The organism is Variovorax sp. F042, from assembly GCF_057814215.1.
This window is the reverse complement of sequence record NZ_JBVASX010000015.1, coordinates 1-172,292: the sequence shown is the minus strand read 5'-3', so window position 1 is coordinate 172,292 and position 172,292 is coordinate 1. Positions and strand designations below refer to the sequence as shown.

General features: G+C 65.6%; 154 protein-coding genes, 2 tRNA genes, 1 pseudogene and 2 riboswitches. Of the genes and pseudogenes, 63 read left to right on the top strand and 94 right to left on the bottom strand.

Annotated elements, in window-relative coordinates; genetic code table 11:
• Window positions 1–196: 196 nt before the first annotated feature.
• From ACZYSP_RS30815 to ACZYSP_RS30785, 7 genes are all read right to left on the bottom strand, one after another.
• Window positions 197–616 (bottom strand): cyclophilin-like fold protein, encoded by a 420-nt coding sequence (locus ACZYSP_RS30815; protein WP_256217043.1) that lies wholly within the window; start codon window positions 614–616, stop codon window positions 197–199.
• A gap of 13 nt (window positions 617–629) precedes the next feature.
• Entirely contained in the window at window positions 630–2,822 is a 2,193-nt protein-coding gene (locus tag ACZYSP_RS30810) for a xanthine dehydrogenase family protein molybdopterin-binding subunit (RefSeq protein ID WP_093083051.1), read from the bottom strand.
• 13 nt (window positions 2,823–2,835) lie between these two features.
• A complete protein-coding gene (locus ACZYSP_RS30805) occupies window positions 2,836–3,828 on the bottom strand; it encodes an FAD binding domain-containing protein (RefSeq protein WP_354339569.1) in 993 nt (330 codons plus the stop codon).
• On the bottom strand, window positions 3,815–4,636 hold the full coding sequence (locus ACZYSP_RS30800; protein ID WP_093083049.1) for a 2Fe-2S iron-sulfur cluster-binding protein: 822 nt from the start codon (window positions 4,634–4,636) through the stop codon (window positions 3,815–3,817). The genes ACZYSP_RS30805 and ACZYSP_RS30800 overlap by 14 nt, the downstream gene beginning before the upstream one ends.
• A 247-nt stretch (window positions 4,637–4,883) precedes the next feature.
• A complete protein-coding gene (locus ACZYSP_RS30795; RefSeq protein WP_256217042.1) occupies window positions 4,884–5,345 on the bottom strand; it encodes a cyclophilin-like fold protein in 462 nt (153 codons plus the stop codon).
• Window positions 5,342–6,472: an MFS transporter gene (locus tag ACZYSP_RS30790; RefSeq protein ID WP_218149821.1), complete on the bottom strand. Its 1,131-nt coding sequence runs from the start codon at window positions 6,470–6,472 to the stop codon at window positions 5,342–5,344. Before ACZYSP_RS30790 ends, ACZYSP_RS30795 begins: the two co-directional genes overlap by 4 nt.
• Window positions 6,473–6,564: 92 nt before the next feature.
• Entirely contained in the window at window positions 6,565–7,674 is a 1,110-nt protein-coding gene (locus tag ACZYSP_RS30785; RefSeq protein ID WP_354339570.1) for an alpha/beta hydrolase, read from the bottom strand.
• A gap of 114 nt (window positions 7,675–7,788) precedes the next feature.
• Here ACZYSP_RS30785 and ACZYSP_RS30780 point away from each other — a divergent pair, with 114 nt between their 5' ends.
• Window positions 7,789–8,694, top strand: coding sequence for a LysR family transcriptional regulator (locus ACZYSP_RS30780; RefSeq protein ID WP_093083046.1), 906 nt, complete (start codon window positions 7,789–7,791; stop codon window positions 8,692–8,694).
• 324 nt (window positions 8,695–9,018) lie between these two features.
• Complete coding sequence (locus tag ACZYSP_RS30775; RefSeq protein WP_093083108.1) at window positions 9,019–10,467, top strand: IS1182 family transposase; 1,449 nt, start codon at window positions 9,019–9,021, stop codon at window positions 10,465–10,467.
• Between the two features lie 274 nt (window positions 10,468–10,741).
• On the opposite strand, the gene ACZYSP_RS30770 is transcribed toward ACZYSP_RS30775, so the two are convergent.
• On the bottom strand, window positions 10,742–11,620 hold the full coding sequence (locus ACZYSP_RS30770; RefSeq protein ID WP_256216889.1) for a hypothetical protein: 879 nt from the start codon (window positions 11,618–11,620) through the stop codon (window positions 10,742–10,744).
• On the opposite strand from ACZYSP_RS30770, the gene ACZYSP_RS30765 reads away from it, so the two are divergent.
• The 4 genes from ACZYSP_RS30765 to ACZYSP_RS30750 all read left to right on the top strand — a co-directional run bounded on the left by ACZYSP_RS30765 (window position 11,619) and on the right by ACZYSP_RS30750 (window position 15,237).
• The gene (locus tag ACZYSP_RS30765; protein WP_177192838.1) at window positions 11,619–11,792 is read left to right on the top strand and encodes a hypothetical protein; all 174 of its coding nucleotides are present in this window, start codon (window positions 11,619–11,621) and stop codon (window positions 11,790–11,792) included. The genes ACZYSP_RS30770 and ACZYSP_RS30765 overlap by 2 nt on opposite strands.
• 491 nt (window positions 11,793–12,283) lie before the next feature.
• Entirely contained in the window at window positions 12,284–12,865 is a 582-nt protein-coding gene (locus ACZYSP_RS30760; RefSeq protein WP_093079112.1) for a TRAP transporter small permease, read from the top strand.
• The gene (locus ACZYSP_RS30755; protein ID WP_093079115.1) at window positions 12,862–14,160 is read left to right on the top strand and encodes a TRAP transporter large permease; all 1,299 of its coding nucleotides are present in this window, start codon (window positions 12,862–12,864) and stop codon (window positions 14,158–14,160) included. The genes ACZYSP_RS30760 and ACZYSP_RS30755 overlap by 4 nt, the downstream gene beginning before the upstream one ends.
• 39 nt (window positions 14,161–14,199) lie before the next feature.
• Entirely contained in the window at window positions 14,200–15,237 is a 1,038-nt protein-coding gene (locus tag ACZYSP_RS30750) for a DctP family TRAP transporter solute-binding subunit (RefSeq protein ID WP_093079117.1), read from the top strand.
• A 27-nt stretch (window positions 15,238–15,264) separates the two neighbouring features.
• Here ACZYSP_RS30750 and ACZYSP_RS30745 read toward each other — a convergent pair whose 3' ends face one another.
• Window positions 15,265–16,230 (bottom strand): GlxA family transcriptional regulator, encoded by a 966-nt coding sequence (locus ACZYSP_RS30745; RefSeq protein WP_093079120.1) that lies wholly within the window; start codon window positions 16,228–16,230, stop codon window positions 15,265–15,267.
• Between the two features lie 108 nt (window positions 16,231–16,338).
• Here ACZYSP_RS30745 and ACZYSP_RS30740 point away from each other — a divergent pair, with 108 nt between their 5' ends.
• The 4 genes from ACZYSP_RS30740 to ACZYSP_RS30725 all read left to right on the top strand — a co-directional run bounded on the left by ACZYSP_RS30740 (window position 16,339) and on the right by ACZYSP_RS30725 (window position 20,615).
• Window positions 16,339–17,169: a dienelactone hydrolase family protein gene (locus tag ACZYSP_RS30740; protein ID WP_093079122.1), complete on the top strand. Its 831-nt coding sequence runs from the start codon at window positions 16,339–16,341 to the stop codon at window positions 17,167–17,169.
• Between the two features lie 312 nt (window positions 17,170–17,481).
• Entirely contained in the window at window positions 17,482–18,468 is a 987-nt protein-coding gene (locus ACZYSP_RS30735; protein WP_371127393.1) for a nucleoside hydrolase, read from the top strand.
• 158 nt (window positions 18,469–18,626) lie between these two features.
• The gene (locus ACZYSP_RS30730; RefSeq protein WP_093079125.1) at window positions 18,627–19,442 is read left to right on the top strand and encodes a class I SAM-dependent methyltransferase; all 816 of its coding nucleotides are present in this window, start codon (window positions 18,627–18,629) and stop codon (window positions 19,440–19,442) included.
• Window positions 19,443–19,571: 129 nt separating this feature from the next.
• Entirely contained in the window at window positions 19,572–20,615 is a 1,044-nt protein-coding gene (locus tag ACZYSP_RS30725; RefSeq protein ID WP_093079127.1) for an alpha/beta hydrolase family protein, read from the top strand.
• Between the two features lie 57 nt (window positions 20,616–20,672).
• Here the strand turns inward: ACZYSP_RS30725 and ACZYSP_RS30720 are convergent, their stop codons facing one another.
• From ACZYSP_RS30720 to ACZYSP_RS30695, 6 genes are all read right to left on the bottom strand, one after another.
• Complete coding sequence (locus ACZYSP_RS30720) at window positions 20,673–21,410, bottom strand: amino acid ABC transporter ATP-binding protein (protein WP_093057334.1); 738 nt, start codon at window positions 21,408–21,410, stop codon at window positions 20,673–20,675.
• Between the two features lie 43 nt (window positions 21,411–21,453).
• On the bottom strand, window positions 21,454–22,143 hold the full coding sequence (locus ACZYSP_RS30715; protein ID WP_093057309.1) for an amino acid ABC transporter permease: 690 nt from the start codon (window positions 22,141–22,143) through the stop codon (window positions 21,454–21,456).
• Between the two features lies 1 nt (window position 22,144).
• A complete protein-coding gene (locus ACZYSP_RS30710) occupies window positions 22,145–22,876 on the bottom strand; it encodes an amino acid ABC transporter permease (protein WP_093057308.1) in 732 nt (243 codons plus the stop codon).
• 98 nt (window positions 22,877–22,974) lie between these two features.
• A complete protein-coding gene (locus ACZYSP_RS30705) occupies window positions 22,975–23,874 on the bottom strand; it encodes an amino acid ABC transporter substrate-binding protein (RefSeq protein WP_093057307.1) in 900 nt (299 codons plus the stop codon).
• 168 nt (window positions 23,875–24,042) lie between these two features.
• Complete coding sequence (locus ACZYSP_RS30700; protein WP_093079130.1) at window positions 24,043–25,509, bottom strand: aspartate ammonia-lyase; 1,467 nt, start codon at window positions 25,507–25,509, stop codon at window positions 24,043–24,045.
• Between the two features lie 174 nt (window positions 25,510–25,683).
• The gene (locus ACZYSP_RS30695; RefSeq protein WP_093057305.1) at window positions 25,684–26,673 is read right to left on the bottom strand and encodes a LysR substrate-binding domain-containing protein; all 990 of its coding nucleotides are present in this window, start codon (window positions 26,671–26,673) and stop codon (window positions 25,684–25,686) included.
• A gap of 61 nt (window positions 26,674–26,734) precedes the next feature.
• Here ACZYSP_RS30695 and ACZYSP_RS30690 point away from each other — a divergent pair, with 61 nt between their 5' ends.
• Window positions 26,735–28,177 carry an amidase gene (locus tag ACZYSP_RS30690; RefSeq protein ID WP_093079132.1) on the top strand — a complete coding sequence of 481 codons (1,443 nt, stop codon included), beginning with the start codon at window positions 26,735–26,737 and terminating at the stop codon, window positions 28,175–28,177.
• A 4-nt stretch (window positions 28,178–28,181) separates the two neighbouring features.
• On the opposite strand, the gene ACZYSP_RS30685 is transcribed toward ACZYSP_RS30690, so the two are convergent.
• A complete protein-coding gene (locus ACZYSP_RS30685; protein WP_093057303.1) occupies window positions 28,182–29,120 on the bottom strand; it encodes a 2-hydroxyacid dehydrogenase in 939 nt (312 codons plus the stop codon).
• A gap of 42 nt (window positions 29,121–29,162) precedes the next feature.
• Entirely contained in the window at window positions 29,163–30,995 is a 1,833-nt protein-coding gene (locus ACZYSP_RS30680) for an ABCB family ABC transporter ATP-binding protein/permease (protein WP_093079134.1), read from the bottom strand.
• 41 nt (window positions 30,996–31,036) lie between these two features.
• Here ACZYSP_RS30680 and ACZYSP_RS30675 point away from each other — a divergent pair, with 41 nt between their 5' ends.
• Window positions 31,037–31,462, top strand: a complete 426-nt coding sequence (locus ACZYSP_RS30675) for an acyl-CoA thioesterase (protein WP_093057333.1) — start codon at window positions 31,037–31,039, stop codon at window positions 31,460–31,462.
• Between the two features lie 15 nt (window positions 31,463–31,477).
• Here ACZYSP_RS30675 and ACZYSP_RS30670 read toward each other — a convergent pair whose 3' ends face one another.
• The 12 genes from ACZYSP_RS30670 to ACZYSP_RS30615 all read right to left on the bottom strand — a co-directional run bounded on the left by ACZYSP_RS30670 (window position 31,478) and on the right by ACZYSP_RS30615 (window position 44,437).
• Entirely contained in the window at window positions 31,478–32,584 is a 1,107-nt protein-coding gene (locus ACZYSP_RS30670; RefSeq protein WP_093079425.1) for an ABC transporter substrate-binding protein, read from the bottom strand.
• Window positions 32,585–32,767: 183 nt separating this feature from the next.
• Window positions 32,768–33,532, bottom strand: a complete 765-nt coding sequence (locus tag ACZYSP_RS30665; RefSeq protein WP_093057301.1) for an enoyl-CoA hydratase — start codon at window positions 33,530–33,532, stop codon at window positions 32,768–32,770.
• Window positions 33,533–33,570: 38 nt separating this feature from the next.
• Window positions 33,571–34,164 carry a 2-hydroxychromene-2-carboxylate isomerase gene (locus ACZYSP_RS30660; protein WP_093057300.1) on the bottom strand — a complete coding sequence of 198 codons (594 nt, stop codon included), beginning with the start codon at window positions 34,162–34,164 and terminating at the stop codon, window positions 33,571–33,573.
• A 17-nt stretch (window positions 34,165–34,181) separates the two neighbouring features.
• Window positions 34,182–34,931 (bottom strand): SDR family oxidoreductase, encoded by a 750-nt coding sequence (locus ACZYSP_RS30655; protein WP_093079137.1) that lies wholly within the window; start codon window positions 34,929–34,931, stop codon window positions 34,182–34,184.
• 6 nt (window positions 34,932–34,937) lie between these two features.
• A complete protein-coding gene (locus ACZYSP_RS30650; RefSeq protein WP_093079139.1) occupies window positions 34,938–35,774 on the bottom strand; it encodes an acyl-CoA thioesterase in 837 nt (278 codons plus the stop codon).
• 29 nt (window positions 35,775–35,803) lie between these two features.
• Window positions 35,804–36,715 (bottom strand): alpha/beta hydrolase family protein, encoded by a 912-nt coding sequence (locus tag ACZYSP_RS30645; protein ID WP_093079142.1) that lies wholly within the window; start codon window positions 36,713–36,715, stop codon window positions 35,804–35,806.
• Window positions 36,716–36,845: 130 nt separating this feature from the next.
• Complete coding sequence (locus ACZYSP_RS30640; RefSeq protein WP_093057296.1) at window positions 36,846–38,045, bottom strand: acetyl-CoA C-acyltransferase; 1,200 nt, start codon at window positions 38,043–38,045, stop codon at window positions 36,846–36,848.
• Window positions 38,046–38,056: 11 nt separating this feature from the next.
• A complete protein-coding gene (locus ACZYSP_RS30635; RefSeq protein WP_093079144.1) occupies window positions 38,057–40,456 on the bottom strand; it encodes a 3-hydroxyacyl-CoA dehydrogenase/enoyl-CoA hydratase family protein in 2,400 nt (799 codons plus the stop codon).
• A gap of 39 nt (window positions 40,457–40,495) precedes the next feature.
• The gene (locus tag ACZYSP_RS30630) at window positions 40,496–40,930 is read right to left on the bottom strand and encodes a DUF2147 domain-containing protein (RefSeq protein WP_093057294.1); all 435 of its coding nucleotides are present in this window, start codon (window positions 40,928–40,930) and stop codon (window positions 40,496–40,498) included.
• Between the two features lie 43 nt (window positions 40,931–40,973).
• Entirely contained in the window at window positions 40,974–42,770 is a 1,797-nt protein-coding gene (locus ACZYSP_RS30625; RefSeq protein ID WP_093057293.1) for an acyl-CoA dehydrogenase C-terminal domain-containing protein, read from the bottom strand.
• Window positions 42,771–42,846: 76 nt separating this feature from the next.
• The gene (locus ACZYSP_RS30620) at window positions 42,847–43,533 is read right to left on the bottom strand and encodes a TetR/AcrR family transcriptional regulator (RefSeq protein WP_093057292.1); all 687 of its coding nucleotides are present in this window, start codon (window positions 43,531–43,533) and stop codon (window positions 42,847–42,849) included.
• Window positions 43,534–43,678: 145 nt separating this feature from the next.
• Complete coding sequence (locus ACZYSP_RS30615; protein WP_093057291.1) at window positions 43,679–44,437, bottom strand: SDR family oxidoreductase; 759 nt, start codon at window positions 44,435–44,437, stop codon at window positions 43,679–43,681.
• Window positions 44,438–44,551: 114 nt separating this feature from the next.
• Between ACZYSP_RS30615 and ACZYSP_RS30610 the strand changes: the two genes are divergently transcribed.
• Window positions 44,552–45,439 (top strand): LysR family transcriptional regulator, encoded by an 888-nt coding sequence (locus ACZYSP_RS30610; protein ID WP_093079149.1) that lies wholly within the window; start codon window positions 44,552–44,554, stop codon window positions 45,437–45,439.
• A 3-nt stretch (window positions 45,440–45,442) separates the two neighbouring features.
• Here the strand turns inward: ACZYSP_RS30610 and ACZYSP_RS30605 are convergent, their stop codons facing one another.
• Genes ACZYSP_RS30605 through ACZYSP_RS30590 form a run of 4 tightly spaced genes read right to left on the bottom strand, consistent with a single transcriptional unit; the run spans window position 45,443 to window position 48,667 of the window.
• The gene (locus tag ACZYSP_RS30605) at window positions 45,443–46,273 is read right to left on the bottom strand and encodes an AraC family transcriptional regulator (protein WP_093079152.1); all 831 of its coding nucleotides are present in this window, start codon (window positions 46,271–46,273) and stop codon (window positions 45,443–45,445) included.
• Between the two features lie 27 nt (window positions 46,274–46,300).
• On the bottom strand, window positions 46,301–47,149 hold the full coding sequence (locus tag ACZYSP_RS30600; RefSeq protein ID WP_093057288.1) for a fumarylacetoacetate hydrolase family protein: 849 nt from the start codon (window positions 47,147–47,149) through the stop codon (window positions 46,301–46,303).
• Between the two features lie 31 nt (window positions 47,150–47,180).
• Window positions 47,181–47,936, bottom strand: coding sequence for an SDR family NAD(P)-dependent oxidoreductase (locus ACZYSP_RS30595; protein WP_093079154.1), 756 nt, complete (start codon window positions 47,934–47,936; stop codon window positions 47,181–47,183).
• Window positions 47,933–48,667, bottom strand: coding sequence for an SDR family oxidoreductase (locus ACZYSP_RS30590; RefSeq protein ID WP_093057286.1), 735 nt, complete (start codon window positions 48,665–48,667; stop codon window positions 47,933–47,935). The genes ACZYSP_RS30595 and ACZYSP_RS30590 overlap by 4 nt, the downstream gene beginning before the upstream one ends.
• 134 nt (window positions 48,668–48,801) lie before the next feature.
• Here ACZYSP_RS30590 and ACZYSP_RS30585 point away from each other — a divergent pair, with 134 nt between their 5' ends.
• The 4 genes from ACZYSP_RS30585 to ACZYSP_RS30570 are packed head-to-tail and all read left to right on the top strand — an operon-like array spanning window position 48,802 to window position 53,100.
• Complete coding sequence (locus ACZYSP_RS30585) at window positions 48,802–49,518, top strand: FadR/GntR family transcriptional regulator (protein WP_093057285.1); 717 nt, start codon at window positions 48,802–48,804, stop codon at window positions 49,516–49,518.
• 30 nt (window positions 49,519–49,548) lie between these two features.
• Entirely contained in the window at window positions 49,549–51,075 is a 1,527-nt protein-coding gene (locus ACZYSP_RS30580) for a UxaA family hydrolase (protein WP_093079157.1), read from the top strand.
• Between the two features lie 30 nt (window positions 51,076–51,105).
• Window positions 51,106–52,038, top strand: a complete 933-nt coding sequence (locus ACZYSP_RS30575) for an SMP-30/gluconolactonase/LRE family protein (RefSeq protein WP_093079159.1) — start codon at window positions 51,106–51,108, stop codon at window positions 52,036–52,038.
• A 3-nt stretch (window positions 52,039–52,041) separates the two neighbouring features.
• Window positions 52,042–53,100, top strand: a complete 1,059-nt coding sequence (locus tag ACZYSP_RS30570; RefSeq protein ID WP_489018210.1) for a malate/lactate/ureidoglycolate dehydrogenase — start codon at window positions 52,042–52,044, stop codon at window positions 53,098–53,100.
• A 17-nt stretch (window positions 53,101–53,117) separates the two neighbouring features.
• Here ACZYSP_RS30570 and ACZYSP_RS30565 read toward each other — a convergent pair whose 3' ends face one another.
• The 4 genes from ACZYSP_RS30565 to ACZYSP_RS30550 form a co-directional block, all read right to left on the bottom strand.
• A complete protein-coding gene (locus tag ACZYSP_RS30565) occupies window positions 53,118–54,005 on the bottom strand; it encodes a DMT family transporter (protein ID WP_489018208.1) in 888 nt (295 codons plus the stop codon).
• Window positions 54,006–54,136: 131 nt separating this feature from the next.
• The gene (gene slmA / locus ACZYSP_RS30560; protein WP_093057280.1) at window positions 54,137–54,787 is read right to left on the bottom strand and encodes a nucleoid occlusion factor SlmA; all 651 of its coding nucleotides are present in this window, start codon (window positions 54,785–54,787) and stop codon (window positions 54,137–54,139) included.
• A gap of 65 nt (window positions 54,788–54,852) precedes the next feature.
• The gene (gene argB, locus ACZYSP_RS30555; RefSeq protein WP_093057279.1) at window positions 54,853–55,746 is read right to left on the bottom strand and encodes an acetylglutamate kinase; all 894 of its coding nucleotides are present in this window, start codon (window positions 55,744–55,746) and stop codon (window positions 54,853–54,855) included.
• A gap of 57 nt (window positions 55,747–55,803) precedes the next feature.
• A complete protein-coding gene (locus ACZYSP_RS30550) occupies window positions 55,804–56,901 on the bottom strand; it encodes a glycosyltransferase family 4 protein (protein ID WP_093079168.1) in 1,098 nt (365 codons plus the stop codon).
• A gap of 45 nt (window positions 56,902–56,946) precedes the next feature.
• Between ACZYSP_RS30550 and ACZYSP_RS30545 the strand changes: the two genes are divergently transcribed.
• Window positions 56,947–57,693 (top strand): glycosyltransferase, encoded by a 747-nt coding sequence (locus ACZYSP_RS30545; RefSeq protein ID WP_093057277.1) that lies wholly within the window; start codon window positions 56,947–56,949, stop codon window positions 57,691–57,693.
• 13 nt (window positions 57,694–57,706) lie between these two features.
• On the opposite strand, the gene ACZYSP_RS30540 is transcribed toward ACZYSP_RS30545, so the two are convergent.
• Entirely contained in the window at window positions 57,707–58,690 is a 984-nt protein-coding gene (locus tag ACZYSP_RS30540) for a glycosyltransferase family 2 protein (protein WP_093079170.1), read from the bottom strand.
• Window positions 58,690–60,552, bottom strand: coding sequence for a glycosyltransferase family 2 protein (locus tag ACZYSP_RS30535; protein ID WP_256216892.1), 1,863 nt, complete (start codon window positions 60,550–60,552; stop codon window positions 58,690–58,692). Before ACZYSP_RS30535 ends, ACZYSP_RS30540 begins: the two co-directional genes overlap by 1 nt.
• A 215-nt stretch (window positions 60,553–60,767) precedes the next feature.
• Here ACZYSP_RS30535 and ACZYSP_RS30530 point away from each other — a divergent pair, with 215 nt between their 5' ends.
• The 3 genes from ACZYSP_RS30530 to ACZYSP_RS30520 are packed head-to-tail and all read left to right on the top strand — an operon-like array spanning window position 60,768 to window position 63,691.
• Window positions 60,768–62,186, top strand: a complete 1,419-nt coding sequence (locus tag ACZYSP_RS30530; protein ID WP_093079175.1) for a mannose-1-phosphate guanylyltransferase/mannose-6-phosphate isomerase — start codon at window positions 60,768–60,770, stop codon at window positions 62,184–62,186.
• 32 nt (window positions 62,187–62,218) lie between these two features.
• Entirely contained in the window at window positions 62,219–62,986 is a 768-nt protein-coding gene (locus tag ACZYSP_RS30525) for an ABC transporter permease (RefSeq protein ID WP_354336910.1), read from the top strand.
• Window positions 62,987–62,989: 3 nt separating this feature from the next.
• Window positions 62,990–63,691 carry an ABC transporter ATP-binding protein gene (locus ACZYSP_RS30520; RefSeq protein ID WP_093178336.1) on the top strand — a complete coding sequence of 234 codons (702 nt, stop codon included), beginning with the start codon at window positions 62,990–62,992 and terminating at the stop codon, window positions 63,689–63,691.
• Window positions 63,692–63,720: 29 nt separating this feature from the next.
• Here the strand turns inward: ACZYSP_RS30520 and ACZYSP_RS30515 are convergent, their stop codons facing one another.
• Window positions 63,721–65,841 (bottom strand): glycosyltransferase family 4 protein, encoded by a 2,121-nt coding sequence (locus ACZYSP_RS30515; protein WP_489018202.1) that lies wholly within the window; start codon window positions 65,839–65,841, stop codon window positions 63,721–63,723.
• Window positions 65,842–66,278: 437 nt separating this feature from the next.
• On the opposite strand from ACZYSP_RS30515, the gene ACZYSP_RS30510 reads away from it, so the two are divergent.
• From ACZYSP_RS30510 to ACZYSP_RS30495, 4 genes are all read left to right on the top strand, one after another.
• Complete coding sequence (locus ACZYSP_RS30510) at window positions 66,279–67,544, top strand: class I SAM-dependent methyltransferase (RefSeq protein ID WP_354336913.1); 1,266 nt, start codon at window positions 66,279–66,281, stop codon at window positions 67,542–67,544.
• Window positions 67,544–70,531: a glycosyltransferase gene (locus tag ACZYSP_RS30505; RefSeq protein ID WP_489018199.1), complete on the top strand. Its 2,988-nt coding sequence runs from the start codon at window positions 67,544–67,546 to the stop codon at window positions 70,529–70,531. The genes ACZYSP_RS30510 and ACZYSP_RS30505 overlap by 1 nt, the downstream gene beginning before the upstream one ends.
• A 90-nt stretch (window positions 70,532–70,621) precedes the next feature.
• The gene (gmd, locus tag ACZYSP_RS30500) at window positions 70,622–71,659 is read left to right on the top strand and encodes a GDP-mannose 4,6-dehydratase (protein ID WP_093079188.1); all 1,038 of its coding nucleotides are present in this window, start codon (window positions 70,622–70,624) and stop codon (window positions 71,657–71,659) included.
• Window positions 71,656–72,522, top strand: coding sequence for a GDP-mannose 4,6-dehydratase (locus ACZYSP_RS30495; protein ID WP_489018197.1), 867 nt, complete (start codon window positions 71,656–71,658; stop codon window positions 72,520–72,522). Before gmd ends, ACZYSP_RS30495 begins: the two co-directional genes overlap by 4 nt.
• Before the next feature lie 26 nt (window positions 72,523–72,548).
• Here the strand turns inward: ACZYSP_RS30495 and ACZYSP_RS30490 are convergent, their stop codons facing one another.
• The 10 genes from ACZYSP_RS30490 to rfbB all read right to left on the bottom strand — a co-directional run bounded on the left by ACZYSP_RS30490 (window position 72,549) and on the right by rfbB (window position 82,357).
• Window positions 72,549–74,756: a hypothetical protein gene (locus ACZYSP_RS30490; protein ID WP_489018195.1), complete on the bottom strand. Its 2,208-nt coding sequence runs from the start codon at window positions 74,754–74,756 to the stop codon at window positions 72,549–72,551.
• A gap of 43 nt (window positions 74,757–74,799) precedes the next feature.
• Window positions 74,800–75,192 carry a GtrA family protein gene (locus ACZYSP_RS30485; RefSeq protein WP_256216894.1) on the bottom strand — a complete coding sequence of 131 codons (393 nt, stop codon included), beginning with the start codon at window positions 75,190–75,192 and terminating at the stop codon, window positions 74,800–74,802.
• Entirely contained in the window at window positions 75,189–75,962 is a 774-nt protein-coding gene (rfbF, locus tag ACZYSP_RS30480; protein ID WP_093079200.1) for a glucose-1-phosphate cytidylyltransferase, read from the bottom strand. Before rfbF ends, ACZYSP_RS30485 begins: the two co-directional genes overlap by 4 nt.
• Window positions 75,963–75,976: 14 nt before the next feature.
• Window positions 75,977–76,918: a glycosyltransferase family 2 protein gene (locus ACZYSP_RS30475; protein ID WP_256216895.1), complete on the bottom strand. Its 942-nt coding sequence runs from the start codon at window positions 76,916–76,918 to the stop codon at window positions 75,977–75,979.
• A gap of 35 nt (window positions 76,919–76,953) precedes the next feature.
• Entirely contained in the window at window positions 76,954–77,787 is an 834-nt protein-coding gene (locus ACZYSP_RS30470) for an NAD-dependent epimerase/dehydratase family protein (protein ID WP_489018238.1), read from the bottom strand.
• Window positions 77,787–78,860, bottom strand: a complete 1,074-nt coding sequence (gene rfbG / locus ACZYSP_RS30465; RefSeq protein ID WP_489018192.1) for a CDP-glucose 4,6-dehydratase — start codon at window positions 78,858–78,860, stop codon at window positions 77,787–77,789. Before rfbG ends, ACZYSP_RS30470 begins: the two co-directional genes overlap by 1 nt.
• 71 nt (window positions 78,861–78,931) lie before the next feature.
• Complete coding sequence (rfbC, locus tag ACZYSP_RS30460; protein ID WP_093079210.1) at window positions 78,932–79,483, bottom strand: dTDP-4-dehydrorhamnose 3,5-epimerase; 552 nt, start codon at window positions 79,481–79,483, stop codon at window positions 78,932–78,934.
• Window positions 79,480–80,376, bottom strand: coding sequence for a glucose-1-phosphate thymidylyltransferase RfbA (gene rfbA / locus ACZYSP_RS30455; protein ID WP_093079430.1), 897 nt, complete (start codon window positions 80,374–80,376; stop codon window positions 79,480–79,482). Before rfbA ends, rfbC begins: the two co-directional genes overlap by 4 nt.
• A gap of 20 nt (window positions 80,377–80,396) precedes the next feature.
• Window positions 80,397–81,287, bottom strand: coding sequence for a dTDP-4-dehydrorhamnose reductase (gene rfbD, locus ACZYSP_RS30450; protein ID WP_354336926.1), 891 nt, complete (start codon window positions 81,285–81,287; stop codon window positions 80,397–80,399).
• A complete protein-coding gene (gene rfbB / locus ACZYSP_RS30445) occupies window positions 81,284–82,357 on the bottom strand; it encodes a dTDP-glucose 4,6-dehydratase (protein WP_489018189.1) in 1,074 nt (357 codons plus the stop codon). The genes rfbD and rfbB overlap by 4 nt, the downstream gene beginning before the upstream one ends.
• Before the next feature lie 116 nt (window positions 82,358–82,473).
• Window positions 82,474–82,574: riboswitch (glycine riboswitch) on the top strand.
• A 3-nt stretch (window positions 82,575–82,577) separates the two neighbouring features.
• Window positions 82,578–82,694, top strand: a riboswitch (glycine riboswitch).
• A gap of 92 nt (window positions 82,695–82,786) precedes the next feature.
• Here rfbB and ACZYSP_RS30440 point away from each other — a divergent pair.
• Window positions 82,787–84,088 carry a D-amino acid dehydrogenase gene (locus ACZYSP_RS30440; protein WP_093057256.1) on the top strand — a complete coding sequence of 434 codons (1,302 nt, stop codon included), beginning with the start codon at window positions 82,787–82,789 and terminating at the stop codon, window positions 84,086–84,088.
• Window positions 84,089–84,094: 6 nt separating this feature from the next.
• Here ACZYSP_RS30440 and ACZYSP_RS30435 read toward each other — a convergent pair whose 3' ends face one another.
• The 3 genes from ACZYSP_RS30435 to ACZYSP_RS30425 all read right to left on the bottom strand — a co-directional run bounded on the left by ACZYSP_RS30435 (window position 84,095) and on the right by ACZYSP_RS30425 (window position 87,708).
• Complete coding sequence (locus ACZYSP_RS30435) at window positions 84,095–85,375, bottom strand: FIST signal transduction protein (protein ID WP_093079433.1); 1,281 nt, start codon at window positions 85,373–85,375, stop codon at window positions 84,095–84,097.
• Between the two features lie 45 nt (window positions 85,376–85,420).
• The gene (locus tag ACZYSP_RS30430) at window positions 85,421–86,170 is read right to left on the bottom strand and encodes a PhaM family polyhydroxyalkanoate granule multifunctional regulatory protein (RefSeq protein WP_097200237.1); all 750 of its coding nucleotides are present in this window, start codon (window positions 86,168–86,170) and stop codon (window positions 85,421–85,423) included.
• Between the two features lie 92 nt (window positions 86,171–86,262).
• Window positions 86,263–87,708, bottom strand: coding sequence for an aminotransferase-like domain-containing protein (locus tag ACZYSP_RS30425; protein WP_093079220.1), 1,446 nt, complete (start codon window positions 87,706–87,708; stop codon window positions 86,263–86,265).
• Window positions 87,709–87,822: 114 nt separating this feature from the next.
• Between ACZYSP_RS30425 and ACZYSP_RS30420 the strand changes: the two genes are divergently transcribed.
• Genes ACZYSP_RS30420 through ACZYSP_RS30380 form a run of 9 tightly spaced genes read left to right on the top strand, consistent with a single transcriptional unit; the run spans window position 87,823 to window position 95,235 of the window.
• A complete protein-coding gene (locus ACZYSP_RS30420; RefSeq protein ID WP_093079222.1) occupies window positions 87,823–88,422 on the top strand; it encodes a LysE family translocator in 600 nt (199 codons plus the stop codon).
• The gene (locus ACZYSP_RS30415) at window positions 88,419–89,369 is read left to right on the top strand and encodes a DMT family transporter (RefSeq protein WP_093057252.1); all 951 of its coding nucleotides are present in this window, start codon (window positions 88,419–88,421) and stop codon (window positions 89,367–89,369) included. Before ACZYSP_RS30420 ends, ACZYSP_RS30415 begins: the two co-directional genes overlap by 4 nt.
• Before the next feature lie 60 nt (window positions 89,370–89,429).
• Window positions 89,430–90,632 (top strand): aminotransferase-like domain-containing protein, encoded by a 1,203-nt coding sequence (locus tag ACZYSP_RS30410; protein ID WP_093079225.1) that lies wholly within the window; start codon window positions 89,430–89,432, stop codon window positions 90,630–90,632.
• 22 nt (window positions 90,633–90,654) lie between these two features.
• The gene (locus ACZYSP_RS30405; protein WP_093079227.1) at window positions 90,655–91,293 is read left to right on the top strand and encodes a LysE family translocator; all 639 of its coding nucleotides are present in this window, start codon (window positions 90,655–90,657) and stop codon (window positions 91,291–91,293) included.
• A 36-nt stretch (window positions 91,294–91,329) separates the two neighbouring features.
• Window positions 91,330–91,971: a glutathione S-transferase family protein gene (locus tag ACZYSP_RS30400; protein WP_093057249.1), complete on the top strand. Its 642-nt coding sequence runs from the start codon at window positions 91,330–91,332 to the stop codon at window positions 91,969–91,971.
• 5 nt (window positions 91,972–91,976) lie between these two features.
• Complete coding sequence (locus ACZYSP_RS30395) at window positions 91,977–92,900, top strand: PhzF family phenazine biosynthesis protein (protein ID WP_176928856.1); 924 nt, start codon at window positions 91,977–91,979, stop codon at window positions 92,898–92,900.
• 21 nt (window positions 92,901–92,921) lie between these two features.
• Entirely contained in the window at window positions 92,922–93,614 is a 693-nt protein-coding gene (locus ACZYSP_RS30390; protein ID WP_489018183.1) for a VOC family protein, read from the top strand.
• A gap of 7 nt (window positions 93,615–93,621) precedes the next feature.
• Window positions 93,622–94,254 carry a LysE family translocator gene (locus ACZYSP_RS30385; RefSeq protein WP_093079232.1) on the top strand — a complete coding sequence of 211 codons (633 nt, stop codon included), beginning with the start codon at window positions 93,622–93,624 and terminating at the stop codon, window positions 94,252–94,254.
• 9 nt (window positions 94,255–94,263) lie between these two features.
• A complete protein-coding gene (locus ACZYSP_RS30380) occupies window positions 94,264–95,235 on the top strand; it encodes a threonine dehydratase (RefSeq protein ID WP_093079235.1) in 972 nt (323 codons plus the stop codon).
• A gap of 7 nt (window positions 95,236–95,242) precedes the next feature.
• On the opposite strand, the gene ACZYSP_RS30375 is transcribed toward ACZYSP_RS30380, so the two are convergent.
• Window positions 95,243–96,085 (bottom strand): creatininase family protein, encoded by an 843-nt coding sequence (locus tag ACZYSP_RS30375; RefSeq protein ID WP_093079238.1) that lies wholly within the window; start codon window positions 96,083–96,085, stop codon window positions 95,243–95,245.
• Window positions 96,086–96,487: 402 nt separating this feature from the next.
• Here ACZYSP_RS30375 and pgaA point away from each other — a divergent pair, with 402 nt between their 5' ends.
• From pgaA to ACZYSP_RS30350, 5 genes are all read left to right on the top strand, one after another.
• Window positions 96,488–98,959, top strand: coding sequence for a poly-beta-1,6 N-acetyl-D-glucosamine export porin PgaA (pgaA, locus tag ACZYSP_RS30370; RefSeq protein WP_489018180.1), 2,472 nt, complete (start codon window positions 96,488–96,490; stop codon window positions 98,957–98,959).
• On the top strand, window positions 98,959–101,034 hold the full coding sequence (pgaB, locus tag ACZYSP_RS30365) for a poly-beta-1,6-N-acetyl-D-glucosamine N-deacetylase PgaB (RefSeq protein ID WP_093079243.1): 2,076 nt from the start codon (window positions 98,959–98,961) through the stop codon (window positions 101,032–101,034). Before pgaA ends, pgaB begins: the two co-directional genes overlap by 1 nt.
• Window positions 101,031–102,308, top strand: a complete 1,278-nt coding sequence (gene pgaC / locus ACZYSP_RS30360) for a poly-beta-1,6-N-acetyl-D-glucosamine synthase (RefSeq protein ID WP_093057234.1) — start codon at window positions 101,031–101,033, stop codon at window positions 102,306–102,308. Before pgaB ends, pgaC begins: the two co-directional genes overlap by 4 nt.
• The gene (gene pgaD, locus ACZYSP_RS30355) at window positions 102,298–102,870 is read left to right on the top strand and encodes a poly-beta-1,6-N-acetyl-D-glucosamine biosynthesis protein PgaD (RefSeq protein ID WP_093079245.1); all 573 of its coding nucleotides are present in this window, start codon (window positions 102,298–102,300) and stop codon (window positions 102,868–102,870) included. Before pgaC ends, pgaD begins: the two co-directional genes overlap by 11 nt.
• 84 nt (window positions 102,871–102,954) lie before the next feature.
• On the top strand, window positions 102,955–103,752 hold the full coding sequence (locus ACZYSP_RS30350; protein ID WP_093057232.1) for an SDR family oxidoreductase: 798 nt from the start codon (window positions 102,955–102,957) through the stop codon (window positions 103,750–103,752).
• Between the two features lie 265 nt (window positions 103,753–104,017).
• On the opposite strand, the gene ACZYSP_RS30345 is transcribed toward ACZYSP_RS30350, so the two are convergent.
• Entirely contained in the window at window positions 104,018–104,926 is a 909-nt protein-coding gene (locus tag ACZYSP_RS30345; protein WP_093079248.1) for a LysR family transcriptional regulator, read from the bottom strand.
• An 85-nt stretch (window positions 104,927–105,011) separates the two neighbouring features.
• Here ACZYSP_RS30345 and ACZYSP_RS30340 point away from each other — a divergent pair, with 85 nt between their 5' ends.
• Both ACZYSP_RS30340 and ACZYSP_RS30335 read left to right on the top strand, forming a co-directional pair.
• Window positions 105,012–106,034 (top strand): zinc-binding alcohol dehydrogenase family protein, encoded by a 1,023-nt coding sequence (locus ACZYSP_RS30340; protein ID WP_093079250.1) that lies wholly within the window; start codon window positions 105,012–105,014, stop codon window positions 106,032–106,034.
• Between the two features lie 18 nt (window positions 106,035–106,052).
• The gene (locus ACZYSP_RS30335; protein ID WP_093079252.1) at window positions 106,053–106,616 is read left to right on the top strand and encodes a GNAT family N-acetyltransferase; all 564 of its coding nucleotides are present in this window, start codon (window positions 106,053–106,055) and stop codon (window positions 106,614–106,616) included.
• Between the two features lie 7 nt (window positions 106,617–106,623).
• On the opposite strand, the gene ACZYSP_RS30330 is transcribed toward ACZYSP_RS30335, so the two are convergent.
• On the bottom strand, window positions 106,624–107,997 hold the full coding sequence (locus tag ACZYSP_RS30330; RefSeq protein WP_093079255.1) for a PQQ-dependent sugar dehydrogenase: 1,374 nt from the start codon (window positions 107,995–107,997) through the stop codon (window positions 106,624–106,626).
• 130 nt (window positions 107,998–108,127) lie between these two features.
• Between ACZYSP_RS30330 and ACZYSP_RS30325 the strand changes: the two genes are divergently transcribed.
• The 4 genes from ACZYSP_RS30325 (at window position 108,128) to ACZYSP_RS30310 (ending at window position 113,441) form a co-directional block, all read left to right on the top strand.
• Window positions 108,128–108,901, top strand: a complete 774-nt coding sequence (locus ACZYSP_RS30325) for an alanyl-tRNA editing protein (RefSeq protein WP_093057227.1) — start codon at window positions 108,128–108,130, stop codon at window positions 108,899–108,901.
• A 43-nt stretch (window positions 108,902–108,944) separates the two neighbouring features.
• A complete protein-coding gene (locus ACZYSP_RS30320) occupies window positions 108,945–111,182 on the top strand; it encodes a protein-disulfide reductase DsbD family protein (protein WP_177192840.1) in 2,238 nt (745 codons plus the stop codon).
• Between the two features lie 94 nt (window positions 111,183–111,276).
• Window positions 111,277–111,969: a thioredoxin family protein gene (locus ACZYSP_RS30315; RefSeq protein ID WP_176928854.1), complete on the top strand. Its 693-nt coding sequence runs from the start codon at window positions 111,277–111,279 to the stop codon at window positions 111,967–111,969.
• Between the two features lie 134 nt (window positions 111,970–112,103).
• Window positions 112,104–113,441 (top strand): MFS transporter, encoded by a 1,338-nt coding sequence (locus ACZYSP_RS30310; protein ID WP_093079257.1) that lies wholly within the window; start codon window positions 112,104–112,106, stop codon window positions 113,439–113,441.
• 7 nt (window positions 113,442–113,448) lie between these two features.
• Here ACZYSP_RS30310 and ACZYSP_RS30305 read toward each other — a convergent pair whose 3' ends face one another.
• The 3 genes from ACZYSP_RS30305 to ACZYSP_RS30295 form a co-directional block, all read right to left on the bottom strand.
• On the bottom strand, window positions 113,449–114,855 hold the full coding sequence (locus ACZYSP_RS30305; protein ID WP_177192841.1) for a TPM domain-containing protein: 1,407 nt from the start codon (window positions 114,853–114,855) through the stop codon (window positions 113,449–113,451).
• 172 nt (window positions 114,856–115,027) lie between these two features.
• Complete coding sequence (locus ACZYSP_RS30300; RefSeq protein WP_093079263.1) at window positions 115,028–116,050, bottom strand: alpha/beta fold hydrolase; 1,023 nt, start codon at window positions 116,048–116,050, stop codon at window positions 115,028–115,030.
• 154 nt (window positions 116,051–116,204) lie between these two features.
• Window positions 116,205–116,924: an SDR family oxidoreductase gene (locus ACZYSP_RS30295; RefSeq protein ID WP_093079265.1), complete on the bottom strand. Its 720-nt coding sequence runs from the start codon at window positions 116,922–116,924 to the stop codon at window positions 116,205–116,207.
• Between the two features lie 80 nt (window positions 116,925–117,004).
• Between ACZYSP_RS30295 and ACZYSP_RS30290 the strand changes: the two genes are divergently transcribed.
• From ACZYSP_RS30290 to priA, 3 genes are all read left to right on the top strand, one after another.
• Window positions 117,005–117,940: a LysR family transcriptional regulator gene (locus tag ACZYSP_RS30290; protein ID WP_489018172.1), complete on the top strand. Its 936-nt coding sequence runs from the start codon at window positions 117,005–117,007 to the stop codon at window positions 117,938–117,940.
• Window positions 117,941–117,973: 33 nt separating this feature from the next.
• Complete coding sequence (gene hemE / locus ACZYSP_RS30285; RefSeq protein ID WP_093057222.1) at window positions 117,974–119,083, top strand: uroporphyrinogen decarboxylase; 1,110 nt, start codon at window positions 117,974–117,976, stop codon at window positions 119,081–119,083.
• 453 nt (window positions 119,084–119,536) lie between these two features.
• Complete coding sequence (priA, locus tag ACZYSP_RS30280) at window positions 119,537–121,636, top strand: replication restart helicase PriA (protein WP_489018236.1); 2,100 nt, start codon at window positions 119,537–119,539, stop codon at window positions 121,634–121,636.
• Window positions 121,637–121,665: 29 nt separating this feature from the next.
• Here priA and ACZYSP_RS30275 read toward each other — a convergent pair whose 3' ends face one another.
• Complete coding sequence (locus ACZYSP_RS30275) at window positions 121,666–121,875, bottom strand: hypothetical protein (RefSeq protein ID WP_093079274.1); 210 nt, start codon at window positions 121,873–121,875, stop codon at window positions 121,666–121,668.
• Window positions 121,876–122,115: 240 nt separating this feature from the next.
• Between ACZYSP_RS30275 and ACZYSP_RS30270 the strand changes: the two genes are divergently transcribed.
• Complete coding sequence (locus ACZYSP_RS30270; protein ID WP_489018169.1) at window positions 122,116–122,793, top strand: hypothetical protein; 678 nt, start codon at window positions 122,116–122,118, stop codon at window positions 122,791–122,793.
• Here the strand turns inward: ACZYSP_RS30270 and ACZYSP_RS30265 are convergent.
• The gene (locus ACZYSP_RS30265; RefSeq protein WP_489018234.1) at window positions 122,782–123,807 is read right to left on the bottom strand and encodes an AEC family transporter; all 1,026 of its coding nucleotides are present in this window, start codon (window positions 123,805–123,807) and stop codon (window positions 122,782–122,784) included. The genes ACZYSP_RS30270 and ACZYSP_RS30265 overlap by 12 nt on opposite strands.
• A 148-nt stretch (window positions 123,808–123,955) precedes the next feature.
• Between ACZYSP_RS30265 and ACZYSP_RS30260 the strand changes: the two genes are divergently transcribed.
• The 5 genes from ACZYSP_RS30260 to ACZYSP_RS30240 all read left to right on the top strand — a co-directional run bounded on the left by ACZYSP_RS30260 (window position 123,956) and on the right by ACZYSP_RS30240 (window position 130,239).
• Complete coding sequence (locus ACZYSP_RS30260; RefSeq protein WP_489018167.1) at window positions 123,956–126,061, top strand: ATP-dependent helicase; 2,106 nt, start codon at window positions 123,956–123,958, stop codon at window positions 126,059–126,061.
• On the top strand, window positions 126,058–126,519 hold the full coding sequence (locus ACZYSP_RS30255) for a hypothetical protein (protein WP_489018165.1): 462 nt from the start codon (window positions 126,058–126,060) through the stop codon (window positions 126,517–126,519). The genes ACZYSP_RS30260 and ACZYSP_RS30255 overlap by 4 nt, the downstream gene beginning before the upstream one ends.
• Window positions 126,519–127,694, top strand: a complete 1,176-nt coding sequence (locus ACZYSP_RS30250; RefSeq protein WP_093057216.1) for a phospholipase A — start codon at window positions 126,519–126,521, stop codon at window positions 127,692–127,694. Before ACZYSP_RS30255 ends, ACZYSP_RS30250 begins: the two co-directional genes overlap by 1 nt.
• Window positions 127,695–127,719: 25 nt before the next feature.
• On the top strand, window positions 127,720–128,559 hold the full coding sequence (gene nadE, locus ACZYSP_RS30245) for an NAD(+) synthase (RefSeq protein ID WP_489018162.1): 840 nt from the start codon (window positions 127,720–127,722) through the stop codon (window positions 128,557–128,559).
• Between the two features lie 279 nt (window positions 128,560–128,838).
• Window positions 128,839–130,239 carry a coniferyl aldehyde dehydrogenase gene (locus ACZYSP_RS30240; protein ID WP_489018160.1) on the top strand — a complete coding sequence of 467 codons (1,401 nt, stop codon included), beginning with the start codon at window positions 128,839–128,841 and terminating at the stop codon, window positions 130,237–130,239.
• 4 nt (window positions 130,240–130,243) lie between these two features.
• Here the strand turns inward: ACZYSP_RS30240 and ACZYSP_RS30235 are convergent, their stop codons facing one another.
• The 4 genes from ACZYSP_RS30235 to ACZYSP_RS30220 all read right to left on the bottom strand — a co-directional run bounded on the left by ACZYSP_RS30235 (window position 130,244) and on the right by ACZYSP_RS30220 (window position 135,367).
• Window positions 130,244–130,630: a hypothetical protein gene (locus ACZYSP_RS30235; protein ID WP_489018158.1), complete on the bottom strand. Its 387-nt coding sequence runs from the start codon at window positions 130,628–130,630 to the stop codon at window positions 130,244–130,246.
• Between the two features lie 53 nt (window positions 130,631–130,683).
• Window positions 130,684–132,051 carry a sigma-54-dependent transcriptional regulator gene (locus tag ACZYSP_RS30230; protein WP_489018156.1) on the bottom strand — a complete coding sequence of 456 codons (1,368 nt, stop codon included), beginning with the start codon at window positions 132,049–132,051 and terminating at the stop codon, window positions 130,684–130,686.
• 7 nt (window positions 132,052–132,058) lie between these two features.
• The gene (locus ACZYSP_RS30225; RefSeq protein ID WP_489018154.1) at window positions 132,059–133,912 is read right to left on the bottom strand and encodes a sensor histidine kinase; all 1,854 of its coding nucleotides are present in this window, start codon (window positions 133,910–133,912) and stop codon (window positions 132,059–132,061) included.
• A gap of 93 nt (window positions 133,913–134,005) precedes the next feature.
• Window positions 134,006–135,367: a dicarboxylate/amino acid:cation symporter gene (locus ACZYSP_RS30220; RefSeq protein WP_093079297.1), complete on the bottom strand. Its 1,362-nt coding sequence runs from the start codon at window positions 135,365–135,367 to the stop codon at window positions 134,006–134,008.
• A gap of 252 nt (window positions 135,368–135,619) precedes the next feature.
• Between ACZYSP_RS30220 and ACZYSP_RS30215 the strand changes: the two genes are divergently transcribed.
• A complete protein-coding gene (locus ACZYSP_RS30215) occupies window positions 135,620–137,038 on the top strand; it encodes an MFS transporter (RefSeq protein ID WP_489018152.1) in 1,419 nt (472 codons plus the stop codon).
• A 43-nt stretch (window positions 137,039–137,081) separates the two neighbouring features.
• Window positions 137,082–137,777 (top strand): aspartate/glutamate racemase family protein, encoded by a 696-nt coding sequence (locus tag ACZYSP_RS30210; RefSeq protein WP_489018150.1) that lies wholly within the window; start codon window positions 137,082–137,084, stop codon window positions 137,775–137,777.
• An 8-nt stretch (window positions 137,778–137,785) separates the two neighbouring features.
• Here the strand turns inward: ACZYSP_RS30210 and ACZYSP_RS30205 are convergent, their stop codons facing one another.
• Genes ACZYSP_RS30205 through ACZYSP_RS30185 form a run of 5 tightly spaced genes read right to left on the bottom strand, consistent with a single transcriptional unit; the run spans window position 137,786 to window position 142,173 of the window.
• Window positions 137,786–138,793 (bottom strand): TRAP transporter substrate-binding protein, encoded by a 1,008-nt coding sequence (locus tag ACZYSP_RS30205; RefSeq protein ID WP_354336983.1) that lies wholly within the window; start codon window positions 138,791–138,793, stop codon window positions 137,786–137,788.
• Window positions 138,794–138,819: 26 nt separating this feature from the next.
• Entirely contained in the window at window positions 138,820–140,100 is a 1,281-nt protein-coding gene (locus tag ACZYSP_RS30200; RefSeq protein WP_093079309.1) for a TRAP transporter large permease, read from the bottom strand.
• Window positions 140,097–140,678 (bottom strand): TRAP transporter small permease, encoded by a 582-nt coding sequence (locus ACZYSP_RS30195; RefSeq protein WP_489018147.1) that lies wholly within the window; start codon window positions 140,676–140,678, stop codon window positions 140,097–140,099. The genes ACZYSP_RS30200 and ACZYSP_RS30195 overlap by 4 nt, the downstream gene beginning before the upstream one ends.
• A gap of 15 nt (window positions 140,679–140,693) precedes the next feature.
• Entirely contained in the window at window positions 140,694–141,140 is a 447-nt protein-coding gene (locus tag ACZYSP_RS30190) for a type II 3-dehydroquinate dehydratase (protein WP_354336986.1), read from the bottom strand.
• Window positions 141,141–141,162: 22 nt separating this feature from the next.
• Window positions 141,163–142,173, bottom strand: coding sequence for a TRAP transporter substrate-binding protein (locus ACZYSP_RS30185; RefSeq protein WP_093079314.1), 1,011 nt, complete (start codon window positions 142,171–142,173; stop codon window positions 141,163–141,165).
• 108 nt (window positions 142,174–142,281) lie between these two features.
• Here ACZYSP_RS30185 and ACZYSP_RS30180 point away from each other — a divergent pair, with 108 nt between their 5' ends.
• From ACZYSP_RS30180 to ACZYSP_RS30160, 5 genes are all read left to right on the top strand, one after another.
• Window positions 142,282–143,064, top strand: coding sequence for an IclR family transcriptional regulator (locus tag ACZYSP_RS30180; protein WP_093079318.1), 783 nt, complete (start codon window positions 142,282–142,284; stop codon window positions 143,062–143,064).
• A 73-nt stretch (window positions 143,065–143,137) separates the two neighbouring features.
• Window positions 143,138–143,548, top strand: coding sequence for a PaaI family thioesterase (locus ACZYSP_RS30175; RefSeq protein WP_489018144.1), 411 nt, complete (start codon window positions 143,138–143,140; stop codon window positions 143,546–143,548).
• 147 nt (window positions 143,549–143,695) lie between these two features.
• Window positions 143,696–144,127, top strand: coding sequence for a hypothetical protein (locus tag ACZYSP_RS30170; protein WP_093079443.1), 432 nt, complete (start codon window positions 143,696–143,698; stop codon window positions 144,125–144,127).
• Between the two features lie 27 nt (window positions 144,128–144,154).
• Window positions 144,155–144,358, top strand: a complete 204-nt coding sequence (locus tag ACZYSP_RS30165) for a hypothetical protein (protein ID WP_489018141.1) — start codon at window positions 144,155–144,157, stop codon at window positions 144,356–144,358.
• Between the two features lie 53 nt (window positions 144,359–144,411).
• Window positions 144,412–144,861, top strand: coding sequence for a low affinity iron permease family protein (locus ACZYSP_RS30160; RefSeq protein ID WP_489018139.1), 450 nt, complete (start codon window positions 144,412–144,414; stop codon window positions 144,859–144,861).
• A gap of 123 nt (window positions 144,862–144,984) precedes the next feature.
• On the opposite strand, the gene ACZYSP_RS30155 is transcribed toward ACZYSP_RS30160, so the two are convergent.
• From ACZYSP_RS30155 to ACZYSP_RS30135, 5 genes and pseudogenes are all read right to left on the bottom strand, one after another.
• The gene (locus ACZYSP_RS30155; protein WP_489018137.1) at window positions 144,985–145,248 is read right to left on the bottom strand and encodes a hypothetical protein; all 264 of its coding nucleotides are present in this window, start codon (window positions 145,246–145,248) and stop codon (window positions 144,985–144,987) included.
• Between the two features lie 124 nt (window positions 145,249–145,372).
• Window positions 145,373–145,594 (bottom strand): annotated as a pseudogene (locus tag ACZYSP_RS30150) (3-keto-5-aminohexanoate cleavage protein); the annotation flags it as partial.
• 374 nt (window positions 145,595–145,968) lie between these two features.
• Window positions 145,969–147,012, bottom strand: a complete 1,044-nt coding sequence (locus tag ACZYSP_RS30145; RefSeq protein WP_489018135.1) for a relaxase/mobilization nuclease domain-containing protein — start codon at window positions 147,010–147,012, stop codon at window positions 145,969–145,971.
• A gap of 55 nt (window positions 147,013–147,067) precedes the next feature.
• Entirely contained in the window at window positions 147,068–147,649 is a 582-nt protein-coding gene (locus ACZYSP_RS30140; RefSeq protein ID WP_489018133.1) for a hypothetical protein, read from the bottom strand.
• Between the two features lie 364 nt (window positions 147,650–148,013).
• The gene (locus ACZYSP_RS30135) at window positions 148,014–148,577 is read right to left on the bottom strand and encodes a helix-turn-helix domain-containing protein (protein WP_489018232.1); all 564 of its coding nucleotides are present in this window, start codon (window positions 148,575–148,577) and stop codon (window positions 148,014–148,016) included.
• Between the two features lie 232 nt (window positions 148,578–148,809).
• Here ACZYSP_RS30135 and ACZYSP_RS30130 point away from each other — a divergent pair, with 232 nt between their 5' ends.
• Window positions 148,810–149,163 (top strand): helix-turn-helix domain-containing protein, encoded by a 354-nt coding sequence (locus ACZYSP_RS30130; protein ID WP_489018131.1) that lies wholly within the window; start codon window positions 148,810–148,812, stop codon window positions 149,161–149,163.
• Between the two features lie 405 nt (window positions 149,164–149,568).
• On the opposite strand, the gene ACZYSP_RS30125 is transcribed toward ACZYSP_RS30130, so the two are convergent.
• The 19 genes from ACZYSP_RS30125 to ACZYSP_RS30035 form a co-directional block, all read right to left on the bottom strand.
• Complete coding sequence (locus ACZYSP_RS30125) at window positions 149,569–151,098, bottom strand: Fic family protein (RefSeq protein WP_489018129.1); 1,530 nt, start codon at window positions 151,096–151,098, stop codon at window positions 149,569–149,571.
• A gap of 307 nt (window positions 151,099–151,405) precedes the next feature.
• Window positions 151,406–152,482 carry a type II toxin-antitoxin system antitoxin DNA ADP-ribosyl glycohydrolase DarG gene (gene darG, locus ACZYSP_RS30120; RefSeq protein ID WP_489018127.1) on the bottom strand — a complete coding sequence of 359 codons (1,077 nt, stop codon included), beginning with the start codon at window positions 152,480–152,482 and terminating at the stop codon, window positions 151,406–151,408.
• Window positions 152,479–153,132 (bottom strand): type II toxin-antitoxin system toxin DNA ADP-ribosyl transferase DarT, encoded by a 654-nt coding sequence (gene darT, locus ACZYSP_RS30115; protein WP_057596621.1) that lies wholly within the window; start codon window positions 153,130–153,132, stop codon window positions 152,479–152,481. Before darT ends, darG begins: the two co-directional genes overlap by 4 nt.
• Before the next feature lie 656 nt (window positions 153,133–153,788).
• A tRNA-Phe gene (locus ACZYSP_RS30110) sits at window positions 153,789–153,864 on the bottom strand.
• 23 nt (window positions 153,865–153,887) lie between these two features.
• Complete coding sequence (locus ACZYSP_RS30105) at window positions 153,888–154,589, bottom strand: response regulator (protein ID WP_435474213.1); 702 nt, start codon at window positions 154,587–154,589, stop codon at window positions 153,888–153,890.
• Between the two features lie 92 nt (window positions 154,590–154,681).
• A complete protein-coding gene (locus ACZYSP_RS30100; protein ID WP_093057186.1) occupies window positions 154,682–157,012 on the bottom strand; it encodes a sensor histidine kinase in 2,331 nt (776 codons plus the stop codon).
• On the bottom strand, window positions 157,009–157,584 hold the full coding sequence (locus ACZYSP_RS30095; RefSeq protein WP_371127394.1) for a DUF4390 domain-containing protein: 576 nt from the start codon (window positions 157,582–157,584) through the stop codon (window positions 157,009–157,011). The genes ACZYSP_RS30100 and ACZYSP_RS30095 overlap by 4 nt, the downstream gene beginning before the upstream one ends.
• A 46-nt stretch (window positions 157,585–157,630) precedes the next feature.
• Window positions 157,631–159,019 carry a 16S rRNA (cytosine(967)-C(5))-methyltransferase RsmB gene (rsmB, locus tag ACZYSP_RS30090; RefSeq protein WP_489018124.1) on the bottom strand — a complete coding sequence of 463 codons (1,389 nt, stop codon included), beginning with the start codon at window positions 159,017–159,019 and terminating at the stop codon, window positions 157,631–157,633.
• 80 nt (window positions 159,020–159,099) lie between these two features.
• Window positions 159,100–159,708 carry a LemA family protein gene (locus ACZYSP_RS30085; protein ID WP_354337042.1) on the bottom strand — a complete coding sequence of 203 codons (609 nt, stop codon included), beginning with the start codon at window positions 159,706–159,708 and terminating at the stop codon, window positions 159,100–159,102.
• Window positions 159,709–159,810: 102 nt separating this feature from the next.
• Complete coding sequence (rpoC, locus tag ACZYSP_RS30080) at window positions 159,811–164,046, bottom strand: DNA-directed RNA polymerase subunit beta' (RefSeq protein ID WP_093057183.1); 4,236 nt, start codon at window positions 164,044–164,046, stop codon at window positions 159,811–159,813.
• A 21-nt stretch (window positions 164,047–164,067) separates the two neighbouring features.
• Entirely contained in the window at window positions 164,068–168,192 is a 4,125-nt protein-coding gene (rpoB, locus tag ACZYSP_RS30075; protein ID WP_093057182.1) for a DNA-directed RNA polymerase subunit beta, read from the bottom strand.
• A gap of 294 nt (window positions 168,193–168,486) precedes the next feature.
• On the bottom strand, window positions 168,487–168,861 hold the full coding sequence (rplL, locus tag ACZYSP_RS30070; RefSeq protein ID WP_093057181.1) for a 50S ribosomal protein L7/L12: 375 nt from the start codon (window positions 168,859–168,861) through the stop codon (window positions 168,487–168,489).
• A 43-nt stretch (window positions 168,862–168,904) separates the two neighbouring features.
• Window positions 168,905–169,441 (bottom strand): 50S ribosomal protein L10, encoded by a 537-nt coding sequence (gene rplJ, locus ACZYSP_RS30065; RefSeq protein ID WP_093057180.1) that lies wholly within the window; start codon window positions 169,439–169,441, stop codon window positions 168,905–168,907.
• A gap of 245 nt (window positions 169,442–169,686) precedes the next feature.
• The gene (gene rplA / locus ACZYSP_RS30060) at window positions 169,687–170,385 is read right to left on the bottom strand and encodes a 50S ribosomal protein L1 (RefSeq protein ID WP_093057179.1); all 699 of its coding nucleotides are present in this window, start codon (window positions 170,383–170,385) and stop codon (window positions 169,687–169,689) included.
• A complete protein-coding gene (rplK, locus tag ACZYSP_RS30055) occupies window positions 170,386–170,817 on the bottom strand; it encodes a 50S ribosomal protein L11 (RefSeq protein WP_007831051.1) in 432 nt (143 codons plus the stop codon).
• Between the two features lie 143 nt (window positions 170,818–170,960).
• Window positions 170,961–171,581 (bottom strand): transcription termination/antitermination protein NusG, encoded by a 621-nt coding sequence (nusG, locus tag ACZYSP_RS30050; RefSeq protein WP_256217011.1) that lies wholly within the window; start codon window positions 171,579–171,581, stop codon window positions 170,961–170,963.
• A complete protein-coding gene (gene secE, locus ACZYSP_RS30045; protein WP_093057178.1) occupies window positions 171,582–171,965 on the bottom strand; it encodes a preprotein translocase subunit SecE in 384 nt (127 codons plus the stop codon).
• Window positions 171,966–172,069: 104 nt separating this feature from the next.
• Window positions 172,070–172,145, bottom strand: a tRNA-Trp gene (locus ACZYSP_RS30040).
• Window positions 172,146–172,166: 21 nt separating this feature from the next.
• On the bottom strand, window positions 172,167–172,292 hold a 126-nt coding region (locus ACZYSP_RS30035; protein WP_489018229.1), incomplete at its 5' end, for an EF-Tu C-terminal domain-related protein.

Genomic DNA, 172,292 nt, shown 5'->3' with positions numbered 1-172,292 from the left:
TGGCAGCAGCGTGATCTGGCTTCGATCCCCTGGCTCGATGAATCGCTTCATGTGGCAACCCAGTTCGTGGCGTTGTCTCAATCTAGGCGACGGTATTCACGGATTCAATGCGTTTTCACACAGCCTCAGTCTGAAGCAGCCTTCAAATGCCATGGCTTTTGATTCTTGGCGGCCCTAAGAAACATAGAACGATGGTTTATGGGCAGGACAGTTCCACCTTCACTTCCACATTGCTTGTACCGTCCTGCGCAAGCTGATCGAGCCCAGACGCAAAACTTCCAAGGCGCACAAGTCCTTCTGAAGGAGCGCCGTCCTTGTAGAAGAACGCAAGGTTGCCCCACGGAGCGTAAAAGCAGATGTCACCCGCTGAAGGCGTGTAAGAGTCAGGCGCGCCCTCTGTTGTCACTTGCCTCGGTAGGCCGGCAATTTTCTCTGTTGCTTCATAGTCCTTCAGATGCAACGTCAGCGGGAGAAGGGTAGCGAAATCCTCGGCGCTTCGGGTGTTGTCAAGCGTCGCAGTTGCGATGACGGCGCCGTCAATGATCATCCTGAGGTTCATCTGGTTGGCCTGTTTTCCTTGAATTGACTCAATGGCTTCTGGGGATGAGGTCGCCATCTGTCGATCGCCATCACATCAACTTCTCCGGAGTGATCGGCAGGTCGCGCACGCGCTTGCCAGTGGCGTGGAAGATTGCGTTTGCAATGGCGGCCGGGATGCCCACCATGCCTAATTCCCCCATGCCCTTCACGCCCAACGGATTGACGATAGTGTCTTCTTCCTCGACGAAGATGGTTTCGATGGAATGAATGTCCGCGTTCACCGGCACGTGGTAATGCTGCAGGTTGGCGTTCATGATGCGCCCGTAGCGGTGGTCGATCTCGGTCGCCTCCTTCAGCGCCATGCCGATGCCCCACACCACGCCGCCGATTTCCTGGCTGTGTGAAGCCAGTGGATTGAGGATCTTCCCGCAGGCCGTGACCTCGATCACGCGGGTGACTTTCACCGTGCCTAGGTCCGGGTCGACCTTCACCTCGACGAACTGGGCGCCGTGCGCGAGCGAGGCGTATTTGGCGCGCTCTGGCGACGGCGTGGAATCGAACTTCTCGGTGATCTCGTTCGTTCCCGTGTGGCGCATAACTTCGGCAATGCTCACCGAGCGCGCCGGATCGCTCTTGAGGCGCAAGCGACCATCGAGCATTTCGATGTCCGAAGCATTCACGCCTTTCAACGGCGAAGCGGCATCGCGGTTCGCCAGCTCCAGCAGCTTTGCACCGATGGCCAGCGCCGCGCCACGCACCGCCGAACCCACGCTGGAGGTGGTCCACGAGCCGCCTTGCGCCGGCGCCTTGGGCTGCCTGGTATCGCCCAGCTCGAAATGCACCTGGTCCAGCCGCAGCCCGAGGAATTCGGCCGCGATCATGGTCATCACGGTGTAGGTGCCCGGTCCGATGTCGCTGGTCGCGCTGGTCACCCCCGCAGTGCCATCGGCGCGGAAGGTGACGCGCGCGCTGGCTGGCATCTGCATCGCACCCCAGACGCTCGAGGCCATGCCCCAGCCCACCAGCAGCCGGCCGTCGCGCATCGAGCGCGGCTCGGGCTTGCGGTTCTTCCAACCGAACTTCTCGGCGCCGAGGCGGTAGCACTCGCGCAGCGACTTACTGGAGAAAGGCTTTCCGCTCTCCGGGTCGACCTCGGCGTAGTTGAGCAGGCGCAGCTCCATCGGATCGATCTTGAGCACGTAGGCCAGCTCGTCCATCGCACTTTCCAGCGCGAACATGCCGCTCACCGCGCCTGGCGCACGCATCCACGTGGGCGTGGCCAAGTCCGTCGCCGCGACCTTCAGCGGCGCGTGAAGATTGGGGCAGGCATAGATTTGCCGGGTGAAGCCGGTGGTCGAATCCGAGAACGGTTCAAACGACGAGGTGTTGTGGAACGCCTCGTGGATCATGGCCGACAGCTTGCCGCTGCGGTCAGCGCCCAACGCGATCTTCTGGATGGTGTACGGCCGGTAGCCATGCCCGGTGAACATCTGGGTGCGCGTGTAGACCACCTTGACCGGGCGCTTGAGCTCGCGCGCCGCCATCGCCGTCAACGATGGGTAGTAGTTCGGCTTGAGCGATGCGCCAAAGGCGCCGCCCACGAACGGCGACACCACACGGATGTTCTCGGCCGGCACGCCCAGGCTTTCTGCCAAGTGCGCCTGCACACCGTAGACCTGCTGGGTCTTGTCGAAGATTGTGAGCTGATCGCCCTGCCAGAATGCGATGGCCGCATGCGGCTCGATCGGGTTGTGGTGGTTGATGGGAATGCGGTACTCCGCCTCGACCTTGATCGCCGCGGTCTGCATCGCGGCGACAGGGTTGCCTCGCGGTTTGCCCTTCGCTGTATCCGGGTCCGGCAGTGCACGGTCCAGCACGGTTGCGAAGTCAGAGTTGTGCGGCTCAGTCTGGTAAGTGACTTTCACCAGCCTTGACGCGTGACGCGCCTGTTCATAGCTTTCGGCAACGACCAGCGCGATCGGCTGGCCGTTGAAGAAGACCCGGTCCGATTGCAGCGGCCACGACCATGCGGCCGGCGCGCCGGCCGCAGGCGCCGGGCCGAGCTTGCCCGCGTTCAGGTGCGTGAAGACGCGGATCACGCCACCCGCCTGTTCGGCTTCGCGCGTGTCGATGGCCGTGATTCGGCCTTTGGCCACCGTGCTCAGCACGATGAATCCGTAGCTGACATTGGGAATCTGGAACTCGGCGGTGTACTTCGCCTTGCCGGTGACCTTGGCGAGCCCGTCGACGCGGGTCGTTTCCTTGCCTAGATAGCGTGCCATGTGATTCCCTTTCTCACGCCAAGCGCGCGGCGCGCATCAACGCACGCGCGACAGAACGTCGACCCAATTCCACTTTGTAGGCGTTGTGCGCCAGCGGCCGTGCATCGCGCAGTGCAGCTTCGCCGGCACGTTTGAACGTCGCCTCGTCGGCACGCTGGCCCACGAGCAGGGCCTCGGCCTCGGCGCTGCGCCAGGGCTTATGCGCGACGCTGCCCAGCACCACGCGCGCCTGACGAATCCTGCTGCCGTCCATGTCCAGCGCGGCCGCGACCGAGACCATCGCAAAGGCGTACGAGGCACGGTCGCGCACCTTCAGGTAGTGGGAGTTGCGCGCGAAGTCGCCTGCGGGCACCGGCAGCTCGATGGCGACGATGAGGTCACCGTGCTCCAGGTTGTTGTCGCGCTGCGGCGTGTCGCCCGGCAGCCGGTGGAAGTCGGTGATGGCGATGAGCCGCTCGCGTCCGTCCGGCGCGCGGACGCGCACCTTTGCATCGAGTGCGTACAACGCCGTGGCCATGTCACCTGGATAGGTCGCCACGCACGCCTCGCTCCAGCCCATGATCGCGCTGATCCTGTTGAGACCCTCTCGCGCGCCGCAGCCGCTGCCAGCCTCGCGCTTGTTGCACGGCATGGACGTGTCGTAGAAATAGTTGCAGCGCGTGCGCTGCAACAGGTTGCCACCGTTGGTGGCCATGTTGCGCAACTGCCCCGAGGCGCCCGCGACGATCGCTTGTGTAAGCAGCGGGTAGTTCTCACGAATCAGCGGATGGTTGGCCGTTTCGGTGTTGGTGGCCAGGGCCCCGATGGAGAGGCCGGAGCGCGTGCGCTGGATCTCGCGCAGCGGCAGGCGGGTGATGTCGACCAGGCGCATCGGACGCTCGATGTCCTCTTTCATCAGGTCGAGCAGATTGCTGCCGCCTGCAAGGTATTTGGCTTGCGGCATAGCCGACATCGCGGCGGTCGCGGAGGCGGCATCCGCCGCGCGGACATATTCAAACGGTCGCATGGCCATCCTCCTTGATGGCTGTCGCCAGTTGTGTCTCGGTGGCGAAACCCCAGGTCTGGGCCGCCTGGCGGCCCGAGTGGACCTCCTGGATGGCAGAGACGATGCCCGGGTAGGCACCGCATCGGCAGATGTTGCCGCTCATGCGCTCCTTGATCTCGTCGTCGGTCAGGCGCGTTGTGGTCTTGCCGACGTTCTCGGTGACGTGGCTGACCTGGCCGCGCCGGGCCTCGCCCAGCATGCCGACAGCGGAGCAGATCTGGCCCGACGTGCAGTAGCCGCACTGGAAGCCATCGTGCTTGATGAAGGCGGCTTGCATGGGGTGCAGCTGGTCGCCTGTTGCCAGTCCCTCGATGGTGGTGACCTCACGGCCCTGAAGCGTCGCGGCCAGGGTCAGGCAGGACAAGACGCGCTGTCCGTCCACCAGCACGGTGCAAGCGCCGCACTGGCCCTGATCACAGCCCTTCTTGGAGCCTGTCAACGCAAGGCCTTCACGCAGCGCATCGAGCAGTACGACCCGTGAGTCGATGTCTAGTGTCTGCGCCGCGCCGTTGACCAGAAAGCTGACCTTCACGACGTTTTGCGCCACGACGGGCGCCGACGCTGCGCCGGGGACCGGCGGTAGCTGAGCGAGCGCGGACTCGGTCGCCAGCAGGTTCGCGGCGAAGAGGCCGATGCCGCCACCTCCGGTTTGCATCATGAAGCTGCGGCGTGACTTTCCGACGCCGTTCAGCTCCGGCATCTGAGCAAGGAGCGCAGATTCGTCGGCACTGAGCTCGGCCGGCAAGTCACTCTGGATTTCGTGGGGCATGGACGTTGTCCTTTATGAAAAAAATGCAAGGCAGTGGCAACCGACCAAGCCTTCGCGGGCGTTCCGGTGCTGTGTATGCGAACTTCTTCCTGTCGTTCTTCGCCGGGTCTACTGTGTCAAACACTCCGCCGATCGACTACGTGAGCAACGCTTAATGCCTTTATTAGCTTGGCTAATAGCTCCGTGGTTCGGTGCGAAATTCGCAGGCTTTGCGCGTCTCGGCCCGCGCCACTTCCAAGCCAAGTCTTCAGTCCCTTGAGAACTGGACCCGTACGCTGCGCTGCCCGAGCGCTTGCGCCAGACCGTTCGGGTCATCCACCCGACCAAGACGCGTGTACGAATACGGAGAATCGAAGGTCAGATAGAAGAGAACCACGGTATTCGCCCCATACAACATGAGGTCGCCATTGCGGATCGTTCTCGGTCTACTGGGAGCCGCAGGCAACTCCTTCGGCAAGTCGAACTTTTTTTCATTGCCGTTGAGATCGCTCATGTCGAGCGTCAGCGGCAGTCGAGCAGCGAACGCGCGGGCGGCATCCGTATCGGCCAAGGTAACGGCCAAACGACGTTCGCCGACGGTCATCCACATGCGTGCTTCGGCGTGGCTCTCACCGATCACGAGCAGGCCGATGCACAAGCTCGCAAGGCGCAGGCGCCACGGACGCAACGGTCTGATCGTCTCTGCAAACGGACTGCGTTTCTGGGTCATGTTGATTTCGTACGGTCTGCACGCGCTGTTAAGAAAACCAGAAACGCACCGACCAGCAACAGACCGGCGCTGAAAGCGAAGGTGCTCTGGTAGCCGCTGCCGTCGAAAAGCAAGCCCCCCAAGGTCGAGCCCAGTGCGATGGAGAGCTGGACCACAGCCACCATGAGCCCGCCGCCGGCTTCGGCGTCTTGAGGGAGCGTTCGTGCGATCCACAGCCACCAGCCCACCGGTGCGGCGGTAGCCACCAGGCCCCAGATGCCCAGCAGCACGGTGGTGGCGGGCACCGAAGTGCCAACGGCAATCAGCGCGACCGCGATCGCAGCCATCAGCACCGGAATGGTCGTCAGCGTGCCGTAAAAACCGAGCTTCAGAAATCGGCCGATGACCGTGGTGCCGATGAAGCCTGCGGCGCCCAGCGTCAGCAGCACGAGCGACAACGTCGACACATTGACCCGCGTCACCGTTTCCAGGAAAGGCCGGAGATAAGTGAAGAGCGCGAACTGCCCCATGAAGAAGACACCCACCGCGAGCATTCCGAGCACGACCCGCCGGTTCTTGAAGAGCCTGAAGACATTGAGTGAGCCCTTTGCGCGCGTCTGTGCCTGCATCGCCGGCAGACTGAACCACTGCCAGACGAATGCGATTACCGCGACCGGCACCAGACAAAAGAAGGCACCGCGCCAGCCCACGATCGAGGCGAGGTAGCTGCCCAGCGGGGCGGCCACGACCGTGGCCAGCGCATTCCCGCCATTGAAAATCGCCAGGGCCCGCGCCACCTTGGAGGGCGGCACGAGCTGCATGGCCGTGGCTGCCGACATAGACCAGAAGCCACCGACGACGACGCCGATCAGCGCACGGCCCGCCATGTACGTCACATAGTTGGGCGCCATCGCGACGATGGCCCCAGAGAGGCACATCATCGCCGTCAGCGACAGTAGCAGCGTCTTGCGTTTGATCCTGCCGGCGATCGCCGAGATCGACAGGCTCGTGACCACCGCGAAGACGCCGGAGATGGCGATGCCTTGACCCGCCATGCCTTCGGTGACCTTGAGGTCGGACGCCAATGGCGTGAGCAGGCTGACCGGCATGAACTCCGAAGCGATCAGCGCGAAGACGCACAGCGTCATCGCGAAGACGCCGCCCCAATGCGCAGGCTGCGCTTCGCCCCCCTGTTCGAAGACGGCACTGTCTGCCGTCATGTCGATGGCCTGCGCTGTCATCAGGCGCTCGCCGCGATGAGGTGCTTGTTGAAGAACGACGTCAGCTTGTCGAACGGGATCAGCGTCACGCGGTCGTACAGGTCGACGTGGCCGGCGCCCGGCACGACGAACAACTCTTTGGGTTCCGCAGCCCGCTTGTAGGCGTCTTCGCTGAACTCCTTGGAATGCGCCTGGTCACCCGTGATGAACAGCATGGGCCGCGGCGAGATCGTCTCGATGTCGTTGAACGGATAGAAGTTCATGAACTTGACGTTGCTGGTCAAGGTCGGCATGGTGGTGTTGCGCGCCGATGCGCCCTTGGGGGTGAACTCGCCGCGCGGCGTGCGATAGAAATCGAAGAACTCGCGCTGGATGGGATGCGTGTCCGCAGCCAGCGTGAGCACCGTACCACCGGTGTACTGCACTGCGCCGCCGCTGAACTCCGCCTGCCGTTGCTCGGCGGCCGCGGCGATGATCTGCTTGCGCTGCTCGAGCGTCTGCGAGTGGTTGAGCGCATCGCGGTTGGCCGCGCCCATGTCATACATGCTCACCGTGGCGATGGCCTTCATGCGCGGGTCGATCTTCGCTGCACTGATGACGAAGCTACCGCTGCCGCACACACCGATGGCGCCGATCTGTTGCTTGTCCACGAATGCCTGACTGCCGAGAAAGTCGACCGCAGCGCTGAAGCTCTCGGCGTACATGTCGGGCGAGACCGCGTTGCGCGGCTGGCCTTCGCTGCCGCCCCAGAACGCGAGGTCCAGCGACAACGTCACAAAGCCCTGCTCTGCCATCTTGGTCGCGTACAGGTTCGCGCTTTGCTCCTTCACCGCCCCCATCGGATGACCGACGACGATCGCCGGGGTGCGCTTCTTGCGGTCCAGTGCCTTGGGAATGAACAGGTTCCCAGCGACGGTCATCTGGTACTGATTCTTGAAGCTCACATTCTGCAGGGTGACCTTGTCGCTCGCGTAGAAATTGTCGGCACCGTTGGGCAATTGGGTGCTCGTCTTGGAAGGCGCCGCCAATGCCGCTCCAGCCGTCGACAACAGGCCGGCGGCGGCCACGCCGGTACCGGCCATCTTCAGAAATTCGCGACGATCGGGTGTGGTGTCTGCTTGGGTTTTCATGGTCAATGTTCCTTTGAATGGAAGTTTGCCGATCGGCGAGAGAATTGACTAGGTAATGAATACTTAATACATTTATTACCCTCACTAATCAGTCCGTTTGATGCGGAGACCGACATGCCAAGACGCAATCTCAACGATCTGCTGGCTTTCGTGACAGTGGCCCGCGAGGGCAGCTTCACCAAGGCCGCCGGCACCCTCGGCGTGACCCAGTCGGCGCTCAGTCAGGCCATCCGCGGGCTGGAAGAAGGACTGCAGATCCGCTTGTTGACGCGCACCACGCGCAGCGTCGCGCCGACCCCGGCCGGTGAGCGACTCATGAAAGCGATCGGCCATCGCTTCGACGAGATCGAGGCTGAACTCGAAGCGCTTACCGAGTTGCGCGACAAGCCTGGAGGCACCGTGCGCATCACCTGCGGCGACCACGTGCTGCACACGGTTCTGCTTCCCAAGCTCGCGCCGCTCTTGCGCGAGTACCCTGATATCAAGCTGGAGTTCGACATGAACTACAGCTTTCGCGACATCGTGGCCGACCGCTTCGATGCGGGTGTCCGCATGGGCAACACGATCGATAACGACATGATCGCCGTGCCCATCGGCCCGCCGCTGCAGATGGCGGTGGTGGCGTCCCCCAGCTACTTCGCCGTCAACCCGATCCCCAAAACGCCAGCCGACCTGACGAAGCATCAGTGCATCAACCAACGCATGCCGACTTCCGGTGGGCTGTATGTCTGGGACTTCGAGAAGCGCGGTCGGAAGGTCAACGTGCGCGTGGATGGGCCGCTGATCTTCAATACCGCACCGCCCCAAGTGGACGCAGCATTGGCCGGACTCGGCATCTCGCTGCTACCGGAGGACGAACTGATGGCACATATCGAATCGGGTCGGCTCGTGCGCGTGCTGCAGGACTGGTGCCCCAAATTCGCCGGCTACCACCTGTACTACCCCAGCAAGCGCCAACCCTCGCCGGCTTTTTCGTTGGTGGTGAAAGCGCTGCGGTTCAGCGGGTTACGACAGCAATAAATCCTGCCGGTGTTTGCTTAAGGCTGTCCGTCTCACAAACCGGTTGCGACTACGCAGCCTGCCCGCCGTCGACAACGATGCGGTGGAGCTACGCTACGGCGCGAGACACGAGCGTCGGCGCCTCTTCGGCTGCTGCGTCGAGGCGCTGCAAGAGCACGTTTTCACCTTTGATCGAGTTATAAGCCAGGGCAGGACGGCGGTACGGTAGGCCGTTGCAACCAAGACGGGTGGTGACTGCTTTGCAGCGAGGCTGTGTGAAAACCCTCTCACGACCTGACGCTTCGGCCGGTAGAGTTCCCGGACATATTGAACACGGGGGTCAATATGCCCAGATACATAGAGGGTCAGGACAGGCAGCAGGTGACATTGCTGCCAGAGTGCCTAGACGACTTCATCTCAGAGGACAACACGGTTCGAATCGTTGATGCCTTCATCAATGAGCTGGACCTGGCGGCCTTGGCGTTCCAGGGCGTAACGCCGGCTTCAACCGGCAGACCCTCGTACCACCCTGCGGTGCTCCTGAAGCTGTACCTCTACGGCTACCTCAACCGAATCCAGTCCAGCCGCCGTTTGGAGCGCGAGTGTCAGCGCAACGTGGAGTTGATGTGGCTGACCGGCCGGCTTGCCCCCGACTTCAAGACCATCGCGGACTTCCGACGCGACAACGGAAATGGCATCCGCAATGTCTGTCGCCGCTTCGTGATGCTGTGCCGCGAGTTGAAGTTGTTCACCGACGCCGTGGTGGCTATCGATGGCAGCAAGTTCAAGGCGGTCAACAACCGGGAGCGCAACTTCACGCCAGGCAAGATCGAGCGCCGCGAGCGTGAACTGGAGGAAAGCATCCAGCGCTACCTCGACGCTTTGGAGACGGCAGACCGAACTCAGCCTGTGGAAATGCAGGCCAAGACCGAGCGTCTGCACGGAAAGATCCAGAAGATGCGTCAACGCCTGCAAGGCCTGCAGATGATCAAGGCGCAGCTGGAGACCCTGCCGGATCATCAAATCTCCCAGACGGATCCTGATGCGCGCGCCATGACCACCTACAGCGCCAAGGGCACGGCCATGGTGGGCTACAACGTGCAAGCTGCGGTAGACACCAAGAACCATCTGATCGTTGCCCACGAGGTCACGAACAACGGCAGTGACCGAGCACAGCTGAGCCCGATTGCCCTGGCGGCGCGCGATGCGATGGGCAAGCGCCGGTTGAAGGCCATTGCCGACCGTGGCTACTACAGCGGCTCCGGGCTCAAGGCTTGCGAGGATGCCGGAGTTGCGGCGCTTGTTCCAAAACCCATGACATCCAATGCCAGGTTTGAAGGTCGGTTCGACAAAACCGACTTCATCTACGTCGCTCGCGACGATGAGTACCAATGCCCAGCGGGTCAGCGAGCGATCCGCCGCTTCAGCCGCGAAGAAGCTGGGCTGCAGATCAGCATCTACTGGTCCAGTGCCTGCCCCGCCTGTTCAATGAAAGCGCAATGCACAACGGGTGAGTACCGACGCATCAGGCGATGGGAGCACGAGGTGGTCATGGACAAGGTTCAACAACGGTTGGACCGGATGCCCAATGCCATGACGGTGCGCAAGAGCACAGTTGAGCATGTCTTCGGCACGCTCAAGCACTGGATGGGCTGGACGCACTTCCTGACCCGAGGCATCCAGAACGTGGCGACCGAGATGAGCTTGAGCGTGTTGGCGTACAACTTCAAACGCGTCCTCAGCATCCTGGGCTTCGCGAAAACCATGCAGGCGATGCGTCTGCTGGGCGCGTAGGCGCCTGCTACGGGCCTCGCAAATCCGATCCGCACCCCAGTGGCTTCAGGATCACGCTGAAGGGGCGTAGACGCGACCAATCCGAAACTTCCATCAGGTTGCGAGCTGTATCCGCGTCGCGCGACCTTCTTGCGCGTTATCACACGGCCTCCAGCGATAGCAGTCTTCTAGATTCCCGCAGCCCCGTCGAACTCAAGCCCGGTCTGTGGGGGCAGCGTTGACCTGAAGAAACCCTGGAAGCTTGTGAAAGCAAAGCTGCGATGTTCGACGAGCTCTACCGCTCTACCCGCTCTCTGAAGACAAGGTCACCCGGGTTGCGTTTCGGCTTCTTCAGTTCCACTCGCCTCAGGATAAGGTGGATGGTGGACAGGTACACATAGAACATCCAACTCAACCAGAGGTTGGCTTCATAGTCGGTCTTCTGCTTGTCGTTGTGGTGCCGAATCATGAAATTGTTGGCGATGTTGAACAGGTCCTTCTCATCATTAGACGTGATCGCCTCAGACATTTTCGGGCGCAGTGCTTCCAGCACACCCGCCAGATCAGACACGGCATGCCGCCGAACATCGAGGGATGCGCCGTGACGACGATATTCGTTCACCGCTGCCTTGACCCTAGCGGTGATGGTCTTGTCGTCGGTAGGGACAGTAGCATCAAGTAGTTGCTCAAAACCGCTGGGCGCTTGGCGGAGGATCAGGCCATCGGCAGACAACTCGAACCGATGTTCGTAGAGCGCAAGTAAATCGTTGACCCGTTTCCGAAATTTCTTCTGCCCTGCTTCCTTGTCGAAGGTCTCCCAATGCATGCCGCATTGGTCATAGCTATGCATGCTGCCAGTCAGGGGTTTGGAGACGTGGTCGAACAAGAACTCGATCATGTCGAACAGATCGTCTTCCGAATATCCAGGCGCCTTGTCGGCAATTGGCCACAGGTCGGGCTTCCGCAGCGTCATCAGGACGGTGAACTCTACGTCCACCAACTTGCCCTTCACGTCATGCATGTCCACGCACCAGAAACCGAATTGCTCGTGCGTGTAACCCTCTTCTCGAAGCTGCTCATAGAGCCGCACGAAGAGACCATTAGTGGTCTTCAGGTCGAACCCGTTGGTGCGCGGATTGATCCCGGTGCGGATCGAGTAAGGGACTTTGGCCATGCCCAATTATCGGCGTCCAAAACTTATCCACTGGGAGGCTGCCCGTAATGATCAGGACGTTTCCATTGCCGGAGAACAGATCAAGTACATGGAGCGTCGTCCGGCTACCGATGGAACGCACCACCAGAATGATGGCGGCTACTGCTCACAGATCGCTCACCGCGATCCGTAGGTGTCGATTTTCTGGGTTAAAGGGCCCTCGACCATCATTGGACCGACTGAAGTCGCCTCGCATTTCCCCCCACTGGACCGGCCCTTCACTTGACGGCCAACTGGTGCCGTTCCACAACCGGTCTCGAAACAGACTTCCCGGTCCGCTTCGTTGAATTTCCGCAATCAGTCTGACGCGAACATTGAACGCAGTCATACCAACGACCGCAGCCGACACCAGCCCTTCGGACTTCTGCGTATCCACCGCCCATCTCTCACGAAAGCTCAGCGGTACGCCCCCCGCACGTCCATCTGCAATCCGCCGCAGCGGTCGAACCGCCAACCTCACAGCCGCACTCACCGTGCACAGGCCCTGAAAGCCGCTCTGCAGGCCCCGCAGCTAAGGAAACCCCCGATACATGAGTGGTCATCGACCACCTAGCATCGAAGGCTGTTCCCTGTCGAGGTGTACCGGACGCGTCCCGCCGTTCGTGCCTCACTGACCATCCTGCGATGACAACTCCACCCGAGTCCGGCCCCACGCTGGACGCCGCCAGCCCCCTTCCCCCCGACATCGAAGCAGCCGACGAACCGACCAAAGTTCCCCTTGCCATCGAAGACTGGCTCACGGTCATCATCATGGGCGCGCTGGCGCTCATCACCTTCGCCAACGTCATCGTTCGCTACTTCACCGACTCGTCCTTTGCGTGGACTGAAGAGTTCTCGGTGTTCCTCATGATCATGCTGGCGCTGGTGGCCGGCTCGGCCGCTGTGGCGCGCGACCGGCACATCCGCATCGAGTACTTTTCCGAAAGCGGATCGATGGCGCGGCGCAAGCGGCTCGCGCAGTTCGGCGCGCTGATGATCGCCATTCTGTTCACGCTCATCGGCGCACTCAGCATCCGCATGGTGTGGGACGACTTCCGCTTCGAGGAGACAACGCCTGGCATCGGGCTGCCCGCGTGGTGGTATTCGATCTGGCTGCCGATCGTGTCGTTCGCCATCGCGTTGCGCGCGGTGGGCCTCATGATCCGCCGCGGACGCAAGACGAACTACGGCTCGGACACCAAAGAGAGCAAGGACGACACCAAGTGATCGCCACCCTGCTCTTCGTCGCCTTCGTCGTGATGATGCTGGTGGGCGTGCCCATCGGCGCGGCGCTGGGCCTTGCAGGCGCCGCCTGCATCGCACTGGCCAACAGCGACGCCCAATGGTTCGGCCTGCTGGCCGTGCCGCAGAACTTCTATGCGGGCCTGGGCAAATACCCGCTGCTGGCCATTCCGATGTTCGTGCTGGTCGGCTCCATCTTCGACCGCTCGGGCGTGGCGCTGCGGCTCGTCAACTTTGCCGTCGCCATCGTGGGCCGCGGCCCCGGCATGCTGCCGCTGGTGGCGATTGCGGTGGCGATGTTTCTCGGCGGCATCTCGGGCTCGGGCCCGGCCAACGCGGCCGCAGTGGGCGCGGTGATGATCGCGGCCATGTCGCGCGCCGGCTACCCTGCCGCCTTCTCGGCCAGCGTGGTGGGCGCTGCAGCGGCCACCGACATCCTGATTCCGCCATCGGTTGCCTTCATCGTGTACTCGGTGCTGGTGCCCGGTGCCTCGGTGCCTGCGCTGTTCGCGGCCGGCATGATCCCCGGCGTGATGGCCGGCCTGGCGCTGATGATTCCGGCCGTGATGCTGGCGCGCAAACACAAGATGGGTGCACTCGAAGCCACGCTGCCGCGCCCGCCGTTCTGGAAGAGCTTTCGCGAAGCGACCTGGGGGTTGGCCGCGCCCGTGCTCATCCTCGGCGGCATGCGCGCGGGCTGGTTCACGCCGACCGAGGCTGCAGTGGTGGCGGTGTTCTACGGCCTGTTCGTGGGCATGTGCATCCACCGGACCATCAAGGTGCGCGACCTGTTCGTGATCTTGCGCGAGTCGGGCGAGCTCTCTGCCGTGATCCTGCTGGTGGTGTCGCTGGCGGGCATCTTCGCGTACTCGCTGTCGACGCTGGGCGTGATCGATCCGGTGACGCGCGCCATCGTGAATTCGGGCCTTGGCGAGTACGGCATCCTGGCGCTGCTGATACTGCTGCTCATCACCGTGGGCATGTTCCTCGACGGCGTGTCGATCTTCCTGATCTTCGTGCCGCTGCTGCTGCCCATCGTGCAGTACTACAAATGGGACCCGGTGTGGTTCGGCGTGATCCTCACGCTGAAGGTGGCGCTGGGGCAGTTCACGCCGCCGCTCGCGGTCAACCTGATGGTGTCGTGCCGCATCGCCAAGGTGCGCATGGAAGAAACCGTGCGCTGGGTGGGCTGGATGCTGTTCTCGATGTTCGTGGTGATGGTGCTGGTCATCATCTTTCCCGAACTCGCACTCTGGCTGCCGCGCAAGCTCGGCTACTGATTTTTGTCCCGTCTCAGAACCATAAGGAGAGCCCTCATCATGAAATTCCGCCGCACCCTTCTCGGCCTCGCCGCCGCAGCAACCGCCCTGGGCATGTTCTCGACCGGCGCCATGGCGCAAGCCGCCTACAAGCCCGAATACAAGATGTCGCTGGTGCTGGGCCCGCCCACGCCCTGGGGCCAGGCCGGAAAGATCTGGGCCGACATGGTGAAGGAGCGCACCCAGGGCCGCATCAACATCAAGCTGTACCCCGGCGTGTCGCTCATTCAGGGCGACCAGACGCGCGAGTTCAGCGCGCTGCGCCAGGGCGTGATCGACATGGCCGTGGGCTCGACCATCAACTGGTCGCCGCAGGTCAAGCAGCTCAACCTCTTCTCCATGCCCTTCCTGATGCCGGACTACGCGGCGATCGACGCGCTCACGCAGGGCGAGGTCGGCAAGGAGATGTTCAAGACGCTCGACAAGGCCGGCGTGGTGCCGCTCGCCTGGGGCGAGAACGGCTACCGCGAAATCACCAATTCGAAGCGGGCGATCAAGTCGCCGGCCGACGTCAAGGGCATGAAGATCCGCGTGGTCGGCTCGCCCATCTACTCCGACATGTTCACCGCGCTCGGCGCCAACCCCACGCAGATGAGCTGGGCCGACGCACAGCCCGCACTCGCAAGCGGCGCGGTCGACGGTCAGGAGAATCCGCTGTTCCTGTTCACAGTGCTCAAGATGCAGAACGTGGGCCAGAAATTTTTGACCGCCTGGGGCTACGTGGCCGACCCGTTGGTGTTCGTGGTGAACAAGGAAATCTGGGCCTCGTGGACGCCGGCTGACCAGGCCATCGTGCGCCAGGCCGCCATCGATGCGGGCAAGGAAGAAATCGTCATCGCGCGCAAAGGCCTGATCGAAGCCGACAAGCCCCTGCTGAAGGAAATCGCAGGCATGGGCGTGACGGTGACCAGCCTCACACCAGCCGAACGCGATGCCTTCGTGAAGGCAACGCGACCGGTGTACGACAAGTGGAAGTCGACCGTGGGTGCCGACCTTGTTGCGAAGGCCGAGCAGGCGATTGCCGCACGCAAGAAGTAAGAGCAGGCACGGCGCATTGCGGGCGCATCAGCCTCGGTAGCGGCTCGGGTTCGCGCCCGCCATCTTCTTCATCAGGCGCCGCAACGCCGTGGCGTCCTGGTAGCCCACGGCGCCGGCCACCTGCTCGACAGTCATCCGGCTCGACTCGAGCAGCGCGCGGGCGCGCCGCAAACGCACGCTTTGCACCAGCGCCTGCGTGCTCCTGCCTATGGCCTTCTGGACGTGGCGCGACAGCGTGCGCTCCGACATGCAGAACTCGCGCGCCAACGCACTGACCGCGGGCGGATCGGGCAATGCCGATTCGACCCGCGCCGCCAGTCGCGCCACAAGATCGTTGCCGTTGGCCAGCACCTCCGGCACGATGAACGGTGCCTGCGCCTGACGCCCGTCGATCAGCAGCATGCGCGAGACAAGATCGGTGAGTGCGCTGCCGCAGCGCTCGCGCAGCAGATGCAGCATCAGGTCGGTCTGCGCGAACGCGGCGCCGGCCGTGACCACGGGTCCGTCGGAGCACACCATGCGGTCGACGTCGACGGTGCAGCCAGGCGCCATCTGCTTGAGCAGCGCCGAGTACCACCATGAAGTTGTCGCGCGCCGCCCCTGAAGCAGGCCCGCGGCATTCAGCAGGAACACCGCCGAGCACGAGGCCGCGACCTGCCCTCCGGCCTTCGCATGACGCACGAGGCCCGCGATGGCCTTGGCCGCGTCATCGCCGTCGAGGCACCGCCTGATCTCGCCCGGCGTGTTGAGCCCGAGCCCCGGCACCACCCACGTCGAGCGGTCGTCACGCGGTCGCACGGGCAGGCGCACAGTCTCCAGGCTCATACCGGCCTGCAACCGCACCGGGCCGCCCTGCACCGAGCACAGCCTCCAGCGCGGCGGCGCCACGCCGGCACGAGCGGCCACGGCCTGCGCGGCGCCCAGGATGTCGAGCGTGACCGCCACGCTGGAGTTGAAGGCGCCGGGCAGCACCAGAACGGTGAAATCGTGCATGTCTGATTCAGCCCTGAAACGGTCAAATTTGACACTGCCATTCTGGCGACGCGCGCGGCCCAATACAAGCTCATCCGCTTTCCCCGCGCCGTCCACGGCCGCACTCACATGACACCGACCCGCTCCCTGAACGAAGACGATCCGCTCGACGACTTCACCCCGCGCCAGATCACGCTCGACGGCATCGAGAAGAAGGTCTACCTGATGGGCCAAGGCCCCGCCGTGATCGTGATGACCGAGATGCCGGGCATCAGCCCGCACGTGGCACGCTTTGCACGCTGGGTGCGCGACGCGGGCTTCACTGTCTACATGCCTTCGCTGTTCGGCCGCGACGGCGCGGTGCCGCAGGCCGAGGAAGGCGCCGCCGTGTTCAAGCGCGCCTGCGTGAGCGCGGAGTTCCGCGCCTTTGCATCGAACGCATCGAGCCCGGTGACGCAATGGCTGCGCGCGCTCGCGCGGCTGGCGCATGAGGAATGCGGCGGCCCGGGCGTGGGCGCGATCGGCATGTGCTTCACCGGCAACTTCGCGCTCTCGATGATGATGGAGCCCGCCATGCTCGCGCCGGTGGTGTGCCAGCCTTCGCTGCCGCTGGACGACCCTGCCGGCACAAACGTGGCGGCCGACGAACTCGCGGCCGTGCGCCAGCGCCTGGAGCGCGAGGATCTGAGCGTGATGGCCTACCGCTTCGACGGCGACAGGTTCTGCAAGGCCGAGCGCTTCGCTGCGTTCTCTCAAGCACTGGGCGAGCGTTTTGTCGCGCGCGTGTTGCCCGACAGCGCAGCCAACCCGAACACGCCGCCCTTCTTCGCGCAGGTGGTGGCCAGCCCGCACAGCGTGGTGACGGCGCACCTGATCGATGAGGCGGGGCAACCGACGCTTGCTGCAAGGGACGAGATCCTGGCGTTCTTTGCGCTGCGGCTGCTGGATCGTCGGCGCTGAGCAAGCGGCGTTTTCACAACAGGCGGCCGACCTCTTCCTGGGCGTGTTTGCGCACTTTCCACTTCGGCCGCCCGCACGCGCTAACCCCTTGGTATGCGCACCGTTGCGAGCCCGTGCATCGCCACCGACAATGCACCCGCGATCCGATGCCGCGCCGCGAGATGCTCTGGCAGACTGACTTGCACAGCGCACTTCTTCGCGCAGCAAGGAGCCTCCTTCACCATGCATCCCAGGTCCACCGCATCGACCGTCGCAACAACACGGCCATCGCGCTTCGCGATCTTTTCGGTTCTTCTCGCAGCACTCGTTTTCTTGACCACCAGCTTCATCACCCCGAAGGCACATGCAGCCGATGCCACCGTGCACACGCTGATCATCGACACCGACCCCGGCGCCGACGACGTGATCGCCCTGCTGTTTGCCATGGCCTCGCCCGAGCAGTTGAAGATCCAGGCGCTGACCACCGTGGCCGGCAACGTGCAGCTCGCCAAGACCTCGCGCAATGCGCGCCTTGCGCGCGAGTGGGCGAAGCGGCCCGACATTCCGGTCTACGCCGGTGCGCCGCGGCCCCTGCTGCGCACGCCCATCTATGCAGCCGACATCCACGGCAGCGAAGGCATCACCGGCGTCAAGGTGCACGAGCCGAGCCAGCCGCTGGCCGATGGCAATGCGGTCGACTACCTGATCCGCACGCTGCGCGCGGCGCCCGAAAAAAGCGTGACGCTCGCCATGCTCGGGCCCGAGACCAACCTCGCGCTGGCACTGACGCAGGCCCCCGACATCACGCGCGGCCTGCGCGAGCTGGTGCTCATGGGCGGCGCGCATTTCAATGGCGGCAACATCACGCCGACGGCGGAGTTCAACGTGTTCGCCGATCCGCATGCGGCAGAGATCGTGCTCAAGAGCGGCGTGCCGATCACCATGCTGCCGCTCGACCTGACGCACAAGGTGCTGACCAGCCCCGAGCGCATTGCCAGGCTGCGCGGCATCGGCAACCAGGCAGGCAAGACGGTGGCCGACATCCTCGATGCCTATGTGCAGCACGACATGCAGTACTACGGCCTGCCCGGCGGCCCGGTGCACGACGCCACCGTGATCGCCTACCTGCTGCAGCCCTCGCTGTTCAGGGGCCGGAAGGTGAACGTGGAAGTCGACAGCCGCGAAGGGCTGGGCTTCGGCCAGACGGTGGTCGACTGGTACGGCGGTTTGAAGAAGCCCGCCAACGTGAACTGGATTGCCGAGGGGGATGCGCAGGGGTTCTTCGATCTGCTGACGCAGCGCATTTCCCGCCTGCCTTGAGCTGCATCGCCCCAGAACGACGTTGACGGCGGTGGCATGCGGGGCCACCATGGTGCACCGTCGCCAATGCCCGGCTAGGCGGCGGACTCGTCGGGGAGGCCTGCCCGCTCTGGAATAGGTGAGCAAACGCGCCATTTCAGGGCTTCCGAGGAGGTCTCATGGCTGAAAGCGACAAGGTGTTCGCAGGCTCGATCCCGAAGTTCTACGACACGCTGATGGTCCCCCTCATCTTCGAGGCCTACGCCACCGACATGGCAGAGCTTGTTGCGGCTTCCTCGCCCGGCTCGGTGCTTGAAACGGCGGCCGGCAGCGGTGTGGTTACGCGGGCGCTTGCGCCAAAACTCGGCGCTGGCGCGCGCTACGTGGTAACCGACCTCAACCAGCCCATGCTCGACTATGCAGCCACCCGGCAGGGGCCCGATGGCCGTATCGAGTGGCGGCAGGCGGACGCGCTCGCCCTGCCGTTCGAAGATGCATCGTTCGACGTTGTTTGCTGCCAGTTCGGCGCGATGTTTTTCCCCAACCGGGTTGCCGGCTACGCCGAGGCGCGTCGCGTGCTGAGGCCGGGCGGGCGCTTTGTCTTCAGCGTGTGGGACCGCATCGAAGAGAACGCCTTTGCCGACGACGTCACGAACGCCGTCGCCACGGTGTTTCCGCATGACCCTCCGCGATTTCTCGCCCGCACTCCGCACGGCTATCACGACACCGCACTGATCCGCGAGGATCTGGGCCGCGCAGGGTTCACCAACATCGGGATCGAGACGCGCGAGAAGCTGAGCCGCGCCCCCTCGGCACGCGACGTTGCCACCGCCTATTGCCAGGGAACGCCGCTGCGCAATGAAATCGAGACGCGCGACGCCACCCTGCTTCAGCTCGCTACGGAGCGCGCAACGGAGGCGATCGCCAGCCGCCATGGCAAAGAGGGCCCGGTGGCCGGCAAGATTCAGGCACATGTGATCGTGGCGGCGGGATAGCGGGGTTCCGGCGCGCGCTTCATCCGGTCATCTCGCGCCGCCTTTGGCGCACTTCATCGCATTCGCATGGCAGTTGCGCCGCGGCGCGGCAACCATGCGCACTCCATAACCATGTGATGGAGATCCGCGATGCGCACTGCCTTCTTCTTTCGCCAGCCCCTGCTGCTTGCCTCGGGCCTGCTGCTGTCCTTCCAGCTCCTGGCAGCCCAGGCCGGCTGGCGGCAGCTGCGCATTCCGGGCGACACGCCCGACGCCGCACCCACGGTGGTCGCGCTCTACTACCCGACGAAGGCGACCGAGCGCACGACGGCCATGGGCCCGTTCACGGTACAGGCGGCCATCCAGGCGCCGCCCGAGGACAAGTTCAAGGGATTGATCGTGCTGAGCCACGGTATCGGCGGCACCGAACTGGGCCACAGCAGCCTCGCCGAGGCCCTCGCGCGGGACGGCTACATGGTCGCGGCCCTTCGCCATCCCGGCGACAACTGGCAGGACGGGTCGCTGCTGCAGAAAGGCGGCAGCGTCTACTTCACCGAACGGCCACGGCAGGTATCGCGCGTGATCGACGCCTTGCTGCAAGACCCGCAGTGGAAGGATCGCATCGCCAGCGACGCCCAGGGCCTTCGCATTGGCGCGGTGGGGCATTCGGCCGGCGGCTATACCGTGCTGGCACTGGCGGGTGGGCAGGTCGACCTGTCGCGCATTCGCAGGCACTGCGAGAGCGAGCGCGAGGCCGATCCGGTTTTTTGCGGCGTGGGCCGGAACGCCCCAACGACGACTGGCTCGCCTGCTGCATCAGCATCGGTGCTGCCTTCGCTGCGCGACCCGCGGGTGCGTGCGGTCGTGCTGCTGGCGCCGGCGGGTGTTGTCTTCACGGCGTCTTCGCTGGCGGAGATCAGGATCCCGACGCAGATCTATGAGGCGGAGCTGGACCGGTTCCTCGTCCCGCGTTTTCACGCCGAATGGATTGCGCAGAACATGCCCCGCGCCGAACTCCACCGGGTTCCCAACGCCTGGCATTTCGCATTCATGGACACCCCGGCCAGCGCCATTCCAAGCGACGATGGAGACATCAGGAACGACCCGCCGGGCTTCGATAGGAAGGCCTTCCTGGCGCAGTTGGGCCTTGAGATTCCGGCCTTCTTCGACAAGGCATTGCCCGGTCGAGAATGAAAAAAGCCACGCTGCAGAACAGCGTGGCTTTTGACTTTCTTGCGCGGCAGCAGCGGATCAGTGCTGCAGGATCTTGTTCAGGAAGTCCTTGGTGCGCGGCTGGCGGTTTTCCGGGTGGCTGAAGAACTCGTCCTTCGGGCAGTCTTCCAGGATCTTGCCGCCCACGTCGATGAAGATCACGCGGCTCGCGACCTTGCGGGCGAAAGCCATTTCGTGCGTGACCACCATCATGGTCATGCCTTCCTTGGCCAGGCTCACCATCACGTCGAGCACTTCGCCGACCATCTCGGGGTCGAGTGCCGAGGTGGGTTCGTCGAACAGCATCACGATCGGGTCCATCGACAGCGCACGGGCAATGGCCACGCGCTGCTGCTGGCCGCCCGACAGCTGGCCCGGGAACTTGTCCTTGTGCGCCATCAGGCCCACGCGGTCGAGCATCTTCAGGCCACGGGTCTTGGCTTCGTCGGGCGTGCGGCCCAGCACCTTGATCTGCGCGATCGTGAGGTTCTCGGTCACCGACAGGTGCGGGAACAGCTCGAAGTGCTGGAACACCATGCCGACCTTGGAGCGCAGCTTGGGCAGGTTGGTCTTGGGGTCGTGCAGCGGAATGCCGTTGACGGTGATCTCGCCCTTCTGGAAGGGCTCCAGCGCATTCACGGTCTTGATGAGGGTGGACTTGCCCGAGCCCGAGGGCCCGCACACCACCACCACGTCGCCCTTGGAAATGCTCACCGAACAATCGTTGAGCACCTGCACCGGGCCATACCACTTGGATACGTTCTTGATTTCAATCATTTTTTCGGACATTTCTTTCTCTCCGGTTCAGCCACTCAAACAATCAGCGAATGATGGCGATCTTCTTGTGCAGGCGCTTGACCAGCCAAGAAAGGGCGTAGCACATGACGAAGTACACGACAGCCGCGAGCAGGTAGGCCTCGATCGGGCGGCCGAAGTTCTTGCCCGCGGTCTCGAAGCCCTTGAGCATGTCGTAGGCACCGATGGCGTAGACCAGCGACGTATCCTGGAACAGGATGATGGTCTGCGTGAGCAGCACCGGCAGCATGTTGCGGAAGGCCTGCGGCAGCACGATCAGGCGCATGTTCTGGCCGTAGGTCATGCCGACCGCCTGGCCCGCATTCACCTGGCCGCGCGGGATCGACTGGATACCGGCACGCATGATCTCGCTGAAGTACGCGGCCTCGAACGCCACGAAGGTGATCACGGCCGAGATTTCGGAGCGGTAGTTGGAGCCGACCGAACCGAACAGCGAGTAGAACGACGCCGGCACGAGCAGGAAGAACCACAGGATCACCATCACCAGCGGGATGCTTCGCATGCCGTTGACGTAGATGGCCGCCGGCGCATCGAGCCACTTCTTGCCCGACAGGCGCATGAGCGCCAGGATCGTGCCGAAGATCACGCCGCCGATCGTGGCGACTATCGTCAGCATGATGCTGAAGTAGAAGCCCTTGACGACGAAGTTGCTGATGACGTCCCAGTTGTAGAAGGACAGGTCGAGATTCATCATGTCAGTGTCCTCCGCCGCCCGCGCTTGCAGACACGATGAAGCCCGGCACGCGGGTCTTCTTCTCGATGAATGCCATGAGGCGGTTGATGATGAGGGCCGAGATCACGTAGCAGCCTGTCACCGCAAGGTAGACCTCGATGCCGCGCGAGGTTTCTTCCTGCGCCTGCATGGCGAACATGGTGAGTTCGGTGACCGACACGGCGAACGCGACGGACGAGTTCTTGAAGATGTTCATCGTCTCGCTCGTGAGCGGCGGGATGATGATGCGGTAGGCCATCGGCAGGATCACGTAGCGGTAGTACTGCACGGTGGTGAAGCCCACCGCCATGCCCGCATAGCGCTGGCCCTTGGGCAGCGCCTGGATGCCCGAGCGCACCTGCTCGGCGATACGCGCGGAAGTGAAGAAGCCCAGCGCCAGCACCACGAGGATGAAGCTCGGCACGCCCTTCATGACGGGGATGAGCGCCGGGATCACGTGGTACCAGAGGAAGATCTGCACCAGCAGCGGAATGTTGCGGAACAGCTCGACCCAGGCATTGCCCAGCCGCACCAGCCACGGGCTGTCGGGCAGCGTGCGGATGATGCCGATGAGCGAGCCCAGCACCAGCGCCACGATCAACGCCAGCAGCGCGACCGACACGGTCCAGCCCCACGCCGAGAGCATCCATTGAAGGTAGCTCGGATATTCCCCCCCGGGGTCTTGCAGGAATACCTGCCAATCCCAGTTGCCCATTTGTGTTTACTCCTTCTTCACCGTCTCTTCGAAAACCAGTCCCTTGAAAAGAAACGCCCACCGCGAAAGGTGGGCGTCATCACGCAGCGACGCGGCGCTTATTCCTTGGTGACGTAGTCTTCAGCAGGCTTGTCGTTCGGGTTGGCCCAAGCGTTCTTGGTGGCTTCGCCCAGCGGCAGGCCGATGGTCACGCCTGCGGGCGGAATCGGCTTGAGGAACCACTTGTCGTACAGCTTGGCGAGTTCGCCAGACTTGGCCTGTGCCTTGATGCTGTCGTCCACGGCCTTCTTGAAGGCGGCGTCGTCCTTGCGGATCATGATGGCGATGGGCTCGACGGCCAGCACGTCGGACAGGATCTTGTAGTCCTTGGGCGACTTCGACTTGGCGGCCAGGGCAGCCAGGATCGAGCCGTCCATCACGAAGGCGTCGGCGCGGCCGGTTTCGAGCAGCAGGAAGCTGTCGGAGTGGTCCTTGCCGTAGACCTCCTTGAAGGTCAGGTTCTCGGCGCGCTTTTGCTTGCGCACGGTCTGCAGCGGCGTGGTGCCGGTGGTGGTTGCAACCGTCTTGTCCTTCAGGTCGGCCAGCGAGTTGATGCCCGAGTTGGCCTTGACGACGATCTTGGTTTCTTCGACGTAGGTGGTCACGCCGAAAGCCACGTCCTTCTGGCGCGTGGCGTTGTTGGTGGTCGAGCCGCACTCGATGTCCACGGTGCCGTTCTGCACGAGCGGAATGCGGTTCTGCGAGGTCACGGGCTGGTACTTGACTTCGAGCTTCTTGCCGGCGGCCTTCTCGAGGTCCTTGATGATGTTGGCGCAGACGTCGTAGTGGAAGCCCGTGTATTGGCCATTGCCCAGTGTGTACGACAGGCCCGACGATTCACGCACGCCTTCGGTGATGACACCGGAAGCCTTGATCTTGGCCAGCGTGTCATTGGCTTGCGCCATCGCGCCGCCAGCGGCCAGTGCCGCGACTGCCAATGCCAATACTTGTTTTTTCATACGGAAAACTCCTGAGGGTGACTGAAACAGATACAACTAAATTCTAGACATTTACATTTTGCGTGATACCCGGACCAACCCGGTGCATACACACACACGCTGCACCGGGCATGCGCATGGCAGCGCCAGCCTGGTGCGATCCTGCCTCCTGGCATTGTCCGACTTTCACTAAGCAGCCTTTATGCCCGAAGCCTGGCCCGAAGGCTCGGCAGCCGGCGGAACCGGTGCGGCCGACAGGCGCACCGGCTGCGTCAGGTTCTCGGGCACGAGCAGCGCCTCCATCTCGGCGCGCGTCATGATGCCCAGCGATTCGGCCACCAGGTCGATCGGCCCGCCGGTGGCGAGCGCGGTCTTGGCGATGAGCGCGGCCTTTTCGTAGCCGATGAGCGGGTTGAGCGCCGTGACCAGCGTGACCGACTCGCGCACCCTCTTGGCAAGGAACTCGCGGTTGGCCTCGATGCCGTCGACGCAGTTCACCTGCAGCGTGATGCAGGCCCGGCTCAGGTGCTGGATGCTCTTGAACAGGCTCCAGCCCATGATCGGCTCGAAGGCGTTGAGCTGCAGCTGGCCGGCCTCGGAGGCCATCGTCACGGTGACGTCGTTGCCGATGACTTCGAAGGCCACCTGGTTCATGACTTCCGGGATCACCGGATTGACCTTGCCCGGCATGATCGACGAGCCCGCCTGCCGCGCCGGCAGCCGGATTTCGCCGAAGCCGGCCTGCGGGCCGCTGGACAGCAGGCGCAGGTCGTTGCAGGTCTTGCTGAGCTTGGTCGCCACGCGCTTGAGCACGCCCGACAGCTGCACGAAGGCGCCCGTGTCCTGCGTGGCCTCGATGAGGTTGGCGGCCTGCTTGAGCGGCACGCCGGTCTGCTCGGCGAGGTACTGGCAGGCCAGGTTCGCGTAGCCGTGCGGCGCGTTGATGCCGGTGCCGATGGCGGTGGCGCCGAGGTTGATTTCTTCGATGAGCGCGCGGGCCTCGCCAAGGCGGGCCTCGTCTTCCCCGATCATGATCGCGTAGGTCAGGAACTCCTGGCCCAGCGTCATCGGCACCGCGTCTTGCAGCTGGGTGCGGCCGATCTTGAGGATGTCCTTGAACTCGAGCGCCTTGGCCTCGAAGCTGCGGCGCAGGGTGGCCATCGATTCGAGCAGCCGGCCGATGGCGAACCACAGCGCCAGCCGCACTGCCGTGGGGTACACGTCGTTGGTGCTCTGCGAGGCGTTGACGTGGTCGTTGGGATGCAGCACGTCGTAGCGCGCCTTCTCGTGGCCCAGCTTTTCGAGCGCGAGGTTGCAGATGACCTCGTTGGCGTTCATGTTGGTCGAGGTGCCCGCGCCGCCCTGGATGACGTCGACCACGAACTCGTCGAGCAGCTTGCCGTCGATGATGTCCTCGCAGGCCAGGATGATGGCCGCCGCGCGGTCGCGGTCGATGGCGCCGAGGTCGGCATTGGCGCGCGTGGCGGCCTTCTTCACGTAGGCCAGCGCTCGCACCAGGTCGGGCATGGCCGAGATGCGCGTGCCGGAGATGGGGAAGTTCTCGACCGCACGCGCCGTGTGCACGCCCCAGTAGGCGACGGCAGGGATCTGCTTGTCGCCGAGGAAGTCGTGTTCAGTCCTGAAATTGGAGCTCATACAGGTTCCTCGGCTTAAAAAAAAGCACGCGCAGGGCGCGTGCCGGAGATGTTGCTGTGACAGCGACTAAAAGCAGCCGCGACTGTAGTGGCGCCGGGTTCGGGGCGCCAATGCCGTTTGCGGGGAGTCCTATGCGCGGCATTTATAGATTGTGCGGTGCACAAATCTCCGTTGTCAGCGGTGCGGCTGGGTGCCGACCAGGTAAGACCATAGCGCATCGGCGGTGCGTTTGGGTTGCAGGCTGTCAGCGGCCGCGGCCTTGCTGGCGGCACGGCTGGCGCCGGCCTTGACCGGCACCGGCGCGCCGGGCCGTTCGCGGTAGGCGCGGATTTCCATGGTCGCCTCCAGGCTGTCGATTTCGGGCGGCAGCGCGCTCACGAGCTTGCGGGCCTTGATCTCCTTGCGCACCGCACTCTGCGGCAGGAAGGCGATGCCGTGGCCTTCGAGCGCCATGACCTTCAGGCCTTCGGCCATGTCGGTCTCGTAAACGCGGTCGAGGTGAATGGCAGTGCCCGACTCCTTCAGCAGCTGGTCGACCACGCGGCCCAGGTAGGCGCCGGGCGCATAGCCCAGGTAGGGCAGCGGCTGGCCGGGACGCCCCGGCAACCGGTAGCGCGGCGCGCCTTCGGCATCGGCCTTGACCCAGGGGGCCACGGTTTCCTCGCCGAGGCTGACCATCTCGTACTTGTTGGCATCGAGCTGCAGCGGCTGCGAGGGGTGGTGGTAGGCGATCAGCAGGTCGCAGCTGCCTTCGACCAGCCGCAGCACCGCGTCGTGCACGTTGAGCGCGATGAGGCGGCTCTTGATCGGCCCGAAGTGCTCGCGCAGGCTGGTCACCCACGAGGGGAAGAAGGTGAAGGCCAGCGTGTGCGGCACGGCGATCTCGATCACATCCTGCCCGGCGGCCGAGTGCCCGCGCAGCATGGCCCGGGTGCTCTGCAGCGATTGCAGCATCTCGATGGCCTGGCTGTAGAGCGTCTGGCCCGCTGGCGTGAGCCGCGTGGGGTACGAGCTGCGGTCTACCAGGTCGGTGCCGGCCCAGCCTTCGAGCGCCTGGATGCGGCGGGAAAACGCCGGCTGGGTCACATGCCTCAATTGAGCCGAGCGGCTGAAGCTGCGGGTTTCCGCCAAACTGATGAAGTCTTCGAGCCACTTGGTTTCCATACGCGGCGATTATGCGAGCGCCGCGCCATACTGGGCGCCCCCTCCTTTTCCCGCACTCGCCATGCCTTCAGCCGACCTGCTCGAACTCAGCGCCACCGAACTCTCCCGCCGCATCGCCGCGCGCGACGTGTCCTGCCGCGAGGTGATGCAGGCCTCGCTGGCCCGCATCGAGGCGCTGAACCCGCGCTTCAACGCCATCGTGTCGCTGCGCGATCCGGCGCAGTTGCTGGCCGAGGCCGATGAGCGCGACGCCGAACTGGCGCGCGGCGAACGGCGCGGCTGGATGCACGGTTTTCCGCTGGCAGTGAAGGACCTGAGCCACGCCGCCGGTCTGCCGACCTCGATGGGCTCGCCGCTGTCGCCGCGTTCGCCGGCGCGCACCGACAGCCTGCACGTGGCCCGCGCCAGGGCGGCCGGCGCAGTCGTCATCGGCAAGACCAACACGCCCGAGTTCGGGCTCGGCTCGCACACCTACAACACGGTGTTCGGCATCACGCGCAACGCCTATGCGCCCGAACGCAGCGCGGGCGGCAGCAGCGGCGGCGCCGCCGTGGCGCTGGCCCTGGGCATGCTGCCCGTGGCGGACGGCAGCGACATGATGGGATCGCTGCGCAACCCGGCCGCCTTCAACAACGTGATCGGCATGCGGCCATCGCGCGGGCGTGTGCCGGGCAACCCCGACGAGGAACTGTTCTTCCAGCAACTGGGCTGCGAAGGCCCGATGGCGCGCACGGTGGAAGACGCGGCGCGGCTGCTGGCCGTGCAGGCGGGCTTCGACACACGAGTCCCGCTGTCGTCACCGCACGCCCTGCCCTCGCCCGATGCGCTGCAGCTGGACGGCGACGGCAAGGGCCTGCGCATCGGCTGGCTCGGCAGCATCTGGCCCGACCTGCCGCTGGCCCCCGGCATCCGCGAGCTGGGCGAGAAGGCGCTCGGCACCTTCCGCACCATCGGCTGCGAGGTCGAGCCCTGCACGCTCGACGTGCCGCGCGAGCACAACTGGAGCGCGTGGCTGCGGTTGAGGCAACTGCTGGTGGGCGGCAAGCTCGGTGCCTACCTCAGCGACCCGAAGCTGTTCGGGCAGCTCAAGCCCGAGGCGCAATGGGAAATCGAGCAGAGCCGGCACCTCGATGCGGCTTCGCTGTACCAGGCATCGGTGTACCGCTCGAACGTGTACCGCGCGTTCCTGAAGCTGTTCGAGCGTTTCGACTTCGTGCTGGCACCGACCGCGCAGGTGTTTCCGTTCGATGCCGAGTTGCACTGGCCTGCCGAGGTGAACAGTGTGAAGAGCGACACGTACCACCGCTGGATGGAGATCGTCACGCCGTTCACGCTGGCCGGGCTGCCGACGCTGAATGTGCGCGCCGGCTTCGGCGAAGGCGGGCTGCCGATGGGGCTGCAGCTGGCGGGGCCGATTCATGCGGACCTCGACGTGCTGCGGCTCGGCCATGCCTATGACCAGGCCTGCGGCTGGGCGGCGCACCGCCCCTCCGCATTGGGCTGAGGCCTCAGATCGGCGTCAACACGCCGCGCCCCGCGAAGTGCCCTTCGGCATTCGCGAGGAAATGGTCCACCGACTTCTGCGTCGCCTCGGGCGACCAGCCGGCCATGTGCGGCGTCAGCAGCACGTTGTCGAGGCCGACCAGCGGCTCGGGCCGCTTCGGCTCGCTCTCGTACACGTCGACGCCGGCCCCGGCGATGCGGTTCTCGCGCAATGCGGCCGCCAGCGCCTCGGTGTCGACCACGCTGCCGCGCCCGATGCTCACCAGGTAGCCCTGCGGCCCCAGCGCGTCGAGCACTTCGGCGTTGACCAGATGCTTGGTCGCCGGCCCGCCCGGTGCGGCCAGCACCAGGAAGTCGGCCCACGCGGCCAGCGACTTCAGGTCGTCGAAGTAGCGCTGCGTTGCGCCTTCGCGCGGCTTGCGGTTGTGATAGCCGACCTCCATGTCGAAGGCCGCCGCACGCTTCGCGATCTTCTGGCCGATGGTGCCCAGCCCCAGGATGCCCAGCTTCTTGCCCGACACGTTCGGCGGCTGCGGAATGGCTTCGCGCCACACGCCTTCGCGGCACAGCCGGTCGAGTTTGCGGAACTCGCGCACGATGCTGATCAGCAGGCCGAAGGCGTGGTCGGCCACGCAGTCGTCGTTGGTGCCCGCGCCGTTGGCCGTCGCGATGCCGCGAGCGCGCGTCACTTCGAGCGGCACGCCTTCGTAGCCGGCGCCCATGCAGCAGATCAGCTCCAGCGCCGGCATCGCCGCGATTTCCTCGGGCGTGATGCCGATGACGCCGATGGTCAGCACCGCACGAAACTTCTTGCCGTGCTCGGCGATGGCGGCCGCGCGCAGGGCGGGGTCGAAGGCGTAGGTCATGTCATAGACCTCGGCAATCTGGGCCTGGTGGGCACTCGAGAGGCCGCTGAGCACCAGCAGGGGAATCTTGGTCGACACGTCTGAACTCCTGAGATCGATAAAAAGGAATGGATGATCGCGCTACATCAATGGAGTTGCTTCGCTCTTCTGCAAAGCCCACATCTGGGCGTAGCGGCCCTGCTTCGCGAGCAGCTGGGCATGCGTGCCGCGCTCGACGATCACGCCCGACTCCAGCACCAGGATCTCGTGCGCGTCGACCACCGTCGACAGGCGGTGCGCGATGACCAGCGTGGTCTTGTCCTGCGCGGCGCTCTTCAGCTCGGACTGGATGGCGCGCTCGTTGGCCGAGTCGAGCGCCGAAGTGGCCTCGTCGAAGATCACGATCGGAGGGTTCTTCAGCAGCGTGCGCGCGATGGCCACGCGCTGCTTCTCGCCGCCAGATAACTTGAGGCCGCGCTCGCCCACGGTCGTTTCATAGCCCTTGGGCGTGGCGGCAATGAAGTCGTGGATGCGTGCGGCGCGCGCGGCGGCCTCCACTTCTTCGCGGCTCGCCCCCGGGCGGCCGTAGGCGATGTTGTATTCGACCGTGTCGTTGAACAGCACCGTGTCCTGCGGGACGATGCCGATGGCGCGGCGCACGCTGGACTGGGTCACTTCGCGAATGTCTTCCCCGCCGATGGTGATGCGGCCGTGCTGCACGTCGTAGAAGCGGTACAAGAGCCGCGCGAGCGTGGACTTGCCCGAGCCCGAGGGCCCGACCACCGCCACCGTCTTGCCGGCCGGAATCTCGAAGCTCACGTGCTTGAGGATGGGCCGTGCGGCCTCGTAGGCAAAGCTCACGTCCTCGAAGCGCACGGTGGCGTCGGCACCGGCCAGCGGCTGTGCGCCGGGCGCATCGCGCACCTCGCGCTCTTTTTCCATCAGCACGAACATCTTGTCGAGGTCGGTCAGGCTCTGCTTGATCTCGCGGTAGATCACGCCCAGGAAGTTCAGCGGAATGTAGAGCTGGATCATGAAGGCGTTGACCATCACCAGGTCACCCAGCGTCATGCGCCCTTCGACCACGCCCGAGGTGGCGCGCCACAGCATCAGCACCAGGCTCACGGCAATCAGCAGTTGCTGCCCGGTGTTGAGCATGCTCAGCGTGCGCTGGCTCTTGATGGCGGCCTTGCGGTAGCGGTCGAGGCTGGCGTCGTAGCGGCCGGCCTCGAAGTCTTCGTTGTTGAAGTACTTGACGGTTTCGTAGTTCAGCAGCGAATCGACCGCGCGGCTCTGCGCCACCGAGTCGAGCTCGTTCATGGTCTTGCGGAACTGCGTGCGCCACTCGGTCACCGTCACGGTGAAGGTGATGTACAGCACCAGCGCCGCCGCCGTGATCCAGACGAACAGCGAATCGAACTTCACGCCCAGGATGGTGAGCACCAGCACCAGCTCGATGATGGTCGGCACGATGCTGTAGAGCGACATCGAGATGAGCGAGTGCACGCCGCGCGTGCCGCGCTCGATGTCGCGCGTCATGCCGCCGGTCTGGCGCTCCAGGTGGAAACGCAGGCTCAGCGCGTGCAGGTGACGGAACACCTCCAGCGCGATCTGCCGGGCCGTGCCCTCGGTGGCCTTGGCGAAGATCAGCTCGCGCAGTTCGCCGAACAGCGAGGTCGAGAAGCGCAGCAGGCCGTAAGCCAGCAGCAGGCCGATGGGCACGATAAGCAGCGCCTGCGCCATGTCCGGCTTGGGCGTCATCGTGTCGACCAGGTTCTTCAGCAGCACCGGCACGCCGACGTTGGCCACCTTGGCGCCCACCATGAAGGCCAGCGCCGCGGCCACCCGCCACTTGTACTGCCAGAGGTAGGGAAACAGGCGGCGCAGCGTCGCCCAGTCGGAACGGTCGCTGCGCTCCGGCGGGTGGCCGGAGACGGAGTGGGAGGGGGGAAGGGCTTCGCCGCTGCGGCGCATGGGAGACAATCGTGGTTGCTTGTTTGTTCCAGATTGTGCCCATGTCAGATACTTCCAGCGCTGCCGCTGCCGCCATCCTCAAGAGCCTGCCCACCGACATGGAGCTGGTGCTCAAGGTCATTCCGATGCCGGCCGACTGCAACGCCAACGGCGACATCTTCGGCGGCTGGGTCATGGCGCAGTGCGACCTGGCCGGCTCGGTGATCCCGGCGCGCTACGCCAAGGGCCGCCAGGCCACGGTGGCGGTGAACGAATTCATCTTCAAGCAGCCGGTGCGGCTGGGCGACATCCTGTCGTTCTATTCGAAGCTGGTGCGCATCGGGCGTACCTCGGTCACGGTGACGGTCGAGGTGTTTGCCGAGCGCTTCCGGGCGCAGGGCGAATACATCAAGGTGACGCAGGCCACGTTCACCTATGTGGCCATCGACGACAACGGCCGCCCACGGCCCATCGAACAGCAGCCCTGAGCAACGCCCCCGGGCTCAGACGCCCGGGTCGCGCACGCGCTCGAAGCGTTCGAATTCGCGGTTGACCCAGCGCCCGTCGCGCCGCTCGACGCGGCGGATGTACACGGTCTGCACGATGTCCCGGGTGTGGGCGTCAATCTCTACCGGGCCGCGCGGGCTGTCGAGCTTCACGCCCCGGAACGCATCCACCAGCCGCTCCCCGACCACACCGCCGCGCGCCACGGGCGAGCTCATCGCAGCATCGATGGCGGCAAGCGCATCGTGGGCCGCGACCGCGAAATACCCCGGGCGCAGATGGCTGCCGTACTCCGTCTCGAAGATGCCCGTGAAGCGGCGGTTGGCCGGCGATTCGTGGGCGAACGAATAGTGGTGGCTGGTGACGAGGCCATCGGCCAGCTCTCCGATGCCTTCGAGGTAGTGGTCGTCCGTGGCGTCGCCGGTGGCCAGCAGGCGGATGCCCGTGTCGGCCATGCCGCGGTCGCGCCAGAACTTGAGGAAGGTGGCCGGCATCTGCCCCGAGGGCAGGAAGAAGAACACCGCCTGCGGCTTGAGTTCGCGCAGCCGCAGCATGTAGGCCGAGTAGTCAAGCGTGTTCAGCGGCACCCGCAGCATCGCGCCGACCCGGCCGCCGCCCGCGGTGATGCCAGAGACAAAGGCGCTTTCGGCATCGACGCCCGAGGCGTAGTCGGCCACCACGGTGCAGACGTCGCGCAGCCCCTGCTGGAGCGCCCATCGCGCCAGCGGCAGCGTGACCTGGCCGATGGTGAAGGACACCCGCACCGCGAACGGGCAGCGCGCCGTGATGCCCGAAGAGGCCGCGTTCATCACCACCAGGGGCAGCCTGGCCTGCGTGGCGACGGTGCCGACGGCGTAGGCGTTGGAGCTGAAATCCAGGCCCGCCAGCATGTCGACGCGCTCGCTTTCGACGAGGTCTTGCGCATGGCGGCGTGCCTGCTCGGGCGCGCTGCCGGGTACATCGCGCCGCAGCAGCTCGACCGGCCGGCCAGCGATGTTCTGGTTGTGCGCCGCCAGCCAGACGGCCATGCCGGCATCGAACTGCCGCCCGCCGCCCGCGTAAGGGCCGGACCATGAGCCGATGACGCCGATGCGTAGCGGTCGCACACGCGCCAGGGCCAGCGAAGGCGCTGCCAAGGCAACCGCCAGCAAGCCGAAAGTACGCCGGCGCGTGAGGTCGATTGCTACTTTTTCAGTAGCATCATTCGCCCACTGGCCGGGCGTTGTGAGCGTTCTTGTCTCTGAAACTTGCACGGCGGCCAGTGTACGCGTGCAAGCCCCGAAAACGCATCAGACCTTGGAGAAGTCCGGCTTGCGTTTCTCCATGAAAGCACCGAAAGCCTCGCGTGCCGCCGGCTCGCGCAGCATGCGACCGAAGCTCGCGCCCTCCTCACCCATGCGTTCGAGCACGGCGGGCATCTGCGCCTTCTTCAGCAGACGCTTGGTTTCCACCAGCGCACTCAGCGGCTTGGCGGCCAGCTTGCGAGCCTGCGTCTGCGCGATGGCGTTCGCTTCGGTCGGCGGCACCACGCGGTTGACCAGGCCCACTTCGAGCGCGGCCTCTGCCATGAAGGGTTCGCCGAGCAGCAGCGCCTCGGCCGCGCGGTGGTAGCCCAGCATCTGCGGCACCAGCAGGCTCGATGCAGCCTCGGGGCACAGGCCCAGGTTCACGAAGGGCATCGAGAAGGCGGCGTTGTCACCCGCGTAGACGAGGTCGCAATGGAACAGCATCGTGGTGCCGATGCCCACAGCCGGGCCGCACACGGCCGCGACGATGGGCTTGGGGAAGGTCGCAATGCCGCGCAGGAAGCGGAACACCGGCGACTCTTCCGTCGACGGCGGGCCGTTGAGGAAGTCGCCGATGTCGTTGCCTGCGCTGAAGATCGTCGGGTCGCCCTGGATCAGCACGCAGCGCACGGCCGCTTCGCTTTCGGCTGTAGCCAGCGCGTCGGCCAGCTCGGCGTACATGGCGCTGGTGATGGAGTTCTTCTTGTCGACGCGGTTGAAGGTGATGGTCATCACACCGGCTTCGGTGTGGACGAGGATGTCGCTCATGGGTGGTAGTCCTTGGATGAAAAAGGTTGGCGCCGCGGTCAGGCGCAAAGGGCTTCGCGGACGAAATCGAGGCGGTCTTGCCCCCAGAACATCTCGCTGCCGACGAACATGGTGGGAGCGCCGAACACGCCGCGCTCCACGGCTTCCTGCGTGACGGCCTTGAGGCGGTCCTTGGTTTCCTGCGCGCCAGCCAGCGCAAGCAGGCCCGCGGCGTCGAAGCCCGCATTTTGCAAGACGGCACCGACGGTTGCCGGGTCGTTGAGGTTCTTCGGATCGACCCACATCGCGTGGAAAACCGCATCGACGTACGCACCGAAACGCGCCGGCTCCTTCATCTGGACGCCCGTGGCGCCGCGCATCAGCAGCAGCGTGTTGATCGGGAAGTGGGGGTTGTGCACGAAGGGCACGCCGTAGCGCTTGGCAAAGCGCTTCAGATCGGTCGTCATGTACGGGCCCTTGGGCTTGATCTCGGCGGGCGAATGATTGCCGGTGGCCTGGAACACGCCGCCCAGCAGCATGGGCTTCCACACCAGCTCGGCGCCTGTATCGGCGCAGATGTGCGGCAGTTGCGTCGCGGCCAGGTAGGCGGCTGGGCTGCCGAAGTCGAAATAGAAGTCGACGGATTTCGCCATGGGGTTGTCTCCTTCTCTCAGAATTTCTCGGACCACGGCCGCAGGTCGAGCTCGTGCGTCCACGCGTCACGAGGCTGCGAATGCAGCATCCAGTAGCTGTCGGCAATGTGCTCCGGGTTCAGGATGCCGTCGCTCTCCTTCAACGCATAGCGCTCGGGGAAATTGCTGCGGATGAATTCAGTGTCGATGGCGCCATCGACCACAACGTGCGCAACGTGAATGCCCTGCGGCCCCAGCTCGCGCGCCATTGACTGCGCCAGCGCACGCAGCGCCATCTTCGCGCCAGAAAAAGCGCCGAAGTTCGCCGCGCCACGCAACGAGGCCGTCGCGCCGGTGAAGATGATCGTGCCGCGATGCCCGCCCTTGGGCAGTTCGCGCGCCACCATCCGCTTCGCCACTTCGCGTCCATTGAGAAAGCCCGAGAAGCAGGCCATCTCCCACACCTTGAAGTACTTGCGTGCGGTCTCGTTCAGGATGCTCTCGGGCACGTTGGCGCCGATGTTGAACACCATCACCTCGATCGGCCCGATGGTCGACTCGATCTGCTCGACAAGCGCGACCACTTCCTCTTCCTTGCGCGCATCACAGGCGAAGGCGTGCGCGCGGCCGCCGTCGGCCTCGATCTGCGCGACCAGCGGCTGCAGCTTGTCGAGGCTGCGGCGCGTGACGCAGGTGGCAAAACCTTCGCGCGCGAAGCGGCGGGCAATGGCACCGCCAGTGGCATCGCCGGCACCGACGATGAGTGCGGCTTTCTGCAGGGTGGTCATGTCTCTTTATTCCTTGTAGTAGACGATCTGGTTCGAAGTGGCCAGCAGCACGCCCTTCTCGCTCCACAGATGCGCCGTCTGGTCGAAGAAGCCGTTGAAGAACTGCTGCCCCGCCGCACGGCCCAGCAGATAGCCCGTGCCGACCTCGGCCAGCTGCGCCGGCCCGACGTGGAAGTAGGTGGTGATCGACACCGTGCCCGCGGGCACGTGCTTCGCGCGGCGCAGCCACACGCGCGGGTAGAACATGTCGCTCATCGCGGCGAGCGAGGCGAAGTCGAGCGGCCGTGGCTGTGCGTCGCGCAGCCAGATGCGGGTTTCGCTGTGGTGCAGGCTCTCGTCCCACTTCGCGGGAATGCCGCCGCTGAAGGGGCGCATCTCGTACTGGTTGATCCACGCCACGCCGGACGGGCCGATGCTCATGCGGTCGACCGTCTCGGGCCTTGGCGCCTCGGGCATCGGCATGTCGCTCTCGCCCCAGGTGTCGCGGCGCGCGGCCGTCACCACGGTGGCGGTGGTCGTCATGTTGGGCGCACCGCTGGGGCCGGCCTGCGTGATCTGCACCGTCCAGTGCTGCGTCGAGCGATTGGTGCGCACGGCAGTGGCCTGGATGTCGAACGCGCCGGCTTCGATCGCCGCCGCGTAGTTGACGGTGAGCGCGATGGGCGTGCCCAGCACGTCGGGGTGCTGCATCACCGACTGCAGCACCAGGGCCGCAGTGGTGCCGCCGAAGGGCCCGACCATGTTCCAGTAGTCGGGGCTGGTCATGCCGGTGAAGTGCCCCACGCGGATGTCGCTGTGGTGGATCGTCAGGGCTTTGTCGAAGGGGTGCTGCGTGCTCGTCATGATCGGCAGTGTGCCTCCGGAGGATGGCGTCACGCAGTCGTGTGCGGGACGTTGGCGTGCTGCACCGCAGTACGTTCGGTCAACGCAGCCAGCCGGTGCAGCTTGTCGACCGTGCTCGGCCACAGGCTCTGGCTGAACTGCTCGCGGAAGAATCCGAAGTGGCCGATGCGCCGGGCCTGCACGTCCGCCGGTGCGATGCGCTCGACCGCGCTCGGTGCGCCGGCATAGAAGCTCACCAGGCTTTCGGTGCCGGCGAGCGTCATGAGCTCGTCGTCGGTGATCGACAGCGCGAGCACGGGGAAGCGCACGCGTCCGTAGCTCTGCGATGCAAGCTCGCCCTCGGCACCCACGCTGTAGCGCGGGTTGAGACACCAGCGCCGCCATTGCAGGATCACGCCGCGCGGCAGGTCGCCGACCTTCTTCAGCTTGCGTCCCGGAAAGTAGCCGAACAGTCGCGTGACCAGCGGCACGAGCACGAACCAGAAGTAGAGAATGCCGCGCCTGAGCTTCGGCGCGTTCTCGCGCCAGTAGCCGCTGCCGGCCGCGATGCTGACGAGGCCGTCGACTTGTTCCGGGCGCTGCAGGAAGCCCGGCAACTGCGCACCAAGGCTGTGACCCAGCAGGTAGAGCGGCTGGTCGGGCAGTGCGGCCTTGGCGGCATCGATCACCGCTTCATAGTCGCGCGCCCAGTCGAACAGGTCGGCCTTGAAGCCGCGCAGCGACGCATCGCCGCGCGAATCGCCCGAGCCCCGGTAGTCGAAGGTCCAGACGCGCAGGCCCTGCTGTTCTGCAAGCCACTGCGCGAAGGGTTCGTAGAACGACTGGCGCACGCCCATTGCGCCGCCGATCACGATGCTGGCGCGCGGTGCGCCGGCGGGCTCGTAGCGGCGCACCGCCAGTTGCTGTGCGCCGCCGTCGACCTCCAGAACTTCCTGTTGCATGCTCGTTTCTCCAGAACGGTCACGGTCCATTCGCGGAACACCGCGGAACCGGCTTTGCCGGGCCGCAGGTGTTGCCCCCTGCAAGGGGGTTGGCGCAGCGACACGAAGTGCGCGAAGCCTGGGGGTTTGCTCAAACCCTTTCAAAGATCCCGGCAGCGCCCTGGCCCATGCCCACGCACATCGTGACCATGCCGTACTTCAGGTTCTCGCGGCGCAGCGCATGCACCACGGTCGCCGAGCGGATGGCGCCTGTAGCGCCGAGCGGATGGCCCAGCGCAATCGCGCCGCCCATCGGGTTGACCTTCGACGGATCGAGCCCCAGCGTGTTGATGACGGCCAGCGACTGCGCGGCAAAGGCTTCGTTCAGCTCGAACCAGTCGATGTCCTCGTGCTTCAGGCCGGCATAGCGCAGCGCGGCCGGAATCGCCTCGATCGGGCCGATGCCCATGATGTGCGGCGGCACGCCCTTGCTGGCGAAGCTCACGAAGCGTGCGAGCGGCGTGAGGCCGTACTGCTTCACGGCCTTTTCGCTCGCCAGGATCAGCGCGCCCGCGCCGTCCGAGGTCTGCGAGCTGTTGCCGGCCGTGACCGTGCCGCGCGCGGCGAACACGGTGCGCAGCTTGGCGAGGCCTTCGATGCTGGTGTCGGGACGCGCGCCTTCGTCGAGATTCACGGTGCGGGTCTTGGCAATCGACTCGCCGGTCTCCAGGTTCGGCGTGCGGTCGGTCACTTCGATGGGCGTGATCTCGTCGGCAAACTTGCCGGCCTTCTGCGCGGCCAGCGCCTTCTGGTGCGAGGCGAGCGCGAACTCGTCCTGCGCCTCGCGGCTCACCTTCCACTGCTGCGCGACCTTCTCGGCCGTGAGGCCCATGCCATAGGCAATGCCCACGTCGCCCTCGCGCTCGAAGATCGAGGGCGACAGCGAGGGCGAGTTGCCCATCATCGGCACCATGCTCATGCTTTCGACACCGGCTGCGATCATCACGTCGGCCTCGCCAACGCGGATGCGATCGGCCGCCATCTGCACGGCCGACAGGCCAGATGCGCAGAAGCGGTTGACGGTGATGCCGCCGACGCTGGTCGGCAGGCCCGCCAGCACCGCGCCGATGCGCGCGACGTTCAGGCCCTGCTGCGATTCGGGAATCGCGCAGCCGCAGATGATGTCTTCGATGGCCTTCGGGTCGAGGCTGGGCACAGCAGCCAGTGCGGCGCGCAGCGTAGTGGCCAGCAGGTCGTCAGGACGGTAGTTGCGGAAGTAGCCGCGGTGCGACTTGCCGATGGGGGTGCGGGTGGCGGAGACGATGTAGGCGTCTTGTACTTGCTTGCTCATGAAATCTGTCCTTAGTTGCGCACTGGCTTGCCGGTGCTGAGCATCCCCATGATCCGCTCCTGCGTCTTGGGATGCACGATGAGCGAGCAGAACGCCTTGCGTTCCAGCGTCATCAGGTATTCCTCGGTCACGAGCGAACCCGCGTCCACGTCGCCGCCGGTGACCACGTTCGCGATCAGGCTGGCAATGTGGAAGTCGTGCGCGCTGATGAAGCCGCCGTCGCGCATGTTCACCAGCTGGCCCTTGATGGTCGCGGCGCCGCTGCGGCCCGCCACGCGGAAGGTGCGGCGCAGCGGTGCGCGGTAGCCGGCGTCGGCCATGGCCTTGGCCTGCTGCAGCGCCACGTACAGCAGCTCGTCCTTGTTCGGCACGATCACGTCGCTGTCGAGCAGGTAGCCCAGCTTCTTCGAATCGAGCGCGCCGGTGCCGACCTTCGCCATCGCCGCAGCAGTGAAGCCTTCGGTGAGGAACGGCAGCAGGTCGCTACCCGTGGAGGCCGCTGCGTTCTCCGCAGCACGACGCGCGATGTAGGTCAGGCCGCCGGCGCCGGGGATCAGGCCCACGCCGACTTCGACCAGGCCGATGTAGCTTTCCATCGCAGCCACGCGCTTGGCCGAATGCACGGCCAGCTCGCAGCCGCCGCCCAGCGCCATGCCGCGCACGGCCGAAATCACCGGCACGCTGGCGTAGCGGATCTTGAGCATCACGTTCTGCAGCTCTTCCTCGGCGCCTTCGACCGCGCCGATGCCTGCGACCACGAAGGCCGGCAGCATCGCCTGCAGGTCGGCGCCGACCGAGAACACCTCGTCGGGCGACCAGATCACCAGGCCCTTGTATTCGGCTTCGGCCAGCTCGACCGCGGCGCCAAGCGCCTCGGCCACGTCGGGACTGATGGCGTGCATCTTCGAATGGATGCTGGCGATGAGCACTTCGCCATCGAGCGTCCACACGCGCACGTCGCCTTCGTCGCTGATGGTGGTGCCGGCGGTGTTGGCATCGGCTGCGTTCGCGCCGAGCACGCTCTCGGGGAACAGCTGGCGGTCATGCACCGGCAGCCTGCGCTGCGGCACGAATTTGTTCTGCGATGCGCTCCACGAGCCTTCGGGCGTGTGCACGCCGCCGGCCTCGGCCACCGGACCTTCGAACACCCACTTGGGCAGCGGTGCGCTGCTCAGCGCCTTGCCGGCGTCGATGTCTTCCTGCACCCACTTGGCGACCTGCGCCCAGCCGGCCTCTTGCCAGAGCTCGAACGGGCCCTGCTTCATGCCGAAGCCCCAGCGCATGGCGAAGTCGATGTCGCGTGCGCTCTCGGCGATGTCGCCCAGGTGCACGGCGGCGTAATGGAAGCCGTCGCGCAAGATGGCCCAGAGGAACTGGCCCTGCGGTCCTTCGCTCTCGCGCAGCAGCTTCAGGCGTTCGCCCGCGGGCTTCTTCAGCATGCGGCCATACACCTCGTCAGCTTTGGCGCCGGCGGGCACGTACTCGCCGCTCTTCAGGTCAAAGCGCAGGATGTCGCGGCCGACCTTCTTGAAGAAGCCGGCCTTGGCCTTCTGGCCCAGGTTGCCCAGCTCCAGCAGCTTGGCGAGCACCGGCGGCGTCGCGAAGTTGGCGTAGAACGGATCGGTCTCGGCGTTCAGGTTGTCCTGCAGCGTCTTCACGACGTGGGCCATCGTGTCGAGGCCCACCACGTCGGCGGTGCGGAAGGTGCCCGAGCTTGCGCGGCCCAGCTTCTTGCCGGTGAGGTCGTCCACCACGTCGGGCGTCAAGCCGAACTTCTCGACTTCCTTCAGCGTAGCCAGCATGCCGGCAATGCCGACGCGGTTGGCGATGAAGTTGGGCGTGTCGTGCGCGCGCACCACGCCCTTGCCGAGCGTGCTGGTGACGAAGGCTTCGAGGTCGTCGAGCACCTGCGGCTGCGTGGTGGGCGTGTTGATCAGCTCCACCAGGAACATGTAGCGCGGCGGGTTGAAGAAGTGAATGCCGCAGAAGCGCGGCTTCAGCGCTTCAGGCAATGCCTCGCTGAGCTTGGTGATCGACAGGCCCGAGGTGTTCGAGGCCAGGATCGAATGCTTGGCAACGTGCGGCGCGATCTTCTTGTAGAGATCGAGCTTCCAGTCCATGCGCTCGGCAATGGCTTCGATGATGAGGTCGCACTCGCCGAGCTTGGCAAGGTCGTCTTCGTAGTTGGCCTGTTCGATCAGGCCCGCGTCGGCCACGTCGCCGAGCGGCGCGGGCTTGAGCTTCTTGAGGTTGTCGATGGCGCGCGTGACGATGCCGTTCTTCGGGCCTTCTTTTGCGGCCAGATCGAACAGCACGACAGGCACGCGCACGTTGACGAGGTGGGCCGCAATCTGCGCGCCCATCACGCCGGCGCCGAGCACGGCGACCTTCTTCACTTGAAATCGGGACATGTTGCTTGGTATTTCTTGGATTGGTTGCGCGCAGGCTTGTTACTGCACGCGGTTCCAGGTTTGAGTGCGCCAGAAGGGGCCCAGATAGCCGCGCACTTCGAGCTTCTTGCCGCCGTCGACGGGCGTGTAGCTCGCGCGGTATTCCTTGCCGTTCTCGGGGTCGAGGATCTTGCCGCCTTCCCAGACTTCCTTGCCTTCGGCCTTCTTGCCGCCGCGGATGATGTCAAGGCCCACCATGGGCTTGCCCTTGCGGTCGTCGCTGCATTCGTCGCAGGTGGCGCCGGGCTTGGCGTCCTTGCCCAGTGCCTTTTCGATGCGGCCGAGCAGCGCACCGTTGGTTTCATCGATGCGGATCTCGGCCTTGACCTCACCGGTCTTGTCGTCAACGTTGCGCCACAGGCCGACCGGCGTGACCTGGGCCATGGCCGAGGCTGCGGTGACGGCGAACAGAACGGCGGCGAATGTTTTCTTCATGCGTGTCTCCCGGCGAAGTGAAGGAAAAGGCAAAGGGCTTGCTTCAGGCCAGTGCCGCGTCGGTGTCCATCAGCACCTTGCTGCCGGCGCGCGCGGTGCGCATCAGCGTCGCAGTCTCGGGGAACAGCTTGGCGAAGTAGAAGCGCGCGGTCTGCAGCTTGGCGACGTAGAACGGGTCGGTGTTGCCGGCGGCGATTTCGCGCAGGGCCACTTGCGCCATGCGGGCGAACAGGTAGCCGAACACGAAGTGGCCAGCCACGCGCAGGTAGTCGACAGCAGCGGCGCCCACTTCGTCGGGGTTCTGGAAGCCCTTGAAGCCGATCTCGGTCGTGAACTTGGTGAGCTGGTCGCCCAGGCCCGCGATGGGGTTGATGAACTCGGCCATCTTCTCGTTGACGCCTTCTTCTTCCACCAGCTTCGCAACCAGCTTGCCGAACTTCTTCAGCGAGGCGCCGTTGTTGCCCAGCACCTTGCGGCCCAGCAGGTCCAGCGACTGGATGGTGTTGGTGCCTTCATAGATCATGTTGATGCGGTTGTCGCGCACGAACTGCTCCATGCCCCATTCCTTGATGAAGCCGTGGCCGCCGAACACCTGCATGCAGGCGTTGGTTGCAACGTGGCCGTTGTCGGTGATGAAGGCCTTGACGATGGGGGTCAGCAGCGCGACCAGTTCGCCGGAGTCCTTGCGCACCTTCTCGTCGGGGTGGTTGTGCTCCTTGTCGAGCAGCAGCGTGCAGAAGATCTGCAGCGCGCGGCCGCCTTCGGCATAGGCCTTGGCAGTGAGCAGCATCTTGCGCACGTCGGGGTGCACGATGATGGGGTCGGCTTCCTTGTCCTTGGCCTTCACGCCGGAGAGCGAACGCATCTGGATGCGGTCCTTGGCGTAGGCCAGCGCGTTCTGGTAGGCCACTTCGGTCAGGCCCAGCGACTGGTTGCCCACGCCCAGGCGCGCGGCGTTCATCATCACGAACATCGCGGCCAGGCCCTTGTTGGGCTCGCCCACCAGCGTGCCGGTGGCGCCTTCGATCACGATCTGCGCGGTGGCGTTGCCGTGAATGCCCATCTTGTGCTCCAGGCCCGCGCAGAAGATCGGGTTGCGCTCGCCGAGCGAACCGTCGGCCTTGACCTTGAACTTCGGCACCACGAACAGGCTGATGCCCTTGCTGCCCTTGGGCGCGTCAGGCAGGCGGGCCAGCACCAGGTGAATGATGTTGCTCGTCATGTCGTGCTCGCCGGCCGAGATGAAGATCTTGCTGCCGCTGATGCGATAGGTGCCGTCCGCCTGCGGCTCGGCCTTGGTGCGCAGCAGACCGAGGTCGGTGCCGCAATGGGGTTCGGTCAGGCACATGGTGCCGGTCCATTCGCCGCTGGTGAGCTTGGGCAGGTAGGTCTTCTTCTGCTCGTCGGTGCCGTGGGCCGCCAGCGCCTCGTACGCGCCGTGCGAGAGGCCGGGGTACATGGTCCAGGCCTGGTTGGCGCTGTTGAGCATTTCGAACAGGCACTGGTTCACCACGAACGGCAGGCCCTGGCCGCCGAAGGCCGGGTCGCACGACAGCGCGGGCCAGCCGCCTTCGATGTACTTGGCGTAGGCGTCCTTGAAGCCCTTGGGCGTCTTCACTTCATGCGTGGTCTTGTCGAGCGTGCAGCCCTCTTCATCGCCGCTGATGTTGAGCGGGAAGGTCACTTCGGCTGCGAACTTGCCGGCCTCTTCGATCACCGCGTTGATGGTGTCGGCATCGGTCTCGGCATGTGCCGGAAGCGCCTTGAGTTCCTCGGCGACGTTGAGCACTTCGTGCAGCACGAACTGCATGTCGCGCACGGGTGGGTTGTAGGTAGGCATCCGGAACTCTCCTGGTCGAAGCTAGATAGAAAAAAGAAAAGGGGGAAAACGAAAACGGGGCAGGCCGCGCGCTTCTTCAGCGCACGGTCTTGAGGCGGCGGCCGGCCGGCGCGGCCGTGTCAGCCTTGGGCGCATCGGGCGTGGCGCTGCGCGCGAGGATGTTGTCGAAGCCGACGTTGGCGCGGCCAATGGAGCCGGGCACCTGCAGGAAGCGCGCTTCGTAGTGCAGTGCGAGGATCAGGCCGTGAATCTCGAACGCCACCTGGCGCTCGTCGGCATCGGCGCGCAGATGGCCTTCGCTCTGCGACTGCACGATGGCGCGCAGCACTGCCGCCTGCCAGATGCTGACCGACTCGACCAGCGCATCGCGCACCGGGCCTGGGCGGTCGTCGAATTCGGAAGCGCCGCTGATGTAGATGCAGCCCGAGTCGATTTCGGTCGAGGTGCGCTTCATCCAGTTGGCGAACATGGCGCGCAGGCGCGGCAGGCCGCGCGGCGCCTTCAGGGCGGGGAAGAACACTTCCTGCTCGAAGCGCGCGTGGTATTCACGCACCACCGAGATCTGCAGTTCTTCGCGCGAGCCGAAGTGGGCGAATACGCCCGACTTGCTCATCTTGGTGATTTCAGCCACCGCACCGATCGACAGGCCCTCGAGCCCGATCTGCGCGGCTAGCGCCAGCGCGGCGTCGACGATGACGGCCTTGGTCTGCTGGCCCTTCTGGGCGGCGCGAACGGGCTTGGCGGGAACGGCTGCTGCGGTCATCGTGGAATTTCCATGCAAAAACGAACGGTCGTTCTATTTTGCAGGGCTTTACCACTTTCGCCCGCAAGAAACCTTCAGGTATTGAAGGTTAATTGATGCGGGACGGGGCGCAATCGGCCCCATCCCTACCCCTCGGAAGCTCTCTTCAGAATTCCTGCGACACCGGCCGCAGCACGACTTCGTTGATGTCCACGTTCGCCGGCTGCTCCACCGCGTAGACGATGGCGCGCGCTACCGAATCCGACGGGATCTGGTTGGCGTCGTAGAACGCCTTCACGCCCGCAGCGGACTCGGCATCGCTGCTGCCGAACTTCAGCTCCGACTCGACCGCGCCGGGCGACACGATGGTCACGCGCACGCCGCTGTTGCCCACTTCCACGCGCAGGCCTTCGGAGATGGCGCGCACCGCGTGCTTGGTCGCGCTGTAGACGGTGCCGATGGGCGTGAACACCTTCAGCCCGGCAATGGATGCGACGTTGACGATGTGCCCGCTGCCCTGCGCCTGCATGCGCGGCAGCACGGCGGCAATGCCGTAGAGCACGCCCTTGATGTTGACGTCGATGGTGCGGTCCCACTCGTCGACCTTGAGCTTGTCGAGGGGCGACAGCGGCATCACGCCCGCGTTGTTGACCAGCACGTCGATGCGGCCGAAGGCCTCGACGGTGGCGGCGGCGAGCTTGTCGAGGTCGGCGCGCTTGGCCACGTCGGTGGCCACGGCGATGGCCTCGCCGCCGGCTTCGCGGATCTCGGCGACGACCTTGTCGAGCCGGTCGGTGCGGCGGGCCGCGAGCACCACTTTTGCGCCGCGCGCGGCCAGGTGACGCGCCGTCGATTCGCCGAGCCCGCTGCTCGCGCCGGTGACGATGGCGACCTTGCCCTTGATGTTGTCTTGAACGGATGTCATGGGAAATTCCTTTCGGGTGTGTGGAAGAAGTGCCTCCAGTGTGGAAAATCCAAATGTTCCCGTAAATGAAACTCTGGCGACTTCAGAATTCCTCAAAAAGGAACTCTCAACACCATGTCCAATCGTCTCGAAGCCCTGCGCGTGTTCTGCGCCGCCGCCGATGCCGCCAACTTCCGCGACGCGGCGGCGCGGCTTTCGGTGTCACCGCAGGTGGTGACGCGCGCGGTGCGCGAGCTCGAAGACGAGCTCGGCGAGCCCCTCTTCCACCGCAGCACGCGCGGCGTTCAGCTCACCGACTTCGGTCGGCAGCTCTCGGAGCGGGCGCGCACCGCCCTGAGCGGAGTCGACGAACTCTTCCATCGCACCGACCGCCGCGCACTGTCGCAGCACGAGGGCACGGTGCGGGTCACGGCGCCGGGCATCTTCGGGCGCCAGCTCATTCCGCAGGCGCTGGCGCCGATGCTCGCCGCGCACCCGGGCCTGGTGCTCGACCTGCGCGTCTCGGAGTCGCATGCCGACGTGGTCGGCGAGCAGATCGACATCGGCGTGCGCGTGGGCCCGCTGCGCGATGCCCGCTTCGTCGCGCGGCCGGTCGGCCGGATGGCGCTGCACGTGGTGGCCGCGCCCTCGCTGATCGCGCGTACCGGCGTGCCGAAGAAGATCGAGGCGCTGGCCTCGCTGCCGCTCACCGCATTGATCGATCGCAAGTCGGGCCGGCCCTGGCCGATGATGTTCCGCAAGGAGCGCCAGCTGGCCGTGACCTCGCCGGCCTTCGTCACCGACGACTTCGACACCGAGTGCGCCGCGGTGCTCGCGGGCCTGGGCTTCGCCCAGTTGATCGGCTCGCTGGCCGAGCCCTGGATCGAGCGCGGCGCGCTGGTGTCGGTGCTGGAGGCCGAGGCGCCCGAGCCGTGGCCGATCTATGTGTACCGCTCGCAGCGCGCACCGGTGCCGGCGCGCGTGCGGCTGGTGTACGACGAGTTGATCCGCGTGCTGCGCTGAGCGCTATGCCCGCTGCCAGGCGCCGGGCGTGAAACCGAAGTGGCGCGTGAAGATGCGCGTCATGTGGCTCTGGTCCGCGAAGCCGCTTGCGGCGGCGGTGTCCGCCAAGCTCGTGCCGCGTCGGATCAAGGCGCGTGCGCGTTCGGCGCGCTGCAGCAAAAGCCATGCGTGGGGCGGCACGCCATAGGCCTTCTGGAAACGACGCAGCAGCTGGAACTTGCCGAGGCCGGCCATCGCTGCAAGCTCATCGAGCATGGGCGCGGCAAGCAGGTCATCGGCGAGGCGCTCGCGCACCAGCCGCACGTCGCCGTCGATCTCGGGCTGCGGCACGGCGGTGGAATGGCCATCGAGCAGCAGGCCGCAGACTTCGACCAGCGACTCTTCGCAGGCGAGGGCTTCGGCGCTTGCAGAGGTGCTCGCGGCGCGGTTACGCCAATCATCGAGGCGGGTGAACAGGCGGCGCAGTGTTTGGACCAGCCGCAAGTCCTTGAGCACGGGCCGTGTGAATTCAACGCTGCCGTCCATCGCAGTGCCGCCAAGCATGCCCGCCATCACTGCCGCGTCGAGATACACCATGCGCCAACGCCGCGACGGGCCGCCAAGCGGCCGGCCGTCGTGCACTTCCCCGGGATTGGTGGTGATGAGATCACCCGCATAGGCATCTACCTTGCCGCGGCCGCTGGCCGAGCTTTGCGCGCCATGGTCGAGCAGGCCGACGCCGTAGGTCGAATGCCAGTGCCGGCCGTAGTGGCGGGCACTGTCCATCGCGGTGCCATGGACGCCCTCCCAGGGCGTTCCAAAGACCTGCGAGCGATGGTCCGGCGGCGTCTTCATCCGCCGGATGATCTCAGAGAACCTCGTTCAGAGCTTGAACGGAATCACTTCCTGGCGCTGCTCGCCCAGGCCTTCGATGCCCAGCGTCATCACGTCGCCCTTCTTCAGGAAGAGCGGCGGCTTCATGCCCATGCCGACGCCGGGCGGCGTGCCGGTGGTGATGACGTCGCCGGGCATCAGCGTCATGAACTGGCTCACGTAGCTCACGATCTTGGCCACGCTGAAGATCATGGTCTTGGTGCTGCCGGTCTGCACGCGCTGGCCGTTCAGGTCGAGCCACATCGAAAGCTTCTGCGGGTTCTCGATTTCGTCGCGCGTCACCAGCCAGGGGCCGAGCGGGCCGAAGGTGTCGCAGCCCTTGCCCTTGTCCCAGGTGCCGCCGCGCTCGATCTGGTATTCGCGCTCGCTGATGTCGTTGATGGTGCAGTAGCCGGCCACGTAGTCGAGCGCGCTCTTTTGCGACACGTAGCGTGCGCGCGTGCCGATGACCACGCCGAGCTCGACTTCCCAGTCGGTCTTGACCGAGCCCTTGGGCAGCATCACCGGATCGTTCGGGCCCTGGATGCAGCTGTTGGCCTTGGTGAACACCACGGGTTCCTTGGGCACCGGCAGGCCGGATTCGGCCGCGTGGTCCGCGTAGTTCAGGCCGATGGCGATGAACTTGCCGACGTTGGCCACGGGGCTGCCGAAGCGCGGCTTGCCCTTGACCAGCGGCAGCTTGTCGATCTTCTGCTTGCGCAGCTTGGCAATGGCGGCATCACCCAGTTGCTCGGGGCCGATGTCCTTGACGACGGCGCTCAGGTCGCGCAGCTGGCCCTTGTCGTCGATGAGGCCGGGCTTTTCCTTGCCGGGGTTGCCATAGCGGACGAGTTTCATGCTTTCCTTTCAGTGCATTGAATTGAATTGATCAGTACGTGGAGCGGCCGCCGGAGAGGTCGAAGACCGCGCCGGTGGAAAACGAACAATCTTCGGTGCAGAGCCAGCCGACCATCGCGGCCACCTCCTCCACCGTGCCGAAGCGGCCCATGGGAATCTTCGAGAGCATGAAGGCGATGTGCTCGGGCGTCATCTGGTCGAAGATGGCCGTCTTCACGGCCGCGGGCGTCACGCAGTTCACGCGGATGCCGGTGTCGGCCAGCTCCTTGCCGAGCGACTTGGTCAGCCCGATAACGGCCGCCTTGCTCGCGCTGTAGGCACTGGCGTTGGGGTTGCCCTCCTTGCCGGCCACCGAGGCGATGTTGACGATGCGGCCGTAGCCGCCAGTGCCCTGCTTGCGCATCTGCGCGACCACTTCGCGGCAGCACAGGAACACGCCGTTGATGTTGACGTCTATCACCTGGCGCCAGTCGTCCACGGGGTAGTCCCACAGCCTGGTGTTGGGGCCAGTGATGCCGGCGCTGTTGACCAGAGCGTCGATACGCGGCGCGTGCGCCAGCGTGGCGGCCACGGCCTTGGCAACAGAGGGCTGCTGCGACACGTCGACCTTCAGCGCAAAGGCCTTGTCGCCGAGCGACTCGGCCGCCTTCGCGGCGGCGTCTTCATCGCGGTCCCACAGCGTGACGCCGCCGCCCGAGGCCACGAGCCGCTGCGCGATGCCGAAGCCGAGCCCCGTGGCGCCACCGGTGACGACCGCGTGGCGGCCCTTGAAGTCGAGCTGGTTCATATGGTGATGCCGCCGTCGACGGTGAAGGCCTGGCCGGTGGCGAAGACCGATTCGTCGCTGGCAAGGAATACAACCACCGGCGCGATTTCCTCGGCCTGCGCGAGCCGGCCCATGGGCTGGCGCGCGATGAAGGCCTTGCGCGCGGCTTCGGGGTCGGCATTGGCGTTGATGCGGTCGCCAAGCGAGGGCGTGTCGACCGTGCCCGGGCACACGGCATTGCAGCGGATGCCCCGGGCCACGTAGTCGGCCGCCACGCTCTTGGTGAGGCCCAGCACCGCCGCCTTGGTGGTGCCGTAGACAAAGCGGTTGGGCAGCCCCTTCATGCTGGAGCACACGCTCGCCATGTTGATGATGCTGCCGCGCCCGGCCGCCAGCATGCCGGGCAGCACGGCCTGGATGGTCCACATCTGGGCGCGCACGTTGAGGCTGAAGGCGAAAAGCAGCTCGTCGTCGGTGGCCTGCTCGATGGTGCCGTTGTGCACCACGCCCGCGCAGTTGAAGAGGACGTCGAGCGCGGGCAGCTTCGCCACCACCGCGCCGATGGCTGCCTTGTCGAGCACGTCGAGCTTGAGCGCGGTGACGTTGGGCACGCCCGCGTAGCGTTCGAGCAGCTTCTCGTTGACGTCGGTGGCCCAGACCTGCGCGCCCTCGGCGGCCATGGCCAGCACGCTGGCGTAGCCGATGCCCTGGCCGGCGGCGGTGACCAGCGCGGTCTTTCCCTGCAATCTCATCGGTGTCTCCTCTGGTCGTGTCTTCGGGTTAGGCCCGATGATGGCGCGGGCGGTGTATCGTATTCTGAATTGGCCTTACCACTTGTCCAATTCAGGACAACCCTTAAGCCCCTCGACCTCCTTTTTTCGCTCCCGTGCCGATCCAGACCCTCGAACCCCAGCGCCTCTACCGCCAGATTGCCGAACAGTTGCGCGTGCTCATCGGCAAGGGCGAGTTCGCGGTGGGCGCGCGCATTCCGGCCGAGCGCGACCTGGCCAAGCAGCTGGGCGTGAGCCGGCCCTCGGTGCGCGAGGCACTGATCGCGCTGGAGGTGGAAGGCTGGGTCGAGATCCGCACCGGCTCGGGCGTGTACGTGCTCGACCGCTCGCACCGCACGGCCCCGCCCGCCAACGGAGCAGCCGGCGCCGAATGGGGGCCGCTCGAAATCATCCGCGCGCGCCGCCTGGTGGAAGGCGAGACCGCCGCCACGGCGGCCCAGTACGGCAAGCGCAAGGACGTGGACGCCATCCGCCGCGCAATCAAGATGATGCGCGAGATGGCCGCGCGCAGCGAAGTACCGCACGAGGGCGATCGCGCCTTCCACCTGGCCATCGTCAACGCCTGCGGCAACGTGGTGCTGACCGAGACGGTGCAGGGCTTCCTGGAGTCGCGCCACGGGCCGATCTTTGCGCGGATGATCGATTACTTCGAGACCATGGACTCGTGGCAGGCCGCCATCGGCGAGCACGAAGCCATCCTCGACGCCGTCGCTGCGCGCGACCCGGCAGCGGCGCGCGAGGCAATGCACCAGCACATGGACAAGTTCCACCAGAGATTCAGCGCGAGCTGGCGCCGCGCGAAGGTCTCCTGACAAACAAACAAGCGCCGACAGGCACTCACGATGACTCCCTACATCCGACTCCACCCCGCCGATGACGTCGTCATCGCGCGCTCGCAACTGCTCGGCGGCACCGTCGTCGAAGGCGTGGCCGTGCGCGGCCTGATTCCGCCGGGCCACAAGATCGCGATGCGCGACATCGCCCAGGGCGAGCCGGTGCGGCGCTACAACCAGATCATCGGATTCGCGAGCAAGCCCATCGCTGCCGGCGAGCACGTGCACACGCAGAACCTGAACATGGGCCCGGACAAGGGAGACTTCGAACGCGATTACGCCTTCGGCGCCGACGTGAAGCCCGCCCCTGCGAAGCGCGAGGCCACCTTCATGGGCATCAAGCGCGCCGACGGCCGCGTGGCCACGCGCAACTACATCGGCGTGCTGACCAGCGTGAACTGCTCGGCCACGGCCGCGCGCGCCATTGCCGACCACTTCTCGCGCAAGACCAATCCGCAGGCGCTCGCGGCGTTTCCGAACGTGGACGGCATCGTCGCGCTCACGCACGGCACCGGCTGCGGCATGGACACGCAGGGCATGGGCATGCAGATCCTGGAGCGCACGCTGACGGGCTACGCCACGCACCCGAACTTCGCGGGCGTGCTGGTGGTCGGGCTCGGCTGCGAGGCCAACCAGATCAACGCCTGGCTCGCGACCGGCCACCTGGCCGAGGGCGAGAACTTTCGCACCTTCAACATCCAGGACACGGGCGGCACCCGCAAGACGGTCGAGAAGGGCGTGGCGCTCATCAACGAGATGCTGCCGCGCGCCAACGCGGCAAAGCGCGAGCCGTGCAGTGCGGCGCACATCACCATCGGACTGCAGTGCGGCGGCTCCGACGGCTACTCGGGCATCAGCGCCAACCCGGCGCTGGGTGCGGCGGTCGACCTGCTGGTGGCGCATGGCGGCACCGCCATCCTCAGCGAAACGCCCGAGGTGTACGGCGCCGAGCACCTGCTGACGCGCCGCGCGGTGAAGCGCGAAGTGGGGCAGAAGCTGGTGGACCGCATCAAGTGGTGGGAGCACTACACCGAAATCAACGAAGGCGAGATGAACAACAACCCCTCGCCGGGCAACAAGGCCGGCGGGCTCACCACCATTCTCGAAAAGTCACTGGGCGCGGTGGCCAAGGGCGGCACCAGCAACCTCGAGGCGGTGTACGAATACGCCGAGCCCGTGACGGCGCACGGCTTCGTCTACATGGACACGCCGGGCTACGACCCGGTGAGCGCCACGGGCCAGGTGGCCGGCGGCGCCAACCTGATCTGCTTCACGACCGGGCGCGGCTCGGCGTATGGCTGCGCGCCTTCGCCCTCGCTCAAGCTCGCGACCAACTCTGCGCTGTGGCAGCGGCAGGAAGAAGACATGGACATCAACTGCGGCGAGATCGTGGACGGCACGGCGTCGATCCAGGAGATGGGCCAGCGCATCTTCGAGCTGGTGCTGGCGACCGCTTCGGGCGCGCAGTCGAAGAGCGAGCAGCACGGCTACGGCCAGAACGAGTTCGTGCCGTGGCAGGTCGGCGCGGTGATGTGACGTGATGTGAATCCATCGGCAAGGAACGACATGGCCAACCTCCCCTTCGGCTTTCTCGAGGGCACCGGCTTCGAGCATAGAGACCCTCGCTTCAAGTCTTGCATTCCCGGCCCCGAGCGCGTGCAGCGCCTGTGGACCGGTGCGCGCTGGTGCGAAGGCCCCGTGTGGTTCGCCGCGCACCGCACGCTGGTGTGGTCGGACATTCCGAACAACCGCATGCTGCGTTACGACGAAGTCAATGGCACGGTCGGCATCTTCCGTGAGCCGTCGAACAACACCAATGGCAATACGGTCGACCGCCAGGGCCGCCTCGTGAGTTGCGAGCATCTAACGCGGCGCGTAACGCGCACCGAGCATGACGGCACGATCACCGTGCTGGCCTCGCACTGGCAGGGCAAGCGTCTCAATTCGCCCAACGACGTGGTCGTGCATTCGGACGGCGCCGTGTGGTTCACCGACCCGAGCTACGGCATCCTCTCCGACTACGAGGGCCTGAAGGCAGACAGCGAAATCGGCGCCTGCCATGTCTATCGCATCGACCCGGCGAGCGGCGAAGTCGAACGCATGGCCGATGACTTCGTGAAGCCCAACGGCCTGGCGTTCTCGCCCGACGAATCGACGCTGTACATCGCCGACACGGGCGCGAGCCATGCGGCGGACGGGCCGCGGCACATCCGCCGCTTCAGTGTCAGCCCCTATGCCAGGAGGCTGGACGGCGGCGAGGTGTTCGCCGAATGCACCAACGGGCTGTTCGACGGCTTCCGGCTCGACACCGAAGGCCGCATCTGGACCAGCGCACTCGACGGCGTGCACGCCTATCACCCCGACGGCACGCTGCTCGGCAAGATCCTGATCCCCGAGCGCGTGGCCAACGTCTGCTTCGGCGGGCCCAAGCTCAACCGCCTTTTCATCTGCGCGACCACGTCGCTCTATGCCATCACACTGAACGCGAAGGGAGTCTGATCCATGTCCAGAACATTGGAGGCCAACGGCCTGCAAGCCACCGTCACCCGCATCCTCGAGGCCGCGGGCAGTTCGCCGGCCGAAGCGCAACAGGTGGCTGCCAACCTCGTGCTGGCGAACCTGAGCGGCCATGATTCGCACGGCGTGGGCATGTTGCCGCGCTACGTCGATGCAGTGGCCGAGGGCGGACTGAAGCCGAACGCAGCAGTGCGCGTCAACCTCGACATCGGTACGCTGATGGGGCTCGACGGCCAGCACGGCTATGGGCAGATCGTCGGCGTGCAGGCGATGGAGCTCGGCATTGCGCGGGCGAAGCAGCACGGCAGCTGCATCTTCACGCTCTCGCACGCCCACCACCTGGGGCGCATCGGGCATTTCGCGGAGATGGCCACGGCCCAGGGGCTGGTCGCCATGCACTTCGTCAATGTGCTGTCGCGGCCGGTGGTCGCGCCGTGGGGCGGTGGCGACGGACGCTTCGGCACCAATCCGTGCTGCATCGGAATTCCACTGGCTGGCGCCGAACCCTTCGTGCTCGACTACGCAACCAGCCGCGTGGCACAGGGAAAGATGCGCGTGGCGCACAACAAGGGTGAGCGCGTGCCCGACGGCTACCTGATCGACGAAAACGGCGCACCGACCAACGACCCGGGCGTGGTGGTGGTGCCGCAGGGCAACGGGCTCTTCGGCGCGCTCATGACTTTCGGTGAGCACAAGGGCTACGGGATGGCGGTGGCGTGCGAGTTGCTCGGCGGTGCGCTCACTGGCGGCGGCACGTGGCACCGGCCGGCGGACACCGCACGCACGGTGTTGAACGGCATGCTGACGGTGCTGATCGACCCGGCGCGGCTGGGCACGCAGAAGTCTTTCGACGAAGAGGCGCGTGAGTTTGTCGAGTGGCTGCGGCAGAGCCCGCCGGGGCAAGGCTTCGACGAAGTGCAGATTGCCGGCGAGCCGGAGCGCAAGGCGCGCGCGGCGCGCCGCAAGGACGGAATCTGGGTGGACGACGCGACGTGGGGAGAAATCGTCGCGGCGGGAGCCAAGGTGGGCGTGACCGTCGCGTAGGGCTTTGACGCCGGCTGCTATCGGCGGGCACTTCGCGACTTCTGGCTCAGCACCAGCGCGATGCCTCCCAGAATTGCCACCGAAGCAGCCGCCAGCCGCGGCGTGATCGCCTCCGACAGGAACAGCACGCCGCCGAACGCAGCCAGGAGCGGCACCGACAACTGCACGGTGGCCGCGCGCATGGCCGAAAGACGGCTCAGCGCCGCATACCAGACCGCGTAGCCGAGGCCCGATGTCAACCCGCCGGAAGCGACAGCAAGCACAAGGCCGGTCGCGTCCACGCGAGCGCTGGCCGCAAACACCAGGCTCAACACCAAGGCAAGCGGCACGGCCCGCGTGAAGTTGCGTGCCGTAGCGGCCAGCGGGTCAGCCACCCCACGGCCGCGCAAGGAATACACGCCCCACGCCACACCCGCGATCGCCATCAGCACGGCGCCGAGAAGCGGCGGCGCGGCGATGCCCGGGGACACTAGGTAGACGAGTCCGCCAGCCGCCAGGACGAAGCCGAACCACGCGAGAGCCCCGAAGCGCTCGCCGCCAGAGCGCAAGCCCACGCCGAACATCGTCAGCTGGACCGCGCCGAACAGGATCAGCGCGCCCGTGCCCGCCGACAGGCTGAGGTAGGCGAAGGAGAAGAACGCGACATAGCCGAACAGCATGACGGCGGCCAGCCAGTCGACGCGGGCGGACGAGGCCGGCGGCTGTGCCCTGAACCGCACGATGAGCCCCAGCATGAGCGCTCCCGCCACGAGCCTGACGCTGCCGAAGCTCGCTGCATCAATGCCTTTGTGCTGCAGCGCAAGCCGGCACAGGAGCGAATTGGCCGCGAACGCGAGCATGGCCACCGCCGTGAGGAGGATCGTCTGCAGCGTGGGCTGCCGGTTGTCGCGCGCGTCATCGGGCATGCGCCCTCCGTCGAGGAACCTGCGCAAACATTGGCCTGCCGCCGAGGCCCGGCGGCAAGGGGCGAGTTGATGCTACTCCGCTCGAAGACTCTAGGCGAGCCGGCCGACGCCCCGCAAGGGACGAACGCGAATCAAACGATCAATGCGATCGTGGCTTCAAGGTGCTCAGACGGTGCGCGGCGGAAACCCGAGCGCGCAAAGCGCTGCAGCTGGCCCACGACAAAGGCCGTGAGCGCAGCGGCGCGCACCTGGGCGTCGACGCTGGGCGTGGCCGAGCCGTCGGCCGCGGCAGCCCCGCGCAACACCTGGCGCAGGGTGGCTTCGATCTTGTCGAAGAACTGGTTCATGCGCTGCTGCAGGCGTTCGTTCTCGTAGACCAGCGCGTCGCCCACCATGACGCGGGTCATGCCGGGGTTGCGCTCGGCGAACTGGACCAGCAGCGTGAGGATCTTGGCGGCCTGCTGGGCGCCGGTGGCACCCTCGCGCTCGAGGATCTGGTTGACCAGCGTGAAGACGCTCTGCTCGATGAAATCGATCAGGCCCTCGAACATCTGGGCCTTGCTGGCGAAATGGCGGTAGAGCGCGGCCTCGCTCACTTCGAGACGGGCGGCCAGCGCGGCGGTGGTGACCCGCTCGGCGCCGGGCTGCTCGAGCATGGCGGCGAGCGCCTGCAGGATCTGCACGCGCCGCTCACCCGGCTTCGGGCGCTTGCGCGCCGGGGGAGTGAGCGTGTCCGCGGGGGTCTCTACGCCGGAAGCACTGGTCGTCTCTTCGTTCTGCATGGGAGCGCGTGCAAAGATGTAATCAATTGATTCTCGCACAGCGCAGTGAGCACGCGCCCACCCGTTCAACGGGCGCGGATCATCGTCCCGTAGGCCTGGTCGGTCAGGATCTCCAGCAGCATCGCGTGCGGCACCCGGCCGTCGATGATGTGCACCGCGTTCACGCCGCTCTTGGCGGCGTCGAGGGCGCCTTCGATCTTGGGCAGCATGCCGCCCGAGATGGTGCCGTCGGCGAACAGGTCGTCGATTTCGCGTGCGCTCAGGTTGGTGAGCAGCTTGCCGTCCTTGTCGAGCACGCCGGGCGTGTTGGTCAGGAGCATGAGCTTCTCGGCCTTGAGCACGGTGGCGAGCTTGCCGGCCACGACGTCGGCGTTGATGTTGTAGCTTTCGTTGTCCTCGCCGAAGCCGATGGGGCTGACGACGGGGATGAAGGCGTCGTCCTGCAGCGCCTTGACCACGCTGGGATCGATGGAGACGATGTCGCCGACCTGGCCCACATCATGGTGCACGTTGGGATCGGCGCGGTCGGCCAGCTTGAGCTTCTGCGCACGAATCAGCCCGCCGTCGCGCCCCGTGAGGCCCACCGCCTTGCCGCCGGCCTGGTTGATCAGGCCCACGATGTCCTGCTGCACCTCGCCGGCCAGCACCCATTCGACGACTTCCATGGTCTCGGCGTCGGTGACGCGCATGCCCTGGATGAAGCTGCCCTTCTTGCCCAGGCGATTGAGCGCCGCCTCGATCTGCGGACCGCCGCCGTGCACCACCACCGGGTTCATGCCGACCAGCTTGAGCAGCACCACGTCTTCGGCAAAGTCTGCCTGCAGCGCCGGATCGGTCATGGCGTTGCCGCCGTACTTGATGACGATGGTCTTGCCGTGGAACTTGCGGATGTACGGCAGCGCCTGGGCCAGGATCTCGGCCTTGTCGCGCGGGGGGATGTTGAGGACGGGGTCGGTCATGGGCGGTCAGGCTCCAAAGCGAAGGACGGAAGGAAATTCTCGCAAAGAAAGATGTCGTCAGGGGCGCAACCAACGGGGCACCTTGAAGCGCACGATCATCAGGTAGGCGCCCACGTATGTGGTGACGAACAGCAGGCAGAAGAACATCAGCATGATCGTGTTGTTCCAGAACAGCACGGCCGGCACCACCGACAGCGCGGCAAACATCCAGAGGTACGGCGAGGTGCGGTTGTTGCGCGCCAGCAGTTGCCGGGCCTCGTCGTCCGCGAAAGCCACGCGCACGATGCGCCGGAAGATCAGCTGGTGGAAATGCAGCGCATCGGCCGTGCCGGGCGACTGGCCGCGCGCCAGCTTGCGGTAGATGGAGAACAGCGTCTCCCACACCGGATAGATCAGCAGCAGCATCGGGAACCAGGGCGACACCACGCGGTGCCGCTGCACCAGCGTCACGCAGGCCACGGCGATCACCATGCCCCAGACGTAGGCTCCGCCGTCGCCGGCGAAGATCTTGCCGCGCGGGTAGTTCCAGACCAGGAAGCCGAAGGTGGCGCCGACCAGGCAGATCACCATGGCCGCCAGTTGCCGGTCGCCCACCTGCAGCGCCACGTGGGAAATTGCCAGGCAGACCAGCACGGCGACCGTGCCCGCGAGCCCGTTGTAGCCGTCGATGATGTTGAAGGCATGCGGCAGGCCGCCGATGGCCAGGGCCGCGAACAGCACTGTGGCATACGGAATCATCGCCAGCCAGCCGTCGACCGTCTCGAAGCCGGTGCGTGCCACGCCCAGCCCCAGCAGCCAGCACACGAGCAGCGCCGAACCGATGGTGAGCCCCAGCCGGTAGCGCACCTTCACGTTCTGGGTAACGTCTTCGACGATGCCGCCCAGCACCGCCGGCAAGATGCACAGCAGCGTGAGCATCGAGGTCTTGACCGGCCACGACACATTGAACGGATCGGTGCCGGTGATGCCGGCGGCCAGCCAGGCCACCCCCATGCCCACCAGGATGCCCGCACCGCCCAGGCGCGGCACGTGGCCTTTGTGGAAGCGCTGGGGCATGTCGGCGCCGTAGAGGCGGGCATGCCTGCGCGCGCGGCGCATGAACAGCTGGACCGAGAAGGCAGCGACGAAGAAACTGATGACGATCAGAGCAATCATGTGTGGGGGTTGGGGAACCCTAGAATTCCCGAGCGAAATTAGACCATGCCCACGCCCCCCTCCCCCCGCCCCCCGATCACCATTTCAATCGTGAGCCACGGCCAGCTCGCGCTGGTGCTGCCGCTGCTCGAGCAGCTGGACCGGCACAGCCGCGAAGTCATCGACAAGGTTTTGCTCACATTGAACATTCCCGAGCCCGATGTGCTCGCTGGCCGCAACTGGGGCTTCGAGGTGGAGCGGATCGAGAACGCGAGCCCCAAGGGCTTCGGTGCCAATCACAACCAGGCCTTCGAGCGCTGCGGCACGCCGTGGTTCCTGGTGCTCAACCCGGACATCCGCTTTGACAGCGACGTGCTGACGCCGTTGCTCGCGCAGGCCGCGGCCGACGCCGGCCTGCTGACGCCGCGCATCCTGGAGCCCGGCAAGGCCGAGCCGGAGCCGCACCGGGCGATGCTCACGCCGCTTGAAATCGTAGGAAGAAGGAAGCCCGGCTATGTGCGGCCGACGGTGCCCGCGTGGATTCCGGGGCTGTTCATGCTGTTTCGCAGCGAGGTCTACCGGCAGCTCGGTGGCTTCGACGAGAAATTCTTCATGTACGGCGAAGACTTCGACATCTGCGCCCGCACCCGGCTCGCGGGGTGGAAACTGCAGGTCGGCGAAGACCTGGTCGCCCGGCACGACGCGCAACGAGAAAGCCACCGGAGCAAGAAATACCTGTACTGGCACGTGACCAGCCTGCTGAAGGTGTGGCTGTCGGGGTCGTTCTGGCGGTACTGGCGGCTTCGCGGTTGACCGATCAAGTCCGTCAGCCGCGTTCGAGCAAGTCTTGCACGATGGCGTGCCCGCCGCGGCCGAAGCGCGCATAGCGGCCGCGCGCCGCCTCGATCAGGATCGGCAGCAGACGCAGCGGCCGCGCCGCCGGAAGCTCGGCCCGGAACCGCTGATGCTCGACCTTGGCGCGCTGTGCCTCCAGATAAGCCGCCGGCACCCGGGCGCCAAGCTGCTGCAAGCGCTGCAGCAGCGCTTCGGCCCTGCGCAGCCGTGCCACGTGCTTGTCGCCGCGTTCGGCAAAGGCCTTGGCCATCTTCTCGGACAACGTGAGCCGCCGTGCGCCGATCTGGTTGCTGGCGTGCTGGCGGTAGTCGATGGTCGGCTCGGGCAGCACGTCCATGCGGCCGATGGCTGCCGCCACGGCGGCCAGCCACTCGTCGTGCACCCACTCCGGTGCGAACGGCAGCGCTGTGTCGAGCAGGGTCTTGCGGAACATCGTGGTGGCGCCGGTCACGAGATTGCGCCGCAGCAGGACACCGAAGGCCTCGCCGCCCGCGATGGCCGCCAGTTCGGCAGGCTGCACCTCCAGCGCGTGGAAGAGCGTGGAGCCTAGGGGCTTCAGTTCGGCATCGACGAGGCGCGCGTCGGTGTGCAGCAGCAGCAGGTCGGGCCGCGCCTCGAACTGCGCCACCATGCGCGCGAGCCGGCCTGGGTGCCAGGCGTCGTCCTGGTCGCACAGGGCGATGAGCTCATGGCTGCAGGCGCGCGCGGCCTGCTCGAAGTTACGCGTGACGCCCAGCGGCGGCGTATTGCTGAACACGCGCAGCGCGACCTGGTCCGCCACGCCGCACTGCGCGAGGGTGTCGCGCACGACGGCCAGGGTGTCGTCGGTCGAGCCGTCGTCGGACAGCACGATCTCCCGCGGCAATGGCGTCTGCGCGCAGATGCTTCGGACCTGCTCGGGAAGATAGCGCGCGCCGTTGCGGGTGCAGAGCGCGACGGAAACGTCGAGGGCCATCAGACCGGAGGCAGGCGGGGCGGCCAGGCGTAGCTGAAGTCTTCGCGGGCCAGCATGAGGTTGGGGCTGTAGGCGGGGTCGTTCTGGATGATGGCGCCCCAGCGTTTGTGCATGTAGGCGGCTTCTTCCTGGAACTGTGCCTGCTTCTGCGGCGAGACATCCTTGGCGCGGGTAGCGGACTCGTAGTGGAACAGCTCCGCGTAAGGCGTCCAGACGTTGCGCAGGCCCGCTTCGCGCAGCCGGAGGCAGAAGTCGATGTCGTTGAAAGATTCCTTCAGATGCACTTCGTCAAGGCCGCCGACTTCGAGGTAGTGGCACTTCTGGATCACGAGGCAGGCCGCGGTGACCGCGGAGAGCGTCTGGATCAACGCCGCGCGGCCAGCATAGCCTTCGCGGCCCATCGGCATGCGGCGGTGCGAATGCGCGGCAATGCCCCCCACGCCCAGGATCACGCCGGCGTGCTGCAGAGTCTTGTTGGGGAACCACAGCCGCGCCCCCACGGCGCCCACGCCCGGCTGCACCGCAAGGCTCACCATCTCACTGAGCCAGTCCGGCGTGATGACCTCGATGTCGTTGTTGACCAAGGCCACTAGTTCGCCATTGGCCGCGGCAACCGCGCCGTTGTTCAGTGCCGCGTAGTTGAAATCGCGGTCGTCGCGCAGCACGCGGACATTCGGCTTCTCTGCGGCAATCCGCTTGAACCAGGCCAGCGTGTCCGGATCGTCGGAGCCGTTGTCGACGATGATGATTTCGTAGTTCGAATAGCTGGTTTTCTCCAGGATCGATTCGACGCATTGCCGGGTCAGCTGCAAGGCGTTGCGTGTCGGGATGATCACGGAAACCAGCGGTAAGACATCGGGCAAGGCGTAATGCACGCGGTACCCGAAATCGAGGTGTTCGGCTGTGGCACGCACGCCTGTGCGCATGAAATGCTCGTTCAGCGCGCGCTCGCCTGCGATGGCCGCATAGGGCTTGGCGCTCATCGAACGGGCCGTGCTCTCGACGTGCACGCGCCAGTGGTACAGCACGCGCGGAATGTGCTGGATCTGGCTGGGCTGTATCCGCTCCATGCAGCGCAACACCAGATCCCAGTCCTGCGAGCCTTCCATGCCGACGCGGAAGCCTTCGACTGAACGCATCAGTTCGGTCGAAAGCACGCCCAGATGGCTGAACATGTTCTGCGAGCGGAAGAGATCGACGTTCCAGTCCGACTTGAAATAGGGCCCGAACCGGTGCCCACCCTCATCGACCTTGTCTTCGTCGGAATAGATCAGCTTCACGTCAGGATGGGTCGCGATGCAATCGGCCACCCAGAAAAGCGCGTGGGCCGGCAGCAGGTCGTCGTGGTCCATGAGCGCGACCCAGGAGCCCGAGACGAGTTCCAGAGCGCTGTTGGAAGCGGCCGAGATATGACCGTTTTTCGGGCGAAATACCACCTTGATGCGCGGGTCGCTCTCGCTGTACGACTTGAGGATCTCGCGCACCTCGGCCGAAGGCGACGCGTCATCGGCAATGCAGAGCTCCCAATTCGGATAGATCTGGCTGCGCACCGACTCGATGGCCTCGCGCAGCCACGCGGGGTTGGGGTTGTAGGTGGGCATCACGACCGAGATCAGCGGCCGGTCTTTCATGGCGGCCACGCGCTGGGCGATCTTGTCGCGCAATTCGGGAGTCAGGGTGTCATAGCGTTGCACCCACTTCGTATAGTCGTTGTAGCCGCCGAATCGCCGGCCCAGCTCCCAGCGAATGCCCGCCCACCCCGACTTCTTGAACATTCGCCATGCCCGCTGCACGCGCCCCATCATTCCGGGGCCTTGCCAGAGTCCGGCCAGGCCGAGGATGAATCGATAGACAGATTTCATAGAAATTGCGCACCCGCGAGGCGGATGAGGCGGAGCTTGTGAGGAAATACCTGAAATAGACAGGGCGATGCCGAAACATGGCGTCGCTGGCCTTGCGGGAGGGGATTATCTTCGCAACCAGCCGCCGCAAAGGACGGCGGCGGCCGTTTCACTCCTACGCCGGACGTCGGAGGGCTGCCCGTAAAATTGGTCGGTCAAAAAGCTAAAGGAAAACAATGAGGCTACTCTCTGTGGTGCTCTCGGGAGGCGCCGGCTCCAGGCTCTGGCCTGCTTCGCGTCAGGCTTTTCCCAAGCCATTCATGAAAATCGGCGACTCCACGCTGCTTCAACAGGCTGTCGAGCGTGGACAGGCCTGCGGGACCGGTGACCTGATGGTCGTGACCAACAAGGACCATCTGTTCCTCACGAAGGACGTGCTCGGGCAGATGAGCGACCCGCCCACCACCACCTTTCTCCTCGAGCCCAAGGGGCGCAACACTGGTCCGGCCATCGCGCTTGCAGCGCTTCAATGCGCGCGCCAATTCAGTGGCGACACAGTGATGCTCGTCCTTTCCGCAGACCACCTGGTGCCCGACGTGCATGCTTTCGTGGCCAGCGCGACGGAAGCCTTCCGCCTGGCGCAGGAAGGCAACCTCGTTGTGTTCGGCGTGAGCCCAACAAGCCCCGACACCGGCTTCGGCTACATCGAAGTCGAACACGTTTCGCGCGAGAGCCAGAGCGTCAAGCGCTTCGTCGAGAAGCCCGACCTCGAAACGGCACAGAAGTACTTGGCCACCGGCCGGTACTACTGGAACAGCGGCATGTTCGCGTTCACTGCCGACACCATCATCGCCGCGCTCGAGAAGCACGCTCCGGACGTGATCAGAGCAGCAAGGCGTGCACTCGAAACCGCCAAGACCTCCGGTGCATCCGTCAACTTCGATCTGCATGCGTTCGGTTTGCAGCCGGACATCAGCATCGACTACGCGGTGCTGGAGCACGCCTCGAATGTCCACGTGGTGCCCGCCAAGTTCAGCTGGAGCGACGTGGGTTCGTGGCCTGCGGTGTCCAATGCGCTGACGCCTGACGCCAGCGGCAACACGCTTCCCGACGATGTCGTAGCCCTCGACACGACGGGCACGCACGTGCAGGTCGAAAGCTATGGCCCGAAGGTCGTTGCCACCATTGGCGTTCACGACCTCGTGATCGTCGACACGCCCGATGCGCTGCTGGTGCTTCACAAGGACAGCGCACAAAAGGTGAAGAAGGTCGTCGACGTGCTCAAGGCTCGCAAGCACGACACGGTGCACCTGCCGCCGGTGGTCCACCGTCCGTGGGGCACATACGCCTCGCTCAAGGAAGAGGAAGGCTACAAGGTCAAGCGCATCACCGTCAGACCCGGCGAAGCGCTGTCCCTGCAATACCATCACCAGCGCGCGGAGCACTGGGTGGTCGTACAGGGGCGCGCCATCGTACAAATCGGAGACACCGAGCACGAGACGCTCCCGGGCCAGTATCGGTACATTCCCCTGAAGGAAAAACACCGCCTGACCAATATCGGCGACGAAGAGCTGGTGCTCATCGAAGTCCAATGTGGCGGCTATCTGGGCGAAGACGACATCGTCCGCCTTGCAGACACTTACGGACGTACATGAGTCAAGTCCACTCCAATCTTCACCGAAGCGCCTTGTCCGACTGGTGGCAAGGCACCCGCCGCACCGATATCTGGTGGACCCTCGCCTGGTTCGACATCGTCCTGCGCTATCGCCGCTCCATGCTCGGCCCGATGTGGCTCACCTTGAGCATGGGCGTGATGATCGGCGGCATGGGTCCGTTGTACAGCTCGCTGTTCGGCACCGAACTCTCGCGTTTCTTTCCGCACCTGGCGCTGGGCATCATCTTCTGGGGTTTTTTCTCCAGCATCGTGACGGATGCATGCAACGCCTTCGTCGGGTCGTCGAACTACCTCAAGCAGGGGTATTTCCCGATCAGCCTGTTCGTCTGGCGAAGCCTGGCGCGCAACCTGATCCAGTTTGCTCATCAGATCGTGCTCTACATCCCCGTGGCGATCTGGGCCGGCGTTTCGCTGTCCTGGTCAGTGCTGCTCGTCCTACCGGCCTTCGCCATCCTCATAGTCAACGCGCATGCACTGGGCCTGCTGCTGGGACTGATTTGCACCCGCTACCGCGACGTCACGCAGATCGTCACCAGCGTGATGCAGATGCTGATGTTCCTGACGCCGGTGTTCTGGCTGCCCGAGAGTCTTCCAGGCCGCGCCAAGTACGTGCTGTGGAATCCGTTTGCGCAGATGCTGGACCTGCTTCGCACGCCCCTGATGGGCGGCGTTGCACATATCCACAGCTGGATCGGCATCCTGTTCTGGACGGTGTTGTGCCTGACTCTCGCCATCCTTCTGTTCTCGAAGTACCGCCGTCGCGTCGTCTACTGGCTCTGATCCATGGCATTCATTTCACTCAAAAACGTCGCCGTCAACTTCCCGATCTATGGCGCTGGCGCCAACTCCCTAAAGAAAACCCTTGCGGCCTCCGTGACCGGCGGGCGCTTCGGCAAGGAAACTGGCGTGACCGTGGTGCAGGCGCTCAGCGGCATCAACCTCGAGCTCAAGAGCGGTGACCGGCTCGGCCTGGTAGGCCACAACGGCGCGGGCAAGTCGACATTGCTGCGCACGCTGGCCGGCGTCTATGAGCCATCCTCAGGAGAGTTCGCGCGCCAAGGCTCGGTAGCCAGCTTGATCGATCCTTCGCTGGGCATCGAAATGGACGCGACGGGCGTGGAGAACATCATGCTGCGCGGCCTCGTGATGGGCATGAGCAAGAAGGAGATCGACCGCCTCACGCCTGACATCTGCGAATTCAGCGGCCTGGGCGAGTATGTGAACATGCCCGTGCGCACCTACTCAACCGGCATGATGATGCGCTTGGCGTTCTCGATCTCGACCAGCGTCGAAGCCGACATCCTGCTCATGGACGAATGGCTTTCGGTGGGCGACGCGGAATTCACCGAGAAGGCCGAGAAACGGATGCGGGACGTGGTTTCGAAGTCCGGCATTCTGGTTCTGGCCTCGCATTCGCCGGAACTCATCGCCAAGGAGTGCAATCGGGTGATCCACCTCGAGCACGGCCGGATCGTCGAGCAATAGCGCCTATTCCGGTCGGCCGGCAGCCGGCTTCAACCTGCTTGTGAAGTCCGCTGCATCGCCTTGATCTCTTCGAGGCGATGCTTGACCTTCTTGCCCGCGCTCTGAAGCGAGAGGTTTGCCTCGGCGCTCGCCTTGGCCCGAGCGCCAAGTTCGCGCGCCCATTCCTGGTTGTCGTAGACGCGCCGCATGAGCTGAGCGGCATGCTCGATGGATGGCTCAGCCCACTCCAGATCGGCGCCATAGGGCGGGATCGGCTGGCCGAGTTTCACGAGCTTGTACGAAACAAGCAAGCTGTTGTCGTCGTCCATGAAGTCGACATTGCCGGAGAAGTTGGTGGCGATTACTGGCTTGCCCATGAGCATCGCCTCGGCCATCGTCAATCCCAGACCTTCGCTTCGGTGAAGCGACACGTAGGCATCGCAGGCGTCCATCAATGACAGGAGATTGTCGGGGGTGTAAACCTCGTTGATGAGCACGATGTTGCTGCCGGCCGCGGCCTTTTGCAGTACGTCGAACTGCTCCGGATGCCGGTCGCCGAAGGACGTCTTGAGCACGAGGCGCACGCTTTCGTCTTCACCAAAAGCCGTCTTGAATGCGCGGATCAGCCCGAGCGGGTTCTTCCGCTCCATCACGCTCATCATGTGGAATACGAAGAGAAACGTATAGGGCGCCTCGCTCAGGCCGAAATGCGATTTGCCGCGTTGCGCGTAGGGCGCCAACTGGACACCAGGGAACAAGGTACGAACCGGAATGGAGAGCCGCTCTCGAAGCCCGCGCGCAACGAACTCTGTCGCAGCCCAGACCTCGTTCACCTTCTGCGCGTGCGTGACCCATGAATCAGGAATGGAGTCGAACTCCCAATACCAATAACCGATCCGGTACGGACGAGGCGCTCGCTCAAAGAGATCGGCGCGTTCGTAGGCCGTATCGAACAACGGCTCAGGCTGCACATGAACGACCGTGATGTCGTGGCACTCCACGCCACGAAAATCGGTGTGATGGGGGTCGTCCTTCGCATCGGTCCTGATGTCGCGCAGCGAGGTCGCGACGTCGTTCAAGCCCAGTGCCGTCACCAACGATTCGACCGAAACCCGAAGCCCGGAGGGATAGCAGAAATGGCCGATGACGTTGACGCCCGGCTTGGCAAGCTCTATCCCGAGGACCAAAGGGTCGAACTGGGCGCACCATGCCTGCAACGCCGCAGACAACGGGCTCGCCAGCGAGCTCAACCAGGCCAGCAATGCACCAGCGCGTGAAGCGTCGGCAAATGCATCGGGATGGGTCGTCCGCCACCGCTCCCTGGCGGCATAACCGATCCGGATCTGCGAAGCGGGATCCTCCCATTCCGGCCACGTCGAGGGGTTCAGCCAATCGCCAGAAGCAGCATACTTGGCGGCGAACCACGTGGCGAATTCTTCGCGCCCGAAGACAGTCATACCGTCTGGATGCTGCTGCTGCCATGCGGGCGTGAACGCGTGAGCTAGCATGAGCTCGCGCCGGGGATCCTGCGCCGCCTCAAGAAAGAGCCACCAGATTTCCTCGATGCGCAGTTTGCCGACAACCAAACCATACCGCATGAACCAGGGCAGCAGATGTGGCCACCCCGCGGGGGTCAAACCGTGTGGCACCAGGGCCCTGAGATCCTGCTGAAACAGGAACACTTGCCTGGCACGGGACGAGAGATCGCTCTCGAGCAACGCCGTCACGCAGGAAAGAGCCCAAGGCGAAAGCGAAGCCAATGCCCTCTCGCCTTCCGGCGTCCACCGAAGAGCCATGCCCTCGGCATTGGTTGCTTTGCGAGGCAGAACGCCTTGGCATTCCGGCTGCGATCTCACGAAGTCGATGCACCACCTTGCAGCAGACCACACGTCATCGATATCTGCACTCTGGGGTAGCCAAGGTGACAGGAATGCAGCATCGCCCGTTGCAGCCGCCTGGAGTGCCGACAGCGCGTCTGCGCTGCTTGTGATCGGCATCGCGGGAAGTTTGGCCGTGCGGGCCATGCTATCCCGCACCAGTTGCATTCCCTCTCGGGCCTGTGCATTGCGCAATGCCACAGTCTGCGCGGCCTCCCTGTTGACACGGCGCACCCGGACTCGCTTCGGCAAAAGCCAAGGCGTCATCAACCACCACAGGCCCTTGGCCAGCAAACGGACTCGAATCACGACCTGAGTTTACTTAATGAAACGTACGTTCCCGTCCTCGTTCTCATGGACACATCCGTTTCAGATACAGAAACAGGAGATCCTTCACATGCTGTAGCCCCTTCAGTAGCGCAGGCCCAAGAGAGCGGTGATGCGGAAGTTAAGATTCTGCCGTTATCAAGTTGGAGACCGAAGCTGGCAGATAGAAAGAAGAGTGCCACGCCAGCCATACGACATCGCGGCACTTCTGCCATGGGACCGCATGCGAGATCGACACGATTGGCTTTGGTTGAACAGTGCGTCGAAAACGGCGGGAAGTGAAACGCCGCCACTAGAATTTGTATCTTCTTTTATCAGAAGCGCCTGAAATCCGCACCTGACGGTTGGCACGATCTGCTGCAGCACTACAACGACGCATTCCCACGCAGAAGGCAACAGAACAAATGAGCGCCCTTTTTTATCGCGCCTTCGAAGACAAATACCGCGGCTCACGAGAACTCATTGGATCCCGCCTGGAAATCTATGTCCCATTCCTTCAGCCGCTCCTGAGCTTGAAGACGCCGGCGACGGCCCTGGACATCGGTTGCGGGCGGGGCGAGTGGCTGGAGCTCCTTGCCAACCTGGGTTTCCAGGGGCGCGGAGTCGATCTGGACGAGGGCATGCTCCAGGCCTGCCGAGAGCGCGGCCTCGACGTGGCCCACTCGGAAGGGCTTGCCACGCTTAGACAAACCCCTTCGAACAGCCAGCTACTTGTTTCGGCGTTCCATGTGGTCGAACACATCCGCTTCGAGGAATTGCAGGCGATGGTGGCCGAGGCCCTGCGCGTTCTGGTCCCGGGCGGACTGCTTATCCTTGAGACGCCAAATCCGGAAAACATTGAAGTCGGCACATCCAACTTCTATCTGGATCCTTCGCACGTCAAACCGCTTCCCTCGCAGTTGCTGGCTTTTGTGGTCGAGCACACAGGATTCCAGCGGCACAAGATACTGAGACTTCAGGAAGCCGCTGCTCTCCATGGCGATGCGCCCGTCTCGCTGATCTCGGTACTGGGAGGCGTCAGCCCCGACTACGCGGTCGTTGCGCAAAAGAATGGAGATGCCGATGCGCTGCATGCGCAGGATCATGCGTTCTCGAAAAAGTACGGGTTGTCGCTGCCTGAACTTGCCCTGCGGTATGACCAGCATCACGCAGTCGTGCAGCAACAACTGAGCGAGGCGGAGGCTCGGGCGGAATCCCGCGAGAGACACCTGCGCAAGCTGCTCGCGATTGTCGAAACACAGGCCCGACAAGCCAAGGCCACTGCAGCCGCGCTGGAAGCCAGCGTCACTCTCCTGGAGCAACAGCTTGTACAGACAACAGACAGGCTGCAAGAACTGGAAAAGCGTGGATTCGCCGTGCACACCGCAGGCCTGCGAGAGCGGCTTGGAGCAGTCAAGGCATTCTTGCGGCACCCACGCCCGGGACCCATCGTCAGGCGGCTCTCGAAGGTTGCGAAGAAGCTAGGAGTTCACGGCCCCATGCGAGCCGTCTATGTGCGGATGCGTAGTTTTGCATTAGCTCGGATGAAGAAGGACGTCGATCTGCCGCCAGCGCCTACACCGCAAACGCCGTCGGACCGGCCTTTGGCCGAGCTTTCCGATGACGCACGCTCGGTCTGGAATCAGTTAAATATTCGTAGCCAAAACAAACATGAACAGGGGGTCGATTGATGCGGGTGTTGCTGGATCTTCGGGTATTGAAACCTGCAGCGGGCTCTTCTGATGCACAACGGATGTTGATGTGGATATTCTCGAAAGCGCTCGCTCAGGCACTTCGCGAAAGACATGACACCTACGTCCTGCTCGACGGGCGATATCCCGAAAGCGCCGCCGAGGCGCGCAGCATGCTCACCGAGGTTCTTCCACCAGCCTCCATCCACCTCTGGCAGTCCACGCCCCCAGAGAGCCTGCGAACGACTGCAGCACTCGAAGCCGCGGAATACCTGAGCGAAGCTGTCGTTGCTCGTCTCGGTCCCGACGTCGTGTATGTCTTCGCTCCTGACAAGGCAATCCAGCGTGACGCCACGCGTTCGATCCCGCGCGTGGCCGCCAGAGCGCTGCCGCAGAGCGCACCGATCACGAATGACGGCAGCACTCCCGCCGATTTGACAGCGGCGATTCGCATCGCTGTCGAAGACATCGAGAGCGCTGCACCTGGTGTCGCTTCTCTACCGACCGCTCCCGGGAAGCGGCCCAGACTTGCCTACGTCTCCCCCCTGCCCCCCCAACGCAGCGGCATCGCGGATTACAGCGCCGAGCTTCTGCCCGAACTCGCGAAGTACTACGACATCGATCTCATCGTCGGTACGCAGAGACTGGCGTCGCCAGCGCTTTCGCAAGCCTTTGCTGTACGCGACGGGGCGCATCTGATCGCCCATGCGGGCAGCTACGACCGCGTGCTCTATCACATCGGAAACTCCGAGTTCCACGAGTACATGTTCGAGCTGCTGGAGGTGGTGCCGGGCACGGTTGTGCTTCACGACTTCTTTCTGGGCGACGCGCAGTGGCACCTCGAATTTCTCTGCGGCAAGCACCATGGTCTCGACCGTGCGCTCTACGACTCGCATGGCTACCAGGCCTTGGTCGATCGCGAACGAGTCAAAGATGTCTCTGCGGTCGTCTCCCTGTACCCATGCAGCTTTGAAGTGATTCGGCGGGCACAGGGCATCATCTTTCACTCCAACTATTCCCTTGGACTGATGAAGCGCTGGTATGCGGCAGCATCCAACCTGCAGACCACGCTGATTCCGCTGTTGCGCCGGCCGGCGGAAAGCCACGCGCCTGCGTCGCGCGATGAGGATCGCCGCGCGTTAGGACTGACCGAAGACGACTTCCTGGTCTGCGCCTTCGGATTACTTGGCGTCACGAAACTGAACGACCGGCTGTTACGGGCATGGAAGAATTCCCCGCTCGGGACCGATCCTCGCTGTCGCTTGGTCTTTGTCGGAGAGAACGGGCAGGATGCCTACGGCGACGTCATCCGGGCAGCGATCGATGAGCTTCCCACGCCCAACGTCCAGATCACCGGCTGGGCGGACGAGGCAACGTTCCGCCGCTACCTGCGAGCGACGGACGTTGCCGTGCAACTGCGCGGCAGATCGCGCGGTGAAACGTCGGCGGCTGTCCTGGACACCATGAATCATGGCGTTGCGACGATTGCGAATGCACACGGCGCGATGGCGTGGCTGCCAAAGGACAGCCTCTGCATGCTCGAAGACGAGTTCACGGACGCTCAGCTGGCCGAAGCACTGCAGCAACTCTGGCTGGACGTCGAAGGCCGCAAGGCGCTGGGGGTCAGGGCCCGCCGGTACATCAATGAACATCATTCACCTGAGCGCTGCGGTCACCAGTACGCCGAGGCCATCGAGCAGTTCGCGCACAGCCGAGGCCACGAGCGCGATGCACTGATCGCCAAGGTGGCAGGGATTGCACCGGCATTGGACGGCGAGGAGAAGAACACAATTGCCTCGGCAATTGCGATCAACTTCCCTGCCGCTAGGCCGGCAAAGCAACTGCTGCTCGATGTTTCGTCCATGGTCCACCAGGACCTCCATACGGGCATCCAGCGCGTCGTCAAGTCGCTGCTTCGGGAGTTGATTGAATCGCCGCCTGAAGGCTTTCGCGTGGAGCCGGTGTACGGAGATTCCCAGCAACTCGGTTACCGCTACGCACGGCGCTACACCCTGCGCTTCCTGGGCTGCACCGAAGACACACTAGAGGACACGCCTATCAGCTACGCCGAGGGAGATCACTTCATCGGACTGGATCTGATGCACGACCCCGTCTACTTCCAGGCGCCCTACTTCCGCCGGATGCGGAATGCCGGTGTTCGGGTCCAGTTCGTTGTCTATGACCTGCTGCCGGTTCTGATGAAACACCGCTTTCCCGAAGGGAGTGCGGCATTGCACACACGCTGGCTTCGTACCATCGCGGAGTTCGATGGGGCGCTCTGCATCTCCCAGGCGGTTGCCAACGAACTGAAGGAATGGGTAGGCCACAACGCGCCGCACCGTTCGAACAAATTGCAGGTACGGTCCTTTCCGCTTGGTGCCGACCTCAGCACCGTGGCCTCGAAGGGCTTGCCACCGAGCGCGGGGCTCGCCATGCGTGCAATTGCCGCACGGACGAGCTTCCTGATGGTGGGTACCGTCGAACCGCGCAAGGGCCATACCGTTGCCCTGGATGCTTTCGAGACCCTCTGGGCGGAGGGCCTTAATATCAACCTCGTCATCGTCGGCAAGCAAGGCTGGATGGTCGAAGAACTCGCCGAACGGATGCGCAAGCATCCTGAGCAAGGACAGCGACTCATCTGGGTCGAGAAGGCTAGCGATGAATACCTCGAGCTGGTTTATTCGGCCTCGCCCTGCCTGATCACGGCCTCCGAAGGCGAAGGTTTCGGCCTACCCCTGATCGAGGGAGCACAGCGCGGCCTCTCTCTGATCACGCGGGATCTGCCGGTCTTTCGCGAGGTCTGCGGCGACTGCGCACTCTACTTCTCCGGTGGTGCGCAAGCGCTGGCCGACGCAGTGCGTCAATGGCTGGCCCACGCACAGGAAGGAACGCAAATCCGCTCGGAAGACTTGCACTATCTCAACTGGCGGCAAAGCGCTCAACGCTTCATCGAGGCCGCCTTCTGGGACGCAGCCTCTTCCGATTGAAGCCGCATGCCGTGGGGCCGGCCAGATCGGCTCGCGGCACAATACTCACCCCATCAGGTCACAAGTTCAGTTTATCGGGAAGGATTTTTTATGAAGAAACGCGCTATCGTCACCGGCATCACTGGCCAGGACGGCGCCTATTTGGCCGAACTGCTGCTGAGCAAAGGGTACGTTGTCTACGGGACGTACCGTCGGACCAGTTCCGTCAATTTCTGGCGTATCGAGGAACTCGGTATCCAAAAGAACCCCGATCTGCACCTGGTCGAATATGACCTGACCGACCTCGGCAGCTCCCTGACTCTCGTCCGAGATGCCGAACCGGAGGAAATCTACAACCTGGCGGCCCAGAGCTTCGTGGGCGTGAGCTTCAACCAGCCCGCTGCAACCGCGCAGATCACCGGCATTGGGGCGCTGCATCTGCTGGAAGCCATTCGACTGGTCAATCCGAAGATCCGCTTCTACCAGGCATCGACCTCCGAGATGTTCGGCAAGGTGCAGGCGATTCCCCAAGTCGAGGACACGCCGTTCTATCCTCGCAGCCCCTATGGCGTGGCCAAGCTCTACGCGCACTGGATGACCGTGAACTACCGCGAGAGCTACGGCATCTTCGGTAGCAGCGGCATCCTCTTCAACCACGAGAGCCCACTGCGGGGCCGCGAGTTCGTCACGCGCAAGATCACGGATTCGGTGGCAAAGATCAAGCTCGGCCAACTCGACGTGATGGAGCTTGGCAATCTCGATGCCAAGCGCGACTGGGGCTTTGCCAAGGAGTATGTCGAAGGCATGTGGCGCATGCTGCAAGCCGATCAGCCGGACACTTTCGTGCTGGCCACCAATCGTACCGAGACAGTGCGTGACTTCGTGCGCATGGCCTTCAAGGGTGCCGGCATCGAGGTCGATTTCAAGGGCTCGGCCGAGAACGAATTGGCAGTGGATACGGCGACTGGCAAGACCGTGATGCGGATCAATCCCAAGTTCTATCGTCCGGCCGAGGTGGAACTGCTGATCGGCGACCCCGCGCGGGCCAAGGCCAAGCTCGGCTGGGAACCGCACACCACGCTGGAACAGTTGTGCCAGATGATGGTCGAGGCCGACCTGCGACGAAATAACCAGGGCTTCTCGTTTTGAAGATCCTTTTGACGGGTGCGGACGGTTTCACCGGCCGCCCCTTTGCAAAGCAGGCCGCAGCCGCCGGCCATGAAGTCGTTGCACTGCGTGCCGATCTGACCGACGAAGTCGCGGTGCTCGAAGAGGTCATGGCCATCGAGCCCGACGCGGTGGTTCACCTCGCGGCCATCAGCTTTGTCGGCCACGCGGACCAGGCGGCGTTCTACTCCGTGAACGTGCTCGGCACAACCAATCTGCTCGATGCGCTGGTGCAACTGCCGCGTCCGCCGCGGCGCGTGCTACTGGCGAGCAGCGCGAACATCTACGGAAACAGCGAGCAGTCTCCTTTGCAGGAAACGCAGCCGCCGGCGCCGGTCAACCACTATGCGATGAGCAAGCTGGCCATGGAGTACATGTCCCGCACGTACATAGGCCGGCTGAATCTGATCGTCACGCGCCCATTCAACTACACAGGTCCTGGTCAAGATCCCAACTTCGTGATTCCCAAGCTCACCAAGCACTTCGCGGCGCGAGCACCGTCGGTGTCTTTGGGCAATCTCGATGTCGAACGTGAATTCAACGACATCAGACTGGTATGCGATGCGTACCTGCTGCTGCTTGCGTATGGCGAACCTGGCGAAGCGTACAACGTGTGCTCGGGCAAACCCTACACCTTGCGTCACGTCATTGAGACTTTCGAGCAGTTGACCGGACACCGGATGAAGGTCGAAATCGACCCGCGTTTTGTCCGTCCCAACGAGGTTCATCGCCTGTGCGGCAATCCCGACAAGCTCAATCGCGTGGCGTCGGCGAACGGCATCCCGCTGGAAACCCCGTCCTTACGGGAAACCCTGCAAAGCATGTTGACGCACGCCGCACTGTGATGCGTTGACGGCGACCAGCGGCGCTCTCAACGGTTGGATACTGCCGCGGCATTCACGGGCGCGACCTCGAACCAGTCGAGCCGCCCAGCCAAGCCGAAGTACTTGGCATCGGCCTCAGTCACGAAATCGATGCGATTCGTGCCTTGGATCAATGCACCGGGTGGCACGTCGGCCTCGAATCGGGTTGAAGACACCCATCGCATCGCTACGGACTGGCTATTGATCCGCAAGCTCATGCGTTCGCGCACAGCATTGCTGGCGAATTGATCAAACACCCCTTGAACACGGTAGCTGGCTGCCGAAGGCTTCAGTTCGAAGATCACATCCGCAGTCGAGTTCATCATCCATGCAGCCGAATGCTGTTCCAGGCCATTGGGAACAGTCCACTCCGCCTCGCGCCAGCCTGAGCCACGCGTGGGCAAGTCGAGGTTCCACCAGTCGCCAAAGCTCCAGCGATAGCTTGCTCCAACGGTTTCATCGCGAAACATCGGAGCAAACTTGTCTGACGACCGTGCCGCCAGAACCCCCCGATAACGCCGGGAGACAACATCGTCGCCCGTTTGCAACTCGCGCTTGCGCTCCGCCTGTGCTTGTGCCGAAACGGCGGGCGTTCCATCTGCACGCACACCGATGACTATCGTGCTGTCCTTTGGAAAGTGTCTGGGGGCCTCCACCGACGAAGGAGGACTTCCGGGTCCGCTCACGGAAGGTGCGTATTCAAAGGCCCAGCCAGCATCGTTCTCCACGCAGCGCCCCTTACGCCCGAATTGATCGGCCCGCTCCCATTCCATGCTCGGCGAGCGGCAGACCTCGACTGGCCCAAGTGACCGACCATACAGGTAGCTGAGCGCATTGCGCACCATGTCGCCATTCACGAAGAACCATGAGTGGCCGATCTGACTGCTACCGTCGAGAACAACCACGGCCTTGCCCGGCAGGACATCAGTGGCTTCGACCACTCCTCGCAACACAGCGCGCTGCCGCTGCGTCAACTCGGCGTAGTGGTGAAACTGGAAGAGCTGGGCACCAAGGCCGAGCATCAGAAGCAGGCACGCGGCGGCAACCGCGGGCGGACGCGCCCAACGCCACACCGTCAGAAGCAACCCCGTCCAAACCATCGCCGCGCCGGGCGTGGCCCACAGGAAGGTCCGCTGGCTCACCACGATGTGGTACGGCGAGGTGAGGAAGGGTGCATAGCCCGCCAGCATCAGCACCAAACCAACCAGCATCAGGCGCAAAGGTACCCGCCAAGTCGAGGAGTCTTCGACTTCCAACGAGTTTCTGCTGCGCGCCATCCCGATAGCTACAAGCGCGACCACGACAATCACGAAGAAAGCACATCCGAGATACAGGTAGCTCGTGTATTCGATGGCCACCATGTGCCAGGCGTCGACCCACCCTCCCACAAGAGCGCGCACGCCACCTATCGTGAACAGTTTCGGCAATGCTGCAAGCGCGGTGGCCAGTGGCCCCTGGCCACCGCCAGTGACTTGGGACTGGTAGCTGGCGACCTTGTGCGAGGCCCAGGCGGCATATGCCAGATATAGGCAGACGCCACCAACCCAGATGATCGCCAACCCCAGTTCGCGCCTGCGGAAACGCAGAAGTCGGCCCAGCCCATGACGAACAAAAGGCACGGCCAAAGGCAAGGCGATGAGCACCAGACCAGCCTCGTAGATGCCCAGGCTCACGAGATAGAGGAACGCGGCCCCGAAAGCTGCAACGACGGCATGCACGCGGCTGCGCGCTTCGAAGGCGACCACGAGCAACGCACTGCCTGCGAGGACCAGCGCAATCGCAATGTTGATGTGGATGCTGCGCAGCGACATCTGCATCGTGTCGGCGGGATACAGGATCAGCAGCGCTGCTGCCACGATTCCCCAGCCACGCGAGCCTGTGGCGCGGCTCACGAGATAGGTCATTGCGCCGCCCTTGATCAGGAGCGACGCAATGGTCAACCAATGCCAGGCATCGAACGAGTCACGGTCAGCCAGATAGGAGAGCGCGAAGCTCAGTGGCATGAACGGCCGGATGGCGTGTGCGGGCAATGGGCCATCGAGGTGCACCATGAGAAACGGCCCATGCTCCGTGAACAGCCCGAGCAGGTCCCACTCCTCCACCAATCCCCCCATGGAGAAACCAAAGGGAAGCCACAGCGCAAGCACGATGGCCAACGAAGGCAGCAGCAAAACGCACACGCGATTGAAGAACGAATACCTGTCTTTCTCTGCCATCATTCAGTTGAATCTCTGTTCTCGCTGCCGGTCACACCGGACTTCAACGGCCGCCTGCTTGCGAATGCGATTCGGCAAAAACGTAGTATTTGCTAAACACGTAGAAAAGCCCCGTGTAGACCGCGCCGGCCACCAGTTGTGCCCACCCCTTGTGCATGCCTGCATGATCGATCAGCAACATCAGCACCCCGATGTTGGCCAGATAGGCCGCCATGAAGATCGACAGAAAACGGACGATCTCCCGCTTCTTGCCTGCGGCACTGCGAAACGTGAACGTCCGGTTCAGGGTATACGAAACCACCAGCCCGCAGGCATAGCCTGCGATGTTGCTGGCCACAGGGCTCAAACCCGCCAGGTACATGCAGGCGAAGATCACGGCATACCCGACCACGGTGTTCAACACACCGACAACCGCGAATCGGAGGAGTTGCCTCACTCCCAGGTGCGCCAGGGCGCCTTGCCGCTGTGCCAGAGTGCCTCGAGCTCACGCTTGTCGCGCAGCGTGTCGCAAGGTTGCCAGAACCCGTGATGCTGGAAGCCAGCCAACTCACCATCGCGCGCAATGTTCATGAGCGGTGCGCGCTCCCACGATGTGGTGTCGTCAGCAACGTAGTCGATAGCCTTGGGCTCCAGGATGAAAAAGCCGCCGTTGATCCAGCCGATTTCATCACTGGGTTTTTCCTCGAAGCTCGACACCTTCTGATTGGCGTCGATATTCAGGACGCCAAAGCGCCCTGGTGGCTGCACCGCCAACACCGTTGCGAGCTTGCCATGGCGCTTGTGGAACTCGACTTCAGCACTTATGTTCACGTCAGAGAGTCCGTCGCCGTAGGTCAGGCAGAAAGTGTCGTCATCGAGGTACTTCGCAACCCGCTTCAAACGGCCACCCGTCATGGTTTCCGCACCGGTATCGACGAGCGTAATGCGCCAGTCTTCAGCCTGGCTGTTGAGGATCTGGTGATCGCCGTTGCGCAGGTCGATGCTCATGTCCGACATGTGCCGGTAGTAGTTGAAGAAGAACTCCTTGATCACGTAGCCCTTGTAACCAAGGCATACAACGAAATCCTTGATGCCGTGATGCGCATAGATTTTCATGATGTGCCACAGCAACGGCCGCCCACCAATTTCAACCATCGGCTTCGGCTTGGTATCGGATTCTTCTGCAATGCGGGTGCCGAGACCGCCCGCGAGAATGACTGCTTTCATGGGGATATCTGTTCCTAGAGCTTGAGATCGTTGGGTTGCATGTTAAGGCTGCGCTCGACGATGGCGATCGGATCCGCGCGGAGAATGCGATAGATCCGCAGGATGTACTCGCCAATGATTCCCAGGAGGAACGCGTTGAGCCCGATACCGAAAAGTATCAGCAGCTGGATGCTGACAAATCCGCGCGGCAGATCCGGTTGCAGCAGCCTCAGGATGACGTAGTACACCGACGCCGCCAGGCATCCCAGAAGGATGACGACGCCTAGAAAGGACGCCATGCGAAGCGGCACCGTCGAATGGTTGAAGACGGCCGTCAAACCCAGCCGCATCAAACGCATGACGTTGAACTTGCTTTCCCCCACCGTCCGTGCATCGCGGTCGTAGGCGATGCCTGTCTGGTTGAAGCCCATGCCGGCGATCATCCCGCGAAGGTATGGGTTGCTCGTGCGCGATTTCGCTATTGCTTCGATCACAGCCCGATCAACCAACCGGAAGTCTCCCGCGTCGCGTGGAATGGGGTGTTCGCTGACCCTGTCGATAACCCAATAGCCGCATTTGCGGATCAGGTTCATCAGCGGGCCTTCTCGCCGCTTGCGTCGGATGCCGTAAACCACATGGAAACCCTGCTGCCAGAGTGCGAAGAACTCTTCCAGCATCTCAGGGGGATCCTGCAGATCGGCGTCGATCTGCATGACGGCATCGCCACGCGCGTGAAGGTAATTGGCAAGGATCGAACTCTGGAACCCGAAATTGCGCGAGAACCTCAGCGCCCTCACGCGGGCGTCCTTTTCCGCGAGCTTCGCAAGCATCGGCCAGGTGTCGTCATCCGAATGGTTGTCGGTAAAAACGAATTCGAGGTCGCATCGTTGAGCCATGCGCTCCCCGAGAGCCACCAGCCGAGCGTACAAGGCTTCGAGGTTGCCTGCTTCGTTGAGCACTGGAATGGCTATGGACACGAGAGGTCGCGTTGCGGACAAATGATTACCTCCGTTCATGCTTGCTGCTGCGGTTCTGATTCTGATAGTTGGGCTTGGACATAGGCCGCCACACCTTGTAGCGCTGGCCTGAAGTCGACTTGCTCGATCAATGACGGCCTCGGCAGGACCGTCGCGTAGTTGTCGTCGGGCGGCTCGGCGCGCGCCCCGATGCGCAGCAGATCCGGCCGGCCTACAACGTCGAAGACATGTGAAGCCAGGTCGGCCAAAGTAACCGGTGCGCCATGACTCAAGGGCACGATCCCCATCGCACCCGCATCGACCAAGGCACGCAGGGCAATAGCTTCGTCTTCGACATGATGGTACTCGCGCAATTGCCGGCCAGGAGACATCTCGAACGGACGATCATGACGCAATGCATCGACGAGTTGGCCCAGGAACATGAACGGCGCTGGTGCGCCTGCGCCATAGAGGGTGTGAATCTGCAGATGCAACACAGCGTCACCAGCCGCCGCGCGCTCTTCTGCAAATCGCCCCAGTTCAGCCTTGCTAGCAATGTACGGGTTCGGATGCCGGGTCAATCGCTCCATCACGGTGCCGCAAGTCACGACACGCAAACCCGCCCTGCACGCTCCTTCGATGATCCGCTTGGGAAGGTCGACGTTGATCTGATGATGCTCGGCGGCGGAAAGTGCTGGGTCCAGCAGTCCTGCAGCGACCAGCACGACGGACCCGGACGGCGCTGCGCCGAAGAACCGCTCTACCAGACTCGCGGCCCCGGGGCGCCACCAGTCCGCATAGACAGACCGCTCCAGCAGCATGGACTCATGGGAGGGGAGAGATGCACAGACCGCTCGCCCCAACCGCCCCCGTCCACCGACGAGATACATCATTCGCGAATGTCTCCGCGCCAGGCATCGATCTGCGCCAGCGTGATGGCTTTCGCAGCGTGCGGCGCTTCGTAATACTTGCGATACCAGGCGGCTGTCTCACGCGCCACGCGGTGCGTGTCCCATGCCGGCACCCAACCAAGGAGGTTGTGGGCCAGCGAGCTGTCGAGCGCCAGCGCTCCGGCTTCGGGCAGCGGGTTGTCCATGAATTCGAGCGGAGGACGCGTCCATTCATCGCTCATCAACTCCAGGACTTCGCGCACCGAATACTGCTTCGGATCATGCGGCCCCAGGTTCCAGGCACGCGCGGCATCCTGCGGGTTCGGGCCGATCAGCTTGGACATCAACAGCAGGTAGCCGTGGACCAGCGCCAGCACGTGCTGCCACGGTCTCGTTGCCTGCGGGTAGCGCAATGTCAACGGCGTTCCGTTCACAACGCTACGGACGAAATCAGGAATCAGCCGATCCTCGGACCAATCGCCGCCGCCGACGATATTGCCACCGCGCGCCGTGGCGATTGCGGGCCCCTTGCCCTCAGCGAAGGGATACGACGCGGCATAGCTCTGTATCACCATCTCGGCCGAAGCCTTCGACGCGCTGTAGGGGTCCTTTCCTCCGAGAGGATCATTTTCCCGATAGGGCCACGGCCATTCGTTGTTGCGATAGACCTTGTCCGTGGTCACGCAGACCACTCCTCGCACGCCGCCTGTGATACGGGCGGCCTCGAGCACATGCGCTGTGCCCTGTGCATTGACCAGAAACGTCCGGAGCGGCTCGCGATACGAACGGCGCACAAGTGGTTGCGCGGCCAAATGAAGGATTAACTCGGGTTTGAAGGCCTGCATCGCAGCCAGGAGGCGCTCATAGTCGACGATATCGCCCATCGTGCCCGGCACGTCTTCTTCGAGACCCGCAGCTGCAAACAGCGACGGCGTTGTTTCCGCAGGCAGCGAGTAGCCTTCGACGATGGCACCAATCGACTGCAACCACAGGCAAGCCCATCCGCCGGTGAACCCGGTGTGGCCCGTGACGAAAACCCTGCGCCCGCGTAGATCCTTTTCGAATTCCGCCATATCAGTCATTTTTTGTTCATTCCCCATCAAACAAGCTCATTCAATCTACACCCAGCCTGGGGCGAAAATCTTCAGCGTTCGAACAGTTCCGCCTGGTCCAACGACAGACCGGCCAGATCCTTCGTGGACAGGACTGGCGAAACGCCGACCTCCGGCCAACGGATTCCAATGGCCTTGTCATCCCACCGGATGGCTCGTTCATGCGCCGGCGCATAGTAGTCGGTGGTCTTGTAGAGAAAATCCGCCGATTCGCTCAATACAAGGAAGCCGTGCGCAAAGCCTTCGGGCACCCAGAGTTGCTTGTGGTTGTCTTCAGTAAGCTCCACGCCCACCCATTGGCCAAATGTTCGCGAGGCGCGACGAATGTCCACCGCCACATCGAACACGGCGCCACGCACCACGCGCACCAGCTTGCCCTGTGTCTGCTGCAGTTGGTAGTGCAATCCGCGCAGCACACCCTTGGCTGAACGCGAATGATTGTCCTGGACGAACTCGACATGCCGGCCCACGGCTTCGTCGAAGGCCCGGCCGTTAAAGCTCTCATAGAAAAATCCCCGTGCGTCGCCGAACACCTTTGGCTCGACGATCAGCACATCGGGAATGACGGTGGAGGTGACCTTCACGAGCGGACCTCTTCACTCAGCAGATGCTTCAGGTACTTGCCATACCCGCTCTTGGCCAGCGGCGTTGCCAGCTTCTCGAGTTCTTCACTTGTAATAAACCCATTGCGCCAAGCGATCTCTTCAGGACAGGCAATCTTCAACCCCTGCCGATGCTCCAGCGTCGCAATGAACTGCCCCGCTTCCAGCAGGCTGTCGTGCGTGCCCGTGTCCAGCCATGCATAGCCGCGCTGCATGATTTGCACATTCAGCTGATCGCGATCCAGGTAGGCTTGGTTCACCGCGGTGATCTCCAGCTCCCCACGCGCGCTTGGCTTTACAGCCTTGGCGATGTCGACAACCTGGTTGTCGTAGAAGTACAGCCCCGTCACCGCATAGCTGCTCTTGGGCTTCAGCGGCTTCTCTTCGATGCTGCTCGCCTTGCCCTTGGCGTCGAAGGCCACCACGCCGTATCGCTCCGGGTCCTGAACGTGGTACGCGAACACCGTGGCCCCGGAAGTCTTCGTGTCCGCCTCGGACAGCAGGTGCACAAGGTCATGCCCGTAGAAGATGTTGTCCCCCAGCACAAGTGCACTCGGAGAGTTCCCGACGAACTTGTCCCCGATGATGAACGCCTGCGCCAGCCCGTCAGGGCTGGGCTGCACCGCGTACTGCAGGTTGATCCCCCACTGGCTCCCATCGCCCAGCAATTGCTCGAACCGCGGCGTGTCCTGCGGCGTGCTGATGATCAGGATGTCGCGCATGCCACCCAGCATGAGCGTGCTGAGCGGGTAGTAGATCATCGGCTTGTCGTACACCGGCAGCAGCTGCTTGCTGAGCGCCAGGGTCGCGGGGTGCAGGCGGGTGCCCGAGCCACCGGCCAGGATGATGCCTTTGCGTTGCGTCGTCTTGGTCATGTTCTTTTTCTCGTGAAAGTTCAAAGAATCTCGCGCAGCATGCGCGCGACGCCTTCCTGCCAGGGCGGCAGGCGCAGACCGAACGTGGTCTGCAGCTTGGTGGTGTCCAGGCGCGAGTTGTGCGGGCGCTTTGCCGGGGTCGGGAAGGCACTGGTCGGCACGGCCTCGACGGCCTCCGGGCCGGCCTTGAGTTCGACACCCACCGCCTTGGCTTGCTCGATCACGAAGCGCGCATAGCCGTACCAGCTGGTCTCGCCGCCGGCGATGGCGTGATAGAGGCCGGCCTTGGCCGGGTCCTGCAGCGTCGCCCGGATGGCATGCGCCGTCACGTCGGCCAGCAGCTCCGCACCCGTGGGCGCGCCGAATTGGTCGTCGATGACGGTCAGCTTGTCGCGCTCCTTCGCCAGTCGCAGCATCGTCTTGGCGAAGTTGCCGCCGCGCGCGGCATACACCCAGCTGGTGCGGAAGATCAGGTGACGAGCGCAGTTCTGGGCCACCAGTTGCTCGCCTTCGAGCTTGGTGCGGCCGTACACGCTGAGCGGGCCGGTCGCGTCGTCTTCCTTCCAAGGCCTGGTGCCGCTGCCGTCGAAGACATAGTCGGTCGAGTAATGCACCATCAGCGCGCCGATCTGCTGGGCCGCCTCGGCCACGATTCCCGGAGAGGTGGCGTTGAGCTTGCGCGCGAAGTCAGGTTCGCTCTCGGCCTTGTCGACGGCCGTGTGCGCCGCCGCATTGACGATCACATCGGGACGCACCTTCAATACTGTCTCGGCCAGTTGCTCCGGCCGGCTGAAGTCGGCGTTGAAATCGGTGCTGTCGAAGTCGAGCGCGACCAGTTCACCCAGGGGCGCCAGGCTGCGCTGCAGCTCCCAGCCGACCTGTCCGCCCTTGCCCAGCAGCAGCAACTTCATGCCGCAGCCTTCGTCGTGTCGTATTGCTTCTCGACCCACTCGCGATACGCGCCGCTTTGCACGTTGCGCACCCACTCGCCATTGGCCAGATACCACTCGACGGTCTTGCGGATGCCGGTGTCGAAGGTCTCGGCGGGCTTCCAGCCGAGCTCGGCCTCGAGCTTGCGCGCATCGATGGCGTAGCGACGGTCGTGGCCGGGGCGATCGGTGACGTAGGTGATCTGTTCCTTGTAGGGCTTGCCGTCGGCCCTGGGGCGCAGCTCGTCGAGCAGCGCACACACGGTGTTGACGATCTCGATGTTGGGCTTCTCGTTCCAGCCGCCCACGTTGTAGGTCTCGCCCAGCTTGCCGGCTTCGAGCACGCGGCGGATGGCGCTGCAGTGGTCCTTCACGTAGAGCCAGTCGCGCACCTGCATGCCGTCGCCGTACACGGGCAGGTTCTTGCCGGCCAGCGCGTTGACGATCATCAGCGGGATGAGCTTCTCCGGGAAGTGGAAGGGGCCGTAGTTGTTGGAGCAGTTGGTGGTCAGCACCGGCAGGCCGTAGGTGTGGTGCCAGGCACGCACGAGGTGGTCGCTGGCGGCCTTGCTGGCTGAATACGGGCTGTTGGGCTCGTACTTGTTCTCTTCGGTGAAGGCGGGGTCGGTCTTCGACAGCGAGCCGTAGACCTCGTCGGTGGACACGTGCAGGAAGCGGAAGGCCGTCTTCTGCTCGGCTGGCAGCGCGCTCCAGTGGCCGCGCACGGATTCGAGCAGGCGGAAGGTGCCCAGCACGTTGGTCTGCACGAAGTCTTCGGGGCCGTGGATGGAGCGGTCCACGTGCGATTCGGCGGCGAAGTTGACCACGGCGCGCGGCTTGTGCTCGGCCAGCAGGCGATCGACCAAAGCACTGTCGCCGATGTCGCCCTGCACGAAGATGTGTTTCGGGTTGCCCTTGAGCGACGCGAGGGTCTCGAGATTGCCTGCGTAGGTCAGCTTGTCGAGGTTCACGACCGGCTCGTCGCCGTTGGCGATCCAGTCGAGTACGAAATTGGCGCCGATGAAGCCAGCGCCGCCGGTAACCAGGATCATGAAGTCCCCTGCTGATATATGGAACGATCGCCTTGCGGCAAATCAACAGGCGATTATCCCATTCGGCCAGAGGAGAGAAATCAAAGGTTGGCGCCCGCGCAAGCCCCGCCTACAATCGCCCCACTGCAGGAGAGCGGGCCACCCCGGTGGCCCTACCGAAGGCGCAAACTCCCATAAACGCTCAGGTCGGTCCGAACAAGGGACCTGTACTGCACCAACTGAAACGCCGTCTGGAGAGCCATCACACCGCCCAACGTGGTCGTGATGCACCGAAGGAGCAAACCCTCTGCGGGCGCAGCGGGCGAATCTCTCAGGTACCGAGGACAGGGGGAGCGGCAACTTGGACTACGGTCGTCCGGTTGCTTTGCTATTTATTCAATAGCACACCACACCCGTCGTTCAAGCGCTGCAACCTCAAAGGTATTTGAAATGCGCGTGATCGTTCTTGGCGCCGGCCTGCTCGGCGTGACCTCGGCTTACTACCTCCAGCAACTCGGCCACGAAGTGACCGTGATCGACCGGCAAGCCACCCCAGCCGCTGAAACCAGCTTCGCCAACGGCGGGCAGATTTCCGTCAGCCACGCCGAGCCCTGGGCCAACCCCAGCGCGCCGCTCAAGGTGCTGCAGTGGCTGGGCAAGGAAGACGCCCCGCTGCTCTTCCGCATCCGCGCCGACATGCGCCAGTGGCTCTGGGGCCTCCAGTTCCTGCGCGAATGCACGCCGGCGCGCACCCGCCACAACATCGAGCAGATCGTGCGTCTCGGAACATACAGCCGCTCGATGTTGCAACAGTTGCGCCGCGACACCGGCCTGAACTACGACCAGCGCACGCAGGGCATCCTGCACTTCTACACGACGCAAAAAGAGTTCGACGGCGCCCTCGCGCCCGCCGAGCAGATGCGCGCCCTGGGCTGCGAGCGCCAGGTCATCTCGGCCGACGAAGCCGTGAAGATCGAGCCCGCCCTCGCCCACATCCGCCCGAAGCTGGCCGGCGCCACCTACACGGCCGAGGACGAGTCCGGCGACGCCAACCGCTTCGCGCGCGAACTGGTGGGCCTGGCCACCGCGGCGGGCGTCAAGTTCCTGATGAGCCACACCGTGACCGCGCTGCGCGAAGCCGGCGGCAGCATCGATCACGTCGAAGCCACCGACAGCGAAGGCCGCTTCCAGCGCATCCGCGGCGACGCCTTCGTGCTGGCGATGGGTTCATTGAGCCCGCTGTATGCCGCCCCGCTGGGCATTCGCCTGCCGATCTACCCGGCCAAAGGCTATTCGGTGACGCTGCCCGTCAAGGACGCGTCGAAGGCCCACCAGGTCTCGCTGACGGATGACGAATTCAAGCTCGTGTTTTCGCGCTACACCTCGGAGTCGGGCGACCGCCTGCGCATCGCCGGCACGGCCGAGCTCAACGGCTATGACCGCGACCTGAACCGCGTGCGCTGCGAAGCCATCGTGCGCCGCGTCGAAGAGCTCTTCCCCGGCGCTGGCGACACCACGCAGGCCCAGTTCTGGACCGGTCTGCGCCCCGCCACGCCGAGCAACGTGCCGCTGATCGGCAAGACCAGGCTTCCGAACCTGTTCCTCAACACGGGCCACGGCACGCTCGGCTGGACGCATGCCTGCGGCTCGGGCAAGTCGATCGCGCGGATCGTGAGCGGGCTGGCGCCGGAGGTGGATTTCGCGTTCACCGGCATGCCTGCGCCCGCGCCGCGCGCGCTGCAGCCGGCCTGATCGCGTTCAGTCGTTGGCCGTAAACACCGTCAGCACCCCGGTATAGCCATACAGGTGATGCCGGGCAATCTCGCCCGCAGCGAAGAACCCGACCAGCGGCACGTCGCCCAGCGCGTGCCGCACGATCTGCAACTCAGCGCCCGGTGCGCCGAAATGCGGCCCGCCGCGCCCCGAGCAGCTCACGTACACCGCCCCTGCGATGCGCCGTGCCGGATGCGGCGCCGCCTCGGCTTCGCCCGCCGCCACGGCGCGCGCGGTGGCGAGCGTCTGCTCTTCGGGCTCCAGTTCCTCGCGGATTTCCGCGCAGATGCGCATCAGGTCGGCCCGCGCGGCCTGCGCGTTGCGGCGGCAGAAGGTCAGCCGCATGCCGGCCTCGGCCACATCGGCAATGGCGATGCCGCGCCGCGTCGGGTCCAGCCCGATGATGTGGCGCACCAGCACGTCGGCGCCCAGGTCGCCGGTGCGGCGGATGCCGTCGCTACCGGCATCGGCCAGGCCGACCAGCGTGTTGCGCACGGCGTCGATGGCCTCCTGCGGCCGTTCGAGCGACACCTGCAGATCGGCCAGCAGCACGTCGAGCGCCGGCTCGCCGTCGAGCTTCAGCAGCAGATTGCCGTCGGCCTCGGTGATCTCGCGTTCGCGCACTGCCCCCGAGCGCAGCGGCTGGCAGCCCTGCGTGACGCGCGACACCAGCCGTACGCCTTCGCCGAACACCACGCCCGACAGGCCGCCCGAGAACACCCCACCCGCCGCCCCGTGCCCGCGGATGTTGCCGTTGCCGCCGACTGCGAATTGCAGCGCGCTGCCGCGCCCCGAAGACAGCCCGCCGAACAGATAACCCGTGTCGGTGCGCCCCGCCATCTCGGCGATCAGCTCGGCCAGGTCGGGCGTTGCCGGGTCGGCGTGCACCAGTGCCGTGTGCGCCTCGAAGCCGCTCATTTCGGAATTGCCCAGCGGCGCCACGCCCGAGAACACGCGGTACTGGTCGCTCGGCAAGGCGCAAAGCATCAGGCTCATGCCGGGTTCATCGAAGTACTCGGCGTTGTTGGCCGACACGCCGATGCCGACGGTGCCCGACCAGTCGGTCACTTCGGGCAGCTCGGCGCTCAGGTGGTCGAGGATGTCCTGCGCCTCGCTTGCATAGTGGTCGGTGATGTAGAGCAGCCCCAGCGTCGGCGACGAGGCGTAGTCGGGCAGGGCCATCTGTGCGCGCAACTGGGCCAGCACGAGGCCGGCCGCCATGCGCCATTGCGGATGGGTGGCGTGACCGGAGGGAAACAACTTCATGATGCGTGCCAACCCGTTCTCTTCAACAAATGGATGTGTATGACGTCAGCGCCGGGCGGAGGTTCGCTTGCGCGCGGCTGTCGATGTCTTCTTTTTGGCAGCCGGCGCTGCAGCCTTCTTGGCCGCAGCAGGCTTGCGGGCGGCCGTTGTTGCCGGCTTGCCCATGACCTTGCCGACCGCATCGGCCAGCGGCTGGGCCATGGCCGGCACCTTCAGCTGGGCCGCGTCCTGCAGCGCCGAGCTGGCGATCTGCTGGAACTGTTCGGTGAGCGAGCCCCACCACTGCATGGGATCGACCACGCCGGCTCCGTCGGCCGCCGCGGTCTTTGCCTTGGCCGAAGCCGGCCTGCTGCGCGACTTCGTCGGTGCTGGAGCCTCTTCTTCGGGCATCTCGTCCTCTTCCTCGACCTCTTCGGGTTCGGGCTCCGGAGCTGCCGCGGCAGGCGCCGGCGCCATCGCGGCTGCCTGCTTGGTGAACGCGCTGGCGATGTCTTCCATCCGCACGTTCATGCCGCGCAGCGTCGACAGCGTCATCTTCTGCACTTCGAGCGCCTGGATCGTGGCCTTCAGGGCATGGCCGTTCTGCTCGAGCCAGTACTGCACCGTCTTGAGCTCCTGGATGCGCTTGTCGACCTCTTCCACGCTCAGCGTGGGAGCCACCCAGCTCGCAAGGCTCGGAATCCCTGGCACCGAACCGGCGCCGGTGCCCGCCGCGGCGCCACCGGCGAGGTTCTTCAGGAAGTCGAATCCGGGGACGAACTGGCTGAAGTCGAAGGGCTTGCTGGCGGTGCTCATGCGGGTGGTCTCCTGGGTGGGTTTTCTTGTGTTGCCAGCTTACTCCAAGCCTCCGGCCTTTTGGCCCGGACCTCCCCGCCTTTTACCTGCCATCAGAGCTCGCTTCGGACCTTGCTGAAGACCTTCCAGAAGGTCGCATCCTGCGACGTGGCGAAGTTGATCCGCATCATCGTGCTCGGGGGCCGGCGCGCATGGAACAGCGAGCCCGGCGCCAGCAGGTAGCCCTGGTCGAGCATGCGCTGCGTGAGCGCGTCGGTGTCCACGCCCGTGTCGACCCAGCCGAACAGCCCCGCCGGCTCCGAGGCGAAGGTGCAGCCGTGCGACATCGCCAGCTTCACCGCCCGCCCCCGCGCCCCGTCGAGGCGGATGCGCACGCGCTCCGAATGCCGGCGCAGCTGCCCCTGGTCGATGCACCACGACAACGCCCGCTCGAACAGCGTGGGTGAGGTGAGCGTGGCCAGCAGCTTGGTTTCGAGCAGCCGCTCCTTCAGCGCCGGGGGCGCGGCCAGGAAGCCGATGCGCCAGTTGGGCGCCAGGATCTTGGCAAAGCCGCTCACGTAGATGGTGCGCTGCAGCCCGTCGAGCGCGCTGAGCCGCGTGGCGTGCTCGGGTGCGAGGTGGCTGTAGGTGTCGTCCTCGACGATGTGGAAGTCGTATTCGTTGGCCAGCTTCAGCACGCGGTGTGCGCTGCCCGGCGTGAGGCTGTAGCCGGTCGGGTTGTGCAGCACGCTCACGCTGACGAAGAGCTTGGGTTGGTGCAGCGCGCAGTATTGCGCCATCACCTCCAGGTCGGGCCCATCGGCGCGCCGCGGCACCGGCAGGATGCGCATGCCCAACGCCTCCAGCCGCGCGAACTCCAGCGCCCAGCCCGGCTCCTCGACCATCACCGGGTCGCCCGCGCGCAGCAGCGTGCGGCTCACGATGTCCAGCGCATGCGTGGCGCCAATGGTGGTCACGATCTGGTCGGGCGAGGCCGGCACGTTGATGCCCACCAGCTTCTGCGAGAGGCTGCGCCGCAGGCTCATGTCGCCGGCCGGCTCGCCGTACTGGAGCGACAGCTCCTGCAGGGCGGCTGTACTGGTCATGCGCCGCACGGCCGTAGGCATGAAGGTGGACGACATCCAGTCCGGCGGAAACACCCCCATGCCCGGCTGCGGCTTGTCGCTCGGGCGGTGGAACATGCTGCGGATCAGCGAACTCGCGTCGGCCGGTATGCGCGAGGCCATCATCTGCACCGCCATCGCCGCCGGCATGCCGCTCGCGCCACCGGCGTCCGCGCCGTGGTTCGGACGGCCGTCCTGTACCGGTGCCGAATCCCGCACATAGAAGCCGCGCTGCCGGCGGGCCTCGACCAGCCCCTGCGCCAGCAGCTGGTCGTACGCGGCGACGACGGTGTACGGGCTCACGCCCTGCTGCCGCGCGCATTCGCGCACCGAGGGCAGGCGGGCGCCGGGCGGCAGCAGGCGGGTGCGGATGCGCTCGGCCAGGCGGTCGGCCAGTTGCCCCGTCAGCGACTGGGTGGAGGTGCGCGTCAGCATGCGTTGTTTTGGGCTGTGCCGGCTTCTGTGTCGAAGGAGTGACCAATACAGATTGCCCGATTGTTCGATCAACTGTACTGGAACTGTAATGGTCTCAAGTTTAGAGTGTGTGTCATGAACTGGCAAGAATTCACCGCGCTGCTGGTGCTGGCCACGGCGATGAGTTTCTCGCCCGGTCCCAACACCACGCTCTCCACCGCCCTGGCGGCCAACGGCGGCCTGCCGCGCGCCATGCGCTTCGTGGTCGCGGTGCCCGTGGGCTGGACGCTGCTGCTGGCGCTGTGCGCCGCCGGCATCGGCGCGCTGGTGGTGGCAATGCCTTCGCTGCGCCTGGCCATCAAGGCGCTGGGCATCGGCTACCTGCTGTGGCTCGCGTACAAGCTCAGCGGTAGCGCCACGCTCGGCAAGGCCGACGGCGCCAAGCTGTCTGTAGGCTTCGGCCAGGGCGTGATGCTGCAGTTCGTGAACATCAAGGCCTGGCTGCTGGCGCTCACGCTGGTGGCCGGCTGGATCGCCGGGCAGCCCGATGCGCTGCGCCGCTTTGCCATCGTGGCGCCGGTGATGCTGACCTATGCCTTCATCAGCAACTTCGCCTACGCACTGGTCGGCGCGCTGCTGCGCGAATGGCTGGCCAAGGGTTCGCGGCTGCTGTGGTTCAACCGCGCGATGGGCCTGGTACTGGTGCTGACAGCCTGGTGGATGGTGAGCGTATGAAGCTCGCCATGAAAGACGAGACGCTGGGCATGTGGCTCGGCGTCGTAGGCGTGGCTATGTTCGCCGTCACGCTGCCGATGACGCGCCTGGCCACCGGCACGCAAGACGCACCGCAGCTGTCGCCGTGGTTCGTCACGCTCGGGCGCGCGGCGCTGGCGGGCGTGCTGTCGGCCATCTTCCTGCTGGCAACGCGCTCGCCGCGGCCTGCAGCGCACCAGTGGAAGCCGCTGGCCTTCGCGGTGCTGGGCAATGCCATCGGCTTTCCGCTGCTGCTGGCCTATGCGCTGCGCGTGGTCACGGCCAGCCATGCGGCGGTGGTGACTGCCCTGCTGCCGCTGGTCACGGCCGCCGTCGCGGCCCTGGTGCTGCACCAGCGCGCGCGGCTCGGCTTCTGGCTCTGCGCCATTGCGGGCAGCCTGCTGGTGGTGGCGTTCTCGGTGCTGCGCGCGAGCCAGAGCGGCCATGGCTTCGGCTTCGAATGGGCCGATCTGCTGCTGGTCGGCGCGGTCATCGCCGCCTCCATCGGCTACATCTACGGCGCGCAGGTCACGCCGTCGCTGGGCGCCGAGCGCGTGATCTGCTGGGTCTGCGTGATGGCGCTGCCCTTCACGCTGCCGGCCGCGCTGGCGCTGTGGCCGCAGCAGCCCGTCGCCACGTCGGCCTGGCTGGGCTTCGTCTACGTCGGCACGTTCTCGATGTGGATCGGCTTCTTCGCCTGGTATCGCGGCCTGGCCCTGGGCGGTGCGCTGCGCGTGAGCCAGACCCAGCTGCTGCAGCCCTTTCTCTCGATCCTCGCGTCGATCCCGCTGCTGGGCGAGCCGCTCGACATGGTCACGCTGGGCTTTGCCGTCGCGGTGGTGGCCACGGTGGTCATCGGCAAGCGCCTCTCGCAGCCGCAAGACAACAAGGCCCGCGTCGTATACCGTGGCGACATCCAGCCGGATTGAGCGCCGCCGCGCCTGCCCGCATCATTCGAATCTCACCTCACCGCCTGAAAGAAGAAAGCCATGAACTGGAAACTCGCCGCCCGCGCCGCCAAGATGAATCCCTCGGTGCTGCGCGAAATCCTCAAGGTCACCGAGCGCCCCGGCATCATCAGCCTGGCCGGCGGCCTGCCCTCGCCCAAGACCTTCCCGATCCAGGCTTTTGCCGACGCCTGCGCCGAAGTGCTGCACAACGACGGCCAGGCCGCCCTGCAGTACGCCGCCAGCGAGGGCTATGCGCCGCTGCGCCAGGCCGTGGCCGACATGCTGCCGTGGGACGTCGACGCCTCGCAGGTGCTCATCACCACCGGCTCGCAGCAGGGCCTCGACCTCGTGGCCAAGGTGCTGATCGATCCGGGCAGCAAGGTGCTGGTCGAAACGCCCACCTACCTCGGCGCGCTGCAGGCCTTCGGCCCGATGGAGCCGCACCCCGTGGGCGTGGCCAGCGACGATGACGGCGTGATCGTCGAAGACCTGGTGGCCAAGGCCAAGGACGCACGCTTCGTCTACCTGCTGCCCAACTTCCAGAACCCCACCGGCCGCACCATGACCGAAGAGCGCCGGGCCGCCGTGTCCGCCGCCGCTGCGGCAGCCAACCTGCCGATCGTCGAGGACAACCCCTACGGCGAACTCTGGTTCGACGAAGCCCCGCCGCTGCCGCTGGCCGCGCGCAACCCCGAAGGCGTGATCTACCTGGGCTCGTTCTCGAAGGTGCTGGCCCCCGGCCTGCGCCTGGGCTTCCTGGTGGCGCCCAAGTCCATCTACCCGAAGCTGCTGCAGGCCAAGCAGGCGGTCGACCTGCACACGCCGATCTTCACGCAGCGCATGGTCTCGGCCGTGATGAAAGACAAGTTCCTCGACCGCCACGTGCCCACCATCCGCGCCCTCTACAAGCGCCAGCGCGACGCGATGATCGCCGCGCTCAAGCGCGAGATGGCCGGCCTGGACGTGAAGTTCAACGCGCCCAAGGGCGGCATGTTCCTCTGGGCGCGCCTGCCCGAGGGCATCGACACCGTGACGCTGCTGCCCAAGGCGGTGGAGCGCAACGTGGCCTTCGTGCCCGGCGCGCCGTTCTACGCGGGCGAAGGCGATCCGCGCACGCTGCGCCTGTCGTTCGTGACGGCCAGCGTCGAAGAGATCGACACCGCCATCGCCGCGCTGGCGCAGACGCTGCGCGAAGAGCTGGTGCTGCTCGGCGACAAGAAGCTGGCCGCCGCACAGGTCTGAAAGCACAAACCAGGAGCCTCCCTTGATCGGCCTTGCAACGCTGTCGCTCTTCCTGCTCGCGGTTCTGGCGCTGTTCCTGTCGCCCGGCCCGAACATGGCTTTCGTGCTCTCGCACGGCGTGGCCCATGGCCCGCGCGGCGGTTTTGCGGCGGCCATCGGCATCTCTGCGGCCGACCTGGTGCACACGCTGTTCGCGGCCACCGGCGTCACCGCGCTGGTGGCCGCGTGGCCGCCTTCGTTCGACGTGCTGCGCTATGCGGGGGCGCTGTACCTGGTGTGGCTGGCGGTGCAGGCGCTACGCAACGGTGGCGGACTTCGCATCGGCGCGCAGGCGCAGCCTGCCGGCTTCGGCCGCATCGTGCGCATGGCACTGCTGAACAACCTCGTCAATCCGAAGGCGCTGCTGTTCTTCATGGTGTTCCTGCCGCAGTTCGTCGATCCCTCGCGCGGCAGCGTGCCGCTGCAGCTGGTGCAGCTCGGCGTGGTGCTGTCGATGGCCGCGCTGGCCTTCAACACACTACTGGGCGCGTGCAGCGGCCAGGTCGGCCGCTGGCTGCACAACCGGCCCGGCGCGGCGCGCTTCCAGAGCGGCCTGCTGGCCGCCGTGATGCTGGGGCTGGCCGTGCGCCTGCTCTTCCTCGATCGTCCCTCGCCCCGCTGAAGCGGGCAGCAAAGAAAAGATAGAAAGAAACCGACCATGCTCAACATCTGGGGCCGCATCAGTTCGATCAACGTCCGCAAGGTGGTGTGGTGCGCGCAGGAGCTCGGGCTCGACTTCCAACGCACCGAGGCCGGCGGCAAGTTCGGCGTGGTGCAGACGCCTGAGTACCTTGCGCTCAATCCGAATGCGATGGTGCCCACCATCGACGACGGCGAAGGCGCCGAGCGCGTGACGCTCTGGGAGTCGAACGTGATCGTGCGCTACCTCTGCGCGAAGCATTCGCACGGCAACTTCTACCCGAGCGAGCTGCCCGCGCGCTTCGACGCCGAGCGCTGGATGGACTGGCAGCAGACCACGCTCAACCGCACGAGCCGCGACGCCTTCATCCAGTGGGTGCGCACGCCGCCGTCGGAACGCCAGAGCGCGCTCATCGAGGCGTCCGTCCGCGACAGCGAAGCGCTGTTCTCGATGCTCGACGCGCATCTTGCGAGCCAGCCGTACATGGCCGGCCAGCGCTTCACCATGGCCGACATCCCGGTCGGCTGTGAGGCGCACCGCTGGTTCAACCTGCCGGCTGCCGAATACCGCAGGCCGAACTGGCCGAACGTCGAACGCTGGTATTCAGAGTTGCTTTCCCGCCCGGGCACGCGCGGCGTGCTCGACCTCCCCCTCGAATGAATCCGATGAAATCCCGCCCCTTCAAGCAAGTCGACGTCTTCACCGCCACCGCCTACTACGGCAATCCGCTCGCGGTGGTGATCGATGGCCAGGACCTCGACGACGCCGCCATGCAGCGCTTTGCGCAATGGACCAATCTGTCCGAAACCACCTTCCTGCTGCCGCCCACCGATCCGGCCGCCGACTACCGCGTGCGCATCTTCACGCCCGGCGGCGAGCTGCCCTTTGCCGGCCACCCGACCATCGGCAGCTGCCATGCGTGGCTGCAGGCCGGCGGCAAGCCCAAGGCTGCAGGCCTGGTGGTGCAGCAATGCGGCGCCGGCCTCGTGCCCCTGCGGCGCGACGGCGAGCGCCTGGCCTTCGCCGCGCCGCCCCTGAAGCGCAGCGCTCCGAGCCCCGCGCTGCTGGCCAAGGTGGCCGGCGCGCTGGGCCTGAAGGCGCAGCAGGTCATCGCGGCGCAGGTGCTCGACAACGGTCCGGTCTGGTTCGGCCTGCTGGTGAACGACGCCGACGCCGTGCTGGCGCTGCAGCCCGACCACCGCGCCCTGAAGGAGCTGGGCGTGAAGGCCGGCGTGGCGGGCGTGCCCGCGGCGCACGACACCGCGCTGCTCATCGGCCGCTCGAACCGCGAGGCGCGCGCCTTCGGCAACCGGCCCGCTACCCCGAACGAAGACGGCGCGAAGATCGACCTCGAGGTGCGCGCCTTCGCCGAGCCTATCGGCGTGCAGGAAGACCCGGTCACCGGCAGCCTCAACGCCAGCCTGGCCGAATGGCTGATCGCCGACGGCCACATGCCCGAGCGCTACCTTGCCGCGCAGGGCCAGTGCCTGGGGCGCGCGGGCCGCGTCTACATCGAGCGCGACGCCGAAGGAAAGATCTGGGTCGGCGGCGACGCCGTGACCTGCGTCGACGGCCACGTCACGCTGTAAGCACAACGCCTGAGGCCCGCCATGCACGCGCAGCTCGACCACCTCGTGATTGCCGCCGCCTCGCTCGCCGAGGGCGTGGCCTGGTGCGAGGCAACGCTCGGCGTCACGCCGGCACCGGGCGGCTCGCATCCGCTGATGGGCACGCACAACCGCCTGCTGAACATCGCAAGCGACGCCTTCCCCGCAGCCTACGCGGAAATCATCGCGATAGAGCCGGGCAACCAACCCTCGCGCCCCAAGACGCACCGCTGGTTCGACCTCGACGACGCCGCGCTGCAGGCCGGGCTCGCACAGCATGGCCCGAAGCTGATTCATTTCGTCGCCCGCGTGCCCGACGCGCATGCGGCAACGCGGGCGCTCGCACATGAAGAGCACGCGCACATCGACCGCGGCCAGTTGCTCGAAGCCTCGCGCGACACGCCCGCCGGCCGGCTCGAATGGCAGATCACCGTGCGCGACGACGGCCAGCGGCTGTTCTACGGCGCACTGCCCACGCTCATTCAATGGGGCCCAGTGCACCCCACCGATGCCATGCCGAAGTCTGGCCTTGCCATGCGCTCGCTGCGCGCCGTGCACCCGCGCGCGCCCACGCTGGTCGCAGCGCTGTCGGCCATAGGCATGACCGGCATGGACATCAGTGCCGGCCCGCCCAATCTCATCGCCGTACTCGACACGCCGCGCGGCCCCGTCACGCTCGAATCGCAAGGACTCTGACCCGATCATGCTGAGCCTCACCGAAATCGCCTGGTTCGCCCTCGCCTCGCTGCTGCTGGCGCTCACGCCGGGGCCGAACATGATCTATTGCGTCTCGCGCACGCTGGTGCAGGGTCGACGCGCGGGGCTCATCTCGCTGGGCGGCGTGCTGCTGGCGTTCCTGGCACATCTGTTCGCCGCGGCGCTCGGGCTCACCGCGCTGCTGCTGGCCGTGCCGCTGGCCTTCGACGCGATCCGCATCGCCGGTGCGGCCTACCTGCTGTGGCTCGCGTGGCAGGCGGTCAGGCCCGGCGGCAATGCACCCTTCGAGGCGCGCGCACTGCCGGCCGATCCGCCGGGCAAGCTGTTTCGCATGGGCTTTCTCACGAACCTGCTGAACCCGAAGGTGGCGATGTTCTACCTCTCGTTCTTTCCGCAGTTCATCCACCCCGAGCGCGGCTCGGTGCTGCTGCAGAGCATGCAACTGGGCATCGCGCAGATGGCGACCAGCGCCGCGGTCAACACGGTGATGATCGTCGGCGCCGCCAGCATCACGGCCGTGCTGTCGCAAAGCGCCGGCTGGCTGCGTGCGCAGCGCTATGTGATGGGCAGCGTGCTGGCCGCGCTGGCCGTTCGCGTGGCACTCACCGAACGCAAGTAAGGACATCCCGTGAAGTTCACCCGCGAAGAGATCGAAGCCGCGCAGCGCACCGTGCATGCGGCCATGCCACCCACGCCGCAGTACGCCTGGCCGTTGCTTTCGCAGCGCCTGGGCGCCACCGTGTGGGCCAAGCACGAGAACCACACGCCGGCCGGCGCCTTCAAGATTCGCGGCGGCCTGACCTACTTCGAAACCCTGGCGCGCGAGCGGCCCGGAGTACGCCACGCCATCAGCGCCACGCGCGGCAACCACGGCCAGTCGGTCGGCTTCGCCACGCGGCGCCACGGGCTGGCCGCGACCATCGTGGTGCCGCACGGCAATTCGACCGAGAAGAACGCCGCGATGCGAGCGCTCGGCGTCACGCTGGTAGAGCATGGCGACGACTTCCAGGCCGCCTCCGAGCACGCAGCCGAGCTGGCAGAGCGTGACGGCTTGCATCGCGTGCCTTCGTTCCACCGCGAACTGGTGCGCGGCGTGTCGACTGCGTATGTGGAGTTCTTCGACGCGTTGAAAGACGCGCCGCCGGACGTGCTGTTCGTGCCCATCGGCCTGGGCTCCGGCTTTGCCGCCGCGGCTGCAGCGCGCGCGCATTGCGGTGTGTCGACCAAGCTCATCGGCGTGGTGTCGGCGCATGCCACGGCGTATCGCGATTCCTTCCGCGCAGGCAAGCCCGTCGAGTCGCCCGTCACCACGCGGCTGGCCGACGGCATGGCCTGCCGCGTCCCGGTGCCCGAATCGGTCGAAGTGATCCTGCGCGAAGCCGACGACGTTGTCACCGTCACCGATGACGAGATCGCCGAGGCCATGCGCATCCTCTTCAGCGACACGCACAACGTGGCCGAGGGGGCCGGCGCAGCCGCACTGGCGGCCGCGCTCCAGCAGCAGGAACGCTGGCGCGGCAAGACGGTGGGTGTGTGCGTGAGCGGGGGCAATGTCGATACAGGCATGTACGCGGGCGTGCTTGCGCGCAGCGCTGCCTGAGCCGGGTTCAGGGCAGCGGGCCGGTATTTGCCGTGCTAAGCGGCAGCCGCGACACCTCTGCCAGCAGCAGCGCCAGTTGCCTCGCCGCCGCATCGATCACCGCCTGGCCATGCTCCGCCGTGGCGGCAGCCGCGTTGCCGGCGGCACCGTGGGCGTTGTAGTCCTCCATGGCCCAGCCGAGCTTGGCACTCTTGCCGTTGCCCAGGATGGCGTAGTCGGCCGCGCGTTGCTCGGAGGTCGAGCGGAAATCCTGCGCCTCGCCCATGCGCACGAGTTGCGGCGTCAGCGCCAGCATCATCGAAGTCTCGATCTCGCCCGCGTGCACGCCGAAGCGGTGCTCCTGCACGCTGAACTGCGTGCCCGCGTCGCCCAGCGGCAGGTTGAACCAGCTCACGCTGTAGACGATGAGCCCGTGCGCCGCGCGCAGCTCGCGCGCCACGATGTCCATCGCGCCCACATGACCGCCGTGCGCATTGAACAGCACCAGCTTCTTCACGCCCGCGCGTGCCACGCCCGCGCCGATCTCGTTCCACAGGCGGATCAAAGTCTCGGCCGACAGCGTGAGCGTGCCCGCGAAGCGCGCGTGCTCGGGGCTCAGGCCGATCTGCTGGGTCGGCAGGAAGAGCACCGGTAGCTCGGCCGGCAGCAGGGGCAACGACGCGGCGACGATGCCGTCTGCCAGCACCGTATCCACGCCCAGCGGCAGGTGTGGGCCGTGCTGCTCGGTCGCGCCCAGCGGCAGCACCGCGACGGTGGTTGCCGCATCGAGCGACGCGAAGTCGCGCGTGGTGAGGCGGGACCAGAAGCGGGGAAGTAGCGAAGGCGAAGGGGCCTGGGTAGCAGCGTTCATCGCGCGATCTTAGGCCGGTCGCGAGCCGGCATCGATGGCTTCCGGACCACAAAAGTAAACGACGGGGACGCCAAAAACGCGAATCTGTTCACACATACAACCAGTTCGTGACACTTTGGTTTGCCATTGTTAATGATCCTCTCTAGAGTGATTCCCAAGTGAGTTTTCAAGGTTGCCGGCCTGTCACATACGCCGGCGACCCGTTTTTCGCTGCGGCTTCGGTCGCCGGAAACCGCCGTCCGAATTCAAGGGAGCAGAGTGTTCATCCAGAAAAAAGCTGGAGGCACGGTCATGGCCGGGCGCAAAGCTGCGCTCGCCTGCTCGTTGTCTCATCGCCTTGCACATACATCACAAGGATTTCCACCTCTAGCAGCCTGCGCACTGGCCCTCGTCACGCCCGCAGTGCTCGCGCAGCCGTCTGCCGCTATCGCCGCCACGACCTACGACGTCCGGCAGCACGATGCGCTGATCGTCGCGCGGCGCGAAGGCCGCGTTACCGCGACCCAAGCGCTCCAGCAATTGAAGGCCTGGCTTGCGGCGCCCATCGGCGACGACGCCCGCCAGCGCGTGGCTTCCGATGCCATCGCGATCGCCGCGGGCGACGGCCAGTTCGCCGAAGCCGTGGCGCTGGGCCGCCAGTTCGCACCGTCGAAGCTGAGCGACTACGCCCTGGGCCCGCTCGCGCTGGCCGCGCGGCGCACCCATGAGCTCGCCCTGCAGGGCGAGGCCGTGGCCGTCTGGCGCGCCCGGCAACCCGGAGCGCGCGAGCCGCGCCTGCACGAAGCCTGGTGGCGCATCGACAGCGGCGACGTCGCGGGCGCGCAGGCGCTGTACCGCGCGCTGTCGCAGCCGGCGCCCACGCAGATCGAAGACCGCGTCGCGCTGCTGGAGCTGCGTGCCGCCCTGGCGCGCGCGGCGAAAGACCCGCTGCAGGCACTCGCTGCCTACACCGAGGCCGGCGCGCTGCGGCCCGAACGCCGCGACATCCGCCGCGAGGCCGACTTCCTGCTCGCCAGCGCCGGCGCCGGATCGAGCGCCTTCGAAGACGCAGAGGCGGCGGAGCGTGCCGCGCCGGGCAGCTTCTCGCCGCTGGCGCTCTCGACCCTGCAGCAGGAGGCGCTGGCGCAGCGGCTGCGCTGGGCGATCCAGGCGCGCGACCAGCGACTTGGCGCGGAGCGCCTCGTCGCGCTCGACCGCGTGCTCGCCGACCAGGAGGCCGCGATGGCACGGGCCGATGCCGCGGCCCTGAAGGCGGACTCCAGCGACGCCGATGCATGGCGCACCGTGCGCGTGCGCCTGCTGTCCGACCGCCTGCTGGCGCTGGTCGAAAGCGGCCGCCCGGCCGACGCCATCGCGCTCTACGACACGGCGCGCGCCACTGGCATGGAGCTGCCCTTCTACGGCCTCGGGGCCGCGGCACGCGCCCTCGCGCAGGAGCGCCGCTCGGCCGAGGCCGTGCCGGTCTACGAGGCGGCCGTGGCACGCGGCGGCGCCGAGCTGCAGACGCCCGACCCGCTCTACTTCGGATTGCTCTACGCCTACCAGGACACAGGCCGCTTCGAGGACGCCGAGGCGCTGCTGCAGCGGCTGGAGCACGGCACGCCCGCCCTGCTGCGCCTCACGCCCGAAGCCGGCCGCCCCAACGGCGAGTACACCGACGTGAGCGGCCTGCGCGGCCTGACGCAGCTCTACACAGACCGGCCGACGCTGGCGCAGCAAAGCTTCTCGGTGCTGACGCGCGAAGCGCCGCTCAACCCGGGCTATGCCTACGGCGCGGCCCTCACCGAGCGCCTGCGTGAACACCCCGAAGCCGCGCTCGCGCGCTTCGAGGCGCTGGCGGCCGACTCGCCCTACGACATCGGCGCGCGCACCGGCCACGTCGAGGCCCTGCTCGATGCCGGCGAATTCGCCGAAGCCCGCCGGCGCGCCGAATCGCTCGCGGCCGACCTGCCGGACGCGGTGCAGGTGCGCGACATGGAGCGCAAGCGCCGCGCCCAGGTCGGCCCGCGGCTCGACGTGGACGCCGAAGCCTCCTCCGGCGGCGCGGCCATCGCCAGCCGCGAGTGGCGCATCGACAGCCGGCTCAGCTCCGGCCTCATCGACGACCAGTGGCGCGTGTTCTACGACCAGTCGCTGGGCCGCGGCGTCACCAACATCGGCAACGCCAACTGGGCGCGCGGCGGCCTCGGCCTGGGCTGGCAGCGCGGCCGCTGGCTGGCCGAAGGCGCGCTGCAGCACGCCAACAGCGGCCCCTACCGCAACAGCGTGGCCGGCCGGCTCGACTACCGCGCGGGCGACGCGTGGCGGCTGTCGGCCACCTATGACGGCGACAGCAAGGAGCTGCCGTGGAAGGCGCGCGTGGCCGGCATCGGCGCGCGCGAAGCCGGCGCGAGCGTGGGCTATGTGGTGAACGAGTCGCGCCGCTTCGACCTGAAGTGGCAGCAGCTGGACTTCAGCGACGGCAACCTGCGCAACGGCTTCGACATTGGCTGGAGCGAGCGCTGGGTCAGCACTCCGGGCTTCCAGCTCGAGACGAAGCTTGGCGCCGACGCCAGCCGCGGCCGCGCCATCGACACCGCGCCCTACTTCAACCCCTCGAGCGACAGCAGCGTGCAACTCAGCGTGCGCGCGCAATGGCTCAACTGGAAGCGCGACGACCGCCAGTTCTTCCAGGCCGTGGAGCTCGGCGGTGGCAGCTACCGGCAGGCCGGCTTCGGCAGCGGCCCGATGTGGACCCTGCGCTACGAGCACCGCTGGAACCTCGGCCCCAGACTCGCGCTGCGCTACGGCCTGAGCATTTCCAGCCATCCCTACGACGGCGTGCGCGAACGACAGCGCGGCGTCTTCCTGAACCTCTCGACGCCCCTGCCGTGATGCGAAGAACGACGAAGAACCCTTTCACCTTCCTGCGCGCAGCCCTGCCATGGCTGCTGCTGGCGCTCTGCCTGCCGGCCCTCGCACAGCCGCTGCCGAGCGCCGACCCCGACGACGGCCTGAGCTTTCGCGTGATCTCCTTCCACGACGTGCGCACCAACGTGCGTGCGAGCTTCGAGACCTCGCCCGACGAGACTGCCGTGGACGAGCGCACCTTCGCCGAAGTGTTCGCCTGGCTGCAATACAGCGGCTACCACCCAGTGAGCCTGCAGCAGATCGTCGACGCGCGCGCCGGCGGCAAGCCGCTGCCGCCCAGGCCCGTGCTGCTGACCTTCGACGACGGCTACCGCAGCGCCTACACCAAGGTGTTTCCGCTGCTCAAGCGCTACAACTACCCCGCGCTGATGGCGCTGGTGACCAGCTGGCTCGAAGTGCCCCAAGGCCAGCAGGTGCACTGGGGCGACAAGCCCGCGCCGCGCGAAGACTTCCTGCTGTGGAGCGAAGCCGCCGAGATGGCGCGCTCGGGCCTCGTCGAGTTCGCGAGCCATACCGACGCAATGCACACCGGCATCCTCGCCAACCCGCAGGGCAACATGCTGCCGGCCGCGGCCACGCACCGCTACGACCCGAAGACCGGCCGCTACGAGGACGACGCCGCCTACGCGCGGCGCATCGAGACCGACCTGCGCCGCAGCCGCGAGCTCATCGAGAAACGCACTGGCGCGAAGGTGCGCGCCATGGTGTGGCCCTACGGCGCCTACAACGACGCGGCGCTGAAAGCCTCTGCGCGCGCGGGCATGCCCATCACCTTCACGCTGGACGACGGCTCGAACACGCCCGCCGTGCCGCTCTCGCGCATCCGCCGTGCGCTCGCTGCCTACGACAACGAGGCGCCCGAATACGCGCAGTTGCTGCGCAGCCCCGTGGGCGGCGAGGTGCGGCCCATCAACCGCGTGATGCACGTCGACCTCGACTACGTGTACGACCCCGACCCGGCCCAGCAGGAGCGCAACCTCTCGGCGCTGATCGACCGCGTGGCCGCCGTGCGCCCGCGCTCGGTGTTCCTGCAGGCGTACGCCGACCCCGACGGCGACGGCGTGGCCGACGCGCTGTACTTTCCCAACCGCCACCTGCCGGTGCGCGCCGACCTGTTCGGCCGCGCTGCGTGGCAACTGCGCAGCCGCACCGGCGTGAAGGTCTACGCGTGGATGCCGGTAACGGCCTTCCGGCTGCCGGCCTCGAACCCGCTCGCCACGCACACGGTGGCGGCGCAAGGCGGCGCGATGCCGGCCGACCGCTACCACCGGCTCACACCCTTCGACCCCGCGGTGCGCGCGCTGGTCGGCGACATCTACGAAGACCTTGGCAGCCACGCCTTCTTCGAAGGCCTGCTGTTCCACGACGACGCGACCCTGTCCGACGACGAGGACGCGAGCCCCGCCGCGCTGGCCACCTATGCGCAATGGGGCCTGCCGGCCGACGTGGCCGCGATCCGCGCGAACCCCGAGCTGATGGCGCGCTGGACCACCGCCAAGACGCGCTACCTGATCGCCTTCACGCAGGAACTCGCCGCGCGCGTGGGAGCCTGGCGGCCCGCGCTGGAAACTGCGCGCAATCTCTACGCGCGCCCGGTGCTGGAGCCCCAGGCCGAGCAGTGGTTCGCGCAGAACTACGAAGCCTCGCTCGCCGCCTACGACTACGTCGCGTTGATGGCAATGCCACGCATGGAGCGCGAGACCGATGCGGACGCGTGGCTGGGCCGGCTCGCGCGTCGCGTGGCTGACACGCCGCGTGGCCTCGACGGCACGGTGTTCGAGCTGCAGGCGCGCGACTGGCGCACCGGCAAGCCCGTGCCCGACGCGGAGCTCGCGCGCCAGTGGACGCTGCTGCAGCGCGCCGGCGTGCGCCACCTGGGCTACTACCCCGACGACTTCCTCGATAACCAGCCATCGCTGGAGACCGTGCGCCGCGCGATCTCGGTGCGCACGCTGCTGCCGCGCGCATTGCGCACGCCTTCCGCCGCGGAAACTCCCGCACAGCCCGCGCAAGCCGCGCCAGGAGAACGGTCGCCATGACCACCACACAGTTCCTCGCGCAGACGCTGCCCACGCTGCTGTTCGGCTTCGTCTTCTACTACCCGTTCTTCATGGCCTATGTGTGGATGGCGGGCGGCCTCTCGCATGCGTGGGTGTTCGAGCGCAAGCGCGACGTCGACGTGAACCCGCTCACCCTGCTGCCCTCGCACCCGCTGGTCACGGTGGTGGTGCCATGCTTCAACGAAGCGCCGCACCTGCGCGAGGTGATCGAGCAGCTGATGCGCACGCGCTACCCGCACTACGAGGTCATTGCCGTGAACGACGGCAGCACCGACGGCACCGGCGAGCTGCTCGACGAGATGACGAAGGAGTACGGCCGCCTGCGCGTGATCCACAACGCAAGCAACCAGGGCAAGGCCGTCGGGCTCAACACCGCCTGCCAGCTCGCGCGCGGCGAATACATCCTGGGCATCGACGGCGACGCGCTGATCGACGAGGACGCCATTGCGTGGATGCTGCAGCCGATGCTGGCGTCGGAGCGCATCGGCGCGGTCACGGGCAACCCGCGCATCCGCACCCGCACCACGCTGCTGGGGCGCATGCAGGTGGGCGAGTTCTCTTCGATCATCGGGCTCATCAAGCGATCGCAGCAGCTGGTGGGCACGCTGTTCACTGTGTCGGGCGTGATTGCCATGTTCCGCCGCCGCGCCGTGCTGGAAGTGGGTTTCTGGAGCCCCGACGTGCTCACCGAGGACATCGACATGAGCTGGAAGCTCCAGCTCGGCGGCTGGCAGCTGCGCTTCGAGCCGCGCGCGCTGTGCTGGATCTTGATGCCCGAGACCTTGCGCGGTCTCTGGAAGCAGCGCCTGCGCTGGGCCGTCGGCGGCATCCAGACCATGCTGCGCTACACCTCGAAGATCCTGCGGCCGCGCCACTGGCGCATGTGGCTCATCTACTTCGAGTACATGACGAGCGTGGTCTGGGCCTATGCGATGGCCGGGGTGCTGCTCGTCAGCCTGGTGCGGCCGTTCCTGCCGGCCGACTCGTCCTGGCACTCGGCATTGCTGCCGCACTGGCAGGGCACGCTGCTGGCCATGACCTGCATCCTGCAGATGCTGCTGAGCCTGTGGATCGACCGCCGCTACGACCGCGACCTGATGCGCTATTTCGCCGGAACGATCTGGTATCCGATCGCTTTCTGGACCATCACGATGGCGAGCACCGTCGTCGCCCTTCCCAACGCTCTGATACGACGCCGCGGCAAGCGCGCGGTGTGGACGAGCCCTGACCGAGGAGTTTCCGATGCACCTTGAGACCCATGCCCACAGCCGACCGCACGACGACAAACCGCCGCCGAGCCGCCAGCGCTCCTGGGGGCAGCCCGCGGTGGACGAACCGATCATCGACGCCGCGCGCATCTCGCTGCGCGCGTTCGGCAGCGGCCGCTCGCGGCAGCGCACGCTGGCCATGTACCTGTGGCTGCGCGTGCTGCGCCCGGCCATCACCATCGCGATCTGGTTCTGCGCGGTCTGGTATGCGTGGCCCTATGTGCTGGGCGCGCGCTCGCAACCCGAGGTGCTGCACCTGCTGGGCCTGTATGCGGTGGTGATCGGCGTGATCCTGGTGTCGATGCTGATGATGGCGCCGTGGCGCCGCCGCCAGCACCGGCGCGAGGCCCCGCCGGAGCAGGAGCAGTCGTCGCTGTTCGCGCTGGCTTCGTACATCGAGGTGCCGCCCGCGCGGCTGTCGGCCTGGCAGCGCACGCGGCAGCTGCTGGTGCACCACGACAACAACGGCCACCTGCGCGACGCCACCGACACCGCGCCGGGCGCGCTGGAGCCCGAACCGCTGCAGCGCGCGGCCGCGCGGCGCTGAGGGGCACAGCCGCGTCCGTGCAGGGGTTTCGCGGCGATGCTTCAATCGCCGCCTCACACCACTCATCACGGCAAGGACTCTTTCATGGACCTCCAGCTCCAGGACCAGCACGTACTCATCACCGGCGGCAGCAAGGGCATCGGCCTGGCCTGCGCACTGGGCTTTTTGCGCGAAGGCGCGCGCGTGAGCCTCGTGTCACGCGACATCGCCAACCTGGAGCAGGGCCGCAAGACGCTGATCGAGACCTTCGCGCAGGCCGAAGGCCGGGTCTCCGTGCATGCGGCCGACCTCAAGGACCCGGCCAGCGCAGTGGCCGCGCTCGATGCGGCAGAGAAAGCCTTCGGTGCGGTCGACGTGCTAGTCAACTCGGCCGGCGCCGCGCGCCGCACCCCGCCAGACGATCTGACCGCCGCGTCGTGGCACGACGCGATGGACGCGAAGTACTTCACCTACATCCACATGATCGACCCGGTCGTGAAGCGCATGGGCCAACGCGGCCGCGGCGCCATCGTCAACGTGATCGGCCAGGGCGGCAAAGTCGCGAGCCCCGTGCACATGGCCGGCGGCGCGGCCAATGCGGCGCTGATGCTGGTGAGCGCCGGCATGGCCGCTGCCTACGCCGCCAAGGGCGTGCGCGTGAACGCGGTGAACCCCGGACTCACGCTGACCGAGCGGCTGCAGGAAGGCATGAAGGCCGACGCGAAACTGCAAGGCATCGGCACCGACGAAGCACTGCAGCGCGCCAAGGCCCGCTTGCCGCTGGGCCGTATCGCAACGCCCGAAGAGATCGCCAACACGGTCGTATTCCTGGCATCGCCAAAGGCGAGCTACGTGACCGGCGCCATCGTGGCAATGGACGGCGCCGTCACCCCCATGATCTGAGGCCGAGCGAAGCAAAGGCCCGCCCGTCTCCCCCTCCCCTCTGGCTGCGCCGAGGAGCGCAGCGTTTCGCGGATCAGGGCTCGCCCTTGTCTGAGCGAAGCGAGTTTGGGCGAGACCCCGCGAAACGCGAGCACCGCAGGTTGCCCCTTCGCTACGCGAAGGGGTCGCAGACAGTGGGGTCGCCTTTCTTTTGCCTACTTTTCTTTGGCGAAGCAAAGAAAAGTAGGTCGCCCGCCGGGGCGAGTCCCGGCCTCGGGAAAAAACCTCACCCCAGCGCCAACAACCCCTCAAACTTCAACCCAAGAAAATCAACAAACGCCCTTACCCGCGCCGGCACAAAGCGCCCACTCGGCAGCAACGCGTGCAGCGGATAAGGCTCGGTCTCCCAATCAGGCAGCAGCCGTACCAGACGGCCTTCGCGAATGTCGTTCCGCACATCTAGCGCCGACTTGAGCGTCACGCCATACCCCGCCACAGCCCATTCACGCGCCAGCGAGGCATCGTCCACGCTGCGGTTGCCATTCACCCGCACCTCGGTCCACTGCCCGTTCTGCGCAAACCGCCACACGCGATGCCGCCGCCCCGAGCGATTGAAGGTCAGGCAGTTGTGGTGCACAAGGTCTTGCGGCACCTTCGGCGCGGAATTGCGGCGCAGGTAATCGGGCGAGGCGGTGAGCACCGGGTTGGTCAGGGCGAAGGGCCGCGCCACCAGCCGCGAATCGGCCAGCGCGCCGTAGCGCAGCGCCACGTCGACCTCGTCTCGCATCACGTCCAGCGGGCGGTCGCCCACCGAAAGCGACAACTGCACGCCGGGGTGCAGCGCCAGGAATTCGTCGAACCACGGCAGCAGCGTGCTGCGCGTGAGATCGGACGGCGAGGCCACGCGCAGCGTGCCGACCAGCTCGCCGCGGTCGGCCGTGACCAGCGATTCGCCCTCGTCCAGCAGCTCGAACGCACGCACCGCGTAGTCGAGCAGCGTCTGGCCCTGCGGCGTGAGGCGCATGGCGCGGGTGGAGCGCTCGAACAGGCGCGCGCCGAGCTGGGCCTCCAGCCTCTTGAGCGTGGCGCTGGCGGCCGCGGGCGTGATGCCCAGCGCATGCGCCGCCGCCGTGAGCGTGCCGCCGCGCGCCGTGTGCACCAGCACCTGCAGGTCGGAGAGATTTTCAATCTTCATTTGAAAGTGTTGCTGGTTTGAGCCACCTTATCAAACCGGTCTTGCGATCCTACATTCGAGGCATCGTTACTGAAAGGTTCCCGTCATGAAAGCCGTCGGCTATTACCAGCCCCTCCCCATCGACAACCCCGAATCGCTGCAGGACATCGAGCTGCCCGCCCCCGTGGCGGGCCCCCGCGACCTGCTGGTGCGCGTGAAGGCGGTGTCGGTCAACCCGGTGGACACCAAGGTCCGCAAGAACGCCGCGCCCGAGGCCGGCCAGGCCAAGGTGCTGGGCTGGGACGCCGTCGGCACGGTCGAGGCCATCGGCAGCGGCGTGAAGAACTTCAAGGTGGGCGACCGCGTGTACTACGCGGGCTCGATCATCCGGCCGGGCGCGAATGCCGAGCTGCACGCGGTGGACGAGCGCATCGCCGCCATCGCGCCGAAGAGCCTGGACGACGCACAGGCCGCCGCGCTGCCGCTGACCACCATCACCGCGTACGAGCTGCTGTTCGACCGCCTGCAGGTGCCCAAAACCGGTAGTGCTGGCGGCGGCGAAGGCCAGACGCTTCTGATTACTGGTGGCGCGGGCGGCGTGGGCTCCATCCTCATCCAGCTGGCGCGCCAGCTCACCAAGCTGCGCATCGTCGCCACCGCCTCGCGTGCCGAAACGCGCGCGTGGTGCCTGGAGTTGGGCGCACACGTGGTCATCGACCATTCGAAGCCGCTCGCGGCCGAGCTCAAGGCGGCCGGCATCGGCGAAGTCGACATGGTCGCCAGCCTCACGCAGACCGAGCAGCACTACGCGCAGATCATCGAAAGCCTCAAGCCCCAGGGCCAGCTGGCGGTGATCGACGACATGAAGGTGCTCGACGCGATGCCGCTGAAGACCAAGTGCATCTCGCTGCACTGGGAAATGATGTTCGCGCGCTCGCGCTTCGAGACGCCGGACATCGCCGAGCAGGGCGCGCTGCTGGCGGAAGTGGCGGCGCTGGTCGACGCGGGCCGGATCCGCACGACGGCGAACGCGAGCTTCGGCACCATCAACGCCGCGAACCTTCAGCGTGCACATGCGCTGGTCGAAAGCGGCAAGGCGCAGGGCAAGGTGGTGCTGGCGGGGTTCTGAGTCAGCACAATCGGTCGCATGACCGATAACGCTGCCCGTCCTCGCCTCATCATCGAATTCGAAACCGAACGCCTGCGGATGCGCCAATGGCGCGAGAGCGATCTCGCGCCATTTTTTGCGCTTGCCTGCGACCCGCAGGTGATGGAATTCCTGCTGCCGCTGGCGACGCGGGCCGACAGCGATGCGATGGTCGAGCGCATCAGGACGCGTATTGCCGGGAACGGCTGGGGCTTCTGGGCCGTGGAGCACAAGGCGTCCGGCGAGTTCATGGGCTTTACCGGGCTGAACTCGCCGCTGGCCGACCTGCCGTTTTCGCCATGCGTCGAGATCGGCTGGCGCTTCGCTCGCAAGTGGTGGGGCCAGGGGTTTGCGAGCGAGGCGGCGCGCGGTGCGCTGCAGGTCGGCTTCGAAAAGCTCGGGCTCGCCGAGATCGTGGCATTCACCGCCTGGAACAACACTCGCTCGGCAGCGGTGATGGAACGCATCGGCATGAAGGAAGACGTGGCCGGCGCATTCGATCACCCGCTGGTGCCCGAGGGGCATCCGCTGCGCCGGCACCGCCTCTACCGGATCCAGCGCTGAAGAAGCGTTACCTCGCCTTCGACACACGCCACACGGCGTTGCCCACGTCGTCCGCCACGATCAGCGCGCCGCCCTTGTCCAGCGCCACGCCCACCGGCCGGCCCTGCGCCTTCTCGTCGGCCGTCAGGAAGCCGGTCAGAACGTCGACCGGCGGTCCGCTGGGCTTGCCGCCGATGAAGGGCACGAACACCACCTTGTAGCCCGACTTGGGCTTGCGGTTCCACGAGCCGTGCTCGCCGATGAAGACGCCGCTGGCGAACTGCTCGGGCATGCCGCCGGCGCGCGAGAACGCCAGGCCCAGCGGCGCGACGTGCGAGCCCAGCGCGTAGTCGGGTGCGATGGCCTTGGCCGCCATCTCGGGGTTCTGCGGCGTCACGCGCGCATCGACGATGCCGCCGTAGTAGCTCCAGGGCCAGCCGTAGAAGGCGCCGTCTTTCACCGAGGTGAGGTAGTCGGGCACGAGGTCGCTGCCGATTTCGTCTCGCTCGTTCACCACGGTCCACAGCGCCTTGGTGTCCGGGTCCCAGCCCATGCCGTTGGGGTTGCGCAGGCCGCTGGCGAACAGGCGCTTCTCGCCGGTCTTGGTGTCGACTTCCCAGATGGCGGCGCGGCCCTCTTCGGCCGCGAGTCCGTTCTCGCCGATGTTGCTGTTGGAGCCGACCGTCACGTAGAGCTTGCTGCCGTCGGCATTGGCGATCACGTTCTTGGTCCAGTGGTGGTTGATGCCGGCGGGCAGCGGCGTCACCAGCGTGGGGTTGGCGCTGATAGAGGTCTGGCCCTCTGTGTAGGGCACCTTCACCAGCGCATCGGCATTGGCGATGAAGAGTTCGTTGCCGACCAGCGCCATGCCGTAGGGCGACATCAGGTTGGTCATGAACACCTGCCTGACCTCGGCCAGGCCGTCGCCGTTGGCGTCGCGCAGCAGGGTGATGCGGTTGGCGCTGGGCACGCCGGCGCCAGCGCGGCCCATGACCTTGCCCATGACCCAGTTGCGGATCTTGGCCATGAGGCCATCGCCGCCATCGGTGGCGCCGCCGCCGGGCTTGGGCGGCTTGTTGCTCTCGGCCACGAGGATGTCGCCGTTGGGCAGGGTGTAGACCCAGCGCGGGTGGTCGAGGCCGCGTGCCAGCGCCGTCACCTGCAGGCCTTCGGCCGGAGTGGGCGAGGCGGTGTCGGTCCACCCCACGGCGGGGGCCACGTTGACGGTGGGAATCAGGGTCTTGTTCGGCTCGGCCAGCTGTGGGCGGGGGCCGGTGGTCAGCTCGGGCGCCAGCTTGGCGGCCTCGCCGCAGCCGGCGACCAGCAGTGCGGCGGCCAGGGCCAGGGCGGTCGTCTGCCAGGGAAACACTGTGCGGGTGGGTGCTTGCTGCGGTTCATTCATGCATGGTCCTTGCGCGGCCGGGGGCCGCATGCACCGGATCATCCACAGCCGGGCGGCCCGGGGGTTGTCGGTCGTGGGCGCTTTCTGGCGTGGGCGCACCTCATTTGCGCATCGCCGCTACCATCGCCGGATGACCGACGACCTGTTCCGTGCCGACGCCTACCTGCGCACCTGCGAAGCCCGCGTGCTGCGCATCGACGACACCGGCATCGTGCTGGACCGCACCGTGTTCTATCCGCTGGGCGGCGGGCAGGCTGGAGACAGCGGCGTGCTGGCCCTGGCCGACGGGCGTGAACTGGTCATTGCCGACACCCGCAAGGCCAAGGATGCGGAGGGCCTGCCGACCAATGAATTCGTCCACGTGCCGGCCCCCGAGCAAGCCGAGCTGCTGGCCGCGCTGAAGCCCGGCGACACCGTCACCGCCCGCCTCGACTGGGAGCGCCGCCACCGGCTCATGCGCTTCCACACCGCCACCCATCTCCTGTGCCATCTGGTGCCGCAGCCGGTGAACGGCTGCTCCATCACCCCCGAGTACGCACGGCTCGACTTTCACATGACCGACCCGCTGGACAAGGAAGCGCTGACCGCCGGCCTCGCCAGGCTGGTCGAAGCCGCCCACCCGCTGACCGTGGGCGCCATCACCGACGAAGAACTCGACGCCAACCCCGCGCTGGTCAAGAGCATGAGCGTGCAGCCGCCTCGCGGTACGGGCACGGTGCGCACCATCCGCATCGGCGGAACGGGCGAAGGCGACGCGCAGATCGACTTCCAGCCCTGCGGCGGCACGCATGTTGCAAACACTTCGGAAATCGGGGCGGTAGTGGTCACCAAGATCGAGAAGAAGAGCGCCAACAGCCGGCGCGTGGTGCTGGGCTGGGCCTCATCAGCCGATTTGGCCGCCTGAAACACCCGGAACTTCGCCCCCACTGAATGCTCCGACTGACGGCATGATCTTTTCGCGCATCCATTTCGCTACGCTTCTGATAGCAACAGCCGCAGCCAGCATGCCGGCTGCGGCGCAATCGACCTCCAGCCTGCCATCCAAGCCGGGCGCGGTTGTAACCACTCCCCACGTACGCGCCGAACTGATCGCACACGCCCCCGACGGCGTGACGCCCGGCGCCCCGGTGTGGGTCGGCCTGCAGATCACGCACCAGCCCGAGTGGCACACCTACTGGAAGAACGCCGGCGATTCGGGCCTGCCCACCGAGATGACGTGGACCCTGCCGACCGGCGTGTCCACCGGCGAAATCGCCTGGCCGGTGCCGAAGAAGATCCCGGTCGGCAGCCTCGCCAACTACGGCTACGAGAACACCGTGCTGCTGCCGGTGCCGCTGGAGGTGTCGACGCTCTACAAGCCGCCGGTGGCGCTGGGCGGCACGCCGGCGATGGACATCCAGCTCAAGGCCTCCTGGCTGGTCTGCCGCAAGGAATGCATTCCCGAAGAGGGCACGTTCACGCTGGCCCTGCCGCTGCAAGGCTCGACCGCGCTGCACAAGGCCGATTTCGACACCGCCGCGGCGGCCCAGCCCCAGCCGCTGGCCAAGCCCGGCACCGTCGAAGTCGACGGCCACAACCTGAAGGTGCGGCTCGAAGGCCTGCCGGCCGCCGTTCAGGGCAAAACACTGGGCTTCTTCCCCGAGACTCCCGAGGTGATCCGCACCGCGGCCGTCTCCGGCAAGGACTGGACCCAATCCTGGCAGGGCGGCACCTGGACCGCGACGATGCCGTTGGCCGACCAGCGCAGCGCCAGCCCCACGACGATGCCGGTGGTGGTGGCGCTGGCCGAGGCCGACCGGCAAGCTGGCCAGCCGGTGGCCTGGCGCGCCGAAGCGCCGGTCACGGGCGCCTGGCCTGCGGGCGCGGCGCCGCGCGCCGAGGTGTCGCCAGCGCTGCAGGCCGCGCTCACCGCCAACGCTGCCAACAACGGCGCAGCAGCAACGCCGGCCGGCGAGTTGCCCGCCCCCTCCTCGACCACCTTCATGGCCGCCCTGCTTGGCGCGCTGCTCGGTGGCCTGCTGCTCAACCTCATGCCCTGCGTGTTCCCGATCCTCGCGATCAAGGTACTGGGCTTCGCGCGGCAGGCGGGCAACGCCAGCGCGCACCGCAAGGCCGGGCTGGCCTACACGGGCGGCGTGATGCTGTCCTTCCTCGCGCTGGGCGGCGGCATGCTCGCGCTGCGCGCGGCCGGCGCTGGGCTGGGCTGGGGCTTCCAGCTGCAGTCGCCGGGCGTGGTCGCGGCGCTGGCGGCGCTGTTCACGCTGATCGGGCTCAACCTTGTGGGCGTGTTCGAGTTCGGCCGGGCCGCACCCTCGTCGGTGTGCAGCGCGCAGGCCAAGCACCCGCTGGCCAACGACTTCCTCTCCGGCGTGCTTGCCGTGGTCATCGCCTCACCGTGCTCCGCGCCGTTCATGGGCGCGTCGATGGGTTTCGCCATCGGCCTGCCGGCCGCCCAGGCGCTGCTGCTGTTCGTTGCGCTGGGCTTCGGGCTGGCGCTGCCGTATCTGCTGGCCGGCTTCGTGCCCGCCGTCGCGCACCTGCTGCCCAAGCCCGGCCCGTGGATGCACACGCTGCGCCGCCTGCTCGCATTCCCGATGTTCGCCACCGTGGCGTGGCTGGTGTGGGTGCTGGGCCAGCAAAGCGGCATCGATGGCGCCGGCACGCTGCTCGCGCTGCTGGTCTGCCTGGCCGCCATCGTCTGGGCGTTCACGCTGCGCGGACGCACGCGGGTCGTGATCGCGACGATGCTGATCGGCTTCACCGCCGTGCTCACCGCCACCATCGGCCGCAATGTGTTGCAAGTGGTGGAGCCGGCCAGACTGGCATCTGCCCAGGGCACCGCCAGCCAGCGCTGGCAGCCATGGTCCGCCGAGCGCGTGGCCGAGCTGTCTGGCGCCGGCCAGCCGGTGTTCATCGACTTCACCGCCGCCTGGTGCGTGACCTGCCAGTACAACAAGAAGAGCACCCTGGCCGACACGCAGGTGCTGGCCGACTTCGACGCCAAGAAGGTCGCCATGCTGCGCGCCGACTGGACCCGGCGCGATCCCGCCATCACCGCGGCGCTCACCGCGCTGGGCCGCAGCGGCGTGCCGGTGTACGTGCTGCAGGCGCCGGGCAAGCCGCCGGTCGTGCTGACCGAAATCCTCGGCAAAGACGAGGTCCGCGCCGCGCTCGCCGCGCTTTGACCACCGCCGTGACATGGGTTGTCACATGCACTTGAAGAAACCGTTCTAAGCTGCACTCGTTGTTTGGAATTTTGTTTTGGAGTTCAAGCTGGCCATGTCTCTTTCGCCATCCACAGACTCGCGTTCCCGTCGTGCCGCGCGTCATGCCCGCGCCGCCCTGAGCCGTGCCTCCCGCCGTGCCGTAGTCGCCGCCGCCGTGGCGCTCGGCGCCACCTTCCTGATGGGCAGCAATGCCGCCGCCGCACCCGCCGTGGGCCAGCAGGCGCCCGATTTCGTTGCCGTAGACACCAGCGGCGCCAAGCACAAGCTTTCGGACTTCGCCGGCAAGTTCGTGGTGCTCGAATGGACCAACCCCGGCTGCCCCTTCGTGCGCAAGCACTACGGCAGCGGCAACATGCCCGCCACGCAAAAGGCCGCGACCGACAAGGGCGTGGTGTGGCTGGCCATCAATTCCACCGAGCGCGCCGCCACCGACTACCTGAAGCCCGACGCGCTCGACGCGTGGATGAGGTCGCAAAAGGCCGCACCCACCGCCGTGCTGATGGACGAAGACGGCCTGATCGGCCAGGTCTACGGCGCGCGTACCACGCCGCACATCTTCATCATCGACCCCAAGGGCACGCTGGTGTACGCGGGCGGCATCGACAGCATCGCCTCGGCGCGGGCGGACGACATCAAGACCGCGACCAACTACGTGAACCAGGCGCTGGGCGAGGCCTTCGGCGGCAAGCCGATCTCGGCCGCCAGCACGCGGCCCTACGGCTGTTCGATCAAGTACAAAACCTGAAGTCCGTCCGCGCGACGCAACGTAACGCAATGCGCGCGTGACAGCTACCTGACCTGCGCAGTCAGGTAGCGGTCGGGGAGTCCGGCCTACCCTTGTGCGAGCACATCGCCAATACAGCCCAAGGGGACAAAAAGATGAATCCTGCGCCCAACGCTGCGCAATCGGGCACGGCCGCCCACGCCTCCACTGCCTCGTCCTCCAAGGTCGCCACCGTCCTGCGCGTGACGGGCGGCAACTTCATGGAGATGTTCGACTTCTTCCTGTTCGGCTTCTATGCCACGCAGATCTCGAAGGCGTTCTTCCCCGCGGGCAACGAATTCGCCTCGCTGATGCTGACCTTCATGACCTTCGGCGCGGGCTTCCTGATGCGGCCGCTGGGCGCGATCTTTCTCGGCGCGTACGTCGACCGCGTCGGCCGCCGCAAGGGCCTGATCGTCACGCTCGCGCTGATGGCCGTCGGCACGCTGCTGATCGCCTGCGTGCCGGCCTACGCCACCATCGGCCTGGCGGCGCCGCTGCTGGTGCTGATCGGCCGGCTGCTGCAGGGCTTCTCGGCCGGCGTGGAGCTGGGCGGCGTGTCGGTGTACCTGTCGGAAATGGCGACGCCGGGCCACAAGGGCTTCTACGTGAGCTGGCAGTCGGCCAGCCAGCAGGTGGCCATCGTCGTCGCGGCGGCGCTCGGCTACTGGCTCAATGTGACCTTCACGTCGCAGGAGATCGGCGACTTCTACTGGCGCATTCCCTTCTTCGTGGGCTGCCTGATCGTGCCGGTGCTGTTCATCATCCGCCGCTCGCTGCAGGAAACCGAGGAGTTCATGGCGCGCAAGCACCGCCCCGACGCGCGAGAGATCTTCCAGTCGATGGTCGCCAACTGGGGCCTGGTGGTCGCCGGGATGATGCTGGTGTCGATGACCACGGTGTCGTTCTACCTGATCACCGTCTACACGCCCACCTTCGGCAAGGCCGTGCTGCACCTGAGCACCACCGACGCGCTGATCGTCACGCTGTGCGTGGCCATCTCCAACTTCATCTGGCTGCCGATCATGGGCTCGCTGTCGGACCGCGTGGGCCGCAAGCCGCTGCTGATTCTGTTCACGGTGCTGACCATCCTCACGGCGTATCCGTCGCTCAAGTGGCTGGTGGGCGCGCCGAGCTTCGCGCGCATGCTCGAAGTCGAGCTGTGGCTGTCGTTCCTCTACGCGAGCTACAACGGCGCGATGGTCGTGGCACTGACCGAGGTGATGCCGGTGAACGTGCGCACCGCCGGCTTCTCGCTGGCCTACAGCCTGGCCACCGCGATCTTCGGCGGCTTCACGCCGGCCATCGCCACGGGGCTGATCGAGATGACCGGCGACAAGGGCGCGCCGGGCCTGTGGATGACGGGCGCCGCCATCTGCGGCCTGATCGCCACGCTGGTGCTGTACCGCCGCAACGTGAACCCGGCCGACGCTGGGCGCGTGCCGGTGGTCTGATCGACCGCTACCAGCTGCCCGAGGCCCCGCCTCCGCTGCTGGAGCCGCCACCGCCGGACGAGGAGCTGTCCGACGAACTGCTACTGCTGCTCGAAGGACTGCTCGACGAGCCGCTGCTCCAGCCGCTGTCCGAGCTGTCGCCATCGCCACTGCCCGTGGCGAAGGTCGGGAAGACGAACATGAACAGCAGCGCGAGAACGGTCGCGATCGCGGTGGGAATCCATGTCTCGTCGGGCAACGGGCCGGGCACGGTGATCACGACCACCGTGCCGACCACCCCCAGCACGACGATCCACCGGATCACGAAGCCGAGCGCGCTGCCGTCCCGCCAGGTGTTGCGGATGCCGAAGACGATGACCGTGATCAGGAGGCCCACGCCGCCGATGCCCAGCACCCACAGGAAGCCCGGCCAGAACACGTCGCCGCCGACCATGAAGGCAATGCAGACCAGCGCGGCGATCACCGCGGCGATGCTGCCGAGCACATAGGCCACTTCCTTCACGCGCCCGCAGAGGTAGCCAAGGCCGTACAGAAAGAGCGCCGGAATCGCCAGGAACCCAGCCATGAACGGGTTCAGCAGCATGGCGGCCCCGCCCACCGGACCCGCGCCGACCAGGCCGAGCACGAGCCGCCAGTCGCGCGGCTTTCGCGGCGCCTCGGGCTCGATCGCCTGCAGCGACTCGGCCCAGGGCTCGGGACGCTGGATGCGGCGCCCGCGCTTGCCCGAACGCTTGCCGCGCGAAGGAGGCCGCGCGGCGCGGCGCCGCATGCCGACGAGAGGCCCCGCGCCGAGGCCATGCCACGCCCCCACGCCGATGCTCCACAGCATGACGCCGAGGAAGGCCTTTCCTTCTGGCGTGAGGCCTCCGCCGCCTGCAGTCGGTTCGCGCGCAGCCTCCTCATCCACCGGCAGCGGCGTGGACGCGGTGTCCGACGCGAGCGTGTCGGGCCATGCCTGCGCCGCCGGCACGCCGATCAGCTCCGACAGCGCCCGCACTGCGGCCTGCACGCCGCCCGCGTAGTCGCCGCCACGAAAGCGCGGTGCCATCTGCTTGTCGATGATCGCAGCCGCCTGGATGTCGGTGACCATGCCTTCGAGGCCCTTGCCGACCTCGATGCGCATCTTCCGGTCTTTCAGCGCAACGAGCACCAGCACGCCGTCGTCCTCGTCCTTGCGGCCCAGCTTCCAGCGCGCGAACACGCGCGCGGCGTACTGCTCGATCGCCTCCTGCCCCGTCGTCGGCACGATCAGCACCGCAAGCTGCGCCTGCGTGCTGCTCTCAAGCTCGGCGATTTCCTGGCGCAGCCCGTCGGCATCGCCCGCGCTCAACGTGTTCGTGAGATCGACCACGCGCGTCTTCATCTGCGGCACGGGCACCAGGCTGGTCTTGGTTTGCGCGAAAGCCGGGCTCATGCCCATCGCGATGCACAGCGAGAAGAGAACGAAGCAGAGCCACGCCCGGATCCCCGACTGCCTTCTGCCGACGTCCACTGATGCTGATTCGATGAACGCGGCGGAAGCGGAGTCTGTAGAAAGCATGAGGCAGGATAACGCCCTGCCCCATCCGCGCTGCGCTGGCGCGCTCTCAGCCTCGCGCAGCGTCGATCACGGCCTTCGTGAAGGCCTCGGGCGCTTCCTGCGGCAGGTTGTGGCCGATGCCGCCGCTGACCAGCCGATGCTCGTAGCGCCCCGAGAACTTCTTCGCATAGGCGCTGGGCTCCGGATGCGGCGCGCCATTGGCATCGCCTTCGAGCGTGATCGTGGGCACGCCGATCACCGGCGCCTTGGCGAGCCGGTTCTCCAGCGCCTGGTACTTCGCCTCGCCTTCGACGAGGCCGAGTCGCCAGCGGTAGTTGTGGACCGTGATCGCCACGTGGTCGGGGTTGTCGAGCGCCACCGCGCTGCGGTCGAAGGTGGCCGCGTCGAAGTTCCACCTGGGCGATGCCGTCTGCCAGATCAGTTTGGCGAAGTCGTGGCGGTTCTTCTCGTAGCCCGCGCGGCCGCGCTCGGTCGCGAAGTAATACTGGTACCACCACTGCAGCTCGGCCTGCGGCGGCAGCGGCACCTTGCCGGCCTCCTGGCTGCCGATGAGGTAGCCGCTCACCGAGACCAGCGCCTTCACGCGCTCCGGCCACAGCGCCGCCATGATGCAGGCCGTGCGCGCGCCCCAGTCGCAGCCGGCGACCGTAGCGACCGGGATCTTCAGCGCATCCATCAGCGCGATGATGTCGACGGCAACCACCGACTGCTGCCCGTTGCGCGGCGTGTCCACCGACAGGAAGCGCGTGGTGCCATAGCCGCGCAGGTACGGCACGATGACGCGGAAGCCCGCCGCCGCGAGCGCAGGCGCCACGTCGACGAACATGTGGATGTCGTAGGGCCAGCCGTGCAGCAGGATCACCGGCGCGCCATCGGCCGGACCTGCTTCGTAGTAGCCGATGCTGAGCGTGCCAGCATCGATGCTCTTGAGCGGCTCGAGGCGCCTGGAAGACGCGCCCGTGGCGGCCTGCGCGAAGGCCGGCGTGAGCGCTGCGAGCTGGGCAGCCGCAGCACCGAGGGCCGTTGCGGCGAGGAAGCTTCTGCGGGGCAGTTGGAACGACGTTGACATTGGATTTTCCTGAGTGACTGAAGGTGGGGGAAGGGCTGACAGGTCCCAATGTCGCCCCTCGAACCGCCATTCACCCGGTCCTGCGTATCGCTCTGTATCTGCCGCTGTTTTTTCAACAAAACTTTTCGATGCGCGGGCCGGCTCCCCCGTCACGTCACACCAGCCGCAGCCCCCCATCGCACTCTATGACGGTCCCCGTCGTGTAGCCGTTCTCGATCAGGAACTGGATCGCATGCGCCACGTCCTGCGGCCGGCCCACGCGGCCGACGGGCAGCATCTCGACCTGCTGGCGGAACAGGTCGTCCTTCATCGCGGCGGGCACGCGGTTCCACCAGGGCGTATCGACCAGCCCCGGCGACACGGCATTCACCCGGCTGGGCCGCAGCTCGCGCGCCAGGCTGCCCACCATCGCTTCGATCGCGCCGTTGATCGCGGCCAGCCCCGCTGTGCCGGGCAGCGAATTGCGCGCGGAAATCGCCGTCACGAAAGTCAGGCTGCCGCCCTTGCGCAGCACCCGCGCGCCGGCTTGCGCCGCTTCGAGCTGCGGCCAGAACTTGGCCTCGAAGCCGCGGCGCAGCGACTGAAGATCGAGCTGCGCGAACTCGCCCGCGCCCTCGCCGCCGCTGAGCGTGAGCACCAGGTGGTCGACGGGCCCGGTCTTCTCGAAGAAGGCATCGAGCGCGCCGCGGTCGCAGGCGTCGAAGGCCGCGCCGCTCACGTTCGCGCCCAGCCCGCCGATCGCTTCCTGCAGCTTGCCGTTGTCGCGCCCGGTCGCGATCACCCGCGCACCGCTTGCCGCGAGCCGCCGCACGGTTTCGAGCCCCACGCCCGACGAGCCACCGACCACCACCACTGTCTGTTGTTCCAAAGCCATGTCGACTCCTTTGAATGCCTGATGAAGAAAGTGCCTTCAGGTTAGGGAGCGGCGCCCTATCATTCAAATCGTTTGAAACCATGGAATACATCAACGAAAGTGATTTCAGGCGGCTCGACCTGAACCTGCTGCTGGTGTTCCACGCGCTGCTGCACGAACGTAGCGTCACGCGTGCGGCGCAGCGCCTGTTCATCGGCCAGCCGGCCCTGAGCGGCGCACTCAAGCGCCTGCGCGCCGCGCTGGGCGACGAGCTGTTCGTGCGCACCTCGCACGGCATGACGCCGACGCCGCGCGCGCTCGAACTCGCGCGCGTCATCGAGCCGCTGCTGCTGTCGCTGCAGCAGGCGCTGCATGCACAGCCGGCGTTCGACCCCGCCACGGCCAAGCGCGTGTTCCGCATCGGTTTGAGCGACGCGCTCGAGGTGGCGCTGATGCCGCAGCTCATGCAGCGACTTTCCGAACAGGCGCCGGGGGTGCGGCTCATCGCACGCGCGGCCGACCGCACCAACGCGCCCGGCATGCTCGACGCGACCGAGATCGAACTGGCGGTGGGCGTGTTCATCGAGTGCGCCGCATGGCACCGGCAACGCGCGCTGTTCGGCTGGCATTTCGTCTGCGTCTACAACGCCGCGCTCGTTAAGACGCGGGGCAGGAAGATCACGCTGGCGGAATACCTGGACCACCCGCACCTGCTGACCTCGTTCAGCGCCGACCTGAGCGGCCTCGTCGACGATCTGCTGCGCGAGCAGGGGCATGCGCGCCAGGTCGTGTTCTCCAGCCGCAACTTCGCGACCAGCCCCTTCATCGTGCGGCAGATGCCCGCCATCACCACCGTGCCCACCTTCGCCGCCGCCACGTGGCGCGACGCGCTCGGGCTGGCCGTGAGCCCGCTGCCCTTCGAGACGCCCAGCTACGAGGTCTCGCTGCTGTGGGCGGCCGCACACGACGGCGACCCGGGCCAGAAATGGCTGGTGTCGCTGATGGTCGAGGTGTTCGGCGGCAAGCCCGTCAACTGAGAGGCCAGGACACACCCCTGCGACAATCGCGGGATGCCTTTCGCCCCACTGCAAAACGACACTTTCCTGCGAGCCTGCTGGCGCCAGGCCACCGACCACACGCCCGTCTGGCTCATGCGCCAGGCCGGCCGCTACCTGCCGGAGTACGTTGCCACCCGCGCCAAGGCGGGCAGCTTCATGGGGCTGGCCACCAACACCGACTACGCCACCGAGGTCACGCTGCAGCCGCTGGAGCGCTATCCGCTCGACGCGGCCATTTTGTTTTCCGACATCCTGACGGTGCCCGACGCCATGGGCCTGGGCCTGTCGTTCGAGGCCGGCGAGGGCCCGCGCTTTGCGCGCCCGGTGCGCGACGAAGCGGCCGTGGCCGCGCTCGAAGTGCCCGACATGGACAAGCTGCGCTACGTGTTCGATGCAGTGGCCTCGATCCGCAAGGCGCTGGACGGCCGCGTGCCGCTGATCGGCTTCTCGGGCAGCCCGTGGACGCTGGCCTGCTACATGGTGGAAGGCGCGGGCTCCAGCGACTACCGCCTCGTGAAGAGCATGCTCTACAGCCGCCCCGATCTCATGCATCGCCTGCTGGCCGTGAATGCCGACTCGGTGGCCGCGTACCTCAATGCCCAGATCGACGCCGGCGCGCAGGCCGTGATGGTGTTTGACAGCTGGGGCGGCGTGCTGGCCGACGGCGCGTTCCAGGAATTCAGCCTCGCCTACACGGCCCGCGTGCTGGCCGGCCTCAAACGCACCGGCGCCGACGGCCAGCCCGTGCCGCGCATCGTGTTCACCAAGGGCGGCGGCCTGTGGCTCGACGCCATGCGCGAACTCGACTGCGAAGTGCTGGGCGTCGACTGGACCGTGAACCTGGCCTCGGCGCGAAAGCAGATCGCCGAAGGCTCGGACGGCAAGGCCAAGGCCCTGCAGGGCAACATCGACCCCAACGTGCTGTTCGCGCCGCCCGCGCAGATCGAGGCCGAGGTGGCGAAAGTGCTGCAGGCCTTCGGCAAGCCCCACGCCGACCGCAACGCCCAGGGCCCGACGCACATCTTCAACCTGGGCCACGGCATCAGCCAGTTCACGCCGCCGGACCACGTGGCGGCGCTGGTGCAGGCGGTGCACGCCCAGTCGCGCGCGCTGCGCGGTTAACACTGCAGTCTTCGGGAACGGGCCGGCGGGGCACCGAGGCGCCCCGTAAAGTTGGTACGAAGCCGTTTGTCAAGCGCAAAAACGGCATATCGGTCTGACTTATGCACAAAACCCGTGTTGCACTGCGCAAGATTTTCCGGGGGACCTCCCTCTTTGCTCCTAAAGAGATAGCGACGCTAAGTTATTGATTTATATAAGATTTGAACTTTGCTTTTTTTCCGGGCATTCCAGCCAGAGCCTTGATTTTCAAGGCCCCGCAGCGAATCGAGCCGGCTTGTCAACAAAGTTATCCACAGAAACTCTGGACGGCCTCCAAAGCTCTGAAAAATCAACGACTTAAGCGCTCTTGCTCAAAGTCTTCTTAACAAACCTTTCCAAGAAGGACCGCTCATCTCCACAGCCGGCCTCCCCTCAGACAGCGCTTCCCAGCCAACGAACGGTGCGCCGCCAGCACTGCCGTGGCGACTCGACATCGCGGTGCAGACGCCCGCGCATGCCGCGCTCGGCGACCTGCTGAGCTACGCCAGCGCCGAGCCGATGCCGCCCGGCACGCTGGTGCGCGTGCCGCTGGGCAAGCGCGAAGTGCTGGGCGTGGTCTGGAACGAGCCGGTTTCGCTGGTGGGTGCCGAGCCCGACATGGCGCTGAAGCCTGTGGGCGCGGCGCTCGACGCGCTGGCGCCGCTGGGCGAGGCGTGGCGCGGCCTCGTGGCCTTTGCAGCGCGCTACTACCAGCGCTCGATCGGCGAGATCGCGCTGGCCGCCCTGCCGCCGCAGCTGCGCGACCTGTCGACGACGCAGCTGACGCGCCGGCTCAAGCGCAAGACGACGGCCGGACCAGTGGCCGAAACAGCCGAGTCGGCGAACCTGATCGCGCTGAGTGCGGAGCAGACGGCCGCCCTGGCGCGCATCGAGGCCGAAGCAGGTACTTTTTTGCTGGTCGGCAGCACCGGCAGCGGCAAGACCGAGGTCTACCTGCGCTGCGTGGCCGACCTGCTCGCGCGCGACCCCGAGGCGCAGGCGCTGGTGATGGTGCCCGAGATCAACCTCACGCCGCAGCTCGAAGCCCGCTTCAAGGCCCGCTTCGGCGAAGAAGCGGTGGTGTCGCTGCACAGCGGCATGACCAACCCGCAGCGGCTCGCGAGCTGGCTGGCGGCGCACAGCGGCGCGGCGCGCATCGTGCTGGGCACGCGCATGGCGGTGTTCGCGTCGATCCCGGGGCTCAAGCTCATCGTGGTCGACGAAGAGCATGACCCGAGCTACAAGCAGCAGGAAGGCGCGCGCTATTCCGCGCGCGACCTCGCCGTGTGGCGCGGCCAGCGCGAAAAGGCCAAGGTGATCCTGGGCTCGGCCACGCCCTCGCTCGAAAGCTGGCACCAGAGCCGGCCCGCCGAAGGCGAAGACCCGGGCGGGCGCTACGTGCGGCTGGCCATGCCATCGCGCATCGGCGCGGGCGAGTTGCCGGCCGTGCGGCTGGTCGACATGAACCTGCAGCCGCCGAAGACGGTGATTTCGGGCGCGCTGCTCGACGCCATCGGCCAGCGCATCGCGCGCGGCGAGCAGAGCATGATCTTCTTGAACCGGCGCGGCTACGCACCGGTGCTGGCCTGCGGCGACTGCGGCTGGAAGAGCGAATGCCCGCACTGCAGCGCGTATCGCGTGTTCCACAAGATCGACCGCACGCTGCGCTGCCACCACTGCGGCTTTACCGAGCGCGTGCCGCGCGCCTGCCCGGCCTGCGGCAACCCCGACATCGCGCCCGTGGGCCGCGGCACCGAGCGACTCGAAGAGCACCTGGCCGAGCTGTTCTCGGCCGTGAAGCACCCCGATGGCAGCGCGGTGCGCATCGCACGCATCGACGCCGACAGCACCAAGAAGCAGGGCGCGCTCGAATCGCAGCTCGCGGCCGTGCACGCGGGCGAGGTCGACGTGCTGGTCGGCACGCAGATGATCGCCAAGGGCCACGACTTCCGCCGCATCACGCTGGTGGCGGCGGTGAACCCCGACGGCGCGCTGTTCTCCAGTGACTTCCGCGCGCCCGAGCGGCTGTTCAGCCTGCTGATGCAGTCGGCCGGCCGCGCGGGCCGCGATGCCGCGTATCTCGCGGCGCAGGGCGCCAAGGCCGAAATGTGGATCCAGACGCATCATGCGCAGCACCCGCTGTTCATGGCGCTGCGCAAGCACGACTACGCCAGCTTCGCGCAGCAGCAGCTCGACGAGCGCCGCGCGGCCGGCATGCCGCCCTTCGCGTTCCAGGCGCTGCTGCGGGCCGATGCGCGAGAGCAGTCGGTGGCGCAGGGCTTCCTGAACATCGCAGCCGATCAGGCCGAGGCGCTGCCGGGCTCCGACCTCGTCACGCGCTACCCGGCGGTGCCGCTGGCGATCCAGCGCGTGGCCAATGTGGAACGTGCGCAAATGCTGATCGAAAGCCCCTCGCGCGCCGCGCTGCAGCGGCTGCTTGCGAGTTGGCAGCCGCTATTGCACGAGCTGCGGCGCACGCCGGAGGGCAAAGGCGTGATCCGCTGGCTCGTCGACGTCGATCCGCACAGCATCTGACCGGCGGCAATCAACCTGAGACCGCGGTTTCAGTGGTAGCCAGTGGGCTCCTTGCCCATGTCCACATAACGCAGCTCGTTGTGCCTGCGCCGCGCGATGCTCACGGGCCAGGCGAACACCACGAGGCTCAGCGCGGCAAGCGCGAGCCCGGTGGCGGTGCCGAACTTGCCGGCATGCCAGAACCAGCCGACGCCGGCGAGACAGGCCAACCACAGCAGGATGCGAAAAAGAATTGCCATTGCGCGCCCCTTCACACCTTTGACTTGCAAGCACTGTAGCAGCGCATCTGCAAACTCAAGCATTCATCTGAAGTCATAGCGATATCTATGTCTTACGGCCTGCCTCGGCCTACCCGAAAATTTGTGAAAAAAGAGTTGACGACATGCCTCGTCGCTGTTCAAGCTGTAACAGCGCGCGAACTCCTCGCGGGTTTCGCGTTCCAAGCTGGCTCGCTCATCGAAGGCAAAGGGTAGGTCGCCGTGAAACCGCCGTCTTTCTCAGGTTGGGTTCTCTCGCTCGCGTCGTGCCTCGCCTGCGTTTTTGCCGCACCCGCCGCCTCGGCGGCCGAGCTCGATCTGCAGGGCAGCCGCCTGGTGGTGTCGGGCATGCTCGACGGCACCGCGATCAAGGAATTCACCGACCAGCTGGGCAGCGGAACAGTCCATACCGTGGTCTTCGAAGATTCGTTCGGCGGCACCGCCGAAGCAGCGGGTGCATATGCCGACGCCATCCGCGCGAGCGGCGTGCAGACCGAAATACGAGGCCAATGCATGGCCGCCTGCGCCTATGCCTTCCTGGCCGGCAAGACACACCGCTTCGGCTACGGCCTGCAGGTCAACGGCATCCTGCTGCCGGTCGCGTCGCGCCCCACGGCTGCCGAGCTGGCAATACGCTGGCGCGGCGACGAGGCCCACAAGACGCTGGCCGACTTCACGCCCACCACCACCTCGGCAGCCAAACCGGTGGAAGCAAGCGCCCCGCCCGTCGTCAAGGACAACTGGCAGCCCGACCACGGCGTGCTCTTCACCGCGAGCCCGACGCTCTTCGGCCGCATCTACAACACCTACTACTGCGACGGCACGCAGGGCCGCGACTTCTCGAAGTGCGAGCGCCTTGCCGATGCCGACCCGTACAAGCTCGGCGTCCTAACCCCGTAGCACGCTCACCGCGAGCGGAAAGCTGAAGAAGGCGATCGCCGTCGTCCACAGGATGATGCGCGCGATGCGGCCGTTGTCCGCACCGAAACGCTCGGCCAACATCGACACGTTGCTCGCGCTCGGCAGCGCCGCGACCAGCACGATCACCACCAGCGCCTCGTGCGACAGCGGCAACCCGAACGCGATGGCGCCGAGCCCCAGGCCCCACACCAGCAGCGGATGCGCGAGCAGCTTCACCGCCACCACCGGCAGCACGTCGCTCCACGGTGCCTTGGTCGCAGGGCTGCGCGCCGTGGTGCCCATGGCCTCGGCCACCGCCGCGCTGGCGCCATGCTCGCGCGCCAGCAGCGCCGAACGGGCCAGCACCGCCCCGATGGTGAAGAGCGCCACCGGCGAGGCCGCATCGGCCAGCATGGCGATGGTGCGCTCGATGGGCCCGGGCAGCGGCCAGCGCGCAGCCGACAGCAGAACGCCCAGCAGGATCGACCACGGCATCGGGTTGACGACGATCCCGCGCAGCGCTTTGCGCGCCGCCAGTGTGGCGCCGTGCCGCCCCGCGCCGCCCGCGCCGTCGAGGCGCGACAGCGCAATGCACAGCGACGAAGTCACCACGAGGTCGAACGCGATCGTGATGATCATCGGCCCCGCTGCCTGAGCCCCAAGAATGGCCACCAGCAGCGGCACGCCCATGAAGCCGGTGTTCGGAAACGCCGCCACCAGTGCGCCGAAGGCCGCGTCGTTCCAGCCGATGCGCGCATTGCGCGTGAACGTCACCACGCCCGCCACCACGGCCAGCGCGCTGATGCCCCAGACCAGTGCAACGCTGCCGTCCAGCAACTGGCCGATGGGCGTGCCCGCGCCGAAGCGCAACAGCATGCACGGCAGCGCGAAATACAGCACGAAGGTGTTGAGGCCGGGAATCGCGTCCAGCGGCAGGATGCGGGCGCGGGCCGCGCCATAGCCGGCCGCGATTAACGCGAAGAAAGGGAAGGTAACAAGGAATACAGGCAGCACCGGACCATTGTCGTTGCCCACCAGCAGGCTGCATCGGCGTGTCTGGCCTACAACCCCGCGGGGGGCCGGCCCCGTATCATTGCCCGCTTTGCGCCTGCCGTTCCCCACGGCGTTCTTCACGGCCTTTTTCCGGTTCTCTTTTTCTCCAATGTCTCACGGTCTCAATCCCGCGCAGCTCGAAGCTGTCAACTACATGTACGGTCCCTGCCTGGTGCTTGCCGGTGCGGGCTCGGGCAAGACGCGGGTGATCACTCACAAGATCGGCCGCCTCATCCAGTCGGGCATCGCGCCCCAGCGCATCGCGGCCATCACCTTCACCAACAAGGCAGCCGCAGAAATGCGCGAGCGCGCAAAAGACCTGATCGGCAAGGACGCACGCAAGGTCGTTGTCTGCACCTTCCACGCGCTGGGCGTGCGCATGATGCGCGAGGACGGCGCCGTGCTCGGCCTGAAGAAGGCCTTCAGCATTCTCGATAGCGACGACGTCACCAAGATCCTGAAAGACGCCGGAGGCACCACCGACGCGGCCACCGCCCGCATCTGGCAGTGGACCATCAGCAAGTGGAAGAACATGGGCCTGAACGCCGCGCAGGCCGAGGCCCAGGCCGCGGACGACAACGAGCGCATCACCGCGAAGATCATGGGCCGCTACGAAGAGCGCCTGGCGGCCTACCAGAGCGTGGACTTCGACGACCTGATCGGCATGCCGCTGAAGCTGCTCTACGAATTTCCCGAGGTGCGCGCCAAGTGGCAGGCCGCGCTCGGCCACATCCTGGTGGACGAGTATCAAGACACCAACGCCACCCAGTACGAAGTGCTCAAGGCCCTGGCCGGCGAGCGTGGCCACTTCACCGCGGTGGGCGACGACGACCAGTCCATCTACGGCTGGCGCGGCGCCACGCTCGACAACCTGCGCAAGCTGCCGGTCGACTACCCCAAGCTCAAGGTCATCAAGCTGGAGCAGAACTACCGCTCCACCAGCGCCATCCTGCGCGCGGCCAACAACGTGATCGGGCCCAACCCCAAGCTGTTTCCGAAGACACTGTTCTCCGAGCTCGGCGAAGGCGAGCCGGTGCGCATCGTCGATGCCGACAGCGAAGTGCACGAGGCCGAGCGCGCGGTGGCGCGCATCGTGAGCATCCGCGCGGGCGACGCCGTCACGCAGGGCAAGCAGCACAAGGAGTTCCGCGACTTCGCCATCCTGTACCGCGCCAACCACCAGGCACGCGTGTTCGAGCAGGCGCTGCGCAAGGCGCAGATTCCGTACAAGGTCTCGGGCGGCCAGAGCTTCTTCGACCGCGCCGAAATCAAGGACCTGTGCGGCTGGTTCCGCCTGTGGGTCAACAACGACGACGACCCGGCGTTCCTGCGCGCCATCACCACGCCCAAGCGCGGCATCGGCCACACCACGCTCGCGAGCCTGGGCACCTTCGCAAGCCAGTACAAGCTGAGCCTGTTCGAGGCGCTGTTCAGCCCCTCGCTGCCGAGCGTGATGCCCAAGCGCACGCTCGAGGGCATCCACGAGTTCGGCCGCTACATCAACGACCTGGAATACCGCGCGCGCCGCACCATGGGCGCGGAAGACTCGCGCACCTTCATGCTCGACTGGCTGAAGGAGATCGACTACGAGAAGCACCTCTACGACGGCGAGGACAGCGAAGCCGCCGCGGCCTCGCGCTGGACCAACGTGCTCGAGTTTGTCGACTGGATGTCGCAGCGCGCCGGCGGCACGCTGGACGACGCCTCGGGCGCCAACGACAACATCGAGACCGAACGCAAGAGCCTGCTCGAGGTGGCGCAGACCATCTCGCTGCTGTCGACCATCAGCGAGCGCGAGCAAGACCAGGACGTGGTCACGCTCTCGACGCTGCACGCCTCCAAGGGCCTCGAATGGCCGCACGTGATGCTGATCGGCGTGAGCGAGGGCCTGCTGCCCTTCAAGCTCGACGACGACAACGGCCGCCAGCAGAAGGTGAGCGAAGACACGCTGCAGCGGCTGCAGGAAGAGCGCCGCCTGATGTACGTGGGCATCACGCGCGCGCAACGCAGCCTGGCCGTGAGCTGGACCAAGAAGCGCAAGCAGGGCCGCGAAATGGTGCCCTGCATACCCAGCCGCTTCATCGCCGAGATGGGCCTCGACAAGGAGACCATCAAGGAAGACCCGCGCGAAAAACTCAAGGCGCTGCGCGCCGAATTCGCGCGCAAGGCGCAGGACAGCGCGGCAAAGGCGGCGGCAGCCGCAGCGGCGCCATGAGAACGACCGCCACTGCCGCGCTGCTGGCCGGCGTACTGCTCGCACTGTCGGGCTGCGCATCCGTGCGGAGCAGCGCCGACTGCCCCGCCGACGCGCGCGACCTGCCGGTGCAATCGCTCTACGGCCGCTGGGAAGCACGCTTCGACAACCTGCCGGCCGTGGCCGCCGTGCAGCTCGGCAAGCACCCCGACTACGACGGCGTGCGCGGCACCATCACGCGCAACGGCGCCAACCCCGCGAAGGCCACGGTCGCGCAACTCGCGGGCGATGTGGACGACGAAGGCGCGCTCTCCATCGACGAATCGCAGGACGGCCGCGCCATCAGCGGCGTGTGGTCGGGCAAGCTGCAGGCCGGCTCCTGCGGGCGCGAATTCAGGGGCACGTGGCGCAACGCCGCGGACGAAAGCACGCATCCCTTCGTGCTCAGCAAGACGGTTGCCCAGGAAGGAAAGCAATGATGACGACGACACGACGACAACCCCGTTTCAACCTCCGCGCGCTCGCGGCCGTGGCCGCCTGCCTCGGCGGCGGCGCCGCGGTGCACGCACAGGCCGTGGACAAGCCAGCGAGCCCGCTGGCCGACTCCCAGCTCACCTGGCAGCAGTGCGCCGCGCTCGGCGCCAACAACGAAGCGCGCCTGGCCTGCTTCGACCGCTGGGCGCAGCAGCAGACGCTGCCTTCGGTGTCGGTGCCCGTGGCGCCGCCCGTGCTGGCGACCACGCAGCCGCCGGTGGACTCATCGATCCCGGCCACGCGCATCGTCTCGGTCGCCACCACCGAAGGCTGCCGCGACCGCCAGTACTCGGCGCTCTCGCGCTTCTGGGAACTGGAGAACGCCACCGACTGCGGCACCTTCGGCTTCCGCGGCTACCGTCCGCTCAACGTGTCGGTCTCGGCCGCCACCAAGAAGCCCGAGACGCCGACCTCGCCCTCGGCCGGCCACACCGCCGACCCGGTGGCCTACCAGGCCAACGAGATGCGCATCGGCCTGTCGGTGCGCACCAAGCTCGCGCAAGGCATGCTCACGCAGGACGACCCGACCAAGAAAGACTCGCTGTGGTTCGCCTACAGCCAGCAGTCGACCTGGCAGCTGTTCAACGGCGCCATCTCGCGGCCCTTCCGCACCACCGACCACGAACCCGAGCTGATGTATGTCTACCCGACCGACTTCAAGCTGCCGGGCGGCTGGCGCTGGCGCTATTCGGGCCTGGGCATCGTGCACCAGTCGAACGGCCAGACCCTGCCGCTGTCGCGCAGCTGGAACCGCGTGTACCTGATGGGCGGCGCCGAGCTCGACGACCGCTTCACCATCACCGGCCGCATCTGGAAGCGCATTTCCGAGAATGCCGCCAAGGACGACAACCCCGACATCGCCGACTACTACGGCCGCGCCGAAATCACCGGCCGCTGGAACCTCAACCGCGACAACCAGCTCGCAGTGACCGTGCGCAACAACCTGCGCGACAGCGGCCGCGGCTCGGTGCGCCTCGAATGGCTCAAGGCCATCGGCGACCCGACCAAGAGCAACCTGCGCTTCCACACGCAGCTGTTCTCGGGCTATGGCGACACGCTGGTGGACTACAACCGCAAGCGCACGGTGCTGAGCATTGGTCTCAGCCTCGTCGATTTCTGATTCACTTCACACGTCGTATCCCACAATGAGCGCAGACCTCACTCCCGTCGACGACACGCAGCGCGAGATCATCGCGGCGCTGCATGTCGCGCCCGTCTTCGATGCCGCCCACGAGCTGGAGCGCCGCACCGACTTTCTCGCCAGCTACCTGAAGCGCACCGGCCTGAAGACGCTGGTGCTGGGCATCAGCGGCGGCGTCGATTCGCTGACCGCCGGCTGCCTCGCGCAGCGCGCCGTCCAGCGGCTGCGCGCCACGGGCTACGACGCCACCTTCATCGCGATGCGCCTGCCCTACGGCGTGCAGAAGGACGAAGCCGAAGCGCAGGCCTCGCTGGCGGTGATGAAGCCCGACCGCACCATCACCGTCGACATCCGCCCCGCCGCCGACGGCATGCTCGCCGCGCTGAAGGCCGGCGACCTGACCTTCCGCGACGCGGCACATGAAGACTTCGTGCTCGGCAACATCAAGGCGCGCCAGCGCATGATTTCGCAGTTCGCGGTGGCCGGCGCGCACGACGGCATCGTCATCGGCACCGACCATGCGGCCGAGGCGCTGATGGGATTCTTCACCAAGTTCGGCGACGGCGCGGCCGACATCACGCCGCTCACGGGCCTCAACAAGCGCCGTGTGCGCGCGGTGGCACAGCTGCTGGGTGCGCCCGACGCGCTGGTCTACAAGGTGCCCACCGCCGACCTCGAATCGCTGGTGCCGGGCAAGCCCGACGAAGACGCCTTCGGCGTCACCTACGAGCAGATCGACGACTTCCTCGAAGGCAAGCCGGTGTCGGCCGCGGCCCGACAGATCATTCTTGCGACGCATCGCAAGAGCGCCCACAAGCGCGCGCTGCCCGTCGAGCCCTTCTGACGGCGGCGGCCGCGGGGTTCGCCCGCGGCCTTTTTTCTTTTTTCGAAACGCATAGCGCCCTGCCCAGGGCGCTACTTGGCGCTGGCCGAGCATGAGTCGCCCAGGGGCTGCAGTTCAATGGCATCCTCGGGCACAGTGCCAACCAGGAGAGCGTGAACGGTCCGTCATCACCGAAGGCGTGTTGCTGCAGTTCGGCGACCTCGTCGCGCAGCGCGGCGGCACGGTGCAGGATCGCTGGGCGGTGTATCAACAAACGGGCTGAGGCCTTCGCAACAAACCATGACACACGACGACATGCGACAGACCTTCGACACCATGCGCGCCGCGAGCCTGCGCGCGCAGACGCCGCCGTGGAACGAGCGCGCCGACCGCTTGAAGCGCCTGCGTGCGCTGGTGAAAGACAGCCGCCAGGAAATCGCTGCCGCCATCAGCGCCGACTTCCACCACCGGGCCTTTCAGGAAACCGAGCTTGCCGAAGTGTTCCCCAGCATCGAGGGCGTGCAGCACGCGCTCGCGCACGGCAAGGCATGGATGCGCGTGCGCCGCCGCTCCACGGGCCTGTGGTTCAAGCCCGCGTCGTCGCGGATCATGCCGCAGCCGCTGGGCGTGGTGGGCATCGTGGTGCCGTGGAACTACCCGCTGTACCTGGCGGTGGGGCCGATGACCGCGGCGCTGGCGGCGGGCAACCGCCTGATGGTGAAGCAGTCGGAGTTCACGCCGCGCTTCGCCGAGCTGTTCGCCGCGCTGGTGCGAAAGCAGTTTGCCGAAGACGAGATCGCCATCGTCAACGGCGACGCAGAAACCGCGCGCGCCTTCTCCAGCCTGCCCTTCGACCATTTGCTGTTCACCGGCTCGACCGCTGTCGGCCACCACGTGATGCGCGCCGCGAGCGAGCACCTCACGCCGGTGACGCTGGAGCTGGGCGGCAAGTCACCCGCGATCATCGGGCCCGATGCCAACTTCGACAAGGCCGTCGAACGCATCCTGGTCGGCAAGACGCTCAACGCGGGCCAGACCTGCATCGCGCCCGACTACGTGCTGCTGCCCGAAGGCCAGCAGCAGCGCTTTGCCGACAGCGCCCGGCGCCTGTTCGCCTCGATGTACCCGGCGCTGGCCACCAACACCGACTACACGAGCATCGTGAGCCCGCGCCACTTCGCACGGCTGCAGGAGCTGTCGGCGCTGGCGCAGGAGCAGGGCGCCAGCGCCCTGCCCTTGTCCGACACGGCACCCGACCCTGCGACGCGCCGCTTTCCACCCGTGCTGCTGACCGGCGTGAACGACGGTATGCGTGTGATGCAGGAGGAAATCTTCGGCCCGCTGCTGCCGGTGCTGACCTACAAGGGCATCGACGAAGCCATTGCGTACGTCAACGCACACCCTCGCCCACTCGCGCTGTACCTGTTCGAGAAGAACAGCGCGACCATCGAGCGGGTGATGGAGAACACGGTGACCGGTGGCGTGTCGATCAACGAGACCCTGCTGCATGTCGCACAAGACAACCTGCCCTTCGGCGGCGTAGGCGCCAGCGGCATGGGCGCGTACCACGGCGAGCACGGCTTCGAGACCTTCTCGAAGATGAAGCCGATCTTTCACCAGTCGGCGCTGAACGGCCTGGGCCTGTTCAAGCCGCCCTACGGCAAGACCTTCGAACGGATGATGAAGCTGCTGGTGCGCTGAAGAATCAGGGTGCGGGAATGCTGGCGCCGTCGCCGTTGTCGCGGACGACGACGTAGCTGCAGACGGCCTGGCCCCTTGCGTCGTACAGGGGCCAGCGCACCCGCGTGCCGTCGGGCGCCGCGTGCGCCACCTGCGTCGAAGACGCGTCGATGTTCGCGCCCACGTGGGCATAGCGCGCGTCCACGGTCATGGGCACATGGGGCGAAAAGGCCTGGTAGCCGGGCAGGTCGAACCATTCGTCATGCGCGAGCATGCTGCGCTCGGCGACCTTCCGGACGCGATGCCGCAGGAAGTGCTGGTCGGCGTCGCGGGCGCAGAACAGTTTGCTCTTCAGGTACGCACGCATGTCGCCCGCGATGTCCGCAAAGACGCCCTGGCATGCGCCCCGCATGCCGGCGAGCTGTTGATTTCCACGGAATCCTGACCCCATAAGACTCGAGCTACTCACTTGAACTCGTCCACAGTCACGCCCAGCTTGCGCACCTTGTCGTGCAGCGTCTGGCGCGCAATGCCCAGCGCGGCGGCTGTGGCCGGCTGGTCGCCGTGCTGGCGGCGCAGCTCCTCGACGATCACCGCGCGTTCGAACGACTCCACCTGCTGCGGCAGCCCGCGCGGCAGGGCGGGGACGCCTTCGGTGCTGTTGCCGCCGCGTGTCTGCGTCAGGCGCTCGCCGAGCAGGCCCAGCACGAAGCGGTCGGCCACGTTGCGCAGCTCACGCACGTTGCCGGGCCAGGCGTAGGCCATCAGGTCGGCCAGCTGCGCATTGCTCAAGAGCGGCGCGGGGCGCTCGTAGCGGCTTGCGGCCTGCAGGGTGAAGTGCTCGAACAGCAGCGGAATATCTTCGCGCCGCTCACGCAGCGGCGGCAGCTCGATGAAGGCCACGCCCAGGCGGTAGTACAGGTCGGCTCTGAACTTCTGCTGGTCGCTCATGGCCTTCAGGTCGTCCTTGCTCGCGGCCACCACGCGGCAGTCGAAAGGAATGGTCTTGTTGGAGCCGATGCGCTCGATGCTGCGCTCCTGCAGCGCGCGCAGCAGCTTGATCTGCACCGCCATCGGCATGCTCTCGATCTCGTCGAGGAACAACGTGCCGCCGCTGGCGTATTCGAACTTGCCCACGCGCATGCGGCTGGCGCCGGTGAATGCGCCGGCCTCGTGGCCGAACAGCTCGCTCTCGGCCAGCGACTCGGGCAGGCCGCCGCAATTGAGCGGCACGAAATGCTGGCGGCGGCGCGCGCTGTGGTCGTGCAGGCAGCGCGCGACCAGCTCCTTGCCGGTGCCGGTCTCGCCGTAGACCAGCACGTCGGCGGAGGTCTCGGCCAGCGTCTTTACAGTCTGGCGCACCTGCTGCATCTGCGCCGAACGGCCGATCAGCACCGACTGGATGCCCTGCCAGTTCTCCAGCGCGTCGCGCAGCGCGCGCACCTGCAGGCTGAGCTGGCGGCGCTCGATGGCGTGGCGCACGATGGCCACCAGCCGCTCGGAGCTGAAAGGCTTTTCGATGAAGTCGTAGGCGCCCTCGCGCATGGCCTGCACGGCCATCGCGATGTGGCCGTGGCCGGTGACCAGGATCACGGGCAGTTCGGCATCGACGTTGCGCAGCTCGGGCAGCCACTCGGTGCCGCTCAGGCCCGGCAGGCGCACGTCGCTGATGACGACGGCCGGCACGCCGAAGCCGATGTGCGGCCGCGCGCGCTCGGCGCTGGCGAAAGATTCGACCTCGAAACCGGCCAGGGTCAGCACCTGAGTCGTGCTGATGCGGACGTCTTCGTCGTCCTCGACCAGCAGCACCCGGATGGCAGGGGCTTCGCTCACTTGGGGGTCACTCCTGTTGTGCAATGGAAAAGGGGGAATGGGAGGGGACAGGCGGGTTGTGGATCACGGCAATGGCAGCGGGCAGGTCGATGACGAAGCATGCCCCGCCGCCATCCAGGTTGGCCGCGCGCAGCGAACCGTCCATGGACCGCACCAATTGTGCCGAGATCACGAGCCCCAGGCCCAGCCCCGAGCCCGCGGCCTTGCCGGTGACGAAGGGTTCGAACAGGCGCGGCAGGATGTCGGGGCGAATGCCCGGGCCGGTGTCTGTCACCGACAGGAGCACGCGCCCCTCCTTCGGCCGCGCCTCCAGGCGCAGCGTGCGGACCGGCGCGTCCTGCATGGCGTCGATGGCGTTGCGCATCAGGTTGGCGAGCACGCTGCCCAGCGCGGCGTCTTCGGCCATGACGCTCAGCGCCGGGGGTTGCACGTCGACCTCGATGGTCACGCGCTGCTTCTTCGAGGCCTCGGCGACGATCACCTGCGCGTCGGCGATGGCATGCGACAGCTGCACCGGCGCCAGCGGCAGCTCGCCCTTGTAGGCGAAGGTTCGCAGCTGCGAGGTCAGCCGCGCGAGCCGGTCGACCATGCCGCGGATGCGCTCGAGGTTGCCGCGCACGTCGTCCAGGCGGCTCTTGTCGAGCAGGATGGTGGCGCTTTCCGACAGCGTGCGCATGGCCGTGAGCGGCTGGTTGAGTTCGTGCACCACGCCGGCAGACATCTGGCCCAGCGCGGCCATCTTGCCCGCGTGCACCAACTCGCCCTGTGCGGCGCGCAGCTGCGCAGTGCGCGCCACCACGGTCGATTCGAGCGTGTCGTGCGCCGCCTGCAGCGCGGCCTGGTTGGCCAGCTTCTGGCGCACCGCTCGGCGGCGCTGCCACAGCGCGACGGCCACAAGCAGCAGCACCGCCATCGCGAGGCTGGCGGTAATGGCTGCATTGCGCGCCGCCACGCGCAGCGGCACCAGGTCGTCGAGCACCACCAGCTGCCACGGCGCGCCGCGCAGGGTGCGGGCCGAAGCGAGCTGGTCCACGCCGTCGAGCGAGATCACCTGCACATCGCGGTCGAGCGCCTCCTTCTGCGTCCACTGCAGCGGCTGCAGGGTGGCCTCGCCGTAGGGGCGCGAGCGCAGCACCTCGGCGCGCTGCAGCGCATCGAGCGGCAGCAGCGGGCGGAACTTCAGGTTGTCGCGCGTGGAAAGAATGACCACGCCGCGCTGGTCGATCAGCGCCACGTCGCCGGGCAGCTTGCGCCAGGCGCGCTCGGTCTCTTCGAGGTTGATCTTCACGGCCACCACGCCGCGCGCGGACTGGCCGCGGCGCAGCGCATACGAAAGGTAGTAGCCCGGCCGCTTGCTGGTGATGCCCACGCCGTAGAAGCGGCCCCTGCCCTGCCCCAGCGCATCGATCACGTAGGGCCGGAACGACAGGTCCTGCCCAACGGTGGTGCCGGGCTTGTCCCAGTCCGATGCCGCCAGCGAAGTGCCGGAGGCGTCGAGCACATAGAGCATCTCGGCACCGGCGGTGGCGTTGACGCCGTCGAGGTAGCGGTTGACCACGTCGCGCAGGCGAGTGTCGGTCGGCGTGCCGAGCAGCGCCGGCACGACGGGCGTCATCTCCAGCAGCGCGGGGAGGTAGTCGAAGCGGGCCAGGTCGGCGTCGAGCCCAGTTGCGAGCATGTCGAGCCGGTGTTCGGCTGCCTCGCGCAGGCGCGCCAGGCCAGCCTGCATGGCGATCTGGTGGCCGGCGAAGGCGGCCACGGCCACCAGGGCCAGTGCGCCGCACCAGCGCGGCAGGCCGCGCCATCCCCTGGCATTGTCGGAAGGTCCATCGAAACGCCGGGCCGGCTCCCTTGAAATCATGGGAGCGTTATTGCACAAGGCCGGGCCGTCCGCATCGGTGGCAGCCCGATGGCCCTGCGCCACCCCGCTTTCGCGGGGCCGGTAAGGAAAGGGTCAGGCCTGCCGTGCCGGGCTGGCGGGCATGTGCGCTTCGGTTGCGTCGAGCACACGCTCGGGCTCGTCGGCTTCCACCGTGCTTTCCTGGTCCAGATGCTGGTGCATGCGCACGGTGTCGAGGTCGCCGGTCCACTTGGCGACCACGATGGTGGCGACGCCGTTGCCGATCAGGTTGGTGAGCGCGCGCGCTTCCGACATGAAGCGGTCGATGCCCAGGATGAGCGCGAGCCCCGCCACCGGCACATGGCCCACCGCCGACAGCGTGGCCGCCAGCACGATGAAGCCGCTGCCCGTGACGCCCGCCGCGCCCTTCGAAGTGAGCAGCAGCACGGCCAGCAGCGTGAGCTGCTGCGTCAGCGTCATGTCGGTGTTGGTCGCCTGGGCGATGAACACCGCCGCCATCGTCAGGTAGATCGAGGTGCCGTCGAGGTTGAACGAGTAGCCCGTGGGCACCACCAGCCCGACCACCGACTTCTTCGCGCCCAGGTTCTCCAGCTTGGCCATCATGCGCGGCAGCACCGACTCGCTCGACGAGGTACCCAGCACGATCAGCAGTTCTTCCTTGATGTACTTGATGAACTTCCAGATGCTGAAGCCGTGGAACCTTGCAATGAGCCCCAGCACCACGAAGATAAAGAACAGGCAGGTGGCATAGAAGGTGGCCATCAGCTGGCCCAGCTGCAGCAGCGAACTCACGCCGTACTTGCCGATGGTGAAGGCCATGGCGCCGAAGGCGCCGATGGGCGCGACCTTCATGATGTAGCCGACGATCACGAAGAGCACGTGCGAGCCCTTCTCGATCACGTCGAACACCAGCGTGCCGCGGCCGCCGAACTTGTGCAGCGCAAAGCCGAACATCACCGCGATCAGCAGCACCTGCAGGATCTCGCCCTTGGCGAAGGCATCGACCACCGTGTTCGGGATGATGTTGAGCAGGAAGTCGGTGGTGCTCTGCATCTTGCCCGGGCCGGTGTAGGCCGCAATGCTCTTGGTGTCGAGCTGGCTCACGTCGACGTTCATGCCCGCGCCGGGCTTCACGATGTTGATGATGACCAGGCCCACCACCAGCGCGATGCTGCTCACGATCTCGAAGTACAGCAGCGCCAGGCCGCCGGTCTTGCCGACCTTCTTCATGTCTTCCATGCCGGCGATGCCCACCACCACCGTGCAGAAGATGATCGGCGCGATGATCATCTTGATCAGCTTGATGAAGCCGTCGCCCAGCGGCTTCATCGAAGCGCCGGTGTCGGGGTAGAAATGCCCCAGCAGCACCCCGAGCACGATGGCCGTGATGACCTGGAAATACAGGGATTTGTAGAAGGGCTTGGGTGCGGTGGTGTGTTCCACGGGGTGGCTCATCGGGTTGTCTCCAATTTCGTGGCCAGGCTCCGCAGCGGGGCGCGCGGCCGGCCCCGTGGTTCAGCAATCGACATGCCACGCACGGCACCGGTCGCACCGCGCGCTAAGTCCTTGATTTGATGGACCTTTTGGTGAGCGTGCGAACCGCGACCCGCCGACGATCCGGATGGCGCGGGCAACGCCCGTCCGATCCGCCGGATCAACGCCTCGGGGAAAACCCTAGCCCTCATTCAACGATGTCAGACTTGCCGCATGAACGACAACGCCCAGCCGGCAGCGGCCACGGACAGCGCCTCCAAGCGCATCGCGCTCACGGTGGCGGCGGCCTTCTTCATGGAGACGCTGGACGCCACCATCATCGTCACCGCCCTGCCGGCCATCGGCGCCGGCTTCGGCATGGGCGCGCTGGACGCGAGCCTGGGCGTCACGGTCTACCTGATCGCGATGGCGGCGCTGGTGCCGGCGGCGGGCTGGTGCGCCGGGCGCTTCGGCGCGCGGCGGGTGTTTGCGCTCGCGGTTGGCACCTTCACCATGGCTTCGCTCGCCTGCGGGCTGGCGCCCACCTTTGAGGTGTTCGTTGCGGCGCGCGTGCTGCAGGGCGCGGCCGCGGCCTTCATGTCGCCGGTGGGCCGGCTCGTGGTGCTGCGCGAAACGCCGAAGCACCGGCTGATAGAGGCCATCGGCACCATCACCTGGCCGGGGCTCATCGCGCCGGTGATCGGCCCGCCGCTGGGCGGGCTCATCGCAACGCACGCGTCGTGGCGCTGGATCTTCCTGCTGAACGTGCCGCTGGGCCTCGTGGGCCTGTGGCTGATCATGCGGCTGTTCCCGCGCCGCACCGACGTGGCTCCGACGCGCTTCGATGCAATCGGCTTCGTGCTCACCGCCGTTGCGCTGGCCGCGCTGGTCGAAGGCCTCACGCGCCTGGGCGGCTCGCAGCCGGGCTCGGCCACCACCCTCGGCCTGCTGGCAGCCGGCGCCGTGGCCGCAGCCGCCGCGGTGCGCCATGCGCGACGCACGACGGCGCCCCTGCTCGACCTGCGCGCGCTGGCTGTGCCGACTTATGCGCTGGCCACCGCGACGGCCGGCTTCGTCTCGCGCATCGCGATCAACGCCTCGCCCTTTTTGCTGCCGCTGATGTTCCAGATCGGCTTCGGCATGAACGCGTTCCAGGCGGGCTCGATGCTGCTGGTGTACATGGGCGGCAACCTCGTGATGAAGAGCGCCACCACGGCGGTGCTGCGGCGCTTCGGCTTTCGCAACGTGCTGACGGTGAACGGTGCGATCTGCGCCGCCACGCTGTTCGGTTGCGGGCTGCTGTCGCCGGGCGACCCGCTGCCGTGGGTGTGCGTGCTGCTCTTCGTGGCGGGCATGGCGCGCTCGATGAACTTCACGGCCATCAACACGCTGGCCTTTGCCGACGTGCCCGATGAATCGCGCGCCGGCGCAAGCACGCTTGGCACGATGCTGCAGCAGGTTTCGCTCGCGCTCGGCGTCGCGCTGGGCGCGATGGTGCTCGGCGCGTCGAAGGCGCTGCGCGGCGCGCCGGCGGTGCAGCTCGCGGATTTCCATCACGCCTGGTATGTGGTCGGCCTGCTGATGGCCATCGCAACGCTGATGACGCTGCGGCTCGACCGCCATGCGGGCATGGCAGTGTCGCGAAGGCCGTGAGAACATCGTTCGCCCTGCTGTTTCCCTTTCGGAGATTTCTTCCATGCCACTGCACATTGGCATCGTCGGCTGCTCGGCCGAAGGCGCTGCGCTCTGCTATCGCACGCTGTGCGTCGAAGGCGCCCAGCACATGGACCAGGCCCACGCGCACCCCGAGGTTTCGATGCACACGCACTCGCTCGCCGCGTATGTGGACTGCCTCGATCGCGGCGACGTCGACGGCGTCGCGCAACTGATGCTGTCGTCGGCGGGCAAGCTCGCGGCGGCTGGCGCCGACTTTCTGATCTGCCCCGACAACACGATCCACCAGGCGATGCATCGGGTGCTCCCGCAGTCGCCGCTGCCGTGGCTGCACATCGCCGAGGTGGTTGCGGCGGAGGCGGCATCGCGGGGCTTTCGCCGCGTGGGCGTTCTGGGCACACGCTGGCTGGTCGACAGCGAGGTCTACCCGCAGGCGCTGTCGGCCGCCGGGCTGGAAGCCGTGCGGCCTGATGCCGATGAGCGTGCAATGCTCGGCCGCATCATCATGGACGAACTGGTGCGCGGCGTGGTCCGGCCCGAGTCCACCACGGTGCTGCAACAGATGATCGAAGGCCTGAAGGCGCGCGGCTGCGATGCCGTGGCGCTGGGCTGCACCGAACTGCCACTGGTGCTGAACGACGGCAACTCGGCACTCCCGACACTCGACTCGACGCGCCTGCTGGCGCGCGCGGCACTGCGGCGTGCAACGGCCGGCTGAGCCCCCGCCTATTTGCGCACCTTGTCGATCTCGGCCATCAGCTCTTTCACGGTGGCCTCGCCGACCGAGGCCGAGTACTTGTCGATGACCGGCTTCACCTTCGTGCGCAGCTTCGCCATCTCTTCGGGCGGCAGCTCCGACACGGTCATGCCCGCCTTCTTCAATGCGTCGAGCGCGCTGTCGGCGGCGCCGCGCGAGGCCTCGCGCTGGAACGCGGTCGATTCGGTCGACGCCTCGGTGATGATCTTCTTCTCTTCTGCGCTCATGCCGTCCCAGGTCTTCCTGCTGATCAGCAGCGCCTGCGGGTTGTAGATGTGCCGGGTCTGGGTGATGTACTTCTGCACCTCGGCGAACTTGGACGACAGGATGGTGGTGTTCGGGTTCTCCTGCCCGTCGACCGCCTTCTGGTCGAGAGCGGGATACAGCTCGGGGAACGGCAGCGGAGTGGCATTGGCGCCCAGCGCACCGAACAGGTCGATGTAGATCGGCGACTGGATCACACGGATCTTCAGCCCCGCGATGTCGTCCGCCTTCACGATCGGCCGCTTGCTGTTGGTGAGGTTGCGAAAGCCCAGGTCCCAGTAGCCCAGGCCATGCAGGCCCTTGTCTTCCAGCCTGGCCATCAGCTTCTGGCCGAAGGGTCCGTCGGTGACCGCATCGGCCTCCTTGCCGCTGTTGAACAGGAACGGAAAGTCGTAGGCCGCGAACTCCTTGACCTGCGCCGAGAGAATGCCCGCGTTCAGCACCGTGAGTTCGACCGTGCCGCCCTGCAGCGCCGACACGGTCTGAAGATCGCCGCCGAGCGCGCCGCCCGCGAACAGCTTGACGGTGATCTTGCCGCCCGACTTGGCGGCCACGAGGTCGGCGAACTTCTGCGCGCCCTGCGCCTGCGGATGGCCGGTCTGGTTCTGGAACGCGAACTTGAGCGTTCGCTCCTTGACCTGCGCACCGGCGCCGCACATGGCGAACAACGCAACGGCGGCAACCAGCAGTTTCAGCATCGAGGGCTTCTTCATGGCAACGTCTCCTTGTATGTATATGTCTATCCGTGGAACAACCTGGCCGGCCCCGTCACCAGCCACGGGAACAGCACCATCAGGAACATGACGGCGAACTCGGCGATCATGAAAGGCACCACGCCGCGCGTGACGTCGTCCATCGAGATCTTTCCGACGCCGGCCACCACGTTGAGGACCGTGCCCACCGGCGGCGTGACCAGGCCGATCGAGTTGTTGATGATGAAGAGCACGCCGAAATAGACCGGGTCGATGCCCGCAGCCTTCACGATGGGCATCAGCACGGGTGTGAGGATCAGGATCGTCGGCGTCATGTCCATCGCAGTACCCACGATCATCACCAGCACCATGATCGCGATCATCAGCAGGATCTGGTTGCCCATGAAGGGCTGCAGCAGCCCCACCACCTTCGAAGGCAGGTCGGCCACCGTGATGAGCCATGCGCTCACCATGGCCGCGGCGATCAGGAACATCACGATGGCGCTGGTCTTGGCCGCGCCCACGAACACCGCGTAGAGGTCCTTCCAGCTCAGCTCGCGATAGACGACGGTCGACACGAAAAGCGCATAGACGGCGGCCACCACGGCCGCCTCGGTCGGTGTGAACACGCCCATGCGCAAGCCCACGAGGATGATCACCGGCAGCATCAGCGCCCACAGCGCCTTGCGAAACGCCGTGAAGATTTCGCCGCCCGACTTGCGCGGCGGAGGCACGATCTTCTCGCGCCGCACCAGCCAGGCCCAGGTGATCCACAGCGCGCCGCCGATCAGCAGGCCAGGCACGATGGCCGCGAGAAACAGCTTGGAGATCGAGACGTTGGCCGCCACGCCGAAAATCACGAGCCCGATGCTCGGCGGGATCACCGGGCCGATCACGCCGGTGGCGGCGATGAGCCCGCCCGCGCGCGCCTTGTCGTGGCCTGCCTTGACCATCATCGGCAGCAGCAGCGCCGTCAGCGCGGCCGCGTCGGCCACGGCCGACCCCGAGAGCGCCGAGAGCAGGCAACCCGCCATGATGGTCACGTAGCCAAGGCCTCCCTTCACATGGCCGACCAGCGCGAGCGCGAAATCGACGATGCGCTTGGAGAGGCCGCCCACGTTCATGATCTCGCCGGCCAGCATGAAGAACGGCACGGCCAGCAACGGAAAGCTGTCGGCGCCGCCGATCACGTTCTGCGCAAGGATCTGCGCGTCGAACAGGTCGAGGTGCCACATCAGCGCGACCCCGCTGGCCAGCAGCGAGAACGCGATGGGAATGCCCATCGCCATGGCCAGGAGCAGCGAGCCCACGAAGACGACGATGGTCACTTGCGTGCTCCCTGTTGTGCATCGCCTTGCGCGGCGCTGTCTTGCGAACCGAGGATCTGCTGCAGCTGCACCGCTTCTTCGGACTCCTGCACCATCACCAGGTCGCTCTCGGCAATGCGCCCTGTGAGCAGGCGCAACAGGTCGAGCACGAGGATGAAGGCGGCCAGCACCGAGAACACCACGCCCGACAGGTACACCACCGCCATCGAGGCGCCGGTGACCGGCGCGGTCACGTCCCAGTTGATGCGCGTCTGCGCCGTGCTGCCCTGGAACAGCAGCCACACGATGTAGAGCATCACCACGTGCCCCACCGCGAGGCAGATCTTCTTGCCGATGGGCGGCAGCTTCTGCACGACCATGTCGACGCCCAGGTGGCCGTGCTCCTTCAGCGCGACAACCGCACCGAGAAAGGTCATCCAGATGAAGAGCCAGCGCGAGACTTCCTCGGACAGGGTGATGCCCGAATTGAAGCCGTAGCGCAGCACCACGTTGCCGAAGACCAGCACGACCATGACCGCAAGCGCGGCTGCGATCAGGGCTTCGATGCCGGCGCAGCACCGGTCGATCCATCGGTTCATGGTCATGCTCTGCGTTCAGGCCGGCGCGGCCTGCCTGTGCATCTCGACCAGCGCGCGCAGCGCAGCCAGGTAAGACTGCGGGCCCAGGCCCTGGACCGTGCCTTTCACCGCCGGCGAGATGATCGAGTGCGCGCGCCATGTCTCGCGCGCGGCGATGTTGGACATGTGCACCTCGATGATGGGGAACGGCATCGCCTTGATCGCGTCGTGCAGCGGCACGCCGTGCTGCGTGAGGCCGGCCGGGTTGACCAGCGCACCCTGAGCCCCGTCGATGTGGGTGTGCAAAAAGTCGATCAGGTCGCCTTCGTGGTTCGACTGGAGGATGTCCAGCGTCACGCCGAGCTCGGTGGCGAGCTGCTGCAGCTGCGCGTTGATTTCGGCCAGCGTGGTCTTGCCATAGATGTGGGGTTCGCGGCGGCCGAACAGGTTGAGGTTGGGGCCGTGCAGGACGAGGATCTTCATGAGGCGCCTTCGGTCGGAGGTCTTACTGCTTGCGGATGCGCGCGAGTTCGTCGGTGTAGAGCTTGACGATGGCGGGATCGTAGCTCGCGGCGAAACGCTCGGTGACAGGCTTGGCAATCTGCCGCATGCGGGCCTGCTCGGCAGGCGCGAGCTCGTTGAACTGCGCCCCCTTGGCCTGCAAGTCGCCTACGGCGCGCTGCGCGGCGGCGCGGCTCACCTGGCGCTGATAGCCGCGCGCTTCGTCGGCGGCCTCGCGCATCATCTTCTGCTCGGCGGGGCTCAGCGAGTCCCAGAACTTCTTGCTGACCAGCACGATGTTGGCCGCATACACATGGTTCGTGGCGCTCACGAACTTCTGCACCTCGTAGAACTTGTTCGACAGGATCACCGCGTACGGGTTCTCCTGGCCGTCGACCGCCTTCGACTCGAGCGCGCCGTACAGCTCGGCGAAAGGCATCGGCACCGGGTTGGCCTTGAAGGCCTTGAAGGTTTCGAGGAACACGGGGTTCGGAATGACGCGGATCTTCAGGCCTTCGAGGTCCTCGGGCCTGGTGATGGGCCGCTTGCTGTTGGTGACGTTGCGAAAGCCCAGGTCCCAATAGCCCAGCGCCACCAGCCCCTTCTCCGGCAGCTTCGCGATCAACGCCTGGCCCAGCGGGCCGTCGAGCAGCGCATCGGCCTGCGCGAAGCTGCCCACCGCGAACGGGAAGTCGACAAGGCCGAACTCCTTGACGATGCCCGCGAGCGACGTGGTGGCCGGTGCCGACATCTGCTGCACACCGCCCTGCAGCGCCGACTGCTGCTGCATCTCGTTGCCCAGCTGCGAGGCCGGGAACTCCTGCACCTTCATCTTGCCGCCGCTCTTGGCCGCGAGCAGCTCGGCGAAACGCTTCACGCCGAAGCTCACGGGGTGGTCTGCGTTGTTGAGGTGACCGAAGCGGATCACACGGTCCTGCACGCCCTGCGCGAAGGCGGGAATGGCCAGGGCGAGGGTCAGGCCGGCCGCTGCCAGCTGGCGATGAAGCGTTCTCAAGATGTGATCTCCAGCTGTGTGAAGGTGCAAGGGCGGTGCGATCTTAGAGCGGAATTGGAAAACATTTCCACTAGTGAAAACACTTGGCAAAAGCGCTAGAGTGACGTCATGACAGCCATACTCGAACGCAGCTTCAAGGTCCTCGAACACCTGGCCGGCCACCCTGAAGGCCGCGCACTGTCAGCACTGTCGGCCGAGCTGGAAATGCCGCTGAGCGCCACGCACCGCCTGCTGACCGAGCTCATCCGCTGCGGCTATGTGCGGCAGGACCAGAGCCACGGCGACTACATGCTCACGATCAAGCTGGTGTCGCTGGGCCTGAGCTTTCTCAGCAACAGCGGCATCGTCGACGTGGCGCAGCCGCTGCTCGACCGGCTCGCCGCCGAATCGGGCGAACTGGTGCGGCTGGCGGTGGTCGACGGCGACGAGCTCACCTTCGTCGCCAAGGCGCAAGGTGCAACGCGCGGCCTGCGCTACGACCCGGACATGGGCCTGTCGGTGAACCTCTCCTGCAGCTCCGCCGGCCACGCCTGGCTGTCGACAATGACGGACGAGCAAGCGCTGCAACTCGTGGCGAAGCAGGGCTTCGGCAAGCCCGAAGACTACGGCCCGAAGGCGCCGACCACAGTGAAAGCGCTGCTGGCGTATCTGCGCGCGGCACGCAAGCGCGGCTTCGCGATGATCAGCGAGGTGTTCGCGCCGGCAATGACAGCCATGGCCGCGCCGGTGCGCAGCGGCAACGGCGCGGTGATCGGCGTCATCACCATCGCAGGGCCACTGGTGCGACTGACCGAGGAACGCATGCTCGAACTGGGACCGGTGCTGCTGTCGTCGGCCGAGGACGTGGCGCAGGCCAGCGGGGCTTCCGCGATGTTCAAGCGAAGGGCCTGACCGGACATCGCGCGGCGGCCATGGTGCTTATCTATTCAGAATGGAGCCTCCTCGACAAATCAAGGAGACATTCATGCACGACATCGCCGCGCTCCAGAAACTGCTGGACGCGATCTTTCCCGGCCTGATGGGCGTACGGCTCACCGAGCTCGCACCCGACCGCGTGGTCGCGCAGATGGAGGTGCGGCAAGACCTGTGCACCGCCGGCGGCATCCTGCACGGCGGCGCCTACATGGCCTTCGCCGACACGCTGGGTGCGGTCGGCACCATCGCCAACCTGCCCGAAGGCAAGCGCACGACGACCACCGATTCGAGCACCAAGTTCATCGCGGGCGCGCGCCTCGGCACGACGGTCACGGGCACCTGCCTGGCGCTGCATCGCGGACGCACTACGCATGTGTGGCAAACCTCGGTGACCAATGCCGATGGCAAACTGTGCGCGGTCGTCACACAGACGCAATTGGTGCTGGGCGAAGGCGCATAGCCGGGCAAGCCCCATCCCGACGGCGTCGGCATGCGCTTACGGCCAGTTCGCGCAGCGTCCTATCGACGCATCGCCCATGGTTTCTAGTCTGGACTCCAGGCACCGGACATCCTTGTGCAACGAACACGGTGCCCAAAGGAGATGACCATGCAGAAACTCATATGGACCTGCGCCGTCGCGTCGTGCCTCACGGTGCTCTCAGCCCACGCGCAGATGAACCCGCCTCCGGCGGCGACCGTCGATCCGGCCATTGCCGAACTCAAGGCCGGTCGCGACAAAATTGCGGCCGACTACAAGGCCGACCGTGCGGCCTGCGACGCCATGAAGGACAACGCCAAGGACGTCTGCGTCGAAGAGGCCAAGGGCAAGGAAAAGATCGCCAAGGCCGAGTTGGACCAGAAGCTCAAGCCCAGTGACGGCAACGCTCGCAAGGTGGCGGAAGCCAAGGTGGACGTTGCCTACAGCATCGCAAAAGAAAAGTGTGACGACCAGAAGGGCGACGCCAAGTCTGCGTGCATGAAGCAGGCCAAGACGGACGAAGAGAAGGGCAAGGCCGAGATCAAGGCGATGAAAAAGTAGATCGGGGCGACAGAAGGAGCCCTGAGCATGAAGCAGCAGCAGGCGGGAAGCGACGAGCGTGACGACAGCCGCCGCGTATCGGCATGGGGCGTCGTGGCGGTCATCGTCGTGCTGCTTGGCGCGCTTGCGTACTTCCATGCACTCCAGAAACGCTTCGAAATCCCGGCAGAGATGATGCCGCCCGCGCCGAGCGCTCCCAGCGAAATGCCCGGCGTTCTTGCGGGCAGATAGAGCGTTCGGCGGTGCAGGCATCGCCGAGCGCATCGGAAGACACAGGCAAGCCCATGGAACGACTCTTCGACTCCTTCGCCAACACCTTCGCCCGCATGGCCGGCAGCCCGGCGGCCTTCCTGATCTGCGTGGCCGTGGTTGTGGCCTGGGCGGTTTCGGGGCCGTTCTTCGGCTTTTCGGAAACATGGCAGCTCGTGATCAACACGGGCACCACCATCGTCACCTTCCTGATGGTCTTTCTCATTCAGAACACCCAGAACCGCGACGGTGTGGCCTTGCAGACCAAGCTGGACGAACTGATCCGCTCCTCCAACGCGGAGGATGACTTCATCGGCATCGAGAAACTCACGGACAGGGAGTTGATCGCGCTGCACGAGCGCTGCGAGGCGGCTGCGAAGAAAAGCCAGGAGACGCTGGAGAAAGCCCGGACCGAGCGCAAGCGCCGCGGCCACCACGACCACCGCGCGGACCGAGGCAGCAGCGCCCGCTCAATCGATCGGTAGCCGCCGGCAAGCGGCTATATCCAATATGGTGCGAGCTGTTTGTTATCAGGCCGGCCACGCTCCGATGCCCGCCGGGTTTGCGCGTCAGTGTGTTCAGCCCGCTGCTCGTTGATGTTCACTTCGTTACATCGGCCGTGCTGGCCACGAAGGTTCGGCGATGAACGCGTTCTGCTTTTCTCCCCTGAAAGCACTGATGTGTTGGCCCATCCGGTCGCGTTCAAGGAGGTCAAGCAATGCATCGATCGCGAGATGCCGACAGTTCGCCACACCGATGCCGCCAGCGGTGGCGCCGCTGCCCAGGCTGACGTGCAGATCCTGACGATCGACGAACGGCCGAGCAGGAAGACCCTGGGCGCGCACCTCTACCTCGTCGAGGTGACGGGCCATCCTTCCGCGTGGATGCTCAAGAACCAAGGCGTGCCACGAGGCCATCGCCAGTCGACAGGCCGCGGTGATTTGCGTTCCCGTGCTCATAGCGAAGGCCATGCGAAACGGCGTCGACGAGGAGCCATGCGGCCTTGCGCAGGAACCCCTGGTTGGCACCGTTGCGGTTCGGGGCGAAAACGTTTGCCAGCAGCGACTCTTCGGTGGTCTTGTAGAACACCCCGATCTTTGAGATCTCGCGCGCCTGCTGCGCCGTCGCAATCGGCTGGCCGAACTCGCGCGCGATGCACACCAGCTGCTCGATCTGCGCGACGGTGCCGTTCTTGGCGGAGCGCGTCTGGTTCCACAGCCGGGGCGTAATCGAAAGAACCGCAGACAACGCCATCTGCGCTGCTTCGACATCGCAGCCCTCCCTCTCAAGATCGTCTTCAGCATGAACTTCTGCCGAGCGTGCGACGAGGCTCGACTTTTGACAACCGCCAAATCTACTAGGCCTGCAGGAGCTCGCGTATCAACAGCGGCCCTCAGCCCAACCCCCAACCGAGCCTTTTCTCTTTACCGGCCGAACAGCTTTCGAACAATCGCCGGCCGGGCCCGAGTCGCCCTGTCAGGAACGGGTGGCGTTCGACCAGTTTCTTGCCCCGTGCAAACGCACTCGGCTCCTCGACCGTCTGCGCAACGTTGTCGATGCTGCCGGCAAGGCAATCACGAACTCTCGCGTGTTCATCGGACTTGCGACCTCTGCAAATCGGTGATCGTGCGTTCTGGCGCCCGGCTTCTGGCTTGCTCTTTCCAGCGGCCAGCCATTCGTTGCGCATCGGTCTGTACCTCCGGCATGCGCGCGACGAAACGATCCACCTGGGCCGCGAGATCACCTTCGCCCTGCCTTCGAAGTGCATCCGCCGTTGCACGCCAGTCCGCAGTCACCTCCTGCCGGGTCCCCTGCATCGCCTTCAGGCCGGCATCCAAGGTGCCCCACCCAGACCTGAGAACCTGGAGCACGCTCTCCAGCTTGGCGCGCACGAAGGTCGAGGTCTTCGGTGGCGGGCGTTTGGCCTGCTCACTGGACGGCAATTGCCCGAACGCCCGAAGTGCACGGAGCCGATGATGGATCGCGTCCTTGTACGGCTTGCGGATCTGCCCTCGCACCTGACGCGGCGTCGCATTGGCCGCCACGCCCTGCTCACGCATCAGCACGGCGAACTGTTCGCGCCATTGACGCAGCGTGTCCCTGCGGATGTACAGGCGCTGGCCAGGCTCGAATTCGTGCTCGCACTTGACCACCAGATGCACGTGCGGGTGCGGCTGGTCGGTGTGCAGCACCAAGGCGTAGCGATACCGCAGCGCGAAGTTCTCGCGCGCGAACAAGCGTGCCGCGGCCAGCACCTTCTGCGGCGGCGTGCCGGCCGGCATCGACAGCACGATGTTGTGGACGAGCTTCGCACGGGCGTCCTTCTGACCCTCGGCCGGCTTGGGCTTGTACTGGCTTCTGCAAAGGTCCAGCTGCCAGTCGGCCGTGATCTCCCTGGCAGCGCCCCGGCCCTGCAGCATCAGTCCCTCGTCGGTTTCCGTCGGCAGCTTGCCGTGCCGGCCGATGTAGCGCAGGTGCGCTCCCACCCCGCCAACATCCCGCCCACCGCCGGAGACCTTCACTATCACCTCGGGCGTGCGACCCACCGTGCGCTGGATCTGCGCGATCTGGTCGGCGCCGAAGCGCAGGGTGCCGCTGGGCCCCCGCCGGCCATAGCTCACGATGTCCAAGGCCATGTCGCGCGATGCACCAGCCGAGCCACGGCTGCTTCGGCCCAAGCGCACAGCCTGCTTAGGCACTGCCCGTCTCCCTGCCGGTCTCCCAGCTGATGAGGTTCCGGCGCACGACGGCCGCTGTGGCTTCGCGTACCACCTCGACTTCCCGCCGTGCCAGCGTGATCGCATCGCCCAGGTCCGACGCCATCGGCTGCGCCAAAGTGTTCGGCATGCCGAACCTTCGAAGCTGCCGCCCGAGCGCGGCCAGCTGCGCGCAGGTCACTCGGAGCTGATCCAGCTCTTTCGGAGGCAGCACCGCCGAGCGCCGAACATGGTTGTGGACCAGCATGGTCAGGTAACTGCTGGTCTTCATCTCACGAGCATCGGCCCGCTTTGCGGCCAGCATCCGGTCGCCGGGACGAAGTCGCAGTGTGATGAGATCCGTTACGCCAAGGCCACTCTCTGAATCGCATGCGGACCGTTGTCCATCCGACCCGAGCGGGATTGTGCCATTGGTCTTGAGCACTTCGTCGACCACCTTCGCAAGCAGATCCGACGCGCTGAGCTGATGACGCGCGGCCAGCGCTGCAAACCGCGCCCTCGTATCGGACGGCAACCGGGTACTGATCACGCAGCTTGATTGGGAGGTTTTGGCCATTGCAACGCCGTTGAGTAAACAATGTCTGAGGGCAGACTAGGCCTGCCCTCAACACCGCGCAAGGACTTTGCTCTCGAAATTTCAACGTCCCCCTGCAATTGCCACTTCCAGACTGCTCACGCTTAGTCATTCATTCCGTTCACGCAGAGCCTCCCACCCGGCCGCCTCACAAGTTTCCTGGCCCATTCATCAAATAAGAAGACCCCACTGTTGATAGCCGTTCAAAGCTTCCTCAATGTTCGGCATGCCGAACATTGAGGAAAGGATGAGTGGAAGGGGAATACGGCGCATAGCGAATACGTGAGCAATCAATCGGCGGAGCATCCGCGTCGCTCCACAACACGGCAGCGCCGCCGCGAGCAGCCTACTCGCGCAGCGTGAAAACCACCGAGAGGTACGAAACAGGCCCCGAATGAATGGTATCGATGCCATGCAGCGCAGTCGCATCGAACAGCAGCGAGTCCCCTGCCCCCACCTCGACCGTCTTGCCAGCGTAGCGGTAGGTGACCTCCCCGGACAGGAAGTACAGGAACTTCAGGCCCGGGTGCTGGAAGGTCACGTAGGGGTCGGCGCCGGGCAGCAGCGTGACCATGTAGGGCTCGATGAACAGGTTGCCCGACAGCAAGTGGCCCAGCAGCTCGTAGCGGTAGTCCGCCACCGCGCCGATGCGGTCGACAAGGACACCACGTCCAGCGCGCACGTGGCAGAAATCCGTGCGGCGCGCCTGGTCGCTGAAGAAGCGCGACGTCGGCACATGAAGCCCCTGCGCGAGGCGCTCCAGGGTCTCCACCGAAGGCGAGACCAGCCCGCGCTCGATGCGCGAGAGCATCGAGGAGGAAATCCCCGAGGCCTGCGCCAGCGTGCCGCCGGACACACCAGCCGCCATGCGAAGCGCCCTCACCTGCGCACCGATGCGTGCCGCCGACAGGCTGCGTACGACAGGTGCGGGCTGCCGAGGCCGGACACGCGTCACCGAGACCGGCAACCGCAGCGGGCGGGCCGTTGGCAGAGGTGAAGCAAGTTGTCTATGGGACATCATGAATCTCGCACATGGAACAGTCGACCTGCATTTATGTGGCCCCTCGGGAACGAGGCTCGCCACACAATAACTCGTCATATACTTTGTAGCCTTATGCCATTCTATATGGGGCAATCATGCGGTGCCAAGTCGTCGCGCCAACCCCATTCCGCCACCCGACTTTCCGCGTGCTTTTCGAACAGCGCGGGTCGCTGTAGGCATCTCGCAGGAAGCTTTCGACACGGTGTCGTCGCGGACTTACGTCAGCATCATCGAGAGAGGCGTGAACGCCCCCACGTTGACGAAGATCGATGCTTTGGTTCGAGTCCTGGGCCTGCACCCCTTGACTGTGCTTACGCTCGCCTACGCAAGTTCGCCATCTTCCGAAGAAACCAGCAAGGTTCAGGAGCGGGTGGCAGCCGAAATCGCCAGCCTTGGGTTGGCAGAGTTCTCCCAGAACTCGTTGCCCAGAGGCAAGACGCGCAGTCCGAAATGAAAAGTTCGGGCCAAAGGTCCGGTGCAGGTCAAGCAGTGCATGCGTATCCACGCGGCGCGATCGCGTCCTTGATGTTGACGTAGCCCAGCAGCGTCGCCATACCTCGCTCCACAAACCACTGCTCGCGCGAGATACCCTATCCGCTCCTTTGTGTCATAGCCCAACGCGCGCAATGCACTGTTGACAGTGTTGTCGCTCATATAGCGCGTCTTCTCGGAGCGCTTCGCCATGCTGCGGAAGATTGCAGTTCCCACAGACGTCCGATTGCGTCGGCTTAGCGTGCACGCACCTTCTCAGTCGAACTTACTCAATCGAGGGATGCGTTAGAGCGGCTCCACGATGTTTGCTCTTGGCCGAGAAAAGGCCGACCGCCGCGACCTTTGGAAGCGCCGGCAGCGTCAGCGCTTAGCGGGGCACGCCGTCACGGTCGGTGTTGTTTGTCGCGCCATCAGATTCGTCGAGGGCATCAGTGAGAACTTCTCGGGCCTTGTCCTCGATCACATCGAAGATCTCAGGCGCGACCTCATCGGCGTAGCGCTTTCGCTTTTTGTTGGAGATCGTACCGTCGTTGTTCAGCGCAATCGACACCAGCGTTGCCAGCGTCGAACCACGCAGGTCGTACTGGTCGTCAATCTGTTTGCGCACCGCGTCGAAATGAACGATGAAGTTCGTCTCGTTGCGCAACTCCACCTCCAGTGCTTCGCGCGCCATGCTCAAGCCGAATTCCACACAGCGCGTGGCATCCCAGAACCGAAAGATCGTGTCGTCACACTTGAAGGTGAATTCAAAGTCGCCCTCGCCGGCCGCTCTGGCATTGACCAGCGCGCGCGCGGGACGGGAGAAGTCCTGTAGGACGCTTAGATACTGTGCCTCGTGGCGCTTCATGGCTACCGAAACCGGGAGGAGCATGCCGTCGGGCAATTGACCGGACTGGCATAGGACCTTGTGAAAGAGAAAGCGGGAAAGACGTCCGTTGCCATCCATGAATGGGTGCAAGTAAACAAAACCGAACGAGGCAATGCTGGCGGCCATCAGTGGATCCAGAAGCTTCGCGGTGTCGTTGGCGAAACGTGACCACGCATCCATCAGCCCCGGCAGATCATCAGGCCGCGGAGGCACGAAGGTCACGCCCAGCGCACCGCGGCCGCCGTCGCTCAGCCAGTTTTGCTCTGTCCGGTATTGAACCGCCTGGTTGTAAGGATTGGAGACGATCGAGGCCTGCAACTCCACCAGATACGACTCGTCAAGGGAGCGCGGCTCGTGCGCCTGACGCAGCAGGCGAATGAATGTGCGCGCCTTGTCTTCCGACGGCGCTTCTTTCTCTATCGCGTAGCTGTCTTGGGTCTCGTGCAGATAAGCCCAGGTCAACGTGCGATCAAGGAGTTCGCGGTTGAGCGAGGTGACGAATTCACGAGTTGCCCCCAGCACATCAAAGTCCAGCGCATCCTTTATCGCCGGCGTGCGCTCCACTGTGACGCAGTAGTCCCAGGTTCCGAGGCCGTTGAAGTTGACTCGCCATCGCGAGTCGCGGTCGGTGCCGCCTGTGTAGTAACGACCCTCGTCGAACAAGTCAACATAGCCCGCGGTGACGACCGGCTGGGCCACCACCTGGTTACCAGTGAAGTGTTCCCACGTGCTGCAGAGCATTCGCACGTATTGTCCATTCGGAGTCGCGGCAAGCGCCGCGGCCAGGTCGGCGCCGGCGAGGTGCTTGGATGCGCCTGCAAGCACCTGCAGGTTCACTCCCTCATGCTTGAGGGCGAAGAGCAAGTGCGCTACCAGGTCGCCGTCGGCCGGCGCCATGGCGGCCGGCACGCCAAGTGCTTCCGCCGATGACATGATGCGCGTGACCGGTTTGACCAGAGCGGGTCGGCTCACTTCGAAGATGGGCAGGTCCAAGCTTGACCGCACGTATTCGTAGCCCACGTAGGCCATTCTTTTCCTAAGTGTTACAAGATTTCTTGCATTTTAGGGCCTGGATCTCGGAATTTTGTCATTTCCCTGACGCTTGGCGCAGCGCGTCCACTCATCCGGCACGATTGAACCCTGGACGAAATCGATCTGATGGCTGTACATGTGCGACATCTTCGTCATCTCAAGAGGCTTTCATCGTGAGAAGACCTATAGATTGAAGTTTCGCACTCTCGACGTAGCACAAAAAATGCATCCTGAACGGACAGCGGCTTTATGCGACCAAGAACGAACGTCCGCCGGCAACCAGATTGGCCGCCATGACATAAGGTTAAGCGTTCAGTGCCGACGGTTGGCCAGGTGCCAACCGTTCTAGAGCGATACCCAAGGCGCGGTCGTCGAACAGCTTGTTCTTGCGGATGGCTGCATCAGGGCCACCACGCCAGTGGCGCAGTCCTTCTCGCACACTAGGGACTGTTGGCGCCACGTTCTCCTTTGCTAACAACCAGTCCACCGTGGCCAGCAACTCCATGCCGAAAGGCGATTCGAAACCATCGATCAAAGCTGCAGTGGCTTCTAACGCCGACGCGTACTCCTTGGCCTCGACCTTCAGATAGGCTTGGACAAAGGCCTTGCGCTCATCGTCGAACCAAATGACATCCAACGGATCCGCATCGCCGATTCGCTTGTCGCAGTGCAGATAGCTGCCATCCAGGCCTTCCAACAGATGGCGAAGCCGATCAGCGTAGGGGCCATACTTGTGCGATGCGAAGCGCAAATCCAGCGGTTTCTGGCCCGCGCGCTCGATGCTGCGCTCAAGAAACCACGCCAGTTTCTGAATCTCCAGCAGGCTGCACTCCATGCCAAGCACCCAGTAGCGGCGCACCAGTTCGGCGATGAGGGCACGGGCCGGGGTCAGCTTCTCGACGCCGGTACGCTTGGCCACGTTCTGGTACTTCTGGGTCGGTTCGAACACCAAGATCTCGGTGTCCAAATCGGCGAGCGCAGCCTCGATCTGCGGGCGAACGTCATTCCAGTCCAATCCACCATTGCCGGCCCCCAGCGGTGGGATGGCGATGGATTTGACCTTGCTCTCGATCAGAAAGCGGCGCAGATCCTGCAGCCCATCAGTGATCCACTCCATGCGTGAGTCACCGCGCCAGTGCTGCTTGGTGGGGAAGTTGATGATCCAGCGCGGGCCGTCCAGTTCGTTGACCTCGGTGACGAACATCTTGCCCGTACGTATTTCCTTGGCCTTGCAGGCGGCGGCGTAGCGACGGAAGTTTTCGGCAAAGCGCTCCTTGAACATCAACGCGATGCCCTTACCCATCACACCAACGGTGTTGACGGTATTGACCAGCGCCTCGGCGCGAGCCTCCAACAGATTGCCTTGTGTGAACGTGATCATTCGAAATACCACCCTCGGCGAGCGTACACCGGCAGTTGCAAGCGACGCTCCTGAAGTTGCTTCTCAATATTCAACTTCATCTCCTGCGTGTAGCACACGATGCCGCGCAGACCAGAAACCGGCAAGTGCCGATGAATCAGAGCCTCGGCTTGGTACCGCTCGAACTTGGCCGGATCCTCTGGATCTCGCCGGAAATCGCGAGCCTGAAGGATGGGCCAGTCAATTTTATCCAGATCAGCCAAATCAGAATAGAAGTTCGCCCATTGATAGTAGGCGTGGCTGTCAGTAAACAGGAAAGGCCACCCTTGCGCGGCAACGTGATGCAGACTGGAAACGAGAATTGTGATCTCCTCGTTGGCGCGCTTCCGGATACCGCCCCACCCGGTGTGAATGTTGCGCAGCATCGGCGAGAACGGCGTGAAGTAGAACGGCACGTAGTCGTTCAGAAATCCACCCGGCGGTAGTCGCACGGGGTGGTTGGCACGCTTGTCGATCAGTTCCTGATTTCCGATGCTTACCCAAGCAGGAGCCTGCACGCCGCCATTGCCGCAGTGCAAGCCGTTGTCCAGAATCCATGGCAGGTTATCGCGATGCACGATGCGCCAAATCAGCGCCTTCGCCGAATTCAGATTGTCCTTGTAGTCAGCCATGCCGCGCCACCGGCTCTACGCCGAGCCAAATTGAGCGAGGCCAACCCAAAGGCCAGCCTCTTCCAACGGCAAGGCGATTGCGATCCTCAGAGCGGCGGATATCAACGACGCAACGCTTCATTTCAGGTGAACAGATGGCCGGGGAGATGTTCAAGATTTATTTGCCAGTGTGGCACATGGGCCGCGAAGACTCGATGTTCCGGTCGCCGTGCCTCCAACCAACGTGCTTGAAGGAGCACTCACTAGCCAGCCCACTCCCGGGGGCCCTCGCTAACCACATCAATGATGCGGACTTGGCGAAACGCTCTGGAAGGCCTCATCAAACGTGAGCCGATCTAGGTAGACACGCAAGTCGTCGCTGCGGGCCAACCTGCCATGAGCGGAACCCACGCCCCATAGCAGCCCCTGACCCAGTGATTGCCGCCAAGACTCAAATGAGCAGCGAAATCTCGATTCTCATCCGCTGTATCACTCGGCGCTCCCGAGTCCGCTCGGCCATCTTGTAGGCTCGATAGCCGTGCTCGTTCGCCTTGCTCCGTAGAAACGCGTTGCTTTGCGTTGATCCAGTTTGCCTACATGGTGCCTACACGCCGCCAAAAAGCAAAAAGCCCAACCTGCGAAGGTTGGGCTATCTACTTGATCCCAAAGGGAAAATTTGGTGGCCTGGGGCGGAATCGAACCACCGACACGCGGATTTTCAATCCGCTGCTCTACCAACTGAGCTACCGGGCCATGCATTTGTGTGCAGCCTCAAATTATACAGCGCTTCTGCGCCCTCTTGAAAGATCGACCCCAAGTTGTTTGAGCTTGCGGTACAGGTGGGTACGTTCGAGACCGGTTTTCTCGGCGACGCGGGTCATCGAACCGTTCTCCATCGCGAGGTGAAACTCGAAGTACGCCTTCTCGAAACCATCGCGCGCGTCGCGCAGAGGGCGGTCGAGGTCGAAGCTCTGGGTCGATTGCGGGCCGGCGTCGACCACGGGCACGGAAGCGAGCGAGGCCATCAGCAGGCTGTCGCCTGTCGTCGTGATGGCGGCCGCCTGGTTGCCGCTGACCGGCGCGGGCACCACGCCTGCCGCGGCGCGGCGTGCGCTCTCGCGCGCCAGGCCCTGCTCCACTGCCTTGAGCAGCTTCTGCATGGTGATGGGCTTTTCGAGGAAGGCGAAGGCGCCGATGCGCGTGGCGTCGACCGCGGTGTCGATGGTGGCGTGGCCGCTCATCATGATGACGGGCATGCTCAGCAGGCCCGCGGTGGACCACTCCTTGAGCAGCGTGACGCCGTCGGTGTCGGGCATCCAGATGTCGAGCAGCACGAGATCGGGCCGTGCGCGCTGGCGCGCAGCGCGGGCTTCGGCTGCGTTTTCCGCGAGCTCCACGTTGTGGCCTTCGTCATTGAGAATTTCGAAGAGCAGGTCCCGGATGCCCAGCTCGTCATCGACCACGAGAATGTTTGCCATGAGTGCTGCTTGTTGTTTGCGCTGGTGTCTGCAATGTATTGAGGGTCCGCTGGCCCATCCATCGCCTGTGCGACGACGGATATTCGTACGGCTCAGGCGGCGGAAGACTTCGAATCTTCGGTGTGAGCGACCGCTGCCCGCGGCTCGCCTGCCAGCGCGAATGATAGCGAGACTTGTGCCCCTGCTACAGCCCCATCGACGACGCGGTTGGAAAGCTCGATGCGCGCGCCGTGTTCGTCCGCGATTTTCTTCACGACGGCAAGGCCCAAACCAGTACCTTTTGTTTTCGTGGTTACGTAGGGTTCGAAGGCGCGCTTCAAAATATTTTCGGCAAAACCCGGGCCACTGTCCTGCACTGTCAGGCGCACGCGCTGCCCCGAATCGCCGAGCCGCGTGCGGATGACGACCTCGCCCGCCTTGCCCGTGCCGCTGGCGGCAGCTTCGGCGGCGTCCTGCGCGTTCTGCAACAGGTTGTGTATGACCTGGCGGATCTGCTGCGCGTCGCCGCGGATGGGCGGGCAGCGCTCGTCGAGCTCGGAGCGCAGCGTGATCGGCAGGCTCTCGGCGTTGTAGAGCTGGAGCACGTCGGTCAGCAAGGCGTTGAGGTCCACCGGCTTGAGGTCGGCCGCGGGCAGGCGCGCGTAGTCGCGGAATTCGTTCACCAGCCGCTTCATCGCATCGACCTGGTCGACGATGGTCTTCACCGACTTCACGAGCACGGCCTGTTCGGGCGGCGGGACCTTGCCCGAGAGCTTCATCTCGAGCCGCTCGGCCGAGAGCTGGATGGGCGTGAGCGGATTCTTGATCTCGTGCGCGAGGCGGCGCGCCACTTCGCCCCAGGCCTGCGCGCGCTGGGCCGAGACGATTTCGGAGATGTCGTCGAACACCAGCAGCCGCGCGGCGCCGGGCAGTTCCGCGCCGCGCGCGACGATGTTGATGGCGCCGTCCTGCTGCGGCAGGTCGGTGCCGGAGGCGTGCAGCTCGAAGGCGTGCTGCCAGTGGTCGAGGCCGTGCTGCATGCGCTCGACGAGAAAGTCGTCGAACTGCTGCTGCACCTTGGCGCCAAACTCGGCCAGGCCCGGCACATCGACGAGCGCCCGGCCCTCGTAGGCCGCGAGCGGCGCGCGCAGCACGCGGGTCGCGCCAGGATTGGTGGACAACACGGTGCCCTTGGCGTCGAGCACGATCACGCCCGATGTCAGGTTGTCGAGAATGGTCTGCAGGTTGGCGCGCGCAGCGTCGAGCTGGCCCATGGTCTTCTCGACCGCGCCGCGGGCGTCGGCCAGTTGCTGCGTCATGACGGCGAACGAGCGCGTGAGGCCGCCGAGTTCGTCCTTGCCCTGCAGCACGGCGGTGGGCCGCAGGTCGCCGGCCGCCACCTGGCGCACGCCGTCTGCCAGCACGAGCAGCGGCCGCGCGAGCTGGTTGCCGAACAGCACGGCCAGCAGCACCGCACCGAACACGGCGAGGAACAGGCTCAGCGTGAGCGTGCCGATGTACATGCGACGCAGGCCCTCGCGCGCGAGCGCCCGCTCCTGGTATTCGCGGTTGGCCTCCTGCACGGCGAGCGCGTTGGCGACCACGGCCGGCGGCAGCGGCCGCGTGACCTGCAGATAGCGCGGCGCGGTGTCGAAGTCGAAGCCCGGCCTTTGCACCATGGCGAGCGCACGCACGCTCGCGACTGGCGGGGTTGCGCCCGGCGCGGCTGTTTCGTCCAGCCCCTCGACGTGCGCGACGGCGCGCTCGGGGCGGACCTGGCGGAACTGCTGCACGGTTGGCCGCTCGGGGTTGAGCTGAAAACGCGAGGAGCCGGCGCTGGCCACGAGTTGCCCGTTGCCGGTCCACAGGATCACGTCGGTGGCCTCGAGCTGATCGCGGATGCGTTCCAGCACCAGGCCCGCGCTCGTGTCGGGCACTTGCGCCAGTTGCGCGCTGGCGCTGCGCGTCTTGGCAGCGAGGTCGTCGGACAGCGAATCGAGCGTGGCGCGCCCGAGGTTCAGGCCGGCATCGAGCGCACCCTCGACCTTGACGTCGAACCAGCTCTCGATGGAGCGCGCAACAAACTGATAAGACACCACGTAGACCAGCGCCCCGGGCACCACGCCCACCAGCGCGAAGATGGCCGCCAGCTTGATGAGCAATCGGCTGCCGAACTTGCCCTGCCGCAGCCGCCGCAGCAGGCGGAAGGCAACCCAGCCGATCACCAGCACCAGCAGCACCGCCACCACGACGTTGATGCCGAACAGGCGCACGTAGTAGCGCTCGTACAGTGCGCGGTTGTTGGTGGCCTGCGCCAGCAGGAACATCAGCACCAGGCCGATGGCCGTGACCAGCGCGGCGCCGACACCAATGGCCCAGCGCGTGGCCCGCGCGCGGCGCGCGGCCGGCGTGGCCGCTGCGCCGCTGCGCCCGGAAGTGCTCACTTCTGCTTCTCCAGAGGGAGCTTTGCCGTGCGTTCGGCGGCGATGTTCCAGTCGGCCTGCCCGACCACGCCGATCTGGAACGGGCGCGGCAGCTGCGAGGTGTCGAGCCGGAAGCGGAAAGTGACCTGGTGCTGCGGGTCGTCGCCGATCTCGGCCACATCGCCCAGCCGCAAGCGGCCGATACGCTTGATGGCGTCGAGCGCATCGCCGAGGGTGTCGAAGTTCTGGTTCAGCGAGATGCCCAGGCCGGCCGCGCCGGTCATCGGCGCCGCCGACACATTGAGTCGCCAGCGCCGCGTGAGCGGCTGGTAGGCCAGCCGCATGTGGCGAGCGACCTGGGCGACCTTGCGATCGGTCCAGTACCAGCGCTCCTGGTAGAGCTCGGCCTCGGCCACGAAATAGATGGCGATGCCCTTGTCGAGCACCTCCTCCACCAGCGAGGGCAGCTCGAACTGCACGGCCGCGCTGAAGTAGACGCCGTCGTCGGACTGCTCGAGGCGCATCTGGGTGATCGACGTGCCGTTGCGGCCCTGGGCGGCCGCCGGGGCCGGCAGCAGCAAGACCATCCACATTGCCCAGGCCCAGAGCAGGACGGCCAGCAAGGCCGGCCAGCGCCGTTCAGTGCGGGCGCTTCTCAAGCAGGGCGTAGAAGAAACCGTCGTGGTCACCAGAGGGATTGTCCGGGACGCCACGGGCATTCGACCCGCTTTGGGGCAGCAAATGGCCTGGCGATGGCAGCAATCGTGCGTCGGTGTTGTGTACAAGAAACGCATCAATTTGTTGCGAACCCTCTTCGCGGAACACGGAGCAGGTGCAGTAAAGGAGCCGGCCGCCGGGCCGCACCAGCGGCCAGAGCGCGGCCAGGAGAGCGGCCTGCTGGGCTGCGAGCTGGGCGGTGTCGCTCTCGCGGCGCAGCCAGCGCACATCAGGATGGCGTCGCACGATGCCCGAGGCCGTGCATGGTGCGTCGAGCAGGATGGCGTCGAAGGGCGTGCCGTCCCACCATTGGTCCGGACGCCCCGCGTCGGCGACGAGCACCTTGGCCTTGAGGCCGATGCGGGCCAGGGTTTCGTCGATGCGGCGGCTGCGGACGGCATCGACTTCCAGGGCTGTCACGTCGATAACGCCGGGGGCCGCCATTTCGAGCAGGTGCGCGGTCTTGCCGCCGGGGGCGGCGCAGGCGTCGAGCACGCGCAGTGGCGCCGCCGCGCCCGGCTTCGTCGGCAAGAGGCCTTCGAGCAGCAGCGGCGCGGCCATCTGCGCGGCGGCGTCCTGCACCGAGCAGGCGCCATCGGCAAAACCGGGCAGCTGCTGCACGGGGCGTGCGCGCGTCAGCTGCAGGCCGCTGGGGCCCACGCGTATCGCACCGAGGCCAACGGCCTCCAGTTCCGCCAGATACGAAGCCACGGTCGATTTCTGAGCGTTGACCCGCAGCGTCATCGGCGCCTGCGCGTTGTCGGCGCCCAGCACCCGCTGCCAGTCGCGCGGATGGTCGCGCTTGAGGCGCTCGATCCACCAGCGCGGGTGGTTCCATTGCGCGACGGGTTCGGTGTCGGTGGCGGCCACGAGCTCGTCACGTTCGCGCAAGAAGCGCCGCAGACAGGCATTGATGAAGCTGGCCTGCGCCCGCGTGGCCGGGTTGCGCTTGGCGGCCTCGACGGCCTGGTCGACCAGCGTGAAAGGTTCGTAGGGTGCACGCTCGCTGTCCCACGCCAGCGCCAGCGCGGTGCACAGCAGGGCATCGGGCAGCGGCGGCGGCGTGCGCTTGGCCAGGTGGCGACGCAGCGCCTCGGCGCGGCCGAGCCAGCGCAGCACCTGGAAGCCGAGCGCCTGCACGCCGGGGCGCAGCGAAGGCTCGACCGCCTCGAAGGCAACCGAGCCCGAGGTGCCGGCGCGAATCGACGCCAGCGCCACCGCGGTCAGTTGCAGTTGGCGCCAGAGCGGGGGCTGCAGCGACGGCGCACCGTTGTTGCTGCTGGAGGAAGGATCGGAAGGTAGTTCTGACAAGTTGGGGCGATGGTAACGGGCGACCGTAAAGCCGGACGCCGTGCAATGGAAAGAAGAAAGAGCCGCGCCGGGCGCCGAACTCAGAGCAGCGGAGCGGCTGGACGCAGACGCACGGCCCATGCCACCAGCAACGCCGGAAACTGCGCGATCGCAGCGTTGTAGTGCCCCACCGCCTGGTTGAACTGGCTGCGCGCGATCTCCGCCGCGGCCGAAGGCTCGGGCCACGCGATCGGCTCGATGGCGCTGGGCACCGCGGCCTCGGTCCCGGGCTGAAGTTGCGCTGGCCGCGACAGCGTGCCGTCGGCGTCGAACACCGTCACATCGTCCGGGTGCTGGCGTCGCCACGCATTGATCCACACCTGCAGCGCAGTGGCCAGCGCGGCCATGACGCCGGTGTCCAGCGGGTGCAGCCGGGTCGCGCCGAGCAGGGTCGCGAGCTGGGTGGTCGCGGCCTGCAATGGCGCGATGGACGACAGCGACTCACCCGTTGGCGACGCCTCCACCGGTGGCGCAGCGGTGATGCTGGCCTGCACGAAGTCGAGCTGCTTGCCCAGGGCCGCATCGAGCAGGCCGTAGGCCTGCAGCACGGCCGCGCGCAAACGCACCAGCCGGTTGTAGGCACCGACAAACCAGAACAGCAGGACCGCGATCACGATCCAGCTGGTCAGCGATTCGGGCAATACGCTCATCGACGACAACGCCTCATCATTGAAAACACAAAGAAAAACGCCCCCCAACCGGAGGCGGTCGGGGGGCGTGGTGTACCGGTCATGGCCGGTGATGCTACCGAGTTATTCGGTCGCGGCGCCTTCGCTGGCGTCAGCCGTGCTGGCCGCTGCATCGCTGTCGGCGGAGCCTGCCAGTTCGGCAGCTTCCGATTCGGCGATGGCGCGGCGCTCGGCTTCGTCCATGGCGTCCTTGACCTTGCGGGCCTGGTGGTAAGCCATGCCGGTGCCTGCGGGGATCAGGCGACCGACGATGACGTTTTCCTTCAGGCCGCGCAGTTCGTCGCGCTTGCCCATGATCGCGGCTTCGGTCAGCACGCGCGTCGTTTCCTGGAACGAAGCAGCCGAGATGAACGAGTCGGTCGACAGCGACGCCTTCGTGATACCCAGCAGCAGGTTGGTGAACGTCGCGGGGATCTTGCCGTCGGCGCGCAGGGCGTCGTTGGTGTTGAGCATTTCGCTGCGTTCGACCTGTTCGCCGGAGATGTAGCTCGTGTCGCCGATGTTGTCGACCACGACGCGGCGCAGCATCTGGCGAACGATCACCTCGATGTGCTTGTCGTTGATCTTCACACCCTGCAGGCGGTACACGTCCTGCACTTCGTCCACGATGTAGCGCGCCAGTTCTTCCGAACCCAGCAGGCGCAGGATGTCCTGCGGGTCCGCCGGGCCGTCGACCACGGATTCACCCTTGTTCACCACCTGGCCTTCGTGCACCAGGATGTTCTTTTCCTTCGGCACGAGGTCTTCCCAGACCGTGCCTTCCGGATCGGTGATCTGCAGGCGGATCTTGCCCTTCGTTTCCTTGCCGAACGACACGGTGCCGGTCATTTCGGCCAGCATGCCCTTGTCCTTCGGCGAACGGGCTTCGAACAGCTCGGCAACGCGCGGCAGACCGCCGGTGATGTCGCGGGTCTTCTGGCCTTCGACCGGAATACGCGCCAGCACTTCGCCGGGGCCCACGTCCTGACCGTCACGGATCTGGACCAGTGCGCCGATCGGGAAGCCGATCGTCACCGAGTGGTCGGTGCCCGGGATCTTCACTTCGGCGCCGGAGGCGTCGATGAGCTTCACCTGCGGGCGCACGACCTTGGCAGCGCCGCGGCGCTTCGGGTCGATCACGACCAGGGTCGACAGACCGGTCACTTCGTCCACCTGCTTGGCAACCGTGAGGCCTTCCTCAACGTTTTCGAACTGCGTCTTGCCGGCGAACTCGGTAATGATCGGGCGCGTCAGCGGATCCCAGTTGGCAAGCACGTGGCCGGCCTTGATCTGCTGGTCGGCCTTGACCGTCAGGGTCGCGCCGTACGGCACCTTGTGGCGTTCGCGCTCACGGCCGTGCTCGTCATGAATGACGATCTCGCCCGAACGCGAAATCACGACCAGCTCGCCCTTGCTGTTGGTCACGTAGCGCATCGTGGCGTTGAAGCCGATCGAGCCGTTCGACTTGGCTTCCACGCTCGAAGCGATGGCAGCGCGCGAAGCGGCACCACCGATGTGGAAGGTACGCATCGTCAGCTGCGTGCCGGGTTCGCCGATGGACTGAGCGGCGATCACACCGACGGCTTCGCCGATGTTGATCAGGCCGCCGCGGCCCAGGTCGCGGCCGTAGCAGGTCGCGCAGATGCCGAAGCGGGTTTCGCAGGTCAGCGCGGTGCGGACCTTGACCTCGTCGACGCCTTGCGCTTCCAGCGCTTCGATGTTGTCTTCGTCGAACATCTCGCCGGCCTTCAGCAGCACCGAACGGTTTTCCGGGTGCAGCACGTCGTCCGCAGCCGAGCGGCCGAGGATACGGTCGCGCAGCGACTCGATCACTTCACCGCCTTCGACGATGGCGCGCATCAGGTAGCCGCCGTGCGTGCCGCAGTCCTGCTCGGTCACGACCAGGTCTTGCGTCACGTCGACCAGACGACGGGTCAGGTAGCCCGAGTTCGCCGTCTTCAGCGCCGTGTCGGCCAGACCCTTACGGGCACCGTGGGTGGAGATGAAGTACTCCAGCACGTTCAGGCCTTCGCGGAAGTTCGCGGTAATGGGCGTCTCGATGATCGAGCCGTCCGGCTTGGCCATCAGGCCCCGCATACCGGCCACCTGGCGAATCTGGGCCGCGGAACCGCGGGCGCCCGAGTCGGCCATCATGTAGATCGAGTTGAAGGACTCCTGCTCGACTTCCTTGCCGTGGCGGTCGATGACGCGTTGCTTCGACAGCTTGGCCATCATGACCTTCGACACTTCGTCGCCGGCCTTGCCCCAGATGTCCACCACCTTGTTGTAGCGTTCGCCGGAGGTCACCAGACCCGACACGTACTGCTGCTCGATCTCCTTCACTTCCTTGGCGGAGCGCTCGATGATGCCGTGCTTCTCGGCGGGCACCAGCATGTCGTCGATGGCGATCGAGATGCCGGCCTTGGTCGCCAGACGGAAGCCGTTTTGCAGCAGCTTGTCGGCGAACACGACGGTCTCTTTCAGGCCGCACTTGCGGAACGAGACGTTGATGAGCTTGGAGATTTCCTTCTTCTTCAGCGCCTTGTTGATGTTCGAGAACGGCAGGCCCTTCGGCAGGATCTCGGACAGCAGGGCACGGCCCACGGTGGTGTCCACGAGCGAGGTCGACGGCGTGAATTCGCCGGTTTCCTTGTTCTTGGTGTATTCCGTGATGCGCACTGCCACCTTGGCGGTGAGTTCGACTTCGTTGGCGTCGAGCGCGCGCTGCACTTCACCGATGTCGGAGAAGATCAGGCCCTCGCCCTTGCCGTTGATGCGGTCGCGGGTCGTGTAGTACAGACCCAGCACCACGTCCTGCGAAGGAACGATCGACGGTTCGCCCGAAGCCGGGAACAGCACGTTGTTGGAGGCCAGCATCAGCGTGCGGGCTTCCATTTGCGCTTCCACCGACAGCGGCACGTGAACAGCCATCTGGTCGCCGTCGAAGTCGGCGTTGAATGCCGCGCAGACGAGCGGGTGCAGCTGGATGGCCTTGCCTTCGATCAGGATCGGTTCGAAGGCCTGGATGCCCAGACGGTGCAGCGTAGGAGCGCGGTTCAGCATGACCGGGTGCTCCTTGATGACCTCTTCCAGGATGTCCCAGACCACCGGCGTGCCCGATTCGACTTCCTTCTTGGCAGCCTTGATCGTCGTCGCGATGCCCATGGCTTCGAGGCGCGAGAAGATGAAGGGCTTGAACAGCTCGAGCGCCATCAGCTTCGGCAGGCCGCACTGGTGCAGCTTGAGCGTCGGGCCCACCACGATGACCGAACGGCCCGAGTAGTCGACGCGCTTGCCCAGCAGATTCTGGCGGAAGCGGCCGCTCTTGCCCTTGATCATGTCGGCCAGCGACTTCAGCGCGCGCTTGTTGGCGCCCGTCATGGCCTTGCCACGGCGGCCGTTGTCCAGCAGCGAGTCGACAGCTTCCTGCAGCATCCGCTTTTCGTTGCGCGCGATGATTTCCGGAGCCTTCAGCTCCAGCAGGCGGCGCAGACGCGAATTGCGGTTGATGACGCGGCGATACAGGTCGTTCAGGTCGGAGGTCGCGAAGCGGCCGCCGTCCAGCGGCACCAGCGGACGCAGGTCCGGCGGCAGCACGGGCAGCACGTCGAGCACCATCCACTCGGGCTTGATGCCCGACTTGCGGAAGGCTTCCAGCACCTTCAGGCGCTTGGAGTTCTTCTTGACCTTGACTTCGGAGCCGGTCAGGTCGCCGCGCAGGCGTTCGATCTCGCTGTCGAGTTCGATGCCTTCGAGCAGATCCTTGATGCCTTCGGCGCCCATCTTGGCGACGAATTCGTCACCGTATTCCTTGCGCTTCGCGTCGTAGTCGTCCTCGGACATGATGCCGAACTTCTTCAGCGGGGTCATGCCGGGGTCGGTGATCACGTAGGCTTCGAAGTACAGCACGCGTTCGATGTCGCGCAGCGTCATGTCGAGCACGAGGCCCAGGCGCGACGGCAGCGACTTCAGGAACCAGATGTGGGCGCAGGGCGCGGCCAGGTCGATGTGACCCATGCGCTCGCGACGCACCTTGGTCTGCGTGACTTCAACGCCGCACTTCTCGCAGATCACGCCGCGGTGCTTCAGGCGCTTGTACTTGCCGCACAGGCACTCGTAGTCCTTGATGGGGCCGAAGATCTTGGCGCAGAAGAGACCGTCGCGCTCGGGCTTGAACGTGCGGTAGTTGATCGTCTCGGGCTTCTTCACCTCGCCGAAAGACCACGAACGGATCTTCTCGGGCGAAGCCATGCCGATCTTGATGGCATCGAAATGCTCATCAGGCGTGAATTGCTTGAACAGGTCGAGTAGCGATTTCATAAGACTCTTTCCCTTTTCAAATTAAGAACGCTCGAGCTCGATGTCGAGGCCCAGCGAACGAATTTCCTTGACCAGCACGTTGAACGATTCCGGCATGCCGGCTTCGATCGAGTGCTCGCCCTTGACGATGCTTTCGTACACCTTGGTACGGCCTTGCACGTCGTCGGACTTCACGGTCAGCATTTCCTGCAGGACGTAGGCGGCGCCGTAAGCTTCCAGCGCCCACACTTCCATTTCCCCGAAACGCTGGCCGCCGAACTGCGCCTTGCCGCCCAGCGGTTGCTGCGTGACGAGCGAGTACGGGCCGGTGGAACGCGCGTGCATCTTGTCGTCGACCAGGTGATGCAGCTTCAGGAAGTGCATGTAGCCGACGGTGACGGGACGCTCGAACTGGTCGCCGGTGCGGCCGTCGAACAGGTACGCCTGCGTGCGCGTATCGGTCAGGCCCTTGAGCTTGGCGATGTCGTCCGGGTAGGCGAGCTTCAGCATGCCGCGGATTTCTTCTTCCGAAGCACCGTCGAACACAGGCGTCGCGAAGGTCGCGCCGTTCTGCAGGTTCGCTGCCATTTCGAGCAGTTCGGTGTCGTTCAGCGAGCTGATGTTTTCCTGGCGGCCCGAGCCGTTGTACAGCTGCTCCATGAACTTGCGCAGCTCGGCCACCTTGGCCTCTTGCTGCAGCAGGTCACCGATGCGCTGGCCGATGCCCTTGCCGGCCCAGCCCAGATGCACCTCGAGCACCTGGCCCACGTTCATCCGCGAAGGCACGCCCAGCGGGTTCAGGCAGATGTCGCACGGCGTGCCGTCGGCCATGTGGGGCATGTCTTCGACCGGAACGATCTTCGACACCACACCCTTGTTGCCGTGGCGGCCGGCCATCTTGTCGCCGGGTTGCAGGCGGCGCTTGACGGCCAGGTAGACCTTGACCATCTTGAGCACGCCCGCGGGCAGCTCGTCGCCCTGCGTGAGCTTCTTGCGCTTTTCTTCGAACGCGAGGTCGAAGCTGTGGCGCGTCTGCTCCAGCGAGTTCTTGATCGACTCGAGCTGCGAAGCCACTTCGTCTTCCGCCGGGCGGATGTCGAACCAGTGGAACTTCTCTACCGACGACAGGTAGGCCTTGTCGAGTTTCGTGCCCTTGGCCAGCTTGTTCGGGCCGCCGTTGGCGACCTTGCCGGTCAGCAGCTTCTCGATACGATCGAACGCGTCGGCTTCGACGATGCGAAGCTGGTCGTTCAGGTCGAGGCGGAAGCGCTTGAGCTCGTCGTCGATGATCTGCTGGGCGCGCTTGTCGCGCGTGATGCCTTCGCGGGTGAACACCTGCACGTCGATCACGGTGCCTTGCGAGCCCTGATCCACACGCAGCGAAGTGTCCTTCACGTCGGAAGCCTTCTCGCCGAAGATGGCGCGAAGCAGCTTCTCTTCAGGCGTCAGCGTGGTCTCGCCCTTCGGCGTGACCTTGCCCACCAGCGTGTCGCCCGGCTGCACTTCGGCGCCGACATAAATGATGCCGGATTCGTCGAGGCGGTTGAGCTGCTGCTCGGCCAGGTTCGGGATGTCGCGCGTGATTTCTTCTGCGCCCAGCTTCGTGTCGCGAGCCATCACCACCAGTTCCTCGATGTGGATCGAGGTGTAGCGGTCTTCTGCGACGACGCGTTCCGAGATCAGGATCGAGTCTTCGAAGTTGTAGCCGTTCCACGGCATGAACGCGATCAGCATGTTCTGGCCGAGGGCCAGTTCGCCGAGGTCGGTCGATGCGCCGTCGGCCACCACGTCGCCCTTGGCGATCTTGTCGCCGCGCTTGACGATGGGGCGCTGGTGGATGTTGGTGTTCTGGTTCGAACGCTGATACTTGATCAGGTTGTAGATGTCCACACCGACTTCACCGGCAGCCGCTTCGGCGTCGTTCACGCGCACCACGACACGGGTCGCATCGACGTAGTCGACGATACCGCCGCGGGTGGCCGTGACCACGGTGCCGGAGTCGACCGCGGAGACGCGCTCGATACCGGTACCGACCATCGGCTTCTCGGGGCGCAGCACAGGCACGGCCTGGCGCTGCATGTTGGCGCCCATCAACGCGCGGTTCGCGTCGTCGTGCTCGAGGAACGGCACGAGCGATGCGGCCACCGACACGATCTGCGCGGGCGACACGTCCATGTACTGGATGCGTTCGGCACCGACCAGGATCGATTCGCCGGCTTCACGCGCCGAGACCAGGTCGCCGGTCAGCTTGCCGTCCTTGTCCAGGGCCGCGTTGGCCTGGGCGATGACGTACTTGCCTTCCTCGATGGCCGACAGGTAGTCGATGTCCATCGTGACCTTGCTGTCGATCACGCGACGGTACGGCGTCTCGATGAAACCGTATTCGTTCAGGCGGGCGTACAGGGCCAGCGAGTTGATCAGGCCGATGTTCGGGCCTTCAGGCGTTTCGATCGGGCACACGCGGCCGTAGTGGGTCACGTGCACGTCGCGCACTTCGAAGCCTGCACGTTCACGCGTCAGACCACCCGGGCCAAGGGCCGACACGCGGCGCTTGTGGGTGATTTCGGACAGCGGGTTCGTCTGGTCCATGAACTGCGACAGCTGCGAGGCACCGAAGAATTCCTTCAGCGCGGCCGAGATCGGCTTGCTGTTGATCAGGTCGTGCGGCATCAGCGGCTCTTGTTCCGCTTGACCCAGACGTTCCTTCACGGCCTTCTCGATACGTGCCAGGCCGGTGCGGTACTGGTTTTCGGCCAGCTCGCCGACGCAACGCACGCGGCGGTTGCCCAGGTGGTCGATGTCGTCGACTTCGCCGTTGCCGTTGCGCAGGTCAACGAGGATCTTGACCACGGCCAGGATGTCTTCGTTGGTCAGCACCATCGGGCCGGTCGATTCGTCGCGGCCGACCTTGGCGTTGAACTTCATGCGGCCGACGCGCGACAGGTCGTACGTGTCCGGGTTGTAGAACAGGCGCTGGAACAGGGCCTGCACGGCGTCTTCCGTCGGCGGCTCGCCGGGGCGCATCATGCGGTAGATGGCCACGCGCGCAGCGAATTCGTCCACGGTTTCGTCGATGCGCAGGGTCTGCGAGATGTACGCGCCCTGATCGAGTTCGTTCGTGTAGATCACCTGCACGTCTTGCACGCCGGCCGTGCGCAGCTTCTTCAGCAGCGCTTCGGTCAGCTCGTCGTTGGCCTTGGCCAGGATTTCGCCGGAGTCGGCGTCGACGATGTTGCGGGCGATCACGCGGCCGATCAGGAAGTCTTCCGGCACGCTGATGTGCGTGGTGCCGCCCTGCTCGAGCTCACGCGTGTGGCGCGCGGTAACGCGCTTGTCCTTGGCGACCACGACCTTGCCCGACTTGTCGGTGATGTCGAAGCGCGCGACTTCGCCGCGCAGGCGCTCGGAGACGAACTCCATCTGCGCGCCGCTGTCCATCAGGCGGAAGTTGTCGTTCACGAAGAAGTTCGCGAGGATCGATTCCGGGTTCAGGCCGATGGCCTTCAGCAGGATCGTGACCGGCATCTTGCGGCGACGGTCCACGCGGAAGTACAGCATGTCCTTCGGGTCGAACTCGAAGTCGAGCCACGAACCGCGGTAGGGAATCACGCGGGCCGAGAACAGCAGCTTGCCCGAGCTGTGCGTCTTGCCCTTGTCGTGTTCGAAGAACACGCCCGGCGAACGGTGCAGCTGCGACACGATCACGCGCTCGGTGCCGTTGATGATGAACGAACCCTTTTCGGTCATGAGCGGCACTTCGCCCATGTAGACCTCTTGTTCCTTCACTTCCTTGACCACCTTCGACTGCGAAGTCGACGACTCGCGGTCATAGATGATGAGCTGGACCTTGGCGCGCACGGCCGAGGCGAAGGTCAGACCACGGGTCTGGCACTCACGCACGTCGAACGCCGGCTTCGCCAGGTTGTACTCGAGGAACTTCATCTCGACGAAACCGTTGTGCGAGACGATCGGGAAGGCGGCGTCGAACGCGGCCTGCAGGCCCTCGACGGTGCGTTGTTTCGGGGGAATGCCGGCTTGCAGGAACGCGGTGTACGCGTCTTTCTGCATCTGCAGCAGGTAGGGAATTTCGACGACGCTGTCGCGATTGCCGAAACTTTTTCGGATGCGCTTGCGTTCGGTGTAACTGTACGCGGACGATTGGGCCATGAGAGCTCCGGTGCTTGAGATCTTCAGCGACTTGTCAGCAGTGCCGAGGCACCACTGCTTGGCGGCTGGCCACTACCAGCCGTTGGCGGACAGCGATGCGTTGCACATCGCCCGAACCAAGGGGTCTTCTGCAGTCGGGGTCAGAAGACACTCAAAAAACGTCTCGTCTTGGCTTTTCCGTCGACCTGAAGGTCTCCGGGAAAACCGGCAACGAGCCGGCTTTTGGGTGCGCTCTGAAAGCGGCAAAGGCTGGAGGGCCTTTTCAGGCGCCTCCAGCCCTCCAGGGGGTCTGAATTACTTCAGTTCCACCTTGGCGCCGGCTTCTTCCAGCTTCTTCTTGGCAGCGTCAGCGTCAGCCTTCGACAGGCCTTCCTTGACAGCCTTGGGAGCGGCTTCCACCAGATCCTTGGCTTCCTTGAGGCCCAGGCCGGTGATTTCGCGCACAGCCTTGATGACCGACACCTTGTTCGCGCCGACATCAGCCAGCACGACATTGAATTCGGTCTTTTCTTCGACCACAGCAGCGGCTGCGCCACCACCAGCGGCCGGAGCCGACATTGCAGCGGCGCTCACGCCGAACTTCTCTTCGATGGCTTTCACCAGGTCGTTGAGTTCCAGGACCGTCATGCTGTCGAGCGCGGTCAGAAATGCGTCTTTATCGAATGCCATTTTTGTTTCCTAACAATTGGGTTGAATATTTCAAACGCGAGGCTCAGGCGGCCTGCGCTTCTGCCGGTGCATCGGCAACGGGTGCAGCTTCGCCACCACCGCGCTTCTCGGCCAGCGCCGCGAGCACGCGGGCGGTACGAGAGATCGGGGATTGCATCAAGCCCAGCAATTGCGCCAGCAGCACTTCCTTCGAAGGGATGTTGGCCAGTTGCTTCACGCCGTCGACGTCCAGGGCCTTGCCACCGAAGGCGCCGCCGCGAATGACCAGCTTGTCGTTGGTCTTCGCGAAATCGGCCACCACCTTGGCGGCGGCCACAGCGTCTTCGGAGAAGCCGTAGATCAGCGGACCGGTCATCTGGTCGCCAACAATCTCAAACGGGCTACCAGCGACAGCACGGCGGGCCAGGGTGTTCTTCAGAACACTCAGGCTCACACCCTTGCTGCGCGCTTCGTTGCGCAGTTTGGTCATATCGGCCACCGTGATGCCACGGTATTCCGCCATCACGAGCGTTTGAGCTTTTGCGGCGAGGCTGGTCACATCACTGATGACCGCTTCTTTCTCACTGCGATTCAGACTCAAGGTCTACTCCTTTTAATGCGATCTTCGGCCGGGGCCTGGGATCGCGCTTCATGCAGCGACCAACTGTTTCGGAACAAAAATCAAATTCCTTGCAGCGGGATCGCCATCTGCGCTGATTGCCTGACGGAAAGGTCCGGCGATTAAGTGCAGCACCCTGCACACCAGCGGTCTTGGATGGCCCGCGGCAACCGAAGCTGCCGCGACCCACCACATTCGCCCCACCCTTTCGGGCGGAGCAAATCTCTTTAGCTCGCCGAGATGGTTTGCGTGTCCACGCGGACACCCAGACCCATGGTCGACGACACAGCCACCTTGCGCAGGTACACGCCCTTGCTGGTCGCGGGCTTGGCCTTGACCAGAGCATCGATCAGCGCTGCGAGGTTGCCCTGCAGCTTGTCGTTGTCGAACGAGCGACGGCCGATCGTGCCGTGCACGATGCCGGCCTTGTCGACGCGGAACTGAACCTGGCCAGCCTTGGCGTTCTTCACGGCCGTAGCGACGTCCGGGGTCACCGTGCCAACCTTCGGGTTAGGCATCAGGCCGCGCGGGCCGAGGATCTGGCCGAGCGTACCGACGACGCGCATGGCGTCCGGTGCGGCGATCACGACGTCGAAAGGCATGTCGCCAGCCTTGACCATGGCAGCCAGGTCGTCCATGCCGACGATGTCGGCGCCGGCGGCCTTGGCTTCTTCAGCCTTGGCGCCTTGGGCGAACACGGCGACGCGCTTGGTCTTGCCGGTGCCGTTGGGCAGCACGACGGCGCCACGCACGACCTGGTCCGACTTCTTCGCATCGATGCCGAGTTGCACGGCCACGTCGATCGATTCATCGAACTTGGCGGTGGCGGCTTCCTTGACGATGGTGATCGCGTCAACCAGCGGGTACAGCTTGTTGCTGTCGACCTTGCCTTCGAGCGACTTCTGCTTCTTGGTGATCTTGGACATTTACACGCCCTCCACATTCACGCCCATCGAGCGGGCCGAGCCGGCGATGGTACGAACTGCTGCGTCGAGGTCGGCGGCAGTCAGGTCCTTCATCTTGGCCTTGGCAATTTCTTCGAGCTGAGCGCGCGTGATCTTGCCGACCTTGTCGGTGTGCGGACGGGCCGAGCCCTTTTCCAGCTTGATGGCCTTCTTGATCAAGGTGATCGCCGGGGGCGTCTTGATGATGAAGGTGAAGCTCTTGTCAGCGAACGCGGTGATGACCACCGGCAGCGGCAGACCCGGCTCGACGCCTTGGGTTTGCGCGTTGAACGCCTTGCAGAACTCCATGATGTTCAGACCGCGCTGACCGAGTGCGGGACCGATCGGCGGGGACGGGTTGGCCTTACCAGCTGGCACTTGCAGCTTGATGAAGCCGACGATTTTTTTCGCCATGCTATTTGCTCCTTGCGGGTGATATCGCCTTGGCTTGCGGCCGCGGCTCCCCGGGGTTAAACGACTCTTCGATCAAGGCCGCGCGCCGAGTCGGACAACGCGCAGCCGGAAACAGTAACGCCGACCCGAAGGCCGGCGGGGCGTCAGGTCTTCTCGACCTGGCTGAATTCGAGTTCCACAGGTGTCGCGCGGCCGAAAATCATGACCGACACGCTGACCTTGCTCTTCTCGTAGTTGACTTCTTCGACGGTGCCGTTGAAGTCGGTGAACGGGCCTTCCTTGACGCGCACGAATTCGCCAACGGTGAACTCGACCTTGTGGCGCGGCTTCTCGGTGCCCTGCTGCATCTGGCTGACGATGTCCTCGACCTCTTTCTGCGAGATCGGGGCCGGACGGTTCTTGGCGCCGCCCACGAAACCCGTCACCTTGTTGGTGTGCTTCACCAGGTGCCAGCTTTCGTCGTCCATGATCATTTCGACCAGCACGTAGCCCGGGAAGAAACGGCGCTCGGTGGTGCGCTTCTGGCCGTTCTTGATTTCGACCACCTCTTCGGTCGGAACCAGGATGCGGCCGAACTTGTCCTGCATGCCGGCGCGATTGATGCGCTCGGTGATGTTGCGCTCGACGGCCTTCTCCATGCCCGAATAGGCATGCACCACATACCAACGCAGATCTGGGTTGGCGGCGGGAGCCAGCACCGAGGTGTTTTCTTCCTCTGGCGCGCCCGGCGTGGTTTCAACTGCATTCACTGGATCAGCGGTCATTTATTTTCTCCAGCCCAGAATGAGGTCGAAAAACACCCATTCGAGCGTCTTGTCGGTGAGCCAGAGGAAGACGGACATGATCGCCACGAAGGCGAACACATAAGCCGTCATCTGCATCGCTTCCTTGCGGGTCGGCCAGACGACCTTCTTGACCTCGCGCCACGAGTCGCGGCCGAAGGCCCACAACTGACGGCCATTCTCCGAACTGCCGAAGGCAGCCACCGCTGCGGCCAAGCCGACCAGCAGCGCAGCCCATTGCACCAGCGAGCCTTGGCGCGACAGCAGATAGAACGCCACGATGGCGCCCACTGCCAGCACGACAGCCACGGCCAGTTTGGCCTTGTCGGCGCCGGTGCTCACGGTTTCGATTTGAGAAGTGGCCATGTTTGGCTGATTTCCTGTGGCCCTGAGGCCTTCAATTCAATGCGTCTCTTGAGACGCCGAAGCCCGTCGGGACGCGACGGGCTTTTTTCGGAGTGCCACCTAAGTGGCAGGGGCAGTAGGAATCGAACCTACAACCTTCGGTTTTGGAGACCGACGCTCTGCCAATTGAGCTATACCCCTCCGGTACTCTTTGCGCCCGACTTAGATGTCGAGGATCTTGGCCACGACGCCCGAACCCACGGTACGGCCGCCTTCACGGATGGCGAAGCGCAGGCCTTCTTCCATCGCGATCGGGTTGATCAGCTTGACGGTGATGCTGACGTTGTC

Bases quoted from the DNA above. Each gene is read 5' to 3' on its own strand.
- gmd (WP_093079188.1), top strand. From the start codon at position 70,622: ATGAAGAAACGCGCTATCGTCACCGGCATCACTGGCCAGGACGGCGCC.
- ACZYSP_RS30540 (WP_093079170.1), bottom strand. From the start codon at position 58,690: ATGGCCCTCGACGTTTCCGTCGCGCTCTGCACCCGCAACGGCGCGCGC.
- ACZYSP_RS30765 (WP_177192838.1), top strand. From the start codon at position 11,619: ATGCCCAATTATCGGCGTCCAAAACTTATCCACTGGGAGGCTGCCCGT.
- ACZYSP_RS30345 (WP_093079248.1), bottom strand. From the start codon at position 104,926: ATGAAGATTGAAAATCTCTCCGACCTGCAGGTGCTGGTGCACACGGCG.
- ACZYSP_RS30645 (WP_093079142.1), bottom strand. From the start codon at position 36,715: ATGCAACAGGAAGTTCTGGAGGTCGACGGCGGCGCACAGCAACTGGCG.
- ACZYSP_RS30565 (WP_489018208.1), bottom strand. From the start codon at position 54,005: ATGCCCGATGACGCGCGCGACAACCGGCAGCCCACGCTGCAGACGATC.
- rfbD (WP_354336926.1), bottom strand. From the start codon at position 81,287: ATGAAGTTGCTGCTGCTGGGCAAGGGCGGACAGGTCGGCTGGGAGCTG.
- ACZYSP_RS30240 (WP_489018160.1), top strand. From the start codon at position 128,839: ATGACACACGACGACATGCGACAGACCTTCGACACCATGCGCGCCGCG.
- rfbA (WP_093079430.1), bottom strand. From the start codon at position 80,376: ATGACCAAGACGACGCAACGCAAAGGCATCATCCTGGCCGGTGGCTCG.
- ACZYSP_RS30290 (WP_489018172.1), top strand. From the start codon at position 117,005: ATGGAATACATCAACGAAAGTGATTTCAGGCGGCTCGACCTGAACCTG.
- pgaB (WP_093079243.1), top strand. From the start codon at position 98,959: ATGCGAAGAACGACGAAGAACCCTTTCACCTTCCTGCGCGCAGCCCTG.
- ACZYSP_RS30335 (WP_093079252.1), top strand. From the start codon at position 106,053: ATGACCGATAACGCTGCCCGTCCTCGCCTCATCATCGAATTCGAAACC.
- ACZYSP_RS30395 (WP_176928856.1), top strand. From the start codon at position 91,977: ATGAAATCCCGCCCCTTCAAGCAAGTCGACGTCTTCACCGCCACCGCC.
- ACZYSP_RS30325 (WP_093057227.1), top strand. From the start codon at position 108,128: ATGACCGACGACCTGTTCCGTGCCGACGCCTACCTGCGCACCTGCGAA.
- ACZYSP_RS30430 (WP_097200237.1), bottom strand. From the start codon at position 86,170: ATGAGCACCGCCAGCAAGCCCTTCGACTTCAGCCAGTTCGTCCCCGGA.
- ACZYSP_RS30625 (WP_093057293.1), bottom strand. From the start codon at position 42,770: ATGCCTACCTACAACCCACCCGTGCGCGACATGCAGTTCGTGCTGCAC.
- ACZYSP_RS30435 (WP_093079433.1), bottom strand. From the start codon at position 85,375: ATGAAGTTGTTTCCCTCCGGTCACGCCACCCATCCGCAATGGCGCATG.
- ACZYSP_RS30575 (WP_093079159.1), top strand. From the start codon at position 51,106: ATGGCCAACCTCCCCTTCGGCTTTCTCGAGGGCACCGGCTTCGAGCAT.
- ACZYSP_RS30170 (WP_093079443.1), top strand. From the start codon at position 143,696: ATGCAGAAACTCATATGGACCTGCGCCGTCGCGTCGTGCCTCACGGTG.
- ACZYSP_RS30545 (WP_093057277.1), top strand. From the start codon at position 56,947: ATGCCCACGCCCCCCTCCCCCCGCCCCCCGATCACCATTTCAATCGTG.
- ACZYSP_RS30340 (WP_093079250.1), top strand. From the start codon at position 105,012: ATGAAAGCCGTCGGCTATTACCAGCCCCTCCCCATCGACAACCCCGAA.
- rpoC (WP_093057183.1), bottom strand. From the start codon at position 164,046: ATGAAATCGCTACTCGACCTGTTCAAGCAATTCACGCCTGATGAGCAT.
- ACZYSP_RS30745 (WP_093079120.1), bottom strand. From the start codon at position 16,230: ATGCACGATTTCACCGTTCTGGTGCTGCCCGGCGCCTTCAACTCCAGC.
- ACZYSP_RS30620 (WP_093057292.1), bottom strand. From the start codon at position 43,533: ATGACCGCAGCAGCCGTTCCCGCCAAGCCCGTTCGCGCCGCCCAGAAG.
- ACZYSP_RS30655 (WP_093079137.1), bottom strand. From the start codon at position 34,931: ATGACCACCCTGCAGAAAGCCGCACTCATCGTCGGTGCCGGCGATGCC.
- ACZYSP_RS30780 (WP_093083046.1), top strand. From the start codon at position 7,789: ATGCCAAGACGCAATCTCAACGATCTGCTGGCTTTCGTGACAGTGGCC.
- ACZYSP_RS30220 (WP_093079297.1), bottom strand. From the start codon at position 135,367: ATGAGCCACCCCGTGGAACACACCACCGCACCCAAGCCCTTCTACAAA.
- rfbF (WP_093079200.1), bottom strand. From the start codon at position 75,962: ATGAAAGCAGTCATTCTCGCGGGCGGTCTCGGCACCCGCATTGCAGAA.
- rfbB (WP_489018189.1), bottom strand. From the start codon at position 82,357: ATGATCCTGGTTACCGGCGGCGCTGGCTTCATCGGCGCCAATTTCGTA.
- ACZYSP_RS30385 (WP_093079232.1), top strand. From the start codon at position 93,622: ATGCTGAGCCTCACCGAAATCGCCTGGTTCGCCCTCGCCTCGCTGCTG.
- rpoB (WP_093057182.1), bottom strand. From the start codon at position 168,192: ATGGCCCAATCGTCCGCGTACAGTTACACCGAACGCAAGCGCATCCGA.
- nusG (WP_256217011.1), bottom strand. From the start codon at position 171,581: ATGACCGCTGATCCAGTGAATGCAGTTGAAACCACGCCGGGCGCGCCA.
- ACZYSP_RS30760 (WP_093079112.1), top strand. From the start codon at position 12,284: ATGACAACTCCACCCGAGTCCGGCCCCACGCTGGACGCCGCCAGCCCC.
- ACZYSP_RS30160 (WP_489018139.1), top strand. From the start codon at position 144,412: ATGGAACGACTCTTCGACTCCTTCGCCAACACCTTCGCCCGCATGGCC.
- ACZYSP_RS30595 (WP_093079154.1), bottom strand. From the start codon at position 47,936: ATGAACCAGCTCGACTTCAAGGGCCGCCACGCGGTCGTCACCGGTGGC.
- ACZYSP_RS30350 (WP_093057232.1), top strand. From the start codon at position 102,955: ATGGACCTCCAGCTCCAGGACCAGCACGTACTCATCACCGGCGGCAGC.
- darG (WP_489018127.1), bottom strand. From the start codon at position 152,482: ATGATCACGTTCACACAAGGCAATCTGTTGGAGGCTCGCGCCGAGGCG.
- ACZYSP_RS30145 (WP_489018135.1), bottom strand. From the start codon at position 147,012: ATGGCCTTGGACATCGTGAGCTATGGCCGGCGGGGGCCCAGCGGCACC.
- ACZYSP_RS30635 (WP_093079144.1), bottom strand. From the start codon at position 40,456: ATGTCCCGATTTCAAGTGAAGAAGGTCGCCGTGCTCGGCGCCGGCGTG.
- ACZYSP_RS30770 (WP_256216889.1), bottom strand. From the start codon at position 11,620: ATGGCCAAAGTCCCTTACTCGATCCGCACCGGGATCAATCCGCGCACC.
- ACZYSP_RS30815 (WP_256217043.1), bottom strand. From the start codon at position 616: ATGGCGACCTCATCCCCAGAAGCCATTGAGTCAATTCAAGGAAAACAG.
- ACZYSP_RS30680 (WP_093079134.1), bottom strand. From the start codon at position 30,995: ATGCGCCGCAGCGGCGAAGCCCTTCCCCCCTCCCACTCCGTCTCCGGC.
- ACZYSP_RS30315 (WP_176928854.1), top strand. From the start codon at position 111,277: ATGTCTCTTTCGCCATCCACAGACTCGCGTTCCCGTCGTGCCGCGCGT.
- ACZYSP_RS30505 (WP_489018199.1), top strand. From the start codon at position 67,544: ATGCGGGTGTTGCTGGATCTTCGGGTATTGAAACCTGCAGCGGGCTCT.
- ACZYSP_RS30235 (WP_489018158.1), bottom strand. From the start codon at position 130,630: ATGCGGGGCGCATGCCAGGGCGTCTTTGCGGACATCGCGGGCGACATG.
- hemE (WP_093057222.1), top strand. From the start codon at position 117,974: ATGCCTTTCGCCCCACTGCAAAACGACACTTTCCTGCGAGCCTGCTGG.
- secE (WP_093057178.1), bottom strand. From the start codon at position 171,965: ATGGCCACTTCTCAAATCGAAACCGTGAGCACCGGCGCCGACAAGGCC.
- ACZYSP_RS30190 (WP_354336986.1), bottom strand. From the start codon at position 141,140: ATGAAGATCCTCGTCCTGCACGGCCCCAACCTCAACCTGTTCGGCCGC.
- ACZYSP_RS30800 (WP_093083049.1), bottom strand. From the start codon at position 4,636: ATGCCCCACGAAATCCAGAGTGACTTGCCGGCCGAGCTCAGTGCCGAC.
- rplA (WP_093057179.1), bottom strand. From the start codon at position 170,385: ATGTCCAAGATCACCAAGAAGCAGAAGTCGCTCGAAGGCAAGGTCGAC.
- ACZYSP_RS30710 (WP_093057308.1), bottom strand. From the start codon at position 22,876: ATGGGCAACTGGGATTGGCAGGTATTCCTGCAAGACCCCGGGGGGGAA.
- ACZYSP_RS30740 (WP_093079122.1), top strand. From the start codon at position 16,339: ATGACACCGACCCGCTCCCTGAACGAAGACGATCCGCTCGACGACTTC.
- rfbG (WP_489018192.1), bottom strand. From the start codon at position 78,860: ATGGCGGAATTCGAAAAGGATCTACGCGGGCGCAGGGTTTTCGTCACG.
- rplL (WP_093057181.1), bottom strand. From the start codon at position 168,861: ATGGCATTCGATAAAGACGCATTTCTGACCGCGCTCGACAGCATGACG.
- ACZYSP_RS30610 (WP_093079149.1), top strand. From the start codon at position 44,552: ATGTCCAATCGTCTCGAAGCCCTGCGCGTGTTCTGCGCCGCCGCCGAT.
- ACZYSP_RS30295 (WP_093079265.1), bottom strand. From the start codon at position 116,924: ATGGCTTTGGAACAACAGACAGTGGTGGTGGTCGGTGGCTCGTCGGGC.
- ACZYSP_RS30320 (WP_177192840.1), top strand. From the start codon at position 108,945: ATGATCTTTTCGCGCATCCATTTCGCTACGCTTCTGATAGCAACAGCC.
- ACZYSP_RS30615 (WP_093057291.1), bottom strand. From the start codon at position 44,437: ATGACATCCGTTCAAGACAACATCAAGGGCAAGGTCGCCATCGTCACC.
- ACZYSP_RS30630 (WP_093057294.1), bottom strand. From the start codon at position 40,930: ATGAAGAAAACATTCGCCGCCGTTCTGTTCGCCGTCACCGCAGCCTCG.
- ACZYSP_RS30415 (WP_093057252.1), top strand. From the start codon at position 88,419: ATGAAGCTCGCCATGAAAGACGAGACGCTGGGCATGTGGCTCGGCGTC.
- ACZYSP_RS30085 (WP_354337042.1), bottom strand. From the start codon at position 159,708: ATGAGCGTATTGCCCGAATCGCTGACCAGCTGGATCGTGATCGCGGTC.
- nadE (WP_489018162.1), top strand. From the start codon at position 127,720: ATGAGCGCAGACCTCACTCCCGTCGACGACACGCAGCGCGAGATCATC.
- ACZYSP_RS30695 (WP_093057305.1), bottom strand. From the start codon at position 26,673: ATGGAAACCAAGTGGCTCGAAGACTTCATCAGTTTGGCGGAAACCCGC.
- ACZYSP_RS30175 (WP_489018144.1), top strand. From the start codon at position 143,138: ATGCACGACATCGCCGCGCTCCAGAAACTGCTGGACGCGATCTTTCCC.
- ACZYSP_RS30390 (WP_489018183.1), top strand. From the start codon at position 92,922: ATGCACGCGCAGCTCGACCACCTCGTGATTGCCGCCGCCTCGCTCGCC.
- ACZYSP_RS30195 (WP_489018147.1), bottom strand. From the start codon at position 140,678: ATGAACCGATGGATCGACCGGTGCTGCGCCGGCATCGAAGCCCTGATC.
- ACZYSP_RS30300 (WP_093079263.1), bottom strand. From the start codon at position 116,050: ATGTCAACGTCGTTCCAACTGCCCCGCAGAAGCTTCCTCGCCGCAACG.
- slmA (WP_093057280.1), bottom strand. From the start codon at position 54,787: ATGCAGAACGAAGAGACGACCAGTGCTTCCGGCGTAGAGACCCCCGCG.
- ACZYSP_RS30105 (WP_435474213.1), bottom strand. From the start codon at position 154,589: ATGGCAAACATTCTCGTGGTCGATGACGAGCTGGGCATCCGGGACCTG.
- ACZYSP_RS30180 (WP_093079318.1), top strand. From the start codon at position 142,282: ATGACAGCCATACTCGAACGCAGCTTCAAGGTCCTCGAACACCTGGCC.
- pgaC (WP_093057234.1), top strand. From the start codon at position 101,031: ATGACCACCACACAGTTCCTCGCGCAGACGCTGCCCACGCTGCTGTTC.
- ACZYSP_RS30530 (WP_093079175.1), top strand. From the start codon at position 60,768: ATGAGGCTACTCTCTGTGGTGCTCTCGGGAGGCGCCGGCTCCAGGCTC.
- rplK (WP_007831051.1), bottom strand. From the start codon at position 170,817: ATGGCGAAAAAAATCGTCGGCTTCATCAAGCTGCAAGTGCCAGCTGGT.
- ACZYSP_RS30140 (WP_489018133.1), bottom strand. From the start codon at position 147,649: ATGGCCAAAACCTCCCAATCAAGCTGCGTGATCAGTACCCGGTTGCCG.
- ACZYSP_RS30570 (WP_489018210.1), top strand. From the start codon at position 52,042: ATGTCCAGAACATTGGAGGCCAACGGCCTGCAAGCCACCGTCACCCGC.
- ACZYSP_RS30470 (WP_489018238.1), bottom strand. From the start codon at position 77,787: ATGTATCTCGTCGGTGGACGGGGGCGGTTGGGGCGAGCGGTCTGTGCA.
- ACZYSP_RS30165 (WP_489018141.1), top strand. From the start codon at position 144,155: ATGAAGCAGCAGCAGGCGGGAAGCGACGAGCGTGACGACAGCCGCCGC.
- ACZYSP_RS30155 (WP_489018137.1), bottom strand. From the start codon at position 145,248: ATGGCCCGTCACCTCGACGAGGTAGAGGTGCGCGCCCAGGGTCTTCCT.
- ACZYSP_RS30275 (WP_093079274.1), bottom strand. From the start codon at position 121,875: ATGGCAATTCTTTTTCGCATCCTGCTGTGGTTGGCCTGTCTCGCCGGC.
- ACZYSP_RS30420 (WP_093079222.1), top strand. From the start codon at position 87,823: ATGAACTGGCAAGAATTCACCGCGCTGCTGGTGCTGGCCACGGCGATG.
- ACZYSP_RS30790 (WP_218149821.1), bottom strand. From the start codon at position 6,472: ATGACGCTGTGCGTCTTCGCGCTGATCGCTTCGGAGTTCATGCCGGTC.
- ACZYSP_RS30260 (WP_489018167.1), top strand. From the start codon at position 123,956: ATGTCTCACGGTCTCAATCCCGCGCAGCTCGAAGCTGTCAACTACATG.
- ACZYSP_RS30305 (WP_177192841.1), bottom strand. From the start codon at position 114,855: ATGAGCCCGGCTTTCGCGCAAACCAAGACCAGCCTGGTGCCCGTGCCG.
- ACZYSP_RS30640 (WP_093057296.1), bottom strand. From the start codon at position 38,045: ATGAGCAAGCAAGTACAAGACGCCTACATCGTCTCCGCCACCCGCACC.
- ACZYSP_RS30730 (WP_093079125.1), top strand. From the start codon at position 18,627: ATGGCTGAAAGCGACAAGGTGTTCGCAGGCTCGATCCCGAAGTTCTAC.
- ACZYSP_RS30410 (WP_093079225.1), top strand. From the start codon at position 89,430: ATGAACTGGAAACTCGCCGCCCGCGCCGCCAAGATGAATCCCTCGGTG.
- ACZYSP_RS30125 (WP_489018129.1), bottom strand. From the start codon at position 151,098: ATGGCCTACGTGGGCTACGAATACGTGCGGTCAAGCTTGGACCTGCCC.
- ACZYSP_RS30250 (WP_093057216.1), top strand. From the start codon at position 126,519: ATGACGACGACACGACGACAACCCCGTTTCAACCTCCGCGCGCTCGCG.
- ACZYSP_RS30590 (WP_093057286.1), bottom strand. From the start codon at position 48,667: ATGAGATTGCAGGGAAAGACCGCGCTGGTCACCGCCGCCGGCCAGGGC.
- ACZYSP_RS30095 (WP_371127394.1), bottom strand. From the start codon at position 157,584: ATGTGGATGGTCTTGCTGCTGCCGGCCCCGGCGGCCGCCCAGGGCCGC.
- ACZYSP_RS30580 (WP_093079157.1), top strand. From the start codon at position 49,549: ATGACTCCCTACATCCGACTCCACCCCGCCGATGACGTCGTCATCGCG.
- ACZYSP_RS30375 (WP_093079238.1), bottom strand. From the start codon at position 96,085: ATGAACGCTGCTACCCAGGCCCCTTCGCCTTCGCTACTTCCCCGCTTC.
- ACZYSP_RS30660 (WP_093057300.1), bottom strand. From the start codon at position 34,164: ATGGCGAAATCCGTCGACTTCTATTTCGACTTCGGCAGCCCAGCCGCC.
- ACZYSP_RS30425 (WP_093079220.1), bottom strand. From the start codon at position 87,708: ATGCTGACGCGCACCTCCACCCAGTCGCTGACGGGGCAACTGGCCGAC.
- ACZYSP_RS30785 (WP_354339570.1), bottom strand. From the start codon at position 7,674: ATGAAAACCCAAGCAGACACCACACCCGATCGTCGCGAATTTCTGAAG.
- ACZYSP_RS30215 (WP_489018152.1), top strand. From the start codon at position 135,620: ATGAACGACAACGCCCAGCCGGCAGCGGCCACGGACAGCGCCTCCAAG.
- ACZYSP_RS30605 (WP_093079152.1), bottom strand. From the start codon at position 46,273: ATGAAGACGCCGCCGGACCATCGCTCGCAGGTCTTTGGAACGCCCTGG.
- ACZYSP_RS30750 (WP_093079117.1), top strand. From the start codon at position 14,200: ATGAAATTCCGCCGCACCCTTCTCGGCCTCGCCGCCGCAGCAACCGCC.
- ACZYSP_RS30310 (WP_093079257.1), top strand. From the start codon at position 112,104: ATGAATCCTGCGCCCAACGCTGCGCAATCGGGCACGGCCGCCCACGCC.
- ACZYSP_RS30650 (WP_093079139.1), bottom strand. From the start codon at position 35,774: ATGACGAGCACGCAGCACCCCTTCGACAAAGCCCTGACGATCCACCAC.
- ACZYSP_RS30705 (WP_093057307.1), bottom strand. From the start codon at position 23,874: ATGAAAAAACAAGTATTGGCATTGGCAGTCGCGGCACTGGCCGCTGGC.
- ACZYSP_RS30810 (WP_093083051.1), bottom strand. From the start codon at position 2,822: ATGGCACGCTATCTAGGCAAGGAAACGACCCGCGTCGACGGGCTCGCC.
- ACZYSP_RS30775 (WP_093083108.1), top strand. From the start codon at position 9,019: ATGCCCAGATACATAGAGGGTCAGGACAGGCAGCAGGTGACATTGCTG.
- ACZYSP_RS30520 (WP_093178336.1), top strand. From the start codon at position 62,990: ATGGCATTCATTTCACTCAAAAACGTCGCCGTCAACTTCCCGATCTAT.
- argB (WP_093057279.1), bottom strand. From the start codon at position 55,746: ATGACCGACCCCGTCCTCAACATCCCCCCGCGCGACAAGGCCGAGATC.
- ACZYSP_RS30600 (WP_093057288.1), bottom strand. From the start codon at position 47,149: ATGAAACTCGTCCGCTATGGCAACCCCGGCAAGGAAAAGCCCGGCCTC.
- ACZYSP_RS30715 (WP_093057309.1), bottom strand. From the start codon at position 22,143: ATGATGAATCTCGACCTGTCCTTCTACAACTGGGACGTCATCAGCAAC.
- ACZYSP_RS30440 (WP_093057256.1), top strand. From the start codon at position 82,787: ATGCGCGTGATCGTTCTTGGCGCCGGCCTGCTCGGCGTGACCTCGGCT.
- darT (WP_057596621.1), bottom strand. From the start codon at position 153,132: ATGGCTGACTACAAGGACAATCTGAATTCGGCGAAGGCGCTGATTTGG.
- ACZYSP_RS30205 (WP_354336983.1), bottom strand. From the start codon at position 138,793: ATGAAGAAGCCCTCGATGCTGAAACTGCTGGTTGCCGCCGTTGCGTTG.
- ACZYSP_RS30720 (WP_093057334.1), bottom strand. From the start codon at position 21,410: ATGATTGAAATCAAGAACGTATCCAAGTGGTATGGCCCGGTGCAGGTG.
- ACZYSP_RS30805 (WP_354339569.1), bottom strand. From the start codon at position 3,828: ATGCGACCGTTTGAATATGTCCGCGCGGCGGATGCCGCCTCCGCGACC.
- ACZYSP_RS30535 (WP_256216892.1), bottom strand. From the start codon at position 60,552: ATGAAATCTGTCTATCGATTCATCCTCGGCCTGGCCGGACTCTGGCAA.
- ACZYSP_RS30400 (WP_093057249.1), top strand. From the start codon at position 91,330: ATGCTCAACATCTGGGGCCGCATCAGTTCGATCAACGTCCGCAAGGTG.
- pgaD (WP_093079245.1), top strand. From the start codon at position 102,298: ATGCACCTTGAGACCCATGCCCACAGCCGACCGCACGACGACAAACCG.
- ACZYSP_RS30675 (WP_093057333.1), top strand. From the start codon at position 31,037: ATGTCAGATACTTCCAGCGCTGCCGCTGCCGCCATCCTCAAGAGCCTG.
- ACZYSP_RS30490 (WP_489018195.1), bottom strand. From the start codon at position 74,756: ATGGCAGAGAAAGACAGGTATTCGTTCTTCAATCGCGTGTGCGTTTTG.
- ACZYSP_RS30255 (WP_489018165.1), top strand. From the start codon at position 126,058: ATGAGAACGACCGCCACTGCCGCGCTGCTGGCCGGCGTACTGCTCGCA.
- ACZYSP_RS30725 (WP_093079127.1), top strand. From the start codon at position 19,572: ATGCGCACTGCCTTCTTCTTTCGCCAGCCCCTGCTGCTTGCCTCGGGC.
- ACZYSP_RS30210 (WP_489018150.1), top strand. From the start codon at position 137,082: ATGCCACTGCACATTGGCATCGTCGGCTGCTCGGCCGAAGGCGCTGCG.
- ACZYSP_RS30690 (WP_093079132.1), top strand. From the start codon at position 26,735: ATGCCTTCAGCCGACCTGCTCGAACTCAGCGCCACCGAACTCTCCCGC.
- ACZYSP_RS30225 (WP_489018154.1), bottom strand. From the start codon at position 133,912: ATGATTTCAAGGGAGCCGGCCCGGCGTTTCGATGGACCTTCCGACAAT.
- ACZYSP_RS30700 (WP_093079130.1), bottom strand. From the start codon at position 25,509: ATGAGCTCCAATTTCAGGACTGAACACGACTTCCTCGGCGACAAGCAG.
- ACZYSP_RS30665 (WP_093057301.1), bottom strand. From the start codon at position 33,532: ATGAGCGACATCCTCGTCCACACCGAAGCCGGTGTGATGACCATCACC.
- ACZYSP_RS30330 (WP_093079255.1), bottom strand. From the start codon at position 107,997: ATGAATGAACCGCAGCAAGCACCCACCCGCACAGTGTTTCCCTGGCAG.
- ACZYSP_RS30510 (WP_354336913.1), top strand. From the start codon at position 66,279: ATGAGCGCCCTTTTTTATCGCGCCTTCGAAGACAAATACCGCGGCTCA.
- ACZYSP_RS30795 (WP_256217042.1), bottom strand. From the start codon at position 5,345: ATGACCCAGAAACGCAGTCCGTTTGCAGAGACGATCAGACCGTTGCGT.
- ACZYSP_RS30550 (WP_093079168.1), bottom strand. From the start codon at position 56,901: ATGATTGCTCTGATCGTCATCAGTTTCTTCGTCGCTGCCTTCTCGGTC.